The sequence below is a fragment of the Promicromonospora sp. NPDC050262 genome (genome assembly GCF_040655935.1).
Lineage (GTDB): Bacteria > Actinomycetota > Actinomycetes > Actinomycetales > Cellulomonadaceae > Promicromonospora.
Map to the genome: position 1 here is coordinate 1 of NZ_JBFAKX010000006.1, position 223,137 is coordinate 223,137.

Annotated in this window: 218 protein-coding genes, 3 tRNA genes, 1 rRNA gene, 1 other RNA gene, 2 pseudogenes and 2 riboswitches (1 of these 227 only partly in view); of the genes and pseudogenes, 146 read left to right on the plus strand and 79 right to left on the minus strand. The window is 73.0% G+C overall.

The window, feature by feature from the left end; genetic code table 11:
• Nucleotides 1–126: 126 nt before the first annotated feature.
• The 5 genes from rrf to AB0I29_RS11005 all read left to right on the plus strand — a co-directional run bounded on the left by rrf (nt 127) and on the right by AB0I29_RS11005 (nt 3,815).
• Nucleotides 127–243 (plus strand): 5S ribosomal RNA (gene rrf, locus AB0I29_RS10985).
• Nucleotides 244–394: 151 nt separating this feature from the next.
• Entirely contained in the window at nt 395–1,654 is a 1,260-nt protein-coding gene (locus AB0I29_RS10990; protein WP_357481490.1) for an AGE family epimerase/isomerase, read from the plus strand.
• Nucleotides 1,655–1,725: 71 nt separating this feature from the next.
• Entirely contained in the window at nt 1,726–2,184 is a 459-nt protein-coding gene (locus AB0I29_RS10995) for an Rrf2 family transcriptional regulator (protein ID WP_285107772.1), read from the plus strand.
• Nucleotides 2,185–2,388: 204 nt separating this feature from the next.
• The gene (locus tag AB0I29_RS11000) at nt 2,389–3,303 is read left to right on the plus strand and encodes a sulfite exporter TauE/SafE family protein (protein ID WP_285107774.1); all 915 of its coding nucleotides are present in this window, start codon (nt 2,389–2,391) and stop codon (nt 3,301–3,303) included.
• Complete coding sequence (locus AB0I29_RS11005) at nt 3,300–3,815, plus strand: MogA/MoaB family molybdenum cofactor biosynthesis protein (protein WP_357481493.1); 516 nt, start codon at nt 3,300–3,302, stop codon at nt 3,813–3,815. Before AB0I29_RS11000 ends, AB0I29_RS11005 begins: the two co-directional genes overlap by 4 nt.
• A gap of 48 nt (nt 3,816–3,863) precedes the next feature.
• Here the strand turns inward: AB0I29_RS11005 and AB0I29_RS11010 are convergent, their stop codons facing one another.
• From AB0I29_RS11010 to AB0I29_RS11020, 3 genes are read right to left on the minus strand one after another with little or no spacing between them, the layout of a single operon-like run.
• Complete coding sequence (locus AB0I29_RS11010) at nt 3,864–4,103, minus strand: MoaD/ThiS family protein (protein WP_285107778.1); 240 nt, start codon at nt 4,101–4,103, stop codon at nt 3,864–3,866.
• Nucleotides 4,100–4,570, minus strand: coding sequence for a cyclic pyranopterin monophosphate synthase MoaC (gene moaC / locus AB0I29_RS11015; protein WP_357481495.1), 471 nt, complete (start codon nt 4,568–4,570; stop codon nt 4,100–4,102). The genes AB0I29_RS11010 and moaC overlap by 4 nt, the downstream gene beginning before the upstream one ends.
• Nucleotides 4,571–4,590: 20 nt before the next feature.
• Entirely contained in the window at nt 4,591–4,872 is a 282-nt protein-coding gene (locus AB0I29_RS11020) for a DUF4235 domain-containing protein (protein ID WP_285107780.1), read from the minus strand.
• A gap of 37 nt (nt 4,873–4,909) precedes the next feature.
• A riboswitch (TPP riboswitch) is annotated at nt 4,910–5,015 on the plus strand.
• On the opposite strand from AB0I29_RS11020, the gene AB0I29_RS11025 reads away from it, so the two are divergent.
• From AB0I29_RS11025 to AB0I29_RS11035, 3 genes are all read left to right on the plus strand, one after another.
• Complete coding sequence (locus AB0I29_RS11025; protein ID WP_357481497.1) at nt 5,011–6,084, plus strand: thiamine ABC transporter substrate-binding protein; 1,074 nt, start codon at nt 5,011–5,013, stop codon at nt 6,082–6,084. Its footprint overlaps the riboswitch before it by 5 nt.
• A gap of 56 nt (nt 6,085–6,140) precedes the next feature.
• Nucleotides 6,141–7,832, plus strand: a complete 1,692-nt coding sequence (locus AB0I29_RS11030; protein ID WP_357481863.1) for an iron ABC transporter permease — start codon at nt 6,141–6,143, stop codon at nt 7,830–7,832.
• Nucleotides 7,832–8,560 (plus strand): ABC transporter ATP-binding protein, encoded by a 729-nt coding sequence (locus AB0I29_RS11035; RefSeq protein ID WP_357481499.1) that lies wholly within the window; start codon nt 7,832–7,834, stop codon nt 8,558–8,560. Before AB0I29_RS11030 ends, AB0I29_RS11035 begins: the two co-directional genes overlap by 1 nt.
• 10 nt (nt 8,561–8,570) lie before the next feature.
• On the opposite strand, the gene AB0I29_RS11040 is transcribed toward AB0I29_RS11035, so the two are convergent.
• Nucleotides 8,571–9,218 (minus strand): response regulator transcription factor, encoded by a 648-nt coding sequence (locus AB0I29_RS11040; RefSeq protein WP_285107783.1) that lies wholly within the window; start codon nt 9,216–9,218, stop codon nt 8,571–8,573.
• Entirely contained in the window at nt 9,218–10,384 is a 1,167-nt protein-coding gene (locus AB0I29_RS11045) for a sensor histidine kinase (protein ID WP_357481501.1), read from the minus strand. Before AB0I29_RS11045 ends, AB0I29_RS11040 begins: the two co-directional genes overlap by 1 nt.
• A 165-nt stretch (nt 10,385–10,549) precedes the next feature.
• Between AB0I29_RS11045 and AB0I29_RS11050 the strand changes: the two genes are divergently transcribed.
• Nucleotides 10,550–10,939, plus strand: a complete 390-nt coding sequence (locus AB0I29_RS11050) for a DUF6069 family protein (protein WP_357481503.1) — start codon at nt 10,550–10,552, stop codon at nt 10,937–10,939.
• Here AB0I29_RS11050 and AB0I29_RS11055 read toward each other — a convergent pair.
• Nucleotides 10,936–11,298 (minus strand): helix-turn-helix domain-containing protein, encoded by a 363-nt coding sequence (locus AB0I29_RS11055; RefSeq protein ID WP_285107788.1) that lies wholly within the window; start codon nt 11,296–11,298, stop codon nt 10,936–10,938. The two genes, AB0I29_RS11050 and AB0I29_RS11055, sit on opposite strands and share 4 nt — an antisense overlap.
• 127 nt (nt 11,299–11,425) lie before the next feature.
• Between AB0I29_RS11055 and AB0I29_RS11060 the strand changes: the two genes are divergently transcribed.
• Entirely contained in the window at nt 11,426–11,779 is a 354-nt protein-coding gene (locus AB0I29_RS11060) for a DoxX family protein (protein ID WP_285107789.1), read from the plus strand.
• A gap of 90 nt (nt 11,780–11,869) precedes the next feature.
• Nucleotides 11,870–12,976 (plus strand): M20 family metallopeptidase, encoded by a 1,107-nt coding sequence (locus AB0I29_RS11065; RefSeq protein ID WP_357481506.1) that lies wholly within the window; start codon nt 11,870–11,872, stop codon nt 12,974–12,976.
• 51 nt (nt 12,977–13,027) lie between these two features.
• On the opposite strand, the gene AB0I29_RS11070 is transcribed toward AB0I29_RS11065, so the two are convergent.
• Nucleotides 13,028–14,212, minus strand: a complete 1,185-nt coding sequence (locus AB0I29_RS11070) for a PrsW family intramembrane metalloprotease (RefSeq protein WP_285107793.1) — start codon at nt 14,210–14,212, stop codon at nt 13,028–13,030.
• Nucleotides 14,213–14,287: 75 nt separating this feature from the next.
• On the opposite strand from AB0I29_RS11070, the gene AB0I29_RS11075 reads away from it, so the two are divergent.
• From AB0I29_RS11075 to AB0I29_RS11105, 7 genes are all read left to right on the plus strand, one after another.
• Nucleotides 14,288–15,052, plus strand: a complete 765-nt coding sequence (locus tag AB0I29_RS11075) for a copper homeostasis protein CutC (protein ID WP_357481509.1) — start codon at nt 14,288–14,290, stop codon at nt 15,050–15,052.
• Complete coding sequence (gene pgi, locus AB0I29_RS11080; protein WP_285107797.1) at nt 15,049–16,764, plus strand: glucose-6-phosphate isomerase; 1,716 nt, start codon at nt 15,049–15,051, stop codon at nt 16,762–16,764. The genes AB0I29_RS11075 and pgi overlap by 4 nt, the downstream gene beginning before the upstream one ends.
• Nucleotides 16,765–16,949: 185 nt before the next feature.
• Nucleotides 16,950–18,203 carry a phosphotransferase gene (locus AB0I29_RS11085; protein ID WP_357481512.1) on the plus strand — a complete coding sequence of 418 codons (1,254 nt, stop codon included), beginning with the start codon at nt 16,950–16,952 and terminating at the stop codon, nt 18,201–18,203.
• A complete protein-coding gene (locus tag AB0I29_RS11090; RefSeq protein ID WP_357481514.1) occupies nt 18,200–19,678 on the plus strand; it encodes a HAMP domain-containing sensor histidine kinase in 1,479 nt (492 codons plus the stop codon). The genes AB0I29_RS11085 and AB0I29_RS11090 overlap by 4 nt, the downstream gene beginning before the upstream one ends.
• Nucleotides 19,675–20,340, plus strand: a complete 666-nt coding sequence (locus AB0I29_RS11095) for a response regulator transcription factor (RefSeq protein ID WP_285107802.1) — start codon at nt 19,675–19,677, stop codon at nt 20,338–20,340. Before AB0I29_RS11090 ends, AB0I29_RS11095 begins: the two co-directional genes overlap by 4 nt.
• Nucleotides 20,341–20,478: 138 nt before the next feature.
• Nucleotides 20,479–20,907 carry a hypothetical protein gene (locus AB0I29_RS11100; protein WP_285107803.1) on the plus strand — a complete coding sequence of 143 codons (429 nt, stop codon included), beginning with the start codon at nt 20,479–20,481 and terminating at the stop codon, nt 20,905–20,907.
• 106 nt (nt 20,908–21,013) lie between these two features.
• Nucleotides 21,014–22,507: a M81 family metallopeptidase gene (locus AB0I29_RS11105; RefSeq protein WP_357481516.1), complete on the plus strand. Its 1,494-nt coding sequence runs from the start codon at nt 21,014–21,016 to the stop codon at nt 22,505–22,507.
• A 38-nt stretch (nt 22,508–22,545) separates the two neighbouring features.
• On the opposite strand, the gene AB0I29_RS11110 is transcribed toward AB0I29_RS11105, so the two are convergent.
• The gene (locus AB0I29_RS11110; protein ID WP_357481518.1) at nt 22,546–23,670 is read right to left on the minus strand and encodes a GNAT family N-acetyltransferase; all 1,125 of its coding nucleotides are present in this window, start codon (nt 23,668–23,670) and stop codon (nt 22,546–22,548) included.
• Nucleotides 23,671–23,772: 102 nt separating this feature from the next.
• Between AB0I29_RS11110 and AB0I29_RS11115 the strand changes: the two genes are divergently transcribed.
• Nucleotides 23,773–26,109, plus strand: coding sequence for a glycoside hydrolase family 3 C-terminal domain-containing protein (locus AB0I29_RS11115; protein WP_357481520.1), 2,337 nt, complete (start codon nt 23,773–23,775; stop codon nt 26,107–26,109).
• A gap of 52 nt (nt 26,110–26,161) precedes the next feature.
• On the opposite strand, the gene AB0I29_RS11120 is transcribed toward AB0I29_RS11115, so the two are convergent.
• Both AB0I29_RS11120 and AB0I29_RS11125 read right to left on the minus strand, forming a co-directional pair.
• Complete coding sequence (locus AB0I29_RS11120; RefSeq protein ID WP_357481522.1) at nt 26,162–27,307, minus strand: GNAT family N-acetyltransferase; 1,146 nt, start codon at nt 27,305–27,307, stop codon at nt 26,162–26,164.
• Between the two features lie 58 nt (nt 27,308–27,365).
• Nucleotides 27,366–28,472, minus strand: a complete 1,107-nt coding sequence (locus AB0I29_RS11125) for a LacI family DNA-binding transcriptional regulator (protein ID WP_357481524.1) — start codon at nt 28,470–28,472, stop codon at nt 27,366–27,368.
• Between the two features lie 182 nt (nt 28,473–28,654).
• On the opposite strand from AB0I29_RS11125, the gene AB0I29_RS11130 reads away from it, so the two are divergent.
• The 8 genes from AB0I29_RS11130 (at nt 28,655) to AB0I29_RS11165 (ending at nt 39,606) form a co-directional block, all read left to right on the plus strand.
• Complete coding sequence (locus tag AB0I29_RS11130) at nt 28,655–29,974, plus strand: extracellular solute-binding protein (RefSeq protein WP_285107813.1); 1,320 nt, start codon at nt 28,655–28,657, stop codon at nt 29,972–29,974.
• Nucleotides 29,975–29,978: 4 nt separating this feature from the next.
• Nucleotides 29,979–30,938 carry a sugar ABC transporter permease gene (locus tag AB0I29_RS11135; RefSeq protein WP_285107814.1) on the plus strand — a complete coding sequence of 320 codons (960 nt, stop codon included), beginning with the start codon at nt 29,979–29,981 and terminating at the stop codon, nt 30,936–30,938.
• The gene (locus AB0I29_RS11140; RefSeq protein WP_357481527.1) at nt 30,935–31,834 is read left to right on the plus strand and encodes a carbohydrate ABC transporter permease; all 900 of its coding nucleotides are present in this window, start codon (nt 30,935–30,937) and stop codon (nt 31,832–31,834) included. Before AB0I29_RS11135 ends, AB0I29_RS11140 begins: the two co-directional genes overlap by 4 nt.
• Nucleotides 31,835–31,887: 53 nt before the next feature.
• Nucleotides 31,888–34,302: a glycoside hydrolase family 3 N-terminal domain-containing protein gene (locus AB0I29_RS11145; RefSeq protein ID WP_357481529.1), complete on the plus strand. Its 2,415-nt coding sequence runs from the start codon at nt 31,888–31,890 to the stop codon at nt 34,300–34,302.
• Nucleotides 34,303–34,400: 98 nt separating this feature from the next.
• Nucleotides 34,401–34,757 carry an RNA-binding S4 domain-containing protein gene (locus tag AB0I29_RS11150; RefSeq protein ID WP_285107820.1) on the plus strand — a complete coding sequence of 119 codons (357 nt, stop codon included), beginning with the start codon at nt 34,401–34,403 and terminating at the stop codon, nt 34,755–34,757.
• Nucleotides 34,758–34,913: 156 nt separating this feature from the next.
• Nucleotides 34,914–37,967: a S8 family serine peptidase gene (locus AB0I29_RS11155; protein ID WP_357481532.1), complete on the plus strand. Its 3,054-nt coding sequence runs from the start codon at nt 34,914–34,916 to the stop codon at nt 37,965–37,967.
• Nucleotides 37,968–38,060: 93 nt separating this feature from the next.
• Nucleotides 38,061–38,456, plus strand: coding sequence for a hypothetical protein (locus tag AB0I29_RS11160; RefSeq protein ID WP_357481534.1), 396 nt, complete (start codon nt 38,061–38,063; stop codon nt 38,454–38,456).
• 10 nt (nt 38,457–38,466) lie between these two features.
• Complete coding sequence (locus AB0I29_RS11165) at nt 38,467–39,606, plus strand: dipeptidase (RefSeq protein WP_357481536.1); 1,140 nt, start codon at nt 38,467–38,469, stop codon at nt 39,604–39,606.
• A gap of 1 nt (nt 39,607) precedes the next feature.
• Here AB0I29_RS11165 and AB0I29_RS11170 read toward each other — a convergent pair whose 3' ends face one another.
• Nucleotides 39,608–39,880, minus strand: coding sequence for a hypothetical protein (locus AB0I29_RS11170; protein WP_026366117.1), 273 nt, complete (start codon nt 39,878–39,880; stop codon nt 39,608–39,610).
• A 220-nt stretch (nt 39,881–40,100) separates the two neighbouring features.
• Nucleotides 40,101–40,643, minus strand: a complete 543-nt coding sequence (locus tag AB0I29_RS11175; RefSeq protein WP_285107827.1) for a GNAT family N-acetyltransferase — start codon at nt 40,641–40,643, stop codon at nt 40,101–40,103.
• Between the two features lie 150 nt (nt 40,644–40,793).
• On the opposite strand from AB0I29_RS11175, the gene dnaK reads away from it, so the two are divergent.
• The 5 genes from dnaK to AB0I29_RS11200 all read left to right on the plus strand — a co-directional run bounded on the left by dnaK (nt 40,794) and on the right by AB0I29_RS11200 (nt 45,413).
• A complete protein-coding gene (gene dnaK / locus AB0I29_RS11180; RefSeq protein ID WP_285107829.1) occupies nt 40,794–42,659 on the plus strand; it encodes a molecular chaperone DnaK in 1,866 nt (621 codons plus the stop codon).
• Complete coding sequence (gene grpE, locus AB0I29_RS11185; RefSeq protein WP_285107831.1) at nt 42,656–43,318, plus strand: nucleotide exchange factor GrpE; 663 nt, start codon at nt 42,656–42,658, stop codon at nt 43,316–43,318. Before dnaK ends, grpE begins: the two co-directional genes overlap by 4 nt.
• A 76-nt stretch (nt 43,319–43,394) precedes the next feature.
• On the plus strand, nt 43,395–44,399 hold the full coding sequence (locus AB0I29_RS11190) for a DnaJ C-terminal domain-containing protein (RefSeq protein ID WP_357481539.1): 1,005 nt from the start codon (nt 43,395–43,397) through the stop codon (nt 44,397–44,399).
• Nucleotides 44,400–44,488: 89 nt separating this feature from the next.
• Nucleotides 44,489–44,941 (plus strand): MerR family transcriptional regulator, encoded by a 453-nt coding sequence (locus tag AB0I29_RS11195; RefSeq protein WP_285107835.1) that lies wholly within the window; start codon nt 44,489–44,491, stop codon nt 44,939–44,941.
• Between the two features lie 163 nt (nt 44,942–45,104).
• Nucleotides 45,105–45,413: a DUF1540 domain-containing protein gene (locus tag AB0I29_RS11200; RefSeq protein ID WP_285107837.1), complete on the plus strand. Its 309-nt coding sequence runs from the start codon at nt 45,105–45,107 to the stop codon at nt 45,411–45,413.
• A 39-nt stretch (nt 45,414–45,452) separates the two neighbouring features.
• Here AB0I29_RS11200 and AB0I29_RS11205 read toward each other — a convergent pair whose 3' ends face one another.
• On the minus strand, nt 45,453–46,220 hold the full coding sequence (locus AB0I29_RS11205; RefSeq protein WP_285107839.1) for a hypothetical protein: 768 nt from the start codon (nt 46,218–46,220) through the stop codon (nt 45,453–45,455).
• 271 nt (nt 46,221–46,491) lie between these two features.
• Between AB0I29_RS11205 and AB0I29_RS11210 the strand changes: the two genes are divergently transcribed.
• Nucleotides 46,492–49,953, plus strand: a complete 3,462-nt coding sequence (locus AB0I29_RS11210) for a sigma-70 family RNA polymerase sigma factor (protein WP_357481541.1) — start codon at nt 46,492–46,494, stop codon at nt 49,951–49,953.
• Between the two features lie 36 nt (nt 49,954–49,989).
• Here the strand turns inward: AB0I29_RS11210 and upp are convergent, their stop codons facing one another.
• A complete protein-coding gene (gene upp, locus AB0I29_RS11215; protein ID WP_026366119.1) occupies nt 49,990–50,625 on the minus strand; it encodes a uracil phosphoribosyltransferase in 636 nt (211 codons plus the stop codon).
• An 82-nt stretch (nt 50,626–50,707) separates the two neighbouring features.
• On the opposite strand from upp, the gene AB0I29_RS11220 reads away from it, so the two are divergent.
• Nucleotides 50,708–51,199 (plus strand): nucleoside deaminase, encoded by a 492-nt coding sequence (locus AB0I29_RS11220; protein WP_357481544.1) that lies wholly within the window; start codon nt 50,708–50,710, stop codon nt 51,197–51,199.
• Nucleotides 51,200–51,213: 14 nt separating this feature from the next.
• On the opposite strand, the gene AB0I29_RS11225 is transcribed toward AB0I29_RS11220, so the two are convergent.
• Nucleotides 51,214–51,894: a hypothetical protein gene (locus tag AB0I29_RS11225; RefSeq protein ID WP_357481546.1), complete on the minus strand. Its 681-nt coding sequence runs from the start codon at nt 51,892–51,894 to the stop codon at nt 51,214–51,216.
• Nucleotides 51,885–53,021, minus strand: a complete 1,137-nt coding sequence (locus tag AB0I29_RS11230) for an L-histidine N(alpha)-methyltransferase (protein WP_285107847.1) — start codon at nt 53,019–53,021, stop codon at nt 51,885–51,887. The genes AB0I29_RS11225 and AB0I29_RS11230 overlap by 10 nt, the downstream gene beginning before the upstream one ends.
• Nucleotides 53,022–53,210: 189 nt before the next feature.
• Here AB0I29_RS11230 and AB0I29_RS11235 point away from each other — a divergent pair, with 189 nt between their 5' ends.
• The gene (locus tag AB0I29_RS11235) at nt 53,211–54,032 is read left to right on the plus strand and encodes a Sir2 family NAD-dependent protein deacetylase (RefSeq protein WP_285107938.1); all 822 of its coding nucleotides are present in this window, start codon (nt 53,211–53,213) and stop codon (nt 54,030–54,032) included.
• Here the strand turns inward: AB0I29_RS11235 and AB0I29_RS11240 are convergent.
• The 4 genes from AB0I29_RS11240 to AB0I29_RS11255 form a co-directional block, all read right to left on the minus strand.
• Complete coding sequence (locus tag AB0I29_RS11240) at nt 54,029–54,985, minus strand: transglutaminase domain-containing protein (RefSeq protein WP_357481548.1); 957 nt, start codon at nt 54,983–54,985, stop codon at nt 54,029–54,031. The two genes, AB0I29_RS11235 and AB0I29_RS11240, sit on opposite strands and share 4 nt — an antisense overlap.
• A 91-nt stretch (nt 54,986–55,076) precedes the next feature.
• Nucleotides 55,077–56,684 carry a carbohydrate-binding domain-containing protein gene (locus tag AB0I29_RS11245; protein ID WP_357481550.1) on the minus strand — a complete coding sequence of 536 codons (1,608 nt, stop codon included), beginning with the start codon at nt 56,682–56,684 and terminating at the stop codon, nt 55,077–55,079.
• Nucleotides 56,681–57,514: a polyphosphate polymerase domain-containing protein gene (locus AB0I29_RS11250; protein ID WP_357481552.1), complete on the minus strand. Its 834-nt coding sequence runs from the start codon at nt 57,512–57,514 to the stop codon at nt 56,681–56,683. Before AB0I29_RS11250 ends, AB0I29_RS11245 begins: the two co-directional genes overlap by 4 nt.
• Nucleotides 57,511–58,134, minus strand: a complete 624-nt coding sequence (locus AB0I29_RS11255) for a DUF4956 domain-containing protein (protein WP_357481554.1) — start codon at nt 58,132–58,134, stop codon at nt 57,511–57,513. The genes AB0I29_RS11250 and AB0I29_RS11255 overlap by 4 nt, the downstream gene beginning before the upstream one ends.
• 222 nt (nt 58,135–58,356) lie before the next feature.
• On the opposite strand from AB0I29_RS11255, the gene AB0I29_RS11260 reads away from it, so the two are divergent.
• A tRNA-Ser gene (locus tag AB0I29_RS11260) sits at nt 58,357–58,443 on the plus strand.
• Nucleotides 58,444–58,546: 103 nt separating this feature from the next.
• Here the strand turns inward: AB0I29_RS11260 and AB0I29_RS11265 are convergent.
• Nucleotides 58,547–58,777 (minus strand): hypothetical protein, encoded by a 231-nt coding sequence (locus AB0I29_RS11265; protein ID WP_357481556.1) that lies wholly within the window; start codon nt 58,775–58,777, stop codon nt 58,547–58,549.
• Between the two features lie 75 nt (nt 58,778–58,852).
• Between AB0I29_RS11265 and AB0I29_RS11270 the strand changes: the two genes are divergently transcribed.
• The gene (locus tag AB0I29_RS11270; RefSeq protein WP_357481558.1) at nt 58,853–59,776 is read left to right on the plus strand and encodes an LD-carboxypeptidase; all 924 of its coding nucleotides are present in this window, start codon (nt 58,853–58,855) and stop codon (nt 59,774–59,776) included.
• A gap of 13 nt (nt 59,777–59,789) precedes the next feature.
• Here AB0I29_RS11270 and AB0I29_RS11275 read toward each other — a convergent pair whose 3' ends face one another.
• The 3 genes from AB0I29_RS11275 to AB0I29_RS11285 all read right to left on the minus strand — a co-directional run bounded on the left by AB0I29_RS11275 (nt 59,790) and on the right by AB0I29_RS11285 (nt 60,841).
• Nucleotides 59,790–59,981 carry a hypothetical protein gene (locus AB0I29_RS11275; RefSeq protein ID WP_285107859.1) on the minus strand — a complete coding sequence of 64 codons (192 nt, stop codon included), beginning with the start codon at nt 59,979–59,981 and terminating at the stop codon, nt 59,790–59,792.
• Nucleotides 59,982–60,088: 107 nt separating this feature from the next.
• Nucleotides 60,089–60,280, minus strand: a complete 192-nt coding sequence (locus tag AB0I29_RS11280) for a hypothetical protein (RefSeq protein WP_357481560.1) — start codon at nt 60,278–60,280, stop codon at nt 60,089–60,091.
• 9 nt (nt 60,281–60,289) lie between these two features.
• Nucleotides 60,290–60,841 (minus strand): toxin, encoded by a 552-nt coding sequence (locus AB0I29_RS11285; protein WP_357481562.1) that lies wholly within the window; start codon nt 60,839–60,841, stop codon nt 60,290–60,292.
• Between the two features lie 250 nt (nt 60,842–61,091).
• Here AB0I29_RS11285 and AB0I29_RS11290 point away from each other — a divergent pair, with 250 nt between their 5' ends.
• Nucleotides 61,092–61,517 (plus strand): carboxymuconolactone decarboxylase family protein, encoded by a 426-nt coding sequence (locus tag AB0I29_RS11290; protein WP_285107864.1) that lies wholly within the window; start codon nt 61,092–61,094, stop codon nt 61,515–61,517.
• Nucleotides 61,518–61,521: 4 nt separating this feature from the next.
• Here AB0I29_RS11290 and AB0I29_RS11295 read toward each other — a convergent pair whose 3' ends face one another.
• On the minus strand, nt 61,522–62,439 hold the full coding sequence (locus tag AB0I29_RS11295) for an oxidoreductase (RefSeq protein ID WP_357481565.1): 918 nt from the start codon (nt 62,437–62,439) through the stop codon (nt 61,522–61,524).
• 103 nt (nt 62,440–62,542) lie between these two features.
• Between AB0I29_RS11295 and AB0I29_RS11300 the strand changes: the two genes are divergently transcribed.
• Nucleotides 62,543–63,397 carry a helix-turn-helix transcriptional regulator gene (locus AB0I29_RS11300; RefSeq protein ID WP_357481567.1) on the plus strand — a complete coding sequence of 285 codons (855 nt, stop codon included), beginning with the start codon at nt 62,543–62,545 and terminating at the stop codon, nt 63,395–63,397.
• Here the strand turns inward: AB0I29_RS11300 and AB0I29_RS11305 are convergent.
• Nucleotides 63,394–63,774: a helix-turn-helix domain-containing protein gene (locus tag AB0I29_RS11305; protein ID WP_357481569.1), complete on the minus strand. Its 381-nt coding sequence runs from the start codon at nt 63,772–63,774 to the stop codon at nt 63,394–63,396. The genes AB0I29_RS11300 and AB0I29_RS11305 overlap by 4 nt on opposite strands.
• Nucleotides 63,775–63,899: 125 nt before the next feature.
• On the opposite strand from AB0I29_RS11305, the gene AB0I29_RS11310 reads away from it, so the two are divergent.
• A complete protein-coding gene (locus tag AB0I29_RS11310; RefSeq protein ID WP_357481571.1) occupies nt 63,900–64,790 on the plus strand; it encodes an NAD(P)-binding domain-containing protein in 891 nt (296 codons plus the stop codon).
• On the plus strand, nt 64,787–65,719 hold the full coding sequence (locus tag AB0I29_RS11315; protein ID WP_357481573.1) for an NAD(P)-binding domain-containing protein: 933 nt from the start codon (nt 64,787–64,789) through the stop codon (nt 65,717–65,719). Before AB0I29_RS11310 ends, AB0I29_RS11315 begins: the two co-directional genes overlap by 4 nt.
• On the opposite strand, the gene AB0I29_RS11320 is transcribed toward AB0I29_RS11315, so the two are convergent.
• The 4 genes from AB0I29_RS11320 to AB0I29_RS11335 all read right to left on the minus strand — a co-directional run bounded on the left by AB0I29_RS11320 (nt 65,664) and on the right by AB0I29_RS11335 (nt 70,403).
• Complete coding sequence (locus AB0I29_RS11320) at nt 65,664–66,572, minus strand: SGNH/GDSL hydrolase family protein (RefSeq protein ID WP_357481575.1); 909 nt, start codon at nt 66,570–66,572, stop codon at nt 65,664–65,666. The two genes, AB0I29_RS11315 and AB0I29_RS11320, sit on opposite strands and share 56 nt — an antisense overlap.
• A 1-nt stretch (nt 66,573) precedes the next feature.
• Nucleotides 66,574–67,779, minus strand: a complete 1,206-nt coding sequence (locus AB0I29_RS11325; RefSeq protein WP_357481577.1) for a glycosyltransferase — start codon at nt 67,777–67,779, stop codon at nt 66,574–66,576.
• 1 nt (nt 67,780) lies between these two features.
• Complete coding sequence (locus AB0I29_RS11330; protein WP_285107880.1) at nt 67,781–68,926, minus strand: glycosyltransferase family 1 protein; 1,146 nt, start codon at nt 68,924–68,926, stop codon at nt 67,781–67,783.
• 160 nt (nt 68,927–69,086) lie between these two features.
• Nucleotides 69,087–70,403, minus strand: a complete 1,317-nt coding sequence (locus tag AB0I29_RS11335; protein WP_357481579.1) for a hypothetical protein — start codon at nt 70,401–70,403, stop codon at nt 69,087–69,089.
• A 101-nt stretch (nt 70,404–70,504) separates the two neighbouring features.
• On the opposite strand from AB0I29_RS11335, the gene AB0I29_RS11340 reads away from it, so the two are divergent.
• The gene (locus AB0I29_RS11340) at nt 70,505–71,734 is read left to right on the plus strand and encodes an Nramp family divalent metal transporter (RefSeq protein ID WP_285107884.1); all 1,230 of its coding nucleotides are present in this window, start codon (nt 70,505–70,507) and stop codon (nt 71,732–71,734) included.
• 30 nt (nt 71,735–71,764) lie between these two features.
• Here the strand turns inward: AB0I29_RS11340 and AB0I29_RS11345 are convergent, their stop codons facing one another.
• The 8 genes from AB0I29_RS11345 to AB0I29_RS11380 all read right to left on the minus strand — a co-directional run bounded on the left by AB0I29_RS11345 (nt 71,765) and on the right by AB0I29_RS11380 (nt 79,338).
• Entirely contained in the window at nt 71,765–72,679 is a 915-nt protein-coding gene (locus AB0I29_RS11345) for a hypothetical protein (RefSeq protein WP_357481581.1), read from the minus strand.
• The gene (locus AB0I29_RS11350; protein WP_357481583.1) at nt 72,679–73,338 is read right to left on the minus strand and encodes a response regulator transcription factor; all 660 of its coding nucleotides are present in this window, start codon (nt 73,336–73,338) and stop codon (nt 72,679–72,681) included. The genes AB0I29_RS11345 and AB0I29_RS11350 overlap by 1 nt, the downstream gene beginning before the upstream one ends.
• The gene (locus tag AB0I29_RS11355; RefSeq protein WP_357481585.1) at nt 73,326–74,750 is read right to left on the minus strand and encodes a histidine kinase; all 1,425 of its coding nucleotides are present in this window, start codon (nt 74,748–74,750) and stop codon (nt 73,326–73,328) included. Before AB0I29_RS11355 ends, AB0I29_RS11350 begins: the two co-directional genes overlap by 13 nt.
• Before the next feature lie 86 nt (nt 74,751–74,836).
• Complete coding sequence (locus AB0I29_RS11360; protein WP_357481587.1) at nt 74,837–76,069, minus strand: acyl-CoA dehydrogenase family protein; 1,233 nt, start codon at nt 76,067–76,069, stop codon at nt 74,837–74,839.
• 50 nt (nt 76,070–76,119) lie between these two features.
• Nucleotides 76,120–77,271 (minus strand): Gfo/Idh/MocA family oxidoreductase, encoded by a 1,152-nt coding sequence (locus AB0I29_RS11365; protein ID WP_357481589.1) that lies wholly within the window; start codon nt 77,269–77,271, stop codon nt 76,120–76,122.
• Between the two features lie 19 nt (nt 77,272–77,290).
• The gene (pnuC, locus tag AB0I29_RS11370; protein ID WP_285107896.1) at nt 77,291–77,977 is read right to left on the minus strand and encodes a nicotinamide riboside transporter PnuC; all 687 of its coding nucleotides are present in this window, start codon (nt 77,975–77,977) and stop codon (nt 77,291–77,293) included.
• Nucleotides 77,978–78,090: 113 nt separating this feature from the next.
• A riboswitch (FMN riboswitch) is annotated at nt 78,091–78,227 on the minus strand.
• A 93-nt stretch (nt 78,228–78,320) separates the two neighbouring features.
• On the minus strand, nt 78,321–79,070 hold the full coding sequence (locus AB0I29_RS11375) for a TetR/AcrR family transcriptional regulator (RefSeq protein WP_285107898.1): 750 nt from the start codon (nt 79,068–79,070) through the stop codon (nt 78,321–78,323).
• A gap of 10 nt (nt 79,071–79,080) precedes the next feature.
• Nucleotides 79,081–79,338, minus strand: coding sequence for a hypothetical protein (locus AB0I29_RS11380; protein ID WP_285107900.1), 258 nt, complete (start codon nt 79,336–79,338; stop codon nt 79,081–79,083).
• Nucleotides 79,339–79,361: 23 nt separating this feature from the next.
• Here AB0I29_RS11380 and AB0I29_RS11385 point away from each other — a divergent pair, with 23 nt between their 5' ends.
• The 12 genes from AB0I29_RS11385 (at nt 79,362) to AB0I29_RS11440 (ending at nt 90,074) form a co-directional block, all read left to right on the plus strand.
• Complete coding sequence (locus tag AB0I29_RS11385) at nt 79,362–79,979, plus strand: disulfide bond formation protein DsbA (protein ID WP_357481592.1); 618 nt, start codon at nt 79,362–79,364, stop codon at nt 79,977–79,979.
• A gap of 20 nt (nt 79,980–79,999) precedes the next feature.
• Nucleotides 80,000–80,929, plus strand: a complete 930-nt coding sequence (locus AB0I29_RS11390; protein ID WP_285107904.1) for an LLM class F420-dependent oxidoreductase — start codon at nt 80,000–80,002, stop codon at nt 80,927–80,929.
• A 126-nt stretch (nt 80,930–81,055) separates the two neighbouring features.
• Complete coding sequence (locus AB0I29_RS11395) at nt 81,056–81,916, plus strand: alpha/beta hydrolase (protein WP_357481595.1); 861 nt, start codon at nt 81,056–81,058, stop codon at nt 81,914–81,916.
• 66 nt (nt 81,917–81,982) lie between these two features.
• Nucleotides 81,983–83,245: a solute carrier family 23 protein gene (locus AB0I29_RS11400; protein ID WP_285107908.1), complete on the plus strand. Its 1,263-nt coding sequence runs from the start codon at nt 81,983–81,985 to the stop codon at nt 83,243–83,245.
• A gap of 40 nt (nt 83,246–83,285) precedes the next feature.
• The gene (locus tag AB0I29_RS11405; protein WP_285107910.1) at nt 83,286–83,981 is read left to right on the plus strand and encodes a TetR family transcriptional regulator; all 696 of its coding nucleotides are present in this window, start codon (nt 83,286–83,288) and stop codon (nt 83,979–83,981) included.
• Between the two features lie 64 nt (nt 83,982–84,045).
• Nucleotides 84,046–85,029, plus strand: coding sequence for an ABC transporter ATP-binding protein (locus AB0I29_RS11410; RefSeq protein ID WP_357481598.1), 984 nt, complete (start codon nt 84,046–84,048; stop codon nt 85,027–85,029).
• Entirely contained in the window at nt 85,026–86,696 is a 1,671-nt protein-coding gene (locus AB0I29_RS11415; RefSeq protein WP_285107914.1) for a hypothetical protein, read from the plus strand. The genes AB0I29_RS11410 and AB0I29_RS11415 overlap by 4 nt, the downstream gene beginning before the upstream one ends.
• 136 nt (nt 86,697–86,832) lie before the next feature.
• Complete coding sequence (locus AB0I29_RS11420) at nt 86,833–87,129, plus strand: type II toxin-antitoxin system VapB family antitoxin (protein WP_285107916.1); 297 nt, start codon at nt 86,833–86,835, stop codon at nt 87,127–87,129.
• Between the two features lie 19 nt (nt 87,130–87,148).
• The gene (locus AB0I29_RS11425) at nt 87,149–87,811 is read left to right on the plus strand and encodes a LytR C-terminal domain-containing protein (protein WP_285107918.1); all 663 of its coding nucleotides are present in this window, start codon (nt 87,149–87,151) and stop codon (nt 87,809–87,811) included.
• 10 nt (nt 87,812–87,821) lie between these two features.
• A complete protein-coding gene (locus AB0I29_RS11430) occupies nt 87,822–88,445 on the plus strand; it encodes a hypothetical protein (RefSeq protein WP_357481601.1) in 624 nt (207 codons plus the stop codon).
• Nucleotides 88,446–88,511: 66 nt separating this feature from the next.
• A complete protein-coding gene (locus AB0I29_RS11435; protein ID WP_357481603.1) occupies nt 88,512–89,240 on the plus strand; it encodes a YcnI family protein in 729 nt (242 codons plus the stop codon).
• A gap of 84 nt (nt 89,241–89,324) precedes the next feature.
• Nucleotides 89,325–90,074, plus strand: coding sequence for a TetR/AcrR family transcriptional regulator (locus AB0I29_RS11440; RefSeq protein ID WP_357481605.1), 750 nt, complete (start codon nt 89,325–89,327; stop codon nt 90,072–90,074).
• Between the two features lie 33 nt (nt 90,075–90,107).
• Here AB0I29_RS11440 and AB0I29_RS11445 read toward each other — a convergent pair whose 3' ends face one another.
• Entirely contained in the window at nt 90,108–90,956 is an 849-nt protein-coding gene (locus AB0I29_RS11445; protein WP_357481607.1) for an SDR family NAD(P)-dependent oxidoreductase, read from the minus strand.
• 75 nt (nt 90,957–91,031) lie between these two features.
• On the opposite strand from AB0I29_RS11445, the gene AB0I29_RS11450 reads away from it, so the two are divergent.
• Nucleotides 91,032–91,478, plus strand: a complete 447-nt coding sequence (locus tag AB0I29_RS11450; RefSeq protein ID WP_357481610.1) for a MarR family transcriptional regulator — start codon at nt 91,032–91,034, stop codon at nt 91,476–91,478.
• Between the two features lie 47 nt (nt 91,479–91,525).
• On the opposite strand, the gene AB0I29_RS11455 is transcribed toward AB0I29_RS11450, so the two are convergent.
• Nucleotides 91,526–91,610: transfer RNA gene (locus AB0I29_RS11455), tRNA-Ser, on the minus strand.
• Nucleotides 91,611–91,785: 175 nt separating this feature from the next.
• On the opposite strand from AB0I29_RS11455, the gene ffs reads away from it, so the two are divergent.
• From ffs to AB0I29_RS11490, 7 genes are all read left to right on the plus strand, one after another.
• Nucleotides 91,786–91,882: signal recognition particle sRNA small type (ffs, locus tag AB0I29_RS11460), an RNA gene on the plus strand.
• Nucleotides 91,883–92,262: 380 nt separating this feature from the next.
• Nucleotides 92,263–93,150 carry a MetQ/NlpA family ABC transporter substrate-binding protein gene (locus AB0I29_RS11465; protein WP_285107929.1) on the plus strand — a complete coding sequence of 296 codons (888 nt, stop codon included), beginning with the start codon at nt 92,263–92,265 and terminating at the stop codon, nt 93,148–93,150.
• Nucleotides 93,150–94,202 (plus strand): ATP-binding cassette domain-containing protein, encoded by a 1,053-nt coding sequence (locus tag AB0I29_RS11470; protein ID WP_285107930.1) that lies wholly within the window; start codon nt 93,150–93,152, stop codon nt 94,200–94,202. Before AB0I29_RS11465 ends, AB0I29_RS11470 begins: the two co-directional genes overlap by 1 nt.
• Nucleotides 94,199–94,861, plus strand: a complete 663-nt coding sequence (locus tag AB0I29_RS11475; protein ID WP_285107931.1) for an ABC transporter permease subunit — start codon at nt 94,199–94,201, stop codon at nt 94,859–94,861. Before AB0I29_RS11470 ends, AB0I29_RS11475 begins: the two co-directional genes overlap by 4 nt.
• Nucleotides 94,862–94,879: 18 nt before the next feature.
• Complete coding sequence (locus AB0I29_RS11480) at nt 94,880–95,209, plus strand: hypothetical protein (protein ID WP_285107933.1); 330 nt, start codon at nt 94,880–94,882, stop codon at nt 95,207–95,209.
• A gap of 72 nt (nt 95,210–95,281) precedes the next feature.
• Complete coding sequence (locus AB0I29_RS11485; protein ID WP_357481615.1) at nt 95,282–97,942, plus strand: DNA polymerase III subunit gamma and tau; 2,661 nt, start codon at nt 95,282–95,284, stop codon at nt 97,940–97,942.
• On the plus strand, nt 97,939–98,355 hold the full coding sequence (locus AB0I29_RS11490) for an NUDIX domain-containing protein (RefSeq protein WP_357481617.1): 417 nt from the start codon (nt 97,939–97,941) through the stop codon (nt 98,353–98,355). The genes AB0I29_RS11485 and AB0I29_RS11490 overlap by 4 nt, the downstream gene beginning before the upstream one ends.
• Nucleotides 98,356–98,362: 7 nt before the next feature.
• Here AB0I29_RS11490 and AB0I29_RS11495 read toward each other — a convergent pair whose 3' ends face one another.
• The gene (locus AB0I29_RS11495; protein WP_285107989.1) at nt 98,363–98,539 is read right to left on the minus strand and encodes a hypothetical protein; all 177 of its coding nucleotides are present in this window, start codon (nt 98,537–98,539) and stop codon (nt 98,363–98,365) included.
• Between the two features lie 77 nt (nt 98,540–98,616).
• On the opposite strand from AB0I29_RS11495, the gene AB0I29_RS11500 reads away from it, so the two are divergent.
• The 7 genes and pseudogenes from AB0I29_RS11500 to AB0I29_RS11530 all read left to right on the plus strand — a co-directional run bounded on the left by AB0I29_RS11500 (nt 98,617) and on the right by AB0I29_RS11530 (nt 104,428).
• Entirely contained in the window at nt 98,617–99,081 is a 465-nt protein-coding gene (locus tag AB0I29_RS11500) for a MarR family transcriptional regulator (RefSeq protein WP_357481620.1), read from the plus strand.
• The gene (locus AB0I29_RS11505; protein ID WP_285107991.1) at nt 99,078–99,470 is read left to right on the plus strand and encodes a VOC family protein; all 393 of its coding nucleotides are present in this window, start codon (nt 99,078–99,080) and stop codon (nt 99,468–99,470) included. The genes AB0I29_RS11500 and AB0I29_RS11505 overlap by 4 nt, the downstream gene beginning before the upstream one ends.
• Before the next feature lie 39 nt (nt 99,471–99,509).
• The gene (locus tag AB0I29_RS11510) at nt 99,510–100,097 is read left to right on the plus strand and encodes an NADAR family protein (RefSeq protein WP_357481623.1); all 588 of its coding nucleotides are present in this window, start codon (nt 99,510–99,512) and stop codon (nt 100,095–100,097) included.
• Nucleotides 100,098–100,146: 49 nt separating this feature from the next.
• A pseudogene (locus tag AB0I29_RS11515) lies at nt 100,147–100,748 on the plus strand (nucleotidyltransferase domain-containing protein).
• A gap of 90 nt (nt 100,749–100,838) precedes the next feature.
• Nucleotides 100,839–102,275 carry a serine hydrolase domain-containing protein gene (locus AB0I29_RS11520; protein WP_357481625.1) on the plus strand — a complete coding sequence of 479 codons (1,437 nt, stop codon included), beginning with the start codon at nt 100,839–100,841 and terminating at the stop codon, nt 102,273–102,275.
• An 84-nt stretch (nt 102,276–102,359) separates the two neighbouring features.
• Entirely contained in the window at nt 102,360–103,280 is a 921-nt protein-coding gene (locus tag AB0I29_RS11525; protein WP_285107996.1) for an ABC transporter ATP-binding protein, read from the plus strand.
• On the plus strand, nt 103,277–104,428 hold the full coding sequence (locus tag AB0I29_RS11530) for an ABC transporter permease subunit (protein WP_357481627.1): 1,152 nt from the start codon (nt 103,277–103,279) through the stop codon (nt 104,426–104,428). Before AB0I29_RS11525 ends, AB0I29_RS11530 begins: the two co-directional genes overlap by 4 nt.
• A 3-nt stretch (nt 104,429–104,431) precedes the next feature.
• On the opposite strand, the gene AB0I29_RS11535 is transcribed toward AB0I29_RS11530, so the two are convergent.
• Nucleotides 104,432–105,001, minus strand: a complete 570-nt coding sequence (locus tag AB0I29_RS11535) for a DUF5063 domain-containing protein (RefSeq protein WP_285107999.1) — start codon at nt 104,999–105,001, stop codon at nt 104,432–104,434.
• A 12-nt stretch (nt 105,002–105,013) separates the two neighbouring features.
• Nucleotides 105,014–105,619 (minus strand): recombination mediator RecR, encoded by a 606-nt coding sequence (recR, locus tag AB0I29_RS11540; RefSeq protein WP_285108000.1) that lies wholly within the window; start codon nt 105,617–105,619, stop codon nt 105,014–105,016.
• 101 nt (nt 105,620–105,720) lie between these two features.
• On the opposite strand from recR, the gene AB0I29_RS11545 reads away from it, so the two are divergent.
• From AB0I29_RS11545 to AB0I29_RS11620, 16 genes are all read left to right on the plus strand, one after another.
• Nucleotides 105,721–106,647, plus strand: coding sequence for an NAD(P)-dependent oxidoreductase (locus AB0I29_RS11545; RefSeq protein ID WP_357481635.1), 927 nt, complete (start codon nt 105,721–105,723; stop codon nt 106,645–106,647).
• Nucleotides 106,644–107,558: an RNA polymerase sigma-70 factor gene (locus AB0I29_RS11550; protein WP_357481638.1), complete on the plus strand. Its 915-nt coding sequence runs from the start codon at nt 106,644–106,646 to the stop codon at nt 107,556–107,558. The genes AB0I29_RS11545 and AB0I29_RS11550 overlap by 4 nt, the downstream gene beginning before the upstream one ends.
• Before the next feature lie 76 nt (nt 107,559–107,634).
• A complete protein-coding gene (locus tag AB0I29_RS11555) occupies nt 107,635–108,408 on the plus strand; it encodes a TSUP family transporter (protein ID WP_285108004.1) in 774 nt (257 codons plus the stop codon).
• 127 nt (nt 108,409–108,535) lie between these two features.
• Nucleotides 108,536–109,813 carry an aspartate kinase gene (locus tag AB0I29_RS11560; protein WP_285108006.1) on the plus strand — a complete coding sequence of 426 codons (1,278 nt, stop codon included), beginning with the start codon at nt 108,536–108,538 and terminating at the stop codon, nt 109,811–109,813.
• A 1-nt stretch (nt 109,814) separates the two neighbouring features.
• Complete coding sequence (locus AB0I29_RS11565) at nt 109,815–110,921, plus strand: aspartate-semialdehyde dehydrogenase (RefSeq protein ID WP_285108008.1); 1,107 nt, start codon at nt 109,815–109,817, stop codon at nt 110,919–110,921.
• A 155-nt stretch (nt 110,922–111,076) separates the two neighbouring features.
• Nucleotides 111,077–111,451 (plus strand): GntR family transcriptional regulator, encoded by a 375-nt coding sequence (locus AB0I29_RS11570; RefSeq protein WP_285108010.1) that lies wholly within the window; start codon nt 111,077–111,079, stop codon nt 111,449–111,451.
• Nucleotides 111,448–112,389 carry an ABC transporter ATP-binding protein gene (locus AB0I29_RS11575; protein ID WP_357481645.1) on the plus strand — a complete coding sequence of 314 codons (942 nt, stop codon included), beginning with the start codon at nt 111,448–111,450 and terminating at the stop codon, nt 112,387–112,389. Before AB0I29_RS11570 ends, AB0I29_RS11575 begins: the two co-directional genes overlap by 4 nt.
• Entirely contained in the window at nt 112,386–113,171 is a 786-nt protein-coding gene (locus AB0I29_RS11580) for a hypothetical protein (protein WP_357481648.1), read from the plus strand. The genes AB0I29_RS11575 and AB0I29_RS11580 overlap by 4 nt, the downstream gene beginning before the upstream one ends.
• An 11-nt stretch (nt 113,172–113,182) precedes the next feature.
• Nucleotides 113,183–113,989, plus strand: coding sequence for a hypothetical protein (locus tag AB0I29_RS11585; RefSeq protein WP_285108016.1), 807 nt, complete (start codon nt 113,183–113,185; stop codon nt 113,987–113,989).
• A 28-nt stretch (nt 113,990–114,017) separates the two neighbouring features.
• Complete coding sequence (locus AB0I29_RS11590; protein WP_357481651.1) at nt 114,018–115,001, plus strand: ABC transporter ATP-binding protein; 984 nt, start codon at nt 114,018–114,020, stop codon at nt 114,999–115,001.
• Nucleotides 114,998–115,801, plus strand: coding sequence for an ABC transporter permease (locus AB0I29_RS11595; protein ID WP_285108021.1), 804 nt, complete (start codon nt 114,998–115,000; stop codon nt 115,799–115,801). Before AB0I29_RS11590 ends, AB0I29_RS11595 begins: the two co-directional genes overlap by 4 nt.
• Nucleotides 115,802–115,832: 31 nt before the next feature.
• Entirely contained in the window at nt 115,833–116,564 is a 732-nt protein-coding gene (locus tag AB0I29_RS11600) for a glutamine amidotransferase (RefSeq protein WP_285108022.1), read from the plus strand.
• Between the two features lie 285 nt (nt 116,565–116,849).
• Nucleotides 116,850–117,962 carry a 3-deoxy-7-phosphoheptulonate synthase gene (locus AB0I29_RS11605; protein WP_285108024.1) on the plus strand — a complete coding sequence of 371 codons (1,113 nt, stop codon included), beginning with the start codon at nt 116,850–116,852 and terminating at the stop codon, nt 117,960–117,962.
• Between the two features lie 73 nt (nt 117,963–118,035).
• Nucleotides 118,036–118,659 carry a hypothetical protein gene (locus AB0I29_RS11610; protein WP_357481655.1) on the plus strand — a complete coding sequence of 208 codons (624 nt, stop codon included), beginning with the start codon at nt 118,036–118,038 and terminating at the stop codon, nt 118,657–118,659.
• 47 nt (nt 118,660–118,706) lie between these two features.
• Nucleotides 118,707–119,339 (plus strand): hypothetical protein, encoded by a 633-nt coding sequence (locus tag AB0I29_RS11615; RefSeq protein WP_357481658.1) that lies wholly within the window; start codon nt 118,707–118,709, stop codon nt 119,337–119,339.
• A 51-nt stretch (nt 119,340–119,390) separates the two neighbouring features.
• Nucleotides 119,391–121,511, plus strand: a complete 2,121-nt coding sequence (locus AB0I29_RS11620; RefSeq protein ID WP_357481660.1) for a hypothetical protein — start codon at nt 119,391–119,393, stop codon at nt 121,509–121,511.
• Nucleotides 121,512–121,533: 22 nt separating this feature from the next.
• Here AB0I29_RS11620 and AB0I29_RS11625 read toward each other — a convergent pair whose 3' ends face one another.
• The 5 genes from AB0I29_RS11625 to AB0I29_RS11645 all read right to left on the minus strand — a co-directional run bounded on the left by AB0I29_RS11625 (nt 121,534) and on the right by AB0I29_RS11645 (nt 127,327).
• Nucleotides 121,534–122,889, minus strand: a complete 1,356-nt coding sequence (locus tag AB0I29_RS11625) for a DUF4232 domain-containing protein (RefSeq protein ID WP_357481662.1) — start codon at nt 122,887–122,889, stop codon at nt 121,534–121,536.
• Nucleotides 122,890–122,911: 22 nt separating this feature from the next.
• Entirely contained in the window at nt 122,912–124,147 is a 1,236-nt protein-coding gene (locus tag AB0I29_RS11630) for an FAD-dependent oxidoreductase (RefSeq protein WP_357481664.1), read from the minus strand.
• Nucleotides 124,148–124,255: 108 nt separating this feature from the next.
• Nucleotides 124,256–125,908: an HNH endonuclease gene (locus AB0I29_RS11635; RefSeq protein ID WP_357481866.1), complete on the minus strand. Its 1,653-nt coding sequence runs from the start codon at nt 125,906–125,908 to the stop codon at nt 124,256–124,258.
• 255 nt (nt 125,909–126,163) lie between these two features.
• Entirely contained in the window at nt 126,164–126,511 is a 348-nt protein-coding gene (locus AB0I29_RS11640) for a DUF4333 domain-containing protein (protein ID WP_285108034.1), read from the minus strand.
• A gap of 588 nt (nt 126,512–127,099) precedes the next feature.
• The gene (locus tag AB0I29_RS11645; protein ID WP_285108036.1) at nt 127,100–127,327 is read right to left on the minus strand and encodes a hypothetical protein; all 228 of its coding nucleotides are present in this window, start codon (nt 127,325–127,327) and stop codon (nt 127,100–127,102) included.
• 201 nt (nt 127,328–127,528) lie between these two features.
• Here AB0I29_RS11645 and AB0I29_RS11650 point away from each other — a divergent pair.
• Nucleotides 127,529–127,843: pseudogene (locus AB0I29_RS11650) on the plus strand (tyrosine-type recombinase/integrase); the annotation flags it as partial.
• 105 nt (nt 127,844–127,948) lie between these two features.
• Here AB0I29_RS11650 and AB0I29_RS11655 read toward each other — a convergent pair.
• The 3 genes from AB0I29_RS11655 to AB0I29_RS11665 form a co-directional block, all read right to left on the minus strand.
• Nucleotides 127,949–128,025 (minus strand) — tRNA-Pro (locus tag AB0I29_RS11655).
• A 132-nt stretch (nt 128,026–128,157) separates the two neighbouring features.
• Complete coding sequence (locus tag AB0I29_RS11660) at nt 128,158–128,625, minus strand: RidA family protein (RefSeq protein ID WP_285108037.1); 468 nt, start codon at nt 128,623–128,625, stop codon at nt 128,158–128,160.
• On the minus strand, nt 128,622–128,789 hold the full coding sequence (locus tag AB0I29_RS11665; protein ID WP_020017885.1) for a DUF4177 domain-containing protein: 168 nt from the start codon (nt 128,787–128,789) through the stop codon (nt 128,622–128,624). The genes AB0I29_RS11660 and AB0I29_RS11665 overlap by 4 nt, the downstream gene beginning before the upstream one ends.
• A gap of 193 nt (nt 128,790–128,982) precedes the next feature.
• On the opposite strand from AB0I29_RS11665, the gene AB0I29_RS11670 reads away from it, so the two are divergent.
• Both AB0I29_RS11670 and AB0I29_RS11675 read left to right on the plus strand, forming a co-directional pair.
• Complete coding sequence (locus tag AB0I29_RS11670) at nt 128,983–131,298, plus strand: transglycosylase domain-containing protein (protein ID WP_357481667.1); 2,316 nt, start codon at nt 128,983–128,985, stop codon at nt 131,296–131,298.
• Between the two features lie 5 nt (nt 131,299–131,303).
• Nucleotides 131,304–132,242: a metallophosphoesterase gene (locus AB0I29_RS11675; protein WP_357481669.1), complete on the plus strand. Its 939-nt coding sequence runs from the start codon at nt 131,304–131,306 to the stop codon at nt 132,240–132,242.
• Nucleotides 132,243–132,270: 28 nt separating this feature from the next.
• On the opposite strand, the gene AB0I29_RS11680 is transcribed toward AB0I29_RS11675, so the two are convergent.
• From AB0I29_RS11680 to AB0I29_RS11695, 4 genes are all read right to left on the minus strand, one after another.
• Entirely contained in the window at nt 132,271–132,948 is a 678-nt protein-coding gene (locus tag AB0I29_RS11680; RefSeq protein ID WP_108493397.1) for a Crp/Fnr family transcriptional regulator, read from the minus strand.
• A 241-nt stretch (nt 132,949–133,189) separates the two neighbouring features.
• Nucleotides 133,190–134,305, minus strand: coding sequence for a bifunctional 2-methylcitrate synthase/citrate synthase (locus tag AB0I29_RS11685; RefSeq protein WP_357481672.1), 1,116 nt, complete (start codon nt 134,303–134,305; stop codon nt 133,190–133,192).
• 26 nt (nt 134,306–134,331) lie between these two features.
• Nucleotides 134,332–135,237: a methylisocitrate lyase gene (gene prpB / locus AB0I29_RS11690; RefSeq protein WP_357481674.1), complete on the minus strand. Its 906-nt coding sequence runs from the start codon at nt 135,235–135,237 to the stop codon at nt 134,332–134,334.
• On the minus strand, nt 135,237–136,769 hold the full coding sequence (locus AB0I29_RS11695; RefSeq protein ID WP_285108043.1) for an MmgE/PrpD family protein: 1,533 nt from the start codon (nt 136,767–136,769) through the stop codon (nt 135,237–135,239). Before AB0I29_RS11695 ends, prpB begins: the two co-directional genes overlap by 1 nt.
• A 218-nt stretch (nt 136,770–136,987) precedes the next feature.
• Here AB0I29_RS11695 and nth point away from each other — a divergent pair, with 218 nt between their 5' ends.
• On the plus strand, nt 136,988–137,755 hold the full coding sequence (gene nth / locus AB0I29_RS11700; RefSeq protein WP_285108045.1) for an endonuclease III: 768 nt from the start codon (nt 136,988–136,990) through the stop codon (nt 137,753–137,755).
• Here nth and AB0I29_RS11705 read toward each other — a convergent pair whose 3' ends face one another.
• Complete coding sequence (locus AB0I29_RS11705; RefSeq protein ID WP_285108046.1) at nt 137,756–138,703, minus strand: alpha/beta hydrolase; 948 nt, start codon at nt 138,701–138,703, stop codon at nt 137,756–137,758.
• 53 nt (nt 138,704–138,756) lie between these two features.
• Nucleotides 138,757–139,551, minus strand: a complete 795-nt coding sequence (locus AB0I29_RS11710; RefSeq protein ID WP_285108048.1) for a response regulator transcription factor — start codon at nt 139,549–139,551, stop codon at nt 138,757–138,759.
• A gap of 309 nt (nt 139,552–139,860) precedes the next feature.
• Here AB0I29_RS11710 and AB0I29_RS11715 point away from each other — a divergent pair, with 309 nt between their 5' ends.
• A complete protein-coding gene (locus AB0I29_RS11715; RefSeq protein WP_285108050.1) occupies nt 139,861–140,601 on the plus strand; it encodes a hypothetical protein in 741 nt (246 codons plus the stop codon).
• 23 nt (nt 140,602–140,624) lie between these two features.
• Here AB0I29_RS11715 and AB0I29_RS11720 read toward each other — a convergent pair whose 3' ends face one another.
• The gene (locus tag AB0I29_RS11720; protein ID WP_285108052.1) at nt 140,625–141,284 is read right to left on the minus strand and encodes a YceI family protein; all 660 of its coding nucleotides are present in this window, start codon (nt 141,282–141,284) and stop codon (nt 140,625–140,627) included.
• A gap of 232 nt (nt 141,285–141,516) precedes the next feature.
• Between AB0I29_RS11720 and AB0I29_RS11725 the strand changes: the two genes are divergently transcribed.
• Both AB0I29_RS11725 and AB0I29_RS11730 read left to right on the plus strand, forming a co-directional pair.
• Nucleotides 141,517–141,963 carry a thioredoxin family protein gene (locus AB0I29_RS11725; RefSeq protein ID WP_357481679.1) on the plus strand — a complete coding sequence of 149 codons (447 nt, stop codon included), beginning with the start codon at nt 141,517–141,519 and terminating at the stop codon, nt 141,961–141,963.
• A complete protein-coding gene (locus tag AB0I29_RS11730) occupies nt 141,960–142,400 on the plus strand; it encodes a DUF4395 domain-containing protein (RefSeq protein WP_285108055.1) in 441 nt (146 codons plus the stop codon). Before AB0I29_RS11725 ends, AB0I29_RS11730 begins: the two co-directional genes overlap by 4 nt.
• A gap of 16 nt (nt 142,401–142,416) precedes the next feature.
• On the opposite strand, the gene AB0I29_RS11735 is transcribed toward AB0I29_RS11730, so the two are convergent.
• Complete coding sequence (locus AB0I29_RS11735; RefSeq protein WP_285108057.1) at nt 142,417–142,776, minus strand: DsrE family protein; 360 nt, start codon at nt 142,774–142,776, stop codon at nt 142,417–142,419.
• A 150-nt stretch (nt 142,777–142,926) separates the two neighbouring features.
• Between AB0I29_RS11735 and AB0I29_RS11740 the strand changes: the two genes are divergently transcribed.
• From AB0I29_RS11740 to dtd, 8 genes are all read left to right on the plus strand, one after another.
• Nucleotides 142,927–143,547 carry an FABP family protein gene (locus tag AB0I29_RS11740; RefSeq protein WP_285108059.1) on the plus strand — a complete coding sequence of 207 codons (621 nt, stop codon included), beginning with the start codon at nt 142,927–142,929 and terminating at the stop codon, nt 143,545–143,547.
• A gap of 52 nt (nt 143,548–143,599) precedes the next feature.
• Nucleotides 143,600–144,751 carry a folate-binding protein gene (locus AB0I29_RS11745; RefSeq protein ID WP_285108061.1) on the plus strand — a complete coding sequence of 384 codons (1,152 nt, stop codon included), beginning with the start codon at nt 143,600–143,602 and terminating at the stop codon, nt 144,749–144,751.
• 33 nt (nt 144,752–144,784) lie between these two features.
• Nucleotides 144,785–145,900: an FUSC family protein gene (locus AB0I29_RS11750; protein ID WP_350224611.1), complete on the plus strand. Its 1,116-nt coding sequence runs from the start codon at nt 144,785–144,787 to the stop codon at nt 145,898–145,900.
• 67 nt (nt 145,901–145,967) lie between these two features.
• On the plus strand, nt 145,968–146,309 hold the full coding sequence (locus AB0I29_RS11755; RefSeq protein ID WP_285108063.1) for a PadR family transcriptional regulator: 342 nt from the start codon (nt 145,968–145,970) through the stop codon (nt 146,307–146,309).
• Nucleotides 146,309–147,235, plus strand: a complete 927-nt coding sequence (locus AB0I29_RS11760; protein ID WP_357481684.1) for a permease prefix domain 1-containing protein — start codon at nt 146,309–146,311, stop codon at nt 147,233–147,235. The genes AB0I29_RS11755 and AB0I29_RS11760 overlap by 1 nt, the downstream gene beginning before the upstream one ends.
• A gap of 49 nt (nt 147,236–147,284) precedes the next feature.
• Nucleotides 147,285–147,611, plus strand: coding sequence for a DUF2516 family protein (locus AB0I29_RS11765; protein ID WP_285108066.1), 327 nt, complete (start codon nt 147,285–147,287; stop codon nt 147,609–147,611).
• A gap of 8 nt (nt 147,612–147,619) precedes the next feature.
• Nucleotides 147,620–148,675, plus strand: a complete 1,056-nt coding sequence (locus AB0I29_RS11770; RefSeq protein WP_357481687.1) for an asparaginase — start codon at nt 147,620–147,622, stop codon at nt 148,673–148,675.
• On the plus strand, nt 148,672–149,097 hold the full coding sequence (gene dtd / locus AB0I29_RS11775; RefSeq protein WP_285108070.1) for a D-aminoacyl-tRNA deacylase: 426 nt from the start codon (nt 148,672–148,674) through the stop codon (nt 149,095–149,097). The genes AB0I29_RS11770 and dtd overlap by 4 nt, the downstream gene beginning before the upstream one ends.
• A gap of 3 nt (nt 149,098–149,100) precedes the next feature.
• Here dtd and AB0I29_RS11780 read toward each other — a convergent pair whose 3' ends face one another.
• Nucleotides 149,101–151,209 carry a helix-turn-helix transcriptional regulator gene (locus AB0I29_RS11780; protein WP_357481689.1) on the minus strand — a complete coding sequence of 703 codons (2,109 nt, stop codon included), beginning with the start codon at nt 151,207–151,209 and terminating at the stop codon, nt 149,101–149,103.
• 512 nt (nt 151,210–151,721) lie between these two features.
• Here AB0I29_RS11780 and AB0I29_RS11785 point away from each other — a divergent pair.
• The 5 genes from AB0I29_RS11785 (at nt 151,722) to AB0I29_RS11805 (ending at nt 158,698) form a co-directional block, all read left to right on the plus strand.
• Complete coding sequence (locus AB0I29_RS11785) at nt 151,722–153,344, plus strand: glycosyl hydrolase family 18 protein (protein WP_357481691.1); 1,623 nt, start codon at nt 151,722–151,724, stop codon at nt 153,342–153,344.
• A gap of 125 nt (nt 153,345–153,469) precedes the next feature.
• Entirely contained in the window at nt 153,470–154,012 is a 543-nt protein-coding gene (locus AB0I29_RS11790) for a sigma-70 family RNA polymerase sigma factor (RefSeq protein WP_357481693.1), read from the plus strand.
• A gap of 55 nt (nt 154,013–154,067) precedes the next feature.
• On the plus strand, nt 154,068–154,958 hold the full coding sequence (locus tag AB0I29_RS11795; protein ID WP_357481695.1) for a hypothetical protein: 891 nt from the start codon (nt 154,068–154,070) through the stop codon (nt 154,956–154,958).
• Nucleotides 154,959–155,039: 81 nt separating this feature from the next.
• Nucleotides 155,040–155,483, plus strand: a complete 444-nt coding sequence (locus AB0I29_RS11800; protein WP_285108080.1) for an OsmC family peroxiredoxin — start codon at nt 155,040–155,042, stop codon at nt 155,481–155,483.
• A 119-nt stretch (nt 155,484–155,602) separates the two neighbouring features.
• Nucleotides 155,603–158,698 carry an FAD-linked oxidase C-terminal domain-containing protein gene (locus tag AB0I29_RS11805; RefSeq protein ID WP_357481868.1) on the plus strand — a complete coding sequence of 1,032 codons (3,096 nt, stop codon included), beginning with the start codon at nt 155,603–155,605 and terminating at the stop codon, nt 158,696–158,698.
• Nucleotides 158,699–158,701: 3 nt separating this feature from the next.
• Here the strand turns inward: AB0I29_RS11805 and AB0I29_RS11810 are convergent, their stop codons facing one another.
• Nucleotides 158,702–159,031, minus strand: a complete 330-nt coding sequence (locus AB0I29_RS11810) for a cupin domain-containing protein (protein ID WP_285108081.1) — start codon at nt 159,029–159,031, stop codon at nt 158,702–158,704.
• An 83-nt stretch (nt 159,032–159,114) separates the two neighbouring features.
• Between AB0I29_RS11810 and AB0I29_RS11815 the strand changes: the two genes are divergently transcribed.
• Nucleotides 159,115–159,720, plus strand: coding sequence for a nitroreductase family protein (locus AB0I29_RS11815; protein ID WP_357481698.1), 606 nt, complete (start codon nt 159,115–159,117; stop codon nt 159,718–159,720).
• 7 nt (nt 159,721–159,727) lie between these two features.
• Here the strand turns inward: AB0I29_RS11815 and AB0I29_RS11820 are convergent, their stop codons facing one another.
• On the minus strand, nt 159,728–160,711 hold the full coding sequence (locus tag AB0I29_RS11820; protein WP_357481700.1) for an aldo/keto reductase: 984 nt from the start codon (nt 160,709–160,711) through the stop codon (nt 159,728–159,730).
• Nucleotides 160,712–160,791: 80 nt separating this feature from the next.
• Between AB0I29_RS11820 and AB0I29_RS11825 the strand changes: the two genes are divergently transcribed.
• Entirely contained in the window at nt 160,792–162,270 is a 1,479-nt protein-coding gene (locus tag AB0I29_RS11825) for a PLP-dependent aminotransferase family protein (protein WP_357481702.1), read from the plus strand.
• On the opposite strand, the gene cofC is transcribed toward AB0I29_RS11825, so the two are convergent.
• Nucleotides 162,267–162,929: a 2-phospho-L-lactate guanylyltransferase gene (gene cofC, locus AB0I29_RS11830; protein WP_357481704.1), complete on the minus strand. Its 663-nt coding sequence runs from the start codon at nt 162,927–162,929 to the stop codon at nt 162,267–162,269. The two genes, AB0I29_RS11825 and cofC, sit on opposite strands and share 4 nt — an antisense overlap.
• The gene (gene cofD, locus AB0I29_RS11835; RefSeq protein WP_357481706.1) at nt 162,926–163,867 is read right to left on the minus strand and encodes a 2-phospho-L-lactate transferase; all 942 of its coding nucleotides are present in this window, start codon (nt 163,865–163,867) and stop codon (nt 162,926–162,928) included. Before cofD ends, cofC begins: the two co-directional genes overlap by 4 nt.
• A 71-nt stretch (nt 163,868–163,938) precedes the next feature.
• On the opposite strand from cofD, the gene AB0I29_RS11840 reads away from it, so the two are divergent.
• On the plus strand, nt 163,939–164,262 hold the full coding sequence (locus AB0I29_RS11840; protein WP_020017921.1) for a thiamine-binding protein: 324 nt from the start codon (nt 163,939–163,941) through the stop codon (nt 164,260–164,262).
• Between the two features lie 31 nt (nt 164,263–164,293).
• Here the strand turns inward: AB0I29_RS11840 and AB0I29_RS11845 are convergent, their stop codons facing one another.
• On the minus strand, nt 164,294–164,950 hold the full coding sequence (locus tag AB0I29_RS11845) for a LysE family transporter (protein WP_357481708.1): 657 nt from the start codon (nt 164,948–164,950) through the stop codon (nt 164,294–164,296).
• A 132-nt stretch (nt 164,951–165,082) separates the two neighbouring features.
• Between AB0I29_RS11845 and AB0I29_RS11850 the strand changes: the two genes are divergently transcribed.
• Nucleotides 165,083–167,113: a hypothetical protein gene (locus AB0I29_RS11850; protein ID WP_357481710.1), complete on the plus strand. Its 2,031-nt coding sequence runs from the start codon at nt 165,083–165,085 to the stop codon at nt 167,111–167,113.
• A gap of 24 nt (nt 167,114–167,137) precedes the next feature.
• On the opposite strand, the gene AB0I29_RS11855 is transcribed toward AB0I29_RS11850, so the two are convergent.
• The 6 genes from AB0I29_RS11855 to AB0I29_RS11880 form a co-directional block, all read right to left on the minus strand.
• A complete protein-coding gene (locus AB0I29_RS11855) occupies nt 167,138–168,160 on the minus strand; it encodes a LacI family DNA-binding transcriptional regulator (protein WP_357481712.1) in 1,023 nt (340 codons plus the stop codon).
• Nucleotides 168,161–168,260: 100 nt separating this feature from the next.
• Complete coding sequence (locus tag AB0I29_RS11860; RefSeq protein WP_357481714.1) at nt 168,261–169,943, minus strand: discoidin domain-containing protein; 1,683 nt, start codon at nt 169,941–169,943, stop codon at nt 168,261–168,263.
• Between the two features lie 135 nt (nt 169,944–170,078).
• On the minus strand, nt 170,079–171,038 hold the full coding sequence (locus AB0I29_RS11865) for a zinc-binding dehydrogenase (RefSeq protein ID WP_357481716.1): 960 nt from the start codon (nt 171,036–171,038) through the stop codon (nt 170,079–170,081).
• 57 nt (nt 171,039–171,095) lie between these two features.
• A complete protein-coding gene (locus AB0I29_RS11870) occupies nt 171,096–171,533 on the minus strand; it encodes a VOC family protein (RefSeq protein WP_285105327.1) in 438 nt (145 codons plus the stop codon).
• A gap of 40 nt (nt 171,534–171,573) precedes the next feature.
• Nucleotides 171,574–172,860 (minus strand): homoserine O-acetyltransferase, encoded by a 1,287-nt coding sequence (locus tag AB0I29_RS11875; protein WP_285105329.1) that lies wholly within the window; start codon nt 172,858–172,860, stop codon nt 171,574–171,576.
• Nucleotides 172,861–172,937: 77 nt separating this feature from the next.
• Entirely contained in the window at nt 172,938–174,275 is a 1,338-nt protein-coding gene (locus AB0I29_RS11880) for a bifunctional o-acetylhomoserine/o-acetylserine sulfhydrylase (protein ID WP_357481719.1), read from the minus strand.
• Nucleotides 174,276–174,698: 423 nt separating this feature from the next.
• Here AB0I29_RS11880 and AB0I29_RS11885 point away from each other — a divergent pair, with 423 nt between their 5' ends.
• Nucleotides 174,699–176,042, plus strand: a complete 1,344-nt coding sequence (locus AB0I29_RS11885) for an NlpC/P60 family protein (protein ID WP_357481721.1) — start codon at nt 174,699–174,701, stop codon at nt 176,040–176,042.
• Nucleotides 176,043–176,106: 64 nt separating this feature from the next.
• Here AB0I29_RS11885 and AB0I29_RS11890 read toward each other — a convergent pair whose 3' ends face one another.
• Nucleotides 176,107–176,607, minus strand: a complete 501-nt coding sequence (locus AB0I29_RS11890; RefSeq protein ID WP_119141774.1) for an inorganic diphosphatase — start codon at nt 176,605–176,607, stop codon at nt 176,107–176,109.
• 256 nt (nt 176,608–176,863) lie between these two features.
• Between AB0I29_RS11890 and dacB the strand changes: the two genes are divergently transcribed.
• From dacB to AB0I29_RS11965, 15 genes are all read left to right on the plus strand, one after another.
• The gene (gene dacB / locus AB0I29_RS11895) at nt 176,864–178,315 is read left to right on the plus strand and encodes a D-alanyl-D-alanine carboxypeptidase/D-alanyl-D-alanine-endopeptidase (RefSeq protein ID WP_285105336.1); all 1,452 of its coding nucleotides are present in this window, start codon (nt 176,864–176,866) and stop codon (nt 178,313–178,315) included.
• 33 nt (nt 178,316–178,348) lie between these two features.
• Nucleotides 178,349–179,434, plus strand: coding sequence for a zinc-dependent metalloprotease (locus AB0I29_RS11900; protein WP_285105338.1), 1,086 nt, complete (start codon nt 178,349–178,351; stop codon nt 179,432–179,434).
• A 2-nt stretch (nt 179,435–179,436) separates the two neighbouring features.
• Nucleotides 179,437–180,618 (plus strand): tRNA lysidine(34) synthetase TilS, encoded by a 1,182-nt coding sequence (gene tilS / locus AB0I29_RS11905; protein ID WP_357481724.1) that lies wholly within the window; start codon nt 179,437–179,439, stop codon nt 180,616–180,618.
• Between the two features lie 3 nt (nt 180,619–180,621).
• Nucleotides 180,622–181,176: a hypoxanthine phosphoribosyltransferase gene (gene hpt / locus AB0I29_RS11910; protein WP_285105341.1), complete on the plus strand. Its 555-nt coding sequence runs from the start codon at nt 180,622–180,624 to the stop codon at nt 181,174–181,176.
• A gap of 159 nt (nt 181,177–181,335) precedes the next feature.
• Entirely contained in the window at nt 181,336–183,375 is a 2,040-nt protein-coding gene (gene ftsH / locus AB0I29_RS11915) for an ATP-dependent zinc metalloprotease FtsH (RefSeq protein WP_285105343.1), read from the plus strand.
• A 13-nt stretch (nt 183,376–183,388) separates the two neighbouring features.
• Entirely contained in the window at nt 183,389–184,012 is a 624-nt protein-coding gene (gene folE / locus AB0I29_RS11920; protein WP_285105345.1) for a GTP cyclohydrolase I FolE, read from the plus strand.
• Nucleotides 184,009–185,058, plus strand: coding sequence for a dihydropteroate synthase (gene folP / locus AB0I29_RS11925; protein ID WP_285105347.1), 1,050 nt, complete (start codon nt 184,009–184,011; stop codon nt 185,056–185,058). The genes folE and folP overlap by 4 nt, the downstream gene beginning before the upstream one ends.
• Nucleotides 185,055–187,724 (plus strand): 2-amino-4-hydroxy-6-hydroxymethyldihydropteridine diphosphokinase, encoded by a 2,670-nt coding sequence (gene folK / locus AB0I29_RS11930; protein WP_357481727.1) that lies wholly within the window; start codon nt 185,055–185,057, stop codon nt 187,722–187,724. Before folP ends, folK begins: the two co-directional genes overlap by 4 nt.
• Before the next feature lies 1 nt (nt 187,725).
• Complete coding sequence (locus tag AB0I29_RS11935) at nt 187,726–188,211, plus strand: DUF3180 domain-containing protein (protein WP_285105350.1); 486 nt, start codon at nt 187,726–187,728, stop codon at nt 188,209–188,211.
• 35 nt (nt 188,212–188,246) lie between these two features.
• Nucleotides 188,247–188,738 carry a PH domain-containing protein gene (locus tag AB0I29_RS11940; protein ID WP_285105352.1) on the plus strand — a complete coding sequence of 164 codons (492 nt, stop codon included), beginning with the start codon at nt 188,247–188,249 and terminating at the stop codon, nt 188,736–188,738.
• A gap of 2 nt (nt 188,739–188,740) precedes the next feature.
• Nucleotides 188,741–190,312 (plus strand): PH domain-containing protein, encoded by a 1,572-nt coding sequence (locus tag AB0I29_RS11945; protein WP_357481730.1) that lies wholly within the window; start codon nt 188,741–188,743, stop codon nt 190,310–190,312.
• Between the two features lie 3 nt (nt 190,313–190,315).
• Entirely contained in the window at nt 190,316–191,290 is a 975-nt protein-coding gene (locus AB0I29_RS11950) for a DUF2520 domain-containing protein (protein WP_285105355.1), read from the plus strand.
• Complete coding sequence (gene panC / locus AB0I29_RS11955; RefSeq protein ID WP_285105357.1) at nt 191,287–192,225, plus strand: pantoate--beta-alanine ligase; 939 nt, start codon at nt 191,287–191,289, stop codon at nt 192,223–192,225. Before AB0I29_RS11950 ends, panC begins: the two co-directional genes overlap by 4 nt.
• Before the next feature lie 4 nt (nt 192,226–192,229).
• Entirely contained in the window at nt 192,230–192,736 is a 507-nt protein-coding gene (gene panD / locus AB0I29_RS11960) for an aspartate 1-decarboxylase (RefSeq protein WP_142040562.1), read from the plus strand.
• Nucleotides 192,733–194,412, plus strand: coding sequence for an L-aspartate oxidase (locus AB0I29_RS11965; RefSeq protein WP_357481733.1), 1,680 nt, complete (start codon nt 192,733–192,735; stop codon nt 194,410–194,412). The genes panD and AB0I29_RS11965 overlap by 4 nt, the downstream gene beginning before the upstream one ends.
• 98 nt (nt 194,413–194,510) lie before the next feature.
• On the opposite strand, the gene AB0I29_RS11970 is transcribed toward AB0I29_RS11965, so the two are convergent.
• The 4 genes from AB0I29_RS11970 to AB0I29_RS11985 are packed head-to-tail and all read right to left on the minus strand — an operon-like array spanning nt 194,511 to nt 200,018.
• Nucleotides 194,511–196,286, minus strand: coding sequence for a biotin carboxylase N-terminal domain-containing protein (locus AB0I29_RS11970; RefSeq protein WP_357481735.1), 1,776 nt, complete (start codon nt 196,284–196,286; stop codon nt 194,511–194,513).
• Nucleotides 196,283–197,926, minus strand: a complete 1,644-nt coding sequence (locus AB0I29_RS11975) for an urea amidolyase family protein (RefSeq protein WP_357481870.1) — start codon at nt 197,924–197,926, stop codon at nt 196,283–196,285. Before AB0I29_RS11975 ends, AB0I29_RS11970 begins: the two co-directional genes overlap by 4 nt.
• Nucleotides 197,926–198,711 carry a 5-oxoprolinase subunit PxpA gene (locus AB0I29_RS11980; RefSeq protein ID WP_357481737.1) on the minus strand — a complete coding sequence of 262 codons (786 nt, stop codon included), beginning with the start codon at nt 198,709–198,711 and terminating at the stop codon, nt 197,926–197,928. The genes AB0I29_RS11975 and AB0I29_RS11980 overlap by 1 nt, the downstream gene beginning before the upstream one ends.
• A 41-nt stretch (nt 198,712–198,752) precedes the next feature.
• Nucleotides 198,753–200,018: an NRAMP family divalent metal transporter gene (locus tag AB0I29_RS11985; protein ID WP_357481739.1), complete on the minus strand. Its 1,266-nt coding sequence runs from the start codon at nt 200,016–200,018 to the stop codon at nt 198,753–198,755.
• Nucleotides 200,019–200,238: 220 nt separating this feature from the next.
• Between AB0I29_RS11985 and AB0I29_RS11990 the strand changes: the two genes are divergently transcribed.
• The 9 genes from AB0I29_RS11990 (at nt 200,239) to AB0I29_RS12030 (ending at nt 209,099) form a co-directional block, all read left to right on the plus strand.
• Entirely contained in the window at nt 200,239–201,756 is a 1,518-nt protein-coding gene (locus AB0I29_RS11990; protein ID WP_357481741.1) for a hypothetical protein, read from the plus strand.
• A 36-nt stretch (nt 201,757–201,792) separates the two neighbouring features.
• Nucleotides 201,793–202,461 (plus strand): GntR family transcriptional regulator, encoded by a 669-nt coding sequence (locus AB0I29_RS11995; protein WP_357481743.1) that lies wholly within the window; start codon nt 201,793–201,795, stop codon nt 202,459–202,461.
• On the plus strand, nt 202,458–203,387 hold the full coding sequence (gene nadC / locus AB0I29_RS12000) for a carboxylating nicotinate-nucleotide diphosphorylase (protein WP_357481745.1): 930 nt from the start codon (nt 202,458–202,460) through the stop codon (nt 203,385–203,387). Before AB0I29_RS11995 ends, nadC begins: the two co-directional genes overlap by 4 nt.
• Before the next feature lie 112 nt (nt 203,388–203,499).
• On the plus strand, nt 203,500–205,029 hold the full coding sequence (gene lysS / locus AB0I29_RS12005) for a lysine--tRNA ligase (RefSeq protein ID WP_285105365.1): 1,530 nt from the start codon (nt 203,500–203,502) through the stop codon (nt 205,027–205,029).
• Nucleotides 205,030–205,068: 39 nt separating this feature from the next.
• Nucleotides 205,069–205,251, plus strand: coding sequence for a hypothetical protein (locus tag AB0I29_RS12010; RefSeq protein WP_357481748.1), 183 nt, complete (start codon nt 205,069–205,071; stop codon nt 205,249–205,251).
• 175 nt (nt 205,252–205,426) lie between these two features.
• Nucleotides 205,427–205,756 carry an Lsr2 family protein gene (locus AB0I29_RS12015; RefSeq protein ID WP_285105368.1) on the plus strand — a complete coding sequence of 110 codons (330 nt, stop codon included), beginning with the start codon at nt 205,427–205,429 and terminating at the stop codon, nt 205,754–205,756.
• Nucleotides 205,757–205,868: 112 nt separating this feature from the next.
• Nucleotides 205,869–206,951: a beta-propeller fold lactonase family protein gene (locus AB0I29_RS12020; RefSeq protein ID WP_357481750.1), complete on the plus strand. Its 1,083-nt coding sequence runs from the start codon at nt 205,869–205,871 to the stop codon at nt 206,949–206,951.
• Complete coding sequence (gene mshA / locus AB0I29_RS12025) at nt 206,951–208,303, plus strand: D-inositol-3-phosphate glycosyltransferase (RefSeq protein WP_357481752.1); 1,353 nt, start codon at nt 206,951–206,953, stop codon at nt 208,301–208,303. The genes AB0I29_RS12020 and mshA overlap by 1 nt, the downstream gene beginning before the upstream one ends.
• A 55-nt stretch (nt 208,304–208,358) precedes the next feature.
• Nucleotides 208,359–209,099, plus strand: a complete 741-nt coding sequence (locus tag AB0I29_RS12030) for a phosphoglyceromutase (RefSeq protein ID WP_285105373.1) — start codon at nt 208,359–208,361, stop codon at nt 209,097–209,099.
• A gap of 91 nt (nt 209,100–209,190) precedes the next feature.
• On the opposite strand, the gene phoU is transcribed toward AB0I29_RS12030, so the two are convergent.
• Nucleotides 209,191–209,838: a phosphate signaling complex protein PhoU gene (gene phoU, locus AB0I29_RS12035; protein WP_285105375.1), complete on the minus strand. Its 648-nt coding sequence runs from the start codon at nt 209,836–209,838 to the stop codon at nt 209,191–209,193.
• Between the two features lie 273 nt (nt 209,839–210,111).
• Here phoU and AB0I29_RS12040 point away from each other — a divergent pair, with 273 nt between their 5' ends.
• The 7 genes from AB0I29_RS12040 to pstB all read left to right on the plus strand — a co-directional run bounded on the left by AB0I29_RS12040 (nt 210,112) and on the right by pstB (nt 217,587).
• Nucleotides 210,112–211,398, plus strand: a complete 1,287-nt coding sequence (locus AB0I29_RS12040; RefSeq protein WP_357481754.1) for an ATP-binding protein — start codon at nt 210,112–210,114, stop codon at nt 211,396–211,398.
• Nucleotides 211,395–212,093 (plus strand): response regulator transcription factor, encoded by a 699-nt coding sequence (locus AB0I29_RS12045; RefSeq protein WP_285105379.1) that lies wholly within the window; start codon nt 211,395–211,397, stop codon nt 212,091–212,093. Before AB0I29_RS12040 ends, AB0I29_RS12045 begins: the two co-directional genes overlap by 4 nt.
• Nucleotides 212,094–212,212: 119 nt before the next feature.
• Nucleotides 212,213–213,364 carry a phosphate ABC transporter substrate-binding protein PstS gene (gene pstS, locus AB0I29_RS12050; RefSeq protein ID WP_357481757.1) on the plus strand — a complete coding sequence of 384 codons (1,152 nt, stop codon included), beginning with the start codon at nt 212,213–212,215 and terminating at the stop codon, nt 213,362–213,364.
• Between the two features lie 232 nt (nt 213,365–213,596).
• On the plus strand, nt 213,597–214,664 hold the full coding sequence (gene pstS, locus AB0I29_RS12055) for a phosphate ABC transporter substrate-binding protein PstS (RefSeq protein WP_357481872.1): 1,068 nt from the start codon (nt 213,597–213,599) through the stop codon (nt 214,662–214,664).
• Between the two features lie 133 nt (nt 214,665–214,797).
• Nucleotides 214,798–215,802: a phosphate ABC transporter permease subunit PstC gene (pstC, locus tag AB0I29_RS12060; RefSeq protein ID WP_285105381.1), complete on the plus strand. Its 1,005-nt coding sequence runs from the start codon at nt 214,798–214,800 to the stop codon at nt 215,800–215,802.
• Nucleotides 215,802–216,761, plus strand: a complete 960-nt coding sequence (pstA, locus tag AB0I29_RS12065) for a phosphate ABC transporter permease PstA (RefSeq protein ID WP_285105382.1) — start codon at nt 215,802–215,804, stop codon at nt 216,759–216,761. The genes pstC and pstA overlap by 1 nt, the downstream gene beginning before the upstream one ends.
• Before the next feature lie 46 nt (nt 216,762–216,807).
• Nucleotides 216,808–217,587: a phosphate ABC transporter ATP-binding protein PstB gene (gene pstB / locus AB0I29_RS12070; RefSeq protein ID WP_357481760.1), complete on the plus strand. Its 780-nt coding sequence runs from the start codon at nt 216,808–216,810 to the stop codon at nt 217,585–217,587.
• Between the two features lie 104 nt (nt 217,588–217,691).
• On the opposite strand, the gene AB0I29_RS12075 is transcribed toward pstB, so the two are convergent.
• Nucleotides 217,692–218,228 carry a hypothetical protein gene (locus tag AB0I29_RS12075; RefSeq protein WP_357481762.1) on the minus strand — a complete coding sequence of 179 codons (537 nt, stop codon included), beginning with the start codon at nt 218,226–218,228 and terminating at the stop codon, nt 217,692–217,694.
• A 304-nt stretch (nt 218,229–218,532) separates the two neighbouring features.
• On the opposite strand from AB0I29_RS12075, the gene AB0I29_RS12080 reads away from it, so the two are divergent.
• The 4 genes from AB0I29_RS12080 to AB0I29_RS12095 all read left to right on the plus strand — a co-directional run bounded on the left by AB0I29_RS12080 (nt 218,533) and on the right by AB0I29_RS12095 (nt 220,978).
• Nucleotides 218,533–219,015 carry a CarD family transcriptional regulator gene (locus AB0I29_RS12080; protein WP_020017968.1) on the plus strand — a complete coding sequence of 161 codons (483 nt, stop codon included), beginning with the start codon at nt 218,533–218,535 and terminating at the stop codon, nt 219,013–219,015.
• Nucleotides 219,016–219,123: 108 nt separating this feature from the next.
• Nucleotides 219,124–219,840 carry a 2-C-methyl-D-erythritol 4-phosphate cytidylyltransferase gene (gene ispD / locus AB0I29_RS12085; RefSeq protein WP_285105387.1) on the plus strand — a complete coding sequence of 239 codons (717 nt, stop codon included), beginning with the start codon at nt 219,124–219,126 and terminating at the stop codon, nt 219,838–219,840.
• Complete coding sequence (gene ispF, locus AB0I29_RS12090) at nt 219,837–220,382, plus strand: 2-C-methyl-D-erythritol 2,4-cyclodiphosphate synthase (protein ID WP_357481764.1); 546 nt, start codon at nt 219,837–219,839, stop codon at nt 220,380–220,382. Before ispD ends, ispF begins: the two co-directional genes overlap by 4 nt.
• Nucleotides 220,379–220,978, plus strand: coding sequence for a TetR family transcriptional regulator (locus tag AB0I29_RS12095; protein WP_357481766.1), 600 nt, complete (start codon nt 220,379–220,381; stop codon nt 220,976–220,978). The genes ispF and AB0I29_RS12095 overlap by 4 nt, the downstream gene beginning before the upstream one ends.
• 7 nt (nt 220,979–220,985) lie before the next feature.
• Here the strand turns inward: AB0I29_RS12095 and AB0I29_RS12100 are convergent, their stop codons facing one another.
• Nucleotides 220,986–222,323, minus strand: coding sequence for a D-arabinono-1,4-lactone oxidase (locus AB0I29_RS12100; protein WP_357481768.1), 1,338 nt, complete (start codon nt 222,321–222,323; stop codon nt 220,986–220,988).
• Nucleotides 222,324–222,379: 56 nt separating this feature from the next.
• On the opposite strand from AB0I29_RS12100, the gene AB0I29_RS12105 reads away from it, so the two are divergent.
• Nucleotides 222,380–223,137, plus strand: partial view of an amino acid deaminase/aldolase gene (locus AB0I29_RS12105; RefSeq protein ID WP_357481770.1) — the 5' portion only. It continues 472 nt past the right edge of the window; 758 of the gene's 1,230 nt are visible here — the first part of the coding sequence; it begins with the start codon at nt 222,380–222,382; its stop codon lies beyond the right edge, outside the window.

Genomic DNA, 223,137 nt, shown 5'->3' on the forward strand with positions numbered 1-223,137 from the left:
AAAAGAGTTTATTGATTGCTACGCGTCCACTATGCGGTTCCCGAGTCACGGGCACCAACCCCCTCAACCCCCACCAAGTGTTTGGTGGGTGTGGTTGGGTCGGGGTTGCCTGGTTCTCGATAAGGTTACGGTGGTCATAGCGTGGGGGAAACGCCCGGTCCCATTCCGAACCCGGAAGCTTAGCCCCACAGCGCCGATGGTACTGCCCTGGTGACGGGGTGGGAGAGTAGGACGCCGCCGGACAACCATTCCCGACAGGGGGTGGGAGCAGTCGCAACAGCGACCGACTCCCACCCCCTGTCGGCATTCCCGGACGACACACGACCACCGCAGCCGGCCGTCCGGCACTCAGGCAGGTTGCGGGCCGCACAGCGGCCGCGGCTATCGTGGCGGTGTGAACGCAGACACCACCCGCACTGCCGCGGGCTCCACCAGCACCCAGCCCGCAAGCAGCGCCGACGCGGCGTGGCGCCGCGACCATTTCGTCTCGCTGCTGCGTTTCGCCGAGGCCTCGATCCGCGCGGACGGCGCCGCGTGCTGGCTCGACGACGAGGGTCGCCCGGACGGCTCCCACCCTGTCGAGACGTGGATCACGGCACGTATGGCGCACACCTTCGCCGTCGGGCACCTGCTGGGCGTGAGCGGAGCGGAGGAGTACGCGACGCGCGCCCTCACCGGGCTGCGCGAGGTGCTGGCCGACGCCGAGTTCGGCGGGTGGCTGGCCGCGCGCGGTGAGGGTGACGAGCTCGTCGGCACCAAGGAGGCCTACGCGCACGCGTTCGTGGTGCTCGCGGCCTCGACCGGCAAGGTGGCCGGCATCGCCGGCGCATCGGAGCTGCTCACCGAGGCCCTCGCGGTGCTCGACGCGCGGTTCTGGGAGCCCGAGCGGAACCTGCACCTGGACGAGCGGTCGCGGGACTGGGTGTCCACGTCGGACTACCGGGGCGTGAACGCGAACATGCACTCCGTCGAGGCCCTGCTCGCGGCGCACGCCGCGACCGGGGACGGGCTGTGGCTGGAGCGGGCGTCGGCGATCGGTGACCAGGTCGTCGCCTGGGCCGAGGCCAACGACTGGCGGATCCCCGAGCACTTCGACGCGGACTGGAACCCGCTCCTCGAGTACAACGCGGACCGGCCCCGCGACCAGTTCAAGCCCTACGGCGCGACGCCGGGGCACGGGCTCGAGTGGGCCCGCCTGCTGCTGCAGATCGACGCCGAGGCGGGTACACCCGGCCGCCGGACCGCGGCCGCCGCCGCGCTCTTCGACCGTGCGGTGACGGACGGCTGGGACGGCGAGGGCGGAGGCGGGTTCGTCTACACGACGGACTGGGCCGGCACGCCCGTCGAGCCCCGGCGCTTCCACTGGGTGGCGGCCGAGGGTACCGCCACGGCGAACGTGCTGGCGCGCGTCACCGGGGACGAGCGCTACGCCGAGCTCGAGCGCGAGTGGTGGGCCTGGATCCGAGAGCACCTCGTCGACGCCGAGCACGGGTCGTGGCACCACGAGCTCGACACCGAGAACCGCCCGTCCGGGCTCACCTGGGTGGGCAAGCCCGACGTCTACCACGCAGCCCAGGCGGTGATCCTGCCGGAGCTCCCGCTCACGGGGTCGTTCGCGGCGTCGGCCCAGAAGGCGGGCCGGATCCTGGCCTGACGACGGCGCGCGGGCGGGGCGCGTCCAGGGCGTCGTGCGTGTCGGCGCGGCGGGCGGGAGACAATGGGGCCATGAGGATCTCCGCACGAGCCGACTACGCCGTCCGTGCCGCCGCCGAGCTGGCGGCGGCCGATCACGACGGGCCTGTCCGCGCCGAGGCCCTGGCCCGGGCGCAGGACATCCCGCACCGCTTCCTGGAGGGGATCCTGAGCGACCTGCGTCGCGACGGGCTCGTCACCAGCCACCGTGGCGCCGGCGGTGGGTACCGTCTCGCCCGGCCGGCCGACTCGATCACCATCGCCGACGTGGTGCGTGCCGTGGACGGGCCGCTGGTCTTCGTCCGCGGCAACCGGCCGTCCGACCTGGAGTTCCAGGGGGCGGCCGCGCCGCTCCTGCACGTGTGGGTGGCGCTGCGGGCCAACGTGCGCGCGGTGCTGGAGGCCGTGTCCCTCGCGGACCTCGTGAGCGGCGCGCTGCCGGACGAGGTCCGCGCGCTGACCGAGGGCGACTCGGCCTGGTCGAACTCCTGAACCTGACCGGACGTTGACGCTCGGCCGCACCCGGTCTGGCTGAACTCCGACGGACCGCGGGACTTTCACCCGACCTTCCCGTGCGCCGTTATCCGATCTCTGAGATGCTTGTTGTTTCCGACCGGGTTAGGTGGTTACCTTGACGCGGGCCTCACTTTGCCATGGCCCTGTGTCGTATCCCCCCGGACCTGGAAGGTCACGACCATGAGAACCCTGATCCTGCTGGCGCTCGTCGGCCTCGGCGCGCAGCTGGTGGACGGCAGTCTGGGCATGGCCTACGGCGTCACCTCCACGACGCTTCTGCTGGCTATCGGCACCAACCCCGCCGCCGCGTCGGCGACCGTGCACCTCGCGGAGATCGGTACGACCCTTGCGTCCGGCGCCTCCCACTGGCGCTTCGGCAACGTGGACTGGAAGGTCGTCGCCAAGATCGGCATCCCCGGCGCGATCGGCGCGTTCGCCGGCGCCACGTTCCTCTCGTCGCTGTCGACGGAGGTCGCCGGACCGGTCATGTCGGTGATCCTGCTCCTGCTGGGCCTCTACGTGCTGCTGCGCTTCACGGTGCAGGGCCTGCCGACCCGTTCGGACAAGCCGCTGCGCAAGCGGTTCCTTGCTCCGCTCGGCCTGGTGGCCGGCTTCTTCGACGCCACCGGTGGCGGCGGCTGGGGCCCCGTCGGCACGCCCGCGATCCTCGCGAGCGGCCGCCTGGAGCCGCGCAAGGTGATCGGCTCGATCGACACCAGCGAGTTCCTGGTGGCGGTCGCCGCCAGCGTCGGCTTCTTCGTCGGCCTCAGCGGCGAGGGCATCGACTTCACCTGGGTGCTCGCCCTGCTCATCGGTGGCCTGATCGCGGCGCCGATCGCGGCCTGGCTGGTCCGCCTGGTGCCGCCGCGCATCCTGGGCTCGCTCGTGGGCGGCGTCATCGTGCTCACCAACTCGCGCACGCTGCTCAACAGCGACTGGATCGCCGCCTCCGACCCGGTCAAGATCCCGATCTACGTGGTGATCTGGCTGGGCTGGGCCGCCGCCGTCGTCTGGTCCGTGCGGGCGCACCGCAAGGCCCTGGCCGAGGAGGCCGCCGTGAGCGAGAAGCCGGAGGCCGATAGCGTGTCGGCATGACGTCCGACCAGGTAGCGGTGATCACCGTCTCCGACCGCTGTGCCCGCGGCGAGGCCGAGGACCGTTCCGGTCCCGCGGCGGCGCGGATCCTGCGTGAGGCGGGGTTCACCGACCTGGTCACCCATCTGGTACCCGACGGCGTCGAGCCGGTCCGTGACGTGCTGCGGACCGCGCTCGACGCCGGCGCTCGTCTGGTGGTGACCACCGGGGGCACGGGGATCACGCCTCGCGACCTCACGCCCGAGGGCACGCGCGAGGTGCTGGACTACGAGGTACCGGGCGTCGCCGAGGCCGTGCGGCAGCGGGGCACCGGCGCGGGCATCCCCACCGCGGCGCTCTCGCGAGGGCTGGTGGGCGTGGCCCGGTCCGCGACCGGGACGCGGGCGCTCGTGGTGAACCTGCCCGGGTCGTCCGGGGGCGTGCGGGACGGCCTCGACGTGGTGCTCGGCCTCTGGCCGCACGTCCGCTCCCAGCTCGACGGCGGCGACCACCCGGCTCCCGTGCCGGGGTAGCACCGCCGGGTTCGTGCCGTCAGGCGCCAGCGGCCCGCCGGCCGGGCGTCAGCCGCCCGCGAAGGGCGGGAGCACGTCGACCGTGACGCCGTCCGGGACGGTCGCCTCGTCCGCCGTGGCGCGGGCGCCCGCGACCAGCAGCGCACACTTCGGCAGCACGTCACCGAGGGCCGGGTGGGCGGCGGCGAGGGCACCGCGGAGGGCGGCGACCGACGTCGGGCCGTCGAGCTGTTCGGTGGTGCGCCCCGCGGCCTCCCGGGCGCCGGCGAAGTAGCGGACCGTGATCACTCGGCACGCACCCAGTCGCCCGACTTGCCGCCCGTCTTGCGCTCCAGCCGCACGTCCGCGAGCGAGACCGACTTGTCCAGGCCCTTCACCATGTCGATCACGGCCAGGCCGGCGACCGCGACGGCGGTGAGCGCCTCCATCTCGACGCCGGTGCGGTCGGCCGTGCGGACGGTCGCGGTGACGACGACGCCGTCGTCGGTCACCTCCAGGTCCACCGCCGCGCCGTGCACGCCGATCACGTGGGCCAGCGGCAGCAGGTCCGGCGTCTTCTTGGCCGCGGCGATGCCCGCGACGCGGGCCACGGCCAGCACGTCGCCCTTGGGCACGGCGCCGTCGCGCAGGGCCTGGACGACGGCGGGGGCGCAGCGGACGAGGCCCGAGGCCGTCGCCGAGCGGACGGTCGGCTGCTTGGCGGTGACGTCGACCATGCGGGCCTGGCCGCGGTCATCGAGGTGCGTGAAGCTCACGGCACCAGGGTGTCATGCCCTCACACGGCGCTGCGCCGTGCGGCGATCCGCACCGCGGCGCGGTGCGCGCCCTTCGCGGCGAGCCGCTTGGCGAACACCGCGGTCCCGGCGGCGACGGCCGCGAACACGGTCGCCTGCACCATGTCGAGCTCGGGGTCGTCCGGCTTGTTCGGCGCGTCGTTGCCCGTCACGCCCTTCCAGATCATGCTGACGGCCTTCTGCGCGACCCAGCCGGCCGCGAGCGTCAGGGCGAGAGTGCCGACCTTCTCGGCGAGTGTCTGTTCCGTCTCAATCTTGGCCACCTCCACACCGTAGCCCTCGCGGGCCGACTAGGCTGCATGGAAACGACAGGGGAGCGCCCCGATGGCGCTGAGAGTGCGGAGAGCCGCAGACCCTTGAACCTGATCCGGGTAACACCGGCGGAGGAAGTCGGAGGAACGATGTCGCGTCTTTCCGGTGCCCACGGGGGCACCATCCCTACCGTCGCGGTCGCGCTGTCGGCGGCACTGCTGCTCGCCGGCTGCTCCGGCGGCTCCGGCTCCGGCGACGACGCGTCCGGCGCGGGCGACCCGGGGACCGTGACGCTGGTGACCCACGACTCCTGGGCGCTCGACGAGAAGCTGATCGACCAGTTCGAGCAGGAGTCCGGCACGACGGTCGAGGTCAGCGCCGCGGGCGACGCCGGCACACTGGTGAACCAGCTCGTGCTGACCAAGGACGCCCCGCTCGGGGACGCCGTGTTCGGCATCGACAACACGTTCGCCTCCCGCGCGCTGGAGGCGGGCGTGGTCGAGGAGTACACGCCCGCCGACCTCCCGGAGGGGGCCGAGCAGCTCGGCGGGGCGCTCACGCCCGTCGACCAGGGCGACGTCTGCGTGAACGCCGACGAGGCCTGGTTCGAGGAGTCGGGCCTCGACGTGCCGACGACGCTGGAGGACCTGGCCGACCCGCAGTACAAGGACCTGCTCGTGGTGACCAACCCGGCGACGTCGTCCCCGGGCCTCGCGTTCCTGCTGGCGACGATCGGGGCGTTCGGCGAGGACGGGTTCGAGGACTACTGGGCCTCGCTGGTGGACAACGGCGTCAAGGTCGCCGACTCGTGGGAGGACGCCTACTACGTCGACTTCTCCGGGGCGGGCGAGGGCGGCGAGCGGCCGCTCGCGCTGTCCTACGCGACGTCGCCGGCGTTCACGGTGAGCGAGGACGGCTCGGAGTCGACCACCAGTGCGCTGCTGGAGACGTGCTTTCGGCAGGTCGAGTACGCGGGCGTGCTCGCGGGGTCGGACAACCCGGAGGGCGCCCGGGCGGTGGTGGACTTCCTGCTCACGCACGACGTCCAGGCCGCCCTGCCGGAGTCGATGTACATGTACCCGGCTGACGCCGCCGTGGAGCTGCCCGCCGACTGGCAGAAGTTCGCGCCCCAGGCCGACGCCCCGTTCGAGGTGGACCCGGCCGACGTGAGCGAGCACCGCGACGAGTGGATCGAACGGTGGACCGAGACAGTCGTGGGCTGAGCCGGAGGCGCGGAGCCGCAGGCTCAGCCCACCACGGGTGGAGCCGGAGCCCGAGCCTGACCGGGAGCAGGGGGCACGGCCTCCGGCCCGCGCCCCTGCTCTGGGGGGCAGCGGTCGCCGTCCCCCTCGGCTTCCTCGCGGTCTTCTTCGCGTGGCCGGTGGCGGCGCTCGTGGTCCGCGGGTTCGTGCCCGACGGCGCGCTCGACCTCACCGGGTTCGTCGAGGTGCTCACCCGCCCGCGCACGTGGCGGCTCGTGGGGCTCACGCTCACCCAGGCCGTGCTCGGCACGGCGTTCTCGGTGCTGCTCGGCCTGCCGCTCGCCTACCTCCTGTACCGACGGTCGTTCGCCGGGCGCAGCCTGGCGCGCGGGCTGGTGACCGTGCCGTTCGTGCTGCCCGCCGTGGTGGTCGGCGTGGCGTTCCGCGCACTGTTCGCGCCGAGCGGCGCGCTCGGGTTCCTCGGGCTGGAGGAGTCGCTCGCCGGGATCGTCGTCGCGCTCGTCTTCTTCAACGTGTCCGTGGTGGTGCGCACCGTGGGCGGGCTCTGGGAGCGCCTCGATCCCCGGGCCGAGGAGGCAGCGGCCTCGCTCGGCGCCGGTCCGGCCCGCGTGTTCCGGACGGTCACGCTGCCGTCGCTCGCGCCCGCGATCACGTCGGCCGCGTCGGTCGTGTTCCTGTTCTGCGCCACGGCGTTCGGGGTGGTGCTGGTGCTCGGCGGCGTGCGGTACGGCACCATCGAGACCGAGATCTGGACCCGCACCACCCAGTTCCTCGACCTGCGGTCCGCCTCCGTGCTGTCGATCCTGCAGCTCGTCGTCATCACCGCGGCCCTGGCCGTGTCCGCGCGCGCCCGCCGGCGGCGCGAGGCCGCGCTGCACCTCGTCTCCGCGCGGCGCTCGGCACGTCCGCTGTCCTGGCGCTCGCCCGCCGACGTGGGCGCGGCCCTCGCGGGCACCGCGATCGTCGCCGGGCTCGTCGCGCTGCCGCTCGCCGGGCTGGTCGTCCGCTCGTTCCGGGAGCCGGACGGGTCCTGGGGCCCGGGCAACTACCTGGCGCTCGGCACCACCGGCGAGCGGAACGCGCTCGTCGTGACCGTGTGGGAGGCCACCGCGACCTCGCTGCGGATCGCGCTGACCGCCACCCTGATCGCCCTGGTCGTGGGCGGTCTCGTGGCGCTCGTCGTGTCCCGGCGGCCCCGATCCGTGGGCGCGCGCCGCGCCATCGGCACGCTCGACGGGCTGTTCATGCTGCCGCTGGGCGTGTCCGCGGTGACCGTCGGCTTCGGGTTCCTGATCACCATGGACCAGCCCGTGCTCGGCCTGGACCTGCGCACCTCCGGGCTGCTCGTACCCGTGGCCCAGGCCGTCGTCGCCGTACCGCTCGTCGTGCGCACCGTGCTGCCGGTGCTCCGGGCGATCGACCCCAGCCTGCGGGAGGTCGCCGCCGTGCTGGGCTCCGGCCCGGGGCGCGTGCTGCGTACCGTGGACCTGCCGATCGCCCTGCGGTCGGTCGGACTGGCCACCGGGTTCGCGTTCGCGGTGTCGCTCGGCGAGTTCGGCGCCACGTCGTTCCTCGCGCGGCCCGACGGCGCCACCCTCCCGGTCGTGATCTACCGCCTCATCGGGCGGCCCGGGGCGGAGAACTACGGGATGGCGCTCGCGGCGTCCGTGGTGCTCGCCGCGCTGACCGCGACCGTGATGATGGTGGCGGAGCGACTGCGCGACGACCGCGCGGGAGGAGAGTTCTGATGGCGGGGCTGGAGATCCGGGACGTCTCGGTCCGGTACGGGACCGGCGCGGCCGGCGTGACGGCGGTGGACGGCGTCTCGCTGACCGTGGCGCCAGGCGAGGTGCTGGCGCTGCTCGGGCCGAGCGGGTGCGGCAAGTCCTCCCTGCTGCGCGCCGTGGCGGGGCTGGAACCGCTGGCGGGCGGGCAGGTGCTGTACGACGGCGCCGACGTCGGCCGGCTGCCGGTGCACCGGCGCCGGTTCGGGCTGATGTTCCAGGACGGCCAGCTCTTTCCGCACCGGGACGTGCGGCGCAACGTGGCCTACGGGCTGGAGACCCTGCCGCTCACCCGCCCGGAACGGGACGCGCGCGTCACCGAGCTGCTGGAGCTCGTGGGCCTCGCCGGGTACGAGCAGCGGGCGGTCCCCACGCTGTCCGGCGGGGAGCAGCAGCGGGTCGCCCTCGCGCGCGCCCTGGCGCCGCGGCCCCGGCTGCTGCTGCTCGACGAGCCGCTGTCCGCGCTCGACCGGCAGCTCCGCGAACGCCTGGCGGGCGAGGTGCGGGCCGCGCTCGTCGAGACCGGGACCACCGCCGTGTTCGTGACGCACGACCACGCCGAGGCCTCCGCGGTGGCCGACCGGGTCGGGGTCATGGACCGGGGGCGGCTGCTCCAGGTGGCCGCGCCGGAGGAGCTGCGTACCGCGCCGGCGTCGGACCGGGTGGCGGAGTTCCTGGGGCTGCGCGCCTGACCCGGCAGTCTCAGGCCGCGCCGGCCTGCTGGACGAGCAGCGCCACCTGGGTGCGGTTCTCCACGCCCAGCTTCACCAGCACGCTCGAGACGTGCGCCTTCACGGTCGGGACGCTGAGGTAGAGCCGTCGTCCGATCTCCGCGTTGGACGAGCCCCGCCCGATCTCGACGGCGACGTCGCGCTCCCGGCTCGTGAGCCGGTCCAGGGCGCTCCGGGCGTCCCGCGCCTCGCCACCCCCGGCGGCGACGGTCTCCATCAGGCGGCGGGCGATGTCCGGCGCGAGCACGGGCTCGCCGTCGGCCGCCGCGCGCACCGCCGCGGCGATCCGCGCGGGCGGCATGTCCTTGAGCAGGTACCCCGCGGCCCCGGCGCGGAGCGCGCCCACCACCTCGGTGTCGGTGTCGAAGGTCGTGAGCACGACGACGGCCGGCGGCGAGGGCCGGGCCCGCACCCGGCGGGTGGCCTCGATCCCGTCGACGCCGGGCATGCGCAGGTCCATGAGCACGACGTCGGCCGGGTGGGCGTCGAGCACCTCCGCCACGTCCCCGCCGTCGGGGGCCTCGCCGACCACGCGGATGCCCTCGGCGCCGTCGAGCATGAGGCGCAGGCCCGCGCGGACCAGCGCGTCGTCGTCGACGATCACGAGGCGGGTCTCCATCAGGCCCACGGTATCCGGGCCTCCAGCGTGAAACCAGCAGGTGAGCGGCCTGCGTCGAGCGTGCCGTCGAGCAGCTCCATCCGTTCGCGCAGGCCGACCAGGCCGGTCCCGGGCGCGCCGTCGGGGGCGCGCTCCGGGCCGTCGTCCGCAACGACGACCCGGACCTCGTCCGCGCGCGTGGTCACCGTGACCCGGACGGCCGCGCCCGGCGCGTGCCGGCGGGCATTGGTCAGGCCCTCCTGGACCACGCGGTAGGCGGCGATGGCGACCGCGGGCGAGGGCTCGGCGTCGCCGGGCGTGGTGGACGCCCGTTCGTCGGTCTGGTCGAGCGTCACGGCGGCGCCCACGGACCGGGCCGCGTCCACCAGCCCCGGGATGTCGAGGAGCGTGGGCGGCGGGGCCAGCCGGTCCGACCCTCCGCGCAGGAGCCGCACGAGCTGTCGCAGGTCCTCCAGGGCCTCCGCGGCCCCGGTGCGCACCCGCCCGGCCGCGGCGGCGAGCTGCTCCGGGGGCGCGTCCGGGCGGTACTCGACGGCGCCCGCGGTGGCGGCCAGCAGCGACAGCCGGTGCCCGAGGGCGTCGTGCATCTCGGCGGCGATCCGGTTGCGCTCCCCGGACCGGGCGGTCTCCAGCGCCTGCTCGCGGTCGGCCTCGGCGCGGCGGGCGCGGGCCCGCAGGTCGGCGAGGAGCTGGGCGCGCGCCTGCAGGTAGGCGCCCCAGCCGAGCAGCGCGGCGTGCACGGCGACGTCGCACAGGAGCCACCAGCCCAGGGGGAACGACGGCGGCCGCCACAGGCCCTGCACCGCATGCGCCGCCGTGCTCGCCCCGGCGACGAGGACCGCCGTGCGCAGCGGCGACCACCGGGCGATCAGCAGCACGCCCGACGTCGCCGCCGGCGTCGCGCCCGGCGAGAGCACCGACAGCGCCGCCAGCGTGAGCGCGACGGGGACCGACCGGCGGGCCCACATCAGCGGCAGCAGGGCCAGAGAGACGACCGCGACCGCCAGGTCCAGGAGCTCCAGGGGCAGCGCCTCGGGTCCGCCCGGACGGCGGGACAGCACCGTCGCGAGGGTCAGGGTCCCGAGCAGCAGCATGGCCCCGACCACGGAACGCCGTCGGGGGCGCACTGGGTCGTCGGGTAGGCAGTCCCGCGGTTCGCCTGTCATGGCGGTGACACTACGCACGGCGCGCGGCGCCGGACACCGACCAAGGTCGGGGGTGCCGCTACCGAAGGGTGACCCGGCTCGGTACCACGGACGGATGTCGCGACCGCCCCGGTCGAGAAGGCTGTGACCAGGCGCGACGGACGCGCCGAGGAGTGAGGAGACGTCATGGCCGAGAACCTGGTGACCCGCAGTCCCTGGCCCGCCTGGGTGGTGCCGTTCGCCGCCGCGGCGGCCGCCGTCGTGGTGTGGCTCATCGGTACGGCGCTCGGCGTCGACCCCGAGGCACGGACCGGGGCGAGCGTCCAGCCCGTGACCGTCGTCGCGGCCCTGGCCGCCGCGCTGGTGGCCGGGTTCGCCGGCTGGGGCGCGCGGGCCGTCGTCGGACGCGTCGCGAAGGGCGGCGGCGAGGTGGCGTGGCTCGTGCTGTGCGGCGTGGCCCTGCTGGTGTCGCTCCTGGGCGCAGCCTCGGGCACGACGCCGGCGTCGGTGGCGCTCCTGGTGGCCGAGCACGTGGTGGTGGGCGCCGTCATCGCGCTGGGCCTGCGCAGGGCCTAGTGGTCGTCCTCCTGGTCGAGGACGGACGGGTGCCGGGCTCCCCACTCGGCGAGGGGCCGGAGCGCGGCGACGAGCTCGGCCCCCGCCGGGGTGGGCGTGTACAGGATCTGCACCGGCATGGTCGGCACCACCTCGCGCGTGATGAACCCCTGCCGTTCCAGCTCCCGCAGCCGCTGGGTCAGGACCCGGTCGGAGATGCCGCGCACGTAGCGGCGGTACTCGACGAAGCGTCGTGCGCCGGCGACCCCGGCGTAGAGGATCGCCCCCGACCAGCGTCGTCCCGCGCGTTCGAGGGTGCGCTGGAAGAGCCCGCACTCGTCCTCGGACACGTTCCGGTCGGTCGTCGTCCCAGAAGTCACTTACCAATGGTTAGTCGCTAACCCGGCCCTTGGCAAGGCCCGCCGGGTACCGGACGATGCGGGAGGCGTCCGGACGGATGCCCTGGTCGCGCCGGACACCACCCGGCCGTCGTCCCCCGGAGGACCCGTGTTCGTCGCTTCTGTCATCGTCTCGTCGCTCCTGATCCTGGCCACCGCGTTCAGCGGGTACGGCAAGCTGACGGGCAACCCGCAGGTCGTCGAGCCGCTCACCACCAAGCTCGGTGTGCCGCGGCGGCTCATCCCCGTGCTCGGCTCGCTGCTCGTCGCCGGAGCGCTCGGCACCCTCGCCGGGATCTGGTGGGCGCCGATCGGCATCGCGGCCACCGGATGCTTCGTCCTGTACTTCCTCGGCGCCGTCGTCACGCACGTCCGCGCCAAGGACTGGGCCGGCGTGGGCCCGACGGGTGCCCTGATGCTGCTCTCGGCGGCGGCCCTGGTGCTGCGGCTGCTCTCGCTCTGAGCCGGGCGGTCCGAGCCGGCGCTCTGAGCCGCCGCTCTGAGCCGCCAGTCGGCGGGCGGCCGGATCAGGCCCGGCGGATACCGTGCCCTCATGCCCTTCCACGAGACTCCCGCCCGACCTGACACCGACGCACTGATCGAGGACCTCCGGACCCTGGTCGAGTGCGAGTCGCCGTCGGAGGACCCGGCCGCGCTGGCCCGGTCCGCCGACCTGGTGGCCCGGCTCGGCACGGCGCACCTCGGCGTCCCGCCCGAACGGCTGGGCATCCACCTGAGGTGGCGGCTCGGCGGCCCCACCCGGGTGCTGGTGCTCGCGCACCACGACACGGTGTGGCCGCTGGGCACGCTGCGCACGCACCCGTTCGGCATCGCGGACGGCGTGCTGCGCGGTCCCGGCTGCTTCGACATGAAGACCGGCCTGGCCATGGCGCTGCACGTGCTGGCGTCCCTGGAGGACCGCACCGGCGTCACGCTGCTGGTGACGGGCGACGAGGAGCTCGGCTCGCCGTCGTCCCAGGCCCTGATCGAGGACGAGGCGCGCGGGGCGGTGGCCGCGCTCGTGCTGGAGGCCTCCGCCGACGGCGGCGCGCTCAAGCTGGAGCGCAAGGGCACCTCGATCTACCGCGTGGTGGTCAAGGGCCGGGCCGCGCACGCGGGCCTGGAGCCCGAGAAGGGCGTGAACGCCTCGGTCGAGCTGGCGCACCAGGTGCTCGCGATCGCGGCCCTGGGCGACCCGGCGCTCGGTACGACGGTGGTGCCGACGGTTGCCGCCGGGGGCACCACGCGCAACACGGTCCCGGCCGAGGCATCGGTCGCGGTGGACGTCCGCGCGCGGTCGGTCGCCGAGCAGGAGCGGGTCGACGCCGCCCTGCGGGCGCTGGAGCCCGTGCTGCCCGGCGCCGCGCTGGAGATCGAGGGCGGGATCAACCGGCCGCCGCTGGAGCGGGAGCTGTCCGCGGACCTGTTCGCCCGGGCCTCCCGCCTCGCGGAGGAGGCCGGGCTGCCCGCGCTCACCGGCGTGGCCGTGGGCGGGGCGTCCGACGGCAACTTCACCGCGGGCGTGGGCACGCCCACCCTCGACGGGCTCGGCGCCGTGGGCGGCGGAGCGCACGCCGACGACGAGCACGTGCTCGTGGACCGGATCGCCGACCGCACGGTGCTGCTGCGCGCACTGGTCGTGGACCTGGTCGGGGCCTGACCCCACGTGTCAGACGTACAGGTCACCAGAGGGACCTGTACGTCTGACACGTCAGGGCTGGGCGGGCGGGCCGAAGCCCGTCGCGCCCCAGGGTGACGCCGGCGGGCGCGGCAGCCGGGCGACGAACGTGGCCCGCGCCTGCTGCATGACCCACACCAGGTACTGCCGCTGCTGCTCCAGGCCGTGCGGGTCCAGGTCGCGCTGGGCGCCCGCCCGCTGGTGCAGCAGCGCGAGCTCCGTGGCGGCCTGCTGGTAGTCGGTCATGGCGCGCTCCGCCCCGCGGCCGCCCGCCGCCCGGGCCCAGCGGCGGGCCGCCCGGCGGCCCGGCAGGCTGGACAGCATGCGCAGGTCGTCGTGGGTCACGATGCCCACCGGCCCGTACAGCGGCAGGTAGTGCTCGATGAGCTGGACGATCCGGCGCCGGTCGCGGGCCAGGATCACGACCAGCACGATCAGCACGACAAATCCGACCAGGTAGGCGAACCCGAGGCCGACCAGGCCGAACTTCGTGGAGCCGTTCCACAGGCTGTGGAGGGCGATCGCGCCGAGCAGACCCCACAGGGGCGCCGTGCGGCGCAGCCGGCCCGGTCCTGCCAGGGCCGCGACCGCGACGCCGATCCCCGTCATCGCCGTGCACAACGGGTGCAGCAGCGGCGAGACGACGGCCCGCAGCACGAACACGTAGCCGAGCTGGTCCGACTCGAGGGCGTCGATGAAGTACTGGACGTTCTCCGTCGCGGCGAAGCCGAGCCCCACCATCGCGGCGTAGATGACGCCGTCGGTGGCACCGTTCAGCTCCTGCCGCCGCCACCACAGCATGCCGAACAGGACGGCGCCCTTGAGCAGCTCCTCGACCACCGGCGCGCCGAAGGTCGCGACGAGGTACCAGCCCTCCTCCTCGCCCGTGAGCTCGGTCTCGGTGAGCAGCGACAGCCCCAGCGTGTTCAGGATGCTCGCGAACAGCGCGGCCACGCCCGCGCCCCACAGGAACGCGAAGATCAGCGCGTTGGGCGGTTCCGGCTCCAGCCGGTCCAGCGCGAGCACCAGCGGCAGCCACACCGCGACCGGCAGCAGCGCCAGCAGCAGCCCCACGACGAACGAGGCCCCGCCCGTGACGGCGTCGAACGCCAGGACGAGCAGCAGGCAGACCGAGGCGAAGACGATCCCGACGATCACTCCGACGGGGGCACGCCCGGGGGCGCGACCCTGGAGGATCGCACTGGGATCGATGGCCATGCCATGGGACCCTACCGACTCGGTCCCCGTCACGGCGGGCGAACGGCCGCCCCGCGCACGACTACGCTGACGCACGTGCCCCAACGTGTCGCGCTCGAGCTCGCTGTCCAGGACCCTGCCGGGGCGGTGATCGCCGCCGACGTCGGTGCCCGGCGCGTCGAGCTCTGCTCCGCGCTCGGCGCCACCGGGGGCATCACCCCCAGCGCCGCGCTGGTCGAGGCGGTGATCGACGCCGCGGCGGTGGTCCCGACGTCGGACAGCGCGCCGCTCCTCGAGGTGCACGTGCTGGTCCGGCCCCGGCCCGGCGGGTTCGTCTACTCGCCCGCCGAGCACGACCTGATGCTCCGCGAGGTCGTCCTGTCGGTCGACGCCGGCGCGGACGGTGTGGTGGTGGGCGCGCTGACGCCGTCGGGCACGGTGGACGTGGCGCGCGTGCGCGACCTGGTCGCCGCCGCCGACGACGCCGAGGTGACGTTCCACCGGGCGATCGACGTGGTCGCGGACCCGCTCGCGGCGCTGGACACGCTCGCCGACCTGGGCGTCGCCCGCGTGCTCACCTCCGGCGGCGCGGCCCGCGCGGCCGACGGCCTGGACCGGCTGGCCGCCCTGGTCGAGCGCAGCGCCGAGCTCGGCATCGAGATCATGGCCGGGGGCGGCGTCACGGCGGCGGACGTCCCGGCCCTGCTCGCCGTGGGCGTGGACGCCGTCCACCTGTCCGCGAAGCGCACCGTGACCGACGCCGGCGGCCCCGGCGGCGGGGGCGACGCCGGCTACGAGGTGACGGATCAGACACTCGCCGAGGCTGCGGCCAGGGCTCTCCGCACTACGGTTGAGTCATGACCTCAGAGCCGGCCCGTGTGCCTGTCGACGCCACCACCACCAACGCCTGGGGCTCGCTCACCGAGCTCTCCAAGAACCTCCGGCCCGACCTGCGCGGCTGGTTCGCCGCGGACCCGGCTCGCGCCGCACGCCTGAGCCACCAGGCCGCCGACCTGCACGTCGACCTGTCGAAGAACCTGGTCACGGACGACGTGCTCGCCGCCCTCCTCGCCCTGGCCGAGGAGGTGGGCCTCGCCGAGCACCGGGACGCCATGTTCGCGGGGCAGCACATCAACGTCACCGAGGACCGCGCCGTGCTGCACACCGCGCTGCGCCGCCCGTCGGACGAGGACCTGACCGTCGACGGCCAGGACATCACCGCGGACGTGGCCGACGAGCTCGCGAAGGTCTACGCGTTCGCCGAGAAGGTGCGCTCCGGGGAGTGGACCGGCGTCACCGGCGAGGCCGTGCGCACCATCGTGAACATCGGCATCGGCGGCTCCGACCTCGGCCCCGTCATGGCGTACGAGGCCCTGGAGCCCTACGTCCAGGACGGCCTGGAGGTGCGGTTCGTCTCGAACATCGACCCCACCGACGTCGCGCAGAAGACCGCCGACCTGGACCCGACGACGACGCTGTTCATCGTCGCCTCCAAGACCTTCGGCACGCTGGAGACCCTCACCAACGCGCGGCTCGCGCGAGACTGGCTGTGGCGCTCGCTGGTCGCCGCGGGGGCCATCGAGGACTCCGAGGACGGGCGCGCCGACGCCGTCGCGAAGCACTTCGTCGCGGTGTCCACCGCCCTGGACAAGGTCGAGGCGTTCGGCATCGACCCCGCCAACGCGTTCGGGTTCTGGGACTGGGTGGGCGGCCGCTACTCCGTGGACTCGGCCATCGGCACCTCGCTCGCCGTGGCGATCGGGCCCGACGCGTTCGCCGACTTCCTCGGCGGCTTCCACGCGATCGACGAGCACTTCCGCACCACGCCGTTCGAGCGCAACGTGCCCGCGCTGATGGGCCTGCTGAACGTCTGGTACGTGAACTTCCGCGACGCGCACACGCACGCCGTGCTGCCGTACGCGCAGCAGCTCCACCGCTTCCCGGCGTACCTGCAGCAGCTCACCATGGAGTCCAACGGCAAGTCCGTGCGCTGGGACGGCACGCCCGTCACCTCCGAGACCGGCGAGGTGTTCTGGGGCGAGCCGGGCACGAACGGCCAGCACGCGTTCTACCAGCTCATCCACCAGGGCACGCGGCTCATCCCGGCCGACTTCATCGCCGTGGCCAACCCCGCCTACCCGCTGGCCGACGCTGTGGGCGACGGCGGCGCGGTCGCCGCCGGGGCCGACGTGCACGGCCTGTTCCTCGCGAACTTCTTCGCGCAGACCAAGGCGCTCGCGTTCGGCAAGACGGCGGACGAGGTGCGGGCCGAGGGCGTCGCGGAGGACCTGGTCTCGGCGAAGGTGTTCAGCGGCAACCGGCCCACGACGTCGATCCTGGCGCCCGCGCTGACCCCGTCGGTGCTGGGGCAGCTCGTCGCGCTCTACGAGCACATCACGTTCGTGCAGGGCGTCGTGTGGGGCATCGACTCGTTCGACCAGTGGGGCGTCGAGCTCGGCAAGAAGCTCGCGCTGGAGATCGCCCCGGCGGTCGCGGGCGACGAGGCCGCCCTGGCGGCGCAGGACCCGTCGACGGCGGCCCTGATCGCGAAGTACCGCGAGCTGCGCGCCTGACGACGTCGGCCTGACGCCCGGGGAGACGCGTACGCCTGGGGAGGGTTGACGGAGAGGTAGCAGTGCTAGCTCTCCGTCAACCCTCCCCAGGCGCATGTCTTTCCCCGGGAGGGTATCGCCGCAGGTTAGAGGATTCTCATGCGAAACCGAGCGCTTCTGCCTGCGCCGGCTGCGAGGATGACGTGGTGACCACCCACCTCGACCTGCTGACCGGCGAGTCCGCCGCGGGGCTTCTCGACGCCGCCGTGGCGACGGCCGGCGGGGAGCTCGTCGACTGGCGGGTGCGTCAGGTGGACCACCGGCCCGGCTCGACGACGACGGTGGCGTACCGCGCGACGGTGCGCTGGAACGGGGTGGAGCGCTCGGAGACGCTCGGCGCGAGCGTGGGCCGGGCCCGCGACGGGCGCAAGCCGGGCGTGGTCACGCTGTCCGACGGCGCCGCGACCGTCGCCGTCTGGCGGTTCCCCGGCGACCCGGCGCTGCCCGCCCTGCCGCGCGCGTTCGACCCCGCCGCCGTCGAGGAGCTCCTGGCGGGGCTCGGCGTGGGCCCGCGGGAGCGCGCGCACCCCGAGCTCAAGGTGCGCGCCTACCGGCCCACCCGGCGGGCGGTGCTGGAGGCCACGGCGGCATCGTCCCGGGTGTTCCTCAAGGTGCTGCGGCCGCGCAAGGTCGCGGACCTGCACCAGCGGCACGCGCTGCTGTCGCGGGCCGGGCTGCCGGTCCCGCGCCCGCTCGGCTGGTCCGACGACGGCCTGCTGGTGCTGTCCCCGCTGCACGGCACCGAGATGCGCACCGCCGTCCGCGACGGGGGCCGCATCCCGTCGCCGTCCGCGATCCTGGACCTGCTCGACCGGCTGCCCGCCGAGGTGCGCGACCTGCCGCGGCGTCCGGCCTGGAGCGAGTCGGCGCAGCACTACGCGGGCGTGATCGGGGCGGCGCTGCCCGCCGAGGCCGGCCGCGCGAACGACCTGGCCGGCGCGGTCGCCGAACGCCTCGCGGAGCGCGGCGCCGGGACCGACCCGACCCACGGCGACCTGTACGAGGCACAGATCATGCTCACCGACGGGCGGGTCACCGGCCTGCTCGACGTCGACTCCGCGGGGCCCGGCCATCGCGCCGACGACCTGGCCTGCCTGGTGGCGCACATCGACGTGCTGTCGCTCGTGGGCGGGTCGGACCCCACGCACGTGGCCCGGGCGTCCCGGATGCGCCGGCTCGCGGCGGACTACGCGGCGGGGTTCGTGACCGCGCCCGGCACCCGGGGCGCGGACCGCAGCGACCTCGCCGCCCGTGTCGCGGGCGTGCTGCTCTCCCTGGCCACCGGCCCGCACCGGGTCCAGGAGCGGCACTGGCAGGCGGCGACGTCGCGCCGCCTGGACGTCGTGGCGGCCTGGCTCGACGGGTCGCGCCTCGCCACCGCCGGCGTGGGCGGCGCATGAGCCTGCGCCGTCCGTCCGTCCGGGCCAAGGTGGTGGCCGTGGTCGTGGCGGTGACCGCCATCGGCCTCCTCGGGGCCGGCCTGCTCACGCACGCGATCCAGTCCCAGCAGATCATGGACGACATCTCCGAGGACTTCGACCAGGAGATCGGCGAGCTGCAGCGCCTCGCGGCCGACGGCGTGGACCCGGAGACGGGCGAGGACTTCCACGGCGCGGGCCGGCTCATGAGCGTGGCCATGGAGCGGAACGTCCCGGGCTCGAACGAGATGTTCGTGAGCTACCTGGACGGCGCGCACCAGCAGTCCAACCCGCCCGCGGCGAGCCGGGTGGTCGTGGAGAGCGAGCTCGTCCAGGACGTCGTGGACGGCCTGACGCCGCAGTCGTCCACGACCGTCCAGCGCGAGATCGAGACCGAGATCGGCCGGGTGTGGTTCGTCGTCGTGCCGGTGACCGTGCCGGACCGGCAGGAGGTGGGCGCGTACGTCATGGCGTCCGCGCTGGACCAGTCGCTCGCCGCCGAGACCGCGGTGATGCGCACCTACGCGATCGTCTGCAGCGTGGCGCTGGTGCTCCTGGGCCTGTTCGCCTGGCTCGTGGTCAGCCGCCTGCTGCGCCCGCTGCGCCAGCTCAGCGCCACCGCGACCCGGGTGACCGAGACCGACCTGTCGCAGCGCGTGCCCGTCGCGACCGACGACGACCTCGGCGAGCTGGCCGGCGCCTTCAACACCATGCTCGACCGCCTGTCCACGGCCATCGAGACGCAGCGCCAGTTCCTGGACGACGCCGGGCACGAGCTCCGCACGCCGCTGACGGTGCTGCGCGGGCACCTGGAGGTGCTCGACCCGGACGACCCGGCCGACGTGCGCGAGACCCGGGACCTGCTGCTGGACGAGACCTCCCGGATGGGGCAGATCGTCGAGGAGCTGGTCCTGCTCGCCAAGGCGGAACGGTCCGACTTCGTGGCCCCGGCCCCGGTGGACCTGGGCCGGTTCACGGACGACGTGCACGACAAGGCGCGGGCGCTGGGCGACCGCCGCTGGGTGGTGGACGCGCGCGCCGACGTCGAGGTCTCCGCCGACGCGCACCGGCTCACCCAGGCCGTGCTCCAGCTCGCGGACAACGCGGTGAAGTTCACCGGTGCCGACGACGAGGTGGGGATCGGCACGCAGGTGTTCGACGGCCCGTCCGGCCGCGTCGTCCGGCTCTGGGTGCGGGACACCGGACCGGGCGTGCCGCCCGAGGAGGCGGCCCGCATCTTCGACCGGTTCGCGCGGGGGAGCACGACGGGCGGCGTGCCGGGCTCCGGCCTGGGCCTCGCGATCGTGCGGGCCATCGCGCAGGGGCACGGCGGGGACGTGGTGGTGGAACGGTCCGACGGCGGCGGCGCGCGGTTCGTGATGACCTGGCCCGCGGCCGGGCCAGGGCAGGGCGCGCAGCCGGCGGCCCGGGGCGCGACGGCGGAGGAGGCGGCGTGAACCAGATCCTGATCGCGGAGGACGAGGAGCGCATCGCGCAGTTCGTGCGGAAGGGCCTCAAGGCGCACGGGTTCCAGCCCACCGTGGTGTCCGACGGCGCCTCGGCGCTCGGCCACGCCATGTCGGGCGGCTACGACCTGATGGTGCTGGACATCGGCCTGCCCGTGCTGGACGGGTTCACGGTGCTGCAGCGCCTGCGCGACGTCGGCTCCACGCTGCCCGTGGTCATCCTCACCGCGCGCGACTCGCTGTCGGACCGGGTGGCGGGCCTGGAGGGCGGGGCGGACGACTACATGTCCAAGCCGTTCGGGTTCGACGAGCTGCTCGCCCGCATCCGGCTGCGGCTGCGCAGGGCGGCGTCGGAGGCCGCGCCGTCGGACCGGCTGGAGCACGGCGGCGTCGGGCTGGACCTGCGCACGCGCACCGCGACCGTGGCCGGCCGGGAGGTGGAGCTGTCCGCGCGGGAGTTCGCGCTCGCGGAGGTGTTCCTCCAGCACCCGGGGCAGGTCATGTCGCGCGAACAGCTGCTGTCGCGCGTGTGGGGGTACGACTTCGACCCCGGGTCCAACGTGGTGGACGTGTACGTGCGCTACCTGCGCAGAAAGCTGGGGGCGGACCGGATCGAGACCGTGCGGGGCGCGGGCTACCGGTTCCGGGGATGACGCCCCGCGGTACCGCGCCCGCCCGCACCACATGAGAGCTGTCTCATCCGGCTCTCCTCGTCGCCTCATCCTGGCGCAGCAGACTCGTCATCAGCAGGCACCCGACGGGGGTGCCGGGAGACCCGGGAGGTCGGTCGCATGAACCCCTCGACCATGAAGAAGCGCTGGGCCGTCGTCGGGACGGCCGCCGTGATCGGCATCGCGGGCGCGAGCACGGCCGCCGCGCTCAACGACCCCGCCCCGCGGGCCGAGTCGACCGCCGCCGTCGCGCTGTCCGGCGGAACGGCGCCCGCCGGCGGGACGACCGCCGCGCCCGCCGACGACTCGCCGGAGTCGGCGGACTCGCCCAACGAGTCGGCGCGGGACACCCCCGGGTCCGCGCAGTCGGCGGACTCGCCGGGCGACGCGAACTACGACCCGTCGCCGGAGTCGGCGGACTCCCCGAACGAGTCGGCGCACGACACGGCGGGCTCCGCGCAGTCGGCGGACTCGCCGGACGACGCGAACTACCAGTCCCCGGCCGACGACACCCCGAACGACGACACGGCGGACGACGCGGACGACTGATCCGCGTTCGCCACGAGCCAGAACCTCAGGTCACCCCGGTGACCTGAGGTTCTGACATGTCATGACATGTACTGAAGTAGTAACCCGACCCGCCTACACTGCGCGCGTGACCCGTACCCACCGTCGACCGCGGATCGCGATCTGTGGCATGGCGATCGAGTCCAGCACGTTCTCCCCGCACCGCTCGGGCTGGGAGGCGTTCACCCTGCTGCGCGGCAACGAGCTCGTGCGGCGGTACCCGTTCCTGCGGGACGGCACCGCCCTGCGCCGGGAGGCCGAGTGGGTGGGCATCCTGCGGGCCGGGGCGCTGCCGGGCGGCGCGGTCCCGGCGGACGTCTACGAGACGGTCCGCGCCGAGATCGGCCTGGCGCTGGAGGCGCAGGGCCCGTTCGACGGGGTGCTGCTGGAGATCCACGGGGCCATGTCCGTGCTCGGGTACACCGACGCGGAGGCGGACCTCGCCCGGGCGGTGCGCGCCGCCGTCGGGCCGGACTGCCTGGTCTCCGCGTCCATGGACCTGCACGGCAACGTGTCCCGGGACCTCGCCGCGACCGTCGACCTCATCGCCTGCCACCGCACGGCCCCGCACGAGGACGAGGACGAGGCGCGCGAGCGCGCGGCCACCGACCTGCTGCGGCGCGTCGACGGGGCGGGGCGGCCGCGCAAGGCCTGGGTGCAGGTGCCGGTGCTGCTGGCGGGCGAGCGGGCGAGCACCCGGCAGGAGCCCGCGAAGGGCATCTACGAGGACGTCGCGCGGGTCGGGGCGCTGGACGGCGTGCTGGACGCCTCCGTCTGGGTCGGCTACGCGTGGGCGGACGAGCCGCGCTGCCGGGCCGCCGTGGTGGTCATGGGCGACGACGACGCCGTCATCTCCCGGGAGGCCGAGCGCCTGGCCCGCCGGTACTGGGACGCCCGCGCGGAGTTCGGCTTCGTGGCGCCCGCCGGGTCCTACGAGGAGTGCCTGCGGGCCGTGCTGGCGAGCGACGCGCGGCCGTTCGTCCTGTCGGACACGGGCGACAACCCCATGGCCGGCGGCGCCGGCGACGTGACCTGGACCCTCGCGCGGCTCCTGGCGGAGCCCGCCTTCGCGGCCCCGCCCGCCGACGGCGGCCGCACCGCGATCTACGCCGCCCTGCCCGACGCCGACGCCGCCCGCACGGTGGCCGCCGCCGGGGTGGGCGCCACCGTCGAGGTGGAGGCCGGGGCCCGGGTCGACGCCGGCCCGCACGGACCGGTCACGCTGCGGGGCGTCGTCGAGCACGTGCGCGCGGACGACCCCCTCGCGGGGATCGTGTGCGTCGTGGCGGTGGGCGGCCTGCGGGTGGTCCTCACCGAGCGGCGCCGGGCGTACCACCTGGAGTCGGACTTCACGGCGATCGGCCTGGACCCCCGGGGCACCGACGTGGTGGTGGTGAAGATCGGCAATCTCGAGACCGAGCTCTACGAGATGGCCGAGGACTGGATGCTCGTGCTCACGCCCGGCGGCGTGGACCAGGACCTGCGCCGCCTGCGCCACACCGGCCTGGGCGGGCCGGTGTGGCCCTTCGACGACGACGCCGCGTTCGGCGACGGCCCGGACCTCACCCCCGAGCTGCTCTGACCCGCCCCGGCCCGCTCCCCGGCGTCAGGCCGGCCGGGTCAGAGCGGGCCCTGGAAGTTGGCGCAGCCGCCCGCCGGGACGAACCCGAGCGCGATGTTGATCGCGAGCATGTGCGGGTTCTCCTCGTTGTTCCAGGTGTAGATCCGCTGCGCCTCCGGGCGCAGGCGTGCGTGCTCGCGCAGGTTCACGGCCTTGACGAGCATCCCGAGCCGGTGCCCCCGGTGCGTCCTGAGCACCACGGTCGCCTGCTGGTTGGTGTGCTCGGGCTGGAGGTCGTTCCACTGGAGCATGGTCATCGCGACCAGCTCGCCCGTGGCCACGTGCTCGGCCGCCGTCACCACGTACTGGTCGCCCTTGGCGGCGATCGCCGCCTCCTCGGTGCGGATCCGCTCCACGTCCCAGACGTCGGACTCGACGTCCAGGCCGCCGCGCGGTTCGTCGTCGGACAGCGCCTGCTCCAGGGCGGCATACTGCTCGATCCACTCCTCCGGCGTGGGCGCCGTCCAGGTGTGGACGCGGTACGCGTCGCCCGCCACGGCACGGGACTCGGCCTCGAAGCGGGACACCGCCTCCGGCAGCACCGGCAGGTCGATCCGGGAGCGGCGCTCGACGAGCTGGAGCGTCAGGCCCAGCTTCTGCGCGAGCAGGACGCCCGGCAGGTCCGCGGCGACCTCGCCGCTGCCCGACGCCGGGGTCAGCGTCTCGCCCGCCGGCTTCTCCGGGCCGAAGTCGACGTACGTCATGAACGACGTCCGGCCCTCCGCCCGGGCCGTGTCGCGCGACCACTGCGCGAGGGCCGAGGCGATGCCGCGCCGCCGGTGCTCCGGGTGCACCACGATGCCGCCGATCGCCAGCTCGGGGTTGGCGCGGACCTGCAGGAACACCGTCGCCTCGCCCACCACCTGCGGTCCGGCGGGCGTGTCCACCACCGCGATCTGCCGCAGCTTGCGCACGTAGCTCTGGTTGTTCATCCCGACCAGGATCCCGATCGGCGTCGGAGCGGCGTCCGCGTTGCCGAGATCCACGACCGCGGCCGCGGCGTGCAGCTCCGCGATGCCGCGGTACGCCCAGGCGTCGGCCTCGTCGAGCGAGGTCGCGTGGGGCGGGGTCATGAGCCGCCACGCCGACGTCGCCGGGGCGGGTGCTGCAGGGGGTGTGCTCATGGACCCAGGGTGCTCCCGGCGCTCCGGGGGCGCACGACTTTATTCGGCACCGCTGGACCCGGCGCGCCTGGACCTGGCACGCCTGGCCGCTAGCGTGACCGCATGACGAAGAAGTCGCGCGCCCGGGCCGCCGGGGTCTCTGCGCCTGCCCCGGCCGCCGGTCCGGCCGACCCGGCGGCGATCGTCCGGAAGCTGACCGTCGAGCAGAAGGCCCGGCTCCTGTCCGGGGCCTCGTTCTGGTCCGCCGCCGAGGCGCCCGGCGTCCCGCCGGTCTACGTCGCCGACGGGCCGCACGGCGTGCGACGGCTCGCCCCCGACGTCGGCGACATCGAGGGGGCGCTCCCGGCCACGTGCTTTCCGCCCGCGGTGGCGCTGGGCAGCACCTTCGACGTCGCCCTCGTGGCGCGCGTCGGGGCCGCCGTGGCAGCCGAGGCCCGGGAGCGCGACGTCGACGTGGTGCTCGGCCCGGGTATCAACATCAAGCGCAGCCCGCTGTGCGGGCGCAACTTCGAGTACGTCTCGGAGGACCCGCTGCTCGCCGGGGAGATCGGCGCGGCCCTGGTCACCGGGATCCAGGACCACGGCGTGGCCGCGTGCGTCAAGCACTTCGCCGCGAACAACCAGGAGACCGAGCGCATGCGCGTCTCCGCCGACATCGACGAGCGCACCCTGCGCGAGATCTACCTGCGCGGCTTCCAGCGCGTGGTGACCCGGGCGCGGCCCGCCACGCTCATGTCCTCCTACAACCGCGTCAACGGCACGCACACCGGCGAGGACCGCCGGCTCACCACCGACGTGCTCCGTGGCGAGTGGGGCTTCGAGGGGCTGGTCATGTCCGACTGGGGCGCCGTCCACGACCGCCTCGCCGGCATCCGCGCGGGCCTCGACCTGGAGATGCCCGCGGCCGGCGAGGCCCGGGTCGCGGAGATCGTCGCCGCCGTCCGGTCCGGCGCGCTCGACCCGGCCGACGTCGACCGCTCGGCAGGCCGGGTGGTCGCGCTGGCGCTCGCGGCGCGAGCTGCCCGGCCCGCCGCCGGGACCGCCCTCGCGGAGCGGGGCGACGACCCCGAGACCTGGCACGACGACGCCCACCACGCCCTGGCCCGCGAGGCCGCCGGCCGGGCGATCGTGCTGCTCAAGAACGACGGCGGCCTGCTGCCGCTGGCCCCGCGGACGCGCCTGGCCGTGATCGGCGAGCTCGCGCGGACGCCGCGGTTCCAGGGCGCGGGCTCGTCCCAGATCGTGCCGACCCGGGTCGACGACGCCCTCGCGGCGATCCGCGACTCGGCGACCGACGTCGTGTTCGCACCGGGATACGGGCTGGGCGCGGGATCGGCCGACGAGGCGCTCGCGGACGAGGCCGTCGCCGCGGCCCGCGACGCCGGGGTGGTGCTGTTCTTCGCGGGCCTGCCGCAGTCGGCCGAGGCCGAGGGCCGCGACCGCGAGCACATCGAGCTCCCGGCGGCCCAGCTCGAGGTGCTGGACCGGGTGCTGGCGGTCAACCCGCGCGTGGTCGTGGTGCTCTCCAACGGTTCGGTGGTGCGGCTGTCCGGGTTCGCGGACCGGGTGCCCGCGATCGTCGAGGGCTGGCTGCTGGGCCAGGCGGGCGGCGGGGCGACGGCTGACGTCCTGTTCGGTCGGGTCAACCCGTCCGGCAGGCTGGCCGAGACGGTCCCGCTCCGCATCGAGGACACCCCCGCGTGGACCAGGTTTCCCGGCACCGGGCTGCACGTCACCTACGGCGAGGGCATCTTCGTGGGCTACCGCTGGTACGACGCGCGGGACATGGCGGTGCAGTACCCCTTCGGCCACGGGCTCTCGTACACGACGTTCGCCTACGCGGACCTGACGGTCGCCGCCGGGCCGGCCGGCGGCGTCGTCGGCCTCACCGCGAGACTGACCGTCACCAACACCGGCGGCGTGGCCGGGCGCGAGGTGGTCCAGTGCTACGTGTCCCTGCCGGGATCCGCGGTCCCGCGGGCCACGCGTGCGCTGGCCGCGTTCGCCGTCGTCGACCTGGCGCCGGGGGAGTCCCGGGAGGTCGACCTGGTCGTGGACCGTTCCGACCTCGCGTTCTGGGACGTGCGCGCCGACCGGTGGCACGTGGAGGGCGGCGCCTACCGCGTCGAGGTGGGCGCGTCGAGCCGCGACCTGCGCGTCGCGGCCGAGGTCGAGGTGCCGGGGGATGCCGTCACTCATCTGCTCACACCGGGGTCCTCGGTGGGCGAGGCGATGACGCACCCCGTCGTCGGCCCCACGGTCACCGCGCTGCTCAGGGCGGCGGGCCTGTCGGACGACGTCATGATCATGACGCAGGCCATGCCCCTGGAACGGCTCCCGTACCAGCCGGGCTCGGGCGTGACCCACCGTCGGCTCCGCCACCTGCTCGGGATCGCGAACGGCCCGCTGGCCACCCTCCTCGCCCGCCGCCGCCGTTGAGTGCTGGATATTCGCCCTCTCGAACCGTTTCGATAGGGCGAATGTCCAGCACTCAACGAGTCGGGAGGCGCTTCTGGAGGGCTGCCTCCGCGCCCGACGGGCGGAAGCCCAGGGACACGTTGATGTTCAGCATGTGCGCGTTCTCCTCCGCGTTGAACGTGTGCACGCGCTCGGTGTCCGGGTACCGGGCGGCCAGCTCGCGCAGGTTCACCGCCTTGACGAGCATCCCGAGCCGGTGCCCGCGATGGGCCTTGAGCGCGATGGTCTCCTCCTGGAAGACGTACGCCGGCTTGCCGTCCTGCAGCAGGAACGAGGTGCCGGCCGCGATCTCGCCGGACGGTACGTGCTCCACCAGGGTGGTCAGCAGGCGCTGGCCGCCGCTCTCGCGCTCCTCGAGGTAGACACGGACGCGCTCGGCATCCCAGGTCTCCTCGCCGAAGTCGAGCTCACCCTGCGGCACGTCCGTGGACATCCGGGTCATGAGCTGGGCGTACCCCTCGTGCCACTCCTCGGGGATGCCCTCCCACGTGTGCGTCACGTAGTCGGGGCCGGCCTTCGCGCGCGCCTCCGCCTCGAACGTCGCCAGCGTGGCAGGGTCCACCGGCAGGTCGAGCCGCGACATGCGCTCCACCTGCTCCAGGGTGTACCCGCGGCCGAGAGCGAACCGGACACCAGCCGCGTCGGACGGCAGCCGCCCGGCGCCGGTGGCCGGCACCAGCGCCTCCTCGCCGTCGGTCGCCTCCCGGGCCGAGAGCGACCAGCTGAAGAAGGTGGTCCGGCCCGCGTCGGTCGCCACCTGTTCCGCCTGTTCCGCCAGGGCGCTGCCGATCCCGCGGCGCCGGTGGTCCGGGTGGACGCCCAGGTAGAGGTCGGCGGTGTGCGTGTTGTGGTCGCGCGTCATCGAGGCGTACCCGTAACCGACGACGTCGTCGGCGGTCGGCGCGGTGCCGTCCGCGCGGTCCAGGACGGCGACGAAGCACCGCTTCTCGGAGTACTCCTGGTGCAGCATGCTGCTGACGAGCTGCTGCACGGTGCGGGCGAGGTCGTCGTACCCGAGGTTCGCGGTCTCGACGGCGCGGTCCACGGCGGCGATGCCGTGGTACGCCCAGGCGTCGGGGTGGTCGGTCGCGGGGGCGGCGGCCACCTCGAGGATGCGCCACGTCGTCGGCTCGGGCGCGTAGCCGGTCGGGGAGGTCATACGACCAGGGTGCCCCGCACGCCGTCGGGCGGCGAGAGAATATCGACGGCGTGCGGGGCTATGCCGACGGGGGCGCCGTGCTCGACCGCTGCACCAGCCGCGTGGGCAGGCGGGTGTGGTGGCCGGCCGAGGGGCCGGACTCGAGCATCGCGATGACCATGCGGAGCGCCTCGGCGCCCATCTCGTGCAGGGACTGCGCCACCGTCGTCAGGGGCGGGGTGGACCCGGCGGCCTCGGGGACGTCGTCGAACCCGATGACGGACAGGTCCTCCGGGACGCGCAGGCCCAGCTCCTGGGCCACCTGGATGACGTGGATCGCGGACAGGTCGTTCGCGGCGAAGACCGCGGTGGGCCGGTCGGGGCGTTCGAGCAGGTCGTGGGTGGGCCGGTCGGACCGGTCCGGGCGGTAGCCGCCCTCCAGCACCAGGCTCGGGTCCGGGGTGAGTCCCGCGGACTCCATCGCCTCGAAGAAGCCCAGCTCGCGCAGGCGGGCCGACTCCAGGTCACCGCGTCCGCCCAGGTAGCCGATGCGCGTGTGGCCCAGGCCGATCAGATGCTCGGTGGCGGTGCGGGCGCCGCCCAGGTTGTCGGAGTCGACGGTGGCCGGACCCGTGGGGCCGGTGTGCGGGTCGATGGCGACGATGGGCACGCCGTCGTGCTGGGGGAGGGCGAGCGTGGGCGTCACGATGACCACGCCGTCGATCAGGGTGCCCGCGAGGCGGGACAGGGAGCGCCGCTCCCAGCCCACGTGGTCCGAGCGGCCGGCGTCGCCGCAGTAGGCGAGGAGCTCGTAGCCCGTGCCCGCGATCGCGGCGGAGATGCCCTTGAGGAGCTCGGTGCTGAACGGCTCGAACTCGGCCACGAGCACGCCGATCACGTTGGTCTGCCGGCGGCGCAGGCTGCGCGCGACCAGGGACGACTCGTACCCCAGGTCGGCGACCACGCCGAGCACGCGCTCGGCGGTGGCGGCGGCCACGCCGTACCGGCCGTTGACGACCTTGGACACGGTGGCGACCGAGACCCCGGCGACGCGCGCGACGTCGGTGATGGTGGCGCGGCCGGTCGCGCGCTCCTCGGTGGCGGACGGCCCGGGGGTCCCGGGGCCGTCCGTCACGCCGTCACCCGGTCCGGCGGTGGACCCGGGTGAGTCTGTCCCACTGTGCACGGAAGAGACAGTACATCCGGGCGAGGTGGTGTGTGCGACGGGCCGATCTGTTTCGAAATCGATATCGAAACCGTTTGACGAAACCATGGCGAGACTGTCACGCTCCTGCTTGACGGACCTCGTCGTCCGTCAATCGGCAGCCATCTGCCGACCGTCGATGACGACTTACAAGGGATTCCACAATGATGAGGAAAACGCGCGGCGCGGCGCTGATCGCGCTCGGCGGCTCCGTCGCCCTGGTCCTGTCCGGCTGCATCGGCGCCGGCTCCGGTTCCGGTGGTGAGGAGACGAGCCAGAACGCCGATGCCCAGGAGATCACCTGGTGGCACAACTCCAACCAGGGTGAGGGCCAGGCCTACTACGAGCAGGTCGCCAAGGACTTCGAGGCCGACACGGGCGTCAAGGTCGACGTCCAGGCCATGCAGCACGAGGACATGCTCACCAAGCTGCAGGCGGCCTTCCAGTCCGGCGACGGGTCGCAGATCCCGGACGTCTACATGAGCCGCGGCGGCGGCGAGCTCGCCGCCGAGGTCGAGGCCGGTCTCGTGCGCGACCTCACCGAGGACTCGGCCGACACGATCAGCAACATCTCGAACTTCACCGACCAGTACACCGTGGACGACAAGGTGTACGCCCTGCCGTACTCCATCGGCCTGGTCGGCTTCTGGTACAACAAGGACCTCTTCGAGGCCGCGGGTATCACCGACGTGTCGCCGAACCCGACCATCGAGGAGTTCGAGGGCTACCTCGACAAGCTCAAGGACGCCGGCACCACGCCGCTGTCCGTGGGTGCGGGTGACAAGTGGCCGGCCGCGCACTACTGGTACTACAGCGTGGTCCGCGAGTGCCCGTACGACGTGGTCGAGGCCGCGATCGAGAGCGCCGACTACTCCGACCCCTGCTTCATCAAGGCCGGGGAGCACACCGAGGAGATCATCGGCAAGGAGCCCTTCAACAGGGGCTTCCTCACCACCCCGGCGCAGTCGGGCCCGACGTCGGCGTCCGGCCTGCTCGCGACCGGCAAGGTCGGCATGGAGCTCGCCGGTCACTGGGAGCCCGGCGTGGCCGGCGGCCTGACCGAGGACGGCGCGGTGCCCGACTTCCTCGGCTGGTTCGCCTTCCCGACGTTCGACGGCCAGGGCGGCGACCCCGCCGACCAGATGGGCGGCGGCGACGCCTGGTCCGTCTCGGCCTCCGCGCCCGACGCGGCGGTCGACTTCGCCAACTACCTGCTCTCGGACGAGGTCCAGCAGGGCTTCGCCGAGCGCGACATGGGCCTGCCGACCAACCCGACGGCCACCGGCTCGCTCGCCAACGAGACCCTCGCGCAGCTCATCCCGGTGCGCGACGGCGGCGGCGTGACGCAGCTCTACCTCGACACGCGCCTCGGCCAGTCGATCGGTGGTGCCATGAACGACGAGATCGCCCTCATGTTCGCCGGCGAGGCGGGCCCGCAGGACGTCGTCGACGCCATCCAGACAGCGGCCGAAGCGGAGCAGTGAGCAGGTGACGGCACCAGCCCGGGGCGGGCGCGGCAGAGTGAGCTCTGCGTGGCGCAAGCGTCTCGAGATCGCATTCTTCGTCACGCCCGCCCTGGCGCTGTTCGCCCTGTTCGTGGTCTGGCCCATCGTCACGGCCGTCCAGCTCTCGGTGTTCCGCTGGAAGGGCTTCGGGCCGCTGACCGACTTCGTCGGCCTGCGGAACTACGTGACCGTCCTGGGCGACGACGTCTTCGTCGACTCCGTCGTCCACAACCTGATCATCGTCGGCGGGTCGATCGCGCTCCAGCTCCCGCTGGGGCTGGCCATCGCCCTGCTGCTCAACCGCAAGATGTGGGGCCAGGGCCTGCTGCGCACGATCATCTTCGTGCCGTACGTGCTCGCCGAGGTCATCGCGGGCGTGGTCTGGTTCCAGCTGCTGCAGCCGGAGTACGGCGTGATCGACGGGCTGCTCGGCGCCGTCGGCCTCCAGGCGCCGGAGCAGGGCTGGCTCGGTGACCCCGACCTCGCGCTGCTGACCGTGCTGATCGTGCTCACGTGGAAGTACCTCGGCCTGGCCGTGATCCTCTTCCTGGCCGGCCTGCAGGGCGTCCCCGAGGAGCTGTACGAGGCGGCCCAGCTCGACGGCGCCTCGTGGTGGCAGACGCAGCGCAAGATCAGCGTGCCGCTGCTCGGCCCGACCATGCGCACCTGGGCGTTCCTGTCGATGATCGGCTCGCTCCAGCTCTTCGACATGGTGTGGATCCTGACCGGCGGCGGGCCCGCCAACTCCACGACCACCATGGCGACCTACCTCATCAACCAGGGCACCCGCAGCCAGAACTTCGGCATCGCCGGGGCGGCCTCGGTGATCCTGTTCGTCATCGCGCTCGTCATGGCGGTGCTCTACCAGCAGCTCGTCCTGAGCCGGGACACGCGCTCCGACGTGGTGACGGTGAAGCGCAGCAGGAAGAAGGTGACCCGGTGAGCGCCCCGACCACGAACGTGCTCATGAGCGCCCCGACCGCCCGGAACACCGGCCGCGAGCCGGCCCGGAGGCGGCGCTCGAACGGGGGCAGCCAGCCCCTCGTCTACGCGATCGCCCTGGTGGTCGTGGCCCTGACCCTGGGACCCGTGCTCTACGGCGTGCTGGGTGGGTTCCGCACCAACGCCCAGATCGCCCAGGACCCGTCGGGCCTGCCGGACCCGTGGGTGCTCGACAACTACGTGGGCGTGCTGACCAGCGCCAGCTTCTGGCAGTACGCCGTCAACTCGGCGGTCATCGCCGTGCTGACCACCGCGATCACGGTCGTGCTCGGCGTGATGGCCGCCTACCCCCTGGCCCGGTACCGGTTCAAGGGGCGCGAGGCGCTGTTCATGGTGTTCGTCGTCGGCCTGCTGTTCCCGGCCACGGTGGCGATCGTCCCGCTGTTCATCCTCATCACGCAGAACCTGCAGCTCGGCAACACGTGGCTCGGCGTCGCCCTGCCGCAGGCGGCGTTCGCGCTGCCCGTGACCGTGGTGATCCTGCGGCCGTTCCTGGCCGCGATCCCGCAGGAGCTCGAGGAGGCGGCGCAGCTCGACGGCACGTCCCGCATCGGGTTCTTCTGGCGCATCCTGCTGCCGCTGTCCGGGCCGGGCATGGTCACGGTCGGCGTGCTCGCGTTCGTCGGGTCCTGGAACGCCTACCTGCTGCCGCTGCTCCTGCTCCAGTCGGACATGAAGACGCTGCCGCTCGGCGTGGCCGACTTCTCGTCGGAGCACTCCGCCGACACCGCCGGTGTCTTCGCCTTCACCACGCTAGCCATGATTCCCGCCCTGGTGTTCTTCCTCGCCATGCAGAAGCGCATCGTCAACGGGCTGCAGGGGGCGGTCAAGGGTTAGGTCCCCGCCGGGGACCCGCCTTCGACCAGCCTGATCACGAGAGGAAACGTTTGATGACCGAACTGCCGGTGGCGCTGAGGGCGATGCCCGAGGTGTCGGAGCGCGTGCGCGACCTGCACGCACGGATGACCCTCGAGGAGAAGCTGGCCCAGCTCGTCGGGTACTGGCTGGACCAGGGCGGCAACGTCGTGGCACCGATGCAGGGCGAGATGGCCGGGGGCCAGGGGTCCACCGCGCTCCCGGACATCACCAGGCACGGCCTGGGGCACTACACCCGCGTGTACGGCACGCGGCCCGTGGACCCGGCGGAGCGCGCCGCGTGGCTCTGGGCCGAGCAGCGCCGGATCAAGCGCGAGACGCGCCTGGGCATCCCCGCGCTGGTCCACGAGGAGTGCCTCACGGGCCTGGCGGCCTGGAAGGCGGCCACGTTCCCGACGCCGCTCGCGTGGGGCGCGTCGTTCGACCCTGAGCTCGTCGAGGAGATGGGCCGGCTCATCGGCGACTCCATGCGGGGGCTCGGCATCCACCAGGGACTGGCACCGGTGCTCGACGTCGTCCGCGACCCCCGCTGGGGCCGCGTCGACGAGTGCATCGGCGAGGACCCGTACCTCGTCGGCACGGTCGGCACCTCGTACGTCCGCGGGCTGCAGGGCGCGGGCGTGCACGCCACGCTCAAGCACTTCGTCGCCTACTCCGGGTCCAAGGCGGGGCGCAACCACGCCCCGGTGAGCGCGGGCCCGCGCGAGATCGCCGACGTCTTCCTGCCGCCCTTCGAGATGGCCGTGGTCGACGGGGGGGTGCGGTCCGTCATGGCCTCGTACAACGACGTCGACGGCGTGCCGATGCACTCGTCGGCCGAGTACCTTACGGAGCTGCTCCGCGAGCAGTGGGGGTTCGACGGCGTCGTGGTCGCCGACTACTTCGGCGTCGCGTTCCTCACCGTGATGCACGCGATCGCCGCCGACCGGGGTGCCGCCGCGGCGGCGGCCCTGCAGGCCGGTGTCGACGTCGAGCTGCCCTCCGGTGACGCCTACCTCGAGCCGCTCGCCGCGCTCGTCAAGGACGGCGAGGTGCCGGTCGAGGTCGTGGACCGGGCCGTGCTGCGCGCACTGAAGCAGAAGGAGGAGCTCGGGCTCCTCGAGCCGGACGTGTACGAGGACGAGCCGCCCGCCGTCGTGGACCTCGACTCGCCCGCGCACCGCGACGTCGCCCGGCGGCTCGCCGAGGAGTCGGTGGTGCTGCTGGCGAACGACGGCGTGCTGCCGCTCGGCTCCTGGCACGACAAGCCGGCCCGGGTGGCCGTGATCGGGCCCAACGCCGACCGCCCCGAGGCCCTGATGGGCTGCTACTCGTTCGCCAACCACGTGCTGGCGCACCACCCCGGCGTGCCCACAGGGTTCGAGATCCCGTCCCTCGCCGAGGCCCTGGCCACGGAGCTCGGCGGCACGGACGCGCCCGAGCTCACGTTCGCGCGGGGCTGCGACGTCGAGGGCGACGACACCTCCGGGTTCGCCGAGGCCGTCGCCGCCGCCGAGGCCGCCGACGTGGCGGTCGTCGTCGTGGGCGACCAGGCCGGGCTGTTCGGCCGCGGCACCGTGGGCGAGGGCAACGACAGCGAGTCGCTCGACCTGCCCGGCGTGCAGCGCGAGCTCGTCGAGGCGGTGCTCGCCACCGGCACGCCGGTCGTGATGGTGCTGCTCACCGGCCGCCCGTACGCGATCGGCTGGGCGCTCGACGGCGACGGCTCCGGTGGCCGGACGCCGGGTGCCGTGCTCCAGGCGTTCTTCCCGGGCGAGGAGGGCGGAACGGCGCTCGCGGGCGTGCTCTCGGGCCGCGTGAACCCGTCCGGGCGCCTGCCCGTGTCGCTGCCGCGGTCGGCGGGCGCGCAGCCCTACTCGTACCTCCACCCGATCCTGGGCGGGGCGTCCGAGGTGACGTCGACCGACTCGACGCCGGTGCGTGCCTTCGGGTTCGGCCTGTCGTACACGACATTCGAGCGCGAGCTCGTGTCCGTGGACCCGTCGGTCGAGGCGGGCGGGACGTTCCGCGCCGTCGTCGCGGTGACGAACACGGGCGAGGTGGCCGGGTCCGACGTCGTGCAGCTCTACGGGCACGACGTGGTGAGCTCGGTGGCACGGCCCACGACGCAGCTGCTCGGCTACCACCGGGTGGACCTGGCGCCGGGGGAGTCGACGACCATCGCGTTCGACGTGCCGACCACGCGGTTCGCGTTCAGCGACCGCAAGATGGTCCGGATCGTCGAGCCCGGGGACGTCGAGGTGTGGGTCGGCGCGCACGCGGCTGACAACGTTGTCAGGGTGGTGGCCGAGGGCATCGCCGACCTGGACGAGCCGAACGGCGCCGAGCCCGTCCTGCCGCCGTCGGCCCGCCGGGTGGTCGCGATCACGGGCGACGTGCACGAGGTCACCCCGGCCGACGCCCGCTGGGTCCGGGTCCAGCCCGACTGACCCCGTTCGTCGAGTGCTGGGTATGTGTGGCTTCCCGGCCCTGGGAACAACACATACCCGGCACTCGACGAGGGGCGAGGGGGTGGGAGGATGGGGCGGTGCGCATCGACGTCTGGCTGTGGGCGGTGCGGCTGACCAAGAGCCGGTCGGTCGCGGCGGAGCTGTGCCGGAGCGGCCGGGTCCGGATCAACGACAAGGTGGCCAAGCCGTCGGCGTCCGTCGCCGTCGGCGACCGGGTGACGTGGCGCGACCCGCTCCGGGACCGGGACATCGAGGTCGTCGAGCTGCTGCTCAAGCGCGTGGGAGCACCCCTGGCGGTCAAGGCGTACCTGGACCACAGCCCCGCCCTGCCGACGCGGGTGGAGCGCGAGGCCGTCGGGCTGCGCGACCGCGGCACCGGGCGGCCCACCAAGCGGGAGCGGCGCGACATCGACCGGCTGCGCGGACGGCGCTGAGAGCGCTTCCCCCCGCCGGGAGCCCGAACGGGTGATTTCTGGCAGTTTAAGCGGTCTGCGGGCGGTCCGGCCGCTAGTGTGCGGCTGTCTTCCCTGCCGTGGCCGGCGGGGTCTCCGCCCGTGACGGGGCACCCCTCACCCTTTCGGAGCGGCCCTATGTCTCGTCGCACGTTAGTGACCCGCGCCGTCGCCTCCGCGGCGACCGTCGCGTTCCTCGCCTCCCCGGCCGCGGCCGTCGCGGCGCCCGACCCCGCCGACGACGGCGGACCGTCGTCCCGGCCCGCCGCGGCCCCGCAGGTGGCGCGCAGCGCCGTCGACCCGGCGGACAAGATCACCACCGCGGCCACCAAGGCGTTCCGCGCCGAGGAAGAGACCGACTTCTGGCTGCGGTTCGCCGGCGAGACCGACCTGTCGGCGGCCGGCGGCATCACGAGCTGGTCCGAGCGCGGCGACTACGTGTACGAGACCCTCAAGGCGGCCGCCGAGGCGTCCCAGGAGCAGGCGATCGCCGCCCTGGAGGAGTCCGGCACCGAGTACACCTCGTACTGGGCCACCAACGCGATCCTCGTCGAGGACGGCTCGCTCGAGCTGGCGACCGACCTCGCGGCGGACGCGCAGGTCCTGGAGGTGCGCCCGACGACGCGCCACGCGCTCGAGGAGCCCGAGTCGACGGACGGCGCCGTGCCCGACGCGGCGGCCACCTCGACGTACGGCATCAGGGCGATCAACGCCGACGACATGTGGGCCGAGGGCTTCACCGGCGACGGCATCGTCGTGGCCGGCCTGGACACCGGCGTGAGCCGCACCCACCCGGCGCTGTCCGCGCAGTACCGCGGCGCGACGTCGGGCAGCAACTACAACTGGTTCGACTCCACGGGCGCCGGCGCCACCAGCCCCCGGGACGACGACGGGCACGGCACGCACACCATGGGCACCATGGTCGGCACCGACGACGGCGCGATGAACATCGGCGTCGCCCCCGGTGCGCAGTGGATCGCGGCGAACGGCTGCGCCGACGACTGCGCGGACGCCATGCTCATCGCGTCCGGGCAGTGGCTCCTGGCGCCGACCCGTCTCGACGGCACCGGCCCCGACCCGGCCAAGCGCCCGCACGTCGTGAACAACTCGTGGGGCCTGTCGCTGTCGGTTGACCCGTTCATGGAGGACGTCATCGGCGCCTGGGAGGCGGCGGGCATCTTCAGCACCTGGTCCAACGGCAACGACGGCGAGTTCGGCTGCGAGTCCTCCGGCAGCCCGGGCTCGCGGCAGGCGTCGTACTCGGTCGGCGCGTTCACGCCCACGGGCACCATCGCCTCGTACTCCTCGCGCGGTCCGGGGCAGAGCGGGACCGTGAAGCCCGACATCGCCGCGCCCGGCAGCTCGGTCCGTTCGGCCGTCCCCGGCGGCGGGTACGAGCGGTGGGACGGCACGTCGATGGCCGCACCGCACGTCGCGGGCGCCGTCGCGCTCCTGTGGGACGCCGTGCCGGCGCTGGTGGGCAACGTGCCCGCCACCCGCGCGATCCTGGACGGCTCCGCGGCCGACGTGAACAACACCTCCTGCGGCGGCACCGCCGACGACAACAACGTGTGGGGCGAGGGCAAGCTCGACGTCCTCGCGGCGTACGAGCTGGCGCAGTCGCAGAGCTTCACCGCCACGCCCGCACCCGTGATCCACGCGATCGAGCCCTCCGTGGGCGGCGCGCTGGTCGTGGACCCGGACCCGGTCTGGGACCCGGTGGCCGACTTCACCTACCAGTGGCGTCGTGACGGCGCGATGATCTCCGGCGCGAACAGGTTCCTGTACCAGCCGCAGCCGGCGGACGCGGGCGCGCGGATCACCGTGACCGTCGTCGGCTCGGCTCCCGGCCACCTCCCGACCGCGGTGACCAGCGAGCCCACCGAGACCATCGGCATCGGTGACCTCGCCTCCACCGCCCCGACGATCAGCCCGACCGCCAAGGTGGGCACCACCCTCTACGCGAAGTCGGGCGCCTGGACCTCGGGCACCACGTTCACGTACCAGTGGTTCGCGAACGGCACGGCGATCTCCGGCGCCACCGGGTTCACCTTCGTGCCCACCAGCACGCACCGCGGCAAGCAGCTGACCGTCACGATCTCCGGCAAGCGGGCGGGCTACACGCCCGAGTCGCGCACGAGCCCGGCCGTCACGGTGGGCTACGGCGCGTTCGTGATGGCCGCGCCGCGCATCTCCGGGATGTCCTACCCGGGCGCCACCGTGTCCGCGGTCGCCCCGCCGGCCACGCCCGCGCGCACCACCACCACGTACCAGTGGAAGGTCGACGGCAAGAACATCTCCGGCGCGACGAGGTCGACGTTCAAGATCCCGACGTCGTACGACGGGCGCAAGCTCACGGTGACCGTGACGGGCAAGCGCCCGGGCATCTCGACGAAGTCCGTGACCTCGGCCCACTCCACGGTCGACGCCAAGTTCTCGGCGTCGCCCACGCCGACCATCTCGGGCAGCGCCCGGGTAGGCGCGAAGCTCACGGTCAAGACCGGTACCTGGAAGCCGTCGCCCGCGTTCACCTACCAGTGGCTCGCCGACAGCGTCCCGATCTCGGGCGCCACCAGCTCGTCGTACACCGTCAAGGGCCCGCAGCTCGGCAAGAAGATCTCGGTGGTGGTGACCGCCCGGAAGTTCGGGTACGCGACCGTCGTCCGGACCGGTGGCCCCACCGGCGCCGTCGCCAAGCCGGCCGCGACGATCCCCGCGAACGGCGGGTACCTCGTGGGCAGCGGCAGCGTCCCCGCGGGCACCTACGTGGCCCAGGCGGGCACACGCTTCTGCTCCTGGCAGCGTGAGTCCCGCTCGGAGGTCCTGGGCTGGGACTACGGGTTCGGCCAGCGGATCGCCACCGTGAAGTCGACCGACTACGGCTTCTGGTCCGACGACTGCGGCGCGTGGAGCAAGTACTACTCGGGTATGGCGGCGCCGAAGACGCGCACGTTCAACAACGGCGTCTACGTGCTCGGCGACCAGCTCCAGCGCGGCACCTACGTGACCACCGGACCGGCCGACGGGGAGGGGGGCGGCTGCTACTACGCGATCATGAAGGAGTTCACCGCCGACGCGAACCGTGACCAGCTCGTGGAGTACGCCTCCGTGACCGAGCCGACGACGGTCACGCTGCCGTCCACGGCCAAGGGGTTCGAGACGGGCAACTGCACCTGGCAGCGGGTGAGCTGACGTCGCTACCGTCAGGCCTGCAGGTCACCGAGGGGTGACCTGCGGGCCTGACCTGTTTGCCGAGACCCGTCCGCACGGAGACCTGGAGGCACGTTGGCCGACACGTGGCACCCCGGCATCCGGCGCGACGTCCTGCCCGGCAGGTCCGAGGCCGAGCTCGCAGGGCTCTCGCTCGGCGCGACGGTGGCCGGGATGACCGCCGCCGTCCTCGTGCTGGTCCTGCTCTTCCTCGATGCGCGGCTCTGGGCCTGGGCGCTGGTGCCCTCAGCGGTCGCCGTCGCCGGGATCGCAGCGGGCGGCCTGCTCGACCGGTCGGCGGCCCGGCGGCAGGTGCGGGAGGCGCGGGCCGGGTACACGACCGTCGCGACCCAGCAGACCGACCTGGAGCACGTCGACGCCCGGACGGGTCTGCTCGTGCGGCACGCGGGCGAGCTCCTCACCACCTACGAGCTCCAGGTGCGGCTCAGCAGGGTCCGGGCGGCGCGGTAGCGTCGCCCGCATGACGACCGCAGACCGCCTCGCCGCGCTCCTCGAGAAGCACCCCGTCTGGGACGGGCACAACGACCTCCCGTGGGAGCTGCGCGAGCAGTCGTCCTACGACCTCGACGCGGTCGACATCGCCCAGCGGCTCACCACCACCCACACGGACCTGCCCCGCCTGCGCGACGGCGGCGTGGGCGCCCAGTTCTGGTCCGTGTACGTGCCCTCGAAGCTCCAGGGCGGCGCCGCCGTGACGGCCACGCTCGAGCAGGTCGACTGTGTGCACCGTCTGGTCGAGAGGTACCCGGACAGCCTGCGGCTCGCCCGCACGGCCGCCGACGTCGAGCAGGCCTGGAGCGACGGCCGCATCGCGAGCCTCATGGGCGCCGAGGGCGGCCACTCGATCGACGGGTCGCTGGGCGCGCTGCGCATGCTGCACGCCCTCGGCGTGCGCTACATGACCCTCACGCACAACGACAACGTGCCGTGGGCGGACTCCGCCACCGACGAGGAGGTGCTGGGCGGCCTCTCGCCGTTCGGTGAGGACGTGGTGCGCGAGATGAACCGCATCGGCATGCTGGTGGACCTCTCGCACACCTCCGCGGGCACCATGCGGCACGCGCTGCGGGTCACGTCGGCCCCCGTGATCTTCAGCCACTCCAGCGCCCGCGCCGTCTGCGACGTCCCCCGCAACGTGCCCGACGACGTGCTCGGCACCCTCGCCGCCAACGGTGGCGTGTGCATGGTGACGTTCGTGCCGCAGTTCGTGTCGCCCGCCGTGGCGGAGTGGCGGGCCGAGGGCGCCCGGGCCGCCGCGGAGGAGGGGATCGCGAACACGGACCTCGGGGCGTTCGAGCCGTTCATGGCGCGGTGGCGCGACGAGCACCCGCAGCCGCGCAGCACCCTGTCCGACGTCGTCGCGCACGTCGAGCACGTCCGGGAGGTCGCCGGCGTCGACCACGTGGGCCTCGGCGGCGACTACGACGGCACGCCCAACCTGCCCGAGGGCCTGGAGGACGTCACGGGCTACCCGCGCCTGCTCGCGGCCCTGGCGGACAACGGCTGGTCCGACGCCGACCTCGGCAAGCTGACCAGCGGCAACACGCTGCGGGTGCTGCGTGACGCGGAGTCGGTGGCGGCCCGGACCGTGGTGGGCTGACTCAGCTCGGGAGCTGGACCACCTTGCGCTGGAAGCCCAGGGCCACCTTCTGCAGCGACTCGAGCGGTTCCTGCTCGTTGTGGTAGCTGATCTGCCGCAGCATCGACCCGGACGACGCGAGCAGCGCGACGATCACGTCGCGTGCGTCCTCGCGCGTCTCGAGCGCCTCCTGCAACAGGTCCTGGACGTGAGGTGATCTGAGACCGTCCTCCTCGGGATCGAGCAGCGCTGTCAGGAGCGCGATCGACAACGAGCTCCCGTGGATGCTTGCCATGGTGGTCTCCCCCGGTCGGGGCCCGGAGTCCCGGGCATCAGCCACCCGCGGGCAGGCCCGCGGGGTACTCGTCCGATGCCCCACCCCCTGTGGCCTCGGCCGTGCACCCTTGTGTACCGCACGTCAGGGCGTCGCGCCTGTTGACAGGGGCGAATTGCTGCGGCCCGCCGATGAGATTCCGCTGTGCGGAATCGTTCGTGCGGAGATCGGCGGTGCGCGGCTAGCCGTGCAGGATGAGCTGGAACACGACGTGGTCCTGCCACTCGCCGGCGATCTTGAGGTAGCTGGGCGCGAACCCGATCTGCTCGAAGCCGACCTGCGTCAGCACCGCCTGCGACGCCGTGTTGTGCGGCAGCGTGGCCGCCTGCAGGCGGTGCAGGCCCAGCTCGTCCCGGGCATGGGCCACGAGCGCCTCGACGGCCCGGGTCATCAGGCCGCGCCCGGTGAACCCGGCGTCCAGCCAGTAGCCGAGGTGCCCGTTCTCGAAGGCCCCGTGCACCACGTCGGTGAGGTTCAGCCGGCCCACGATCAGGCCGTCCGACTCGAGCACGGTGTACAGCGCGCGGCCGGTCGAGTTCTCCAGGACCTGGGTCCACAGGCGCTCCCGGTGCCAGTCGGCGGTGTAGAACTCCTCGGGCCGCTCGGGCTCCCACGGGGCGAGGTGCTCTCGGTTGCGGGCATAGGCGTCGGCGAGTGCGACGGCATCGTCCTTGCTGAGCTCGCGCAGCACGACGTCGGCCGTCAGGGCGGCATGGAAGGGCATGCTGCTCACGATAATCCTGCCGGGAACTTTTCAGCCACGCCCGTAGTTGAGTGAAGTGGACTCAACTTTGCGAGGGTCAGCTTGCTTCCTTGCGAGCACCGGCTTAAGTTGAGTGCAGCAGACTCAATCTGTCGAAGGAAGGCAGCAGACATGGCACGCGCAGTAGGTATCGACCTCGGTACGACGAACTCGGTGGTGGCGGTCCTCGAGGGTGGGGAGCCCACCGTCATCGCCAACGCGGAGGGCTCGCGGACCACCCCGTCGGTGGTCGCGTTCTCCAAGACGGGCGAGGTCCTGGTCGGTGAGGTCGCCAAGCGGCAGGCCGTCACCAACGTGGACCGCACCATCTCCTCGGTCAAGCGTCACATGGGCACCGACTGGACGGTGGACATCGACGACAAGAAGTACACCGCGCAGGAGATCTCGGCGCGCATCCTGGGCAAGCTCAAGCGCGACGCCGAGGAGTACCTGGGCGAGCCCGTCACGGAGGCCGTGATCACGGTCCCGGCGTACTTCAACGACGCCGAGCGCCAGGCGACCAAGGACGCCGGCCAGATCGCCGGCCTGGACGTCAAGCGCATCGTCAACGAGCCCACCGCCGCCGCGCTCGCCTACGGCCTGGAGAAGGGCAAGGAGGACGAGCTCATCCTGGTCTTCGACCTCGGTGGCGGCACGTTCGACGTCTCCCTGCTCGAGGTGGGCAAGGATGAGGACGACTTCTCGACCATCCAGGTGCGCGCCACCTCCGGCGACAACCGCCTCGGTGGTGACGACTGGGACCAGCGCGTCGTGGAGCACCTCATCAAGCAGGTGAAGAACTCCTCGGGCGTCGACCTGTCGAAGGACAAGATTGCCCTGCAGCGCCTCCGCGAGGCGGCCGAGCAGGCCAAGAAGGAGCTCTCGTCCGCGACGAGCACCAACATCTCGATGCAGTACCTCTCGATGAGCGAGAACGGCCCCATCCACCTGGACGAGAAGCTCACGCGCGCTCAGTTCCAGCAGATGACGCAGGACCTCATCGACCGCACCAAGGCGCCGTTCCACGCCGTGATCCGCGACGCCGGCATCTCCGTCTCCGACATCGACCACGTGGTGCTCGTGGGTGGTTCCACCCGCATGCCCGCCGTGACCGAGGTCGTCAAGGAGCTCACCGGTGGCCGCGAGCCCAACAAGGGCGTGAACCCGGACGAGGTCGTCGCCGTCGGCGCCGTGCTGCAGGCCGGTGTCATCTCCGGTGACCGCAAGGACGTCCTGCTGATCGACGTCACCCCGCTGTCCCTCGGCATCGAGACCAAGGGTGGCGTGATGACCAAGCTCATCGAGCGCAACACCGCGATCCCGACCAAGCGCAGCGAGGTCTTCTCCACGGCGGACGACAACCAGCCGTCGGTGGCGATCCAGGTGTTCCAGGGCGAGCGCGAGTTCACCCGCGACAACAAGCCGCTGGGCGTCTTCGAGCTCACCGGCATCGCGCCGGCCCCGCGCGGCGTGCCGCAGATCGAGGTCACCTTCGACATCGACGCGAACGGCATCGTGCACGTGTCCGCCAAGGACCGCGGTACGGGCATGGAGCAGTCGATGAAGATCACGGGCGGCTCCGCGCTCCCCAAGGACGACATCGACCGCATGGTCAAGGACGCCGAGCTGCACGCCGAGGAGGACAAGAAGCGGCGCGAGGAGGCGGACACCCGCAACCAGGCCGAGGCCTTCGCGTACTCCATGGAGAAGCAGATCGCGGACAACCGCGACAAGCTCCCGGCCGAGGTCGTCTCGGAGGTCGAGGCGGACATCGCCGCCGTGAAGTCCGCGCTCGAGGGTGAGGACGCCGACGCCGTGAAGAGCTCGTACGAGAAGCTCGGCGCGTCGTCGCAGAAGATCGGCGAGGCGCTGTACGCGGCCGAGCAGCCGGCGGCGCAGGGTGCCGAGGGCGCCCCGCAGACGGCGAACGCCCAGTCCGCCAAGGACGAGGACGTCGTGGACGCCGAGATCGTGGACGACGAGGACGAGCGCAAGTGACGGACGAGCACCAGCAGGGACCCCCCGAGCCCGAGGGCTCGGGGGAGCACCCCTTCCAGTTCACGGACAAGCGCAAGGTGAACGCCTCCGGCGACGAGGCGCAGCCGGTCGAGCCCGCTCCGGCGGACGAGACGGCCGAGCCCGAGGCCGCCGAGCCGTCCGCGCAGGACGCCAGGGACCCGCTGGCCGGGCTCGACTTCGAGCCCTCCGGTGAAGCCGCCGAGGCGTCCGAGGTCCTCAAGGCGAAGGCCGAGGCGGCGGAGCACCTGGACGCGCTGCAGCGCGAGCGGGCCAGCTTCACGAACTACCGCAACCGGGCGCTGCGCGACCAGGAGGCCGCGCGGGACCGGGGCGTGCAGGACGTGCTGGCGGCGCTGCTGCCCGTGCTCGACGACGTCGAGCGCGCGAAGCAGCACGGCGAGCTGAGCGGTCCCATGGCGGCGATCGCGGAGAAGCTCGACCAGAGCCTGCAGAAGTTCGGCGTCGAGCGGTTCGGCAAGGTGGGGGAGGAGTTCGACCCCACCCTGCACGAGGCGCTCATGCACTCGACCGACGCGGACGCGACGGCCGCCACGGTGAACCTCGTGGTGGAGCCCGGGTACAAGATCGGCGACAAGGTGGTCCGGGCGGCGCGCGTGGGTGTCGTCGGACCGGAGTAGTCCCGTTCCCGGTGGCCGGGCCCGACCCTGACAGGGCGGGCCCGGCCGCCGGGAGCACACTGCGGAAGGAGGTGCCATGACCGGTCAGGACTGGATGGAGAAGGACTTCTACGCCGTGCTGGGCGTGTCCAAGGACGCCGACGACGCGGCCATCAAGAAGGCCTACCGCAAGCTCGCGCGCCAGTACCACCCCGACCAGAACCAGGGGGACGCGGCGGCGGAGTCCAAGTTCAAGGAGATCGGCGAGGCCTACGCGGTGCTCTCCGACGCGGAGCAGCGCCGCCAGTACGACGCCGTGCGCGCCATGGCGGGCGGGGCTCGCTTCTCGGCCGGCCCCGGCGGACCCGGTGCCGGTGGCTTCGAGGACATCATGGGTGCCATGTTCGGTGGCGCCCAGGGCGGCCGGGGCGGGCCGCGCGTCCGCTACTCGCAGGGCGGGAACGGCGGCGCGGGCTTCGAGGACATCCTCGGCTCCATGTTCGGCGGAGGCCGGACGGCCTACGGCGCGGGGACCACCGGGTACGCCTCGCCGACTCCGGGCGCGGACGTCGTCGCCCAGGTCACGCTGCCGTTCCGGGCGGCCGTGGAGGGCACGACGGCGGAGCTCGAGGTCAACGGCCGCACCATCACGGCCCGGATCCCCGCGGGGATCAACGACGGCAAGAAGATCCGGCTGCGCGGCAAGGGCCGGCCGGGGGTCGCCGGGGGCCCGGCGGGTGACCTCGTGGTCACGGTGCACGTCACGCCGCACCCGGTCTGGACGCTGGACGGCATGGACCTGCGCATGACCGTGCCCGTCACGTTCGTGGAGGCGGCGCTCGGCACCACGCTGGAGGTGCCCACCCTGGACGGCGCCACCGTGCGGCTCAAGGTGCCCGCGGGCACGCCGTCGGGCCGGGTGCTGCGCGTCAAGGGCCGTGGCGTGCGGACGGCGAAGGCGACCGGCGACCTGCTCTTCACGGTGCAGGTGGCCGTGCCGCAGAAGCTCAGCAAGAAGGCCAGGCAGGCGCTCGAGACGTTCGCCGCCGAGAGCGACGGCGAGGACGTGCGCGCCGGGCTGGCCGCGCGGGCGGCGGAGTGACGGCCGGTGCGGTGGGGCGGCTGCCCTGCCGCACCGGGTTCGGCTAACCTGCCCGCACCAACAGTGCAAGAGAGACTTGGGAGGTGCGCATGGTCGACGACGACACACCCGTGCTCACCGTGTCCAAGGCCGCCGAGCTCGCGGGCATGCACCCGCAGACGCTGCGGCAGTACGACCGCCTCGGCCTGGTGGTGCCCCGGCGCACGCGCGGCCGCGGCCGCCGGTACTCGCGCCGCGACGTGGCGCGCCTGCTGCAGGTGCAGCGGCTCGCCCAGGGCGAGGGCATCAACCTCGCCGGGATCAAGCGCATCCTCGACCTGGAGGCGCACGTCTCCGTGCTGGAGGAGCGCCTCGGCGACCTGCTGATGCGGGTCCAGGAGGAGGGGCGCGTGTTCGCCGCCGGACCGGCGGCGGGCGACGTCGTGGTGGTCCAGCGTGGTCAGCGCGTCCGCAGCGCGGCCGTGCGCGTGGACCTGGAGCACCGCGCCACCGGCGGGGGCGCCGTGGTGCTCTGGCGTCCGGCTCCGCGGCGCGAGGAGTAAGCGCGTCCTCGGTGCGTGGCTGATTTCAGCGATGCCATTCTTTCGTTAATCAAGAATGCTCGCAGGAGTATAGGTAAGGCATTCCTTGCTCTACGCGATCTGCCATTTCGGAATACGATCGGGGTATTCCGCAGGAGTGACGCACCGAGCGAGGAGAGATGCCATGAGCACGCTGATGGAGATGCCCGAGGTCGTCGAGTGCTCGATCGACGGCTGCGGGTACAACCACGACCACGGCTGTCACGCCGGCGCCGTCACCATCGGAGGGCACATGGGCGACGCCTCCTGTGCCACGTTCATCCCGCTGAGCACCAAGGGCGGCCTGGACAAGGTGATCGCCCATGTCGGCGCCTGCCAGCGTGCGGAGTGCACCCACAACGACCACCTGGAGTGCAACGCGGCGTCGATCCGCGTGGGACCGGGCCCCGAGGACCCGGCGCACGCCGACTGCCTCACCTTCGAGCAGGGCTGAACCGGCGAGCAGGGCCGAACCCGGGCTGAGGCCCGGTGCTCAGCGCGCCAGGTGGTCCAGGAGCAGCAGGGCGTCGCCGTGCGTCCCGGGAAGCCGCTCGACCCACACCCGGGTCGGGCGGCGCACCTCTGTCGTGAGGCCGAGCACCTCGGCGTTGCGCTCCACGACGCGGCGCAGCGACTGGCCGAGCTCGGCCGTCGTCGGGCCCCGCTCGCACAGCACCACGAAGGTGCCGTCGCCCACGGCGGCCATCGGGTGGCCCTCGCCGAACACCTGGTGCAGCGTGCGGCCGATCGCGGCGGAGCGCGCCAGGCGCTGCCAGGTGTCGAGGTTCTCCAGGCCGACGTCGAGCACCAGCAGGCAGTGGGACTCGCCCGCGGTGGAGCCGGTGCGCTGGGCGACGCCGTAGGTCTCGCGCAGCCGCTCGCCCAGGTACTCGCCCGTGGGCAGGCCGGTCGAGGGGTCGTGCGTGGCGATCTGGTAGGGCACGCGCTCGCGCTCCCCGACCCAGCCGATCGCCGCGGCGCGCAGCGCGCCGACATCCGTGGGCCGCCCGAAGGCGGCGTAGAGGCAGGCGACGTCGTCCAGGGCCTCGGTGATCCCGGCGCCCACGCCGGCGCGCGCCGCACCGAGCCGCTCGGCCGGCGCGATCACGCCACGGCCCTCGGCCAGTGCCTCTGCTAGCGCTTCTGCGGCGGGGTGCTCCCAGTCGTTCGGCCGGATCCAAACCGACGCCAGACTCGTAGCTCGCCACCGCTCGCGCAGGTCGTGCACACGCACCCGCGCCTCCTGCTGTGCCTCGCTCATAATGATGGGACCCTCACGGGGATACATCATGACGCACCTTCGGCTGTGACGTGCCGGACTTCACCCGGGCGTCACCCCGGAATCTGGAATTCCACCCCCTAAATCCTCCGCCTGGCTCTATAGTCTTGGCAGGACGGCGACAGTCAACGGCAGCGCGACCACCGCGAGAGTCTGGGCAGACGTGAGGCAAGTCGAGAGCAGCACAGGGGAAACCCCGAGTGACGCGGAACTGATTCTGCAGGTCAGGGCAGGTGACCGCGACGCTTTTGGTGTGCTCTACGAGCGTCACTCAGCTGCCGCTCGAGCCCTCGCCCGCCAGTACGTCACGGCCGCTGACGCGGAGGACGTCGTCGCCGACGCCTTCAGCAAGCTGTTCGAGATGCTCCGTCGCGGGGTAGGCCCCGACGCCGGGTTCCGCCCCTACCTGTACACGATGGTCCGCCACCGGTCGTTCGACGTGTCACGTGGCGCCGCGCGCACCCGCCCGAGCACCGACGACGAGATCGAGTCCGTCCTCGGCCGGGTGGCCTCGAAGGACGACCCGGCACTCCAGGGCTTCGAGCGCAGCGTGATCGCCAAGGCCTACGTCGACCTGCCGGAGCGGTGGCGCGAGGTCCTCTGGTACGTGCTCGTGGACGAGCTCAAGCCCGCCCAGGTCGCGCCCGTGCTCGGCCTCAGCCCCAACGGGGTGTCCGCGCTGCTCTACCGCGCCAAGGAGGCGCTGCGGGCCGGGTACCTCCAGCAGCACCTGACGCATGCGCCGTCCGACACCTGCCGCACCGTCAACCCGCTGCTCGGCGGGTACGTGCGCGCGAGCCTGTCGAAGCGCGAGACCACCAAGATCGACGAGCACCTCTCCACCTGCGCCACCTGCAGCGCCCTCGTGCTCGAGCTGCACGACGTGGCGCACGGCATGAAGACCGTCATCGCCCCGCTGGTGCTGGGCGCGGGCGGCCTCGCCCTCGTCGGCGCCGGCGCCCCGATCGGCGGCATGGTCGTCGCCGCCAAGGCCGGCGCGGGCGCGGCGGCCGGTGGCGCGCACTCCGCCTCCGCCGTGAGCGCGGCGTCGAGCGGCTCGTTCTCCGGCGCGGTGTCGTCGGCCGTGTCCACCACCGCGGGTGCCGTCGCCTCCGCCGCGGCCGCCGCGACGGGTGGCAGCATGGCCGCGGGCGCGCTCGCCGTCGCCGCCGTCGGCCTGGTCGCGGCGCTGCAGATCACGGCGCCGCCCGAGGCGGACCCGCTGATCGACACGGTGATCGCCACGAACGACGCCCGGGAGCTGCCGGGTGGCGGTCCCGCCGAGAGGGTCAAGGGCGGCGAGCCCGTGCTGCCCACCGACGTGGTGCCGAACGAGGACACCGCGTACATCGAGGTCGGCTATGCGGACGCCGCGCAGCCGCTGGCGCCCCGCCAGAGCCAGAACCTGTCGTTCACCGTGGAGAACACGGGTGCCGCCGACGCGACGGGCGCCCAGCTCGAGGTCACGCTCCCCAGCGGGCTCACCTCGGTGAAGCCGGAGGGTTCCTTCGGCACGGGGATCGGCGGCCGTCTGGTCTCCAGCACCCGCCCGGCGGCGAGTGCGACCCCCACCGCCGAGGCCACGCCGACGCCCGGCGCGACCGGCAGCACGTCGTCGGAGGCGAAGGCCGACGCCTCGGCGGGCTCGTCCACCGGCGAGATCGCGGTGCCGACGACGCCGAGCGCGTCACCCAGCGCCCCCGCCACCGAGGGCACCGTCCCGGTCGAGACCCCGGTCGGCTGCGCGCCGACGGAGCGGACGAACGTCCTGCTCTGCTCGATCGGCGAGCTCGCGCAGGGCGCGACGCGCAGCGTCGTCGTGCCGGTGCAGGCCAACGCCGGTGGCGACTACCCGGTCAGCGCCAAGGTCTGGGCCGACGGCCTCGAGCCGATGAGCGCCGACCTGCCGAGCCGCACGGTCGCGCCGTTCGGCCAGGAGCTGTCCGCGCAGAGCAGGGACGTCTCGTTGTCCAGCCCCGGCACCGCTCCGCTGCCCGTCACCCTGGTCAGCACCGGTGACCGCACGGTGGCCCCGGGCTGGGCCGTCGCCGTGTCCCTGCCGGACGGCGTCAAGCCGGCGTCGGCGCAGTCGCAGCTCTCCTGCGCGGCCGGTGACCTGCCGAACAGCTGGCTCTGCACGCCCCTCGCCGGGATCTTCGGTTCGACGCTGCAGCTCGAGCCGGGCGCGGCCGTCGACATGTCGCTGAACGTCACCACCGCCGCATCGTCCACGGCGCAGCCCGCCGAGCTGGGCGTCGCGAACGTCCGGCCGGTCCTCGACGGCAGCGCGCGCTCCGCCTCGGCCACGCTGGTCGCCACCTCGGCCTGGACCAACGCCGGTGCCGGCGTGGGCACCGTGACCGCGTCCTGCCTCGCCGAGGGCGGGGCCGACAAGGCCGACGCCGCCGTGATCGGCAGCTACACCAACACGACCCAGCGCGTCGTGCGCGTCGCCCTCGAGGCGGCCGGCAGCCGCGAGGCCACGGGCCAGGACGTGGCGCCCGGCGAGTCCGCGCGGGTCACGGTGCACGACGGCATGCGCGTCCCGGCCGGCCTGGCCACGTTCGTGCTGACCACCGACGTGGACGGCAGCACCTACGAGACCCGTGTCGCGGCCGGTGACCACCGCGGGGTGGACTGCTACCGGCCCACGTGGGACACCGCGACGAGCGTGCAGACCGTCAACGCCGGCGGCACCGTGGGCGTCAAGGGCACGATCACCAACAAGACCGGCGAGTCGATGTTCGCCGTCATGTCAGTGCCCGTGGGCGGTGACACGCTCAAGTCGGTCAAGGTGCCCGTCGCGGCAGACGGCACGTTGGACCTCTCCGTGGACACGGGCCGCACGCACGTGCCGGCGGGCGACGTCACGTTCCACCTCTCCCGTGAGGTCGCGGACTCGGACGGCGACCTGGCGGACGCCGTGAGCGCGCCCGCCAACAACCCGACGCAGTCCTTCGCCGCCGCCCAGATCCAGCCCGCCGCGGGCGAGCGGACCATGTCGTCGGAGTCCTGCGTCTTCGACGCGGCCCAGGACCGCTCGGTGCAGACCTTCACGGTCACCGCCGACAACACGGCCTCGACCCTGCCCGTGCCCTTCCACGTCGGGGACGTCACCCGGACCGTGCCCGCCGGGCAGACCGAGGTGATCGAGTTCCCGGTGGTCTGGGGCACCGACACGGTGCCGCTGACGGCGGCCGGCCAGACGCTCGACCAGCTCGACGTCCGGTTCAAGTCCTGCGCCGAGGTGACCTGGCCGACGGTCGAGCAGCTCACGGTCGCCACCGCGGCCGAGTGCGTCGACCAGAACGTGCAGGTCCAGGCGACGGTCGAGAACGGGACCGGCCGCGAGTGGCGCGGCGTGCTCGTCCAGGACGCCACCGGCGCGACGAGCGAGGAGCAGGCGGTCCCCGCCGGGTCGACCACGTTCGTGCTGCCCCAGCAGCCCCTGTTCACCCTCGACGGCAACGTCACCGTGCGGCTGACGCGCGAGCTGGAGGGCAACTCCTTCACGGTGGAGAAGTCGTTCGCCGTGAAGGGCGAGAACTGCGTGCTGCCCGATCCGACCTGCGAGCCGACCGGGGACCAGAGTGCCGAGCAGGCCGCGTTCGTGCCCCGGGTCGCGGCTCCGACGGACAGCCCCTGGCGACGGCTGATGGGCCTCGACGGTTGCGAGCCCGCCGACACCCCCGAGCAGGAGCAGCCGCAGGCCTAGCACCCGGGGCGCCCCATCAGGGGCGCCACGCCGGCGTCAGACGATGCCGTACAGCCGGTCCCCGGCGTCGCCCAGGCCGGGCACGATGTAGGCCTTCTCGTTGAGGCGCTCGTCCACGGCCGCGACCACGACCGACAGGTTCGCGCGGTCGCCCACGTGCTCCTCCAGGAGCGCGATGCCCTCCGGGGCGGCCAGCAGGCAGACCGCCGTGACCTCGCGCGCGCCGCGCTCCAGCACGTAGTCGATCGCTGCGACCAGCGTGCCGCCCGTGGCGAGCATCGGGTCGATGAGGAACACGTGCCGGCCGGTGAGGTCGTCGGGCAGGCGGTTCGCGTACGTGACGGCCTTGAACGTCTCCTCGTCGCGCACCAGGCCGAGGAACCCGACCTCCGCCGTCGGGAGCAGGCGGCTCATACCGTCCAGCATGCCCAGCCCCGCGCGCAGGATCGGCACCACCAGCGGCGGCGGGGACGCGAGGCGCGTGCCCGTCATGGTGGTGATCGGCGTCTTCACCTCGTGCGGCTCGGTGGCGATCTCGCGTGTGGCCTCGTAGGCCAGGAGCGTGACCAGCTCGTCGACCAGCAGGCGGAAGGTGGGCGAGTCCGTGGTCTCGTCCCGCAGGACGGTCAGCTTGTGGGCTACCAGGGGATGATCGACGACGTGAAGGCGCATGGGGCCAACGCTACCGGGCGGTCGAACGGCGAGGCGGTGCGGAGGCCCGGAAAGTCGCCAGTCCCACACTAGGGTGACCTGTGTGTCCGACACAGCAAGCCTGAGCGCCGCCGAGCGCCGCGCGCACTGGGAACGGTGGATGGGCGTTGCCCTCGACGAGGCCCGGCGTGCCCTGGACACCGGCGACGTGCCGGTCGGCGCCCTGGTGCTCGACGAGGCGGGCGAGGTGATCGGCGTCGGGCACAACGAGCGCGAGGCGACGGGGGACCCGACCGCCCACGCCGAGGTGCTCGCGATGCGGGCGGCCGCGGCCGCGCGCGGCGAGTGGCGGCTGTCCGGCTGCACGCTCGTGGTCACGCTGGAGCCGTGCCCGATGTGCGCGGGCACCCTGGTGCAGTCGAGGGTGCGGCGGCTGGTCCTCGGAGCCTGGGACCCGAAGGCCGGCGCCACGGGCTCCGTGTGGGACCTGGTGCGCGACCAGCGGGCGCTGCACGAGGTCGAGGTGCTGGGCGGCTTCCGCGAGGACGAGTGCGGGGCGCTGCTCCGGGAGTTCTTCGGGGCGCGGCGGGGCTGACGGGCGGGGCCGCGTCAGACCTGCGGCAGCGCCGCGCTGAGCTGGTCGAGCAGCGTGCGCAGGCGCAGCAGGTACAGCCGCTCGTTGGCCAGGCTGGACATGTTCGCGACGGCGTCGTCGCCGTCCTGGTACTTGACGATCATGAGCTCGAACTCCGTGAGGTCGCGGCGCCAGTTGTAACCCTGGACCCGCTCCCGCCAGCGGTGCAGCTTCTCGACCAGGGCGCTGTCGGGCGCCCGGCTCAGCACGCCCGAGGCGAGTGCGACGTCGACCGCCGACAGAGCCAGCCGGGGGCTGACCGAGAGGGCGCGGTCGCCGCCCGTCCGCAGCCCGGCGAGCCGGCGCTCGACGATGGCGCGGTTCTGGCGCAGCTCGAAGATCACCGAGGCGACCAGCTCCGAGCGGCGCTCCGTCTCGGCGTTCTGCCGCTCCACGATCAGCCCGGTGACACCCGCGAGCAGGGTCAGCGAGTTGACCCAGGGTTCCCACTCCGGGCCGACGCCGAGGATCCACAGGATGCCCAGCACGAACGCGACGCCCAGAAGGGTGTAGGTCACGACGGCGACGGTCACGCGCCGTCGTCGGGCCCAGCGGCGCCCGGACCAGGCGGTCCCGGCCCGCCGCCGCAGCAGCCTCAGCCGCGCGCGGACCGCCTCCGGCGCCCCGCGCACACCCGGGCCCCGGGTCACTTCCACACGTCGAACGTCGGCCGCTCGGCGGGAGCGTTCTCGTCGGGCGCCAGCAGCCGCAGCTCCAGCCCGAACGGGTTCTGCCGCCGGGTGTACCGGAACCGTTCCCGCTGCACGTGGGTGGTGCGCAGGCCGGCGTCGGCCACGAGCTGGTCGATCCGCTCGGTCGTGTACTTGCGCGTCGTGTACAGCCGGATGGTGTCCAGCGGCTTGAGGTGCACCGGCCGGCTGCCCGGGATCAGCATCCGCAGGGTCTCGCTGCCCACGTTCTGCCAGAACACCTTCAGGAGGATGCTCTCGTCCTCGACCGAACCGGTGAACCGGACCTGTTCGAGGTCGATCTTGAGGTCGGTGTTGTAGCGCACGGCGCTCGCCACGAACTCCACGAACCCCCGCGTCTGGCGGTACTCGGCCTCGGCGGCGTGCACGGCGTCCTGGCTCAGGCTCTCGGTCGTGGCGAACTCGACGAGCATCCGGTCCTGCGGCCGGAGCACCTTCGCGACGCCGTCGAGGAACTCCGCGTCGTCGTCGAAGTTCGCCACGGTGTTGCCGACCAGCGAGAAGAGGATCGCCTCGTCGCCCACGAGGCGGTCGAGGAACTGCTTGAGCTCCTCGAGGTTGCCGTCCAGGGAGAGGTCGATCTGCAGGCCCAGCGAGCGGTCCAGGGGGAAGTGCGCGTCCCGGACGGCGGTGCGCGACCCGGTCCGGAGCATCTCGGCGCTCATGTCCACGGGCACGTAGAGCATCGACGGGTGCGCCTGGTGCATCGTCTCCAGGAACATCCCGTCCTTGGCGCCGGTACCGACGCCGAGGCTCACCAGGTGCACGCACTCGTCCGTCACCAGCGGCGAGATGCTGCGCCACTGCCTGCGGAACATCTCGGTGCCGACCTTGATGACCATGTAGGTGGGGTCGTTCGAGGCGTTGAACCAGGCGATGGTCGGGCCGATGCCCCAGTAGGCGTAGCCGGACGGGACGCGCTTGCCGTCCCCGGACGTCGAGTGCCCGTCGTCGAGGTACTGGGCCAGGGTGGCGAGCTTGTCGGACTGGTCCTCGCCCACCAGCGTCACGGACCACGCGAAGTCGTCGCCCGCGAGGGTGCTGTCGATCCTTGAAATCGCTGAGTCGCCCACGCGGTCCCCTCGTGCTCCGATGCAGTGCTCCGACGCAAAGAGATCCCAGGCTAGCGGGACGATCCGTGGTGCGAAATGGAACACACCCCGGGTGCGCAGGGCAGTCGGCGGCATACCCTCGTAGGCGTGTTCCCTCAAGCTCGCCCCACCACGTGGCAGCCCGAGCCCGTCGAGGTCGCCCGCACCACCGTGGACGACGCCGTGGACGTGCTCTCGGGCCTCCGGATCACGGCGCTCACGGGCGCCGGGGTCTCGACGGACTCCGGCATCCCCGACTACCGCGGCCCCGACTCGCCGCCGCGCAGCCCCATGACCTACCAGCAGTTCGTGGGCGACGAGGAGTTCCGCCGGCACTACTGGGCGCGCAACCACGTGGGCTGGCAGCACGTGGACCGCACCGCGCCGAACGCCGGGCACCGCGCGCTCGTCGAGCTGGAGGAGCGCCGGATCCTCGCCGGGATCATCACGCAGAACGTGGACCTGCTGCACGAGGACGCCGGCTCCCGCAACGTCATCGACCTGCACGGACGCTACGACCGCGTGATCTGCCTCAACTGCGGCCGGGTCATCTCGCGCACGCACCTCGCGGAGCGGCTCACCGAGCTCAACCCGGGCTTCCTGGAGTCCGTGGGCGACGTCGCGGACGTGGAGATCGCGCCCGACGCCGACGCCGTCATCGAGTCGACCGCGCACTTCAAGCCCGCCCCCTGCGAGTTCTGCGGGGGCGTGCTCAAGCCGGAGATCGTCTACTTCGGCGAGAACGTGCCGCGCGAGCGGGTGGAGCGGGCGTTCGCGCTGGTCGACTCCGCCGACGCCCTGCTCGTCGCCGGCTCGTCGCTGACCGTGATGAGCGGGCTGCGGTTCGTGCGGCACGCGGCCGAGGCGGGCAAGCCCGTCGTCATCGTGAACCGCGGCATCACCCGCGGCGACAAGTACGCGACGGTGAAGATCGACGCCGGGACGAGCGACGTCCTGCGGGAGCTGGTGCTTCGCCTGCCGCAGCCCAGCTAGCGGGTGGTGAGGTCCGTGATCCCGTCATGTCCCGTCGGGGAGAGCGTGAGCACGCGGCCGCCCGGGTGCAGCCGCGAGTCCCCGTGGTACAGCTCGGCGAGCTGGTCGGCCGCCTCACCGTCCCCGGAGTCGGCGGCCACGAGCAGGTAGGCGAGCTCGTCGGCCACGGCGTCGAACTCGGCGTCGGACATCTCGGCGCCCGGCAGGCCCGCCTCCTGGACCCAGGTCTCTGCCTGGCCGCCCGCGGCCTCACGGACGTACGACGTGCCCAGCTCGGGGCCCCACAGGTCCCAGAGCAGCAGCTCGTCGCGGTGCCGGTGCGCCACCTCGTACAGCACGTAGTAGCGCACGAAGTCCTTGCCGTGCAGGTCCGGTACCTCCGCCGTCACGCCGAAGGTCGCGGGGTCGACGGTCCCGGCACGGATCGCCAGCCATGCCTCGGCCGCCGTCACGAACGGCGACTGCGGCCCGGTGGGCATGTCGTGCACGTCGAAGTCGAAGTCCTTCTGGTCGAGCTCGGGGTCGAACCGCAGCCAGCGCCTGCCGTCCCAGCGCTCGCCCACGACGTGGTCGGCGTTCCAGCCCGGCACGAAGTAGGTGGCGAAGCCGATCCGGGACCGCGCCGGCACGTCGTGCGTGCGCAGCACACCGAGCGTCAGGAGCGTGTGGTCGCGGCAGCATCCCGCGACCTGCTGGGCCTGCGTGCGCGGCCCGTCGAGAGGCGCGCGCAGCTCCGCGGCGTCCAGGATCGAGGTGAGCCAGCGCCGGTCGGGGTCGCTCTTCTGCTCGTCGGTCAACGTCGGGTCACCGGCCCGGTAGTGCACGACGGCGGTGCAGGCGAACCGGTGCAGCTCTTCCGGGTCGGTGCTCAGCTCGGTGAAGTATCCGGTGTGATTTCCGGGGTTCGAGTACGGGCTGTGGTCCGCGTAGTCGAAGAGTGTGGGCGCGGGCATCGGTGTCCTCCCTCGGCGGTGTCCGGAACACTACCCCGCACCCCCGGCGAAATCCCACCCCCTTTCCGGGGATTCCGCCGGGTGAGGTGTCTCAGCGCCTCGTGGTGGCCGGGGCGTCGCCGGCCGTGGCCGTGGCGACCTCCGCGCTGTCGGCCTGGATCGTGTAGGTCTCGCCCGTGGTCACGTTCTCCGAGGCCAGGACCAGGGACTGGGTGTCCTTGGTCAGGGTCTCCGCCGCAACCGTGGTGCCGGACGAGTCGACCACGGTCACGTCCGTGCCCGCGGCCAGGGTGTCGAAGGTCGCGGCGACCCAGCCCTCCGAGCCGTCGCCCGGCGTCTGCAGCATGCTCGACGTGCCGACGGCGAGCAGGGTGCCGCCCTGCACCGTGAGCGCGCCGGCGCTGTCGAGGGTGCCGTTGCCGCCGTCCGTCGGGCCGAACACCGTGACGTCACCGCCCGAGATCGTCAGGGTCCCGTTCGAGTCCAGGCCGTCGCCCCCGGCGTCGACCGTGACGTCGCCGCCGGTGATCGTCAGCGAGAAGTCGCCCGCGGCCTCGCCCGGCATGCCGCCACCGCCACCGCCACCGCCGCCCCCGCCGCCCTGCGGCGGCTCGCCGCCCGGCACGGTGCCCGACGCCGGCGGCTCCGCCGCGGTGTCGTCGGTCGTCGCGGCACCGTCGGTCGTCGTGCTCGTGCCGCCCGCGGCGTTGAAGCCGTCGTCGGACGAGGTGACGTCCACCGTGCCGCTCGCGACCAGGATGTGCGCCGCCTCCAGGCCCTCGACGGACTCGGCGACGGTGACCGTGGCGCCGTCGACGACGAGGTCGCTCTCCGCGTGGACACCGTCGTCGCCGGACGCGACGGTGACGGTGCCACCGAGGAGCGCCGCGTAGCCGACGGTCTCGCCGGCGTCGTCGGTGCCGTCCTCGTTGTCCGCCTTGAGGCCGTCGCCCTCGGCGTCGACGTCGACGTCGAGCGTGCCGTCGGTGACGACCAGGAAGTCCTTGCCGCGCACGCCGTCGTCCACCGCGGTGACGGTGATGTCGCCGCCCGCGATCACGAGGCCGTCCTTCGAGGCGATCCCGTCGTTCGCGTTGCCGGTGACGTCCAGCGAACCCGTGCCGGAGACGACCATCGAGTCGGCCGAGAACAGGGCGGCGTTGGGCGCGTCCTCGCTGGTGTCCGCGTACGTCGCGGCGTCGGTCAGACTGTTGGACGAGCCGTCCGCGAGCACCACCGACACGTCGTCGGCCTGCGTGACCGCGACGGCGGACCCGGTCGAGCTGGTGATGTCCGCACCGTCGAGCACGAGCCGCACGAGGCCGTCGGCCTCGGAGCCCACCACGATCTGGCCGTCGTCGAGGGTGCCGCTGATCCGGTAGGTGCCGGGCGCCGAGATGGTGACGGTGGAGCCGTCGGCGGTGGCGCCGTCGCCCGAGACGGTGGCGCTGTCGCCGTCGAGCGAGACGCTGGTCTCGTCCCCGGTGTCCCAGGTCTCGTCGGCGAGGGCAGCGAGGTCCGAGTAGTCCTCGTTGTCGGCCAGCGCGTCGTCGGTGGTCGTCGCCACCTCCGAGATGGTGGTCGTGTTCGTGCTGCTCGTGGTCTCGGCGGTGGCCGTGCCGCACCCGGCGAGGGCGCCGAGCACGAGGGCGCCGGAGATCGTGGCGGTCAGGACGGGGCGGGGCCGGCGGATCTTCATGCTGAGGTCCTCTCGCTGGTCAGGATGTGTCGTGCGGTGGTGGGCGTGCTCACGGTGAGCCGACGGCGCACGAGGCGCCGCCAGGGCATGTCCGGCAGGCCGGGCTCCAGCACGGCCAGTCCGGTGGCGTACTTGGAGATGCGGTCGGGACGGTGGCCCGCGCGCCACAGGAGGCGGTCCACGGACGAGGGTCCGGAGCCGGCGGCGGTCTTGGTCTCGACCACCACGAGGTCGCCGATCGTGGCGCTGCGGCGCACGTCCGGGACGGTGTCGGCGTGGCCGGTGTCGGCGTGGCCCGGCGCGGCCGGGACCAGCAGGTCCCAGACGAGGCCGGTGTCGAGCGTGACGCGGGCGTCGTCGAGCAGCAGGGTGGTGCGGTGGTACCGCGACCGCAGGGTCGGGGTGAGCACGGGCGCCGAGGGCGCCCCGGCGTCGGCCAGGCGGTCGGCGACGAAGGTGCGGGCCAGGCCGAGATGGTCGGCGTCGTCGTGCGGCTGCCGCTCCTTGACCGTGGTGCCGCGGCCCGCACGGGTCTTCACCTCGACGAAGCACGACCCGGTGTCCACGTAGGTCCGCGTGCGGACCTTGAACCGACGACGGCGGCGCGTCGCCGCGAGGCGGTACGCGTCCAGCTCCGGGGTGTCGAAGTAGGTGGAGTCGTAGGCGAACGTGCGGGACCCGTCGATCTCCAGCACGCGGGCCGGCGGGAGGGCCGCGAGCAGGTCGTCGAGCTCGTCCGGCGTCAGCACGTACTTGCGGTCGCGCCGGGTCTGGAGCGCGGCGGCCTCGTTCAGCTCGTCGAGGGTCACGGGGGCGAGGGTGTCGATCATCGGGCTGCCGCCAGCTCGGGACGTTCGTGCAGGGCGGTGGGGGCACCCGTGCCGTCGTCGGTCACGATCGGCAGCCGGCGCGCCTCGGAGTAGCGGACGTCCACCCAGGTGGAGTCGTTCACGAGGTCCAGGCGCTGCACGGACAGGGCGTGCACGCGGGCCCCGAGCAGCTGCTCCAGGTGCGCGGTCAGCTCCGTCTGGTCAGGGATCGCACGATCGAGGATGACCAGCTCGCTGTGGTGCCTCGCGAACAAGCGGGGATGGTCGGCCAACGCCATGACCAGGAGGATCAGGCCGCTGCCCGCGAGCCCGAGCCAGCCGGCGCTCGTCCCCAGCCCGCCCAGCAGGCCGAGCGCGAGCGACGCGAAGTAGTAGGCGACCTCGTGCTGCGACAGCTCCGTGGAGCGCAGCCGGATGATCGACAGCACGCCGAACAGGCCCAGGCCGAGGCCCGCGGCGACGGCGCTCGCGGAGAGCGTCGCGGACACCGCGAGCACCCCCACGTTGACGCCGAGGTAGGCGACGACGAGGTCGCGCCGGCGGTGTCGCGGGAAGTAGAGCGCGAAGGTGAGGATGGTGACGGCGACGAGGTCGACCGCGTAGAGCATGAGCTGGTTCATCGGAACTCCGGGGTTATCGGGGTGATGAACACGAGGTAAACGCATCGACCCGGCCGGTTCCTGGGGCAGGGCTGGGGCGAGCCTGTGGCCCGCTGGGAGGCGGCTGGGAGCCGGGTTGTCCGGCGTGCCGGGGGCGCTCCAGGCGCCGTCGGGGAACCGATTCGTGGAACCGGGCCTGGACCGGGTATCCTCCTACGGTCTGCTACTGAGGTAGCGGGCGAAGGTAGCGTGTCCGAGCGGCCTAAGGAGCACGCCTCGAAAGCGTGTGTGGGTGAAAGTCCACCGTGGGTTCAAATCCCACCGCTACCGCACCCGCAGTATTGATCAAGCCCCTGACCCGTGCGGTCAGGGGCTTGTTCGTCTCGGTGGGGACCCGCGGTCTGCGGGCACTGCGGCGGCGGGGCGACCGCGCCTAGCGCCGGTTCACCATGCCCACGACGGCCACCGCGGCCGCCAGCACCGTCACGATCATGGCGACGGTCAGGACCGTCGCGTCCGTTGCGAGCATCGGGCAGCCGGCAGCGGCGTCGTCGTCCGGGCAGGTGCGCCAGGGCTGCAGGAAGTAGGTGAACGACACGAGCACGCCCAGCACAGCGAGTGCCCCACCGCCGATGATCAGTGCCAGCGAGGTCCTTGTTGTCATCCGGCGAGAGTAGGGGAAGCGGCGGGTCGTTGTCGCGCATCCGAAGCCACGTGTTCACCCTGTAGCGTCGCGCGCATGTCGCGACAACCCTCGCCCCGACCTGCTGTTTCATCCCTCCGGAAGCTGGAGCCCGGCGACGCCGTCGCGCTCGTCTCCCCGGCGAGCTGGAGCGACGAGTCCTGGCTGGCGGAGAGCGTCGCGACGGTCGAGTCGTGGGGCTTCGAGGCGCGTCTGGGCAAGCACGCCGACGACCGGTTCGGCTACATGGCCGGCGGCGACCCGGAGCGCGCGTCGGACCTCAACGACGCGATCCGGGACCCGGAGGTCCGCGCCATCCTCACCCTGCGTGGGGGGAGCGGGAGCCTCCGCCTGCTGCCCGACGTCGACACCGATGCGCTCCGGGCGGACCCCAAGCCGCTCGTCGGGTTCAGCGACATCACGGCCCTGCACCAGGTCTGGCACCGGACCGGCGTCCCGTCGGTCCACGGCGCCGTTGCCGGGACTCGGGCGGAGACAGTGCTGCGCCTCCTGCGAGGTGAAACCGGCGAGCCGGTGCGGAGGGACAACGGCCAGTACGGCGCCTACCTCACCACGACGGGCACGGCCTCGGGACCGCTGTTCGGCGGCAATCTCGAGATGCTGGCGCGCAGCGTCGGCATCGTCGACAACGATCTCGACGGTCACGTCCTGCTGCTGGAGATCAACCGGACGGTCGGGCTGGGGATGGTCGACCGGGCTCTGACCCAGCTCCTGCTGTCCGGCGCGCTCGCGGGGGTCTCGGGCGTGGCGGTGGGCACGCTCGAAGGGTTCGACGACTACGAGGACCGCGGCTGGAACGTCCTCGACGTGCTCCGGGACCGGCTGAGCCCGCTCGGCGTGCCGATCCTCGCGGGGCTCCCGCTCGGGCACCTGGAGAACCCGGTCTCCGTGCCGCTCGGGGTCGAGTGCGAGCTCGACGCCGACGCCGGGACGCTGACGGTCGCGGCGCTGAGCGCCTGAACCCGGGCCGCGACTATGCCCCGCGGCGACCCGACAGCTTGTTCGCCAGCCAGCGTCCGGCCTTGCGCAGGTCGGCCGCCAGATAGCGGAACTGCCCGAGCTGCGTCCGCAGCACGTCGACCTGACGGCTCGCAAACGTTGCTCGGGGTGAGTCTCCGAGTCGACTGAGCTCTTTTCCCTCAAACTTCGCGTCGTCCGCTGGCATGGGGGGATCGTACTGGGATGCCCGGTGTGTGTCCGCCGCCCAGGGCGCGGGCTCGTACGTTCGTCTCGGCGGCCAAGTCGTCCGTCCCGGACCCGGCCCGGCGGCGGCTACGCCTCTCGGCGACCCGACAGCTTGTTCGCCAGCCACCGCACGGCCTCGCGCAGGTCGGCGGCCAGGTCGCGCAGCTCCCGGAGGTCCGCCCGCAGCGAGTCCAGGAGGCGGCTCTCGGGGGTGCCCTCGGGAGGGTCTCCCCAGCGACGGATGTGTCGCGCCTCGTGGGGCTCGTCCTCAGCGGGCATGCGCGGATCCTACTGGTGGCCGGACGGGCGGCCGTCGACCAGAAAACGCTCGACCGCCCGGCGAGACCGCAGCCGGTGGAACGACAGGTGGGCGTTCGCGGGGTCGGTCATCGCGGCGCCGTAGCGCTCGGGGTGGCGCTTCCGCTGGTCCCACGACCACCGGACGATCGTGCCCTCCCGCCAGGGCGCGAGCGCGTCGCCCCAGGGCTGACGGTTGCCCGTGCCCGGCCACAGCTCGGCGCGGCTCACCGCGAGCGACAGCGTGCGCCAATACACCTGGGCGAGCACGATCGGCGTCGGCGGGTCGAGCCAGACCACCGTGTCGGCGCGCGCCCAGATTGCGGGCTGGAGGCTCGAGTAGTTGCCGTCGACCACCCACGCCTCGTCGGTGATCACGCGCTCCGTGTCCCGCACGAAGTCCTCCTGCGGGCGCGGGTTCCACCCCGGGCCCCAGTAGAGCGCGTCCAGCTCCACGTGCCGGACGTCGAGGCGTGCCGCCAGCCGTCGCGCGAACGTGGACTTGCCCGACCCGGCTGCGCCGACCACCGACACCCTGTGCACCGGACGACGTTAGCCCGGCCGCGCGCCCGAGCCATCCGGATTTTCGACGTGCCCGGCCTCGTCGTGCGGGGCGTCCGGCGGAATGCGACCTCGGAAAGACCAGTTGACCAGGGCATATATCACCCGCGAGGTCTTGCATCCCCGGGCCGTCATGGGCTGGACTTGGGACCGCGCCCACCGGCGCTTGCCCTCGTGGCCATCGAACGAGCCCACAACACCCCTTGCAGGCAGCCCAGAAGGAGAAAAATCGATGTCTGAGAACGAGACATTGCGTGCGGAACGGTTCGCATCCGGCAAGGCGGCCCTCGACGCGATCCACGACGACGCGGGCCACGGGGTCATCGAGTCGCTGTCCGACATCGCTCCTGAGCTCGGGCACCAGATCGTCGCGTGGGGTTACGGAGACATCCTCTCCCGGCCCGGGCTGGAGCCCCAGCAGCGCCAGCTCGTGACCCTCGGGATCCTCACCGCGATGGGGGGCAGCGAACCGCAGCTCGAGGTGCACATCGGCGCCTCGCTCAACGTGGGGCTCACCCCGCAGCAGATCATCGAGGTCTTTCTGCACAGCTCCGTCTACTGCGGGTTCCCGCGGGCCCTGAACGCCGTCGCCGCCGCGAAGCGCGTGTTCGCCGAGCGCGGCCTGATGCCGCTGGCCGACGAGACCCACGAGGCCTGAGGGCCTAGAGGTACGCCATCCCGGTCAGCTCCTCCGCGGTCGTCCACAGCCGCCGCCCGACGGCGGGATCGGTCGCCTCGGCGGAGGCCCGCACCTCCGTGACACGCCCGCGGACCTCGCGGAACCCCGCAGGGCCGAAGAACTGCCCGCCGCGCACCCCGGTCGCCGTCGCGGCGTGGAGCTGGGGGAGCGCGCCGGCCTCGACGGACTGGGTCACGAGCAGGCCGAGCCGCGCCGCCCACCGGCCGGCCCGGCCCCGGTCCTCCCAGGCGCGCGGCGTGAGGTTCGTGCCGGAGAGCCCGGGATGGGCGAGCGTGCTGAGCACCGGTGAGCCCGCGGCGCGCAGGCGCCGGTCCAGCTCGATGCCGAACACGGTGTTCGCGAGCTTCGACGCCCCGTAGGCCGGGGAGGCGCGGTAGCCGCGCTCGACCATGAGGTCGTCGAAGTCCAGGTGCGCGGTCTTGTGGGTGATCGAGCTGAGCGAGACGACGCGCGGTGCGTCCCCGCGGCCGAGCAGCGGGAGCAGCAGGCCGGTGAGCGCGAAGTGGCCCAGCATGTTGGTGCCGAGGTGCAGCTCGAAGCCGTCGGACGTGGTCTGCCGCGGGCCCAGCAGCACGAGCCCGGCGTTGTTGACGAGCAGGTCGACCTGCCCGGTCTCCTCGGCGAGGCGGTCGGCGAACGTCCGCACCGACGCGAGCGCGGCGAGATCGAGCGCCCGTACCCGGAGCTTGGCGCCCGGTACGGCCGCGGCGATGGCGCGCGCGGCGTCGTCGCCCGCGGCGACGTTCCGGACGGCGAGGACGACGTCGGCGCCGTGCCGGGCGAGCTCGGTCGCGGTGACGAGCCCCAGGCCGGAGTTGGCCCCGGTCACCACGGCGAGCCGGCCGGTCTGGTCAGGGATGTCTGCTGTGTTCCAGGTCATGGCCGGTGACGCTAGGCCGCTCGGGCCGGGCCTCACGCGTCCTCGCCTCCCTCGGTCTGCCAGGACCACCTTGCCTCCGTCCTGCAGGCGCACACTGGTGGGCATGACGGCGGACCAGACCTACGCGCGCGAGCTCGGCGACTTCCTCCGTGCCCGCCGGCAGCGCACCACGCCCGAGGACCTGGGCCTGGAGCCCGGTCCCCGACGCAAGGTCGACGGCCTGCGCCGCGAGGAGGTCGCGATGCTCGCGGGACTGAGCACCGACTACTACCAGCGCCTGGAGCAGGGCCGGAACGTGCGTCCGTCGGACGCCGTGCTCGACTCGCTCGCCGACGCGCTGGAGCTCGACGAGATCGAGCGGCGGCACATGCTCATGCTCGCGCGGGCGACCCGGCAGCCCGCGGCGCCGCCCGTCCGGCGTCGGCCCGAGGCGGTGCCCGCGAGCACCGCGCGCCTGCTGGCGCACATGGGGGTGCCCGCCGTCGTGCTGGGCCGCCACCTCGACCTGCTCGCGTGGAACGACCTCGCCGCCGCACTGCTCGGCGACCCGGAGGCCTACCCGCCCGAACGCCGCAACTTCCTGACCGCCCTGTTCGACGAGGAAGGGATGCGGCTGCACTGCGCGGACTGGGAGACGACCGCCCTCGACTACATCGGGATGCTGCGCACCGCCGTCGCGGCCGACCCGGACCACCCGCGCGCCGTGGCCCTCGTGGGCGAGCTCAGCATCCGCAGCGCGGAGTTCCGCCGCCTGTGGGCACGGCACGACGTGCGCGAGAGCGTGCACGGCGCCAAGCTGATCCACCACCCGCGGGTCGGCGACATCGCGATGGAGTGGGACGCGTACCCGCTGCCCGGCAGCCCGGGCCCGGTCATGATCGTGTTCACCCCGCAGCCCGGCGCCGGCGACGACCAGCTCCGTCTGCTCGGCTCGCTCAGCGACCTGGACGCCGGCTAGGGCCGGGGGAGCGCCGCCGCGTCGCGGTGCTCGACCAGCTCCGACCGCTCCCGCCTGAGCCGGTCCACGCCCCAGGCCCCGAGCGGCGCGAGCGCGGCGTTGAGCGTGCGGCCGTGCTCCGTCAGCGTGTACTCGACGCGCGGCGGCACCTCGGCGTGCACCCGCCGGTGCACCAGGCCGTCCGCCTCCATCTCGCGCAGGTGCTGGGTCAGCATCTTCTCGCTCACCCCGGGGAGCCCGCGCCGCAGCTCGGCGAACCGGCGCACGCCGTGCTCGTCGAGCTCCCAGAGGATCAGGCCCTTCCACTTGCCGCTCACCACGTCGAGCGCGGCGTCGATGCCGCAGATGTAGGGGCCGTTGCGGGGTGCCTTCGCCATCGTGCGCTCCTCGGGTTGGGGTACGTACCAAGAGGTAAGTACCCCAGTAAATAGTGGGTACTTCCGCGATGGTACGTCGCCCGGTGAGCATGGTCAGGTCCCCACGACCTGAGGAGATCACCCGAATGACCACCCCCGGAAGCACCGGCGTCACGGTGCTCGGACTGGGCGCGATGGGCAGCGCCCTGGCCGCCGCGCTGCTCGACGCCGGCCATCCCACCGCCGTCTGGAACCGCACCCCCGCCCGCGCCGCTGACCTGGTCGCCCGCGGGGCCACGGCGCCGTCGGACATCGCCGACGCCGTGACCGCCCACCGGCTGGTCGTCGTCTGCCTGCTCGACCACGGGTCCGTGCACGAGACGCTCGACCCCGTCATTGGCACGATGCGGGGGAGCGCGCTGGTCAACCTCACGACCACCACCCCGAACGAGGCCCGCGAGCTCGCCGCCTGGGCGGAGCGGCACGGTGTCGACCACCTCGACGGCGCGATCATGGCCACGCCGCCGATGATCGGCACCGCCGAGGCATCGATCCTGTACAGCGGCTCCGCAAAGGTGTTCGAGGCCGCGCGGCCCGTGCTCGACCGCTGGGCCACCAGCACGTACGACGGCGCCGACAGCGGCCTGGCCTCCCTGTACGACCTCGCCATGCTCTCGGGCATGTACACGATGTTCGCGGGGTTCCTGCACGGGGCCGCGATGGTCGGCTCCGTCGGGGTGTCCGCCACCGAGTTCGCGGCCCGAGCCACGCCGTTCCTCAGCGCGATGACGGCCGGCTTCGCCCACGACGCCGCGGTGGTCGACGGCGGCGACTACACCGTCCCGGGTCAGCAGAGCCTGGACTTCTCCGACCTCAGCCACATCGTGCGCGCCAGCGAGGAGCAGGGCGTCGACCCCGCACCCGTCGCCGCGGTCCAGGAGCTCATCAGCCGCCAGATCGCGGCCGGCCACGGCGCCGAGGGCTTCGCCCGGCTCTACGAGAGCCTCCGGGCAGGCCGGGCGGAGGCCGTGCGATGAGCGCCCCCGTCACCCTGATCGGCCTGGGCCCGATGGGCCAGGCCATGGTCCGGTCGCTGCTCGCCGCGGGCCATCCCGTCACCGTCTGGAACCGGACGCCGGGCCGTGCCGCCGACGTCGTCGCGGCCGGGGCGCGGCTCGCGGCCACACCCGCCGAGGCCGTGGCCGCGAGCGACCTGGTGATCCTCAGCCTCACCGACTACCAGGCCATGTACGACATCCTCGGGCCGACGACAACGGCGCCGGCGGCGCTCGCGGGCCGCACGCTCGTGAACCTCAGCTCGGACTCGCCCGACCGGTCCCGCGAGGGCGCCGCCTGGGCGGCGGAGCACGGCGCGCGCTTCCTGACCGGCGGCGTGATGACGCCCGCGCCGATGGTGGGCACGGCGGCGGCGTATGTCTACTACAGCGGCCCGGCCGAGCTGCTGGAGACCCACCGGGCGGCGCTGGGCACGATCGGCGCGCCGCGCTACCTCGGGGCGGACCCCGGGCTGGCGCAGCTCATGTACCAGGCCAACCTCGACGTGTTCCTCACGTCGCTCGCGGCGCTGATGCACGCCACGGCGCTGCTGGAGACCGCGGGCGTGCCGCCGACGGTGGCACTGCCGGAGCTTCTGCGGACCCTGTCCGGTACCGCCGAGATGCTGGAGGCGGGCGAGAACCCGGCCGCGCAGCTCGAGGCCGGCGAGCACCCGGGCCACCTGAGCACCGTGACGATGATGGGCGCGACCGCCGACCACATCGTGGCAGCGAGCGAGGCCGCGGGGGTCGACACCGGGCTGCCCGCCGCTGTCCGCGCGTACTACACGTGGGCCCGCGAGCACGGCCACGGCGGCGACAACTGGACCCGGATCATCGACGCGATGCGGCCGGTCAGCCCCGGCCGATCCTCCGGCGGGGGTCCAGACCCGAGTCGGCGAGGCTCGTGACCATGCTCCCGGGCTCGAACGCCCGCTCCGAGCGCAGGTCGTGCACCACGGAGCGGAGCAGGCCCGGGAGGAAGTCACGTCCCCGCCGCACGCACCACGGCAGCCCGGCGCGCAGGAGCCAGACCAGTCGCTGGCGCGCCGACGGCGGGTCGGGCGCCCCTGGGAGCCGCGCGGCGCGGGCGGCCGCCGCGTACGCCGGGTCGACGTCCGCCAGCGCGGTCGCGACGCCGAGCGCCAGCCGCCGGTGCCCGGCGGGCGACGGGTGCACCCGGTCGACGTGCCAGGCCTTGGCACCGGCCGGGGCGATCGCCTCCGCGGCGTCGATCACGACGACGCGTCCCCGGGCCGCGTTCGTGCCGGCGACGTCCGGGCCCTCCGCCGTGGCCGCCGCGGCGACCTCGTCGACCGCCGCGTTGATCGCCGCGACCCGGCGCCGCATCACGCGCCGGACCAGCCGGGGCGTGAGCTCGAAGAGACCGATCACGGGGAGCCGCACGAGCACGACGTCGGTCCCGGCGCGGCGCAGCTCGCCGACGCAGCGGTGCAGGTCGGCGAGCGTGAACCGGGCGTCGAAGTCGCTGCGCAGCACGTCGTTCCCGCCCACCAGCACGGTGGCGAGCCCGGGGCGGAGCGCGAGCGCGGCGTCGAGCTGGGTGTCCGCGACGTCGCGGGAGCGGGCGCCGTTGGTGGCGAGGTTCGAGAACTCCGCCACGCCGAGCACGGCGGCGAGGTGCGCGGCCCAGCCGGGGCCGTGAGCGGCGTCCGGGCCGACGGTGTCGCCCACGCCCGCGGTGATCGAGTCACCGAGGGCGACCAGTCGGAAGCAGCTCTCGCGTCCCGCCGGCGCCGTCATCTCACCGTCGCCCTCCGATGCCGACGTCCGCCAGGTCGAAGGCCTTGCGCGAGTGCAGGTCGAGCATCGCGTCGCCGGTGGCGCTCCACGGGAAGAGCTCGGCGCGGGCCCGGGCCTCCTTGCGCCGCACCTCCACGTCGCGGTCCAGCACCTCGTGCAGGGCGAGGGCGAGTGCCGACGCCTCCGGCGGGGCAGCGGCCCCGGCGGTGCCGACCACCTCGGGGAGCGCGCTCGACGAGCTGCAGACCACGGGCGTCCCGGAGGCCAGAGCCTCCAGCGCGGCGAGGCCGAACGTCTCGATCGGCCCGGGGGCGATGACCGCGTCGGCGCAGGTCAGCAGGGTTGCGAGGCGGTCGCGGTCGGGGATGAACGAGAGGAACCGGTGCGGGAGCCCGGCGGCCTCGGCGCGGCGCCGCATCTTGGGCAGCAGCGGTCCGGAGCCGGCGACGACGAGCCGCACGGGGCGCCCGTCACGCACGAGCTGGGCGGCGGCGTCGATCGCGAGGTCGGGCCGCTTCTCCGTGGACTGGCGGCTCGCGAGCACGATGAGCGCGGTGCCGGGCGGCGCGTACTCGGCGCGGGCCTCGGCCGAGTACCGGTCGGGCCGGAACCGTTCCAGGTCGACACCGAGCGGCACCCGGTACAGCGGCGGCAGCGTGGTGCCCCGCACACGCTCGGCCAGGCGCTCCACCTCGCCCGCGGCGAAGTGGGTGGTGGCCACGAGCCGGTCGAACCGGGTGAGCGTGGCGAGGTTGTACCGGTCGGCGAGCGCGGGCGTCGCCGCCGCGCCGAACTCGGCCGCGTAGCCGCCCTCGGCGCCGCCGGGGAGCCAGGACCGCAGCACGCCGTCGACCCGCTCGTGCAGCATCATCAGCGACGGGATGCCGGCCTCGCGCGCCCAGTCGCCCAGGCCGGCGAGGGTGGTGCGGTCGCTCACCTCGAGGCGGTCGGGCGCCAGCGTCTCCAGCAGCCCCCGCATCTTGCCGGGCCGCACCACCGCGCGGTACCCGCCGCTGAACGGCACGCGCGGCGCCGCCAGGCTGACCACCCGCACCCCGTCCACGTGCGTCACTCCGTCCCGCCTGTCCGGCACGACGAGCACGGGTTCGTGCCCCCGGGAGAGGTACTGCCCGGCCATGGCGTGCATCGCAGTTCGGATGCCCCCGGAACGAGGGCTGTAGAAGTTCGCGACGTGGACGATTCGCAAGTTATACCTCCGCTGAGCCGGCTCTCGCGTGCACCCGGATCGCGTCGTCGTAGTGCCCCATGAGCTCGGAGCAGATGTCGTGCCACGTGCGGCCCTCGGCGCGCTCGCGCGCCGCGGTCCCGAAGGCCCGCCGCTTGCGCTCGTCGCCCACCAGGTCGACGACGCGGGCGCGGAGCGCCTCGTGGTCACCTGGAGGGTACAGCCAGCCGTCGTGGGAGTGCCGGACGATGTCCAGCGGGCCGCCCGCGGCGGGCGCGACGACGGGGACGCCGCTGGCGTGCGCCTCCTGCAGCGTCTGGCCGAAGGTCTCCAGCTCGCCCGGGTGCACGAACACGTCGAGGCTCGCCATCGCCCGGGACAGCTCGGCCCCGCGCAGCAGGCCGGTGAAGTGGGCGGCGGGCAGGACCTGCCGCAGCTCGTCCCGCTCGGGCCCGTCGCCGACGATCACGAGGCGCACGTTCGGCAGGTCCTGCACCACGCGCAGCGCCTCGACCTGCTTCTCGGCGGCCAGGCGGCCCACGTAGCCCACCAGGATCTCGTGCCCGGCACCGACCCGGCGGCGCCAGGCCTCGTCCCGGAACTGCGGGTGGAACGCGCGCGTGTCCACGCCGCGGCCCCACAGGCGCAGGTTGGGGATGCCGTGGTTCTCGAGCTGGCGCATGGTCGCGGTCGACGGCGCGAGCGTCATCGTCGCGCGCTCGTGGATGTCCTTGACCCGCTTCCAGAGCAACGGCTCGAAATGGCCCAGCCCGTACCGCGCCGCGTAACCGGGCACCTCGGTCTGGTAGACGGCGACGCTCGGCAGGCCCAGCCGCTCGGCGGCGAGGATGCCGCGCCAGCCGAGGATGAAGGGGGAGGCCAGGTGGACGACGTCGGGCGCGAACGTGGCCAGCGTGCGCTCGGTGCGCCACTTCTTGCCCACGACCAGGCGCACGTCCGGATACCCGGGAAAGCCGATGGAGCCGAGCTCGACCACGGGGGCACCGCTCACGAAGGGCGGGACGTGGCCGATCGACGCGTCGGCGTCGGGCGCGAGGACCATGGCCTGGTCCCCACGCTCGTGAAGGTGCTCAAGGACCCGCAGGACGGAGTTGGTGACTCCGTTCACCTGCGGGAGGAAGCTCTCCGCAACGATGGCTACTCGCACGCTACGAACCTGCCGGTCGTCGATGTCCGGACGAAGTCCTCCGTGCGGCGAGTCGGGGAACGGGTGGCGTCGAGACGGTAACCGCTACACACGATGTCACAATCCTGACCGTAGCGGAGCCACCAGGCCCCTGGCATGGGGAACACCCCTGAAGTGACCCTCAACTCGTTCTGGTCGGCACCTTGCGGGCAAAGGCGAGCTGGGACAGCCGGATGATCGCGCCGACGAGCAGGGCCACCAGCAGCGCGTTGCGCAGCGCGCCGACGCTCGTCGCCAGCGGCCAGCCGCCCAGGAACTCGCCGTACCGGAGCGGGTAGATCTCCATGGTCAGCCGGGCCACGACCAGGGTGCCGACCGCGGGCACGAACCACGTGCGCCGCGTGCCCTGGCTGCGGCTGCCGAGGGCGATCGCCGCCGCGACGGGCGGACCGATCCACGCGATGAACTGCGGCGAGCCTACCTTGTTGAAGACGATCAGCGCGAGCAGCTCGGCGGCCGCGCCGACCAGCAGGATGTCGCCGACGCGCTCCGGCCGGCGCCGGGCGGCCCACCAGATCAGCGCCGCGATCAGGAGCGCGGCGACCGGGAGGGCCACGTCGAGCGCCTGCGCGACGGCGTCGGCGCCGTCGCCGAGCACCTCGTAGGTGAAGATGACGTCGTCGTACTCGACCTGGATCGAGGAGTCCCAGAGCCGGGCCACCGTGAACGGCGTGGCGGCGACGGCCTCGACCTGCAGCTGCCGGTCGCCCTGCTCGCCGAACACGTCCAGCACGTTGTCCTGCCCGCCGCCCGCGAAGGCGATGCCGATGACGACGGCGGACACCGCCGCGCCCGGCAGCACCACGTTCCTCAGGAAGGCCTTGGCGTCCGACGCCGTGGCGGCCAGCGCCAGGGCCACCGCACCCGGGGCGATCTTGATCCACGCGCCCACGGTGGCCAGGGCCATCGCGAGGGCCGGCCGCCGCGCCGCGATCAGCAGGGCGACGAGGATGATCGGCGCCAGCAGGCCGTCGAGCCGGCCGATCCAGATGGGTCCGAGCATGACGAGGAAGAACAGCCAGAACCAGACGGCGGCGCGCCCGTGGGGCTTCGCCCGGCCGAGCAGGGCGACGGCCCCGGCGTTGGCGGCGGTGACCATGCCCATCCACACCCAGTCGTACGCGGGCGTGGTGTCGGTGAACAGCGCGGGGATCGTCATCGGTCCCAGGGCGCCGAGCGGGTAGACCCAGGCGTAGGTGAACACGGGCCACGACCCGGTGTTCATGCCGTTGCGGACCCACCACTCGTACAGGTTCACGTCGCCGAGGATCTGCCCCCCGAAGACCCAGGCCTGAAAGATGATCCAGGCGTGGGTGAGGGCGAACGCGACCCACAGGGCCGGCCAGGACGAGAGCACGCGGATGGCGGACCGCAGGATGTCCTGGCCCACGGCCTTGGGCGATGTCGACAGGTCTGACGGGCTCGGCACGGGCCACATCCTTGCACTGATCGAGGGCCGCGTCGGCGATCGGCCGGTACGGGTACAAGTTCGGACATTCGCGAGTTAGAGTTCGGGTACCCGAACTTTCTGGAGCCCAGATGACTCGCACCGCCGCGCAGCCACGTACCGGCCGCGCCCGCCTCTTCGTCCTGCTCGGACCCGCCTTCGTGGCGGCCATCGCCTACGTGGATCCCGGCAACGTGGCCGCGAACCTCACCGCGGGCGCGCGGTTCGGGTACCTGCTCGTCTGGGTGCTCGTGGCGGCCAACGCGATGGCTGTGCTGGTGCAGTACCTGTCGGCCAAGCTCGGCGTGGTCACGGGCCGGTCGCTGCCCGAGGTGCTGGGGGAGCGGCTGCCCCGCCCGGCGCGGCTGGCGTACTGGGCGCAGGCGGAGGTCGTCGCCGCGGCGACCGACCTCGCCGAGGTGATCGGCGGCGCCATCGCGCTGAACCTGCTGTTCGGCGTGCCGCTCGTGCTGGGCGGCGTCATCACCGGGGTGGTGTCCCTGCTCGTGCTGGCGGTGCAGCAGCGGCGTGGCCAGCGGGCCTTCGAGGGCGTCGTCACCTCGATGCTCGCCGTGCTCACGGTCGGCTTCTGCGCCGGCCTGTTCTTCTCCCCGCCCGACCCGGCCGCCATGCTGGCCGGCCTCGTGCCCCGCCTCCAGGGCGCCGACTCCGTGCTCCTGGCCGCCTCCATGCTCGGCGCCACGGTGATGCCGCACGCGATCTACCTGCACTCCTCGCTGGCCCGCGACCACCTGCACGCACCATCCACGTCGGTGCCGCGCATCCTGCGCGCCACGCGCGTCGACGTGGTGCTGGCCCTGATCCTGGCCGGGAGCGTGAACATCGCGATGCTGCTGCTCGCCGCCGCGAACCTCGCGGGCCGGGAGGGGACCGACACCATCGAGGGCGCGCACGCCGCCATCGCCGGCACCCTCGGGCCGGTCGTGGGCGTGCTGTTCGCGGTCGGGCTGCTGGCCTCGGGGCTGGCGTCCACGTCCGTCGGGGCCTACGCGGGGGCGGAGATCATGTCCGGCCTGCTGCGGATCCGCGTGTCGCTGCTGACCCGCCGGCTGGTCACGCTGCTGCCCGCGATCGTGCTGCTCATGACCGGGATCTCGCCCACGTGGCTGCTGGTCGTGAGCCAGGTGGTGCTGAGCTTCGGCATCCCGTTCGCGATGATCCCGCTCGTGCGGCTCACCCGGGACCGCGAGCTGCTGGGCGAGCACCGGAACGCCGTGACCACCCAGGTGCTGGCCTGGGTGGTCGCGGGCGTGATCGTGGCGCTGAACGTCACCCTGCTCTGGCTCACGTTCACCGGTTGAACGTCGCGCGGGGCGGGGCGGTGACGTCGCCTACTCGTCGAGGTAGGCGACGTCCCCGTTCGAGCTGCGCATCTCGACGGTGCGGGCGGCATCCGGGTCGACCGGGCCCTCGACGATCTCGTCGCCGTTCGACGTCCGCATCGTCAGGGCCACCGGCTCGCCGTCGCCGTGCACCGTGATCCGGCCGTTGCTGGTCTCGGCGTAGACGTTCCCGGCCACGGCCGAGATCTCCACCGACCCGTTGCTGGTCGTCGCCGAGGCGTCGCCCGTCACCGAGTCGACGGTGATCCGGCCGTTGCTGGTGTCGCCGGTGACCGTGCCGTCCACGTCGCCCACGGAGATCTCGCCGTTGGAGGTGGAGACCTCCACGTCGGCGCCCGCGTTCGCGACCGTGATGTCGCCGTTGCTGGAGCGGGCCGACAGCGGGCCGGCGATGTCGGTGGCCTCGACCCGCCCGTTGCTCGTGTGCACGGACACGTCGCCGGCCACGCCGCTCGCGACGACGTCGCCGTTCTCGGTGCGCACCACCACCTCGGTGCCGGCGGGCAGCGTCACGTCGAGCTCGCCGGAGCAGCGGGAGAAGATGACGGACGACCCGCAGCGGTGCGTGATCTCCAGCCGGTTCGCGGACTCGTCCGCCGCGTACCGCGGCTCCCGCACGCCGCTGTGGGCGACGGCGTCCACCACGACGTCGCCGTCGGCCGCGTTGACCGTGACGTCGCCGTCGGCGACCAGCTCGACGGTCTCCGCGGCCGCGTACGTGTGCCGGGTCGTGGTGGTCTCGGACACCATCAGGTCCACGAGGAACAGCGCCCCGAAGCCGACGACGACGACTCCGAGCACCACGCCGAGCGTGGTCAGCACGCGGGCGGTCGCCCCGCGCTGGGGCGGCACCGGCGGGTATCCGGCGTCCTGCACGTAGTCGTCCGGGGGAGGCTGGGTCATCAGCGTGCTCCGTTCTGGTCGAGCCAGCGCAGCACGGCGAGCACCCGGCGGTGGTCGTCGGCGGCCGGCGGGAGGCCGAGCTTGGTCAGGATGTTGGTGACGTGCTTCTCCACGGCGGCCAGCCCCACGACGAGGCGGTCCGCGATGGCGGCGTTGGAACGTCCCTCGGCCATGAGCGCGAGCACCTCGCGCTCGCGGCGGGTCAGGACGTCGAGGTCGGAGCCGGGATGGCGGGCGATGATCTGCGTGACCACCTCGGGGTCAACGACGGTGCCGCCTCCGGACACCCGGGCGACGGCGTCGAGGAACTCGTCGACGTCGGCCACGCGGTCCTTGAGCACGTAGCCCAGGCCGCGCGCGCCGCGGGCGAACAGCTCGCTCGCGTAGCTCTGCTCCACGTACTGCGACAGCACGAGCACGGGCAGGTCCGGGTGCAGGCTGCGCAGGTGCACGGCGGCGCGCAGTCCCTCGTCGGTGTGCGACGGCGGCATGCGGACGTCGGTGACGAGCAGGTCGGGCAGCGGAGCCCCCGGCGTCGACAGCGCGAGGACGAGACGGTCCGCCGTGCCGTACCCGGTCACCTCGTGGCCCTCCGCCACGAGCAGGCGGGTGAGGCCGTCCAGGAGGAGCACTGAGTCCTCCGCGATCACGATGCGCACGGGACCTCCACGGTCAGGCGGGTTCCCGCGCCGGGCGGGCTGTCGAGCTCGAAGGTGCCGTCCAGGGCCGCGACCCGGCCGCGCAGGCCGGCGAGGCCGCTGCCGGGCGACAGCTCGGCGCCGCCGCGGCCGTCGTCGGACACCGCGACGCGCAGGCGCGCCGGGTGGTCGTCCGGCACGAGGCTCGCGTGCACCAGGACCATGTCCGCCGCGGCGTGCTTGGCCACGTTGGTCAGGGCCTCCGCGACCACGAAGTACGCGGCGGCCTGTGCGGCAGCGCTGGCGGGCGAGAGGTCGCCCGTCACCTCGACGCGCACCGGGACCGGGCTGCGGCCCGCGAGCGCGGACAGTGCCGCGTCGAGCCCGCGGTCCGAGAGGACGGCGGGGTGGATGCCGCGCACCAGGTCGCGCAGCTCGGCGAGGGTCTCCTTGATCTCGCGGTGCGCGAGCTCCAGGGCGGCGACGGCGTGCTCGGGGTCCTTGTCGGCCAGCCGGCGCGCGACGCCGAGCTCGACGCCGAGGGCGACCAGGCGCTGCTGGGCGCCGTCGTGCAGGTCGCGTTCGATGCGGCGACGCTCGGTGTCGGCGGCGGACACCGCCGCGGTGCGCGACTCGGTGAGCACCACGGCGCGCTCGCGGGCGGTGTGCGCGGCGGCCTCGGCCAGGCGCGTCTCCCGCTCGGCGGCGGCGGCGCGGGCATGGGCCACCTCGGTCGCGGACGGGCCGAGCAGGACCGTCGCGAGGCGCACCATGAGGTACGACCCGTACTGCGCGAGGGCGGCGGCCGCCCACCCGAGCACGACGGCCCCGACGAGCGCGCCGACCACGGTGGCCGGCCAGGACAGTGCGATCGAAACCGCCACCCGGTCGCCGGACCATTCGGCGAGGGAGCTGCCCCGGCCCAGTGCCACGAAGGCCACCGCGGCGGCCGCTCCCGCAGCCAGGCCGGTGGAGACCGCGAAGAACACGGAGGTCAGGAGCATCGCGAGGAACGCATAGAGCGTGGCTGCCCAGGCGCGGCCGTCGCGGATCGGCGCCCACAGCCTCGACCAGAAGCCGCGCGGTGCGCTGCCCAGGGGCAGTGGGGCGGGGATGGCGACCCCGGTCTGGGCGGCGATGCGGGCGCGCTCGGCCGCGCCGAACCAGCGCGCCGCGACCAGGGAGATCGCGAGGAGCGGGAGCCCGATGCCGAGCGCCGGGACGATCCCGGCCGAGACCACCACGAGGATCCACAGGATCAGGCCACCCGTGAGGTGCCAGATCCAGCCGACCGCGAGGGCGGCGAAGGCGCGTCCGGTGGCGGCGTCGTACGGGGCGCGGAAGAACGCCGGGCCCGAGACGAGCGCGGGGGCCACCTGGTCCGCGAGGGTGCGGGGCGGGGGCGCCGGCGTCGGGCCGTCATCGCTGGTCATGGACACGACACTAGGCGGACCGGCGCCCCCGGCACATTGAGTGACCCCACCGGGTGCGGGTGGGGTTTTCCCTACCTACGGAGCGCTCAGGCGAAGGCGCTGGTGCCCGTGATCTCGCGGCCGATGATGAGGGCCTGCATGCTCTCGGTGCCCTCGTAGGTGTGCAGGGCCTCGATGTCGGCGAAGTGCCGGGCCACGCGGTTCTCCAGCAGGATGCCGTTGCCGCCGAGCAGGTCGCGGGCGATCGACGCGATCTCGCGGGCGCCGCGCGTGCAGGTGTACTTCGCGAGCGAGGCCTGCGGGCCGGTGAGCTGCTCGGCCTCGTCGAGCCGTGTCATCTGCTTCACGAGGAGCTGCATCTGGGTGAGGATCGACAGCATCTTCGTCAGGCGCTCCTGCACCATCTGGCTCGCCGCGAGCGGCCGGCCGAACTGCACGCGCTGCTTGGAGTAGGCCACGGCCGTCTCGTAGCAGGCGATGGCCTGCCCCACGGCGCCCCAGGCCACGCCGAGCCGCGTGGCGAACAGCACGCGGCCGGTGTCCTTGAAGGACCGGGACTTGGGCAGCAGGCTGTCGGCCGGCACGAACACGTCGTTCAGCACGATGTGCGCCTGGTGGATGGCGCGCAGGGAGAGCTTGCCCTGGATGGTCGTGGCCTCGTAGCCCGGGGTGTCCTGCGGCACGATGTAGCCGTGGACTGCGTTGTCGCCGCCGTCCCCCACGTGTCTGGCCCACACCACCGAGATGTCGCCGATCGAGCCGAAGCCGATCCACTTCTTCTCGCCGTTGATGACGTACCCCTCGACGCCGTCACGCGTCTCCTGCACGGCGGAGGTCTCCAGACCCACGGAGTCCGAGCCGTGCGTGGGCTCCGTGAGCGCGAAGGCGCCCAGGATCTCGCCGCGGGCCATCGGGCCGGCGTACTTCTGGATCTGCTCGTCGGAGCCGAGCATCACGATCGAGCGCAGCGCGAGGCCGCCCTGCACGCCGCAGATGGTGGTCACGGAGCCGTCGCCGCGCGACATCTCCATCGCGGACAGACCCTCGGCCATCTTGGAGATCTTCGGGAAGCCGGGCACGTCCACGCCGTCGCGCAGGAAGTCCAGCTCGGCCATGCGCTTGACCAGGTCCATCGGTACCTCGTACCGCTCCCAGTAGCCGTCGATGACGGGGAGCACCTCGTCCTGCACGAACTGACGGACGGCGAGCTGCTGGGCCCGCTCCTCCTCCGTGATGTCGGCGAACACGCCGGCGAAGTCGATGTCGAGCGGTTGCGAGACGTCGTAGGCGGGCGCCGTCACCCCGGGGGTCTGAGTCATGCCTCCCATGGTGCGCCGGTACCGGATCTCAGGTCAAGCGATACTACGTCTCACCCGATCGACGCCTCGGTGTGGCGGCAGGTGTGCCCGCGCGCCCACGGCTGCGGCCGGGTCCGCACCCGTTCGCCCGACGCCGCGGCGCGCCGCACCTCGAGCTGGAGGTACTGGTCCTGCGCCGCCTCGGCCACGGAGTACGGCGGCGTCGCCCCGTGCAGCACGTGGTCGGCCATGTCGGCCACGATGCGCGCGATCGACAGCTCGTCGTCGGGCAGGCGGGCCGGGCGGAACGCGTTGCGGTACGCCCACTCGCCGTCGAGCGTGTACCCGCGCAGGAACAGGCCCTCGTGGCTGCCGGCGCCGCCCGCGGCCACCCGCTCCAGCGTGGAGCGCAGGGGCTGTCCGTCGGTACCGATCGTGCGCACGACGTCGTCGCGCAGCTCACCCCGTTCGCCGCGGACCAGCAGGGCGGGGGAGCGGACCCAGGAGCGGTACTGGACGTCGTCGAACTCGTAGGTGCCGAGGCGGTCGCCGAAGTCCAGCCACGCGGTCGCGTGCACGGTGTCGACGAGGGTGAGGTCGTCGGGGTCGTCCGCCCGGCTGGGGCTCGGCAGCACCCGGCGGGCGTCGCGCCGGGCGGTGATCTCGACGTCCTCGAAGCCGGCGCCCAGGGCGCGGCGCAGCACGCTGATGCCGTGGTAGTCGTGCGCGACGGCGACGTGCGCGTCCGTCACGGTGCCCAGCAGGCCGGACGCCGCGACCGCGAGCTGCGCCTCGATCAGCGGCTCCAGGTGGTACTGCTCGGCCACGTGCACGCAGGCGCCGTCGTCCACGAGCCGCTGCAGCGCGGCCAGCTCCTCGACCGTGCCGGCCGCCGGCGTCTCCGTGAGCACGGGTACCCCGGCGGCGGCCAGGTCGCGGATCACCGGCTGGGCCGCGCCCGCGGGGAGCGTCAGCAGCACCAGGTCCGGGGCGCCGCCGTCGAGCAGCTCCGGCACCGAGGCGAAGGCCGGGGCGGGCAGCCCCGGCAGCCCGGCGGCGGGCAGGCCGCGGCTCGCCAGCCCCTCGCGGTCCGCCGCGTTGCGGGTGGCGACCCCGGCCACCTCGAAGCGGTCCGGCAGGGCGTGCAGCACCCGCAGCATGGTGCGGGCGCGAAAGCCCGAGCCGACGATCCCGATCCTGGCCGTGCGCTCCTGTGCGTTCACGAGCGCCGACGGTACGCGATCAGGCCGTCGCGACCGCCGTGCGGTCCGGCCCGGCGTTCTCCCGGCGGCTGATGCGCCACCACGCGAAGAAGCCGAACAGCGTGAACGCCCCGTAGATCACGTACATCAGCGCGGTGGCCCAGTACCCGGCGGAGAACAGCAGCGGGACGCCCACGAGGTCGACGGCCACCCAGATCAGCCAGAACTCGACCCAGCCCTTGGCCATGCCGTAGGTGGCGAGCACGGAGCCCGTGAAGATCCAGGCGTCGGCCCAGACCGGCTCGAACGAGCCGAGGGCGCGGAAGAGGGGGGTCAGGAGCAGGGTCCCGGCGAGCATGCCGGTCACGAGGCCGATGCGGACCCGCCACGAGGCCCAGCGCGGGTGCACCGCGACCGTGCCGGCGCCGCCGGCCCGCTGGGTCTGCCGCCAGCGGTACCAGCCGTAGATCGAGACCGCGATGAACATGATCTGCCGGGCGGCCTGGCCCAGCATGTCGGCCCGCCCCGTCTCGCCGAACCAGGAGCCCATGAAGACGGTGAAGAGCAGGATGTTGCCGACGATGCCCACCGGCCACGCCCACACCTTGCGGCGCAGGCCGCCGAGCGCGGAGGTCAGGCCGAACAGGTTGCCGATGACCTCGCGCCAGTAGATCTGCTGGTCGCCGACCAGGAATGTCGCGTCATAGGCGGCGCGGAACCAGTCCATTTCTCTTCCCTCTCCAGGTCCGCACACGGGGACTCCGGGGTGAGGGCCGGCGCGCCACGACGGCGCCGACGACGGTGCGGTGCCGGGACCCCGAGGGGTCGACGGCGCGCGCCGCACGTGCTTCCTCCCATCCGGACTTTCACCGTCGGTCCTGGAGTTCCACCAGGTCAACCGGGTTCTCCCGAAGGAGCGACCCGGGTCGCGGACTGTCACCGCCGGCTCGGAATTTCACCGACCCCGGAGCACGTGTGCAACTGCTGCTGCACGATCTCTAGCGGAACACAGGATGCCACGGCGGCATTCCCGGCCGGAAGCACCGCAGGCCTCGGACGGCCGCCGGGTGTCAGACGAGCGCGTCCCGGACGGCGCGGGCCACCTCGTCGGGACCGGCCACCCCCTCGACGACGGTGACGACGACGCGGCGGGTGACCGGGGTGCCGTCGTCGGCCAGGGGGCTGGCGGCCGTGCCGAGCACGGCGGCGCGCCGCAGGTCGGCGAAGGCCTCCTCCAGCTCGGGCCGCAGCTCGAGCGACGGTGTGCGCAGCCAGCGCCGCAGGATCGCGTTGTGCACCGCGACCACCGAGGCCGCGAACGCGATCGACGCCGTGGAGGCGGAGCGCTCAGGCGGCAGGGTGTCGCGCAGGTAGTGCGTGAACGCCCGTTCGTAGCGGTGCGTGGTGATGAGCTCGCGGTCGCGCAGGGCCGGGACCTGCTGCAGCAGGGCGTACCGGGCCAGCGAGGTCTCGCGCTGGCCCACGTGGTGGTCGAACACCATGCGCGCCGCACGGCACACCTCGAGGTACGGGTCGACGTCGGGGTCCCAGCCCCGGCCCAGGTCGTGGCCGGACTCCTCGCTCGCCCGCGCGTCGGGGCGGGTCGCGGCCAGCATGACCACCACCTCCTCGAGCAGCAGCTCGTGGTCCGCGAAGACCACGTCCTCCTTCGAGCGGAACCGGCGGAAGAACGTCGCACGACTCACCTTGGCGGCGTCGGCGATCTCCTCGACGGTGGTTCCCTCGTACCCCTGTCGGGTGAACAGGTCCACCGCGGCGTCGACTGCCTGCGCGTGCGTGTGGGTACGGACGGCGGTCATGCCAGGCAGGTTACCGCGTGTCCCCCGGGCGCCGTGAAGAGTCTTTGAGCGAAGAATGCGGTTCATGATGCGAATTTTCCCGTTTGCCGGAGATCTTCCCTGACTGCAGTCTGCGCAGGTAGCGCACCTCGCGCACGGCCATCAGCAGGCCGAGAACACCGGGTACCGCGGACCACGGATGACCGAGGATCACACCCACCAGACACACCAGAAAGATCACCCCGCCACCCACGACGGTGGCGAGACTTCCCCATCGGATCCCGGTCACGCAGTGAGCGTAGTCTGCTGCGCGTGACCGAGACCGCAGCCCGTCCCGTCGTCGACGTCTACGTCGACCCCCTCTGCCCCTTCGCCTGGATCACGTCGCGCTGGGCCCTCGAGGTGGCCCAGATCCGCGACGTCGAGCTCACCTTCAAGCTGATGAGCCTCTACCTGCTCAACAAGGACCGGGACATCCCCGACGACTACCGGGCGCGCATCGAGCGCTCCCGCGGGATCGGCCGCGTCGCGGCGGCCGTCCAGACCGACCACGGCCCCGAGGCCTTCTCGGCCTTCTACACCGCCGCCGGCACGCGCATCCACAACCAGCAGGACAAGGACTTCGACGCCGTGGCCGTCGTGGCGCTCGCCGAGGCCGGCCTGCCCGCGGAGCTCGCGCGGGCCGGGGTGTCGGAGGACTACGACGAGGAGCTCGCGGCCTCCCACGAGGCCGGCATGAAGCCCGTCGGGGACGACGTCGGCACGCCCACCCTCCACGTCGACGGCGTCGCGTTCTTCGGCCCCGTGCTCACGCGCATCCCGCGCGGCGAGGAGGCGGGCGCGCTGTTCGACGCCTCGGTGGCGCTGGCGCGCTACCCGTACTTCTACGAGATCAAGCGGTCGCGCACCACCGACCCTCAGTTCGACTGACCGACGGCACCAGAGGAAACATGACTCTCGACCTGCGCATCTTCATCGAGCCCCAGCAGGGCGCCTCCTACGACGACCAGCTCGCCGTCGCCCGGGCGACCGAGCGGCTCGGGTTCAGCGCGTTCTTCCGCTCCGACCACTACCTCGCCATGGGGGACCGCGACGGCCTGCCCGGCCCCACCGACTCCTGGATCACGCTCGCCGGGCTCGCCCGCGAGACGTCCACGGTGCGGCTCGGCACGCTCGTCTCCTCGGCGACGTTCCGGCACCCCGGCGTGCTGGCCATCCAGGTGGCGCAGGTGGACCAGATGTCCGGCGGCCGCGTGGAGCTGGGCCTCGGCACCGGCTGGTTCGCTGCCGAGCATGCCGCGTACGGGATCCCGTTCCCCGAGAAGCGGTTCGGCATCCTCGAGGAGCAGCTCGCCGTCGTCACCGGGCTGTGGGGCACGCCCGTGGGCGAGAAGTTCTCCTTCTCCGGCGAGCACTACCAGGTCACCGACTCGCCGGCGCTGCCCAAGCCCGCGCAGGCGAAGATCCCCGTGCTCGTCGGGGGCGGCGGCCCGCGCCGCACGCCCGCGCTGGCGGCGCGGTACGGCGACGAGTACAACCAGTCCTTCCCGGAGATCGACGCGATCGGCCCGCGGATCAAGGTGGTCGAGAAGGCGCTGTCCGACGCCGGGCGCGCGCCCGGCTCGATCGTCCAGTCGGTCGCGCTCGTCGCCGCGATCGGCCAGGACGAGGCCGAGTTCACCCGCCGCGCCGCCGCGATCGGGCGCGAGCCCGGCGAGCTGCGCGAGCACGGCATCGCCGGCACCGTCGCCGAGGCCGCGGACCGGCTCAAGGCCCTGGAGGCAGAGGGCGTCCAGCGCGTCTACCTGCAGGTGCTCGACCTGGCGGACCTCGACCACCTCGACCTGGTGGCGCGCGAGGTGCGCCCGCAGCTCGGCTGACGCGTCCCCGCTGGCTCCCGGGCCGCCCCGCCACCGCGGGGCGGCCCGTTCGCTTCCGCAGGCCGTCGCGGTGAATGTTCCCTAGGGTCGTCTCAGCCGCTCCCCGCGACGCACCCAGGAGAAGTCATGCAGAGCTTTTCTCGTGTTGCCCGTGCTTCTCTGGCAGCGACGGCGCTCGTCGCCGGAACGTTCGTCGTCGGGCCGGCCGCCGCTGCCGGCGGCGGCTTCCAGCGGGGTCCGGATCCGACCGAGGCGAGCGTCGAGGCGCCGCTGGGCGCGTTCGACGTCGGCGTCGCCGTCATCTCCCGGGCCACCGCCGTCGGGTTCGGCGGCGGCACGGTCTACTACCCGACCGACACCTCCGAGGGCACGTTCGGCGCGGTCGCCGTCTCGCCGGGCTACACGGGCACGCAGGCGAGCATCGCGTGGCTCGGCCCGCGGCTGGCCTCGCAGGGCTTCGTGGTCGTGACCATCGACACGTTCACCGGCGGCGACTCGCCCGCCAGCCGCGGCGACCAGCTCCTCGCCGCGCTGGACCAGCTGCGGGACACCGCGGTGGCGGACCGGATCGACCCCGCCCGCCTGGCGGTGATGGGCCACTCGATGGGCGGCGGCGGCAGCCTGGAGGCGGCCAAGGACCGGCCCGGGCTGCGGGCGGTCGTGCCGCTCACGCCGTGGAACGTGGACAAGACGTTTCCCGAGGTCAGCGCACCGACCCTGGTGGTCGGGGCCGAGCGTGACACGGTCGCCCGGGTGCGCCTGCACGCCGAGCCGATGTACGAGTCGCTCCCGGCCGGTGGCGACAAGGCCTACCTCGAGCTGCGCGGCGCGAGGCACGACGCGCCGAACTTCCCCGACCCGACCATCGCCAGGTACAGCATCTCGTGGCTCAAGCTTTACGTGGACGACGACGCGCGCTACGCCCGGTTCCTCTGCCCCGCGCCGGAGACGGACGAGCAGATCAGCGAGTACCGCGGCACCTGCTGACCCGGCCGCACCTGTTGACCTATAGGATCCGCGCGACAATCCCGTTGCGAGATCAAGGACAACACAATGCGACTCGGCTGGAAGCTGCACGGTGACGGTGCCCGCATCGCACCCGGAGAGGTGGTGGCCCCGCACGAGCGGCTGAGCTGGCCACGGACCATCGGGATCGGCCTGCAGCACATCGTCGCGATGTTCGGCGCCACCTTCCTGGTGCCGGTCCTCACCGACTTCGACCCGGCGACCACGCTGTTCTTCTCGGCGATCGGCACCATCACCTTCCTGCTCGTCACGGGCAACAAGCTCCCGAGCTACCTGGGGTCGAGCTTCGCGTTCATCGCGCCGATCACCGCGGCCACGGCGTCGGGCGGGCAGTCCGTGGCGATCGGCGGCATCCTCGCCACCGGCCTGCTCCTGGCCCTCGTCGGCGTGGTGGTGCACTTCGCCGGGCCGCGCTGGATCCAGATCGCCATGCCGCCGGTCGTGACCGGTGTGATCGTGGCGCTCATCGGGCTCAACCTGGCGCCGGTGGCCTGGAGCAACTTCCAGAAGTTCCCGGTCACGGCGGTGGTGACCCTCGCCTCGATCATCCTGATCCAGGTGCTGTTCCGGGGCATCGTCGGCCGCCTGGCGATCCTGCTCGGCGTGGTGATCGGCTACGCCTTCGCCGCGGCCCGCGGCGAGGTCAGCTTCGAGAAGGTCGAGGCGGCCGGCTGGCTCGGCCTGCCGCACTTCACCGCGCCGTCGTTCGACCCGAGCGTGCTCGGGCTGTTCCTCCCGGTGGTCCTGGTGCTCATCGCGGAGAACGTGGGCCACGTGAAGTCGGTGGCCGCGATGACGGGCCGGGACTACGACCGGCTCACCGGCCGCGCCCTCCTGGCCGACGGCGTGGCGACCACCCTCGCCGGCCTCGGCGGCGGCTCCGGCACCACCACGTACGCGGAGAACATCGGCGTGATGGCCGCCTCCCGCGTGTACTCCACGGCGGCGTACTGGGTGGCCGCGTTCGGCGCGCTGCTCCTCAGCCTCTCGCCGAAGTTCGGCGCGCTGATCGCCACCGTGCCGGACGGCGTGCTCGGCGGTGTGACGACCATGCTCTACGGGATGATCGGCATCCTCGGTGCCCGCATCTGGGTGCAGGCGAACGTCAACTTCTCCGACCCGGTGAACCTGACCACGGCGGCCGTGCCGCTCGTCATCGGCATCGCCGACTTCACGTGGACGGCCGGCGACCTGCAGTTCGGCGGCATCGCACTCGGCACCGCATCGGCCCTGGTCATCTACCACGTCATGCGCGCGATCGGCCGCTGGCGCGGCACCGCGGAGGGCTGACCCTGGACAGTGGGCTGAACGCGTGGTTAGCATATTGAACATGCGTTCAGCCCACTCCGGACCAGCCGGTCCGGAGGACCTCACCGCCCGCGCCCGGATCCGCGATGCCGCGATCCGCCGGTTCGCGGTGGAGGGCTTCGGCGCGCCCGTCCGGGCCGTCGCGGCCGACGCCGGGGTGAGCGCCGGCCTGGTGATGCACCACTTCGGCTCCAAGGACAAGCTCCGCGCCGAGTGCGACGCGCAGGTGCTGGCCACGATCCGCCGGCTCAAGCAGGAGAACGTCGAGATCGTCGCGTCCGGCCAGAGCTTCTTCCACCGGTTCGCGGCCGTCGACGAGAACGCGCCGCTGGTCGGCTACATCCTGCGGTCCATGCAGGACGGCAGCCCCCTGGCCCGCGAGTTCATCGACCACATGGTCACCGACTCCGTCGGCTACATCCGGGACGGGGTCGCTGCCGGCGTGATCGTGCCGAGCCGGGACGACGCCGCCCGGGCCCGGTACCTCACGCTCTCGTCCCTCGGCGCGCTGCTGCTCGAGGTGACGCTCAGCCCGCCGTCCGACCCCGCCGACCTGGTGGGCATCGTCCGCGGCTACCTCACGAGCAGCTACCTCCCCATGATGGAGCTGTTCACCGAGGGGTTCCTCACGTCCCGCCGCATGCTCGACGAGTACCTCCTGTACGTTCCCGACCCGCCTCCGTCGGACGAGGTGGCGCCCACGCCTGCCCCAGGTTGACCGGACCGCCGGTCGAGCGCCGCCCTGCCACGTCCCCCTCCCGACGTCAGAGAGCGAACCAGCCATGACCGCAACACCCGCGATCGAGATCCACGACCTGCACAAGTCGTTCGGCGCCGTGAAGGCGCTCGACGGCCTGAACCTGATCGTCCGCCCGGGAGAGGTCGCGGGATTCCTCGGCCCCAACGGGGCGGGCAAGTCCACCACCATCCGCGTGCTGCTCGGCCTGCTCCGGCCCGACTCCGGACGGGCCAGCCTGCTCGGCGGCGACCCGTTCGCCCAGGCCGTCGACCTGCACGGGCGCCTCGCGTACGTGCCGGGCGACGTCACGCTCTGGCCCAAGCTGACCGGTGGCGAGGCGATCGACCTCCTCCTCCGGCTCCGCGGGGTCGAGGTCGACCGGGCGCGCAAGGAGCGCATGCTCCAGCGTTTCGAGCTGGACCCCACCAAGCGGGCCGGCACCTACTCGAAGGGCAACCGGCAGAAGGTCGCCCTGGTCGCGGCGCTGAGCGCCGACGCGGAGCTGCTGGTGCTCGACGAGCCCACCTCGGGTCTGGACCCCCTCATGGAGGCGGTGTTCCAGGACTCCATCCGTGAGGCGACGGCCACGGGCACCTCGGTGCTGCTCTCGAGCCACATCCTCGGCGAGGTCGAGGCGTTGTGCGACACCGTGACGATCATCCGCAACGGCAAGGACGTGCAGTCCGGCACGCTCGCCGAGCTGCGCCACCTCACGCGGTCCAAGGTCTCGGCCGTGGTCAGCGGGGACGTCACCGTGCTGGACTCGGTCGCGGGCGTGCACGACCTCGTCGTGAGCGACGGCGGCGGCGCTGCGGCGTCGGGGGCGGCGTCGTCCCGCATCGCGTTCCACGTGGACGACGACGCTCTGCCCCGGGTCACCCAGGCCCTGGCGAGCCTGGAGCCGCACGGCCTGACCATCGAGCCGCCGTCGCTGGAGGAGCTGTTCCTGCGGCAGTACGGCGACGAGCTCGAGCGGCTCGAGGACGCGCCCGCCGACGGCGGCTCCCTGAAGGCGGGCCGGCGATGAGCGCGACGACGCTGCCGGCCGTCCCGGTCCTGGAGCGTCCCGCGCTCGCGCTGCGGGGCGCGTTCGCGGGCACGGGAGACCTGCTGCGGCTCGCGCTGCGCCGCGACCGCGTGCTCCTGCCCGCGCAGATCCTCGTGTGCGTGCTGCTGTTCGTCAGCACCCTGAGCTCCGTGTCCGAGCTGTACGGGACCCAGGAGCAGCGCGACACGATCCAGGCCACCCTGGTGACCAACCCGGCGTTCCTGGTGCTGCTCGGGCCCTACGAGAACACGGGGTCGATCGCGTCGACCGTCTCGTGGCGCGTCGGCATCTTCATGGTCGCCGTCTTCGGCGTGCTCGCCGCCATGGCGGTGGTGCGGCACACCCGCAAGGAGGAGCAGCTCGGCCGGCTGGAGCTCGTGCGGGCCGCCCGGGTCGGATCGCTGGCGCCGCTCGTCACCGGCCTGGTCGTCGGCGTGCTCTTCTCGATCGTCTCGGGCGCGCTGACCACCGCGGTGGTGTGGCCGGAGGGGCCGTCCGCCGGCGCTGTGGCCCTCGGCGCGCAGGTCGCCGCGATCGGCCTGGCGGCGTCCGGTCTCGCGGCGGTGGCGGCGCAGGTCGCGTCGTCGTCCCGCGCGGCCAACGCGATCGGCGTGTGGATCGTCATCGGCGGCTACCTGCTGCGCGGTGGGGCCGACGTCGACCCGGACGAGCTGGGCTGGCTCCACTGGGTCTCCCCGGTCGGCTGGGCGCAGCAGATCGACCCCTACGGCGCGAACGACCACGGGCCGTTCCTGCTGTGCGCCGCGCTGTTCGTCGTGGGCGGGGTGGCCGCCGGCTGGCTCACGCTGCACCGCGACCTGGGCGCGGGCCTGATCGCGGAACGGCGCGGGCCGGCGCACTCCACGTCGCTCACCTCGACAGTGGCGCTCATGGCACGGCTCACCCGCTCCTCGTTCGTCATCTGGGCGGTCTCGATCGGCGTCTACATGTTCTTCGTCGGGTACCTCATGGCGACCGCCGGGAACCTGGTGACCGAGAACGAGCAGTTCGCCGAGTACGTCGCCGCCATGGGCGTCCGGGGTTCCGACATCGCCGCGGGCTTCGCCGCGCTCATCATGTCCTGGACGGCCTACGCGGGTGCCGGCTACGGCGTCACGGTGGTCCAGGACATCCGCGGGGAGGAGGCACTGGGGCGCACCGAGGCGGTGCTCGCCACCCGTACGTCCCGGTCCGGATACCTCGCTGCCTGGCTGGCCGGGGCGGTCGGCGGGGCGATCCTGCTGCTCGGCGTGGCGGGGCTCGCCCTCGGGGCGGGCAACGCCCTGGCGTCCGACACCGGGTGGGGCGAGTCGCTCGGCGACGGCCTCGGCGCGGCCGTGGTGCACGTGCCGGCCGTGCTGGTCGTGATCGGACTCACGTCGGCGTTGTTCGGCTGGTTCCCTCGGCTGGTGGGTCTGGGGTGGGCCGTCATCGCGGCGAGCTTCCTGGTGACGCTGCTCGGCAGCCTGCTCGACCTGCCGGACGCCGTCGTCGACCTGTCGCCGTTCGCACACGCCCCGGCCGTGCCGGCAGTGGCGTGGGCCGACGTGGACTGGGCTCCGCTGGGCTGGTTGCTGCTGATCGCGTTCGCCCTGCTCACGCTCGCGTTCGCCGGATTCCGGCGCCGCGACGTGCCGGTCGTCTGACCGCCGCCGGGCTGGGCGCCAACTGTTCTCGGCATCCGCGTTCCGGTAGGGTTCAGGGCGCCGTCCGGTGTCAGCAGGCAGGTTCGCACAGCCGCTCCCGGACCGTGCCCCCGCCGAGTCCAGTGAGGACGGACCGATGATCTTCAAGGCCGTAGGAGACGGCCGCCCGTACCCCGAGCACGGGCGGACGCGCACCCGTGACTGGGTCGACGTGCCGCCCCGCCAGGTGCGGCTCGACGAGCTGGTGACCACCAAGCGCACCCTCGACCTCGACCAGCTCCTCGCGGAGGACTCCACGTTCTACGGCGACCTGTTCGCCCACGTCGTGGAGTACGAGGGCACGCTCTACCTGGAGGACGGCCTGCACCGCGCCGTGCGCGCCGCCCTCCAGCAACGTCCAGTCCTGCACGCTCGCGTGCTCACCATCCGCTGACCTCAGGTAGGTTCATCGCGTGACATCCCCCGGGTACGACCAGGCGCGCGTGGAGCGCCGGCGCCGAGAGCACGAGCGCCAGGCCGTGGTCTTCGGTGTGCTCATCGCGTTCCTGGCGGTCTGCGGCATCTTTGCGCTCGCGGTCTACTCCGGCGCCATCAGCTCGCCGTTCAACCGCCCCTTCACCACGGTCGGCGTGGGGGAGCAGGAGACCTATCCCGTCCCGTGCCTGCCGCCGGTGAAGGGCCAGCCCGACGGCGCCCTGCCGACCGCCTACTCGGACGTCGAGGTCCGCCTGCTGAACGCGTCGGAGGAGATCGGCCTGGCCAGCGCGCACGAGTCGGTGCTCGCGGACCGCGGGTTCAGCATCGTGGCCAAGGGCAACGTGCCGATGCAGCTCCAGGAGTCGGAGATCCGGTTCGGCCGCAAGGGCATCGTGCAGGCGTACACGCTCGCCGCGCAGTTCCCCGAGATCCGACTGGTCCTCGACGACCGCACCGACCGCAAGATCGACCTGCTCATCGGCGAGGAGTTCGAGGCGCCCCTCGACGCCGAGGACGTCGAGCTGGCGTCCGACCAGCCGCTGCTGAACGCCGAGGGCTGCGTGCCGGCGAAGTCGATCGAGCCCGTGGAGCAGGTCAAGCGCACCAAGACCGGCGACGAGGGCCAGCCCGCCAAGTAGGGTCTGTGCCGTGCTGACGCCGTCCTCGGGAGCAGTGGGCCTCGGCCGCGCGCTCCTGTGGGCGGCGGTCGTGCTGGCGCTCTCCCTGACCGCGCACGTCGAGGCGGGTGGTCACGTCCCGCCGGCCGAGGCGATCGCCCTGCTGGGCGCCCTGCTGCTCGCGGCCGCCGCGTTCGCCGTCCGGCGGCAGATCCGCTGGCCGGGCGGCCTGGCCCTGGCGGGCCTCGGCCAGTACGCCTCGCACCAGGCGTTCTCGTACCTCGCCGGCGCCTGCCCGCCGTCCGCGCTGCCCGACGGCGGGGCCGCGCACGCGCACCTGGCCGGCGCCGTCCCCGGGGTGTACGGGTCGTGCGTCGGGGCCGCCGAGCCGGCGGCGATCGCCCCCGGGATGCTCGCGTGGCACGTGGTGGCGACCCTCGTCTCCGTCGGCCTCCTCGTGGGCGTCGAGCGTGGCGTCTGGCTGCTCGCGTCGTGGCTGGTGCGGCCGCTCGCCGCGGAGCCGCTGCGGCTCCCGGCGGTGCGGCGCGCCCCCGTGCCGGCGGTGCTCCGCACGGTACCTGGCCGGGTGGACGTGCACGTGGCGCCGGAGCGGGGGCCGCCGTCGTCGGCCCTGGTGATGCGCCTCGCGGCCTGACGGAGTCGGGCGGGAGGCGGGTCGCCGCACGCCCTCCCACCCACCCCGTACCGAAGGACCGAGCACATGACTCGCTTCAGCCTGCCCACCCGCCGCGCCCTCGCGGCCGTCCCCGCCACCGCCGTCCTCGTGCTGCTGCCCACCGTGGCGTACGCGCACGTCGGTGTGAGTCCGGACACGACCGCCGCCGAGAGCTACGCGAGCCTCACGTTCCGGGTGCCGACCGAGTCGGACAACGCGTCGACGGAGCAGCTCGTCGTCGACCTGCCCACGGACACCCCGTTCCTCAGCGTCACGCCGCGCAGCCTGCCCGGCTGGGACGTCGAGGTGGAGGTGGAGAAGCTCGACGAGCCGTTCGAGGTCGAGGGTGCGACCGTCGACGAGGCCCCCGCGCGCGTGACCTGGACGGCCCAGAAGGGCCACGAGGTGCCGCCGCACGAGTACCAGGAGTTCGCCGTGCGCGTCGGGGCGCTGCCCGCGGAGGGCACCGAGGTGGTGCTCCCCGCCCACCAGACGTACACCGACGGCAGCGTCGTCGACTGGGACGACCTGGTCGGTGACGACGGCAAGGAGCCGGAGGCCCCCGCCCCCGTGTTCACGACCACCGCCGCCGAGGGCGGCGGGCACGGCGCCACGGCCGGCCACACGGACACCGCCGCGGCGGGCGCGGACGGCGCCGCTGCCGCCGCCGACGAGCCCGCCGTCGACCCCGTGGGCCGCTGGCTCGGCGGGGCCGGGATCCTGGTCGGCGCCGTGGGGATCGGCGTCGCGCTGGTCACCCGCCGCCGCGCCTGACGGCCGTCGGGGTGACGGTCCCGCGTGCGAGACTGGAGCTCACGCGCCGGACGACGGGCGCGTGAGCAGCATCGGAGGACGACCGTGACCGCCACCCCGACGCGCAGGCAGCGACTACGTGCCGAGCTGTTGCGTGACGCGCGTGCCGCCGGCCGCCGGCTCCTCGCCGAGCACGGCGTGGACGGCGTGACGATGGTCGCGGTCGCCAAGGAGGTCGGGATCGCCGGCCCGGGGATGTACCGGTACTTCGAGGGGCGCCCCGGGCTGCTCGCCGCCGTCTACGAGGACACGCTGGACGAGCTCATCGCCTACCTGGAGGCCGCGGTCGGGCGTCAGCCGGACGACGACCACGCCGCGCGACTCCACGCCGCGACGCACGCGCTGTTCGTGTGGTGCAGGGCCCACCGGAACGAGTTCGACCTCCTGCTCGGCGCCGACGCGCAGCATGCCGTCGGGGTCTCCGGTGCGGCCCGGCCGCACTTCGTGCACCGGCTCGGTTCCGTGTTCGTGCCGACCTTCGCCGCCCTGTGGCGGCAGGGCGCTCCCTTCCCGGCGGACGCCGACGTCGCCCCCGGCCTGGCGCCGGAGCTCGACACGTACCGGGCGGTCCTCACGCAGGACTGCCCGGGCGTGGCCGAGGAGGTCCCCGTGGGCGTGGTCCACACGATCATGGTGTTCTGGCGCCAGGTCTACGGTCTGCTGTGCATGGTGGCGTACGACCAGCTCGACTACGCGTTCGGCAACTTCGACGCGATGTTCGACGACATGATGCGCGGTCTCCTGGCGTCGCTGGGGCTCGAGCCCAGCCCCCGGGTGCGGCTCGTCGAGCCCTGAGCTCCTCGCCCCCGCGAGGCTCGTACGGCCGGGTCAGGTGAGCAGCCGCTCGGTCGCCTCCCACAGCTCGTGCTGGACGTCCGCGTCGCGGCCCGGCTCCGGGCACCGCAGCGGCCTGGCGTCCCGCACGGAGAAGTAGCCGCCCGTCCGGGTCGCGAGCTCCGGATCGGTCACCAGTCGCGTGATGATCCCGGCCCCGCGCGCGGGGTCGCCGATCCGCAGGCGGTGCAGGACCTTCTCCAGAACCCCGGCGAACGGGAGCTCGCGCCCGAGCCCGGTGGTGTTGAACCCCGGGTCGCAGCAGTTGGCCGTGACGCCCGTGCCCGCGAGCCGGCGCGCCAGCTCCTGGCTGAACATGATGTCCATCAGCTTGGTCCGTCCGTAGCGCGCGGCCGACGCGCGCCGGCCGTACGGAGCCGTGAGGGTGAGGTCATGGGCCGGATCGATGCCGCCGGAGTGCCGCGCCGCCTCGGACGCGACGGTGACCACGCGGGCCGGAGCGGACGCGACGAGCCTGTCGAGCAGCGTGTTCGTGAGGAGCCAGGGCGCGACGTAGTTCACCGCGGTCATCTCGTCGAGGCCGTCCACGGTGAGGCGCCGGCTGAACGCGTGCAGCCCGGCGTTGTTGACGAGGGCGTCGATCCGGTCGTAGCGGGCTTCGACGGCCCGGCCCAGCCGGCGCACCTCGTCCACGGAGGAGAGGTCGGCCACGAAGACGTCGACGACGGTGGCCGGGGCGACGTGCGCGATCTCGGCGCGCAGCGCGTCCGCCCGGGCGGCGCTGCGGGCGACGATCCCCAGGTCCAGGCCCTGTCGGGCGAGGTCGAGCGCGACGAGCCGGCCGAGCCCGTGCGTCGCTCCGGTGATGACGGCTGTGGTCATGAGGGATCTCCCTTATCGTGAGGTACCTCAATGATGCACGATACTGAGGTACCTCACGAAATCAAGGGAGCGAGCATGGGCGACAGCCCTGGCGCGGGGGAGATCGGCCTGCGCTACCTGACGACGTCGGCCCGGCTGCGGCGGACGGTCGACGAGCACCTGGCCCGGGGCGGCGTGTCGCTGGCGCAGACGAAGATCCTCCAGGTGCTGGCCCGCAGCGGCCCGATCAGGCAGGCGCGGCTGGCCGTGGAGCTCGGGTACGCGGCTCGCTCGATCACCCAGGCCGTCGAGGTCATGGAGCGGGACGGCCTCGTCCGGCGCGCGGCGGATCCGGCGGACCTGCGCGCGAAGGTGGTGACGGTGACCGAGGAGGGCGCCCGGGCGCTCGCCGTCGGTGAGGCCGCGGGCGACGAGATCCTGCGGCAGATCTTCGGTGACCTCGGCCCGGACCGGCTGGCGGCCCTGGGCGAGGTGCTCGCCGTCCTCGACGACGCCACGGCACGGGTCGTGGAAGGGCCGTGAAACGGCGATGACGCGAGACATCGGTGATGTCTCGCGTCATCGGACTGCGGAGGATGGGGGATTCGAACCCCCGAGGGCGTTAACCCAACACGCTTTCCAAGCGTGCGCCATAGGCCACTAGGCGAATCCTCCTCGTGCGCCGCACAACGGCGGGCGCACGACCACGGACCGGAGTCTGGCGCGGCCTGACGAGGATACCGGACGCTGCGCTCGGACAACGAATCGGAATCCAGGGCCGGCATCGTGAGGTCGCTGACAGCGGGTCCGGCGCGGTTCGGTCCGAGCGTCCGGATCGGTTAGGCTAGCGGCAGACCCCTCGTGCGGCACCATCTCGCCGAACTCCCCCAGGGCCGGAAGGCAGCAAGGGTAAGTGAGCTCTGGTGGGTGTGCGAGGGGTCCTTTCGCGCCTGCGATCCGGCCGGTCCGCCACGATGTGGACGGCAGATCGTCCGCATGATGGGATTTTCCCCGCGGGGATTGGCTTCGACGTCGTGCAGTGACGCACGATGTCCGTATGACCCGCACCTGGACCTCCACCACGACGTCGCGCACCTGTCGCGACGCCATGTGTCGCGGTCGCGTGCGTGGCGGGCGAATGCGCGAGCGCTGACAGCGCCGCACGTTCCCGCGGTCCGTCCAGGACCGCCCCGCATCGTCCCGAGCTCGCCACGTTGCTGATGGCCGTGGCCCGCCGTCGTCTCACACCCTCGGCCTGCGCCTGACGCAGGCCCCCCGCATCCTGAGCACAGGCAGACCTGCGCCCGTGCGCCCGAGAGGACCACCCATGTCTCGTTTCACCTCCGTCCTGACCACCGGCCTCGCCGTCACCGCCGTCCTCGCGCTGAGCGCCTGCGGCGGCGCCGACGAGGCCGCGCCCGCCACCGGCTCGGCCGACGACCCGGTCCGCATCGGCGTCGTCAACTCCGGCGACGACTACTGGACCACGTTCACCGACCTGGCCGAGGAGGAGGGCATCAGCGTCGAGCTGGTGAACTTCAGCGACTACCAGCTGCCCAACCAGGGCCTGACCGACGGGGACCTGGACCTGAACCAGTTCCAGCACCTGCAGTTCCTCGCCAACTACAACACCGCCACGGGGTCGGACCTCACGCCGATCGCGGCGACCGCCGTCTACCCGCTGGGTCTCTACTCGCTGAAGCACGACAGCGTCGAGGACATCCCCGACGGCGGCGAGATCGCCATCCCCAACGACGACACGAACCAGGCCCGCGCGCTGCTCGTGCTGCAGGAGGCCGGCCTGGTCGCCCTGCGTGACGGCGGCAGCGCGTTCTCCACGCCGGCCGACGTGCTGGAGGACGAGTCCAAGGTCACCGTGACCCCGGTCGACGCGGCCCAGACGGCGCTCGCGCTGCAGGACGTCGACGCCTCGATCATCAACAACGACTTCGTGGGCGACGCCGACCTGACCGCCGAGGACGCCATCTTCTCGGACGACCCGGACTCCTCCGCCGCCGAGCCGTACATCAACGTGTGGGTGGCCCGTGGTGCCGACGCCGACAACGAGGTGTTCCAGCAGCTCGTCGAGATCTACCACTCCCCGGAGGTCGAGGAGGGCGTGATCGAGGCGTCCGGCGGCACCGGCGTGATCAAGAACAACTCGGCGGCCGAGCTGCAGGAGATCCTGGCCGGCATCCAGGAGGACGCCTCCTGATGCCTGCGGCGACCAGCAGCATCATCCGGTTCGAGGGCGCCAGCAAGGTGTTCCCCGGCCGGGGGAAGGGCGCCGAGGTGCGCGCCGTCGACGACGTCACCCTCGACATCCGCGAGGGCGAGATCTTCGGCGTCATCGGGCAGTCGGGGGCCGGCAAGTCCACCCTGGTCCGGCTGATCAACGCGCTCGAGCGGACCACCGGCGGCGACGTGGTGGTCGACGGGCTCTCGCTCGGCTCGCTGAGCGAGGCCCGGCTCCGGCCGGTCCGGGCCGGGATCGGGATGGTCTTCCAGCAGTTCAACCTGCTGGCCTCCCGGACGGTAGCGGGGAACGTCGCCTACCCGCTGGAGGTCGCCGGCTGGCCGCGCACGAAGCGCGACGCGCGGGTCGCGGAGCTGCTGGAGTTCGTCGGCCTGGCGGACAAGGCGGATGTCTACCCGTCCACGCTGTCGGGCGGGCAGAAACAGCGCGTCGGGATTGCCCGGGCGCTCGCCACGAACCCGCGCATCCTGCTGGCGGACGAGGCGACGTCGGCCCTGGACCCCGAGACCACGCGTGACGTGCTGGACCTGCTCCAGCGCGTCAACCGTGAGCTCGGGATCACCGTGGTCGTGATCACGCACGAGATGGACGTGGTCCGCTCGATCTGTCACCGCGTCGCGGTGATGGAGCGGGGGCGCGTCGTCGAGGTGGGCGAGGCCTACCAGGTGTTCAGCTCGCCCGCGCACGGCACCACGCGGCGGTTCGTCGCCACGGCGCTGCGCGACCGGCCCTCGCCGGAGGTGCTGGCACGGCTGCGGACACGCCACTCCGGGCACATCGTGACGGTGGGCGTGGACGAGGTGGCCGGCTCGTCGGCGGTGCTGACGCGCACGCTGCGCGAGCACGGCGTGGACGGGACCGTCGTGTTCGGCGGCATCACCGAGGTCGCGGAGCGGCCGTACGGGTCGCTGACGGTGGAGCTCGTCGGCGACGGCGGCGCGGTGGAGGCCGCCGTCGCGGCGCTGCGCGCCGTGACCTGGGTGGACGACCACGGGAGGGTGGACGCATGAGCGCGGACTGGGAGCGGCTGACGCCGCTGCTCTGGGAGGCCGCGGGCCAGACGGCCTACATGGTGCTGATCACCCTGCTGGTGGGTGGGTTCTTCGGGCTGGCGCTCGGGCTCGGGCTGTACCTGACCCGGCCGGGCAACCTGCTGCAGCACCGGTTCGTGTTCGCCGTGCTGAACCTGGCGGTGAACATCGTGCGGCCCATCCCGTTCATCATCTTCCTCGTGGCGCTCGGCCCGCTGACCCGGGCCGTCATCGGCTCGACGATCGGCATCGAGGCGTTCACGTTCGCGATGTGCATCATGGCGACGTTCGTCTTCGCCCGGCTCGTGGAGCAGAACCTCGTCTCGATCGACCCCGGCGTGGTCGAGGCGGCGCGGGCCATGGGCGCGTCGCCGCTGCGGATCGTGCGCACGGTGCTGGTCCCCGAGGCGCTCGCGCCGCTGGTCCTCGGGTACACCTTCCTGTTCGTCGGTGTGCTCGACATGTCCGCGATCGGCGGCTACCTGGGCGCGGGCGGTCTGGGCGACTTCGCGATCGTCCAGGGCTACCGGCAGTACGACTGGGCGGTGACCGCCGTCGTGGTGGTGATCATCGTGCTGATCGTCCAGGCGGTGCAGTGGCTCGGGAACGGCCTGGCGCGCCGCGCGCTGCGCCGCTGACGTGGGAGAGTGTGGCCCATGTCGGACCAGCAGCAAGCCCCGTACCCGGCCCAGCACCCGCCTGCACCGCGACCGGTCAGCGCCGCCTACCGGAAGTGGGCCACAGCCCTCGTCTGGATCGCGGTGATCGTGCTGGCCTTCGTGGTGGTCGCGTTCGTGGGGAGCTTCGTGCTGCTCGGCCTGGCCAACGCGAGCACCGACGCCGCCGCGTACGGGTACCTCGCGATCTTCCTCTGGTTCGCGATCGCCGCGGCCTTCCCGGTCCTCCTGGGCACCGGGATCCCCGGCCTGGTCATGCGGGCGCGCGTGCGGCGCACGCCGCAGGCCCTCGGCGGCACCGCGGTGTGACCTGACGACGTGGCCGTCCGCCTGTGGACGGCCACGTCGTCAGTGTCGGTGGTGGCGTCTATCGTTGCGGGGGTGAGCACCGCCCTCTACCGCCGCTACCGGCCCGAGACGTTCGCCGAGGTGATCGGCCAGGACCACGTCACGGGCCCCCTCATGCAGGCCCTGCGCAGCGGACGGGTGAACCACGCCTATCTGTTCAGCGGCCCGCGTGGCTGCGGCAAGACGACGTCGGCCCGGATCCTCGCGCGCACGCTGAACTGCGCCAAGAACACGCCGGAGTCCCCCGTCGACACGCCGTGCGGCGAGTGCCCCTCGTGCGTCGAGCTGGCGCGCGGCGGCCCCGGCTCGCTCGACGTGGTGGAGATCGACGCCGCGTCGCACAACGGTGTCGACGACGCGCGCGACCTGCGCGAGCGCGCCACGTTCGCCCCGGCCCGCGACCGGTACAAGATCTTCATCCTGGACGAGGCGCACATGGTGACGCCCCAGGGCTTCAACGCGCTGCTCAAGATCGTCGAGGAGCCGCCGCCGCACATCAAGTTCATCTTCGCGACCACGGAGCCGGACAAGGTGATCGGCACCATCCGCTCGCGCACGCACCACTACCCGTTCCGGCTCGTGCCGCCGGACGTGCTGTCCCCGTACCTGGAGCAGCTCTGCGGAGCCGAGGGCATCGAGGTGGGCGGGGGAGTGCTGCCGCTCGTCACGCGCGCGGGCGGGGGCTCGGTGCGCGACTCCCTCTCCGTGATGGACCAGCTCATCGCGGGTGCCACGGGCGGCGTCGTGGACTACGACCTCGCCGTCGGCCTGCTCGGCTTCACCCACGCCACCCTGCTGGACGACGTCGTGGACGCGCTCGCGGCGCGCGACGGCGGCTCGATCTTCCGGGTCGTGGACCAGATCATCGCGACGGGGCACGAGCCGCGCCGGTTCGTCGAGGACGTCCTGGAACGACTGCGCGACCTCATCGTCATCGGAGTCTCGGGCGACGCCGCGGACGCCGTGCTGCGCGGCATCCCCTCCGACCAGCTCGAGCGGATGCGCACCCAGGCGGGCCGGCTCGGGGTGGCCGAGCTCTCCCGGGCGGCCGACCTCGTGAACGTGGCCCTCACCGAGATGACCGGCGCCACCTCGCCGCGCCTGCACCTGGAGCTCCTGTGCGCGCGCCTGCTCCTGCCCGGGGCCGACGACGGCGCCGCGGGCCTCGCCGCGCGGATCGACCGCCTCGAACGGGGCGGCATCGTGGCGTCGGCGCCGGCCGGCTCGGGTGGGGCGATCGCTTCCGGCGGCGCGGCCGACGGCGGCGCGGCCGGGTCGGGCAGCCCCGTCCCGGCCCAGGACCCGGCGGCGGTCGGGCTCGCCGGCGCAGCCGCCGCGCGGGCGGTGCTCGACGCACGCAAGAAGCGGGGGGAGCAGCCCGCCGCGGCCGGCCGAGCACCAGCGACGCAGGCGGCGGGCCGCGGCGCACCCGCGTCCGAGCCGCAGCCGGCGGCCCAGGCCGCCGAGCAGGCCCCGGCCCGGGCCGCCGAGCAGGCCCCGGTCCGGGCCGTCGAGGCGGCGCCGGAACCGACGCCGAGCCCCACCGCGGCTGAGCCCGCGGCCGAGGCGACACCGGAGCCCAAGCCGTCCGCGGCGGAGCCGGCGAGGCCGGAGCCGACGGCGGCCCCGGCCGCGAGCCCAGCGGCCGCCGTCGCGACGCCCACCCCGTCAGGCACCGATCCCGAGGTCACCACCGAGACGGTCCGCCGGCGCTGGCAGGAGGTGCTCGGCGCACTCGCCGCCGCGCGCGTGACGTGGTCGCTCGTCGGCCCGAACGCGCAGGTCGCGGCCCTCGAGGGCGGAACGCTCAAGCTCGGCTTCGCGGCCCCCGGCCTGGCCCGCGCCTTCTCGAACGCGCGGCACACCAGCGCCGTCGAGGAGGCGGTCTACCAGACCCTCGGCATCCGGGTCCGGGTCGAGGCGACACTCGACGAGGGCCCCGGCGGCGGCCCGTCCGGAGGCGGAGGCGCATCCGGCGGCGGCCCGGCGGGCGGTGGTCCGGGCCAGGCGGCGCCGTCGGGTGAGCCGCGGCACGAGGCCGCCGCCCCCGCCGCGGCACCCGAGCCGGACTGGCCCGACGTCCCGACGCCGGGCGGCGGCGTCGCCACGGTGTCGGCGCCGGCGGCGCCGTCGAGCGCTGCCGCGGCCACCAGCCCCGCCGCGGCCACCGGCGCACGCCAGGCCGGTGCCCCGGCACAGGGCGCCGTCGCCGTCGCCGAGCGCCCCCAGCCGTCGCGGCCCGAGCCGTCCGGCCCCGAGGCCGGTCGTCCGGAGCCGTCGCGACCCGTCTCCGCACCGCCGTCCGCGGCCAGCGCCGCCGACCAGGCCTGGCTGTCGGGCGCCAGCGCGACCGAGCCTCCCGCGGACTACGACATGCCGGAGCCCGAGCCGGTCTACGAGGACCAGGCTCCGCCCCCGGCCGGGCCACCGATGTCGGGTGCGGTCAGTGCGCGTGAGGCGCTCCGGCAGGCAGCCGAGCGCCGCGCCCGGGCCGTCGCGAACGGCGCGCCCGCCGAGCCGCGGAGCACGGGCTCGACCGGTTCGAAGGCGACGCCGCCGACCGACACGTCCGAGTACTACGACGAGCCCTCGGACGACGACCCGGACATCGTCTCGGGCGGGCTCGCCGGGGTGTCGCTCGTGGTGCAGGTGCTGGGCGGAACGGTGATCGACGAGATCGTGGAGCAGGCATGAGCAAGGACGACGGGATCACGACGCTGCGCATCGTCGCGGCTGTCGTGGAGCGGGCCGACGGGCGGCACCTGCTGGTCCGGAAGCGGGGCACCGAGGCGTTCATGCAGGTGGGCGGCAAGATCGAGCCGGGCGAGGAGCCGCTGGCAGCGCTGGTCCGGGAGTTCGAGGAGGAGGTCGGGCTACGGCTCGACCCGGCCGACATCGAGAGCCTCGGCCGGTTCGGGGCGCCCGCCGCGAACGAGCCCGACCACGTCGTCGACGCCCACGCCTACCGGGTACGCCTCCGGCCCGGCGCGGAGATCGCGGTCCGGGCGGAGCTCGAGGAGCTCGTGTGGATCGACCCCGCGGACCCGGTGGCGAGCTACCCGATCGCGCCGTTGTCGCGCGACCTGCTGGTCGCCGCCGGGCACTGAGGTCCGGTCAGCTCTCGGCCTGCTGCGCCCGGTACCGGGCCACGCGCTCGGCGCGTTCGCGCTCCAGCCGACGGCGGGGGTCCCGGTCCTCGGACTGCTCGGCCGGTCCCGCCACGTGCAGGAGCAGCCAGTTGAGCCGCCACAGGACGCGGTAGCCCAGGGTCAGACCGTCGCGGTTGCGCATGTGCTGCCTCCATTTGCTTGGTGTACCAATAGTTTGCACACCAACTGTTACGCTGGTCAAGATCCGAGAGGAGCCGCATGACCGTCACGTCCCGCGCCGACGTCGCGCCCGACCCCGAGGACCTGCTGGCCCTCGACCGTCAGGTGTGCTTCGCCCTGGCCGTCGCCTCGCGCAGCGTCATCGCGCTGTACCGGCCGCTGCTCGAACCGATGGGCATCACGCACCCGCAGTACCTGGTCATGCTCGCCCTGTGGGAGCGGTCGCCGCTGTCGGTCAAGCAGCTCAGCGGGCTGCTGCAGCTCGACCCCGGCACCCTGTCCCCGCTGCTCAAGCGGCTCGAGGCGATCGGTTACGTGACCCGGCGCCGGGACCCGCGCGACGAGCGCGCCCTCGCCGTGGAGCTCACCGAGGATGGGCGTGCGCTGCGCGAGCAGGCCTTGCGCGTGCCGCCTGCCATCATGGAGCGCCTGGGTATGTCCGCCGAGGAGCTCGGGCTGCTCCACCGCAGCCTCACCCGCGTCATCGCGGCGGCCGCCCCGTGACCCGTGGACGCCTGCACCATGTCGAGCTCTGGGTCCCGGACCTCGCCCTCGCCGAACGGTCGTGGGGCTGGCTCCTGACCACGCTCGGCTACACCGAGCACCAGCGCTGGTCCGCCGGGGTGAGCTGGATCCTGGACGGCACCTACGTCGTCGTCGAGCAGAGCCCGGCTCAGGGCGCCGGACCGCACGACCGCCTCGCGCCCGGGCTCAACCACCTCGCGTTCCACGGCGGCACCCGCGGCGAGGTGGACCGGCTCGTCGAGGAGGCGGCCGCGCACGGCTGGGCGCTCCTCTTCTCCGACAGGCATCCCCACGCCGGCGGCCCCGACCACTACGCGGCCTACCTGGAGAACGAGGACGGCTACGAGGTCGAGGTCGTCGCCGGCTGACCTGCGGGCGTGTCAGTGGCTCCTGGCACACTTCCCGGCATGCCCGACACCACGACGCTCCGGCCCGCATCGGCCCGCACCGTCGACGAGCTCCGCATGCTCGTCGAGGCCGGCGCCACACCGAAGTACCTGCACTTCTGGGGGCACCGGCCCGAGCCGGACGGGAGCGTCAGCAGGGGCAGCCTGAGCCAGTGGTTCGAGGCGGCGTTCGAGGTCGACGGTGTCCGGTACCGCACCGCCGAGCACTGGATGATGGCGCAGAAGGCCCGCCTGTTCGGCGACCCGGAGGCGGAGCGCGCGGCCGTCGACGCGCCCAACCCCGCGCTCGCGAAGGCCGCCGGGCGCACGGTCCGCGACTTCGACGACGCCGTGTGGGTGCGCGAGTGCTTCGAGATCGTGGTGCGCGGCAACGAGCACAAGTTCGCCGCCCACCCGGACCTGCGCCAGTACCTGGTGCGAACCGGCTCCCGGGTGCTCGTGGAGGCGAGCCCGCGCGACCGCGTCTGGGGCATCGGGATGGGTGCCCAGAACGAGGACGCGGAGAACCCGGCGGCATGGCGGGGCCTCAACCTGCTGGGCTTCGCCCTGATGGAGGCCCGGGAGCGGCTCCGAAAAGACCAGGACTGAGCCGGCGTCCGGCCGTTACGGTCCGGGGATGCGCAGCATCCCCGACTCGATGGACCCGGACGTCGTCCGGGCCGTCGACGCGCGCCTGGACCATGTCGAGCAGGAGTACGGCGTCAGCGTCCTGTGGGCGATCGAGAGCGGCAGCCGCGCCTGGGGGTTCCCGTCGCCGGACTCGGACCACGACTGCCGGTTCATCTACGTGCGCCGCGCCCACGACTACCTGGGCCTGCGCGCACGCCGGGACGTGATCGAGACGCCGCTGGACAAGGTCTTCGACGTCAACGGCTGGGACGTGCGAAAAGCACCCTGACGAACCACTACCTGCACGTCGGCAGGAACAGCCTGGGTCTGTACGAGTCGACCGGGGCGGCCAAGAAGTTCCTCTACGCCCTGCGGCCGGCGGTCACGCTGCGCTGGATGCGCGTGCGGGAGGGCGCGGCGACGCCGCCGATGGACCTGCCGGCGCTCGTCGCGGGCTCCTCCGTGCCCGACGACGTCCGCGCGGCCGTCGAGGCGGAGCTGCGCCGGGCGGAGGCGGCCCTGTCTGCGCCGGGACCGCTGCGGACGGGCGGCACCCGCGACCACGCCTGGTCGCTCGCGGACGACGTGTTCCGCCGGCTGGTCGGCGGCGTTCCCCAGCCCGTCGGGTAGCCGGCCGTATCGCATGCCGGGCCCGGCCTTCCGTCGTCGCGCCCGGTCCGCGACAATGTCGCGTCGCCGAGCGAAAGGACGTGCTCCAGCATGTCGCGGATCCTGCCCCGGTCCACCCCCGAGGCCGAGGGGCTCGACCCCGCGGCGCTGCGCCGTCTGGTCGACCGCCTGGACGCCCTGGAGGACGTGCACAGCGTCATGGTGCTGCACCACGGCAGCGTGGTCGGCGAGGCCTGGTGGCACCCGCACACGGCCGCCCGCCCGCACGTCATGTTCTCGGTGAGCAAGAGCTTCACGTCCACGGCGGTCGGCATCGCGGTCCACGAGGGCCTCCTGACCCTGGACGACCGGGTCGTCGACCTCCTGCCGGACGACGCCCCCGCCGACCCGGGCCCGCACCTCGGTGCCATGCGCGTGCGCGACCTGCTGACCATGACGACGGGCCACAGCGCCTCGACGATGGAGGGCATCGACCGCACGATCTCCCTGCCGGGCGCCGGCTGGGCGCGCGCGATCCTGGCCCAGCCCGTGGAGCACGAGCCGGGCACGCGCTTCGTCTACAACACGGGCGCGACCTACCTGCTGTCGGCGATCCTGCACCGGCTCACCGGGCAGCGCCTGCTCGACTACCTGACGCCCCGCCTCCTTGCGCCGCTCGGCATCACGCACGCCACGTGGGAGCAGGACCCCGACGGCATCGACGTGGGCGGGTTCGGGCTGTCGGTCACCACCGAGGAGATGGCGGCGTTCGGGCAGCTCTACCTGCAGGGCGGCGTCTGGCAGGGGCAGCAGCTCGTCCCCGCGGAGTGGGTGGCGGCGGCGACGGCCGCGCAGGTCCCGAACGGCCCGCACGACTGGCCCGACTGGAACCAGGGCTACGGCTACCAGTTCTGGCAGTGCCGCCACGGCGCCTACCGGGCCGACGGCGCGTTCGGGCAGTACATCGTCGTCTGGCCGGAGAAGGACCTGGTGCTCACCATGACCTCGGGCCTCTCGGACCTGCAGTCCGTGCTGGACGTGGTCTGGGACACCCTGCTGCCCGACGGCGCCTGGGTCGCCCCGGGTCAGGCGGTGCCGGGCGCGGAGGCGGTCCCGTTCGAGCAGGCCCTGCCGACGCCGGCCGGCGCGGCGTCGTCCCCGCTGGAGGAGGCGCTGCGCGGCGTGACCTTCGAGCTGGAGGAGAACCAGCGGGACGTCGGCGCGCTGGCCGTGGGCCGCGCCGCGGACGGCCGCACCGAGGTGACGTTCACGCCCACCGCCGGGCCCGACCGGGTCCTGCGGTTCGGGCACGGGGAGTGGGTCCCGGGGAGCTGGCCGTTCAGGGGCGCCCCGGCCGACGTCGCGACCGCGGCCGCCTGGACCGATGAGTCCACGCTGCGCGGTCGTCTGGTGTTCCTCGGCACGCCGTTCGAGTGGCGCCTGGAGCTGCGGTTCGCGGGCGACGACGTGGCGGTGACGATCGACCAGAACGTCGCCTTCGGCGAGCGGGAGCTGCTGCGCGTGAAGGGCCGGGCGCGCCGGGACTGACCTGCGGCGTCATCCCCTGGTCGTACGCCTGGTTCATCCCCGGGGTCGACGGCCCGTGTGGGCGACTCGCGCTAGTGTCCCCGCATGACACCAGACGGTGGTATCCGCGCGCAGGGCGTGCGGCGTTCGTTCGGGCCGGTCCACGCCGTGGCCGACGTCGACCTGGTCGCCGCACCAGGCCGCGTCACCGCGCTCATCGGTCCCAACGGGTCGGGCAAGACGACCCTCCTGCTGATGCTCGCGGGGCTGCTGACGCCCGACGCGGGGACCATCAGCATCGCCGGGGCGGACCCGGTGACCCAGAACTACGCCGCACGCTCGCGCACCGGCTGGATGCCTGACGTGTTCGGCACGTGGGACTCGCTGACCGCGCGCGAGGTGCTGACGACGGTCGCGGCGGCGTACCGGATGGACGCGGCGGCCGGGCAGGCCCGCGCCGGCGAGCTGCTGGAGCTGGTGCACCTGTCGGAGCTCGCCGACCAGCCCGCGCACGTCCTCTCGCGCGGCCAGAAGCAGCGCCTCGGCCTGGCTCGTGCCCTGGTGCACGACCCCGCCGTCCTGCTCCTCGACGAGCCCGCCTCCGGGCTGGACCCGCGCTCCCGCGTGGACCTGCGCGTGCTCGTGCGCCGGCTCGCGGCCGAGGGCAAGACGGTGCTGGTCTCCTCGCACGTGCTCACCGAGCTCGACGAGATGGCCGACGACGCCGTGTTCATCTCGCGCGGGCGCACGGTCGCCACGCAGTCGGTGGCCGACGGCGACCGGCCGCGCGAGTGGCGCCTGACCGCGCTGGACCCCGAGGCGCTCACGGCCTGGCTGGACCAGAACGGCCCGGCCTACCGCCGGGAGTCCGACGGCCCCGCCGTGCTCGTCGAGCTGGCGGGCGACGCCGCCGCCGCGGCGCTGCTGCGGTCCGCGGTCGAGGCCGGCGTCGACGTGTCGAGCCTCGCCCCCGCGGGCGGCGTGCTGGAGCAGGCCTACCTGGCCCTTGAGGAGGAGCGGCGATGAGCGTTGACCTGGAAATGGCCGAGCCGGCGTCGGCCGACGGCGGCGTGCCCGCCGGACGCGGCACCTGGTCCCTGTCGTGGCACGGCCTGCGCACCGTCACGGTGCTGGAGCTGCGGCAGCGCGTGCGCTCGACGCGGTGGAAGACCGCGCTGATCGTGTGGTTCGTCGTGGTCGGCGTGATCACGATGCTGACCACCGGCGCCTTCGCCATCATCTCGGGCGACCAGAGCTCGGACGAGTCGTTCGGCGGGATGGTCTACAGCATCGTCGTCGGGTTCGTCCTGTTCCTCGGGCTGCTGGTGGCGCCGACCCTGTCGTCGGGCGCGATCAACGGCGACCGGAACGCGGGGACGCTCGCGACCCTGCAGGTGACCCTGCTGTCGCCCGCGGAGATCGTGCTCGGCAAGCTCGCCGCGGCCTGGATCGCGGCGCTCGCGTTCCTCGTCGCCAGCATCCCGTTCCTGGTGTGGGCGCTGGTCGGCGGCGGCGTGTCCTGGCTCGCGCTGCTCACCACGGTGCTCATGCTGGCGCTCGTGCTCGGCGTCGTGTGCGCCATCGGGCTGGGCTTCTCGGCCGTGGTCTCCAAGACCTCGGGGTCGGCCGTGCTCACCTACCTCACGGTGGGCGGCATCACCGCGGTCCTGCCCATCATGTTCGGCCTGCTCGTCCCCGCGACCACCACCACCGAGAACATCAGGGTGTGGGACGTCGAGCCCGGCTACACCTGGGAGGAGACCACGGCGCCCGAGTGCGAGTGGCAGACCCACGAGGTCGACGTCTGGCACAGCGAGCGCACCTGGTGGCTGCTCGCCCCCAACCCGTTCGTGGTGGTCGCCGACGCGCAGCCGCTCAACGGCGACCCGGAGGCGCTCTCCGAGGACGGCAACATGCTGGCCGTGCTGCAGTACGGCGTGCGGTACGCGCGGACCGGCGACGACGGGCCGCAGGACTGGTGCAGCGGCTACGTCATGGACGGCGACACCGTCCAGGCCGAGTCCCCGGTGGAGCCGGTCGAGGTCACCGACCAGCTCGTCTGGCCGTGGGGGCTCGGGTTCGACCTGCTGCTCGGCGCCGCCGGCGTGATCGTGGCGGTCAACCGCCTGCGCGTACCGACGGCGCAGCTCCCGCAGGGCACCCGCGTCGCCTGACCGTCAGGAGTGGAGGGCGTCGTACTCCGCCTCGGCGGCGACGTCGTCCTCCACGTCCAGGCGCAGGTGCGCCAGCAGCACCTGCAGCACGCGCAGCGCGGAGGCCGCGCGCTCGCCCCACAGCGAGAAGTACGAGAACTGCCACCACCACAGGGCCTCGAGCTCGTGGCCGCTGTCGAAGTGCTGCAGGCCCTTGGCCAGGGCCTCCGCGACGCACGCGAGGTCGCCCGACAGCGACGCGGACCCGACGTCCTCGCCGAGCACGGGGTCCACCACCTCGGTGTAGTCGTCGAACCCGTCGAACATCTTGGACAGGGCCTCGCGCAGCGGGTCGAGGTCGGTGTCGGGTCCGGCGTCGGGCTCGTAGCGCTCCTTGGGCACCACGTCCACGATCGCGGCGAGCCGTGCGCCCGCGGCCAGCAGGTCGGACGCCGCCAGCACGAGCAGCGAGAGCTCCGCCCCGGGCATCCCGCCGGAGGCGACCTGGGTCACCGTCGACAGGAACGTCCGTGCCTGCGTGGACACCTGGTCTGCGACCTCTCGGAGGTCCGACCCGGGCGTGATCTCGCTCATCGTGATCCCCACCTACTTGTCGTTGCCGATGACACGGCGGCCTTCGAACGCGCGACCGAGCGTCACCTCGTCCGCGTACTCCAAGTCTCCACCCACGGGCAGACCCGAGGCCAGCCGCGAGACAGTGATTCCCATGTGGGCCATCAGTCGGGAAAGATAGGTCGCCGTGGCCTCTCCCTCGACGTTGGGGTCGGTGGCGAGGATGACCTCCTGCACCGTCCCGTCCGCGAGCCGGGCCAGCAGCTCGCTGATCCGCAGGTCGTCCGGGCCCACGTTCTCGATGGGATTGATGGCCCCGCCGAGCACGTGGTAGCGCCCGCGGAACTCCCGGGTGCGCTCGATGGCGACGACGTCCTTGGGCTCCTCCACGACGCAGATCACCTCGTCGCTGCGCCGCGGGTCCAGGCAGATGCGGCACCGCTCGGCCTCGGCCACGTTGCCGCACAGCTCGCAGAACCGCACGCGCAGCTTCACCTCGGTGAGTGCGTCGACCAGCCGCTTGACCTCGTGGTTGTCCGTGGCCAGCAGGTGGAACGCGATGCGCTGCGCGCTCTTGGGCCCGACGCCGGGAAGCCGGCCGAGCTCGTCGATCAGGTCTTGGACCGCGCCTTCGTACACAAGAGGTCAGCCTACGGGTCGGCACCGACATGCGGGCTGTCACTTCTCGCGCCGGCATATCGTCTCGGGATCGTCCACAACAGCGACGAGAGGTGAGAACGATGCACGTCTACCTGGCCGGTGGCACCGGCGCCATCGGACCCCGACTGATCCGCCAGCTCGTCCAGCGTGGTCACCAGGTGACCGCGACCACGACGAGCGCGGCCAAGATCGCCCTGATCGAGAGCCTCGGCGCGACCGCGATCGTCGTCGACGGCCTGGACGCCGCCGCCGTCGGCGAGGCGGTCGCGACCGTGCGCCCGGACGCGGTCGTGCACCAGATGACCGCTCTCGCCGGCGGTATCTCGACCAAGCAGTTCGACCGGTCGTTCGCGATCACCAACCGGCTCCGCACGGAGGGCATCGACCACCTGGTCGCCGCTGCTCAGGCCACAGGCGTGTCGCACGTCGTGGCGGGCAGCTACACCGGCTGGACCAACGAGCGCACCGGCGGCTGGGTGAAGGACGAGGACGACCCGCTGGACCCCGCACCGCCCGCGGCGCAGCGCGAGAGCCTGGCCGCGATCCGGCACCTCGAGGCCGCCGTGCGCGCGGTTGACGGCACAGTGCTGCGGTACGGCGGCTTCTACGGCGACCCCGACGACGCGATGGCCGAGATCTTGCACAAGCGCCAGTTCCCGCTGGCCGGCGGCGGCACCGGCTACATGTCGTGGGTACACCTCGACGACGCGGCGAAGGCGACCGTGCTCGCCCTCGAGAACAACGTGCGCGGCGTGTTCAACGTCGTGGACGACGAGCCGGCTCCCGCGTCGGAGTGGCTGCCCTACCTGGCCGGGTGCGTCGGCGCGAAGCCGCCCCTGCGGCTGCCGCTGTGGCTGGTCCGGCTCGTGGCCGGCGACGTAGCGGTCTCTATGCTGACCCGCACGCGTGGTTCGTCCAACGAGCGCGCCAAGCGGGCGCTCGGCTGGGAGCCCGCCTGGCCGTCGTGGCGCCAGGGATTCCGGCACGTCGCGGAGGTGAGTGCGTGAGCGTCGACGAGTTCGAGGACCTGCGACCGCTGCTGTTCTCGATCGCCTACCGGATCCTCGGCAGCGTCGGCGAGGCGGAGGACGCCGTCCAGGAGACCTGGATCCGCTACCACGCGAGCGAGACCCGGCCGGTGTCGCTGAAGTCCTTCCTGTGCGCGATCGTGACCCGGGTCTCGATCGACGTGCTGCGCTCGGCGCGGGTGCGGCGCGAGACCTACGTGGGTCACTGGCTCCCCGAACCCCTGCTGACCGACGACGCCTCGGCCCCGTACGCCGATCCCGAGCACACGGCGGAGCTCGCCGACTCGGTGTCCATGGCGGCGCTCCTCGTGCTGGAGCGGCTCAGCCCGGAGCAGCGGGCGGTGTTCGTGCTGCACGACGTGTTCGGATTCCCCTTCCGCGAGATCGCCGGCGTGGTCGGGAGGTCCGAGGCGACCTGCCGGCAGCTCGCCACGCGGGCCCGGAGGCACATGGACGAGGAGCGACCGCGGTTCGACGTCGACCGCAAGGAGCGCGAGGAGCTGGCCGGGCGGTTCTTCGGCGCGCTCGTCGACGGCGACGTCGACGGGCTCCGCGATCTGCTGGCGGCCGACGTCGAGGTCTACGGCGACGGCGGCGGCAAGGCACCCCAGTGGATGCGAGTGGTCGTGGGCGTCGACAACGTCGCACGGATGCTCGGCGGGCTCGGTCAGCGCTTCGCCGGCGCGGGTGTGTCCGCGGAGCCGCACGAGGTGAACGGGCAGCCGGGCGCGGTGATCCGCGACGCCGACGGCAAGGTGATCAACGTGCTGGCGCTCGACGTCGTCGGCGGGAGGATCCAGGTGATCCGGTCGGTGATCAACCCTGACAAGCTCCGCCACGTCGGCCCGGTCGCCGACGCCTGGGAGCTCATGCGACAGCACCGGTCCTGAGCCTCCGGGCGAACGGGACGCCTCCCGGGTACGAGACGGGTCGGGACGAAGCGCGAGGTTCGCGCAGAATGCATGCGTGCCCGAACTCGATCTCCTGACCGTCGTCCTGCTCCTGCTCGCTGGTCTCGCCGCCGGATGGGTCGACGCCGTGGTCGGCGGGGGCGGGCTCATCCAGCTCCCCGCGCTGCTGCTCGTGCCAGGGATCAGCCCCGTCCAGGCCCTGGCCACCAACAAGCTCGCCAGCATCATGGGCACCTCGACCAGCGCCATCACCTACTACCGGCGGGTCCAGCCCGACCTGCGCACCGCCGGGCCCATGGCGCTCGCGGCCCTGGTGGGCGCGTTCGGCGGCGCGGTCGGTGCGTCGCACATCCCGGCCCAGCTCTTCAAGCCGATCATCCTCGTGGTGCTCGTCGGCGTGCTGGCCTGGACCCTGCTCAAGCCGAACGTCGGCCAGCACGACAACCTGCGGTGGGTCGGCAACGGGCACCGGCGCATCGCCGCCCTGATCGGCCTGCTCATCGGCGCGTACGACGGGCTGCTCGGCCCCGGCACCGGCACGTTCCTGGTGATCAGCCTGGTGAGCTTCCTCGGATACTCGTTCCTCCCGGCGTCGGCCATCGCCAAGATCGTGAACTTCGCGACCAACCTGGGCGCGCTGCTCTTCTTCGTCCCGAGCGGCGCCGTCATCTGGGCCCTCGGGCTCGGGATGGGCGTGGCCAACATCCTCGGCGCCTACATCGGTGCCCGCATGGCGGTCGCGAAGGGCTCCCGGTTCGTCCGGGTCGTCTTCGTCGTCGTGGTCGGGGCCCTCATCGCCCGCCTCGCCTGGGACGTCTTCGCAGGGTAGGACGGCGCCGTCCCGCACGGTGAACGGCTCGGCGTCCGAGATGCCCGCCGTCGTACCATCGATCCGCAAACCCAACCACCCGGCGGGCCGTTGAGACAGACGGAGGCCGGCAACGGAAGGCAGGCGCATGGCACTTGTCGTGCAGAAGTACGGCGGATCCTCGGTCGGGGACGCGCGCAGCGTGAAGCGCGTCGCCAAGCGGATCGCCGAGGCGAAGCGAGCGGGCAACGACGTGGTCGTGGTGGTGAGCGCCATGGGCGACACCACCGACGAGCTCCTCGACCTCGCCCAGCAGATCACCCCGCTCCCGCCCCAGCGGGAGCTCGACATCCTCCTCACCGCGGGCGAGCGCATCTCCATGTCGCTGCTCGCGATGGCGATCACCAACCTGGGCGTGAAGGCCAAGTCGTACACGGGCCAGCAGGCCGGCGTCATCACGGACGCCGTGCACGGGCGGGCGCGGATCGTCGACGTCGTGCCGCACCGCATCCGCGAGACCCTGAACCGGGGCCAGGTCGCGATCGTGGCCGGTTTCCAGGGCGTCACCCAGGCCACGAACGACGTCACCACCCTCGGCCGCGGCGGCTCGGACACCACCGCCGTGGCGCTCGCGGCCGGCCTGAACGCCGACGTCTGCGAGATCTACACCGACGTGGACGGCGTGTTCACGGCAGACCCGCGCATCGTCCCCGCCGCCCGGAAGATCGACCAGGTCTCCTACGAGGAGATGCTGGAGCTCGCGGCCTGCGGCGCCAAGGTGCTGGCGCTGCGCAGCGTGGAGTACGCGCGCCGCTACGGCGTGCCGGTGCACGTGCGCAGCTCGTTCAGCGCCCACGACGGCACGCGGGTGGTCGCGGCCGAGAAGAAGTCGAAGGAGAACGCCATGGAAGCCCCGATCATCTCCGGTGTCGCGCACGACCGCTCAGAGTCCAAGATCACCGTGATCGGCGTGCCGGACGTGCCCGGCATGGCCGCCCGCATCTTCGAGGTCGTCGCCGGCGCGGGCGCGAACATCGACATGATCGTGCAGAACGTGTCGGCCGCGGCCACGGGCCTCACCGACATCTCGTTCACGCTGCCCGACGGCGACGGCCCCGCCACCATGGCCGCCCTCACCGCCGTGCAGGGTGAGCTGGCCTTCGACTCGCTGCAGTTCGACGACCAGATCGGCAAGCTGTCGCTCGTGGGCGCCGGCATGAAGTCGCACCCGGGCGTCTCGGCGCGGCTGTTCGGCGCGCTGCGCGACGCGGGCATCAACATCGAGATGATCTCCACCTCGGAGATCCGGATCTCCGTGGTGACCCGCGCCGACTCGCTGGACGACGCGGTGCGCGCGGTGCACACCGCCTTCGAGCTCGACGCGTCCGACGGCGAGGCCGTCGTCTACGCGGGAACGGGGCGCTGACATGGTTGCCATCTCTGACCAGGGCGTGCACGTCGCCGTCGTCGGCGCCACCGGCCAGGTGGGTGCCGTGATGCGCCGCCTGCTGGAGGAGCGGGAGTTCCCCGTGGCGGCGATCCGGTTCTTCGCCTCGGCCCGCTCGGCGGGCACCACCCTCCCGTTCGCGGGCGTGGACGTGCCCGTCGAGGACGTCGCCGCCACCTCGACCGACGACCTCGCCGACATCGACATCGCGCTCTTCTCCGCCGGCGCCGGCACGTCGCGCGAGCACGCGCCGCGGTTCGCGGACGCGGGCGCGCTCGTGGTCGACAACTCGTCGGCCTGGCGGCGCGACCCCGAGGTGCCGCTCGTGGTCTCCGAGGTGAACCCCGACGCGATCGGGGACGCCGTCAAGGGCATCGTGGCCAACCCGAACTGCACCACGATGGCCGCGATGCCGGTGCTCTCGCCCCTGGCGCAGGCCGCCGGGCTGGAGCGGCTGCGCGTCGCGACCTACCAGGCGGTGTCCGGCTCCGGGCTGGCCGGCGTGGCCGAGCTCGCCGGGCAGGTGCGCGCCGCCGTCGGGCAGGAGATCGAGGGGCTGGTGCGCGACGGCGGGTCCGTGGACCTGCCGGATCCCGCGATCTACGCGGCGCCCATCGCGTTCAACGTGCTGCCGCTGGCCGGCAACCTCGTCGACGACGGCTCGGGCGAGACCGACGAGGAGCAGAAGCTCCGCAACGAGTCCCGCAAGATCCTGGGCCTGCCCGACCTGGCCGTGGCCGGCACGTGCGTGCGCGTGCCCGTGTTCACGGGGCACTCGCTGTCGGTGCACGCCGAGTTCGGCCGGCCCATCAGCCCGGACGAGGCCCGCAAGCTGCTGGCCGACGCCCCGGGCGTCCAGCTCGTCGACGTCCCGACGCCGCTCGCGGCGGCCGGCGCCGACCCGTCCCTGGTGGGCCGGATCCGGCAGGACCAGTCCGTGCCGGACGGCCGCGGCCTCGTGCTGTTCGTGAGCAACGACAACCTCCGCAAGGGGGCGGCGCTGAACACCATCCAGATCGCGGAGCTCATCGCGAACGACCTGGCGGAGCTCGCGGTGCTCGACGCCGCGGAGGCGGCCGACACGTAGGTCGCTCCCGCACGACCGCCGCCGGAGGGGCGGGGCAGACACGTGTCTGCCCCGCCCCTCCGTGCTGTCCGGGCGACTTTCCCCGAGATGCTTGCGCCGACCGGTACATCTATGGTTCATTGGTCAAGTAATGAACCAACGGAGGGGGTGAGCCGGTGTTCGACGGGCCCGAGCCGATCTACATCCAGATCGCGCAGATGATCCGCGCGCAGGTACTCGCCGGTGAGCTGAAGGAGGAGGAACAGGTCATGTCCACCACACAGTTCGCGACGACGTTCCGCATCAACCCGGCCACCGCCCAGAAGGCTTTTGCCGGTCTGGTCGAGGAGGGCGTGCTCTACAAGCGCCGCGGCCTGGGAATGTTCGTCGCGCCGCAGGCCAGGGAGCGCCTGCTCGAGGACCATCGCAGGCGCTACTTCGAGGAGGTCCTGGCCCCTGCGCTGCAGCAGGCGGACATCCTCGGGATCTCGACCGACGACGTCGTGGCCTACGTGCTCGGCGCCCGCAAGCGGACCACGGAGGAGTCATGACGACCGCACCTTTCGGAGCCCGCCTGGACGACGTCGTCGTCCACTTCGGCAGGAGCCACCGGGTGCTGCCGAACGGCACCATGGTCCGGGACGACGCCAGCACCGCGCTCGACGGCGCCACGCTCGCGATCCGGCCCGGGGTCATCACCGGGGTGCTCGGCCGCAACGGCGCCGGCAAGACGACCATGCTCTCGCTGCTGGCGGCGTTCACCCGCCCCACCAGCGGCACCGTCCTCGTCGGGCCGGAGGGTGAGGAGGAGGACCCGTGGGAGAACCCGTGGATCACCTCGGGCACCCAGCTCGTCCGGGAGAGCGGCGACCTCATGACCGACGAGAAGGTCTCCACCTCGCTCAAGTACTACGCCGACATGCGGCCGGACTGGAGCGCGGAGACGGCGGAGCGACTCCTCGACCTGTTCGAGGTCGACGTCCGCAAGAACCCGTCGGCCCTGTCGCGCGGCAAGCGCTCCGCGGTCGGCGCCACGATCGGCCTGGCCACGCGCGCGCCGCTGACCATCTTCGACGAGGTGTACCTCGGCATGGACGCGCCCACCCGGTACGCGTTCTACGACGAGCTCCTGGCCGACTACGCGGAGCACCCCCGCACGATCCTGCTCTCCAGCCACCTGGTCGAGGAGGTCGAGCGGCTGTTCGAGGACGTCGTGGTCATCGACCGGGGGCGGGTGCTCCTGGCCGAGTCCGCCGACCAGATGCGGGCGCGCGGGTTCAGCCTCACGGGCTCCAAGGACGCCGTCGAGCGAATCGCGGGGGAGCGCCGGGTGCTGCACCGCCAGCAGCTCGGCGCGACCGTGCAGGTCACGCTGGAGGGCATGCTGGACGACGACGAGCTGACCGCCGCCCGTGGTGCGGGCGTCGAGGTGGGCGCCGTCCCGGTGCAGGACCTCTTCGTCCGCCTGACCGGTCCGGGGCGATCATGAGCGCCACGACGTCGGCGGTGACGAGTCCCGCGCGGGACACGCGGGTCCGCGAGGCCGAGCGGCGCGGCGTCCGCCGCGCGGCCGGCGTCACCCTTCGCGTCGTCAGCACGATCGGCGGCTGGTACTGGGCGATCTTCGCCGTCGTGGCCGTCGCGGTCATCCTGGGCAACGTGCGGTACGGCTCGGGCCTGGACCAGGGCATCGTCGACGCCCAGATGGGCGGCTCGTCCCGCTGGTTCGTGATGGTGCTCGGCATCATCGTCCCCGCCGCGTACCTCCGGCTGCACGTCGCCGCCGGCGGCACCCGCAGGACCATGACCACAGGCACCGTCCAGGGCGCCCTCATCAGCGGGATGCTGATCGGTGCGGTGACCGCGCTCTACCTGGTCGCCGAACGTGCGCTGTTCGCCGCTCTGGACCTGACCTGGGCACGCGAGTTCGGGCTGCCGGTCGACGGCTACGGGGGCATCGCCCTGACGTTCGTCGCCGAGACGCTCGTCGCGGCCACGTACTACCTGGTGGGCGCCGCCATCTCGGCCGGCTACTACCGCCTCGGCGGGGTGCGGGGCACGTTCTACGCCCTCGCCGCGCTCGTCCCGGCGGCGCTCGTCGACGTGGCCACGCACACGGGCGTCACCGCCCTGGTCGTGGGCCCGCAGAGACTGCTCGACGGCGGAGCCGGCGTGCTGCTGGGCCTCGCGGGCGGCGCGGTCGCCGTCGCGCTGGCGGCCTGGCTGTTCGGCACGCCGCTGCGCTCCATACCGCTGCGACCGTCCGTCTGAGGGGCACGACCATGACAACACCGACCATCGAGGAGACCACGATGGGCCGCATCAACCTGACCCGGGCCGGTCACCTGCGCGGCGTCGCGGCCGTGGTCCGGCGGCTCCGCGGCTCCGGCGTCACCGTCGGGCTCTGGTTCTGGGGCGTCTACGCGCTCTACGCCGTGGGGATCACCGTCGGCAACGCCGCGGCCGGCAACGACCTGGAGATCAGCGCGCTCGACGCGACCCTCGGCGCCGCCCGCTGGCCGATGATCGCGCTCGGCGTCCTCGCGTCCTCCGGCATCCTCACGCTCCACGTGGCCGCCGGCGGCAGCCGCCGGTCCATGTCCGAGGGCGTGGTGCGCGGCGCCGTCGTCGTCGGCGCGGGCTGGGGCGTCGTGACCACCCTGGCCCTGCTGGGCGAACGCCTGCTGAGCACGTCGCTCGGGATGACCTGGCGCCGGCTCGGCGCGCTGCCCTTCGACTCGCCCCTCACCGTGCTCGGCACCACCGCCGCCGAGGCCCTCGTGCTCACCACCTACATCCTCGTCGGCGCATGCATCGGCATCGGCTTCAGGCACACCGGGGCCTGGGGGACGCTCCTGATCGTCCCGCTGGCCCTGCCCGCCGTGCTCGCCGACCTCGCGACCCGCAGCGGTGTGGTGGGCACGATCGCCAACATCCAGTTCGTGCCCGACATCGAGCACGCGGAGGTGCCCCCGGCCGAGGGCCTCGTGCCCCTGCTGATCGGCCTCGGCGGAGCCGCGCTCGCCGCCGTCCTCGCCGCCGTCGTGCTCCGCGCCCTGCTGCGCACGGCCCCCGTACGCGCCGCCTGACCCCCGACCCGACCCCGAAGGAGTGACCATGACGTCCCCAGTCGTCGAAGTCAGCCACCTCAGAAAGGCCTACCCCGGAGCCGGTCGCGGCGCCGCCCCCAAGACCGCCGTCGCCGACGTGTCCTTCCAGGTCGCCCGCGGCGAGATCTTCGGGATCCTCGGCCCCAACGGCGCCGGCAAGACCACCACGGTCGAGTGCGTCGCCGGGCTCCGGCACGCCGACGGCGGAACCGTCAGGATCCTCGGCCACGACCCGCAGGCCGACCCCACGACGGTGCGCGAGCACGTGGGCGTCCAGCTCCAGGAGGCCGCCCTGCACGACAAGATCACCGTCGGGGAGGCGCTCGACGTCTTCGGCTCCTTCTACCCGCAGCGGGCGGACTCGGCCGAGCTGCTCGACCTGCTCGACCTGACCGCGCAGCGCGACCAGCAGTTCGGCAAGCTGTCCGGCGGGCAGAAGCAGCGGCTCTCCATCGCCCTCGCCCTGGTGGGCAGGCCCCAGGTCGCCATCCTCGACGAGCTCACGACCGGCCTCGACCCCGCCGCCCGGCGCGCCACCTGGGACCTCGTCGAACGTGTCCGCGACTCCGGCGTCACCGTGCTGCTCGTCACCCACTTCATGGACGAGGCCGAGCGACTCTGCGACCGGCTCGTCGTCATCGACGCCGGCCGCGTCGTCGCCGAGGGCACCCCGGCGGCCCTGATCGAAGGGGTCGAGGGCCACCGCGGCGTCCGGCTCCGGTTCGCGGACGCCGCCGCCCGCGCCCGCGCGGCCCGGCTGCTCACCGCCCTCTCCGAGCGGGACGACGACGTCGCCGCCGTCGTGCCGGCAGGAGACGAGATCGAGGTGACCGGCACGCGCAAGGTGCTGTTCGCCGTCGTGCAGGCGCTCGCGGCCGCCGACGTCGTCCCGGACGACGTGCGGACCGTCGAACGCACCCTGGAGGACGTGTTCGTGCAGGTCACCGGGCGTGAGTACCGGGCAGAGGAGAACGAGGAGGTGGCGGCATGACCGCCGTCCAGACCGCCGTCGTCGGCCGGGCCGGGCTGCGCGCCCGCGGCTTCGGGACGCTGTTCGCCACCGAGCTCAAGGTGTGGCTCCGCGAACCGACCGGCGTCTTCTTCGCGCTGGTCTTCCCCAGCCTGCTGCTGCTCGGGCTCGGGCTCGCCATCCCCGACTTCTCGAAGCCGATGACCGACGCGCCGCCGCCCTGGAACGAGGCGCCTGGCGTGACCAGCTACCTGCCGACCATCCTCGCCCTCGCGGTCGGCACCATCGCGCTGACCACCATGCCGGTGCAGTTCGCCACGTTCCGTGAGAAGGGCATCCTGAAGCGGCTGTCGACCACCCCGATGCCACCGCAGAACCTGATCGGCGCCCACATGGTGATCAACGTGCTGGCGCTGATCGTGTCGGCGAGCGCTGCCGTGGTCGGCAGCATGCTGGTGCTGGGCGTCCCGTTCGCGGCCGATCCGCTCACGGTGCTGCTTGTGCTGGTGCTCTCGACGACCGCCATGTTCTCGCTGGGGCTGCTGGTCGCGGCGCGGGCCGAGAAGGGCGCCACGGCGTCCGGGCTGGGCATGCTGATCTACTTCCCGTCCCTGATGTTCTCCGGGGTGTGGGTGCCGCTGTCCGTGATGCCCGACTGGATGGAGACGATCGGCCTCTACCTCCCGCTCGGCGCGGCGGCCCAGGGACTGACCGTCGGCTGGTTCGGCACCGAGGGTTTTCCGCTGGCGCAGGTGCTGGTCCTGGTCGCCTGGACGGTGGTGCTCTTCCCGCTCGGCGTGAAGCTCTTCCGCTGGACGTGACCCCTGGTCAGAGGTCCCCTACGCTCGTGTCATGAAGCCGTTTCTGCTGCTCGCGACGCGTGCGGAGGACCTCGCCGCGGAAGGTGAGTACCAGGCGTTCCGGCAGTACGGGGGACTCGCGCCGGAGCAGCTGCACCGGGTGCGCCTCGAGCGCGACCCGCTGCCGCCGGTGAACCTGGACGACTACTCCGGTGTCATCGTCGGCGGGGGACCCTTCAACTCCTCGGATCCCGCGGAGCGGAAGGGTCCCGTGCAGCGGCGCGTCGAGGCCGAGCTCATGAGGCTGCTCGACGAGATCGTGGCCCGCGACTTCCCGTTCCTGGGCGCCTGCTACGGCGTCGGCACGCTCGGGGCGCACCAGGGCGCGGTGATCGACGCGACCTATGCCGAGCCGGTGGGGCCCGTGACCATCGAGCTCACCCCGGACGCGGCGGACGACCCGCTGCTGGCCGGCATGCCGCAGTCGTTCGCCGCGTACGTCGGCCACAAGGAGGCGGTGCGCAAGCTGCCCGACCACGCGGTGCTGCTCGCGTCGTCGGCCGGCTGCCCGGTCCAGATGTTCCGGGTCAAGCAGAACCTGTACGCCACGCAGTTCCACCCCGAGCTCGACGGCCCGGGCATCGCCCAGCGGATCGCCGTCTACCGCGACTACGGCTACTTCCCGCCCGAGGAGGCGGACCTGGTGCGGGAACACAGCGTCGCCGTGTCGGTGACCGAGCCGATGCGCATCACGCGGGCGTTCGTGGAGCGTTACGCGAGGTAGCGGCGGGGTGTGATCGACCGCATCCTGGGATCCGGTGGACAGTCGCCGGGGGTGGGGCTACCGTTTTGGCCGTGGACATCCGTTGGTATTGGCGCTTTACGTCGGCTCCTGGTGGAGCTCGGCGGGCGTACGCCTGACCAACTTTCCACCCGGAGCCAGGGCCTGGGACGCCGATCGCGTCCAGGCCCTTCGTCTTTACCGAGACGGGCCGCTCCGGACCAGGAGTCGGTGGCGGGCCGTCCGGTTCCTCGAACCAGACCCCGCCAACCAGGAGCCCCGATCCCGATGAGCATCACCCCCGCGGAACCCAGCACCGAGGCGACGACCGACCTCGGTACCCGCACCTCCGACCTGCGCATCCGCGCCCTCGACCCGCTGCCCGCCCCGCGGAGCCTGCTGGAGGCGATGCCGCTCGGCACCGCCCGCAGCGACCTCGTGACGACGTCCCGCCGTGAGGTGCGCGACGTGCTGACCGGCGAGGACGACCGGCTGCTGACGATCGTCGGCCCGTGCTCGGTGCACGACCCGGTCGCCGCGCTCGACTACGCCGCCCGGCTCGCCACGCTCCGGCGCGAGCTGTCCGACGACCTCGTCGTCGTGATGCGGGTGTACTTCGAGAAGCCGCGCACCACGGTGGGCTGGAAGGGCCTCATCAACGACCCGCACCTGGACGGGTCGCACGACGTGCGCCACGGCCTGCGGCTGGCCCGCGAGGTGCTGCTCGGCGTGCTCGACGCCGGCGTGCCGGCCGCGGCCGAGTTCCTGGAGCCCACCAGCCCGCAGTACGTCGCGGACGCGGTGACCTGGGGCGCCATCGGCGCCCGCAACGTCGAGTCGCAGGTGCACCGGCAGCTCGCCTCCGGTCTGTCGATGCCGGTCGGGTTCAAGAACGCCACGGACGGCGACGTGCAGGTCGCCGTGGACGGCTGCATCACCGCCGCGAGCGAGCACACCTTCTTCGGCGCCGACGCCGAGGGCCGCGCCGCCGCCGTCGAGACGACGGGCAACCCGGACTGCCACGTGATCCTGCGCGGCGGTCGGTCGGGCCCCAACTACTCCCCGGAGGACGTCGCCGCCGCACTGCGCGTGGCGCGCACCTCCGGACTCGGCGGCGCCGTCGAGAACGGCGTGATCGTCGACGCGAGCCACGGCAACTCGGGCAAGGACCACGTGCGCCAGGCGGGCGTGGTGCACGAGATCGCCAACCGCATCGCCGACGGCGAGCACGGCATCACGGGCCTCATGATGGAGAGCTTCATCGAGGCCGGCGCGCAGCAGCCGGGCCCGCTGTCGGAGCTCACCTACGGCCAGTCCGTCACCGACAAGTGCATGGACTGGGACACCACGGAGGACCTGCTCCGCGACCTCGCCAAGGCGGTTCGCGAGCGGCGCGGCTGATCCCCTTCGGCACCGGCCGGGCCCAGTGCCCGGCCGGTGCCGCTGTGTCGTTGCGTCGCCCTATCCTGTGGGGATGGTGGACACAGGTGGGGCCGGGGAAGAACCTGGGCGTCGGCGTTCCCGGCGCACGGCCTGGATCGTGGGCGCGGCCGTCGTGGTGGTGGCGCTGGTTGCCGGCATCGGTGTCTGGCAGTACGCGGCCCGCAGCACCCGGATCGTGGCGGAGGGCGTCACCCTGAGCGGGGGCATGGCGTTCCCGGACTGCCTTCCGCGGATGGCCCTGGCCGTGTACGGCACCAGCGACGACGTGGTCGTGGGGCAGACGCTGCGCAACCCGTCGCGGTGGCCGGTCACGGTGACCAGCTCCGATCCGGAGGTGTACCGGTTCGAGGCGCTGAGCGACGATCCGGATGACCACAGTGCGGTCTCGTCCGCCGACGGCGCCGAGCCCGCCGACACCTCCGGCCAGGTCGTGCTCCCGCCGGGGCGTGAGGCCACGATGTGGATCGTGGACCCGCAGCGTGGCAGCGTCCAGGACTCCGGCGTCTGGTACTCGTTCGACGAGGTGCCTGTGACCCTGCGGACGCTCGGCGTCGAGCGCGAGTCCTCGCTCCAGCTTCCTGGCACGCTCTACGTCGGCGGTGGCAAGGACGGCGACCAGCTCGGCGCGGCGCTGCAGGAGGCGTGCGACGCCTGAGGGCGTTTTGGTGGACTGCCGGTGCGATTCGCACCTACTGTCCGGCCATGACGAGCGGTGCAGAGGTGGAGTCGGCGGAGGTCGGGCGGCCGCGCAGGACTGCCCGGATCGTGGGTGCTGCGGTGACCCTGGCGCTGGTCGCGGGGGTCGCGGCCTGGCAGATCGCGGCTCGGACGGCCGTGGTGGAGCTGGGCTCGGGGAGCAGCACCGGGAACGGTGCGACCCTGCCCGACTGCGTCCCCGGGGAGGATCCCTGGGTGATGTTCGGCACGGACGAGGACGTCGTGCTGGTGCAGACGGTGCGGAACTCCTCGCGGTGGCCGGTCACGGTGATCAGCACGAACCCGGACGTGTTCCGGTTCGAGCCGATGGCCGACGACTTCCTGGAGGACTACCTGTATCTGAAGAATCCCGCGGACGGTGCGCCGGAACGCTCGCAGACCTCGGACCGGGTGGTCATCCCGCCCGACCGTGAGGCGACCATGTGGATCGTCGATCCGCAGGGTGACCTCCCGATATCCGACGGCTGGATGATGTTCGACACCGCGGACCTCGCCGTCCACGTGCTCGGCGTGGAGCGCGAGCTGCCCCTGCCGCTGCGAGGAAAGATCGCCGTCGGCGGGTTCGAGCCCACGGCCGGCCGCCTCGACCGTGCGCTGCAGGAGGCGTGCGAGGCCTGAGGGCGGGCGAGCATCGGTCAAACCAGGACAAAATCACCCCACGATTTCGTCGTGCCCGGCGGGCGTCCGTCGATACGGTCGAGGTGCCCCGGCGGGCATCATCCGAGGCCAGACCTGCCCCTCCGAGGGTGGAGGGGAGGTCCAGCCGGGGCTCGTCGAGAGGTTGGTGGTTCGCCCGTGCCAGAGAGTCCTAGGATCCGACGTCGAGTCGCCGCGGTGGTCGCGGCTTTGACCCTGAGCGGAACGCTGCTTGTGCCCGGTGCCGTCGCGGCGGAGTACCCGGAAGCGATGGCAGCCGGGGCGACCGCCGCATCGGCCGACTATGAGAGTGTCACCCTCAGCAGCACACCCGAGACATGGACGGCGGTCCGGTCCGGTGCACCGGATGATGTCACGGGTTTCTCCTTCGACGACGACAGGTTCGTCGGGCAGTGTGTCGGCGAAGGTGGCGCCGGCTGCGGGGCGGACGACGTGCAGCGAGTCGTGTACGACTTCGGCGACCTGGGGTCTCCCGACGACCTCGCTGATCTTGAGGACGGCGTCATCCGGTCCGCGTACCTCACCGTGAACGTGATGGAGGACCAGGACTGCGGGATCCGGAACGTGGCGGTCCACCCGGCGACGGCGGTGACGGAGAGCTCGACCTGGGCGACCTCGAACCTGTACACGTCAGCCTTCACCCGTCTGGCAGACGTCCCTTGTGGCGGGGACCAGGAGGTCCGGATCGACGTGGCCGACATCCTCAAGTACTCCCTCCTGCGGGACCGGCCGCTGTCGTTCGGCCTCAAGGCGGTCGACGAGGACTGCCGTGGATGCGGTCGGGCGTCCTTCGGCTCCGAGGCGGGCCTCGATGTGGTGCTCGACATGACCGACACCGTGACGGAACGGGTGCTGGCCTCAGCTTCCGTGCCCTGCGTCGTCGGGGACGACCGCCCAGCCATCCGGCTGCTGGAACCGCGGATGAGTGCCGTGCTCACGAACGACCGCGAGCCGTTCCCGACCGCCATGTCCGCGATCTTCACGGTGCGGGACCTGACGACGGGCGCGGAGATCCAGCGGACCGAGACGAGCCCGAAGGCATCAGGCTCGCCCCACACCGTGACGATCAACACCGGACTTCTGGCGCACGGAGGGAACTACTCCTGGTCCGTGCAGACGCCCCTGCCGAGCGGTCGGGTCTCAGAAGCCGTGAACTGCGAGTTCTCCGTGGACATCGTGCCGCCCGGCGTGCCGACGATCACCCCGGTCGAGGGGTATCCCGCGCTCTACGAGCGGAGTGCCACCTCCGGCGGGCCGTACGTGCCGGGCGCCTTCTCGTTGAGTGCGGACGGCGATGACATCGCCTACTTCCGGTACGAGTTCAGCACGGGTGCGCGCGGTGAGATCCTCCCTGGCGAACTCCTGGAGTTCCTTCCGGAGGCATCGGGGGCGGTACAACTGACGGTTCGGGCCGTGGATGACGCAGGAAGCGTGGCCGTCGCGCCGACCTACACCTTCTTCGTCGGGCTTTCGGCCACGGTGGGCCGCTGGCTGTTCAACGAGGGTACGGGTGTCACGACAGCCGACGAGACAGCGGGGGAGAACCTCACGCTCTCCGACGCGAGTCTCTGGGGCCCGGGTTACCTCGCGGAGATCGACCCTGCCGACTTCGGCCTCGTTCTCGACAGTCCTGCCGATACGGCCGCCTCGTCCAGGCAGATCGTCGACCCCACGGGAGTCCTCACGGTGTCGGCCGTGGTCAACCCCGCTGACGCCGGTGCGGGGCGCGTGGTGTCGCAGGGATCGGACTTCGAGCTGGCGGTTGCGACCTCGCCCGAGTGCCCGACGGCGACCGGCACCTGCTGGGCATTCACCGTCGCCACGGGGGTCGGGGCCGAGCAGACGACGGTCTATGCCGACGCGGAGCCTGTCCCTGGCGTGTGGAACACCGTCACGGCGATCCGTAACCCGTATGTGGGTGACGTCCGGATGTACTTCTGCCAGTCGGACGTCGCCGAGGCGCCGCGCCGTGTCGCTCAGACCGCCGTCGATCCGCTCGGGGTCGAGTCCGGCGCGCCACTGGTTGTCGGAGGCTCGGACTGGTCCGGCACGGTCGACCACCTACGGATTCTTGCGGGAGCACCCGACGCCAGAGGGATGCTGAGGTGGTGCAACGGCTCGACGGGGTCGTGACTCCGCGCCAGGCTCCTGAGCCCTAGTCGCCCTGCGTCCAGGGGCCGACGCGGACCTCCGCACCGTCGAGGATGTCGAGCCCCGTCGCCCGGGTGCCGTCCGTCGTCGCGTCGAGCGGCACCGGGTCGGCGTCCGGGACCGGGGTGACCTGGATCGTCGTGGTGGTGTCCGGGTCGTTGGCCGTCGACATGGTGTGCCAGAGCAGCGGGGCGAGCACGGCCTCGCCGTCGGGCACCACCACGCGAGTGGGGACCACGCCGGGGTCGGACGGCTGGACCGTGACGTTCCCCTGGGGCTGCCCGGCCTCGTTCTCGAAGACGAGGTCGGGCACGCTCTCGACGGCGCACGGCCGGCCCGACACGTTGCGGGCCCGGACCGAGACACCCCGCGTGCCCGCTGCCGAGTCCACGACGCCGAGCGTGACCTCCAGGTCCTGCCCCGTGCAGTTGGGGGCGGCGTCGTCGTCGGGCCAGGGGGTCGCACCACCGGCCGGCTCGGTGGGGCGCGGAGCGGGCTCCGCGCCGGACACCCAGCCGGTCGTCTCGGTGTACCCGGCGTCCAGGACGGTGTAGGCCAACGGGTTGTCCGCCGTGGCGAAATCCTGCGCCTCGAGCCAACGTCGCAGGTCAGCAAGGCTCTGGGCGCCCGGCTCGGCATCGGACTGGAGCGTGAGCCGTCGTTCCTGGGCGAGGTAGGTGGCGTCCTGGACACCCGGCCGGCCCGCCGCGGCGACCAGCAGCCGTACCGTGTCGATGTCGGGCACGCGGGCCGCGGACCGGTAGCGGGCGCCAGGGGCCTCCAGCTCGACCCGGCGGTCCAGCTCGTCGGCCGCTTCGGCGATGTCGACCAGGTCGTCCGGAGAGGCCGCGGCCACGTGCGCGGTCGCGGCGAGCGGGTCCGAGCCGCCGTCCGCGCCCAGTCCGAGGCCGACGGTCGTGGCTCCTGCCGCGAGCAGGCCGTAACCGTCCTCGACGGCGTCGACCACGACGTCGGCCGCGGTGTCGGGCCCGGCACTCACTGTGAGGCCCGGCCCGACGAAGTCCGATGTCACGGTGATGTTCTCGTCCACGTCCCTCGCCGCCCCCGCCAGGAGCCGGTGCGCCGTGCCGGCGGCCTCGCCCGCCCCTTCCGGGTCGAGCGCCCCCGCCAGGGCGACCTCGACCTGCACGGTGCTCGGCCGCGTCTCGCTTCGCTGCCCGAAGTTGCCCTGGACGGGCTCAGGCCCGAACGTCCGGGTCACCGCCACGTCGGCGACGCCGGGCAGGGCGCGCACCGCCTCCGCGGCCGACTCGATCTCGTCCGGCGGCCCCGGGGTGCACCCTGCCAGGACGAGCGCGGACGCGGTGGCGAGCAGCAGGACCCGGCGGAGTGGCGGCACCCCGAGATCGTCCCACCGGAACTCAGCCCACGAAGGCGTCCAGCTCCTCGCGCGGAACCTTCCTCCGAGACCTGATCAGTTCCTCCACACGGTCCATCTGTTCCCACACGTTCACGGCCATCCCGGCCACGACCTGTCCGTCGAGCAGCCAGAACGCCACGAACTCGCGGGCGCTCAGGTCGCCGGAGATCACCACGTCGTCGTACCCGCCGGGCACGTCCACCCAGCCGGTGTACTCCATGCCGACGTCGTACTGGTCGCTGTAGAAGTAGGGCAGCCGGTCGAACGGATCCGTGGCGCCGAGCATCGCGCGGCCGGCGTGCGCGCCGGTCCGCTCCGCCGTGGCCCAGTGCTCCACCCGCAGCGGCCGCCCGTAGTGCGGCGAGGGGATGCTGGCCACGTCGCCCGCGGCGAAGATGTCCGGGTGCGACGTCGCGAGCGTGCCGTCGACCACGATGCCGCCGCCCTCCGACGCTGCCCGCAGGTCCAGCCCGGCGACCTCCGCGAGCCCGATGTTCGGGGTGGCGCCGACCCCGATGACGACGACGTCGGCACCGATCCGCGTCCCGTCCGACAGGTCGACCCCGGTGACCCGGCCCTCCGCGCCCTGGAACCCCGAGACCGACGTCCGGCGCAGCAGGCGCACGTCGTGCTCGGCGTGGACCCCGGCGTAGAAGTCGCCCATCTCGGGCCCCAGCACGCGTCCCAGCGGATGCGTCCCGCGGCCCACGATCGTGACGTCCAGCCCGAGGGTTCTGGCCGACGCCGCGACCTCGAGCCCGATCCAGCCGTCGCCGACGACGGCGACCCGGCCCACTCCCTCCAGCGATGCCTCGAGCAGCATGCTGGAGATGCGGTCGGAGTCGTCGATCGTGCGCAGGTAGTGCACGCCCGCGAGATCGGTGCCTGTGACATCGAGCGGCCGCGGCGTGGACCCGGGCGCGAGCAGCAGCTTCGCGAAGGGGAGCGTGGTGCCGTCGGACAGGGTCAGCGTGTGCCCGTCGGGGTTCAGCCCGACCACGGTCTCGTTGGTGCGGACGGTGACCTCGTGCTCCCGGTACCAGGTCTCGTCCAGCGGGAAGACGACGTCGCGCTCCGCCTCGCCGCGCAGGTAGTCCTTGCTCAGCGGCGGGCGCTCGTACGGATGATGGGGCTCGCTGGTGACGACCACGAGATCGCCGCGGTATCCCTCCTTGCGCAGCGCCTCCGCCGCGCGGGCAGTCGTCAGCCCACCACCGACCAGAACGTACGGGTTCATAGGACTCCTCCTGGGCTCGGACTCCCGGGCTTGGGGTAGGCGATCAGTCTTGCACCCGAGAGGGATGCGGGCACCAGTTCCCGGGCGTGCGGAGGGCGGGCTCGCTGTTCAGGTGGGGTGAGCCCAGGAGAGGTCGGGCCAGCGTCTTCCATGCAGCCGGACCGGTGGTGGGGCCGGGCGGGCTGTCGGACGGCGGTGGTTTCGTGTGCCTGGTCGGTACGGGATCGGGGCGTTGCGGGGGTTGGTGTGGCAGCCGATCTGGTAGCGGCTGCGGGGTGTGCGGCCCTTGCTCGGTCCCGTCATGCCGACGGCGGGGGTCCAGGTTGGGGTGGTGGATCGCTCGGGGGCTGATGCCCCGCCCTGTGCGGGCGCCGTGTCAGGGACCGGGATCGCGTCGCGGACTGTGGTGCGAACCAGCGCACCATGAGCCGGCGTTGCATTGCCGGTCGTGACCGGTGCGGGTGGTGTGGGGGCGACCGAGACATAGGTGTGCCCCGTCGGCGTGACCGTCTCGACCGCGTTCCGGCCGTCGATCTGGGTGGTCTTCTGCGACCAACCCGGTGCCTGCTTGGCATGGTTGCACCGGGCACACAGGCCCTGCCCGTTGTCCAGGCTGGTCGGGCCGCCCTCGGCGTGCGGGGTGACGTGGTCCAGGTGCCGGATCGGGGCGTCACACCACGTCGTGGCGCAGATCCCCTGCTCCCGGGCGCGCAGGAGCGCGGCCAGGCCCTGGGGGTGGAACCTTGACGTCGACGTGCTGGCCAGCAACCTGCCGTGCGGGTTGACGTAGATGCTGCGCAGCCACGCGGTGTCCGTGTCGATTGCATGCGCGGCCAGGTGGCGTGCCACGGGCGCCGGGACCGTGCCCACACCCGCCGGGGCGCCTTCCAACACCACCGCGGGCTCGTTACCACCGGCCAGGAGGGTCTCGTCCGAGACCAGGAGGTTGATCGTGACCGGCACATCACCCGCGTGCCCAGGCTGACGGGCGGTGACGCGTTCGATCAGGGTGTCGGCCATGATCTGCCCGACCCCACGCACGTCCCCGGCCGTCTTGGTCGTCTCGGCGTGGGCCTTGAGCTGAGCGTAGGCCTGCACGCCCTCAGCCATGGGCACCAGGGCGGTCAGGTAGACCATCAGGTCGGGAGCCGGACGCACAGACACTTGCCGCTCAGAGACCGCCTTCGCGTTGCGCTTGACGCACGCGTGCACATCCAACTGGGCGGCCAGTTCCTTGATGCGTGCGATCAGGCGGCGGGTGCCCATCCGGGCCAGCTCGGCCAGGTGCTGTGGTCCGCAGATCTCCTCGTCGACCAGGGCGCGGTGTTCCAGGGACAGGTGGGAGGTCTCCCGGACCAGGAGCGTGGCCCGCCACGACGACAACACCCCCGAGCACAGCGCGTTGAACGTGTGCGGCATCTGCGCGACCCATACCCGGGCGGTACTCAGGAACCCGGCACCCGCATGCGGGCTCACCCGCAGCGCAGCACCGACCTGGTTCGGCACACCACGACCCTGCCGCTCCGCCCGGATCCCGTGCACGGCCTCGTCGGCCTTGGTCGCCTCGTCCAACACCACGGCCAGCCGGGCCTGCGTCGCCGTGACCGCGTTCTTCAACGCCTCCAGCTCACCGAGCAGATCCACCCACTCCGCCTGCGCGCGCGGTGCACTCCGGTCCGAGCGAGCGTCTGCACTCGCGGTCCCTGGCAGAGCTATGCCCGCCAGCATCCGACGCACCTCTCGCACACGGGCAGCATCCATGGGTGTGGCGTCGGCGCCACCACCGGCAGGCACGACGCCGTTGGACGTCGCACCAGCCCCGGGCAGCACCGATCCGGCAGGCGACCCATCGCCCACCCGCACCGGAACCACCCTCGAACGCTTCATGCCATCAACCTATGACACGCGCGTTCGCATCGCTCGTCGAAAACAGCCCTGTCTGCCACGGGCAGAACCGGCGGCGAGGGCAACGGCGTCAGGAACGGCCATGGCGTCCGCTGCGTACGGTGGGGCCTTTCAGTCGGCGGTCGCGTACAGGTTGCCCAGCTCGTCCACGATCTCGACGGTGACCGTGGTCGACGTGGTGTCGTCGACCACCCGGGCATCGCACTCGAACGTGCGCCCGACCTCGACGACGACGGACGCCGGGCAGGTGACGTCGTCCTTGGTCACGGTCCTGGGGGCGCCGTACTGCACCGCGTCGACCACGTACTGCTCCAGGGCCCTCTGCTCCAAGACCCTGGGCTGGTCGATCTCGAAGGGGCTTCCGGCAAACACCTTGACGGTCATCGCCAGGGCGCAACAGGCGATCACGGTCAGGGAGGTCGCGGTGACGGTGCTGGCAGCGCGGCGTTGGTCTGTCACGGGCCCATGTCTACCGGGAGCCTCGTCGGCGCGACAAGCCTCCCGTCGCGCCCCGGCAGCACTAAGAAAAAAGACCCTCCGACACAGCATTTCTGCTGGTCGGAGGGCCTCTCATATGGTCGGGGTGACAGGATTTGAACCTGCGTCTTCGTCCCGAAGCGATTCTGAGTCGGGTTCTTGCTCTCCCACGCGGAGGATTCCGCCCGTTGCTGTTCGCTGGCGTCCGCTCCTGGTCGTGGCCTGCGTGCAGCAGTTCATGCAGCAGCGCACGCGATCCTCGGTGATGGCCTCGCGGGTTTGTGTCCCATCAATCTCCTGGCTCGGGGTCCCTGATCCTCCGTCATCCGTTGGCGCGGGGCACGTCTCGGACGTCGGTTCTGCCGGCAGTGCAACAGGTCCCGCCCGTCGAGTGTGGGTGACGTGGTGTGCCTGGTCGGCGGGACCTGTTGCACTGCCGGCGGGTTCGGTGTCAGGGTCCCGGTCAATCCAATGGATGACGGAGGATCAGGGACCCCGCGGTCTCCTCGATCCTCTTGATTCCTGCGGTGCCGGCCGGAGGCAAATGGGGACCACCCAGCAGGCGTCAGCTCAGAGCCCGAGCAGCCCCAGAACCGCTGCCGCGAAGCCAAAAGGGACCAGGATCCATCCCAGGGTGCGTGTGAGCGGGTACATCCATTGGAACTTTGACTCGTCGGGGTCGCTGCCCTGTTGCTTGAGCGCTGCTCGCGCATTGGCCTCGCTGTTCAGGGCCGCGTGCAGGCCGATGGCGATCGCACCTACCCCCCAGACGATGGCGAGCACCTGGTCGAGTGTCATGGGGGGACGGTAGCGGTTGCCGTCGTGGAACCGAATCGGCCCGGAGACCTACTCGGTCTCCGGGCCTTCCGCTGTTGTACCCGGTCTGCGGGGTGGGGTGCGGTGGGGTGCGCAGAGGGCGCGAAGCGCCCGGAGCGCGGGGCCCCATCGCGGGGCCCCGGCCCGCCGACCGGGTGCGCGCCGTAGGCGCGCCTTGACGCCGCGAACGTCCGTCGTGCCTTTCGGTCGGCGCTCCGCCTGGTGCCGAGTGTCGTCGCGGAGGACTGGACGCCTCGTGAACTGCGGCACTCATTCGTCTCGCTGATGTCAGCGGGCGGCATACCCACCGAAGAGATTGCCCGCCTCGTCGGCCACACCGATACGACCACGACTGAGCGGGTCTACCGGCACGAGCTGCGGCCCGTGATACAGACCGGCGCGACCGTGATGGATCAGGTCTTCAGTGTGCAGGTCGTCGCTCCCGACTGGCACATGGAACCGCTGTTCAGGATGCCCGGCGACGGGGTGACGCGCTGATGCGTAGTGCAGCACTTCGTGCAGCAGCGGAGGGTTTTGAGCCTCGGTGTCAGGGAATGACAATGGCCCTGACCAACATAAATGCTGGTCAGGGCCATGATCCACTGGTCGGGGTGACAGGATTTGAACCTGCGACCTCTTCGTCCCGAACGAAGCGCGCTACCAAGCTGCGCCACACCCCGATGGAGTCCACCGCGCATCAGGCACGAAGCCCTTCCGCGGAAGCCTGCTCAGAATAGCCGACGCATGGCCCGGAACGGAAACCGAATCCGTAGTGGCTCCGGTCACGCCCGTTCCGGGCCCCTGCGAGGGCGTTACGCGAGCTCGACCACGAGCTCCACCTCGACCGGCGAGTCCAGCGGGAGGACTGCCACGCCGACGGCGGAGCGGGCGTGCAGGCCGGCGTCGCCGAAGATCTCGCCGAGCACGTTCGAGGCCCCGTTGATCACGCCCGGCTGGCCGGTGAAGGACGGGTCGCTCGCGACGAAGCCGACCACCTTGACGATCCGGGAGATCGAGTCGAGCGAGCCCGTGACCGACCGGACGGCGGCCAGCGCGTTGAGCGCGCAGGTGCGGGCGTAGCGAGCGGCGTCCTCCGGGGAGACGAGACCCTCGCCCTCGCCGACCTTGCCGGTGGCCTGGAGCGCACCCTCGGCGAAGGGCAGCTGGCCGGACGTGTAGACGTAGCGGCCGGTCTGCACGGCCGGCACGTAGGCCGCGACCGGGGCCGCCACCTCGGGGAGCTTGATGCCCAGCTCGGCGAGACGCTGCTCGTGGCTCATGCGTCACCGCCTGTGGGGCGCTTCAGGTAGGCGACGAGACCGGTGCCGTCGGGTCCGGGGACCACCTGCACGAGCTCCCAGCCGTCCGAGCCCCATTGGTCGAGGATCGCCTTGGTGTTGTGAATGAGGAGGGGGATCGTCGCGTACTCCCACTTCGTTGCCATGCCGACGATGCTAGCCCGCGATCGGCGACGGCGATTCCCCACGAGACCTGCACACCGGCCGGGCAGGTTTTCGGCGCGCCCTGTCAGTGACACCCCGTAACCTGGGCGCATGGCCATGGCGAACCCTCGCGAGCCGCGCCGGATCACTCGGACCATACCCGCGGCTCAGCTCATCGGACTTCTTCTCGCATTCGTGCTCACCGCAGGTGCCGGCGGCGTGATCGCCGCCGGGCTGGTGATCCCGCTGGCGTCCGGCATGGACACGGCGGTCGACACGGGTGTCGAGGTGTTCGAGGAGGTGCCCGCCGAGCTGGTTCCCGGGCCCCTGTCGGAGCAGTCGCAGATCTACGCGAGCGACGGAAAGACGAAGCTGGCCACGTTCTACGCGCAGAACCGCATCGTGGTGCCGCTCGACAAGGTGTCGGCCAACATGAGGAACGCCGTCATCGCGATCGAGGACGAGCGCTTCTACACCCACGGCGGCGTCGACCCCGAGGGCATCTCGCGCGCCGCCGTGCAGAACTTCGGCGGCGGTGACACCCAGGGTGCGTCGACCCTGACGCAGCAGTACGTGAAGAACGTGCTGATCGAGGAGGCCGACCGCGCCGGCGACACCTTCGGTGTGCTGGAGGCCCGCGAGGACTCGCTCACGCGCAAGCTCCGCGAGGCGAAGCTCGCGATCGCGCTCGAGAAGGAGATGTCGAAGGACGACATCCTCCAGGGCTACCTCAACATCGCGCAGTTCGGCACGAGCGTGTATGGCGTCGAGACCGCCTCGCAGCACTACTTCAACAAGTCCGCCAAGGACCTCTCGGTCGTCGAGGCAGCCACGATCGCCGGCATCACCAAGGCGCCGAGCCAGTTCGACCCGGTCGCCAACCCCGAGGACGCGTCGGTGCGTCGCAACCTCGTGATCGGCAAGATGTGGCAGCTCGGCTACATCTCCACCGCCGAGCGCGACGAGGCGATGGCGACCAAGCTGGAGGACACGCTCGACGTGCAGCCCATCGAGGTCGGCTGCGACTCGGCGGGCGGCGCCGCGTTCTTCTGCGACTACGTGATCAAGGAGATCATGGCCAACCCCGAGTTCGGGGAGACCAGGGACGACCGGTACGACCTCCTGTACCGCGGCGGCCTGCGGATCGTCACCACGCTGGACCTCAAGATGCAGAAGGCCGCCGAGGAGACGATCAGCCAGGCAGTCCCGGCCGACAACGCCTACGACCTCGAGGCGGCCGTCACGTCGGTCGAGCCGGGCACCGGGCAGATCAAGGCCATGGCGCAGAACGTGCCGTACGACGCGCGGGCCGAACCGGCGGCGCGCACGACGGCGCAGAACTACTCGGCCGACTACAACCACGGCAACTCGCGCGGGTTCCAGGTGGGCTCCAACTTCAAGCCGTTCGTCCTGGCGGAGTGGCTGCGCAGCGGCCGCACGCTCCAGGACCGCGTCAGCGCCAACGCCTTCTCCGCCTACGAGACGGCGTTCCAGGCCAACGGCTGCGTGCACGCCTTCACGCACCAGCCCTGGAACGTGTCGAACGTCGACGGGTCCGCCAGCGGCTCGGTGAGCGTGCTCCAGGGCACCTTCCAGTCGCTGAACACGGTCTACGCCCGGATGTCGCAGCAGCTCGACCTGTGCAACGTGCAGAAGACGGCCTGGGACGTCGGCTTCCGGCCGATGACGTCGGGCCTGACGCGCGACGGCGCACCGACCTTCCGGACGATCGACAACCCGCAGCAGGCGGACATCGACGTGCTGGCGTCGATGACGCTCGGTACGCAGGCGTCGACGCCGATCAACCAGGCGTCGGCCTTCGCGACGTTCGCCTCGGGCGGCACCTACTGCAACCCGGTCGCGATCCTGGAGGTCAAGGACCACGACGGCAAGGACGTCCCGGTCCCGTCGGCCGACTGCAAGCAGACGCTCGAGCCCGAGGTCGCCAACACGGTGGCCTACGCCATGACCAAGGTCTTCCAGACCAGCCCGTTCGGTACGGCCTGGGACATCGCCCCCGGCCTCGCCGACGGCCGTCCGGTGGCGGGCAAGACCGGCACGACCAACGAGGCGATGCAGAGCTGGTTCACCGGCTACACCCCCGAGCTCTCCACCTCGGTCTGGGTGGGCGAGGCCAGCGGCAACGTGCCGCACATGAGCGTGTACCTGCCGTCGATGTCCTGGTACAGCACGTCGGCCAAGGCCGGTCCGATGTATGGCGGCACGATCGCCGCGCCGACGTGGCGCCGGTACATGGACCAGGCGATGGCCGACCTGCCCCCGACGGCGTTCCCCGCTCCCGCCCCCGCGCTCGTCGGCAAGGCTCCGGCCCCGCCGAAGACGGAGGAGAGCAACGACGGCGACGAGGGCGACGCGGGCTCGGACGAGGGCGGCGACGGCACCGGCGGCGGTGACGCCGGCGGCGACGCCGGAACCGGCGATGGCGGCGGCGACGCAGGCCCCGGCGGCGGCGACAACGGTGGTGGCGGCGGCCCCGGCGGGAACGACTGATCCGCATGGGGACGCTGGGTAACGTCGGCAGGGCCCTCGGGATCGTCGGGGGCATCGCCGTCGCGGGAATCGCCTACGCGCACGTGGAGACCAAGCTCTTCCGCGTGCGCCGGGTGACCGTGCCGGTGCTGCCCCCGGGGCAGCGGCCCGTCCGGATCCTGCAGGTCGCCGACCTGCACCTGACGCCGAGCCAACGCACCAAGCAGGCGTGGGTCCGGTCGCTGGCCGCGCTCGAGCCCGACCTGGTGATCAACACGGGCGACAACTTCGGCCACCAGCAGTCGCTCGCCCCGCTGCTCGACGTCCTGGGCCAGCTCATGGACGTGCCCGGCGCGTTCGTCATGGGGTCGAACGACTACTACGCGCCGTCGTTCAAGAACCCCGCCCGGTACCTGCTGCCGGACGCCCGGATCGAGGGCGGCGAGAAGATCCCGCTGCCCACCGAGTCGCTCCGGAAGGCGTTCACCGACGCCGGCTGGGTGGACCTGGACAACCGGCGCGGGCTCGTGGAGCTCCGCGACGGGCGCACCATCGGGCTGGTCGGCATGGACGACCCGCACCTCGACCTCGACGTCATGCCGGAGCCGGGCCGCGCGCCCGGTGAGGAGGACGCGGTGCTGCGCCTCGGCGTCGTGCACGCCCCGTACCAGCGGGTGCTGAACCAGCTCAAGGACGACGGCGTGGACGCGATCATCGCGGGCCACACGCACGGCGGGCAGCTCTGCCTGCCGTACTACGGCGCGCTGGTGACCAACTGCGACCTGGACCGCGGCCGGGCGTCCGGCCTGCACGGCTGGCCCGGCCCGCGCCCCGACCGCGAGGGCGGCGAGGACTCGACGTGGCTGCACGTCTCTGCGGGCGCCGGCACGTCGCCGTACGCCCAGGTGCGCTTCGCGTGCCGCCCGGAGGCGACGCTGATGACGCTGACGGCGGCGCCGAGGTAGAACCAGCGGTTCTACCCCGGCGAACGGGTCAGCGGGCGCGGCGCTCCAGGCGGTCGAGGTCCAGCAGGACCACGGCCCGGCCCTCGCGGCGCACCCAGCCGCGGGTCGCGAAGTCGGCCAGGGCCTTGTTCACGGTCTCGCGCGAGGCGCCGACGAGCTGTGCCAGCTCCTCCTGCGTGAGGTCGTGCGCCACGCGGATGCCGTCGTCGTTGGGCTCGCCGAACCGGGTCGACAGGTCCAGCAGCGCCTTGGCGACACGGCCGGGGACGTCGGAGAACACGAGGTCGGCGAGCGTCTCGTTCGTGCGCCGCAGCCGGCGCGCCAGGGCACCCAGGAGCTGGGTCGCGACTCCGGGGTGGTCCGCGATCCACTTCACGAGCGAGTCGTGACGCAGCTCGTAGACCACGGAGTCCGAGACGGACGAGGCCGACGCCGTGCGGGGACCCGGGTCGAACAGGGACAGCTCACCGAACATCTCGCCCGGGCCCAGGATCGACAGCAGGTTCTCGCGGCCGTCGCTCGACCGGCGGCCCAGCTTGATCTTGCCCTGCGCGATGACATAGAGCCGGTCGCCCGGCTCGCCCTCGCGGAAGAGCACGTCACCCCGGACCAGCTCCACGGGCACCATGGACTCGAAGAGCGCGCGCGTCTCCTCGCCTTCCATGTCCGCGAAGAGGGGGGCAGAGAGTACGACTTCGTCGTCCACCAGTGGTGTCCTCACGTGTCGGGGACTTTCGTCCATCAGTCTTTTCCACCTCTCAGTCTGCCTCAATGTCACGAGATTGCCGGGTCATCGGTGTCTCTCGTGGCGTCCGCGTGGCGTGCAGCCCGACGCGATCGTCCGCCTCATGCGGGATGTCGGCTTTGCCCAGCACGAAGTAGGACGCCCGTCCATAAATCCTAGGGGTGTCACCTGGGAGTTCGGAACGGGCGTCCTGGGAACGTCGTCAGGGCACCTCGCGCTGCTCCGGCCCCACGTACTCGCACACCGGCCGGATGAGCGAGTTGGCGGCCCGCTGCTCCATGACGTGCGCCGTCCACCCGGTGACCCGGGAGGCCACGAACAGCGGCGTGAAGATGTTCGTGTCGAACCCGATCAGGTGGTAGGCCGGACCGGCGGGGTAGTCCAGGTTCGGCTTGATGTTCTTGCGGCTGACCATGGCGTTCTCGAGGGTCTCGTACAGGTCGAGCACCTCGGTCTTGCCGTAGTGCGCGGCGAGGTCGCCGAGCACCGCGCGCATGGTCGGCACGCGCGAGTCGCCGCTCTTGTAGACCCGGTGGCCGAACCCCATGATCTTCTTCTTCTGCGCCAGCGCGTCGTCGAGCCAGGCCTCGGCCCGGTCGGCCGAGCCGATCTCCTCGAACGTGGCCTGCACGGCCTCGTTCGCGCCGCCGTGCAGCGGGCCCTTGAGGGCGCCGATGGCGCCCGTCACGGCCGAGTGCAGGTCGGCGAGCGTGGAGGTGATGACCCGCGCGGTGAACGTGGACGCGTTGAACGAGTGCTCCGCGTACAGCACCATCGAGGCCTCGAACGCCTGCACGACGGCGGGCTCGGCCTCCTCCCCGAACGTCATCCACAGGAAGTTCGCGGAGTAGCCCAGGTCCTCGCGCGGGTGCACGATCTCCTGGCCGCGCCGGCGGCGCTGGTCCAGCGCGACGACAGCGGGCAGGACCGCCCACAGCCGCAGCGCCTTGGCGAGCTCCGCCTCGACCGAGGAGTCCTCGGCCTGCGGGTCGTGCGCGCCCAGGATCGACACCGCGGTGCGGCACACGTCCATGGGGTGGCAGTCGGTGGGCAGCTCCAGGATCGCGTCCCGGATGTTGTCCGGCAGCTCGCGGTGGACGCGCTCGGCCGCCGTCTGCTCGGTGAGCTGCGCGGGTGTCGGCAGCTCGCCGTGCCACAGCAGGTAGGCGACCTCCTCGAAGGACTTCTTCGCGGCCAGCTCCTGCACCGGGTAGCCCCGGTACAGCAGCGAGTTGGTCTCCGGGTTGACCTTCGAGATCGCCGACGTGTCGGCGACGACGCCGGCCAGACCCTTGCGGATCTCCGTGGTCTCGGTCATGCGCACTCCTTCGTGTCGAGACTAAGTCAGGGCTGGTAGGTGAAGACGTTCGAGTCGAAGTGGTTGTAGGCCGCGTAGTCCGTCAGCTCGTAGAGCCGGGCCCGGGTCTGCATCTGCGGCACCAGGTCCGCCTGGGTGCCCGACGCCGAGATCTGGTCCAGCGCCCGTTCCGCGGCACCCATCGCGATGCGCAGCAGGGTGACGGGATAGATGACGAGCCGCGCCCCGGCGTCGTGCAGCTCCTCGGCCGTGAAGAGCTCGGACTTCCCGAACTCGGTCATGTTGGCCAGCACGGGTACGTCGAGGGCCGAGGCCACCGCCTCGAACTCCTTCAGGTCCTTCATCGCCTCGGGGAAGATCGCGTCCGCCCCGGCGTCGGCCAGGGCCTTCGCCCGGTCGATCGCGAGCTTCAGCCCGCGCTCGCCCGGCTCGGTGCCGCGCACGTCGGTGCGCGCCATGATGAGAAAGTCGGGGTCGCGGCGGCCGTCGACGGCGGCCCGGATGCGCCGGACGGCGTCGCCGAGCCCGACCACCTCCTTGCCGTCGAGGTGGCCGCAGCGCTTGGGGTTGACCTGGTCCTCGATGTGGATGCCGGCCACGCCGGCGTCCTCCATGGTCTGGACCGTGCGGGCCACGTTCATGGGCTCGCCGAACCCGGTGTCGGCGTCGGCGAGCACGGGCAGGTCGGTGACCCGGGCGATCTGCCCGGCCCGGCCGGCCACCTCGGTGAGCGTGGTGAGGCCGATGTCGGGCAGGCCGAGGTCGGCCGACAGCACGGCGCCGGAGACGTAGACGCCGTCGAACCCCTTGTCCTGGATCAGCTTGGCGCTCAGCGGGTTGAACGCGCCCGGCAGCCGCAGGATCTCGGGCCCGGCGAGGGCCTCGCGGAAGGCCCGGCGCTTGGCCGCGGCGGTGAGGTGCGAGTAGAGCATCAGTGCCTGCCCAGCTCGAAGAGGCCGGTCGGGGCCTGGACGGCGTCCAGAACGCCGGGAGCGGCGACGATCGTGAGCTCGCGGACCTCGGCGGGCGTGAGCTCCGGCAGGCGCTCGGCCAGGTCGAGGAACCGGTCGATCTCGGCGTCGGACAGGATGCCCGCGGCCAGCGTGCGGAACTTGGCCACGTAGTTCGCGCGGGCGAACGGGCGGGCGCCCAGGGGGTGGGCGTCGGCCACGGCGATCTCGCGCGTGACCACCTCGCCCGAGGTGAGCGTGATCTCGACGCGGCCGCCGAACGCCTTCTCGGCGGGGTCGGTCGAGTGGTAGCGGCGCGTCCACTCCGGGTCCTCGGCGGTGGTGACCTTGCGCCACAGCTCGACCGTCTCGGGCCGCTGCGCGCGCTCGGGGGCGTAGGAGCCGACGTGGTGCCAGCCGCCGTCCTGCAGCGCGACCGTGAAGATGTACGGGACCGAGTGGTCGAGCGTCTCGCGCGACGCCGTCGGGTCGTACTTCTGCGGGTCGTTCGCGCCCGAGCCGATCACGTGGTGGGTGTGGTGGCTGGTGTGCAGCACGATCGAGGCGACGTTCGCGGGGTCCCGCAGCTCGGGGCGCTCGTTGCCCAGCGCGCGGGCCATGTCGATGATCGCCTGCGCCTGGTACTCCGCGGAGTGCTCCTTGGTGTACGTGTCGAGGATGCCGGTCCGCGCCTCGCCGGGCTCGGGCAGCACCACGTCGTAGGCGGCGCCGGGCCCGTCCAGGAGCCACGCGACGACGCCGTCCTCACCCTCGTAGATGGGCTCGGGCGAGGTCTGGCCGCGCATGGCGCGGTCCACGGCCTCGACCGCGAGCTTGCCCGCGAAGGCCGGGGCGTGCGCCTTCCAGGTGGAGATCTGGCCCTTGCGGCTCTGCCGCGTGGCCGTGGTGGTGTGCAGGGCCTGGCCGACCGCCTGGAACACCGTCTCGGTGTCCAGTCCCAGCAGCGTGCCGATGCCGGCCGCCGCCGACGGGCCGAGGTGCGCCACGTGGTCGATCTTGTGCTTGTGCAGGCTGATCGCGCGGACCAGGTCCACCTGGATCTCGTAGCCGGTCACGATGCCGCGGACCAGGTCCCGGCCCGAGCGGCCGGCGTGCTGGGCCACGGCCAGGATCGGCGGGATGTTGTCGCCGGGGTGCGAGTACTCGGCGGCGAGGAACGTGTCGTGGAAGTCGAGCTCGCGGACGGCGACGCCGTTGGCCCACGCCGCCCACTCGGGGCTGCTGGTGGCCTCCGCGTCCAGGCCGAAGACCGTGGAGCCGGGGGTGTAGGGGTGCGCCTGCGCCTGCGAGCGGGCGGCGACGGCGGGGCCACGCGTCAGGCTGGCCGCCGCGACCGAGGCGTTGTCGATCACGCGGTTGATCACCATGTCGGTGACCTCGGCCGTGGGCTCGACGGTGTCGGTGGCGAGCTCCGCGAGCTTCCAGGCGAGCTGGTCGGTGCGCTTGAGCGGCTCGGCGGACGGGTAGACGCGTAGGTGGTGCGTGTACGGCATGGTGACTCTTCCTCGATTCACGTGGACCGTCGTGGGGTCCGGGGCGCTGCCCGGACCGGAGGGCGGGCATCGGGTCGCGACCGCTCGGCTGGTGGACGGCGGGTGCGCCCTTGACCTTCTCATACTCCGCGTCCTAGGTACACGGGCCAACCCCGCGCCAGGTTCCCGCTGACGGAGTTCCCGGGCCGGATGTCAGTGGGGGTCGTTACTGTGGCGACGTGACCGTCAGCGAGCACGAGCCCGAACGTCAGTCCAAGGATGCGCCGGAGACCAGGCTGGCGCTCGTGCGCCGGGCGCGGCGCATCAACCGCGTGCTCGGGGAGACCTACCCGGACGCCCGCGCCGAGCTGGATTTCCGGACGCCGCTGGAGCTGCTGGTCGCGACGGTGCTGAGCGCGCAGACCACCGACGTCCGGGTCAACCAGACCACGCCCGAGCTGTTCGTGATGTACCCGGACGCGCAGGCCTACGCGGAGGCCAACCCGGAGGAGCTGGAGGAGATCCTGCGTCCGCTCGGCTTCTTCCGGGCCAAGGCCAGGGCCGTGATCGGCCTGGGCAAGGCGCTCGTCGAGCGGTTCGACGGCGAGGTCCCGGGACGGCTGAAGGACCTGGTGACGCTGCCCGGCGTGGGCCGCAAGACGGCGAACGTGGTGCTCGGCAACGCGTTCGGCGTGCCCGGCATCACCGTGGACACGCACTTCGGGCGGCTGGCGCGGCGCCTGGGCCTGACCGCAGAGGAGGACCCGGTCAAGGTCGAGGCCGAGGTGGGTGAGCTCTTCCCGAAGAAGGAATGGACCATGCTCAGCCACCACCTCGTGTGGCACGGGCGGCGCGTCTGCCTCGCGCGCACCCCGGCGTGCGGGGCGTGCAGCATCAAGCACCTGTGCCCGTCGTACGGCGCGGGCGAGACCGACCCCGACAAGGCGGCGAAGCTCGTGCGCCCGGCGCCGGAGCGCTCGCCGCTGGCAGGCCTGCCGCTGAAGTAGCTAGGCCACCCGGGCGAGCCAGCCCAGCAGGATCTCGTTCACCCGCTCCGGCGCCTCCTCCGGGAGGAAGTGGCCGGCTCCGGGCAGCAGCTCGTAGCGCAGGTCGGACACGACGGCGTTGGCGTCCACGTCGGCGCGCTCGTGCCGCAGGAACCCGTCCCGGGCGCCCTGGAGCTGCAGCGCCGGCACGTCCAGCGGGCGGCGCAGCGCGGTACCGAACCGGCGCCCGTCCATCCGGGGCGTCGACCGGACCACCCAGCGCAGCGCCTCGGCGGCCGAGTGCGCCGCGAACGGGATGCGCATGACGGCCCGGTACCGGTCCACGACGTCGTCGGGCAGCGGAGCGGCCGCGCCCAGGTCGAGCGTGCGCCGCACCAGGTCGCCCTGGATGAGCGCCCGTTCCGGCAGCGTGGGGACCTGGAGGTACGCCAGCTCGCGCAGCGCGGCCGGCGTGAACGCGGCGGTGCTGCGCAGGCGCACCCGGGCCGGGTGCGGGCTGGCCAGCGCGGCGACGGCCGACGTTGTGCCCGGGTGGAGCGCCGCGACCGCCCACGCGAGCGTGCCGCCCGTACCGTGCCCCACCACGACTGCCTCCTCCCGCCCGAGCGAGCGCACGACGCCGGCGACGTCGGCCGCCCGCGCCGTCAGCGCGTAGCCCGACGGCGGCTTGTCCGAGCCGCCCACACCACGGACGTCCATCGCCGCGACGCGGTAGCCGGCGTCCGCCAGGGCGGGGATCTGCGCACGCCAGGACCACCAGAACTGGGGGTAGCCGTGCAGCAGGAGCACCAGGGGCGCGGAGCGGCTCTCCGGGCCCGCGGTCGCGACGTGGAAGCGCGAACCGCCCGAGGAGACGAACTCGTGCCGCCACGGCCCTTCGACGAGGGCGCACGTGTAGTCGCTGGTGGCTGCCGAGCGGACGGCCGGTCTGGCCGAGAGTGCGGTCACAGGTATGAACCTACGCGCTCGGTGCCCGGTCTGCGCGGCACCCCGTGCCCGGCTCAGTGGCCGGTCTGCGCCACGCGCTTCCCCGCGGAGCCGCCGTTCTGGTCGTCGGCCGGCTTGGCGTCGGACGACGGGGCGGTGGTCGCCTCCGGCGCCGGCACGTCCTCGACCGGACGCTCCTTGGGCGGGTCGAACCGGTAGCCGACGTTGCGCACCGTGCCGATGAGCTGCTCGTGCTCGGGGCCCAGCTTGGCGCGCAGGCGCCGCACGTGGACGTCGACCGTGCGCGTGCCCCCGTAGTAGTCGTAGCCCCAGACCTCCTGCAGCAGCTGGGCCCGCGTGAACACGCGGCCCGGGTGCTGCACCAGGTACTTGAGGAGCTCGAACTCCTTGTAGGTCAGGTCGATCGGGCGGCCGCGCAGCCGGGCGGTGTACCCGCCGGCGTCGATCGCGAGCTCGCCCGCGGAGATCTCCTGCTGCGACTCCTCGGCCGGGCCGCGCGCCGAACGCTCGACCACCAGGCGCAGCCGGGCCTCGACCTCGGCGGGCGAGGCGGACTCCAGCAGGAGGTCATCGGCTCCCCACTCGTGGGTCACGACCGTGAGGCCGCCCTCGGTGAGGATCAGCACGAGCGGCACCGTCAGGCCGGTGGCGTGCAGCAGGCGGCACGTGGTGCGGGCCGCGACGAGGTCGCGGCGGGCGTCCAGCAGCACGACGTCCGCGTCGGGGGCGTCGACGAGCGCGGAGGGCTCCATCGGGAGCACCCGCACCCGATGGGACAGCAGTCCCAGTGCGGGCAGTACCTCGGCCGACCCGCCGGTGGCGGGCGTGAGGATCAACAGCTCTGCCATTGACGCACCTCCTCTCGGAACCGGCGTCCTGCTACCGTCCCTGGCTCGGGTCTCGCTGAAGCGAGACGTCCCGTCGCGTCCAACTGGCTCTGCGGAAGTCTGCCCTGTTGCTTGTTGCGTGCATGTTACACGCCCTTTTCCTGGACACCACCATGCTGGTCAGGACCCGTGACGTTCGCATGACGCGGGTGTTGCTCGTCTCGCTCAGGCCCGGGAGAAGGCCCGGGAACAGGCCTGTGCGGGCCCGGAACGGCGGCACCCCGGGCCGCGATTGAGGCAACTCGGTAAGTCTCTGGAAAACTCTGAGCCGTGTCCGTCTCCACCCGCGCCGTGACGACCGCCGCGCTCGCGGCCCTCGTCGCCGCCGCGTCCTACGTCCAGCCCCGGCCCCTGCCCCTCGTGGGCGCGGCCGTGGTCCTGGCGGTCCTCGTCGCGCTGGGCTGGCCGTCGCTGCTGCGCCTGCCCGCCTCGGGGAGCACGAGGGTGGTCGTGGCGCTCTGCGGCGTCGGGGGAGCGGCCGCGACCTATCTCACCCAGGGCGAGCCCGTGCTGCGCCACCTGCCGATGGTGCTGGCGGGCGCGGTGGTGCTCGCCTTCATCGCGCAGATGCTGCGCCGTGACGGACGCCCCCAGCTCACCGAGTCCGTGTCGGGCACCGTGGCCGGCGTCGTCGCGGCGATCGCCGCCTCGGGCTGGATCGCCGCCGCGCGATCCGACGCCGGGGCGGCGCTCGTCGTCACGAGCGCCGTGGCGCTCGCGGTGGCCGCCGCCGTGGCGGCGCTGCCGGTGCGCGGCTGGGTGGCGCTCGGTATCTCCGCCGTCGCCGCCGTGCTGGTGGGCGGCGCGGCCGGGACGCTGCTGCCCAACATCGACACCGTGAGCGGGCTGTGGTGCGGTCTGGTCGCGGGAGTCGTCGTCGGGGCGCTGCACCTGCTGCTGGAGCGGCTGCCCGCCCGCGGCGCGCGGCTGGCCGGGCTCTCGGCGAGCGCGCTGCCCGTCGCGGTGTGCGGCATCTTCGTGTTCGTCGTGGGCCGGATGGTCATCCTCTGAGGTGACCCCCGGGCGGGCCGCGGTCAGGACTGGCGGATCATCTCGCCGGCGATCTCGATGCGGACCTTCTTGGCCACCAGCACGCCGCCGGCCTCGAGCGCGACGTTCCAGAGCAGGCCCCACTCCTCGCGCTCGATCTCGCAGCTCCCGTGGAAGCCGAAGATGTCCTGGCCGTAGGGGTCGTGCCCCACGCCGCCGAACTCGCACTCCAGGGTGACCGGGCGCGTCACGCCGCGCACGGTGAGCAGGCCGTCCATGACGAACTTGGTGAACGAGCCGTCCGCCTGCATCGGGTCGTGCGGCCGCCGGCCGGCGGTGCCCGCCTTGAGCCGGGCCCACGAGAAGATCGGGTCCACCTGCGTCCGCATCCGGAACCCGGTGCTGCGGAACTCGATGGTCGGGTGGTTCTCGACGTCCAGGAAGTCGGCGCTGCGCAGGTGGGTGTCGCGCTCGTCCACGTGCGTGTCGACCGACGCCGCCTGGATGGTGCACGTGACCTGGGAGGCGAGCGGGTCCTCGCCGACGGTGACCGTCGCCTCGCCCTCGGCGAACTCGCCGCGGACGGGACTGACCATCATGTGCATGGCGAGGAAGCCGAGCCGCTTGTGGTTCTGGTCGATCTGGTACACCCCGGCCGCCGGGATGGTCAGACCATTCCACGTACGAGTTGGCAAAACTTCCATCCTAGACAATTCTCCTATATATGCGGATGCATGCACGCTACCACCGGGGGGTCGCCGGCTCGGGTGGCATTTCGGCACGAGAAATACTGCTCCGACTGGTTGTGCAGACCAGGGAATCATGTGGGCGGGCACCCGAGAAGGTCAGAGGCCCGCACTGTGACCGGCCTCATGGTGGATCCATATCGCGGACGAGGACTTGTCTGGACGAGCGAGGCACGGCAGGGTGGGGCGAATGTTGGGACAGGTGATCGCGCTCGTCGTCCTGGTGCTCGGTACCGCCGCGCTCGGCGTGTGGTGGTCGGCACGTCAGGGCGCCGTACGCGCGCCCCGCGAGACGCCCGTCGGGATCGACTGGGCCTCCTCGGGGATCGCGCTCGCGGACCGGGTGACCTTCGTGCAGTTCTCGGCCGAGGTGTGTGCCGCGTGCCGGTCCACCTCCCGGGTCCTGGGCGGTCTGACCGGGGCGAGCCCCGGCGTCGGGCACCGTGAGGTGCTCGTGGACGACCACCTCGACCTGGTGCGCACCCTCGGCGTGCTCCGCACGCCCACGGTGCTCGTGGTCGACGGCGGCGGGCGCGAGGTGGCGCGGATGAGCGGCGTGGTGTCCGACACGCAGGCGCGACAGGCGCTGAGCCGGGTTCCGGCGGCGGTCCAGGCAGACGGGGAAGGGCAGTCATGAGCGTGAGCAAGGGGATCGACCCGCGAGGGCCGCGCGTCGGGGCGAGCATCACCGCGGTGCTGCTGGCCGCCGTCGTGCTGCTGGGCGCGAGCACCGCGGGGCTGTGGCTGCTGACGTTCATCATGCTGAGCTTCCTGCTCGGCACGATCCGCGGCGCCGAGGGCTCGTGGCAGGGTCTGCTCTACAAGCGGTTCGTGCGGCCCCGGCTCAGCCCGCCCACGGAGATGGAGGACCGCCGCCCGCCGCGCTTCGCGCAGGGCGTGGGCCTCTTCGTCACCGGCGTGGGCGTGATCCTCGGCTTCCTCGGGGTGCTCCCGGCCGTGCCGATCGCGGCCGCGGCGGCGTTCGTCGCGGCGGCGCTCAACGCTGTCGTCGGGCTGTGCCTCGGGTGCGAGCTCTACCTGCTGCTGCGCCGGTCGGGCCTGGTCCGCGCCTGAGCGCGGTCCAGGACGGTCAGTAGACCAGCGCCTGGGCGTCGTCCCGCAGGATCTCCTCGGTGAACAGCGCCGAGCCCGCGATCCGGATGCCGGGCAGCACGTCGGCCTCGGTGATGTCCCGGCGCGCCGCGCACTGCGTGCACACCGTGACCGTGCCCGCGCCCAGGACCACCTCGATGAGCTGGGGCAGGGGCGTCGCGTGCTCGAGCTCGAGCGCGGCCGCGCGGCCGGGCAGGGCGAGCCAGGCCGACTCGCCGGTGAGCCAGAGACTCACCTCCGCACCGGACGCGACGGCCGCCGCGGCGACGGTGAAGGCCTGGTTGGTGGCCTCGGGCCGGTCCAGGCCTGAGGTGGTCTTGATCACGAGCGGGCGCATGGGCCGACTGTAGGCCGTGGACGTTAGGATCGGCACCATGTCGATCCACGCCCTTGAGCTCATCTTCACCGGCCTCATCGTGGCGGTCGCAGTCGCGGTCGCCTGGTTCGCCGGCTACGTCGTCTACAAGCTGTACACCGGCCAGCGCTGATGACGTTCACCTTTCCCGATGGGCTCTCGCCCGAGGTGTACCCGCTGGCCTGGCTGGTCGGCCGCTGGCGCGGCGAGGGTGTGATCGACTACCCCGGCATCGGCAAGAAGACCTTCGTGCAGGACCTGGTCTTCGACCACGACGGCGGCCCGTACCTGCGGTTCGAGTCCACGCTGCGGGTGCTGGAGAGCGTCGTCCCCGACAAGCTGCCCGCCGACGGCGAGTGGCCCGCCCCCGTGCCGGACCCGACGGAGGGCGACCCGACCGAGGCGGACGCGCCGGAGGCCGAGGTGGCCGAGGCCGGCACGGTGTGGTCCACGGAGACCGGCTACTGGCGCGTGTCCTCGGACCGGCCAGACGGCCTCGAGGAGAACAAGCACGCGCTCGAGGTGCTCGCGGCCGACGCCTCCGGGCGCATCACCGTCTACATCGGCGCCGTGGGCAACGGGCGGATCGACCTGGCCTCGGACGCGATCGCGCGGACGTCGACGGCGTCCGAGGTACGGGCGTCGAAGCGGCTGTACGGACTGGTCCAGGGTCGCCTGCTGTGGGTGGAGGAGCTCGCCGCGTTCGGCGAGCCGCTGCGCTCGTACGCGTCGGCGGAGCTGGACCGGCAGTAATCACGCGAGCGGGAATGCCCCGCCCGCCCACGACGCTGCACCTGAGGTGAGCATGGATTACGAGAGCCCCCTGCTGAGCCGGCGCGGCGCGGTCGCCGCCGCCGGGCCCGACGCCGGGGTCGCCTGGCACTACGGCGACCCGACGGCGGAGCAGCGCGCGCTGTCGCGCGGCGGCGCCGTGGTCGACCAGTCCCACCTCGGGATCGTCCGCGTCGCCGGCCCCGACAGGCTGAGCTGGCTGCACTCGATCACGTCCCAGCAGCTCGACGGCCTGGCGCCCCGGACCAGCACCGAGCTCCTGGTGCTGTCGCCGCAGGGCCACGTCGAGCACGCCGCGGGCGTGGTGGACGACGGCGAGGCCACCTGGCTGATCACCGAGCGCGAGTCGGCGCCCGCCCTGGCCGGCTGGCTCGACCGCATGAAGTTCATGCTCCGCGTCGAGATCACGGACGCCACCGACGAGTGGGCGGCGATCGGCGAGCCCGTGGCCGCGGAGGGCGCCGAGGGCGAGCCGGTGACCTGGCACGACGCCTGGCCGAACGTCGTGGGCGGTGGCACGCGCTACGGGCCGGCCGAGAGCGAGCACCCCGGCGCGATGCGGCCCTGGCGGCTCGTGCTGGTGCCGCGCGCCGAGCTGGAGGCCCAGGTCGCCGCCCGCGAGGCCGCGGGCTGGCCGCTGGCCGGCACCTGGGCCACCGAGGCCCTGCGGGTCGAGGCCTGGCGTCCGCGGCTCGCCCGCGAGGTCGACGGCCGCACCATCCCGCACGAGCTCGACTGGCTGCGCACCGCCGTCCACATCAACAAGGGCTGCTACCGCGGCCAGGAGACGGTCGCGCGCGTGCACAACCTCGGCCGCCCGCCGCGCCGGCTCGTCATGCTGCACCTCGACGGTTCGCAGCACCTGCTCCCGGAGGCCGGCGCCGAGGTGCGCCTGCCGGCGTCGGACGGCGCACCGGGCAAGGTCGTGGGGACGCTGACCTCGATGGCGCGCCACCACGAGCTGGGCCCGATCGGCCTGGCCGTGCTCAAGCGGAACGTCCCGGAGGACACCGAGCTCATCGTGTCCGGCGAGGTCTCGGGGCAGGGCATCGAGGTGTCGGCGGCGCAGGAGATCGTGGTGCCCGGCGACGGCATGTCGGTGGACCGCCCGGAGTCCCACGGCCCGCTCACCCCGGGCCTGCGCGGCCCGGCCAGCCTCATCTGACGCACGCGTGAGGGCGGATGGCAGGATGCCACCGTGACCTCACTGCCCGGCCCTGCCGACGAGATGTGGCGCAAGGCCATGCGCACGCTCATGCTGCGCACCCGGCTGCGGCAGGGCTGGACCCGTGCGCGGGCGAGCCTCATCCCGATCGCGCAGGCGTCGCTCGCCGCCGGTGTCGCGTACCTGATCGCGCGCTACGTGCTGGGGCACGAGCAGCCGTTCTTCGCGCCGGTCGCGGCGTGGGTGCTGCTCGGGTTCACCGCGCAGCGGGACGTGCGCCGGGTCTCCGAGATGGCCGTGGGCGTGGCGGTCGGCGTCGCCATGGGCGACCTGATCGTGCACCTGATCGGCTCGGGCTGGTGGCAGCTCAGCCTGGTGCTGTTCATCTCAGCCGTCGCCGCGCGGTTCATCGACCGGGGCGCGCTCCTGGTCACGCAGGCCGGCGTCCAGGCGATCATCGTGGTGGGCCTGCCCCAGGTCTCCGGCGGGCCGCTCGGCCGGTGGACCGACGCCCTGGTCGGCGGCGCCGTCGCGCTCATGGTGGCGCTGCTCACGCCTGGCGACACCCGGCGGCGTCCGCGGGCGCTCGCCGAGCAGGCGGTGACCGAGCTCGCAGAGACCCTGGAGACGCTCGCCCGCGGCCTGCGCTCGGACGACGCGGACGACGTCCGGGCGGCCCTCGTGCGCGGGCGCGCCTCGGAGCCGGTGCTCGCGGAGTGGCAGGAGGCCGCGCGCGACGCGCGCGAGCTGGCGCGGATCTCCGTGGGGCGGATCCACCGCGGCGAGCTCGCGCGGCTGGAGGACCAGGCGGTGCTCGTGGACCGGACGATGCGGTCGGTGCGTGTGCTGGCTCGCCGTGTGCTCCCGGTGGTCGAGGGGGAGCACGACGTGCGGCCGGTCGCCGGGCTGGTCGAGGGCTTCGCGTCGGGTGTGCGGCTCCTCGCCTCCGACGTCGGCTCCGGGGGCGACGCCGCACGGGCGCGCGAGGTGCTGACCACCGTGGCCGCCCAGGTGGACCCGCGGACCGTGGGCGAGGGCGACTGGCAGGTGCAGTCCCTCGTGATGCTGCTGCGCTCGCCCGTGGTCGACACGCTGGAGGCCACGGGGGCTACCCCGGGCGAGGCGCGCGCGGCGCTGCCCGAGCTGTAGGCGCCTGTCCACAGGTTGTGCACAGAACTTGTTGTCGTCAGGTACTTGATCAGATACAGTAGTTGGCGTGATAGACCCCTTCGCCGCCGACCTCCTGCGCGGGCACACCGACACGATCGTGCTCGGCGTGCTGCGCGTCCGGGATCGCTACGGCTTCGAGATCTACAAGCAGATCCGCGACGCGACCGGCGGCGACCACGAGATCAAGGAGGCCACGCTCTACGCGGCCTACCGGCGGCTCGTGAAGGACGGCCTGGTCGAGGCCTACTGGGGCGACGAGTCCCAGGGCGGACGCCGCAAGTACTACCGCATCACCGACGCGGGGCGTGCCGTGTACCGGCGCAACGTGGACGCGTGGGTGGCCACGCGACGCACCATCGACTCCCTCCTCGACCTGAAAGGTTCCTGATGACGAACACCTCGGTGCACCGCCTGCTGGACGAAGCCTTCGCGGGCATCCCGACCACCCCCGACGTGCAGGACCTCAAGGAGGAGATCCGCGCGAACCTCTTGGACCGTGTGGCCGAGCTGACCGCCGGCGGCGTGGCACCCGACGACGCCGCGCGGCGCGCGGTCGCCGAGCTCGGCGACGTGCGCGCGCTGGTCGACGAGGCGGACGCGGGCCCGCGCGCGGCGGAGCGGCCAGCGCCGTCCGCGTTCGAGCTGATGACTCGGAACCGGGTGCCGGCGTCCGGGGCGTTTGTCGCGGCGGTGGTGCTGATGTCGATCGTGCTGGCGGCGAGCGTGGTGGGCACCGTGTTCGCCGCCGTCGGCTACGCGCACCGGGACCTCGGGCCCCTGCTGCCCACGGTGCTCGCGCTCGTCGCCGGGTGCGCGCTCGGCTGGATCGTGGGCGGCTCGCTGAGCCAGGAGACAACGGCCAGCCACCCGGTGCCCCGCCGGCGTGCCGCGCTGTTCGGCGTCGGCTGGGGGCTGGTGCTGGTAGGGGTGCTGCTCGCCCTGGTGCACCTGTTCGGCGGGACGAACGGGTGGCTCGTCCTGGACGGGCTCGTGCTTGTGGCGGGCGTGGTGCTGCTCTCGTGGCTCGCCGCGACGACCACCAACCGGAAGAAGCAGTGGGCGCTCGCGGAGGAGTCCGTGCACGCGCATGCCGGCACCCGGTTCGACCGCGACCCAGCGGCCGCCGCGCGGTTCGGCATCTACACCGTCGTGGTGTGGAGCCTGACCGGCGTCGCCGCGCTCGTCGTGGGCACCACTGTGAGCTGGTCCTGGGTCTGGCTGCCCGGCGTGCTCGGCTGGGTGGTGTTCATGCTGATGCTCGCCACCATGCTGTTCGGGGCCAGGCACGAGGACGACGCGCGCCAGGCCGGCTGAGTCGTCCGGACCAGGCGAGACGCCGCCCCGGTTGCCGTAGGCTCGTCCTGTGTTCGGAGCTCTCCAAACGTTCGTCTTCATCGTGCTGGGCGTCATCGTCTTCGCGGCCCAGGTCATCGCCCTGGTCGACGCGATCCGTCGTCCCGCCCACGCCTACACGTCCGAGGGCAAGCTCTCGAAGCCGATCTGGCTCGCGATCCTCGGCGTGGCCGCCGTCTTCGGACTCCTGGGGCTGCCGCCGAGCTTCATCACGGCCAGCTCCTTCCTGAACGTGATCGCGGTGGTCCCGGCCATCGTCTACTGGGCCGACGTGCGCCCCCGCCTGCAGCCGTACGGCACGGGCAACAAGCCGCGCGGTCCGCAGGGCGGATGGTGACGGCGCCCATGGCGGTCGGCCGTGCGGCGTCGACGTCGGGCGCGGTGTTCGACGACGCCGCGCCGCTGGCCGAGGTGATCCGCGGCGACCTCGTGGAGTCGGTGCACCTGGGGCACCTCGTGGTGCTCGACCCGTCCGGGCGGCCGGTGCTCCAGGTGGGGAACCCGACCACGCCGGTCTGGCCGCGGTCGTCGCTCAAGCCGCTGCAGCTCCTCGCGATGCTGCGCGCGGGCCTGGAGCTGCCGGACCGCCTGCTCGCGCTGGCTTCGGCGAGCCACAACGGCGAGCAGTTCCACCTGGAGGGCGTGCTCCAGATCCTGGGCTCCGTGGGCCTGGGCTCGGGCGCGCTCCAGAACACGCCCGACCTGCCGCTCTACCCGCCGGCCGCGCTCGAGTGGCACGTCGCGCCCCACAACGGCGGGCCGGGTCCGGCGCCGCTCGCGCAGAACTGCTCCGGCAAGCACGCGGCGATGCTCGCGACCTGCCTGACGCAAGGCTGGGACATCGAGACGTACCTGTCGCCCGAGCACCCGCTGCAGCGGGCCGTGCGCAGCACCATCCTCGAGATGACCGGCGACGCCGAGCTCGTCATGCACACCACCGTCGACGGCTGCGGGGCGCCCCTGTTCTCCACGACGCTGCTCGGCCTGGCGCGCGCCTTCTCGACCCTGGGCGCCGCGCCGACGGAGGACGTCCGCTCGCACGAGGCGCGGGCCGCCCGCGCGATCTCCGCGCACCCCGACATGGTGGGCGGCACGGGCCGCGACGTCACGCTCGCCATGCAGGCCGTGCCGGGCCTGGTCGCCAAGGACGGCGCCGAGGGCGTCTACGCCGCCGGGCTGCCCGACGGCTCCGCGATCGCGTTCAAGGTGCTCGACGGCTCCGCCCGGGCGCGTCCCGCGATCCTCGCGGCCGCGCTGCGCGCCGCGGGCGCCGCGGGCCTGCCCGGGGTGTACCCCGGCGGTCTGGACGGGCTCGGCCGCGTGCCGGTGCTCGGCGGCGGCCGGCCGGTCGGCGAGGTCCGGGCCGTCTTCGCCGACCAGTACGCGGAGGGCCGCCGGTGAGGGCGGTGCTCCAGCGCGTCACCCGCGCGTCCGTGGTGGTCGACGGCGAGGTGGTGGGCGCCATCGACAAGCCCGGCATCCTGGCCCTGGTCGGCGTCACGCACGACGACGGCCCGGCCCAGGTCGAGACCATCGCCCGCAAGATCGCCGACCTGCGCATCCTCCAGGACGAGCAGTCGGTGGCCGACATCGGTGCGCCGGTGCTCGTGGTCAGCCAGTTCACGCTCTACGGCGACGCCCGCAAGGGGCGCCGCCCCACGTGGAACCAGGCGGCGCCCGGGCCGGTCGCCGAACCGCTCGTGGACGCCGTCGTGGCCGCGCTGCGGGAGCGCGGGCTGACGGTCGAGACCGGCCGGTTCGGCGCCGACATGCAGGTGGAGCTGGTCAACGACGGTCCGGTGACCGTCCTCCTGGAGGCCTGAGGCCTACCCGCGCAGTGCCAGCACCGCCAGCTCCGTGCGGGAGCGCACCCCGAGCTTGCGGAAGACCCGCCCCAGGTGCACCTCCACGGTGCGGACCGACACGTAGAGGTTCGCGGCGACCTGCCGGTTGGTCCGGCCCTGCACCACGAGCCGCGCGACGTCCAGCTCCCGCTCGGTGAGCAGCTCGGTCCACTGCCCGCACAGCTCCTCCCCGGCGTCGACGACCGGCTCGCCCGGTGCCTCGGTCGGCACCGGCCTCGCCGGTTCCCGCCGCGGCCGGCCGACGTCGGGCCGTGGGGGAGCCTCGGCGGCGCGACCGTCGCCGGGCGCCGGGCCTGCCTGGCCCGGCGCCTCGCGGACGAACCCCGGCGTGGTGAGCGCCTGCTCGGCGATGTGCTCCCACGCCTTGGCGCCGGACTCCTCGAACAGCTCGTGGGCGCCGAGCAGGTGCGCGGCGGCGTCGCCGGGCAGGCCCAGACGCGCGAAGGAGCGGGCTGCGACCAGCTCCGTGAGACCCCGCTCGAACGTGGAGCCCACGCGCAGCGACGCCTCCACGGCGCGCTCGCGCGCCCGGTTCACGCCGGACGCGTCGGCGAGCGCGAGCTCGGCGCGCGCCAGGTCGAGCCGGCGGCGCCGCATGGGGCCGCCCGAGAAGCCGCCGCCCGACATGCCGGGCCCGGCGAGCCCGGGACCGGTGTGGCCGGCGTGCCCGGTCCCGGTGTGGCCGGCCCCGGTCGGATAGCCGCCGCCCGGGTCGGAGCCCACGGACGGCAGCACGCGGAGCCGCAGGCGTTCGTGCGAACGGCGCGCGGCCCGGTCCTGCCCGGCGAGCACCAGCAGCTCCACCGGGTCGGGCGTGGGCAGCCAGAGGCGGCGCAGCTCGTCGCCGCCGCGCTCGGCCGCGAGCCCGAGCAGGGTCGCGGCCTCCACCCAGCGCCCGTCGAAGACGGCGGTCTGGGCCCGGTCGCCGAGGGTGGCCGCCCGCACCACCGGCGCGACCTGGCCGGGCACCGACGCCTCCAGCGCGGTGGTCGCCCGGCGCAGGTGTCCGTCCCGGACCAGGTCGAGGCGGCGTGCGAGCGCGATCCCGAGGCCGCCGAAGGCGAGGGCCACGGGCAGGCGCTCGACGGCGTCGTCGAGCACCGAGGCCGCCTCGGTGATGTTGCCGAGCCGCAGCGCCAGGTACGACTGCGCCACCCGGAGGTGCGCCTCGGCGAGCGGCGTCAGGGCCTCGTCCGGACCGTCGAACCACCAGCCCGGCTGGCGTGCCGGGGCCAGCTCGGCCACCTCCGACAGGATCGCGGCGGCCTCGCCGGGCGCGCCGTCGAGCAGGCGGATCGTCTTGCGGGCGGCGGCGATCGCGGCGCGGTCGGGTCCGGCGGCGTCCTCGGGGACGACGGCGTCGGGCCGGCCGTCGAGGAGGGCCAGCGCGATGCCGAGCGAGCGGGCGGCGTCGGGCACGCCGGCCGCGGACGAGCCGGCGTCCGAGGGACTGGTCGCGCGGCGGAGGTACACGACGGCGTCGTGCACGTGGCCCGCCCACAGCGCCGCCCGCCCGGCCACCGCGAAGGCGCGTGACCGCACCCGGTCGGTGCCGTGGCTCGCGGCCTCGCGCGCCACCTCGTGCGCGCGGTGGACGTCGCCGCGCGCGAGGTGCTGCTCGGCGAGCTCGACCAGGCCGTCCGCGAGCAGCGGGTCGCCCGCGAGCGTGCTCAGGGCCGTGTGCCACATCGCGATGAGCGGCTCGTCGGCCTTGCGGTGCACCTCGGCGAGCGCGACGTGCGCGGCGGTGCGGGAGGCGAGGTCGGCGTCGTCGTGCACCACCGACCGGACGCGTGGATGGTGGAAGCGGAACCGGCCGCCCACGAGATGGAGGTGGCGGCCGGCGGGGCCGGCCATGAGGGTGTCGATGTCTGTGCCCGACGCGGCGAGCAACAGCTCGGTGCGGTCCACCACGGCGACTGCGGCGACGAGCAGCACACGGCGTGCGTCGTCGTCGAGGCCGAGCGGGCCTACGGCCTCGCGGACCGCACGTGCGGCAGGCAGCGGGTCCGGCATCAGCGCCGTACCCACCAGATGCTCCTCGTCGAGCATCCGTGCTGTCTGGTCCACACATCCAGGTTCGTCACCCACCACACGCGTGAGCTCGCACGCGACGTGAGGGGCCACGGTGCGGTCACCGAGGGGGAGCGGAAAAACGACTTGCTGCGGCAGCGCGGTCATCGTCGAGCCTCCCGGATTCGTTCACGGTGCTCGCAAGTATGACCTCCACACGTTTCACCCGCATCAACCTGAGCGTGCGACTTTTGCTGCGATGTGGCCCCGGTCCTGGGATCCTGCCCCTCCTCGTGCCGCCCGGGTACCTGATACCGCACGAAGTTGTTTCGGTGGCGAAGGTTTCACACCGAAACAACCCGGCGTCGACCGTCCCGTATCACTACGTAGTCCCACCGTGTGGAATCCCCTTATTTCCCGTTAACGCAGGTTTCCTTACTTTTAACGGAGCGTGACCAGCGCGACCACCGTTGCCGGATCGACGACCGGACCAGAGAGGGAAGACGATGGACTCGACGTACCAACCGCTATCAGGTGCCAGTAAGACCACCCGACGAATACTCGCGGGGGTGGCCGCCCTCGCGGTGGCAGCTTCCGCCGCCGTGGCGGGCGTGGGCCTGCGGGACGCGAACGCGGCCGAGGCCGAGGCCGCCGGTGCGAGCACCTCGGCCATCAACGGCTTCCGCAGCGTCGGCTACTTCACGCAGTGGGGCGTGTACGGGCGCGGCTACCAGGTCAAGCAGATCGACACGTCCGGCGTGGCCGACGAGCTGACCCACATCAACTACGCGTTCGCCAACATCCACCACCAGAACCTCGAGTGCTTCGAGGCCAACAAGGCGCAGGGCGAGGGGCCCAACGGGTCCGACGGCGCGGGCGACGCCTGGGCCGACTACGGCATGGGCTACACGGCGGCCAACTCGGTGTCCGGCGCCGCCGACACCTGGGACCAGCCCCTGGCCGGGTCGTTCAACCAGCTCAAGCAGCTCAAGGCCAAGCACCCGGACCTCAAGGTCCTGATGTCGATCGGCGGCTGGACCTGGTCCAAGAACTTCTCGCTGGCGGCCGCGACGGACGCCTCGCGCGAGAAGTTCGTGTCGAGCTGCGTGAACATGTTCATCAAGGGCAACCTGCCGGTGATCGACGGCCGCGGTGGCACCGGCGCCGCCGCCGGCGTCTTCGACGGGTTCGACATCGACTGGGAGTGGCCCGGCTCGCAGAACGGCAACGTGGGCAACCACGTCGACGAGGTCAACGACGCGCGCAACTTCAAGCTGCTGCTCGCCGAGTTCCGCGAGCAGCTCGACGCACTCGGCGCGACGACGGGCAAGGACTACGAGCTCTCCGCGTTCCTGCCCGCCAACCCGGCCGACATCGAGGACGGCGGCTGGAACGACCCGGCGATCTTCGACTACCTCGACTTCGGCAACGTCCAGGGCTACGACCTGCACGGCGCGTGGGACCCGGCGCTCACCGGCCACCAGGGCAACCTCTACCACGACCCCGCCGACCCGCGGGAGGAGGCCCGGCAGTTCAGCGCGGACCTCGCCGTGCGGACCTACACCGACGCCGGGATCGACCCCGCGCAGCTCGGCCTCGGCCTCGCGATGTACGGCCGCGGCTGGACCGGTGCGACGTCGTCCGCGGCGTGGGGCACCGCGACCGGTGCCGCTCCCGGCCAGTGGGAGGCCGGCATCAACGACTACGACGTGATCAAGAACGTGGGCACGGGGTACTACGACGCGAACCTCGGCGCCGCCTGGCGGCACGACGGCAACACGTGGTGGTCCTACGACAACGACCAGTCGGTCGCCAAGAAGGCGCAGTACATCCGGTCCGAGGGGCTCGGCGGCGCCATGTGGTGGGACCTCTCGGGTGACCGCTCCGGCGCGCTGACCGGCGCGCTGTGGAACGTGCTCGGTTCCGGCACCCCGGGTCCCGTGGAGGGCGGCGGCGGTCCGACCGACCCGACCGACCCGCCGACGGATCCCACCGACCCGCCGACCGACCCGCCGACCGACCCGCCGGGCGACGCCTGCACCTCGGCCGCCTGGACCGCGTCCTCCGTCTACGTGGGCGGCAACACCGTCTCGCACGGCGGCCACGAGTGGCGCGCCAAGTGGTGGACCCAGGGCGAGACGCCCGGGACCACGGGCGAGTGGGGCGTGTGGCAGGACCTGGGCGCTTGCTGACCCGAGGCGCACCGAGGTGCCCTGAGGCACGCTGACGGAGAACCCTGGCGGGACGGACCGGTCCCGCCGGGGTTCTCCTGTGTCCGGGGGTGCAAGGATCCCGGCACCCGCGACAGAGTGAGGTCGTGGACGACAGCCCCGGCGCCCCGCACGACGAACCGCCGCAGCACGACGAAGCCTGGTTCGGCGCGCTCTTCGACGCGCACTCGCGCGCCCTCTACTCCTACTTCGTGCGCCGGCTGCCCGACGGCGGCCGCGCCTCCGACGCCGAGGACCTCGCCGCCGAGGTGCTCGCCACCGCGTGGCGCCGGCGCGACGACGTGCCCGACGCCGCGGCGCTGCCCTGGCTCTACCGCACCGCCGGCTACGTGCTGGCGAACCACCGGCGCAAGATGCGCGCCCTGCCGGTCGCGATCGTTCCCGACGAGCCCGACGACGTGGACCCCGCGACGCTCGCCGTCGACGACGACGCCGTGCGCCAGGTCCTGTCCCGGCTGTCCGCGCGCGACCGGCGCATCCTCCTGCTCGTCGCCTGGGACGGGCTGTCGGGCGACGACCTCGCCCAGGTGCTGGGCGTCTCCCGCGGCGGCGCAGACGCCGCGCTGTCCCGTGCCCGGGCCCGCCTGCGCGACGCGTGGGACGCGCACGAGCAAGCGGTGGACGCATGAGCACATGTAGAGGGTGTGGACGGCGCGGAGCCGGGCACGGCACGGAGGGACAGCGATGAACGAGCACCAGCGACCGGAGGACCCGGCGTTCGATCGCCTGACGGCGGCGGACCCCGCGAAGCGTGCGCCCGAACCGGTCGAGGGCGTGCTCCGGGCCAAGGTCGACGCGCTGATCTCGGGGTCGGGGTCCGGGGCTGGGCCCGGGTCGGGGCGGGAGACCGCCGGTCGAGAGCCCGTCGGGACGACGCGCGTGGACGAGGTCGCCGTGCGACGGCACCGCCGTCGGACGCCGTGGCTGGTCGCCGCCGCCGTGGCGGGAATCGTCGCGGCGGGCGGCGGCGGTTACCTGGCGGGCGAGTCCGGGCCGGAGACGGCCACCACGGCGAAGGACGTCGGCGCGGCGGCCGAGTCCGCGCCCGACTCCGACTCCGGGTCCGGCGAGGCGGAGTCCCGGACGGACGACGAGCCGACCTCGGTCCTGGGGGCGCCCGAGGAGCCCGCGACCGAGGGGGTGCAGCCGCTCGACGCGGGCGGCGACCTGGCTTCCGCGACGAGGCTCGTGTTCCACGCGGGCGTGGGGCTCACGGACACGCCGCGGACGGCGGAGGTGCGCTCGGCCGACGGCACGAGCCTGGGCACGTACCCGGTGGTCAGCGAGGAGGCGGCCGTGGAGCGCCTGGGTGACCCGCGGTTCGCGCCGGCGGCGCGGGGGGCCGGGCAGCCCGGGTCGGACGGCGACGCCTCCGCGGAGGCGCCCGCCCCCGGCGGGCCGATCGCGTGGCCCGTGGAGGACGTCACGATCGTGTCGGCGGTCCTCACGGAGGTGCGCTACACCCTGCCGGACGGCGCCGTGCTGCTGGTCCCTGCGTACGACCTGTCGGACGCCGCGGGCAGCAGCTGGACCGTCATCGCGGTGGACGAGGAGCTCCTCGACTTCACGCCGTGACGCGACTGCCCGGCGGGCGTCGTAGGGTCGGGCACGCAGGGACCCGTCCGAGGTCACAACGCGATCTTCAAGGAGTGCACCATGCCAGCACGTACCGCTCGCACCGCCTGGAACGGCACCTTCCAGGAGGGGTCGGGCCAGGTCGAGCTCTCGTCGTCCGGCGTCGGCACGTACGACGTGTCGTTCCCGGCGCGCGCTGCCGACGAGGCCAACGGGGTCACGAGCCCCGAGGAGCTCCTCGCGGCCTCGCACTCGTCGTGCTTCACGATGGCCTTCACGAACGAGCTGGGCCAGGCCGGCGCCACGCCGGAGCAGATCGAGGTCACGGCCGTGGTCACGCTCGGCCCGGACCCGGCCGGCGGCCTCTACATCAGCAGGAGCGCGCTGACGGTGCGCGGGTTCGCCACCGGCATCGACGAGGAGGGCTTCATCGCCGCGGCGAAGGCCGCCAAGGTCGGCTGCCCGATCTCGAAGGCGCTGACCGGCGTCGGCCAGATCACGCTCGACGTCACCTTCGAGGGCTGAGCAGGGCGTTCACGGGCGCGCCACGCGCCCGTGAACGCCTGACGCGATCTGCCGCCCCGTGGTGCGAGAATCGCGGGGTGCCACCTCAGACCCACGACGACGCCCGACCCCTGAACGGCATGAACGACAAGGGCCACACCGCCGACGACGCCGAGGCCGCCCGCACCGCGCGCGAGCAGGCCGAGGCCCGCGCTGCCGAGGACGCGGAGCGCCGCCGCGCCGAGAGCGAGGAGCGGCGCAAGGCCGCACGCCGCGAGGCGGACCACGCCGCGGAGGCCGCCCGCGAGGCGGTCGCCGACGCGCTGCGCACCGTCGTGGGCGGCGACGTCGACACCGGCACGCGCCGCCGCGCGGAGTACTCCACGGACGCGTCGAACTACCGCGTGGTCCCCGAGGGCGTGGTCTTCCCGGAGAGCACCGACGACGTCGTCGCGGCGCTCGGGGCGCTGCGCGAGCTGGCGGTGCCGGTCACGGCCCGCGGCGCCGGCACGTCGGTCGCGGGCAACTCCGTGGGTCCCGGCGTGGTGCTCGACCTGGGCCGGCACCTGAACCAGGTGCTCGCGATCGACCCCGAGCGCGGCACGGCCCGCGTGCAGCCGGGCACGATCATGTCCACCCTCCAGGCGGCGGCCAAGCCGCACGGGCTGCGGTTCGGGCCCGACCCGAGCACCCAGAACCGGGCCACTGTCGGCGGCATGATCGGCAACAACGCCTGCGGCCCGCACGCGGTCGCGTACGGCCGCACGGCCGACAACGTCGTCTCGCTCGACGTGGTCGACGGCGCCGGGCGGCGGTTCACCGCGGGCTCGGGCGACCCGGAGTTCGCCGACGTGCCCGGCCTCAAGGAGCTGGTCCGGGAGAACCTCGCGCTGATCCGCACGGAGTTCGGCCGCTTCGGCCGCCAGGTGTCCGGCTACTCGCTGGAGCACCTCCTGCCGGAGAACGGGTCGAACCTCGCCCGCGCGCTCGTGGGCACGGAGGGCACGCTCGTCACGGTCCTCGAGGCGGAGCTGAACCTGGTCGAGGTGCCGGGCGCGCCCACGCTCGTCGTCCTCGGCTACCCGGACATGGCCACGGCCGCCGACGACGTCCCGCGGCTCCTGGACCACAAGCCGCTCGCCATCGAGGGGCTCGACGCGCGGCTGGTCGACGTCGTGCGCCGCGCCAAGGGCGCCACGTCCGTCCCGCCCCTGCCCGGCGCGGGCGACCCGAACGTCACGGGCTGGCTCATGATCGAGGTCGGCGGCTCGTCGCAGGCCGAGGCGCTGGGCCGGGCGGACGCGATCGTCGAGGCGTCGACGGCGCTCGACACCGCCGTGCTGCCGGCCGGGCCGGACGCCACCAAGATGTGGCAGATCCGGGCCGACGGCGCGGGGCTCGCCGGCCGCACGCCCGCCGGGGAGCAGGCGTGGCCCGGCTGGGAGGACTCCGCGGTGCCGCCGGAGAAGCTCGGGCCCTACCTGCGCGACCTGCAGGCGCTGATGGACCGCTACGGCGTGGACGGGCTGCCCTACGGGCACTTCGGCGACGGCTGCGTGCACCTGCGCATCGACATCCCGCTGGAGACGTCGGGCTCGGTGCTGCGCACCTTCATGATGGAGGCCGCGGAGCTCGTGGCCCGGTACGGCGGGTCGCTGTCCGGCGAGCACGGCGACGGCCGGGCCCGCTCGGAGCTGCTGCCCCTGATCTACTCGCCCGAGGCGATCGCCCTGATGGAGCGGTTCAAGGCCCTGTTCGACCCGAAGGACCTGCTCAACCCGGGCGTCGTCGTGCGGCCGCGGGCCGTGGACGACGACCTGCGTCGTCCGGCCGCCGCGGCCGTGCGTACCAAGCTGCCGCTGGTCGGCAAGGGCTCGGGGCACGGCGTGCGGCGCAAGTCCGGGTACGAGGGTTTCTCGTTCGCGCACGACCACAACGACCTGACCACGGCCGTGCACCGCTGCGTGGGCGTGGGCAAGTGCCGGGCCGACAACTCGGCGGCCGGCGGCTTCATGTGCCCCAGCTACCAGGCCACGAAGGACGAGAAGGACGTGACCCGCGGGCGGGCCCGCGTGCTGCAGGAGGCGGTGAACGGCACCCTGGTCGGCGGCCTCGCCGCGCCCGAGGTCCGGGAGTCGCTGGACCTGTGCCTGTCCTGCAAGGCCTGCTCCAGCGACTGCCCGGCGGGCGTGGACATGGCGCAGTACAAGTCGGAGGTCCTGTACCGGACCTACCGCGGCAAGCTGCGGCCCGTGGACCACTACGCCCTGGGCTGGCTGCCGCGCTGGGCGCGCCTCGCGGGCGCGGTCCCCGAGCTGGTCAACGCCCTGCTGGGCGTGCGGTGGATCGGCAAGGCGGTGCTGTGGGCGGGCGGCATGGACACCCGCCGGTCGATGCCCAGGTTCGCCGAGGTGCCGTTCCGCCAGTGGTGGGCGCGCGGCGGCGCGACGCACGGCGTGCCCGGGCTGCCGGTCACGGGCGAGCCGGGGCACGAGGGTAGGACGGCGGCGCGGCTCGCGACCAAGCCCAAGGTGGTCCTATGGACCGACTCGTTCAGCGACGCGCTCTCGCCCACGGTCCCGCAGGCGGCCCTGAAGGTGCTGACCTCCGCGGGGTTCGACGTCATCGTGCCGGACGAGCAGGCCTGCTGCGGCCTGACCTGGATCTCGACCGGCCAGCTCGACGGCGCCCGGCGCCGCCTGCTCAAGCTGCTGGAGGTGCTGGGGCCGTACGCGGTGAACGGCATCCCGATCATGGGGCTGGAGCCGTCCTGCACGGCGGTGCTGCGCTCCGACCTGATCGACCTGTTCCCGGACGACCCGCGCGCGCAGGCCGTGGCCCGCATGACGCGGACGGCGGCCGAGCTGCTGACCTCGGACGACACCCCGGACGAGTGGGAGCTGCCCTCGCTGGCCGACGTGTCGGCCGTGGTGCAGCCGCACTGCCACCAGCACTCCGTGATGGGGTACGAGGCGGACCAGGCGCTGCTGGAGCAGGGTGGCGCGCAGATCGAGGTGCTGGCGGGCTGCTGCGGCCTGGCCGGCAACTTCGGCATGCAGAAGGGGCACTACGAGACATCGGTGGCGGTCGCGGAGAACGCGCTGCTGCCCGCCCTGCGCGCCGCCGCCCCCGGCACCACCTACCTGGCCGACGGCTTCTCGTGCCGCACCCAGGCGCTCGACCTGATGGGCGTCGAGGGCAAGTCGCTGCTGGAGGTCATCGCCGACCGGCTGTAGGCCCTACTCCAGCCACTCCGTCTCGAACCGGTCGTTGGCGTGGATGTGCACCGCCTCGTAGAGGTCCGCGCCGAGGGTCCGGAACTTGTGCGGCACCATCGCCTCGACCACGAGGATCTGGCCGCCCACGGCCTCGAACTCGTTGCCGTCCACGGTGAACAGCGCCCGGCCGGACCGGATCACGAACGTCTCGGAGTAGGGGTGCCGGTGCAGCCGGGGGCCGGTGCCGTCCTCGGCCACCCGCTCGAAGATGACGGACACCTCGGACCCGTGGAGGTAACCCTCGAAGTTCCCGTACGGCAGCGTCGCCTGCTCGATCGCCTGAAGAGTCATGCTCCTCAGACTGGCGGGCGCGCCGCCGGGCGGCAACCAGTTTCGTCGGACGCCGAACCGGGGCCGGAGGGGAGAATGCGGCCATGGAGTTCCAGGACGTCGTCCGCACGCGCCGGATGCACCGCAAGTTCACCGCCGAACCCGTCCCGGCGCAGGCCGTGGACCGGATCACCCGCAACGCCGTCCGCGCCCCGAGCGCGGGGTTCAGCCAGGGCTGGGCGTTCGTGGTGCTGGAGGCGCCCGAGGACCGGGACCGGTTCTGGGCGGCGTCCACCCCGGACGACTCGGAGCGCGACATGTCGGCCTGGCTCGACGGCATGCGCACCGCCCCGGTGATCGTGCTGGCGCTCGCGTCCAAGGCCGCCTACCTGCGGCGGTACGCCGAGAAGGACAAGGGTTGGGAGGACCTCGACGAGGCCCGCTGGCCGGTCCCGTTCTGGCACGTCGACGTCGGCATGGCGTCGCTGCTCATGCTGCAGACCGCCGTCGACGAGGGGCTGGGCGCCTGCTTCTTCGGCGTCTCGCCGCGGGAGGTGCCGGCGGTCCGGGCCGAGCTCGGCATCCCGGAGGAGTTCGAGATCACCGGCGTCGTCGCCGTCGGGCACCCGGCAGACGGCGGGGCGAAGGGCTCGCCCACCCGCCGCCGGCGCAAGCCCCTCGACGAGGTGGTGCACCGCGGCGGGTGGTGACCCGGCGTCACGCGGCGTCGAGCCGCGCCCGCACGTCGTCGTCCAGCACCAGGTCCACCGCGCCGAGCGCCTCGTCGAGCTGCGCCACGCTGCTCGCGCCGAACACGGGGACCACCGGCACCTCGCCGCCCAGGAGCCACGCGAGCGCCACCTGGTTGGGCGTCGCGCCGAGCTCGGCGGCGACGGCCCGGAGCTCGGTGATCCGGGCGCGGGACCCCGCGTGGTCCGCCCCGTCGTAGAACGGCTTGTCGTCGCGGCTGAACACGCCCTGGTGCAGCGGTGAGTACGCCAGCACGGTGAGGCCCGGGCGGCCGTCGGCGCCGGTGGACCGGGCGTAGTCGAGCAGCTCGGGCGTGGCCCAGTTGGTCCGGATGGGCTGCGGGCGCGGGTACAGGTAGCTGTGGCACTGCTGCACCGCGCCGTACGGCGCCACTCCCAGCCGCGCGGCGGTCTCCCGCGCCTCGACGACCCGCCACAGGGCGACGTTCGAGATGCCCGGGATGCCCACGATGCCCTCGTCGACCAGCTTGCCGAACGCGCCGACCGTCTCCTCCAGCGGCGTGTCCCGGTCGTCCACGTGCCCGTACAGCAGGTCGATGTGGTCCAGGCCCAGGTGGCGCAGGCTCTCGCGCGCCTCCCGGTCGATCGTCGCGGCGCCCAGGCCCTGGTAGTTGGTGGGCGGCGTCGTCGACAGCGGCAGGGCCGGGTCCTTCCGGGCCGCGCCCAGCTTGGTCGCGATCCGCAGCCCGTCGCGGTTGCCCCGCGCGGCGAGCCAGCGGCCGAGCACGTCCTCGGAGTCGCGCCCGTACCCCTCGCCCCAGGAGTTGTAGTTGTTGGCCGTGTCGAGGAACGTGCCCCCGGCCTCGACGAACCGGTCCAGGATCGCGAACGACGTCTCCTCGTCCGTCCGGGTCCCCATCCACATCGTGCCCAGGCACAGCGTCGACACCTCGAACGACGCGTGCCCGTTGTCCAGCGTGCGGTACCGCATGTCAGCTCCTCTCGTCCCGGGCTCCTGCCCGGCACGCACCACGCTAGGGAGGAATCGGTCTGGTGCTACGGTCCAATGCCATGGCCACGGACCAGACCAATTCTGCCGACGTGCTGATCGCCCCGGTGCCCGGGCCGGGCGCGCTGCGGCACCGGTTGGAGGAGGCGATCCTCGGCGACATAGCCTCCGGCCGCCTGGCCTCCGGCACGGCCCTTCCGCCCAGCCGCACGCTCGCCGACGCCCTCGGCATCTCGCGCTGGGTGGTCACCGAGGCGTACGGGCACCTGGTGGGCAAGGGGGTGCTGGAGGCACGCACGGGGTCCGCGACGCGGGTGGCGGCGGTCGCACCCGTGGCCGACGGCGGGGCGGGCCGGGCGACGGCCGGTCCCGGTCGGGCTTCCCCGCGGCTGGAACGCGCACCCGAGCGCGCGACGCACGACCTCGCCCCCGGCGTGCCCGACCTGCGGCACGTGCCCCGCGACGCCTGGCTCCGCGCGGCCCGCGAGGCGCTCGCGGAGGCGACCAACCAGGACCTGGGCGCGCAGCCGCCCGCCGGGCACCCGGCGGCCCGCGCGGCGGTGGCGACCCACCTGCGGCGCTCCCGGATCGTGTCCGGGCCCGACGACGCCGTGGTGCTCACCCGGGGCGCCGCCGACGGCATGTCCCGGATCGCGGCGGCCCTCGCCGCGGCGGGCCACACGCACCTGCTCGTCGAGGACCCGAGCTGGGCCGCGCTGCGCGACGTCGCCGCCGCGGCGGGCCTCACCCCGGTGCCGGTCCCGGTGGACGACGCCGGGATCTCGCCCGCACGGCTGCGCGCCGAGGCCGCCCGCACGGGGGCCCGCGCCGCGCTGCTCACCCCGGCGCACCAGTTCCCGCTGGGCGCGGCCCTGCCGGACGAGCGGCGCGCGGTGCTGCTCGACTGGGCGCGCGAGGTGGACGGGCTGCTGATCGAGGACGACTACGACGCCGAGTTCCGCTACGACCGCCGGCCCGTGCCCGCGCTCCAGGGGCTCGACCCGGACCGGGTGCTGCTGCTCGGCTCGACGAGCAAGACGCTGGCCCCGGCGTTCGGGATCGGCTGGATGGTGGTCCCGCAGCGTTGGCGCGCCCCGGTGCTGGACGTGTCCGTGCGCCGGGGCCCCGCGCCGGGTCCGGCGACGCTGGACCAGCTCACGCTCGCCCGGTTCGTCGGGGACGGCGCCTACGCGCGGTACCTGCGCGCGGCGCGCACCCGGTACGCCCGACGCCGGGCCGCGCTGCTGGATGCCCTGGACCGCGAGCTGCCCGGCGCGCGGATCGGCGGGATCGCGGCCGGGATGCACGTGACGGTGGACCTGGCCGGGGTGCGGGCCGGGCCGGACGGCGTGGACGCCGCCGACGTCGTGCGCGAGGGGGCGGCCCGGGACGTCGCGCTGGTCGACGTGCGGCGGTACCAGGCAGCACCGTCGGCCCGGTCGACCGTGCTCGTGGTGGGCTACGGGAACCTGGCCGACGCGCGGCTGCCGGAGGCGATCCGGAGCCTGCGGGCGGCCGTCGAGGCGGCCGGAGCCGGCTAGTTCGGCAGCCCGGGCACCTGCGCGCCGACGGCGGCCCGCACCTCGTCCGGGAGCTGCGACCAGTCGTCGGCGGTGTCCAGGTCGACGGCGGTGCCGGGCCGGTCCACGACCCGCGCCGTCAGCCCCCGGGCCTCGGCCTCGGCGAGGTGCGCCGCCAGGGACCCGACGCCGAACCGGAACCGGAAGCCCGGGTCCGCAAAGGGGAGGAGCAGCAGATTGGTGCCCGACCGGTACCGGTCGGTCGCGACCACCACCGGGGCCTCCTCAGTGAGCAGGGCCGCCACGTCCGCTTGGGTCAGGGCCGGGAGGTCGGCGTGGGCGACCAGGAGGCGGGAGCCCTCGCCGCCGACCGCCAGAGTCTCCCGGGCGTGCTCCAGCGCGGCGTTCAGGCCCGGCCGGTCGGCGGGCTGCTCCAGCACCTCGACCGCCAGCCCGGCCAGCGTCTCGCCCGTGAAGACCGGGTCCGCCGTCACCACGACCACCCGGCCGATCCCGTCGGCTGCGAGCAGCGTGGACACCACGTGCCGGGCCAGCACCCGGACCAGACGACGCCGCGCACCGGCGTCGAGCACCGCGGCGAGCCGGGACTTGCCCGAGACGCCGTCGCGCAGGGGCACGACCGCCGTCGTGCCCCCGCCCCGCCTGGGCGAGCTGGTCACGCGAACGCCAGCAGCTCGCGAGCCAGGCGCTCGCGGCCGGGTGGGCCGCCCATGATCGTGTCGGTGACGTGCACCGTCAGGCCGAGGTCGGCGACGGCGCCGGCGAGGTTCGCGTCGCGCTCGTCGATCACCATGACGTCCACGAGGCCCGCGTAGATCCGGGCCACGCCCAGGGCGGAGACCTCGTGCCCCAGCGACTCCAGGATCTGTGCGGCCGGCCCCTTGATCGCCTGGCCGCCCACGATGGGGCTGACCGCCACGCGCCGGCCGGGGGCGTCCGTCAGGGCCTGACGCACCCCCGGCACAGCGAGGAGCGGCTCGATGGACAGGAACGGGTTGGACGGCGCGAGCACCACCAGCTCGGCGGCCAGCGCGCCGAGCACGCCGGGGGCCGGGCGGGCGGCGTCGGCCCCGTCGAAGTGCAGGCCGAGGACGGCGTCCGCGTGCTGCCGCCCCACGAAGTACTCCTGGAAGCCGAGCCGCCCCGACGGGGTGTCGACGAGGGTCGCGAGGCGGTCGTCGGTGGCGGGCAGCACGCGCGGGCGGACGCCCATCGAGGCGGCCAGGTGCGCCGTGACGGCGGACAGTGGCTCGCCCCGGCGCAGCCGCGCCGTCCGCACGATGTGGGTGGCGAGGTCCCGGTCGCCGAGCGTGAACCAGGTGTCCTCGCCCAGGTCCTTCAGCGCCGTCAGGGTCGCGTAGGACTCGCCGCGCAGACCCCAGCCGCGCTCCTCGTCGTTGAGCTCGGCGAGGGTGTAGAGGACGGTGTCGATGTCGGGGGAGATGTCGAGGCCGTGCAGCTCGGTGTCGTCGCCGACGTTCACGACGACGGTGAGGGCCGAGGCCGGCTTTCCGGTGGGTGCCGCGCCGAGCGCGAGATCGAGGCCGTGCGCGAGCCGCGCACCGCCGACCCCGCCGGCGAGGAGGGTGACGTTCACGCGTCGAGCCTACGTGCGCGTCGTACCGGTCAGTACCTCCCGTACCCGTCCGGAGGGGGCAGGATGGGTGCATGGCTGTCTTCGCGTTCTCCGTAGCCCCCATGACCGCAGGCGAGTCCGTCGCCGACCAGGTCGCCGAGGCCGTCCGCATCGTCCGGGAGTCCGGGCTCCCCAACCGGACCACCTCGATGTTCACCGAGATCGAAGGGTCCTGGGACGAGGTGATGCCGGTGATCCAGCGCGCGACCGACTCCGTCGCGCGCGGCGGGCACCGGGTGTCCCTCGTCATCAAGGCCGACATCCGGCCGGGTGCCGCCGCCGGGCAGATCGACAGCAAGATCGCCCGGGTCGAGGAGCGGCTGGCCGCCGACGAGTCGGAGACCGGCCACTCCTGAGGCGCGCGGGGCCGCGCGGCGTCGGGCGGCGTCAGCCCAGCAGCATGACGAGCGCCAGGGCCACCATCAGGCCCGACGACGCCAGCGCCGTGCCCAGCCGGCCGCGCGGCCCGGACAGGACCCGGCCCAGCAGCGTGCCGCCGAGGGCCAGCACGAGCTGCCACGACGCCGACGCCAGGAACGCGGCGACCCCGAACACGACGGCGGCGACCGGCGCGGCGCCGGTCGCCGCGGCGTCGGGCAGCAGCGCGCCGCCGGTGACGACCACGGCGAAGAACACGACGGTGCCGGGGTTGATCGCGGTGATCGCGACGAACCTGCCGAAGGCGCGCGGCGCGCTGAGCGGGTCGGTGCGCGCCTCGCCGTCCGACGCCGCCCGCTCGCGCCAGGCGGTCCACGCGCCGTGGGCGGCCAGCACCACGAGCACGACGGCGGAGGCGACCCGGAGCGGACCGGCGACGGGTCGCACGAGGTCGGCGACGACTGTGCCGAACAGGCCGGTGACCAGGGCGTAGGCGCCGTCGACGGTCGCGATCCCGAGGGCTCCGGCCACGCCGACCCGCCACGGGTGCCGGGCGGCCAGCCCCACGAGGTACGACGCGACGGGCCCCACCGGCAGCGCGACGGCGTACCCGGCGACGAGGCCGGCGAGCAGGACGGGCCACAGCGTGGGCGCGGCGCTCGTCATGGCCCGGGACCCTAGACGTGACAGGACCCCGGGACAAGTCTCACTACACCTTCACCCCCGTGTTTCCGGACACTTGCCACCGGCCTTTAGGCTAAGGCGGACCGATGCCGCAGGACCCTGGGAGATCACGAGATGCCATTGTTCGAGGTCGATACCCAACGGCCACTCCTCGTGACGTCGGCCAACGGCCCGGACGGCTCCGAACCCGGCCTGAAGACCACGGCCAACCAGGTCGTCGACTCCCACATCGACGGGCTCCTCGGTGAAGAGGTCTTCCCGATCGCGCAGGGCTCCGGCCCGGACGAGCCGCACCTGCTCGCCCTCGACGCGTCGGGCTCGCCCGTCGTCGTGGAGCTCGTGGCCGACCTCGACCGGGAGAACCTCGCCAAGGCGCTCGACCACGCCGGAGCCGCCGGCCGGCTGACCCGCGCCGAGCTCGCGGCGCGCTACCGCGGCGGGGCCAGCTCGTTCCAGCACGACGTCGCCGCCTTCTACGACAGCGTGCCGATCACCCGCACGCAGGCCGGCAAGAACGGCGGCGGGGGCGCGCGGCTCATCATCATCTGCCAGAACGCGCCCGACGAGATCCTCAACGCCGTCGACTTCCTGCGGCAGCCCTCGATGCCCGTCGAGGTGCTGAAGATGGGCGTCGTGAACTCGAACGACGGCCGCAAGTTCCTCGACGTGTCGCCGCTCGTCGTGCACCTGCCACCCGGCCTGCCGGCCCCGAAGTCGGCGCCGATCGGCGGCACCATCACGAGCTCGATGAAGGGCTCGGTCAGCACGTCGATGGACACGGGCGTCACCGGCGGCGTGACCGGCGGGTCCTCGGCGCCCAAGGACGCCTTCGAGGAGGGTGTGAAGGTCGGCTACGCCCTCACGGGCAAGATGCCGGTCGTCGCCCAGGCCCCGCAGGCCCGGTCCGAGCGCCCCGCGCCGCCCAAGCCGCCCGTGGCCGACGGACCGTCGTCCGGCCCGACCAACGCGGCGACCGGCCTCCGGTCGAGCCTCCGCGGGGGCGCGTCCGAGCGCGCCGCCGGCACCCGCGCGGGTCGCCGCGCGCAGGCCGCGGCCTCGTCCGAGGTCCCGCCCGCCCCGTCGGCACCGGCCGTACCGGCGCCCCCCGCCCCGCCCGGGCCGAGCGCCGCCGCTCCGTCGAGCTCCCCGGTCTCCCGGGTGCGCCCGGGCGCGGAGTCCCGTCCGACGCCGAGCACCCCGCCGCGCCTCGCCGCGAGCCGGTCCTCCCTGGGCGGGGCGAGCACGCCGGCCCGCGCCGAGGTCCCCGCCGAGCCGGCACCCGCTCCGGCACCCGCCCCCTCGGTGCGGCGCCGCTCGCGCACCGACCGGTTCGCGGCCTCCAGCCAGCCGGACGAGCCGGCAGCGGGCTACCCGGCGTCCGGCCCGATGCCGTCCGCCGACGCGCCCTACGCGCCGCCTCCCGTGCCGCAGCCGGCCGAGGAGAACCTCTGGCAGCCCGCGCCGTACGACGAGGCGCCCGCCTACGCGGTCCCGGCCGAGCCCGAGACGCCGGACTTCGAGATCACCCGGCCCCGCTACGAGCGCGAGCCCGCCTACCAGTCCGAGTCGTCCTTCGCGCCCGCGTCCGCCGCGCCCGCCTACGACTACTCCGCCGAGGCCTCCGGCTACGGCGACCAGGGCGGTTACGGCTACGGCGAGCAGCCCGGCTACCAGTCGCCCTACGCCGACGGCGCGGCCCCGGTCGTGGTGGAGCAGAGCCCGTGGGAGTCCGGCGGCTACCTCGCCGGCCCGGACGACGGCTACGGGCAGACGTCGTTCGCCGCCGACCCGTACCCGTCGAGCGCCCCCGAGGCGCCGGCCCGTCCGGTGCCGCCGGGCGAGAGCATCCGGGCCAGCACCCCGATGCTGTTCGAGGAGGAGGACGACCCCGACCTGGAGGCGCTGGCCCGCAGCATCGGCACGCCCACCCGGATCGTGTGGTCGCGTCCGCGACGCAACCAGCACTTCGAGGCGATGCTCCTGCCGGACGGCGCCATCGAGCTGGCCAACGGCGCCCGGTACCGGCACCCGGACTCGGCCGCCACCGCGGCGTCGGGCTCGTACACCGCCGACGGCTGGAGCGTGTGGCGCATCGGCGACACCGGCCCCACCCTCGTGGAGGAGTTCTCCCGCCGGTTCGCCTGACCGGGTGCCGGCCGGGGAGGCCGGTCAGCCCGAGGCACGCACCACGAGCTCGGGCACGAAGGTCGCCGACCCGCCCGTGGTCCCGCCGTCGAGCTCGGCGAGGAGCAGCCGCGCCATCGCGTCGGCCATGTCCTCGACGGGCTGGCGCACGGTGGTGAGCGGGGGATGGGCCTGTGCGGCGACGCTCGAGTCGTCGAACCCCACCACGGCGACGTCCCGGGGCACGTCCCGGCCGGCGGTACGCAGGGCGGTGGAGACGCCGTCCGCCATCAGGTCGTTCGCGGCGAAGACGCCGTCGACGTCGGGCCGGGCGGCCAGCAGCGCGCGGGCCGCGGCCTCGCCGCCCGGGCGCGTGAAGTCGGCGGGGACCACCTCGGGCGCGGGCAGCCCCGCGGCGCGCACCCCGTCCAGGAACCCCCGCAGCCGGTCGTGCCCGAACGGCGCGTCGGCCGGCCCGGCGACCACCGCGAGCCGGGTGCGCCCGGACCCGGCGAGGTGCTCGGCGGCCAGCCGTCCGCCCGCGGCCTGGTCCAGGTCGACCCAGGCGACGTCCGGCACGGTGGTGCGGGTCGAGAGCACCAGCGGCACGGCGAGGCCCGCGAGCCGCGCGGGCAGCGGGTCGGCCGAGCTGGAGGTGATGAGCAGCACGCCGTCGACGTGCCCCTGCCGTACGTACCGCACCACCTGGTCGTGGGCGGGCGGGTCGGCGGGGATGATCGCGAGGTGGATGTCGCGGGGCCGCAGCACCGCCTGCGCCCCGGCTGTCACGCGGCCCACGTACGGGTCGGTGAAGAGGCGTTCGAGGAACGGCAGCGGCGAACGCTGCTCGGGCGGCTCCGACACGACGAGCGCGACGGAGCCCGTGCGGCGGGTCACGAGCGACCGGGCGGCGAGGTTCGGCACGTAGCCGGTCTCGTCGATCGCCCGGCGCACGACCTCGACGATCCCGGGATCGACGCTGGCCACCCCGTTGATCACCCGCGACACGGTCGCGCGCGACACCCCGGCGACGGAGGCCACGACCTCCAAGGTGGGACGGTTCGGCACGAGCCCTTTATACCCCCACCCCGCCCAGGCCGTTGAGTGCTGGGTTCTCGCCCTTTTTCGTGTGCCAGAAGGGCGAAAACCCAGCACTCAACGAGGGTGGTTACTGGTAGACGCGGACGTAGTCGACCAGCATGCGGGACGGGAACGGCGTGGACGCGTCCGGCGGGCCCGGCCAGTCACCGCCGACCGCGAGGTTGAGGATCAGGTAGAACTCGTGGTCGTAGACCCACGGCCCGCGGGTGGACTCCACGGTGTCCTTGTCGGCGTAGAAGACGTCGCGGCCGTCGAGCGAGAACTGGATGCCCTCGCTGTCCCACTCGGCGGCCCAGGTGTGGAAGCCGTCCGAGATCTTCGAGCCGTCGGGCAGCGTGTAGCCCCCGCCGTAGCCGCCCCCGCCGTTGTACGCCGGGGCGTGCAGGGTGGAGTGGGCCTGGGTCGGGTTCTGCCCGATGAACTCCATGATGTCGATCTCCCCGTTGTACGGCCACGGCCGGCCGTCCAGGAAGTCGGAGCCCATCATCCAGAACGCGGGCCACAGGCCGCGGCCCTCGGGCACCTTGACGCGGGCCTCGAACCGGCCGTACTGGGCGTGGAACCTGTTGGACGTGTTCATGCGGTGCGACGTGTACTGCCGCCCGTTGCGGTCCTCCCGCCGGGCCTCCAGCACGAAGTTGCCCTGGCCGTCCTGGAACCCGTTGCCGCTCGGGGTGTAGACCTGCTGCTCGTTGTTCTGCGGCAGGCCGGCGTCGATGGTCCACCTCGAGCCGTCGGCGGGTGTGCCGGCCGCGCCGTTGAACTCGTCGCTCCACACCAGGTCGAGGTCGTCGAAGTCGGGGTCGGCGGGCTCGGTCGGGGGAGCGGCGGGCGCGCCGCCCGTGCCGTAGACCTGGAACTCCCACAGCGAGTAGCCGTAGGGGCCGCTCCGGTCGCGCAGGTGCACGCGCACGTGCCGGCCGTCGGCGTCGAGCGGGATGGTCTGCTTGAAGCCGGTGCCGCCCGTGGTGGTGTGCACGGTGCGCCACGTGGTGCCGTTGTCGGACACCTCGATGTCGAAGGTCGTCGCGAACGCCGGGTCCCACTGGAGCACGACGCTGCTGACGTGCGCGGCGGCGCCGAGGTCGACGGCGATCCAGCCCTCGTCGACCCAGCCCGTGTCGGGGCTGACGGCCCAGCGGCTGGCCGGGTCGAGGTCGAAGGCCTTGTCGGGGGAGCAGAGCCAGCAGTTGCCGTCGTTCTGCGAGCTGGACGCGCTGCCCTGCTTGCCGTAGGAGAGGAGCGAGGTGTCGGAGGGCACGTCGCCCCCGGTGCCGAACACCTGCAGCTCCCAGAGGGAGACGCCCCACTGGGTGGCGCGCTGGGTGACCCAGAGGCGCAGGTAGCGGCCGGTGCCGTCCACGTCGAGGTTCTGGTCGCCGCCGGTGCCGGTCGTGGTCGAGTACACGGTGGACCACGCCGCGCCGTCGGCGGAGGTCTCGACACGGAAGCCGGAGGCGTACGCCGCCTCCCAGTCGAGGACGACCCGGTCGATCGCCTGGACGGAGCCCAGGTCGACGCGGATCCACTGGTTGTCGGCGGCGGCGCTCGACCAGCGGGTGCCGGGGTCGCCGTCGACGGCGTTGGCGCCGGTGCTCCAGTCGAACTCGGTGCTGGACGTGGTGACCGGCCGGCCCTGCGAGAGCGGGTCGGCGGCGGCCGATGCGGTGGTGACCTGGGTGATCGCACCCAGGGCGAGGAGGGCCGCGGCGGTGGTCGCCGCCGCGAGCGTGCGGACGTGTCTGCGCATGTGACGTGCTCCTTCGAACGTCGGTCTGGCACGTTGAGCCATCTGAGAGAGCGCTCTCTCAGATGGTCGCGGACATTCCGGACCCCGGTCAAGGCTTTCGGCGAACTTTGCTGACAGGTCTGTAAGCGAAGGAACCTAGGGTCGGACGACGACCTTGCCGAACTGCTCGCCCTCGTTCAGCCGCGCCAGGCCCTCGGCGGCCTTCGCGAGCGGCACCGCGGCGTCGATCACCGGGCGCACGCCGGTGCGGGCGCAGAACCGGGCGAGCGCGCCCAGGTCCTCGCGCGAGCCCATGGTGACGCCCTGCACCCGGATCTCCTGGAAGAAGATGCGCGTCAGCTCCGCCGGGGGAGCGTCGCCCGACGTCGCGCCGCAGACCAGCACCGAGCCGCCCGGCCGCACCGAGCGGATCGAGTGCGCCCACGTGGCCTGGCCCACCGACTCGAGCACCGCGTCGACGCGCGCCGGCAGCCGGGCACCGGTCTCGACGGCGCCCGCCGCACCCAGCGAGATGGCCCGCTCCCGCTTCTCGGCGGAACGCGACGTCACCCAGACCTCCAGGCCGGCCGCCGCGCCCAGCGTGACCGCCGCCGTCGCCAGACCGCCGCCCGCGCCCTGCACCAGGACGCGGTCGCCTGGCGTGAGGCCGCCCTGCGTGAACAGCATGGTGTAGGCGGTGAGCCACGCCGTCGGGAGGCACGCGGCCTCCTCGAACGACAGCTCGGCGGGCTTCGGCACCAGGTTCGCGGCCGGCACCGCCACCCGCTCGGCGAGGGTCCCGGGGTAGCGCTCCGAGAGCAGCGAGCGGGGTTCCTTCGGCCCGACGCCGTGGCCGTCGGCCCCGATGACGCCGTGCACGATCACCTCGGACCCGTCCGGGGTCACGCCCGCGGCGTCGGTGCCCAGGATCATCGGCAGCTGCTGCTCCCGCAGGCCGACGCCGCGCAGCGACCACAGGTCGTGGTGGTTCAGGGACGCCGCCCGGACGTCCACGGTGGTCCAGTGCTCCGGGGTCTCGGGCTCGGGTCGCTCGCCCACCTCCAGGCCGTCGAGCGGGCTGTCGGGCGAGAAGCGGGTCACGTAGGCGGCAAGCATCCGTTCAACCTACCTGGCCCGCGGCGGCGGACCAGGTAGGCGGGGACGAACGGAAGATCACCTGGCGGACTGCTCCGTGCCGATGTCGAACATCCAGGAGATACCGAACTTGTCGGTGAGCGCCCCGTAGTAGTCGCCCCACGGGGCGAGCTCGAGCGGCTGGCCCGGGGTCGCGCCGTCGGACAGCTTCTCGTAGGCGTTCCTGATGTAGTCGTGGTCGTCCGGGCCGCCGGTCAGGGACACGGTGACGCCGCTGGTGGGGGCCACGTACTCCATGAACGACGGCGTGTCCGCCGCCATGATCGTGAGGCCGCCCGGGGCATCGAGCTGGCCGTGCATGACGAGGTCCTTGTCCTCGTCGGGGGTCGGCATCCCCTCCATCGGGGTGCCGCCGAAGGTGCTGACGTCGAGCTCGCCGCCGAGCACGGACTGGTAGAAGTCCAGGGCGTCCTTGGCCTCGGACTTGAAGCTGAGGTACGGGTTGAGCTTTGCCATACGTCCACGCTAAGCCTGGGCCCGGCGGGGCGCGCGGCGGTTATCCGAGGAACTCGCTCACCATCGGGCCGATCTGGTCCGCCTCGACCAGGAACCCGTCGTGCCCCACGTCGCTCGTCACGATCCGCAGCGACTCGGCCTGCGGGATCCAGCGGGCCAGCCGCGCGGACTGGGCGGGCGGGAACAGCCGGTCGCTGTCCACCGCCACCACCAGCGTGCGCGCGGCGATCTGGCTCAGGGCGTTCTCGACGCCGCCGCGGTCGCGGCCCAGGTCGTGCGAAAGCATCGACTCGGTGAGCACGAGGTAGGAGTTGGCGTCGAACCGGCGCGCGAGCTTGTCGCCGTGGTGCTCCAGGTACGACTGCACGGCGAACCGGCCGCCCGCGAACGGGTCCTCGCCGCCCTGCGGCAGGCGGCCGAAGCGCTGGTCGAGCTCGTAGCCCGTGCGATACGTCGTGTGCGCGATCTGGCGGGCGATGCCCAGGCCGGTGTGCGGGCCGTCGTCGTCGGCCGCGTCGTAGTAGTCGCCGCCGCGGAAGCGCGGGTCCACGCGGATCGCGGCGAGCTGCGGGTGCGCCCAGGCGATCTGGTCCCCGCCGGTCTGGGCGGTGGTCGCGATCGCGGCGAGGTTGCGCACCTCGACGCCGGCCTCGGGCCCGAGCAGCGCCCACTCCAGCACGCGCAGCCCGCCCATGGACGCGCCGATGACGAGCTCCCAGGAGCGGATCCCGAGCTCGCGGGTCAGCGCGATCTCCACGGCCACCTGGTCGCGGGTCGTGACGTAGGGGAAGCGGCCGCCCCAGGGGCGCCCGTCGTCCGCCGTCGACGACGGTCCGGTCGTGCCCTGACAGCCCCCGAGCGCGTTGGGCGCCACCACGAAGTAACGGTCGGTGTCGATGGGCCGGCCGGGGCCGACCATCTGGCCCCACCACCCGGCGGTCACGTGCCCCGCCCCGGCCTCGCCGGTGACGTGCGAGTCGCCCGTGAGGGCGTGCAGCACCAGCACGGCGTTCGAGCCGTCGGCGTTCAGCGTGCCCCAGGTCTCGTAGGCCACGCGGACGGCGGGCAGGCGGCCGCCGGCCTCCAGCTCGAACGCGCCGACGTCGGCGAACTGCCGGCGTCCCGGGTCGTCGCCCTCGCGCCACGCGCCGCTCGGGGGCACCGGAGGCTTGCTCCGGGCGCGCGAGGTCTCGACCGGTCCGGCCGGGCCGGGCGTGGCGACGTCGCCCCCGCCGTGCGTGTCCTGCGGCACGGAGAACGGGACGCTCGTGGTGCGGATGCTCGGGTCAAGGGCACCGTGAGCGGCCTTCGGGGTGGTGACGGCCATGGCTCCTCCTGCGGCTCGGGATGGTGGGCGGGCACCGGAGGGTTGTCCGGTGCCCGCCCCGGGGTACTGCGGGTGGATCAGTCCGTCTCGCCGCCCAGGAGGTTCTTGGCGGCGGTGAAGCCGAGCTCCAGGTCGGCCAGGATGTCCTCCACGTTCTCCAGGCCCACCGCCAGGCGGACCAGGCCGGGCGTGACGCCGGACAGCGCCTGCTCGTCCGGCGTGAGCTGGGAGTGGGTGGTGGACGCGGGGTGGATCACGAGCGAGCGGACGTCGCCGATGTTCGCCACGTTGGAGTGCAGCCGCAGGGCGGAGACGAACGCCTGGCCCGCCTCGGTGCCGCCGTCGAGCTCGAAGGCGAGCACCGCGCCGGCGCCCTGGGGGGCGTACTTCTGGGCGTTGCCGTACCAGGGCGAGCTCTCCAGGCCCGCGTAGTGGACGCCGCGGACGTCGTCCCGGGCCTCCAACCACCGGGCGACGTGCTGCGCGTTGGCGACGTGCCGCTCGATCCGCAGCGAGAGCGTCTCCAGGCCCTGGGCGAGCAGGAAGGCGTTGAACGGCGAGATCGCCGCGCCGAGGTCGCGCAGGAGCTGGACCCGCGCCTTGAGCACGAACGCCAGGTTGGCGCCCAGGGCGCCGTCGACGCCGAGGTCGCGGGCGAACACCAGGCCGTTGTAGCTCGGGTCCGGCGTGTTGAAGCCGGGGAACCGCTCGGGGTCGGCCGCGAAGTCGAACCGGCCACCGTCGACGATCACGCCGCCGATCGCGCTGCCGTGGCCGCCCAGGTACTTGGTCGCGGAGTGCACGATGATGTCGGCGCCGTGTTCGAACGGGCGGATGAGGTACGGCGTGGCCACGGTGTTGTCCACGATCAGGGGGACGCCGGCCTCGTGCGCGGCCGCGGCCACGCCCTCGATGTCGAGCACGTCCGAGCGCGGGTTCGGGATGGTCTCGCCGAAGAACGCCTTGGTGTTGGGGCGGACGGCGGCGCGCCAGGCGTCGAGGTCGTGCGGGTCGTCCACGAACGTGGACTCGATGCCGAACTTCGGGAGCGTGTGGTGCAGCAGGTTGTACGTGCCGCCGTAGAGGCTCGCGGACGCGACGATATGGTCGCCCGCCTGCGCGAGGTTGAGGATCGCGAGGGACTCCGCGGCCTGGCCGGAGGCCACCAGCAGGGCGCCGACGCCGCCCTCCAGGCTGGCGATCCGGTCCTCGACCACCTGCTGCGTGGGGTTGCCGATGCGGGTGTAGATCGGGCCGAGGTCCTTCAGGGCGAACCGGTCGGCGGCGACCCCGGCGTCGGGGAACACGAACGACGTGGTCTGGTAGATCGGCAGGGCGCGGGCGCCGGTCGTGGGGTCCGGCTCCTGGCCGGCGTGGATCTGGCGGGTCTCGAACGACCACTGGGGCTGAGTCATGGCTCTACCTGCTTCCTGTGCGAGGTGGCGTGCTTCTGGCTGAACTGACCGAGCTGTGCCGCGACATGCCCCGAGGGGCCTGCGCATCAGGGATGGTCCGCGGCGGGGTCGAGGGCGCGCACGCGGAGGTCGGCCGAGCGGCCGAGGGCAGGCGAACGTGCGCTGGATCAGCAACAACACATTCGACGAGTCATGGTGTGACCGTAGACGCACCAAGGCGAGGTCGAAAGACATGTCTTGAATCGTGAGATGCAGAAATGAGACACGGTGGGCGACTCCGGACCCGTGTCGTCCTATGCGTCGTTTTGCCTTCCGGATGCGCACTTCGGATGCTCGGGGCACATTTGGACCGGTAACAACGAAGTGATTCACAGGATCCGCGCAAGGCGACACGCCGAGTGGGTGCGGATCGGAAGGGGGATCATGCGACGGATCCACGCCGTGCTGGCACTCCGGGCCCTCGGGGCCGCGGTCCTCGCCCTCGGGCTGGTGTTCCCGTGGGGTCCTGTCGCCGAGGCGGACCCGCCCGCCGACCCGCCCTCCGCACAGGACGCGCAGGCCGCCCGGGACGCGGTCGCCGCCGGCACCATCGACGTCGAGCAGGCCGAGGCCGCGCTCGCGACGCTCCGCTCCGAGCTCGAGGCGGCGCAGGTCCGCGTGCAGGTCGCGGCAGCCGACTACGCCGAGGCCCAGCAGGCCGTCGAGCAGGCGGAGCAGGCGGTGGCGGAGGCCCGGTCCGCGGCCGCGAAGGCGCACGAGGGCGAGGTGGCGGCGCGGGGGAGCCTCGCCGAGGTCTACCGGGCGTCGTCGCGCGACGACGGCCTGGGCTCGCTCGGCGTCGCGCTCCGGGCGGACTCGGTGACCGACATGGTGGGCCGCAGCGCGGCCGAGCGGGCGGTGCAGCGCAAGGTCGGCGGGGCCCTGGCCGGGTACCAGGACGCGCGGGCGGCGTCGGAGTCCGCCGACGCACGCTGGACGGCCGCGAAGAAGGAGCTCGACGCGGCGGCCGAGCAGGCCGAGTCGGCGTTCGACACGGCCCAGGCCGCGGCGGCGGACCTCGAGGCGCGCACCCGGGCGGCCGAGGTGGAGCGGCAGGCGCTGGTGCAGCGGCTCGCGGAGCTGCGGCAGACCAGCGTGCGGATCGAGCGCGAGCGGGAGGCCGCCCGGGCCGCCGCCGCGGAGGCCGCGCGCGAGGCGGCGGCACGGGCGGAGCTCGAACGGCAGCAGGAGGCCCGGGACGCGGCCCGTGCGGAGGCCCGGGCCGAGGAGGCGGAGCCCGCGGAGGAGCCGGGCGGTTCCGGGGACGGCTCCGGTTCTGGCGGCGGCGGCACGACGTCGGACGAACCGCCGGCGGCCGCGCCCGTCGCCCCGCCCACCTCGGGGGTCTCCGCCGGGTCGGCGGGCCGCGGGATCGGCGCCGTGACCTGGGCCCGCACCAAGCTGGGTGCGCCGTACCTGCTCGGCGCCGCAGGGCCGACGTCGTACGACTGCTCGGGCCTGACGATGATGTCGTGGGCGAGCCAGGGCGTGGACATCACGCGGACGTCGCGCTCGCAGTACCTGGCGGTCGGCAAGGTGGGCTACGGGGCGCTGCGCCCCGGTGACCTCATCTTCTACGGGTCGAACCCGAGCGACCCGTCGACGATCTACCACGTCGCCATGTACACGGGCGGCGGCATGATGATCGAGGCGACGCTGCCGGGGCACCCGCTGTCGGAGAACCCGCTGCGCCTGACGAGCGCGATGCCCTACGCGGGGCGGCCGTAGACGAGTCAGACGCACAGGTCACCGGGGTGACCTGTGCGTCTGACACGAGTGGGGTGCGGGCTGCTCAGTGCTTGTCGTAGTAGCCCGTGTCCTTGGCGCGCTGGATCGAGCGGACGATCTCCGCCTCGGCGTCGGCGCGGCCCACCCAGTGGGCGCCCTCGACGGACTTGCCGGGCTCCAGGTCCTTGTAGACCTCGAAGAAGTGCTGGATCTCCAGGCGGTGGAAGTCCGAGACGTCGTCGATGTCCTGGCGCCACGCCGCGCGCTGGTCACCGGTCGGCACGCACAGCACCTTGTCGTCGCCGCCGGCCTCGTCGCGCATGCGGAACATGCCGAGCGCGCGGCACTTGATCAGGCAGCCGGGGAACGTGGGCTCCTCCAGCAGCACGAGCGCGTCCAGGGGGTCGCCGTCCTCGCCGAGGGTGCCCTCGATGAAGCCGTAGTCGTCCGGGTAGCGCGTCGAGGTGAAGAGCATGCGGTCGAGGCGGATGCGTCCGGTCTCGTGATCCACCTCGTACTTGTTCCGCTGACCCTTGGGGATCTCGATCGTGACGTCGAACTCCACGCCGATGTGCTCCAGTTCTCGATGATGGTCGCCGAAGTGTCTTACCGCGGCGGCGGTCTTGCGCCTGTCCAGTGTGCCATGTGTCGTGTATCCCGACCGTGACCTGTGGTCAGAACCACTGTCCGTGTTCGGCATAATTCGCAGCGTGCGCGACGCGCGCGGGAATCGACGGCATGCGTGGGTGAAATTTCCCGTGAATCGCCGCTGTCGTACACGCCGCGTGTTTGCCGCGACTAGAGTTGGCGATGGCTTTCACGTGACGATCGAGAGGATGCCCATGGAGTGGGGGTTGCGCTCGGGCGCTGCCGTCGCCGCGGTCGTCGCACTGTTCGGTGGGTACCTGGTGGCGGACGCGTACGACATGGTCCCCGGCATGCTCACGACCGCCGCGCCCTGGCCCGAGCCGAGTCCCTTCCCGTCCGCCCCCGGGGCGGTCGACGGGCCCGCACCGGTCGCACTCCTGGAGGACCTCCCGGACGACGCCCCGGTGCCGGACAGCGTGGAGATGCAGCGCCTGGTCAGCGACCTCGCCAAGGACAAGCGGCTCGGCTCCCGCGTGGGCGTCGTCGTGGCGGACGGCGCGACCGGCCAGGTGCTCGGCTCGTCGAGCCCGGACAAGCTCATGACCCCTGCCTCGACGCAAAAGCTGTTCACCGGCGTCGCCGCGCTCACGTCGTCCATCGCGAACAGCACGCTGGACACCAAGGCCGTGCTCGTGGACGACAACACGGTGGTGCTGGTCGGCGGCGGCGACATGATGCTGTCCGAGGGCAAGGGCGACCCAAACGCGGTTAACGGGCGGGCCGGGCTGGCCGATCTCGCCCAGCAGGTCGCCGCCAAGATCAAGGTCACAGGCGACACCGAGGTGCGGGTCGCGCTCGACGACACGCTCTTCACCGGTGACGAGATCGCGCCGACCGTCGCCAGCCCCGACATCGCGGCGGGCTACATCGCGCCCGTCTCGTCGGTCGGGATCAACGTGGGCCTGCTGTCCGACGGCTACACCGACAACGGTCCCCGCGCGTCCGACCCGGGCAAGTACGCCGCCGAGGCGTTCTCCGCGGCCCTGGAGGACCAGGGGCTCACGACCGCCGGGGCCGTGGTGGACGAGAACGCCCCGGACGACGCACGCGTGCTCGGCGAGGTCAGCTCGGCCCCGCTCGCGGAGGTCGTCGGGTTCGCCATGCAGTACTCGGACAACACGATCACCGAGGTGCTCGGGCGGCTCGTCGCGGTGGACGTCGGCCTGCCGGGCTCCAACGACGGCGCCACGCAGGCCGTGATCGCCGCCGCGAAGGACCTCGGCGTCGACATGACCGGCGCCCGCCTGCGGGACTGCTCCGGGCTCGGGGACGGCTCCTACCTGAGCGGGCAGCAGCTCGTCGACCTGCTCGGGGTCATGGTCGACCCGGCGAACCCCTCGCTGCGCAGCGAGGCAGCCGGCATGCCCATCGCGGGGCTGACGGGGACGCTCGCGGACAGCCACGGCCGGTTCACGGGCGACAACCCCGCCCGTGGGCTCGCGCGGGCCAAGACCGGGAGCCTGCCCAAGGTGCGCGCGCTCGCCGGGACGGTGATCACCGCCGACGACCGGCTGCTCGTCTTCTCCGTGCTCGCCGACTCGATCCCGGCCAAGCAGACGGTGGGCGCCACGTCCATCTACGACAGCTTCGTCGGAGACCTCGCGGCGTACTCCGTCCAGGGCTGACGCGCGACCACCCCTGGCCGTTACCGTGGTCCGGTGACCCAGGCCTCAACCACCCCTCAGATCGTCGACTGGTCGGCGGCTGCCCAGATCGCGGCACGCCTCGCCGCGCCCGGGCCCCGCGCCGACCGCGACGAGCTCGACGCCCTGGTCAGCGGCCTGCGGACGGCGGCGGGCGACGCCGTCGGGCATGTGCTGGAGACCACGCGCATGGCACCGGCCGCCCCGGGCGCCGGCGGCACGGCGCTGAGCCCGGTCGCGGTGGTGGACCGGGCGACCTGGGCCCGCGCGAACACGCAGTCGATGGCCGTCATGACGGACGGGATCGGCGCCGTCGTCGCCGAGGTCTCCAGGAGCGCCACCTCGGCCGGCGCCCAGATGGCCGGCGCCGCCGAGATCGGGGCGGTGCTCGCCCTGCTCAGCGGGCGCGTGCTGGGCCAGTTCGACCCCTACTCCGGACCCGGCCGCCTGCTCCTCGTCGCCCCCAACGTGCTGCAGGCCGAGCGCGCGCTGGAGGTCCCGGTGCGGGACTTCCGCCTGTGGGTCTGCCTGCACGAGCAGACGCACGCCCTCCAGTTCGCCGCGGCGCCCTGGCTGTCGGGGCACCTGAGCGGCCGCACCCGGGGCCTGGTCACGGGCATGGCCCGGACCTCGGCCGAGCTGGCCAAGGCCCGGTTCGACCGGAAGATCGCCGTGATCGGGCGGAGCGTGCTCGACGCCCTCCGCGGCGAGGGCGGCACCATCATGGACGGCGTGCTCACGCACGACCAGAAGGCCGAGCTCGCCGACATCACCGCCGTCATGGCCCTCCTGGAGGGGCACGCCGACGTGATGATGGACGCCGTCGGGCCGCGGGTGGTGCCGTCCGTGCGGCGCATCCGCGCGAAGTTCGAGCGGCGGCGCGACGGCGAGGGGCGCAGCACCTTCGACGTCGTCGTGCAGAAGCTGCTCGGCATGGAGGCCAAGCTCGCCCAGTACCGCGACGGGGCCGCGTTCGTGCGGTCCGTGGAGCGGGCCGTGGGGCGCGAGGGGCTCAACGCCGTGTGGGCCGGGCCCGAGAACCTGCCGACCGCCCGGGAGATCGCCGACGCCCGCGCGTGGGTGCGCCGGGTGCACGGCTGACCGTGGCCAGGGTCGACCCCGCCGTCGCCGCGGCCCGTACCGCGGTCCGCGCGGCGCTGTCCGGCCTGGGCCCGGACGACCTCGTGCTCGTCGCCTGCTCCGGCGGCGCCGACAGCCTCGCCCTCGCCGCGGCGGTGGCCTTCGAGGCCGGCCGCGTCGGGCGGTCGGTGCGGTCGCGCGGGCACGCCGTCCGGGCGGGCGCGGTGGTCGTGGACCACGGGCTGCAGGCGGGGTCCGCCGAGGTCGCCGCCCGCGCCGCCGAGCAGTGCCGCGCCCTGGGCCTGGACCCGGTGCTGGTGCGGCGCCCCGATCGGCCGGCCGGGACGAGCTCCGCCGGACCCGAGGCCGCCGCCCGCGCGATGCGGTACGGCGCGTTCGAGGAGGTGGCCGCCGAGACCGGCGCCCGCCGCGTGCTGCTCGGGCACACCCTCGACGACCAGGCGGAACAGGTGCTGCTCGGCCTCGCGCGCGGCGCCGGCGCCCGGTCGCTCGCCGGGATGCCGCGCGAGCGGGGCATCTTCCGCAGGCCCTTCCTCGGGCTGCGCCGCGCGCAGACCGAGGCGGTGTGCGCGGCGTCAGGCCTCGGCTTCTGGACCGACCCGACCAACCTGCTGCCCGACGCCGGGCCGGGCGCAGCGCCTGCCGACGGGCCGGGCGACGGCGGGTTCACGCCGCTGCGCTCGCAGGTGCGGGGGCGGGTGCTGCCGGTGCTCGAGGAGACGCTCGGGCCGGGCGTCGCCGAGGCCCTCGCGCGCACGGCGGACCAGGCCCGGGACGACGCGGACCTGCTGGACTCCCTCGCTGCTGACCTCCTGGCGCGGGCGGGAGCGGCGGCGCAGGAAGAGCCGGCGGCAGCCGGGGCGGTGGCGCAGGACGCCTCGGGGGCCGAACCCGGCGAGCACGCCCTCGACGTCGACGTCCTCGCGCGGGCCCACCCGGCCCTGCGGCGCCGGGCCCTGCGGCTCGCGGCGCTCGCGGCCGGCTGCCGGCCCGCGGACACCACCACGCGGCACGTCGACGCGCTCGACGCGTTCGTCGTGTCCTGGAGCGGTCAGGGCCCGGCCGGGCTCCCCGGCGGCGCACGGGCACGTCGTGCGTGTGGCAGGCTTTTCCTGCGCGCCGCGCCGACCGGGACCTCGGACGGCTGGACCGGCGTCAGACCCCCCACAACGACTCAGGAGTGACTCGTGGACAAGTCCGACGTCGGATCCGACCTCGCAGAGGTGCTGCTCACCGAGGAGCAGCTCAGCAAGAAGCTGGACGAGATGGCCGCCCAGATCGACGCGGACTACGCGGGCAAGGACCTGCTCCTGGTCGGTGTGCTCAAGGGCGCGGTCATGGTGATGGCCGACCTGTCCCGTCGTCTGCACCACAAGGCCCAGATGGACTGGATGGCCGTGTCGTCCTACGGCTCGGGCACCAAGTCCTCCGGGGTGGTGCGCATCCTGATGGACCTCCGGTCCGACCTGACGGGTCGCAACGTGCTCATCGTCGAGGACGTCATCGACTCGGGTCTCACGCTGTCCTGGCTGGTGTCGAACCTCCGCTCGCGCGGCCCCGAGTCGGTCGAGATCGCCTCGATGCTCCGCAAGCCGGACGCCGCGCAGGCCGACGTCGACGTGAAGTACCTCGGCTACGACATCCCGAACGAGTTCGTGGTGGGCTACGGCCTGGACTACGCCGAGAACTATCGCAACCTGCCGTTCGTTGCCACCCTGGCACCGCACGTCTACGGCGGCTGATCGGTGCCCGTCCCGGGCGGTTCGTCGCGTCCGGGCGAGTGTGGTGCAGGAGTCACATGCTCTGGGCGAACACTCGGGGCTCCTCTCAGGGAGACCATGTAGTTTCGACGGATACATACTGCGCGAGCGGAGGGAAACGGGGCCTAGTCCCCGTCGCCGATGAACATCAAGAAGCTTCTGAGTGGGCCCGTCATCTGGATCCTGGTCGCCTTGGTCGTGGTGACGCTGGCCATCTCGGCACTGAACCAGCCCAACGTCTCGCGAATCGAGACGTCACAGGGGATCGAGCTGCTCCAAGGCAGCACCGTGAAGCATGCCCTCATGGTCGACGGCGAGCAGCGGGTGGAGCTCGAGCTCTCCAAGGCGTACAAGTCGACCGAGGGTGAGGGCGACGCCGCCGAGGACGTCGACCACGGCAAGACCGTCGAGTTCTTCTACACGCTGCCGCAGGGCGACCGCGTCGAGGACGCCATCGTGAAGTCCGACCCGGCCGACGGGTTCGACTCGGAGGTGCCGCAGCCCAGCTTCTGGTCCTCCATGCTGTCGGTGCTGATCCCGTTCCTGCTCATCGGTGTCGTGTTCTGGTTCCTGCTGTCGCGGGCCCAGGGCGGCGGCAACCGGGTCATGGGCTTCGGCAAGTCCAAGGCCAAGCTCGTCAGCAAGGACACCCCGCAGGTGACCTTCGCCGACGTCGCGGGCGCGGACGAGGCCGTCGAGGAGCTCCAGGAGATCAAGGAGTTCCTGGCCGAGCCCACCAAGTTCCAGGCCGTGGGCGCCAAGATCCCGAAGGGCGTGCTGCTGTACGGCCCGCCCGGTACCGGTAAGACGCTCATCGCGCGCGCCGTCGCCGGCGAGGCCGGCGTGCCGTTCTACTCGATCTCCGGCTCCGACTTCGTCGAGATGTTCGTCGGTGTGGGCGCCAGCCGCGTGCGCGACCTGTTCGAGCAGGCCAAGCAGAACTCGCCGGCCATCATCTTCGTCGACGAGATCGACGCCGTCGGCCGCCACCGTGGCGCCGGCATGGGCGGCGGGCACGACGAGCGCGAGCAGACGCTGAACCAGATGCTCGTCGAGATGGACGGCTTCGACGTCAAGACGAACGTCATCCTCATCGCCGCGACCAACCGCCCCGACATCCTCGACCCGGCCCTGCTGCGTCCGGGCCGCTTCGACCGTCAGGTCGCCGTGGAGGCCCCGGACCTCAAGGGCCGCGAGGCGATCCTCAACGTGCACGCGCAGGGCAAGCCGATGGTCCCGGAGGTGGACCTCGCGGCGGTCGCCCGCCGGACCCCCGGGTTCACGGGTGCCGACCTGGCGAACGTGCTCAACGAGGCCGCCCTGCTCACCGCGCGTAGTGGCGCCCAGCTCATCGACGACCGCGCGCTCGACGAGGCGATCGACCGCGTCGTGGCCGGCCCGCAGAAGCGCACGCGCGTGATGCAGTCCAAGGAGCAGAAGATCACCGCCTACCACGAGGGCGGGCACGCCCTGGTGGCCGCGGCGATGCGCTACACGGACCCCGTCACCAAGGTGACGATCCTGCCGCGCGGCCGTGCCCTGGGCTACACCATGGTCATGCCGCTCGAGGACAAGTACTCGACCACGCGCAACGAGCTGCTCGACCAGCTCGCCTACGCGATGGGCGGGCGCGTGGCCGAGGAGATCGTGTTCCACGACCCCACCACGGGCGCCTCGAACGACATCGAGAAGGCCTCGGCCATCGCCCGCAAGATGGTCACCGAGTACGGCATGAGCGAGCGGGTCGGCGCCATCAAGCTCGGCACGAGCTCGGGCGAGCCGTTCCTGGGCCGTGACTACGGGCACGAGCGGGACTACTCCGAGGCGGTCGCGGGCACCATCGACAACGAGGTGCGGAAGCTCGTCGAGGCCGCGCACGACGAGGCGTGGGAGGTGCTGACCCAGTACCGCGACGTGCTCGACGACCTGGTGCTGCGCCTGCTCGAGAAGGAGACGCTGAACCAGAAGGAGCTCGCGGACGTCTTCGCGCCCGTCGAGAAGCGCGCCGCGCGCGACGTCTGGCTCTCCAGCGAGCAGCGCACCGTGCACACCCGCGGCCCCGTCCTCACGCCCAAGGAGCTGGCGGCCCAGAACGGGCACGCCGCGGTGGTGCCGCAGGACGAGGCAGTGGTGGACACGGCGACGCCGTCGGACAGCGTGCCGACGGACCCGACGAACTGACCGGAGCACCACGATGACCGACGGGTCTGTCACACCCCTGTCGACGCCCGTGCGGCGTGCGGCGGACATCCCGCCGTACGACGCCGCACGGGCCGAGGCGGCAGTACGTGAGTTCCTCCTCGCCGTCGGCGAGGACCCCGAGCGCGAGGGCCTGCGCGAGACGCCGGCCCGCGTCGCCCGGGCGTACCGGGAGATCTTCGCGGGCCTGCGCCAGGAGCCCGAGGAGGTGCTGACCACCACCTTCGACCTCGGCCACGAGGAGATGGTGCTGGTCAAGGACATCGAGGTGTACTCCACCTGCGAGCACCACCTGGTGCCGTTCCACGGCGTCGCGCACGTGGGGTACATCCCGAACGTGGACGGCCGCATCACGGGGCTGAGCAAGCTGGCCCGGCTGGTCGAGGTCTACGCGCGCCGCCCGCAGGTGCAGGAGCGCATGACCACGCAGATCGCGGACTCCCTGGTGGAGATCCTCGAACCGCGCGGCGTGCTCGTGGTGGTCCAGTGCGAGCACCTGTGCATGTCGATGCGCGGCGTGCGCAAGCCCGGCTCGCGCACGATCACCTCGGCGGTGCGCGGCGTCATGCGGGACGGTGCGACGCGAGCCGAGGCGATGAGCCTCATCCTCGGGAAGTGACGGTGTCCGCCAACGTGCGACACAGCGCCCGGGACGCTCGGGTGCAGGGCCTGCCGGAGCTGTCCGGGACGGGCCGCACCCTGGTGATGGGCGTGGTCAACGTCACCCCGGACTCGTTCTCCGACGGCGGTGAGTGGTTCGAGCCCTCCGCCGCCGTCGCGCACGGGCTGGAGCTGCTCGGCGAGGGTGCGGACATCCTCGACGTGGGCGGCGAGTCCACGCGGCCGGGGTCCGTCCGGGTGCCGCAGGACCAGGAGCTGGCGCGGGTGCTGCCCGTGATCGAGCAGCTCGCCGCGCGCGGCGCCGTCGTGAGCGTGGACACCACGCGGGCGGCCGTCGCCGAGCGGGCGGTGGCCGCCGGCGCCCGCATCGTGAACGACGTCTCGGGCGGCCTCGCCGACCCCGAGATGGGGCGCGCGGTCGCCGAGACCGGCGCCGCGTACGTGGCGATGCATTGGCGCGGGCACGCCGACGTCATGGACGACCTCGAGGTGTACGACGACGTCGTGGCCGACGTCCGCGACGAGCTCGCGGCGCGCATGGCCGCGCTGCACGACGACGGGGTCCGGCCCGAGCAGCTGATCCTCGACCCGGGGCTCGGCTTCGCCAAGGCCGGCGTGCTCAACTGGCCGCTGCTGGCCCACCTCGACGCGCTGCACGAGCTCGGCCGTCCGGTGCTCGTCGGCGCGTCCCGCAAGCGGTTCCTCGGCCACCTGCTCGCCGACCCGTCGGGGCGCCCGGCGCCGCCGCGGGCGCGCGACGACGCGACGGCCGCCGTCTCGGCGCTGTCGGCCGCCGCAGGTGCCTGGTGCGTGCGCGTGCACACCGTCCGGGCGAGCGTCGACGCCGCCAAGGTCGCCGCCGCATGGTCCGCCGCGGGCGGCGCGGCCCGGGTAGGGTCACCGGGTACCTCTTCCCCATCCGCACCGGAGGCATTGACTTCCACCGTGGCCTTGACCACAGAATCGTGGACGGCCGGGGGACAAGACATGCCAACCTGGCAGGATTCCGGTGCACGCAACGACGATGGGGGAGGACCACGGTGACCACAGCGTTCGGAACGGGCGTCACAGGCCCGGACGGCCGCGCGCTGGACCAGATCCAGCTGAGCGGCGTGAGCGCGCGGGGGTACCACGGTGTGCTGCCGTCGGAGCGGCAGACGGGCCAGGAGTTCCGGGCCGACGTCGTGCTGTACATGGACACGCGCCCGGCGGCCGCCGGTGACGACCTGGCACAGACCGTGAGCTACGCGGACGTCGCGGCGGACGTCCACGACATCCTGAAGGGCGACCCCGCCGACCTGATCGAGACGGTCGCGGAGCGTATCGCCGCCGCGGTGCTGGCCCGCCCGCAGATCGAGGCGGTGGACGTGCGGGTGCACAAGCCGCACGCGCCGATCCCCGTGCCGTTCGCCGACGTCGAGGTGGCGATCCGCCGCGACCGCACGCGCATGCCCGTCGTGGCGGTGCCGGCCTCGCTGCTCGCCGTCGCCCCGGCGCCGGAGCCCTCGGCCGAGCCTGCCCCGGCCGAGACGCCCGAGCCGCAGGACTTCGAGCCCGTGGCCCGGCCCGTGGCCGAGGAGCCGGAGCAGTTCCGGCCCGAGCCGTACGAGCCCTACCAGCCGGCCGAGTCGTACCAGGCCGCCGAGCCCTTCCCGGCTGCCGAGCCCTTCCCGGCCGCCGAGTCGTACCCGGCCGCCGAGCCCTTCCCGGCTGCCGAGTCGTACCAGCCGGCCGAGCCGGCGCAGTTCGGGGTCGAGCCGTTCGAGGCGGAGCCGCTCGTGGACCGGGTGCCGGCGGTGGCACCCGCCGCGCAGGCGCCCGCCGAGGAGCCGGAGCCCCTCCCGCAGCCCGAGCTGATCGCGCCCGAGCCGCTCCAGGTCATCCCCGCGCCGTGGGAGCTGCAGGCCGAGGCCCCGGCGCCGGCCGAGCAGCGGGACGTGCCCGGCAGGGAGCCGGTGTTCCAGCAGCAGGCCGAGCAGTTCCAGCCGGAGGAGCAGTTCCAGCCCGAGCCCGCGTTCGAGCCGGTCCAGCAGTACGAGTCCGTCCAGGGGCTCGACCAGCGGCCGGGGATCGAGCAGCACAACAGCTTCGACCAGCAGCTGCAGCAGTTCGAGCAGCAGCCGTACGACCAGGCCCAGCAGGGCTTCGAGCCGCAGCCGTTCGAGCAGCCGCGGCGGGACGCCCAGCCGAACCAGTACGACCAGATGTTCGAGCAGCAGTACGACCAGGGCGACATGGAGGCGACCCGGGTCTCGGCTGCGGTTCCCGACTCCGCCGTCGGGCAGCCCGAGCCGGCGTTCGCGCAGGAGCAGTACGCCCAGGAGCAGCCGTACCAGGCCGAGCCGCGCGACCGGTTCGACGAGGTGCCCGCCGGGTACGTGGACGTGGTCATCGCGATCGGGGCGAACCTCGGCGACCCGCAGGCGACCATGCGGTCGGCCGTCGCCGAGCTGGACCGCGTGCCCGGAGTGCAGATCACCGACGTGTCGCCGCTGGCCCGCACGGCCGCCGTCGGCGGTCCGGAGGACCAGCCCGACTACCTCAACGCGGTGCTGCTGGCCCGCACCACGCTCTCCGCGCGCGGGCTGCTGCACGCCTGCCTGGAGGTCGAGAACCTGCACGGCCGCACCCGCGAGGAGCGCTGGGGCGCCCGCACGCTCGACGTCGACCTGATCACCTACGGCACCCTGACCGACTCCGCCGAGGACATCGAGATCCCGCACCCTCGCGCGCACGAGCGCGCCTTCGTGCTGGAGCCGTGGTCGCAGATCGCGCCGGACGCGGTGCTGCCCGGCCTGGGCGGCGGACCCGTGGCCCAGCTCGCGGCGACCGCACCCGACCGGACCGGCATCCGCTGGCTCGCGCTCGACTGGCTGACCGACCCCGAGCCGGAGCCGGGCGGCGGGACCACCGTCGCGAACCACCCCGCGGTGCCCGATGACGGCGCGCAGGACGCGCACGTCGCCGAGATGCCGCCGGCCCTGCCCCCGTCGCTCCCGCCGAGCGGGCGCCCGCAGGCCTCGCCGGGCGGCCCCGTGGTCGAGGTGCCGGGCGGCGGTCAGCCCCAGGCGCACCACAGCGGCCCGGTGGACCTGGACGTGCCCACCGGTGCCCCGCAGGACCCGTACCAGGGCGGCGCCCACCCGCAGGGCTACCCCAGCGGACAGGTGCCGGGCCCGGGCGGTTCCGTGCCGATCCCGCACCAGGCGCAGGCGGCTCCCGCGGCCCCGCGGCCGGCTGTGCCGATCGGCGTGCCGGGCAACGGGTCCGTCGTGCCGCCGCCGGAGGAGGCGCTCGTCCCGGCCCCGCCGATCGCACCCCGCGCGGTCCGGGACACGGCCCACGAGGACCCGGAGCGCGAGCCGCTGCCCCCGGCGTCCCCGGCGTCCCCGGCCAAGCCGGTCTTCGCCCCGGTCAACCCGTCGCGTCAGCAGAGCGGGGTGTTCCCGCCGGTGAACGGCGCGCCCCAGGAGCCGGCGACGCCGGTGTTCGCCCCGGTCGGCACGCCGCAGAACGGGACGCCCGACCCCGCCTCGAACGGCCACTCCACCGGCCACTCGAACGGGATCCGGGACGCCTACGACAACGATCACACCGTGATCCGGGTGCCGGGCTACGCGACCGAGCAGTCGCTCCCGGCGTCGGACGGCCCCATCGACTCGGTGCCCTCGTGGGTGCCGGTCCGGGACGAGCGGGGGCGCGACGCCTGACATGCGCAGAACCCCGGTCAGATCCCTGATCGCAGTCCTGGTCGCGGTCGCGGTCGTCGGTTGGCTCGTGCTGCGTGCCCTGGAGGCGCGCGCCGTGTACCTGCCGGTGGTGCCGTGGCTCGTCGACGTCGCGATCCTGGCGCTGGCCGGGGCGATCTTCTGGTTGGGGTGGGCCGTGCGGGCCTACCAGAAGGGCAAGCGACCCAACCTCGACGGCCTCCGGGCCGCCCGGACGCTCGTCCTGGCGAAGGCCGCCGCCCTGACCGGGGCCCTGCTGGGCGGCTGGTACCTGGCGCAGGTGCTGGTGGTGCTGGGCGACCTCGCGATCGAGCCGCGCCGGGATCGCGCGGTGGCTGCCGGGGTCGCCGTGCTGTGCTCGGTGGTGCTCGCCGTGGTCGGCCTGGTCGTGGAGAAGTTCTGCGAGCTGCCGCCGTCCGACAAGGACCGCAGCGGCTCCGAGGAGGGCGAGTCCCCGGCGCCTGCCTGACGCCTCGCTACCCAGCGGCACGGGTCTGCGGAACAATGGCCATCATGACCAGCCCATTCGAACCGCACGACGTGACCTGGAACCGCGTGTCCCCGCGGCTCGTGACGGCCCGCCTCGTCCCGGGCACCATCAGCCTCGGGATCCCGCTGGTCGTGGGCGTGGTGCTCGCGGTCACCGTGAGCCCGTGGTTCTGGATCCTCGCCGGGGTCCCGGCCGTCTTCCTGCTGTGGACGTTCCTCCTGGTCCCGCGCCAGGTCCGGGCGATCGGGTACGCCGAGCGTGACGACGACCTGCTCATCCGCAAGGGCGTGATGTTCCGGTCGATGGTCGTGGTGCCCTACGGCCGCATGCAGTACGTGGACGTCGAGGCGGGGCCGCTCGACCGCAGGCTGGGCCTGGCCAAGGTGCAGCTCCACACGGCGTCCGTCGGCACGGACGCCCAGATCCCGGGCCTGCCCCCGGACGAGGCTGCCCGCCTGCGCGACCGCCTGGCGTCCCGTGGCGAGGCCCGGCTGGCGGGGCTGTGAGCATGCCCGAGCACGACGTCGACCCGGGGCGCTCCGCGTTCGACGACCTCGGACCGGACTCGCCGGAGACGCTGGAATGGCGCCGCGTGCACCCGATCACCCCGCTGGTGCGGGGCTGGGCGGTGGTCGGCGCGGCCGTCGTGATCCTGGGACAGCAGAGCCTCGAGGGCGGGCCGCGCGGCGGCCTCCTCGCCCTGGTGTCCAGCGAGTACTGGTGGACGCTGCTCGCCGCCCTGGCGGCCGTGGCCCTCGTGGGCTGGGGCTACTCGGCGCTGGCCTGGCGCATGACGACGTTCGCCGTCGGCGCCGAGACCGTGCACCTGCGGCGCGGCATCCTGTTCCGGCAGCAGCGGCACGCGCGGCTGGACCGCCTGCAGTCGGTGGACATCCGGCAGCCGCTCGTGGCCCGGTTCTTCGGGCTCTGCGAGCTCACGCTCGAGACGGCGGGCGGCACGGACTCCGGCGTGGCCATCGGGTTCCTCAAGGGCGCCGACGCCGACGAGCTGCGTGCCGAGCTCCTCGCCCGCGCGGCGGGCCTCAAGGTGGGGGGCACGCGGCAGGTGGCCGACGCCGCCCGGGCGCCGTCCGACGCGGTGATCGACGGCGCCGTCCCGGAGGGGACGGAGCAGGTCGCCGCAGCGCAGGACGCCGGGCAGCCGGTGCGGCCCGTGCGGGCCGCCAGCCTCGAGGCCCCCCAGGTGCCCGTCCTGACCGTGCCCCTGGGCCGGCTCATCGCGTCGGTGGTGCGCTCGGGGGCGATGATCACGCTGCTCCTGTGGGCGCTCGGCGTGGTGGTGGTCATGATCGTCACGGGCGAGTTCGCCGTCATCTCCGCCTCGCTGCCCGCCGTGCTGGGCGCGGGCGGTTACCTGTTCAACCGGCTGACCGGCGAGTTCGACTTCCGGGTGGCCATCTCGCCCGACGGCGTCCGCCTGCGGCACGGCATGCTCGAGACCCGCTCCCAGACCATCCCGCCCGGCCGCGTGCAGGCCGTCCGCCTGGTGCAGAGCCTGCTGTGGCGGGACCGCGACTGGTGGCGGGTCCAGGTGAACGTGGCCGGCTACGGCGGCGAGAGCGAGGAGAAGAACAGCGTGCTGCTCCCGGTCGGTACCCGCGAGGAGGCGCTGACCGTGCTCTCCCTCGTGCTGCCCGACCTCGGCGTCGACGAGCCGCGCCGCGTCCTGGACGCGGGCCTGGACGGCGACTCCCGCGCGGAGAGCGCCTACGTCACGGCGCCCCGGCGGACCCGCATACTGGACCCGGTGGCGTGGCGCCGCAACGGGTTCACCGTGACGGGCCGCGCGCTGCTGCTGCGCCGGGGCCGCGTGGTGAAGGTGCTGGACGTGGTGCCGCACGAGCGGACGCAGTCGCTGGCCGTGAGCCAGGGGCCGTGGCAGCGCCGGCTGGGCGTGGCGTCGTTCCAGGTGCACTCCACGGAGGGCCCGGTGCACCCCGAGGTGCCGCACCTCGAGGCCTCCGACGCGGCGCTGCTCATGACCGAGCAGGCCCGGCGCGCCCGTACGGCGCGTGCGGCGGCAGGGCCCGAACGATGGATGGAAAGACAGGGAGAGTGACCGGTGAGTGACCCCGACGAGGCGGGCCGCCGGCCCGGCCGGCTGGGCGTCGGTGTGGTGGGCGCGGGTCGTGTCGGCGCGGTGCTCGGCAACGCGCTGCGGGCCGCGGGACACGCGGTGGTCGGCGCGAGCGGCATCTCGGAGGACTCCCGGGAGCGCATCGAGACGCTCCTGCCCGGCGTTCCCAACCTGGAGGTGCCCGACGTCGTGGAGCGGGCCGAGCTGGTCCTGCTCGCGGTGCCCGACGACGCCCTGGGCCCCCTGGTCTCCGGCCTCGCCGACACCGGGGCCTGGCAGCCCGGACAGCTCGCGATCCACACGTCCGGCCGGTACGGGACCGCCGTCCTGGAGCCCGCCCGGCTGGGCGGCGCGATCCCGCTCGCGATCCACCCCGCGATGACGTTCACCGGGACCAGCCTGGACCTGGCGCGCCTGGAGGGCTGCACGTTCGCGGTGACCGCCCCCGCACCCGTGCTGCCCATCGGGCAGGCGCTCGTGGTCGAGATCGGCGGCGAGCCCGTGGTCGTGGACGAGCAGGCGCGCGGGCTCTACCACGCCGCCCTCGCGCACGGCGCGAACCACCTCGTGGTGCTCGTGGCGCAGGCCGCACAGGCGCTGGAGGCGGCCGGCGTCGAGCTGCCCGGCCGGGTGCTCGCACCGCTGCTGTCGGCAGCCCTGGAGCAGGCCACCCGGTCCGCGGACGCGCGCGACGGCGTCGGGCCCGGCGCGATCTCCGCGCTCACTGGACCGGTCTCCCGGGGCGACGTCGGCACCGTGCGCAGCCACCTGACCGAGCTCAGCGCGCTGGCCGCCGCCAGCGGCGCCACCGACATCCCCGACAGCTACACCGAGCTCGCCCGCGGGGCCACGCGCCGCGCGCTGGCGAGCCACCGCATCGGCGACACCGCCGCACAGGCCCTCCTGGACGCGCTCGACGGCGCCAGCGGGGAGTCGCACGCCGGAAGGAAGACATCATGACCACGACCCCGCCCTCCGCGGAACCCGCGCAGCGCACCCCGCTCGTGGTCCGCACCCGCCCCGAGCTCCAGGACGCGCAGATGCGCTGGGCCCTCACCGGTCCCGTGGAGGGCGCCGAGGCCGGGCCGGGGCAGCGCGCCGTCGTCATGACCATGGGCGCGCTGCACGAGGGCCACCTGGAGCTCGTGCGCCAGGCGCGCACGGAAGCCGGGCCGAACGGCCAGGTGGTGGTGACCATCTTCGTCAACCCGCTCCAGTTCGGGGCGGGCGAGGACCTCGACACGTACCCACGCGACCTGGACGGCGACGTCGCCAAGCTGGCCGGAGTCGGGGCCGACGTCGTCTTCGCGCCCACGCCCGACGTCGTCTACCCGGACGGCGACCCCGTGGTGCGGGTGTCCGCCGGGCGGATCGGGGAGGTGCTGGAGGGGGCGTCCCGCCCCGGGCACCTGGACGGCGTGCTCACCGTGGTGCTCAAGCTGATGCACCTGGTGCGGCCCGACGTCGCGCTGTTCGGCGAGAAGGACGCCCAGCAGCTCCTGGCCGTGCGCCGCATGGTGCGCGACCTGGAGGTGCCCGTCGAGGTGGTGGGCGTGCCGACGGTGCGCGAGGCCGACGGGCTGGCCATGTCCTCGCGCAACGCGTACCTCGCGCCGGAGGAGCGCGAACGGGCCCTGGCGCTGTCGCGGGCGCTGCGGGCGGGGGCCGCCGCCGCGGACCGTGGGGCCCCGGGTGTGATCAACGACGCGCGCGAAGTGCTGGACGGCGCCGACGGCGTCGTGGTCGACTACCTGGCGCTCGTCGACCCGGTGACCGTGGACGCGGTCACCGACGACTTCTCCGGCCCCGCGCTGCTGCTCGTGGCCGCACGGGTGGGTTCCACCCGCCTGATCGACAACCAGGCCGTCGAGGTCTCGCCAGAGGTCCAGAGGTAACACCATGAGCACCACCGAGCACCGTCCGCCCGTCGCCCGCCCCGCCTCGCTGCAGCGGCCGATGATGATCTCCAAGATCCACCGGGCCACCGTGACGCAGGCGGACCTGCACTACGTCGGGTCCATCACCGTGGACGCCGACCTGCTCGACGCCGCCGACCTCGTGCCCGGCCAGCAGGTCGACGTGGTCGACGTGACCAACGGCGCCCGGCTGACCACCTACGTGATCCCCGGCGAGCCCGGCTCCGGCCAGATCTGCATCAACGGCGCGGCCGCCCACCTGGTGAGCCCGGGCGACGTCGTCATCCTCATCGGCTACGGCATGCTCTCGGACCACGACGCGCGCACGTTCCTGCCGCACGTCGTGTTCGTCGACGGGGACAACCGCATCGTCGAGATCAACGACGAGCCCGGGCACGTGCCCGACGGCTACGGGCTGGAGGAGAGCGGCCTGCCGATCGAGCCGTTCCAGCACGCGGGCCTGGTGCGCACGGCGTCGGGCCGCGCGTGAGCACCACGCCCGGACCGGGGCCGCGCCTGGCGCGGTCCCTCGCGGCCCCCGCGCCCGGCTGGACCGTCGAGGCCGACGCCATCGTCGTCGGCTCGGGGATCGCAGGCCTGACGGCGGCGCTGGAGCTGCGCACGCGCGTGCCGCGCGTGGTGCTCGTGACCAAGGGCGAGCTGTCCTCCGGCTCGACGGTCTGGGCGCAGGGCGGCATCGCCGCCGCGCTCGACCCGTCCGACTCGCCCGAGGCGCACCTGGCGGACACGCTCGCCGCCGGCGGCGGCCTGTCCGACCCCGAAGCCGTGCAGGTGCTGGTCACCGAGGGCCCGGCCCGCGTACGCGAGCTCGTCGCCCGGGGCGCCGTCTTCGACAAGGCCGCCGACGGCGACATCGCGCTCACCCGCGAGGGCGGCCACCACGCCGACCGCATCGCGCACGCCGGCGGCGACGCCACGGGCGCGGAGATCTCCCGCGCGCTGGTCGCGCAGATCGAGGCCGTCCGGCACGACCCGGGCATCGAGGTGGTCGAGAACGCGCTGGTGCTGGACGTGCTGACGACGGTCGCCGGGCGCGCCTGCGGCGTGACCCTGCACGTGCGGGGCACGGGCTCGCGCGACGACGTCGGCGCCGTCCTGGCCCCCGCCGTCGTGCTGGCGACCGGCGGGATCGGGCAGGTGTTCCGGTCGTCCACCAACCCGGCGGGGGCGACCGGCGACGGGATCGCCGCCGCCCTCAGGGCGGGCGCGGTGCTGGGCGACCTGGAGTTCGTCCAGTTCCACCCGACGGTCCTGTGGCTCGGCTCGGGCGCCAAGGGGCAGCTCCCGCTCATCTCGGAGGCCGTGCGGGGCGAGGGCGCGCTGCTGCTCGACGTCAACGGGCACCGCTTCATGCCCGGCGTGCACGAGATGGCCGAGCTGGCGCCGCGGGACGTCGTCGCGCACGCGATCGTGCGGCAGATGGCCGCCACCGGCGCGGACAACGTGCTGCTCGACGCCCGCCACCTCGGCCGGGAGTTCCTGCGCACGCGGTTCCCCACGATCAACGCGCGGCTGCTGCAGGCCGGCATCGACTGGTCCGAGGAGCCGGTGCCCGTGGCGCCCGCCCAGCACTACCACTCCGGCGGCGTGGTGACCGACCTCGACGGGCGGTCCTCGGTGGACGGGCTGTACGCGGTCGGCGAGGTCGCGTGCACCGGCGTGCACGGGGCCAACCGGCTCGCGTCGAACTCGCTGCTGGAGGGCATCGTGTTCGCCTCGCGCGCGGCGCGCGACATCGTGGAGCGGTTCGACACCGGGGACCTGAAGCCGGGGGAGCCGGCTCCCCGGCCCGGCGGCTCCGCGCTGGTGGCGGCGGCCGCCCGGTCCCGGATCCAGAAGGTGACCTCGGCCGGCTCGGGCGTGATCCGGTCGGCCCGGTCCCTGGCGGAGGTCGACGAGCGGCTCGGCGCCGTGCGCGCCGACGCGCACCTGGCGGCCGACGTCGTGGCCGAGCCCCAGGCGGCGGAGTGGGAGACCACGAACGTGCACATGGTCGCCCGCGCCCTGACCCGGGCGGCGTGGCTGCGCGAGGAGACCCGCGGCGGGCACTACCGCACGGACTTCCCGCGGCCGGACGACGCCTGGCGGCGGCGGGTGCGGGTGCGGCTGGACGACGACGGGGTGCTGACGGCGTCGCCGTCGTAGCTTCCCGCCGGCGACATCAAGGACTGACTTTCGTTCAGCAGGCCGAATTCGACCGCTTCCCACGCGGTAATGGTCGCCTGCGGCCTGCTGAACCCCGGTCAGTCATGGGAAGTGGTGATGTGGGCTATCGGGGTTTCCGGGGTGATCTGGGTGCCCTCCGCGGCCTCCTGGTGCAGCACGCCCGCGGCCTCGGCGACAAGCTGCGACTCCATCTTCATCGCCTCGACGACGGCAACCGGCTGGCCCTCGGCGACGGTCTCGCCGTCGGCCACCAGCCAGCGCACGAGGGTGCCGGGCATCACCGCGAGGAGCGGTGTGCGCCCGTCGTCCACCACCGTGCCCGACGACGGGTTGTCGGGCACCACGGCTTTGTCCGCCGAATCGCCGGCGTCCTGCCCTGCCAGCACCACTCCCGACCCGCCCGGGGTCCGGACCCGGTGCCGCCGGCCGTCGATCTCGACCCAGGTCTCGACGACCCCCGGCTCGGTGACGGGTGCGGCAAGCGACTGCGGGTCGATCGACGCGAGCAGCTCCGTCTCTATCCACTGGGTGTGGACGGCGAAGCCGCGCTCGTCCGCCCCGGTGAACGCCGGATCCGTCAGGACCGCGCGGTGGAACGGCAGCACGGTCGGCACTCCCTCCACCGAGGTCTCGGCCGCGGCTCGCCGGGCCCGGGCGAGCGCCACCTCCCGGGTGGGGCCCCACACGATCACCTTGGCGAACAACGAGTCGAACTCGCCTGGGACCACGGACCCCGACTCGATGCCGGCGTCGACCCGGACGCCGGGGCCGGCCGGCGGGACGAAGCGCTGGACGCGCCCCGGGCCGGGCAGAAAACCACGCGCCGGGTCCTCGGCGTTGAGCCGCAGCTCGATCGCGTGCCCGTTCGGTGCCGGGTCATCGGTCACGGACAGGGGGAGGCCGCTCGCGACGCGGAGCTGCTCGGTCACGAGGTCCAGTCCCGTGGTCTCCTCGGTCACCGGGTGCTCCACCTGGAGCCGGGTGTTCACCTCCAGGAACGAGAGCGTGCCGTCCGCCCCGAGCAGGAACTCCACCGTCCCGGCGCTCCGGTACCCGGCGGCGGCGCAGAGGTCGCGCGCGGACTCGTGCACCCGTGTGCGCACGGCGTCGTCCAGGAACGGGGCGGGCGCCTCCTCGACGAGCTTCTGGTTGCGACGCTGCAGGGAGCAGTCGCGAGTGCCCGCCACCACCACGTGCCCGTGGTCGTCCGCGATGACCTGGGCCTCCACGTGCCGGGGCCGCTCCAGGAACCGTTCCACGAAGCACTCGCCGCGGCCGAACGCCGCCTCCGCCTCGCGACGGGCGGCCTCGAACAGCTCGGGCACCTCCTCCAGGGTGCGGGCGACCCGCATGCCCCGTCCGCCGCCGCCGTGCGCCGCCTTGATCGCGAGCGGCAGCCCGTGCTCCTCGGCGAACGCCAGCGCGGACGCGGCGTCGGCCACCGGGCCGTCCGACCCCGGGACGAGGGGCGCGCCGACCTTCCGGGCGAGGTCGCGGGCCGCGATCTTGTCCCCGAGCAGTTCGATGGTGCTCGACGAAGGCCCCACCCAGAGCAGCCCCGCCTCCTCGACCGCTCGGGCCGCCGCCGCCCGCTCCGACAGGAAGCCGTACCCGGGGTGGACGGCTTCCGCCCCGGAGCGGCGTGCGACGTCGAGCAGCTTGTCCACGGCCAGGTACGTCTCGGCGGCGGTGCGCCCGTTCAGGGCCCATGCCTCGTCGGCGAGACGCACGTGCAAGGCGTCCGCGTCTCCGTCGGCGTAGACGGCCACGGACCGGATGCCCAGGTCGGCGCACGCGCGGATCACCCGGACCGCGATCTCGCCTCGGTTGGCGACGAGGACGGTGCGGATCATGAGGTGCCTCCTGGGTGGTTCCGGATCGTGAAGCGCACGCGTGCGCCGGCGGGTAGCTGCCCGGCGAGCGCGACGTGGTCGGCGATGACAGCCCCGACCACGGGATATCCGCCGGTCAGGGGGTGGTCGGCCAGGAAGAGGACGGGTAGGCCGTCCGGCGGCACCTGGATCGCACCGGTGACGCAGCCCTCGCTCGGCAGTTCCGAGCTCCGCCGCTCCGGGAGCCGCTCCAGCGGTCTACCGTCCAGGCGCAGCCCGATCCGGTTGGACCGGGGTGTCACGAGCCAGTCCTGTCCGGTCAGCAGGTCGATCGCCGCGGCGTCGAACCAGTCGTCCCGGGGGCCCAGCACGACGGCCAGCTCGGTGGTCTCACCGGCAGCCGGGAGGTGGTCCGCCGCGCCGCCGGCCCGTGGGGGCGATGGCGCGACAGCAGGCAGGCCACGATCCATCGCGCCGACAGGCAGCACGTCGCCCGAGCCGAGCGGGTCGGGACCCAGCCCGGCCAGCACGTCGGTGGCCCGGCTGCCGAGCACCGGCGGCACGTCGATCCCGCCGCGCACGGCGACATAGGCACGCACCCCGCGGGTGGGCGGTGTGAGCCGAAGTTCATCGCCGTCGTCCAGTGCGATCGGCTCGCCGGATCGGGGCCGGCGGCCGGCGGATCCGGGGCCGCCGCTCCCGGGCCGCACCACGACGTCGCCCACCCCACCCGTCACCGCGAGCACCTGTGGGCCACGGGCACGCAGCCGCAGCCCGCCCACCGACTCGACGACGGCGGCGTCCGCGGGGTTGCCGACGGCCCGATTGGCCGCACGCAGGCTCGGCCGGTCCATCGCCCCCGACGCCGAGACCCCGGCCCCCTCGGACCCGGCCCGCCCGAGATCCTGCACCAGCGCCTGCACGCCGGTCCCGATCACCTCGAGCCCCGGTCCTCGACCACAGCAGTCGCTGCCAGGCCGTGACCGATCCCGGCAGCGACTGCTGTGGTCGAGGGCGGTCGGCCTCGGCATCGGGGCTTGGGGCGCCAGGTCGTGGACCTCGACGAACCGGACGCTGTCGCCCGGGAGCATCAGGGCCGGGCGCTCGCGGGTCACGTCCCAGACGGGGGCGTCGGTGCGGCCCAGGAGCTGCCAGCCACCGGGGCTCTCCCGCGGGTAGACACCGCTGTACGGGCCGGCAAGCGCCACCGACCCGGCCGGTACCCGCGTGCGTGGGCTCGGCCGCCGGGGGACCACCAGCTCCGGATCGTCACTGGTCAGGTAGGCGAAGCCCGGTGCGAACCCGACGAAACCCACCGTCCATGCCGCCGCGGCGTGCCGCCGGACCAGCTCGTCAGGGCTCCAGCCGAGCAGCGCGGCGGCCTCGGCGAGGTCCGCGCCGTCGTACAGCACAGGGATCTCGACCGTGCGTGCCGCGTGCCGGGTGTTTCGCTCCAGCGGCCTGGACCGGAGCTCGGCGGCCAGCGCGGGTGCGCTCACCGCCGACGGGCGGAACGGCACCAGCAGGGTCCTCGCCCCGGGCACGGGTGTCCCGACACCGTGCACCGGGTCGGCCAGCAGGGACTCGTACAACGCGACTGCCTGGTCCAGGTTGTCGAGCTCGACCAGGAGTGCGTCGTCCCGGGCGGTCAGTACGCGCATCACGCCGGTGCGCCGGTGCCTGCCGACGGGGCGAAGGGGGCGAGCTCGATGCCCTCGGCGTCGAACACCTCGCGGATCCGGCGGGCCATTGCGACGGAGCCGGGAGAGTCGCCGTGCACGCACACCGAGTCCGCGCGGACCGCGACGTCGGAGCCGTCGACGGCGGTCACCACGCCCTCCGTGACGAGGCGGAGCATCCGGCGCGCCACGTCGTCGGCGTCGTGCAGCACCGCGCCGGGCTCGCGCCGCGACACCAGGCGGCCCTCCGGGGTGTATGCGCGGTCGGCGAAGGCCTCCGTGGCGGTGGTGAGCCCCGCGGCCTCGCCCGCCGCGAGGGCAACACTCCCGGGCATGCCCAGCAGCACGAGCCCGGGGTCGACGGCGACGACGGCCGCGGCGACGACCCGAGCGACCCGCTCGTCCACCGCGGCCGTGTTGTAGAGCGCGCCGTGGGGCTTGACGTAGGTGACGGTGGCACCCTCGGCATCGGCCAGGCCGCGCAGCGCCCCGATCTGGTAGACGACATCGGCCTCGAGCTCGTCGTCGGGAACGTCCATGTTCCGGCGGCCGAAGCCGGCCAGGTCGCGGTAGCCCACGTGCGCGCCGACGGTCACGCCGTGCGCCACGGCGGACCGCACCGTGCGGCGGATCGACGCCGGGTCCCCGGCATGGAACCCGCACGCGACGTTGGCGCTGGAGACGATCCCGAGCATCTGCTCGTCGTCGCCGAGGCTCCAGCGGCCGAAACCCTCGCCGAGGTCGCTGTTCAGGTCGACGGCGCTCATGGTCTGTTCCTTTCGTGGGGCGGGCCGCCCGGGCCGGAGGCTCAGGCGGACAGCAGGTCGAAGATCGGGCCCACCGCGTTGACCGCCATGTACCAGGTGACCACGGTGGCCAGGGTGCCGACCACCAGGAGCCAGCGCGGATACCGGGCGTTGCCGAGGAGCGAGCCGCGGAACCAGCCGATGTACATGAACAGGGTCAGGCCGATGGGCAGGATGAGGCCGTTCACGCCGCCCACGAACACGAGCAGCGTGGCCGGCGCCGTACCCACCAGCAGGTAGACCGCGAGCGAGACGACGATGAAGCCCACCGTCCACAGGTCGGCGACCCGCCCGGTGATCCTGGCGGAGAACACGGGCAGGAACGAGACGGACGTGTAGGCCGACCCGATGACGCTCGTGATGGCGGCGATCCAGAACACGGCGCCGAAGATGCGCAGCCCGGTCTCGCCCGCGGCGGCGGAGAACGCGTCGGCGGCGGGGTTGCCGGCAACGTCAAGGACCACGCCGGAGGCGACGACGCCGAGGATGGCCAGGAACAGTACGTACCGCATGACGCCGGTCACGAGGATGCCGTTGACGGCGGCGCGGTTGACCTCGGTGATGTGCTCGGGCCCCGTCGTGCCGGAGTCGAGCAGCTTGTGCGCGCCGGCGTAGGTGATGTAGCCGCCGACGGTGCCGCCCACGATGGTCGTGATCGTGGCGAAGTCGATGGTGTCCGGCAGCACGGTCTGGCGGAGGGCGTCACCCACGGGCGGCTTCGACAGGAACGCGACGATCACGGTGAGCACGATCATGACGAGTCCCGCCACGACGACCACCCGGTCGACGACGGCCCCCGCGCGCTTGGCCAGGAAGATCGCGATCGCGATGGCGGCGCTGATGGCCCCACCGAGGCGAGGGTCCAGGCCGAACAGCGCGTTCAGACCCAGTCCGGCACCGGCGGTGTTGCCGATGTTGAAGATGAGGCCGCCGAAGACGATGAGGACGGCGAGGAGGTAGCCGCTGCCTGGCAGCGCGTCGTTGGCGAGCACGCTTGCACGCTTGCCCGTCAGCGTGATCATGCGCCAGACGTTCATCTGGACGGCCAGGTCCAGCAGGATCGACGCAAGGATCCCGAACGCGAACGCCGCGCCGAGCTGCTGGGTGAACGTGGCGGTCTGGGTGATGAAGCCCGGCCCGATGGCCGAGGTCGCCATGAGGAACAGCGCACCCAGCAAGGAGCGGCGGCGGGCCGAGGCGAACTGCCGGACATCCGCCGGCGTGGTCCGGTCCGAGGTGGTCGTGGGCTCGTGGCTCGTGTCGGACATGGCGTCCTCCTGGTTGTCGGGGTGAGCCGGATTGTTCAACAGTCAGGATGGTCTCGATCGGTTGTTTCACCCGTATTGCGAGATCTTGTCGATCATGACACGGCTCCAAACCTCGGGCCTAGCCGGAGACGCGAGATGTTTACGGCCAAGTCACTGTCGGATTGTTCAACGAACCCCTACCGTCGATGACGACCACTTCCCAGGGGAGAAGGGATCCACCATGCCGAGACGACGTACCGGGGTGCGTGTGCGAGCGGGCGCCGCCGTCCTTGCGCTCTGTGCCACCACCGCCCTGGCCGGCCCTGCCGCTGCCCAGCCCGCAACCGGTCCGGGACCGGGCTGCCTCGATCCGGACGTCCAGCTCTCGGCCGAGGAGAGCCGGCTGGGCGCCCACCTGCCCGACGCCGCGGATCCGACCGTCCCAGCCGACAGGACCTACGCCCGGACCGTCATCGAGGGCGGCGGTTTCGGCGGGTTCACCGACGAGCTCACCGCAGCCCTGTGCCGCACCCGGACGCTCGACGCCGCGACCAGGCTCGCCCAGCGCTCGGGCCAGGCACTCTGGGACGCCGCCGTCCGCCGGGCTCAGGGGCGCGGCGTCGTACGGGGCGACCTCCCCGCGAGCGACGACCGGCCTCTGTACTGGACCCGCATCGAGGGCATGGCCGTGCTCCGCCAGTGGGACCCGCGCGGCGGTCTCACCGAGACGGAGCGCGCGGAGCTCGTCGAGGCGTTCGAGAAGGCGGCCCGCGGCATGGACGACATCGACCTGCCGCCGGGGCGGAACGCTGTACGGGTGCTCGTGAGCGGGTTCGACGTATACACGCTCGACGGAGGCACCGCCGGGCCGGCGCAGGGCACTGTCGGCAACAACATCCGCCACGGCAACCCGTCGGGCGCCACGGCGCTAGCCCTGGACGGCACCACGTATCGCACCGATGACGGCAGGACCGCGCACATCGAGGCCTACACCCTGCCCGTGAGCTACCCCGAGTTCGAGCGGGGCTATCTGGAGGACACCGTCGGGCCGTTCATGGAGCGCGGCCCCCGGCAGGTCGACGCGTCGATCACCGTGAGCCAGGCCGGCGGCGCCCAGTTCAACCTGGAGCAGTGGAACAGCCGGTACCACGGCGTCTCGCTGGGCAACGACCGCACCGCACCGTGCCCCGCCGTGGGCGGCGTGCCGCAGCTCGCGATCGACAACGCGGGCTGCAACATCCAGGTCGTCGACCGCTGGGGCGGCGGGGGCGGGCTCACCGACCCGCCCCAGTGGACGACCGCGACCCTGCCGATCGCCGAGATGATCGCGGCGGACACCGGCGCGGACGTGCCCCGCCCGCCGGGCGACACCTGGCCCGACGAGTCGGAGGCGTTCGGTGTCGTCTGGCACACCAACTACACCCAGTTCCCTGACTGCGCCTCACCCACGCGGGAGACGTTCAACAACCCGCCCCCGGTGACCTTCCCGCCCGCGACGCCGCCCGTGCCGCCGGCCGAGGGCTCGTGCTCCTACAGCGGGGGTGGTGGGAACTACCTCTCGAACGAGAGCGCCTACCGCAATACCCTGCTGCGTGACCGGGCGGGGCTCGACATACCGGCCGGGCACATCCACACCCCGGACATGCAGCACTTCGAGAGCGACTTCGCCGTGACCGACCCGACGTTCGACGCCTGGCGCACCTCGATCGTCGCCCAGGGGGCCAACCTGGTGCACGCGGTCGCGGACACGGTCGACTGACCCGGTCCGGCTTCACGGGCTACATAGACTGGACCCGTGAAGCCGGACCGCGCCGAACGGAGCGCAGACGCCATCCGCGAGCTCATCGTCACCGGACGACTGACCCCCGGACAGCGGCTCTCGGAGCAGTCGGTGAGCGAGTCGCTCGACGTATCGCGCAACACCCTGCGCGAGGCCTTCCGGATCCTGGTCCACGAGGGCCTCCTGGTCCGGCGGCCGAACGCCGGCGTCGCCGTCGCGCGACCGGCCCTGGCCGACATCGTCGACATCTACCGGGTCCGGCGGCTCATCGAGGTGCCGGCGCTCGCCGCGGGCGACCCGGCACACCTGGGAGCTCGTGCCATGCGCGACGCCGTCGACGCGGCCCTCGCTGCCCGCCTCGGCGGGGACTGGCGGGACATCGCCGCCGCGAACATGCGGTTCCACGCCGGGATCGTGGCGCTCGCGGGCAGCCCGCGTCTCGACCGGCTGCACGCGAACCTCTCCGCGGAGCTGCGCCTGTCGTTCGGCCTGCTGGGCGACGACGGTGCGTTCTTCGACGGTTTCGTGGACCGCAACGCAGATCTTCTTCGCCGGTTCGTGGCTGGTGATCCCGAAGGGGCGGCGGCTGACCTGGACCGGTACCTCACCGACTCGCAGCGGGCGCTCCAGTCGATCGTCGACGCGGACGGCGCCCGTCACGCGCCCGATACGGTGACCCGGTGAGCACCCTCCCCGTCTTCGCCACCCCCTCCACGGTCACCCCCGGCCTCGACCCCGCGTGGGTCGCCCGGGTCGTCGAGATCGCCCTCGACGAGGACCTCGGCCCCGCCCCGGGCCGGGACGTGACCTCGCAGGCGACCATCCCGCCGTCGGGCACGGGGGTGGCCGAGCTCGTGGCGCGCGAGGAGGGCGTGGTCGCGGGGCTCGTGGTGGTCCAGGAGGTCCTGGACCAGGTGGCGGCCCGGCTCGACCTCCCGGCCCCGGGCGTGGTCTTCCACGCGCAGGACGGCGACGCCGTGACCGCGGGCCAGGTGCTGGCGAGCCTGGAGGGCCGTACGCAGGTGCTGCTCGTGGCCGAGCGCACCCTGCTCAACCTGGCCAGCCGCGCGTCCGGCGTCGCGACGGCCACGCGCGCGTTCGCCCGGGAGCTCGCGGGCACGGGCGCCCAGGTGCTCGACACCCGCAAGACCACCCCCGGCCTGCGCGCCCTGCAGAAGTACGCCGTGCGCGCGGGCGGCGGCACCAACAAGCGCATGGGCCTGTACGACGTGGCCATGGTCAAGGACAACCACGTGGTCGCGGCCGGGTCGGTCGCCGCCGCGATCCGCGCCGTCCGCGAGATGTTCCCCGACGTCCAGATCCAGGTCGAGGCCGACACGACCGCGCAGGCGCTGGAGGCTCTGGCGTCGGGCGCGGACTTCCTGCTGCTGGACAACATGGAGCCCGGTCTCCTCGGCGAGACGGTCGCGGCCGTCCGGGAGCAGGAGGGGAAGGACGGGGTCCCGGCGCACGTCGAGCTCGAGGCGACGGGCAACCTGACGCTCGACAGGGCGCGTGAGGTCGCGGCCACGGGCGTGGACTTCCTGTCGGTGGGCGCGCTGACGCACAGCGCGCCCATCCTGGACCTGGCCCTGGACCTGCGCGCCTGATCCTTTTCGCGGCGAACGCGCGCAGGACGCGGCATTTCCGCCGGGTCCGGTGTGTCCAACCGGGCGGATAAAGAGAACTCGGCGGGTGATGCGCACCGATAGAATCGCCTCCGTGACGACCGAGAACCCCGCTGCCGAGAACGCCGCGACCCCGCCGACCGACGACCTGCCCGAGCAGCTGCGGATCCGGCGCGAGAAGCGTGAGCGCCTCCTGGCGCAGGGCACCGAGGCGTACCCGGTCGGCGTTCCGGTCACCGACACGATCGAGGAGGTCCGCGAGAAGTACGGGCACCTCGAGGCGGGCCAGGAGACGGACGACGTCGTCGGCGTGGCCGGCCGCGTGGTGTTCGTCCGCATCGGCGGCAAGCTGTGCTTCGTCACGCTGCAGGACGGCGAGGGCAACCGCCTCCAGGGCATGCTGAGCCTGGCCGCGCTCGGCGAGGAGGCGCTGGCCGCCTTCAAGTCCGACGTCGACCTGGGCGACCACCTGTTCCTGCACGGCCGCGTCGGCGCGTCGCGCCGGGGCGAGCTGAGCGTCTTCGCCGACGAGTGGCGCATGGCGGCCAAGTCCCTGCGGCCCCTCCCGGTGCTGCACAAGGACCTGTCCGAGGAGGCGCGGGTCCGGCAGCGGTATGTCGACCTCATCGCGCGTCCGGCGGCCCGTGACATGGTGCGCCTGCGCTCCGGCGTGGTGCGTTCCCTGCGGGAGAACTTCTATCGCCGCAGCTTTCTCGAGGTCGAGACGCCGATGCTGCAGACCATTGCCTCCGGCGCCTCGGCGCGCCCTTTCTCGACGCACATGAATGCGTACGACCTGGAGCTCTTCCTGCGGATCGCGCCGGAGATCTTCCTGAAGAAGGCGGTCGTCGGCGGCGTCGAGAAGGTTTTCGAGATCAACCGCAACTTCCGTAACGAGGGCGCGGACTCGTCGCACTCGCCGGAGTTCGCGATGCTCGAGGCGTACGAGGCCTACGGCGATTACAACACCATCGGCGCGCTCACCCAGGACCTGGTGCAGACCGCGGCGCAGGACGTTCTCGGCACCACGCTCGTGACCCTTCCGGACGGCTCCGAGTACGAGCTGGGCGGGGAATGGGCAAATCTGCGGATGTACGACTCGCTCTCCGAAAGCCTGGGCGAGGAGATCACCGCCGCCACCTCCGTCGAGGAGCTCGAGAAGATCGCCGAGCGGCTCGATGTCGAGGTCGGCAACAAGAAGATCCTGAATCACGGAAAGCTCGTCGAGACGCTCTGGGAGCACCGGGTGGGCGACCACCTGACGGCACCGACGTTCGTCCGGGATTTCCCGGTCGAGACGTCGCCGCTCACGCGCGACCACCGCTCGGAAAAGGGCCAGGTCGAGAAGTGGGACCTGTACGTGCGCGGCTTCGAGCTGGCCACGGGCTATTCCGAGCTGGTCGACCCCGTGATCCAGCGCCAGCGCTTCGAGGCGCAGGCCAGGATGGCCGCGGCCGGCGACGACGAGGCCATGCTGCTCGACGAGGATTTCCTGACCGCGATGGAATTCGCGATGCCCCCTTCGGGTGGAATGGGCATGGGCATCGACCGTCTGCTCATGGCTCTGACGGGCCAGGGTATCCGGGAGACCATCCTTTTCCCGCTGGTGAAGCCGCAGGCCTGAGGATTTCGGCCGCGCAGACGAGTATGTGAGGATCTTGTGATGGATACGACGCTTGCGGTGCTCGCGGGGCTGACGCCCTCGATCGGGGTCGGCCTGTTGTTCTGGTTTGCGATGCGAAAGATCCTCCGGGCGGACCGTCACGAGCGTGAGGCTCTCGAGCGAATGGATCGCGAGGGCATGACGGCGACGGCGGAAAACACCAGGAATTCCGCTTCGCACTGATCCGCGCGGGTGAGGTTATCCGTACCGGCCTTCGCGGATCAAATCCACGCACTTCACGAACCTGGGTGAATTTTTCGTGATCGGTGTCACATGCTCATTATTGACATGTCAATATTGAGTGCGGCATGCTCGCGAACTAACCCCGGAATTTGTGGCGCGGAAGGGAAGTACCCGTATGGTTCAGAAGGTTCAGCTTGTTCTCGAAGACGACATCGATGGCGGTGCCGCCGACGAGACCGTGAACTTCGGCCTCGACGGCGTCTCCTACGAGATCGACCTGAATGCCGAGCACGCGGCTCAGCTGCGTGATTCGCTCGCTTCGTGGGTCGGCCACGCTCGCAAGGTGAAGTCCGCCGTTGCGCGGACCGCCACCACGCGCCGGTCCCGTTCCGGAAGCGACACCGCTGCGGTGCGTGAATGGGCCAAGGCCAACGGCTACACGGTCAGCGACCGTGGGCGCATCTCGGCCGAGGTCCAGGACGCCTACGCGAAGGCGAACGGCTGACGCCGACGTACTCACGACGGCACATCGCGCCCCGGCACCCCTCGACGAGGGGCGGCCGGGGCGCCGTGCATTCCCGGCCGGAGCACCCTGTGCACGTCATTAGGCTGCTCGCATGAGCAACCCCACCACCGCCCTGTGGATCGGCACCTATCCGAAGGCCGGGGCCGAGCCGGGCACCGGTGAGGGCGTCTGGCGCGCCGAGATCGACCCGGCCGGCCGGTTCGCGGGCGCCGTGCTCGCCGCGCCGGTCGCCTCGCCCTCGTTCCTCGCGCTCGACCCGTCGGGACGCACGCTCCTGGCGGTCGGCGAGACCGAGCCGGGCGCGCTCACGTCGTTCCACGTGTCCGACGGCGGCTCGCTCGCCCTCGCGGGCACGGTCGCCTCGGGCGGTACGAGCCCCTGCCACGTCGTCTCCACCGGCTCCGCGGCCTGGGTCGCGAACTACGGCGACGGCGTCGCCGCCGTGGTGCCCCTTGCCGACTCCGGTGTGCCGGGGGAGGCCCGCACCTTCCCGCACGAGGGGACGGGTCCGGTGACGGACCGGCAGGAGAGCTCGCACGCCCACTTCGTGCACCTGTGGGGCGACCGCGTGCTCGTGGCCGACCTCGGCACCGACGAGCTGCGCACCTACCCGCTGGACGGTTCCGGCCCGGCGGGCGGCGAGATCGCCGCCGTCCTGCCGCCCGGTACGGGACCCCGCCACCTGGTCGAGCTGCCCGACGGCACGATCCTGCTCGCCGGCGAGCTGGACTGCCGCCTGCACGTGCTGGTCCCCGCGGGTCCGGGCCGGCTGGAGGACGTCGGCTCGGTGGCGATCACCGCCCGTACCCTGCCCGACGGCGCCCCCGGCTACCCCTCGCACATCACCGTCTCCGGCGACCTGGTGCACGTGGGCGTGCGGGGCCCGGACGTCCTGGCGGTGCTCCGGGTGCGTGCGGCGGACGCCGGCTCCGGGGCGGCGCAGGGCAGCGAGGCCGCCGTCGGCCACCTGACGATCGAGAACGTCGCCGACGTGGACCTCGGCGCGGGCGCCTGGCCGCGCCACCACGCGGTCCTGGCCGACGGCGAGGTCGTCGTCGTGGCCGCGCAGAACACGGACGAGCTCGTCGCGGTCCGGCTGGACCGCGCGTCGGGCCAGGGCGAGATCACCGACCGGCTGGAGCTGCCCGTGCCCGCGTGCGTCCTGGAGGCGTGATGCGCGACAGCCTGCCGCCCGGTCTCCCGGAGCCGGACGCCCCCCGTCCGCTCCGGATCGCGATGGTCTCGGTGCACACGTCACCGCTGGAGCAGCCGGGCACGGGCGACGCCGGCGGCATGAACGTGTACGTGCTGGAGCTGTCGAAGGCGCTGGCCCGCCGGGGCGCGCAGGTGGAGATCTACACCCGGGCGACGTCGTCGGCCCAGCCCAAGGTGACCGACGCCGAGCCCGGCGTTCGCGTGGTGCACGTGGCCGCCGGGCCGTACGAGGGCCTGGACAAGAACGACCTGCCGGGGCAGCTGTGCGCCTTCGCCGCGGGCGTGCTGCGCGCCGAGGCGCACCGCCCCGAGGGCTGGTACGACGTGCTGCACACCCACTACTGGCTGTCGGGCCAGGTGGGCTGGATCGCGGCGGAGCGCTGGGACGTGCCGCTGGTGCACACCATGCACACCATGGCGCGCGTGAAGAACGCCTCCCTCGCGCCCGGGGACGCCCCCGAGCCGCAGGGCCGGATCATCGGCGAGGAGCAGGTGGTCGCCGAGTCCGACGCCCTGGTCGCCAACACCGACCAGGAGGCCGCCGACCTGGTGCGCGACTACCAGGCAGACCCCGCCCTGGTCCGGGTGGTGCAGCCGGGCGTGGACCTCGGCGTGTTCGCACCACCGCACGCCGTCGACGACCCGGCCGCGTGCGCCCGGCAGCGGGCCGAGCTGCGCGAGCGGCTCACGCTGCCGACGGACCGCAAGATCGTGCTGTTCGCCGGCCGCGTGCAGCTGCTCAAGGGGCCGGACGTGCTGGTCCGGGCGCTGGGGGAGCGGGTCTGGTCGGAGGGCGACGGGCAGCCGCCGCTGCTCGTGGTGCTGGGCGGCGCGTCCGGGCGGCCCACGGCCGTCCGCGAGCTCGAGGCGCTCGCCTACCAGGAGGGCGTGGCCGCACACGTGCGGGTGCGGCACCCGGTGCCGCAGGAGACGCTCGCCGACTACTTCCGCGCCGCCGACCTGGTGGCCGTGCCGTCGCACAGCGAGTCGTTCGGCCTGGTCGCGGCCGAGGCCCAGGCGTCGGGCACGCCGGTGGTCGCGGCGGCCGTGGGCGGTCTGCGCACGGTGGTCCAGGACGGCGTCTCCGGCGTCCTCGTGCCCGACCACGAGCCCGAGAGCTGGGCCCTGGTGCTCAAGAGCCTCCTGGACGACGACGAGCTGCGCGCGCGGCTGGCCGTCGGCGCCCGCGACTCGGCGACCCGGTTCGGCTGGGACCGCGCCGCCGACGAGATGCTGGACGTCTACGAGCAGGCCCGCAAGCACCACGTCGAGGCCCGCCGCGCCTGCGGCCGGGGTCCGTCCACGCTCTGAGACCACGGGACCGGCGGCATCATCGGCCCCGGAAAAGTGCGGCAGGATGGAGCCCATGACCTACACCCTCGTGCTGCTCCGCCACGGCGAGAGCGAGTGGAACGCGAAGAACTTGTTCACCGGCTGGGTGGATGTGGCCCTCTCCGAGAAGGGCGTCGAGGAGGCCAAGCGTGGTGGCGCGCTCCTCAAGGAGGCCGGGGTGAACCCCGACATCCTGCACACGTCGCTGCTGCGCCGCGCCATCATGACGGCGAACCTGGCGCTCGACGTCGCCGACCGGCACTGGATCCCGGTCAAGCGCAGCTGGCGCCTGAACGAGCGCCACTACGGTGCGCTGCAGGGCAAGGACAAGAAGCAGACGCTCGAGGAGTTCGGCGAGGAGCAGTTCATGCTCTGGCGCCGCTCGTACGACGTCCCGCCGCCGGAGATCGAGCTGGGCTCGGAGTTCAGCCAGGACGCGGACCCGCGCTACGCGGACGCCCCCGTCGTCCGCACGGAGGCGCTGAAGCTCGTGCTCGACCGCGCCCTGCCGTACTGGGAGAGCGAGATCGTCCCCGACCTCAAGGCCGGCAAGACCGTGCTGGTCGCCGCGCACGGCAACTCGCTGCGGGCCCTCGTCAAGCACCTCGACGGCGTCTCGGACGAGGCCATCGCCGGGCTGAACATCCCGACGGGCATCCCGCTGGTCTACGAGCTCGACGAGGAGACCCTCGCGCCCGTGAAGCCGGGCGGCACGTACCTGGACCCGGAGGCGGCGAAGGACGCGATCGCCGCGGTCGCCAACCAGGGCCGCTGACCCCCTGCCGAAACCGCTGAGTGCTGGATGTTCGCCCTTCTGAGCCACTCAGAAGGGCGAACATCCAGCACTCAACGTCTGGGCGGGTGGGTCACTCGTCCGGGAAGTCGCCCGTGACCAGGAAGGTCACGCGGCGGGCGACCGACACGCCGTGGTCGCCGAACCGCTCATAGTAGCGGCCCACCAGCGTCACGTCGACGGCCTCCTGCACGGTGCCCTGCCAGCCGGGCGCCAGGAGCGTGTTGAACGTCTCCTGGTGCAGCTCGTCGATGATGTCGTCGTCGCGCTCCAGCGCCTCGGCCACCGACAGGTCGCGCGTGGCGAGCAGCTTGGTGGTGCGCTGGGCCACCCGCACGGCGGCCTCGTGCATCTTGGCGAAGGTGTCCCGGGCCTCGGGGACGATCGCCTGGGCGGGGTAGCGCCCGCGTGCCACCTGGGCGACGTGGCGCGCCAGGTCGCCCATCCGCTCCAGCGAGGCGCTCATGCGCAGCGCGCTGACGACCACCCGCAGGTCGGTGGCGACCGGGGCCTGCTGCGCGAGCAGGTGCACGCACCGCTCGTCGAGCGAGTCCTCGATGGCGTCGATGGTCTTGTCGGAGGCGATCACCTCCTGCGCGAGCTGAAGGTCGGCCTCCAGCAGCGCCGTTCCGGCGCGGGTGATGGCGGACTCGACGAGCCTGCTCATCTCGGTCAGGTCGTCGCCGACCTGCTGGAGCTCGGCATCGAAGATCTGTCGCATCGGTTTCCTCTCGCACTCGGGGCGCACGAACGGTTCGCGTCCGCTGTCGCGCCGCCGCGAGGCGGGCAGGGCCGACGCGCGGCCGGGCCGGCCGCCCCGACACGTCCCGGGACGGCGCACGGCACAGCTACCGCCCGCACCCACCTAGGTTCGACGGCGCGATGTACTGGGAGGTTAACGCTCTTCCTCCCTGACATGAACAGTAGGCGACGCGATCCTCCGACCGACCGCCCACGTCCGTCAGCGGTTGAAACGTCGACCTACCCTGGAGGCGTGGACGGAATCATCTCCGGGGTACCGGTGCTGGTCGCCGGAATTCTCGGCGTGATCGTCGGCGTGGTCGCCACCGTGGCGTTCCGCGTCTCCGAACGGCATCAGCACGCCCTGCCCCCGACCGAACCCGACGAGCTCGACGCGGGTCTCGTCCGCGTGCTCTCGGTGCTGCGCTCCGCGGCCGTCGTGCTCGACGGCGAGGACGAGGTGATCCGCGCGTCGCCCCCGGCCTACGCCCTCGGCGTGGTGCGCAACGACGCCCTGGTGCACGCCGCCATCACGGACCTGGTCGCCCTCGTGCGGCGCGACGGCGTGATCCGCGAGCAGGAGCTGGAGCTGCCCCGCGGCCCGGTGGGCCAGGGCACGGTGTTGCTGCAGGTACGCGTGGCGCCGCTCGGGCTGGACCGGGTGCTGGTGCTCGCCGAGGACCGTACGGAGGCCCGCCGGGTCGAGGCGATCCGCCGTGACTTCGTGGTCAACGTCTCCCACGAGCTGAAGACGCCGGTCGGTGCGCTGGCGCTGCTCGCCGAGACGGTGGCCGACGCCGCGGACGACCCCGTCGCCGTCCGGCGGTTCACCGAGCGCATGCAGCGCGAGGCCGTGCGGCTCTCCGCGCTGGTGCAGGAGATCATCGAGCTGTCCCGGCTGCAGGGGGCCGGCGCGGTGCCCAAGCTGACGCCGGTCCCGATCCGCGAGGTCGTGGAGGAGGCGGTCGACCGGGCCCGCACCACCGCCCAGGCCAAGAACATCGCGATCACCATGGGCGGCGACCTGGACACCGAGGTGTACGGGGACCACAACCTCCTGGTCACCGCGGTCCGCAACCTGGTCGACAACGCCGTGGCCTACTCCGGGCCGGCCAGCCGGGTGGGCGTCGGGGTGAACGAGCGGGGCGGCCTGGTCGAGATCGCCGTGGTGGACCAGGGCGTCGGGATCGCCGAGGACGCGCAGGACCGCGTCTTCGAGCGCTTCTACCGGGTGGACCCGGCGCGCTCGCGTGACACCGGCGGGACCGGCCTGGGGCTCAGTATCGTCAAGCATGTCGCGGCCGACCACGGCGGCGACGTCCAGATGTGGTCCGAGCCCGGACGGGGCTCGACCTTCACGCTGCGGATCCCGTCCGCGGACCGGCCCGGCGCAGGCCGGGTCACCCCGCCCTCCCTGGCGGACGCCGTCCGCGAGGGCGAGGAACAGGACCCGAGCGAGCAGCAGGACCAGCACGACGAGCAGGACCAGCACAAGGCCGCGGACACCGCGGCCACGAAGAACGAGGAGGTAGGTGCGTGACGCGCATCCTGGTGGTCGAGGACGAGGAGTCGTACCGGGACCCGCTGACGTACCAGCTGACCCGCGAGGGGTTCGAGGTGATCGAGGCCGCCGACGGCAACTCGGCGCTTGCCGCGTACGACGCGGAGGGGGCGGACCTGGTGCTGCTCGACCTGATGCTGCCCGGGCTGTCGGGCACCGAGGTGTGCCGGGAGCTGCGGGCTCGCGGTGACGTGCCGGTCATCATGCTGACCGCGAAGGACTCCGAGATCGACAAGGTGGTGGGCCTGGAGCTCGGCGCCGACGACTACGTGACCAAGCCCTACTCCTACCGGGAGCTGCTGGCCCGGGTGCGGGCCGTGCTGCGGCGCCGGCAGCCCACCGACTCCACGGAGCAGGACGAGGACGGCGTGCTGGAGGTGGGGCCGGTGCGGATGGACGTGGAGCGGCACACCGTGGCCGTCTCCGGGGAGAGCGTGGCGCTGCCGCTCAAGGAGTTCGACCTGCTCGAGCTGCTGATGCGCAACGCCGGCCGGGTGCTGACCCGCGGCCAGCTCATCGACCGCGTCTGGGGCGCCGACTACGTGGGCGACACCAAGACGCTCGACGTCCACGTGAAGCGCATCCGCTCGAAGATCGAGCCCGACCCCGGCACGCCGAAGTACCTGCTCACGGTGCGCGGCCTGGGCTACAAGCTGGCCGACGACGAGGGGTGACCCCCGCTGAGGTGCGCCCCGGACGTGGCGCACCTCACGGGTGAAACGTGAACGCTGGTCACCCTCCGTTCACCCGGCGTTTGCTCGCGGGACCGCGCCCCTGAGTAGTTTCGCGAACCGTGAGCACCCCCCATTACACCCGCCTCGTCTCCGCCGCCACCGTCGGCGCCCTCGTGCTGCCGCTCGCGGGCTGCGCCGCGGCCGGGCTGCCCGGGTTCGGCGGCGAGGTGGAGCCGACGGCCACCGCCGAGGCGAAGGTCGTCGTCGCCGGCACGTTCGTCGGCGCCGGCGCGTCGTCCCAGGAGTCGGCGATGGAGGCCTGGATCAGCGGGTTCCAGGAGCAGCACCCCGACGCCGCGGTCAGCTACGACCCCGTCGGGTCGGGCGACGGCCGCGAGTCGTTCCTCGCGGGCGACACGGCCTTCGGCGCCTCCGACGTCGCGCTGAGCGACGAGGAGATGGCGGCTTCCGGCCCGGCCTGCGACGGCGGCAACGCGATCGACCTGCCGGTCTACATCAGCCCGATCGCGGTGGCCTTCAACGTGGAGGGCGTCGACCAGCTCAACCTGTCCTCGGACCTCATCGCGCGGATCTTCACGGGCCAGGTCACGCGGTGGGACGACCCGGCGATCGTCGCGGCCAACCCCGACGCGAAGCTGCCCGCGCTGGAGATCACCCCGGTGCACCGGTCCGACGACTCGGGCACCACCGAGAACTTCACCGACTACCTCCACGCGACGGCACCGGACGAGTGGCCGTACCCGCCGGACGGCGTCTGGCCGCTGCCGCAGGGGTTCGCCGCCGAGGGGACGGGCGGCGTGACGGACACGGTCCGCTCCACGCCGGGCGGCATCACCTACGCCGACGCCTCGCGCACGTCCGACCTCGGGCGCGCCGCCATCAAGGTGGGCGACGAGTACGTGCCCTACAGCGCGGACGCCGCGGCCGCCGTCGTCGACATCTCGCCGCGGATCGAGAACCGCTACGAGCACGACCTCGCCTTCGCCCTCGACCGGACCATCGACAAGCCCTTCGCCTACCCGATGGTGCTCGTGTCCTACCTCGTCGTGTGCTCGCGGTACGAGGACAAGGCGAAGGGCGGCTTCGTCAAGGAGTTCGTCGCGTACGTCGCCTCGGCCGAGGGGCAGCAGCGCGCGGCCGCGGCGGCCGGCAACGCCGCGATCTCGCCCGACGTCCAGGCCTGGATCGCCGAGGCCGCGAAGGCCATCTACCTGACCCGGGACCGCCCGGAGGAGCAGGCAGGCGGATGACCCCGGGGACGCACCGCGGGTGGCACACGCCGGGCCGTGTCATGGTGAGCGTGTTGCGTATCACCCGCTTTCCGTGGGCTTGTTCACCCTCCGTTTACCTGGACCTGGTGAGCAGGTCACTCCACCTGCCTAGCGTCCCGACTGACGCCGCGGCGCTCGCCGCGCGTACGACTTGAACAGGATGGAACGACACGTGAAGATCAGCCGATTCCCCCGCGTTGGCTCCGCTGTCATGGTGGGCGCGCTCGCGCTGAGCCTCGCAGCCTGCGGGTCCGACCCGACGACCGGTGCCGAGCCCACGGAGACCGAGGGTGGCGAGGCCATCTCCGGCGACTTCGCCGGCGCAGGCGCGTCCTCCCAGGAGTCCGCGATGGAGGCCTGGGTCGCCGGCTTCCAGAGCTCGAACCCGGACGTCACGATCAACTACGACCCGGCCGGCTCCGGCGCGGGCCGTGAGCAGTTCCTCGCGGGCGGCGTGCAGTGGGCCGGCTCGGACTCCGCGCTCGACGACGAGGAGCTCGCTGCCTCGGCCGAGGTCTGCGGCACCGACGGCGCGATCGACCTGCCGATCTACGTGAGCCCGATCGCCGTGGCCTTCAACCTCCCCGGCGTCGACTCGCTGAACCTCTCCTCCGAGGTCATCGCCAACATCTTCAACGGCGAGATCAAGAAGTGGAACGACGACGCGATCAAGGCCGACAACCCTGACGCCGACCTCCCGGACACCGACATCACGCCGGTGCACCGCCTCGACGACTCGGGCACCACCGAGAACTTCACCGAGTACCTGTCCGCCACGGCCCCCGAGGCCTGGACCGACGAGCCCGACGGCGTCTGGCCGCTCGAGGGCGGCGACTCCGCCGAGGGCACGTCCGGCGTGGTCGGTGTCGTGACCGACACCGAGGGCGCCGTCACCTACGCGGACGCCTCCAAGGTCGGTACGCTCGGCACCGCGTCGATCAAGGTCGGCGAGGAGTTCGTGCCGTTCTCGGCCGAGGGTGCCGCCGCCACGGTGGACGCGTCCCCGCGCGTCGAGGGCCGTGCCGAGCACGACTTCGCGATCGAGGTCGACCGTACGCTGACCGACCCGGCCACCTACCCGCTGGTGCTCGTCTCCTACGCCATCGCCTGCACCAACTACGCCGACGAGGCGCAGGGCAACTTCGTCAAGGCCTTCCTGGCCTACCAGGCCTCCGAGGCGGGCCAGCAGGCCGCGGCCGACGCCGCGGGCAACGCGCCCATCTCGGCGGCCACCGCCGAGCAGGTCGCCGCCGCGATCGAGTCGATCACGGTCGGCTGACGAAGCACATGAACACCGGCCGGCGGCCGGACCGAACGGCGCCGACGGCGTCGCAGGTCCGGTCGCCGGCACAGCCATGTCAGTCACTGATCCCGATCCCCCTACTCCGAGCGACGAGCATCGAGGAGCTCTTGTGACCACCACCGACAGTCCGCCGGACGCCCAGCCCGGCCGACTGAAGCCGCCCGCCCGGCGGCGCAACCACGGCGACACCGAGCGCGGCTTCAGCCGGGTGTTCCGCTGGATCACCACCGGCGCAGGTGCCTTCCTGCTGCTGGTGCTGGCGGCCGTCGCGGTGTTCCTCATCGCGCGGGGCGTGCCCGCCCTGGCCGCTTCGCCGGAGGAGCTGAGCGCCAAGGGCGGCCTGCCGGCGGGGATGGACTCGCTCTGGGACCTGGTCGGCCCCCTCGTGTTCGGCACGCTGCTGGCCGCGGCCATGGCGCTGCTGCTCGCGACGCCGGTCGCCATCGGGATCGCGCTGTTCATCTCGCACTACGCGCCGCGCCGCGCGGCCTCGGTGATCGGCTACGTGATCGACCTCCTCGCGGCGATCCCGTCCGTGGTGTTCGGCCTCTGGGGCGGGCGCACGCTGGCCCCGATCATCAGCGACGTGTGGGTGTGGATCGCGGGCGTCCTCGACTTCCTGCCGTTCTGGACCGTGAACGTGACCAACACGGGTCGGTCGCTCGCGACGGCGTCCGTGGTGCTCGCGGTGATGGTCCTGCCGATCATCACCGCGGTCTCCCGCGAGGTCTTCCTGCAGACCCCGACGCTGCACGAGGAGGCGGCGCTCGCCCTGGGCGCCACGCGCTGGGAGATGATCCGCACGGCCGTGCTGCCGTTCGGCCGCTCCGGCGTCATCTCCGCCGCGATGCTCGGCCTCGGCCGCGCGCTCGGCGAGACGATGGCGGTCCTGATGATCCTGTCGCCCGGCATCCTCTACTCGTTCCAGATCTTCGACTCCGGCCAGCAGCAGACCATCGCGGCCTTCATCGCGTCGCGGTTCGCCGAGGCCAGCGGGCTCGCGGTGAACGTGCTCATCGCCACCGGCCTGGCACTGTTCGTCATCACCATGGTGGTCAACATGGGCGCCCGCGCGATCGTCGCGCGGCGCAAGGAATTCTCGGGAGCCAACTGATGAGCGCCACGACCTCGATCACGGACGACACCGGCGCCGTCGAGCGCACGCGTGCCCTCCTGACCGCCGCCGACACGGGCCGCAAGCGCACCGACCGGATCATGACGGTGCTGATCTACGGCGCGTTCACGCTCGCGGTGATCCCGCTGGTGTCCCTCCTGTGGACCGTCGTCGTGAACGGCATCGAGCGGCTCGACGGTGAGTTCCTCTTCACGTCGATGCGCGGCGTGTTCGGCGGCATGGACATGGGCGGCGCCTACCACGCCGCCGTCGGCACGCTGATGATCACGCTGACCGCCACGGTCATCTCGGTGCCGATCGGCCTGCTCGTCGCCATCTACCTCGTCGAGTACGGGCGCGGCGCGCTGGCCCGGGCCACGACCTTCTTCGTGGACGTCATGACGGGTATCCCGTCCATCGTCGCGGGCCTGTTCGCGTTCGCGCTGTTCAGCATCTTCCTGGGCCCGGGCGCCAAGCTCGGCATCATCGCCGCGGTCGCGCTGAGCGTGCTGATGATCCCCGTGGTGGTGCGCTCCTGCGAGGAGATGCTCAAGCTCGTGCCCAACGAGCTGCGGGAGGCGTCCTACGCGCTGGGGGTCCCCAAGTGGCTCACCGTCGTCCGGGTCGTGCTCCGCACCTCCGTCGCCGGCATCACGACGGGCGTGCTGCTCTCCATCGCCCGCGTGATCGGCGAGACCGCGCCGATCCTCATCACCGCCGGTGTGTCGGACTCGATCAACTTCAACCCGTTCGACGGGCGCATGATGACACTGCCGGTCTACATCTTCAGCCAGTACCGGCAGGGCCCGGTGCCCTGCCGTGAGGATGCGATCGACTGCCTGGTGAACATCAACTTCGAACGCGCGTGGGCAGCCGCCCTCCTGCTGATCATCATCGTCATGCTCCTCAACCTCATCGGGCGCCTCGTGACCCGGTGGTTCTCCCCGAAGCTGCGCTGACGCGCAGACCCCGCCTCAGCCGCAGCTCACACGAAGGAATGATCCGATGGCACAGCGCATCGACGTGAAAGACCTGAACATCTACTACGGCGACTTCCTCGCCGTGGAGGGTGTGTCCATGACGATCGACCCCAAGTCCGTGACGGCCTTCATCGGCCCGTCGGGCTGCGGCAAGTCGACGTTCCTGCGCACCCTGAACCGCATGCACGAGGTGATCCCCGGGGCCCGCGTCGACGGCTCCGTGGAGCTGGAGGGCGTCGACCTGTACGGCGACGACGTCGACCCCGTGGCCGTGCGCCGCACCGTCGGCATGGTGTTCCAGCGCCCCAACCCGTTCCCCACGATGTCCATCCGGGACAACGTGCTGGCGGGCGTGAAGCTGAACAACAAGCGGATCTCGAAGTCCGACGCGGACAACCTGGTCGAGTCGTCCCTGCGCGGCGCCAACCTCTGGAACGAGGTCAAGGACCGCCTGGAGAAGCCCGGTTCCGGCCTGTCCGGCGGCCAGCAGCAGCGCCTCTGCATCGCCCGCGCCATCGCGGTGAAGCCGCAGGTCGTCCTCATGGACGAGCCGTGCTCGGCCCTGGACCCGATCTCCACGCTGGCGATCGAGGACCTCATCCAGGAGCTCAAGAAGGACTACACGATCGTCATCGTCACGCACAACATGCAGCAGGCGGCGCGCGTGAGCGACCGGACGGCGTTCTTCAACATCGCGGGCACCGGCAAGCCGGGCAAGCTCATCGAGATGAACGACACCGCGACGATCTTCTCGTCGCCCGCCGAGAAGGCCACCGAGGACTACGTCTCGGGCCGCTTCGGGTGACGGACGGCTCTGGCCGGAAGACACCTCTGGCGAGGTAGGACGGCGGTCCTACCTCGCCAGAGGTGTCTCTGCTGCCTGTGTGCCGGAGCTTGGACCCCGGCGGGTCACTCCGACGGGGAGGGCGATGCCGACGCGGCCGGCTCGACGACCTCGACCGGGACGTAGTCGGCGTACTCCGACAGGGTGCCGTCGAGGACCGGGAGCAGGAACTCCTTGGTGTCGGTGCCGACGGTCAGGGTCGCGTCGAGGTAGTTGCCGGGTGCGGCGCCCACGGTGTCGAGCAGGGCGGCCTCGCCCGTCTCGGTGCCCAGGTAGACGGTGCCACCTGCCGGGACCTCGACGATCACGGGGGCGGCGCCGGGCGCCTGGAGCGTGAACGACGCGTCGTCGGCGGTCTCGTTGGCCAGGGCGCCCAGCACGTTGCCGGCCTCGCCCTCGGCGGCGGACACGACCATGAGGTTGATGCCGCGCAGGTCCGTGTCCTGCTCGCCCAGCACGGAGACGCCGACACCGTCGGACGGGTCGTAGGGCTTCGTCGTGGTGGTCGGGGCGCAGGCCGCCAGCAGGAGGGCTCCCGCAGCGGAGACCGCCGCGACGGCGATGGTGCGGGCGCCTCGGGCGGCGGTGGCGCGACGGGACACGGTGAACTCCCTGATGTTCGTCTGGTTCGGGCGGGGTCGGATCCCCGCAATATCCTAGTGGGCCCGGGGGTGTGCCCGCGCATCGCCGAAGGTGACGAACCACCCGGTCAGGGAGTGGCAACGGTCACGGCTGCGGAACGATCCGACCGGGGCCGAGAGGGTGAGGATCACCCCAACCACCCGGGTGGATAACGCTCTGACCTGCGGAAACGCTGTTCGCAAGGGGGTCGGACAAACGCCAAGGGTGCAAGTTCTCCAGATCACGCCGTGGTAACCTGGTTTCAGGGAAAGGGGACATCTGCAGATGACGTTCACAGTAGGCGAGACGGTTGTCTACCCGCACCATGGCGCGGCGCTGATCGAAGAGATCAAGACCCGCAAGATTCGCGGCGAAGAAAAGATGTACCTCAAGCTCAAGGTTGCCCAGGGCGACCTGACCATCGAGGTCCCGGCGGAGAACGTCGACCTGGTGGGGGTGCGCGACGTCGTCGGCCAGGAGGGTCTCGACCGCGTGTTCGAGGTGCTTCGCGCGCCGTACACGGAAGAGCCCACCAACTGGTCGCGCCGGTACAAGGCGAACCTCGAGAAGCTCGCGTCGGGCGACGTCATCAAGGTGGCCGAGGTCGTTCGCGACCTGTCCCGCCGTGACGCCGACCGCGGTCTTTCCGCAGGTGAGAAGCGAATGCTCGCGAAGGCACGGCAGATCCTCGTGTCCGAGCTCGCGCTGGCCGAGCACACCGAGGAGGAGAAGGCGGAAGCCATCCTCGACGAGGTCCTCGCTTCCTGACCCACCCACAGGATCCCCAGCTCCACTGATGCACCGGTCTGGCGACCGGTGCATCGTGCCCCACGGGATCCTTCGCTTCAATCATGATCCTGTGGGGACCCCGACGAGATGACGACCCTTGCAATCCTGACGGCCGCCGGCTCGGGCTCTCGACTAGGCAGAGACCTGCCCAAGGCACTGGTGGAGCTCGACGGCTTCCCGCTCGTGCTGCACGCGGCGCGGCGCCTGGCGGCGTCGGGAGTCGTGGACTCGCTCGTGGTGACCGCGCCCGACGGGCTCGTGGCCGTGATGGCCGACCTCATGGCCGACGACCCGCACGTCCACGTTCCCGTCGAGGTGACGGACGGCGGTCCCACCCGGCAGGCCTCCGTACATGCGGGCCTCGCGCTCGCCCGGCCGGGTGACGACGTGGTGCTGGTGCACGACGCCGCTCGTCCGCTCGTGCCCCCGGACCTCGTCCGGCGCGTCGTGGCCGCCGTCCGCAGCGGCCACGGGGCCGTGGTGCCCGGTCTGCCGGTCACGGACACGGTGAAGCAGGTGCGGCCGGACGGCGACGCCGAGCTCGTCACCGGTACCCCGGACCGCTCGATGCTGCGGGCCGTGCAGACGCCCCAGGGGTTCGCGCGCGACCTGCTGGTGCGTGCGCACCGGACGGGCGCCGCCCGAGCCCGGGCGGAGCACCTCGCGGCGACGGACGACGCCGGTCTGGTCGAGGTGCTCGGCGAGCCGGTGCACATCGTGCCGGGGGACGCCGCCGCCTTCAAGATCACCACCGAACGCGACCTGTGGCTCGCGTCCCTCGTGCTGCAGGAGAGCAACGCATGATCGACCCGTCGAGCACGCCGGACCCCGCCGTCCCGGCCGCCGCGTACCCCTTGCCGCGCACGGGCATCGGCGTCGACGTGCACGCCTTCGCGCCGGACGGGTCGGACCGCGAGATGTGGCTCGGGGGCCTGCACTGGCCGGGCGAACGCGGCCTGGCGGGGCACTCCGACGCCGACGTGGCCGCGCACGCGGCGGCCGACGCGCTGTTCTCCGCGGCGGGCCTGGGCGACCTCGGGTCGCACTTCGGGACCGGCCGTCCCGAGTGGGCGGGAGCCTCCGGGACCACGCTCCTGGCCGAGGCCGCGAGGCGCGTTCGGGCTGCGGGGTACATGATCGGCAATGTGGCTGTACAGGTGATCGGAAACCATCCGCGGGTGGGCACGCGGCGTGACGAGGCTCAGGCGGCGCTGTCCGCCGCCGCGGGCGCGCCCGTCTCCCTGACCGCGACCACTACGGATGCGCTCGGGCTGACCGGGCGCGGCGAGGGCGTCGCGGCGATCGCGACGGCGCTCGTGGTGCCCGACGGCAGGGCCGCGGCATGAACAACAAGCGCAAGCCGCTCGACGAGCGGCGCGCCGAGATCGTCGAGGCCGGGCTGAGCGTGGCGATGCGCGAGGGCGTCGAGTCGGTGACCGTGCGCCGCGTGGCGCAGGAGGCCGGGATCTCGCTGGGCACCGTGCACTACTGCTTCGACGACAAGGACGCGATGCTGCGGGCCATGGGCCGGGCCATCGCGATGCGGGCGTCGGAGCCCATGATCTCTGCGCTGGAGGTCGGGCCGGACCGCACGACCCTGGCCGACACGGCCGTGGACGCCCTCCTGACGGGCCTCAAGCAGCACCAGCACATGCGGCTGCTCACCTTCGAGTTCGCCGTCTCGGGCGCGCGCACGCCGGTGCTGCGCGAGGTGGCGCAGGCGCGCCTCAAGCAGAGCATCGTGATGACGCGGGAGTACCTGCTGCGGCTGGCCGAGGTCGCCGAGGCCAAGTACCGGACCGACATCGACGCGCTGGCGCGCACGGTGGCGATCCGGATCGACGGCATCGAGCTCGCGTGGATGGTCGACCAGGACGACGCCGCGGCGCGGTCCGCCTTCGCCGACCTGACCCACGACGTGTTCGACGACATGGAGCCCTGAGCCGGGCCTAGATGGCGAAGACCCGCTGGGTGTACGGGTTGGCGAACACGCCCTCGGGGTCGGCCGCCTCGCGTGCCCGCCGGAAGTCGCCGAAGCGGCGGTACTGACCCGCCAGGTAGTCGGCGTCGCGCGTGTGCATCTTGCCCCAGTGCGGGCGCCCGCCCGCGGCGGTGAAGATCTGCTCGGCGGCGTCGAAGTACCGCGCGTAGGGCAGGCGCCAGTACTGGTGCACGGCGACGTACGCGGTGTCGCGGCCGTACGCGGTCGAGAGCCACACGTCGTCGGCAGGGGCGAAGCGCACCTCGACCGGGAACGGGACGTTCTCGCCCGTGGACCGCTGCCAGGCGTCGAGCTGGTTCAGCACGTCGACCACGGCGGCCCGCGGCACCGCGTACTCCATCTCGCGGAACCGCACCCGGCGGTGGGTGCAGAACACCTGGTGCGACGGCGCCGTGTACCGGCGGGCGCTCAGGGCGCGGGCCGAGATCGCGTTCAGCGTGGGGGTCGCGGCCGGGACGAGGGCGGCGATCCGGTTGACGGTCCCGAAGAGCGCGTTCGACAGCACCTCCTCGTCGAGGAAGGAGCGGGCCGCCCCGGCTGCCTTCCGCAGGCCGTGCGCCAGGCCCGAGCCCGTGTTCACCCCGGCGTCGACCCGGGTGTTGCGCAGCGTCAGGGCGCGGCGCGTGGTGGGGAACCAGTAGAACTCGAAGTGGTCGCTGCCCGCCACGAGGTCGTCGAGCTCCTCGAAGACACGGTCCAGGGGCCAGGGCTCCTCGACGGCGTGCAGGTCGAACGCCGGGACCGCCTCGATGGTCACGGTGCTCAGCACGCCGGTGGCGCCGAGGCCGAGGCGGGAGGCCTCGAACAGGTCGTGGCGCTCGGTGGGCGCGGCGCGGACGACGTCGCCGTCCGGCCCCACGACCGTCAGTGCCCGCACCCGGGTGGCCAGGCCGCCGAACCGGGCGCCCGTGCCGTGCGTGCCGGTCGAGATGGCGCCGGCGACCGACTGCCGGTCGATGTCGCCGAGGTTCTGCATGGCGAGGCCGCGCTCGGCCAGGACCCGGTTGAGCTGGTGCAGCCGCATGCCCGCGTCCACCGTGACCAGGGCGTGCCCGGTGTCGGGGTCGCGCTCGACGCGGTGCAGGGCGTCGAGGTGGTCGAGGTTGAGCAGCACGCCGTCGGTGGCCGCCGCCGGCATGAACGAGTGCCCGGCGCCGACGGCGCGCACGGTGTGCCCGTCCTTCACGGCGCGGCGCACGGCGTCGGACAGCTCGTCCTCGGAGGCCGGCTGCTCGAGTCGTGCGGGCGTGGCGGTCACGTTGCGTGCCCAGTTCGTCCAGATCACCGGAGCACTATCCCACGGGCCCGCGCTGCTGGACAGAACCGGAGTAGCGTTCGGGCATGAGCTCCGCAGCAGACACCGCCGCGCGGCTTTCCGCCGCCACGTCCGGCCTGCCGGCCCCCGTCGCCGTGGTCGACCTGGACGTGTTCGACACCAACGCGCTCGACATCCTCAAGCGGGCCGACGGCGTGCCCGTCCGCGTCGCGTCGAAGTCCGTGCGCGTGCGCTCGCTGGTCGAGCGAGCGCTCGGGCACGGGTTCGCCGGCGTCATGGCCTACTCGCTGCGGGAGGCGCTGTGGCTGGTCGGCGAGGGCACGCGCGACGTCCTGGTCGGCTATCCGACGGTGGACCGCGAGGCCCTCGCCACGCTGGCGGCGGATCCCGCCGCGCGCGCCGAGATCACCCTGATGGTCGACGACGTGGCGCACCTCGGCCTGATCGCCGAGGCCGAGGAGCTCATGGGCGCGGGCGGCTCGGCCGCCGCCACGGCGGGCCCGGCGGCCGGGCGGCCGATCCAGGTCTGCCTGGACGTCGACTGCTCGCTGCGGGTCGGCGTGGGGCCGCTGACGGCGCACCTCGGCGTCCGCCGCTCGCCCCTGCGCGAGCCCGGCGACGTCGCCGCCCTCGCCACCGTGGCCCAGGCCAAGGGGCTGGCCGTGCGCGGCCTGATGTTCTACGAGGCCCAGGTGGCCGGCCTGCCGGACACCAGCCCCGCCGTCCGGCTCGTCAAGCGCCTCACGATGCGCGAGGTCAACGACCGCCGGGTGCGGATCCTCGCGGCGGTTCGGGACGCGGTGGGGCAGGAGGTGGAGCTCGT

Bases quoted from the DNA above. Each gene is read 5' to 3' on its own strand.
- AB0I29_RS10995 (WP_285107772.1), top strand. From the start codon at position 1,726: ATGAGGATCTCCGCACGAGCCGACTACGCCGTCCGTGCCGCCGCCGAG.
- AB0I29_RS11000 (WP_285107774.1), top strand. From the start codon at position 2,389: ATGAGAACCCTGATCCTGCTGGCGCTCGTCGGCCTCGGCGCGCAGCTG.
- AB0I29_RS11005 (WP_357481493.1), top strand. From the start codon at position 3,300: ATGACGTCCGACCAGGTAGCGGTGATCACCGTCTCCGACCGCTGTGCC.
- AB0I29_RS11025 (WP_357481497.1), top strand. From the start codon at position 5,011: ATGTCGCGTCTTTCCGGTGCCCACGGGGGCACCATCCCTACCGTCGCG.
- AB0I29_RS11035 (WP_357481499.1), top strand. From the start codon at position 7,832: ATGGCGGGGCTGGAGATCCGGGACGTCTCGGTCCGGTACGGGACCGGC.
- AB0I29_RS11040 (WP_285107783.1), bottom strand. From the start codon at position 9,218: ATGGAGACCCGCCTCGTGATCGTCGACGACGACGCGCTGGTCCGCGCG.
- AB0I29_RS11045 (WP_357481501.1), bottom strand. From the start codon at position 10,384: ATGACAGGCGAACCGCGGGACTGCCTACCCGACGACCCAGTGCGCCCC.
- AB0I29_RS11050 (WP_357481503.1), top strand. From the start codon at position 10,550: ATGGCCGAGAACCTGGTGACCCGCAGTCCCTGGCCCGCCTGGGTGGTG.
- AB0I29_RS11065 (WP_357481506.1), top strand. From the start codon at position 11,870: ATGCCCTTCCACGAGACTCCCGCCCGACCTGACACCGACGCACTGATC.
- AB0I29_RS11070 (WP_285107793.1), bottom strand. From the start codon at position 14,212: ATGGCCATCGATCCCAGTGCGATCCTCCAGGGTCGCGCCCCCGGGCGT.
- pgi (WP_285107797.1), top strand. From the start codon at position 15,049: ATGACCTCAGAGCCGGCCCGTGTGCCTGTCGACGCCACCACCACCAAC.
- AB0I29_RS11090 (WP_357481514.1), top strand. From the start codon at position 18,200: ATGAGCCTGCGCCGTCCGTCCGTCCGGGCCAAGGTGGTGGCCGTGGTC.
- AB0I29_RS11100 (WP_285107803.1), top strand. From the start codon at position 20,479: ATGAACCCCTCGACCATGAAGAAGCGCTGGGCCGTCGTCGGGACGGCC.
- AB0I29_RS11110 (WP_357481518.1), bottom strand. From the start codon at position 23,670: ATGAGCACACCCCCTGCAGCACCCGCCCCGGCGACGTCGGCGTGGCGG.
- AB0I29_RS11115 (WP_357481520.1), top strand. From the start codon at position 23,773: ATGACGAAGAAGTCGCGCGCCCGGGCCGCCGGGGTCTCTGCGCCTGCC.
- AB0I29_RS11120 (WP_357481522.1), bottom strand. From the start codon at position 27,307: ATGACCTCCCCGACCGGCTACGCGCCCGAGCCGACGACGTGGCGCATC.
- AB0I29_RS11130 (WP_285107813.1), top strand. From the start codon at position 28,655: ATGATGAGGAAAACGCGCGGCGCGGCGCTGATCGCGCTCGGCGGCTCC.
- AB0I29_RS11145 (WP_357481529.1), top strand. From the start codon at position 31,888: ATGACCGAACTGCCGGTGGCGCTGAGGGCGATGCCCGAGGTGTCGGAG.
- AB0I29_RS11155 (WP_357481532.1), top strand. From the start codon at position 34,914: ATGTCTCGTCGCACGTTAGTGACCCGCGCCGTCGCCTCCGCGGCGACC.
- AB0I29_RS11165 (WP_357481536.1), top strand. From the start codon at position 38,467: ATGACGACCGCAGACCGCCTCGCCGCGCTCCTCGAGAAGCACCCCGTC.
- AB0I29_RS11170 (WP_026366117.1), bottom strand. From the start codon at position 39,880: ATGGCAAGCATCCACGGGAGCTCGTTGTCGATCGCGCTCCTGACAGCG.
- AB0I29_RS11175 (WP_285107827.1), bottom strand. From the start codon at position 40,643: ATGCCCTTCCATGCCGCCCTGACGGCCGACGTCGTGCTGCGCGAGCTC.
- dnaK (WP_285107829.1), top strand. From the start codon at position 40,794: ATGGCACGCGCAGTAGGTATCGACCTCGGTACGACGAACTCGGTGGTG.
- AB0I29_RS11190 (WP_357481539.1), top strand. From the start codon at position 43,395: ATGACCGGTCAGGACTGGATGGAGAAGGACTTCTACGCCGTGCTGGGC.
- AB0I29_RS11195 (WP_285107835.1), top strand. From the start codon at position 44,489: ATGGTCGACGACGACACACCCGTGCTCACCGTGTCCAAGGCCGCCGAG.
- AB0I29_RS11200 (WP_285107837.1), top strand. From the start codon at position 45,105: ATGAGCACGCTGATGGAGATGCCCGAGGTCGTCGAGTGCTCGATCGAC.
- AB0I29_RS11205 (WP_285107839.1), bottom strand. From the start codon at position 46,220: ATGAGCGAGGCACAGCAGGAGGCGCGGGTGCGTGTGCACGACCTGCGC.
- upp (WP_026366119.1), bottom strand. From the start codon at position 50,625: ATGCGCCTTCACGTCGTCGATCATCCCCTGGTAGCCCACAAGCTGACC.
- AB0I29_RS11240 (WP_357481548.1), bottom strand. From the start codon at position 54,985: ATGCCCGCGCCCACACTCTTCGACTACGCGGACCACAGCCCGTACTCG.
- AB0I29_RS11245 (WP_357481550.1), bottom strand. From the start codon at position 56,684: ATGAAGATCCGCCGGCCCCGCCCCGTCCTGACCGCCACGATCTCCGGC.
- AB0I29_RS11250 (WP_357481552.1), bottom strand. From the start codon at position 57,514: ATGATCGACACCCTCGCCCCCGTGACCCTCGACGAGCTGAACGAGGCC.
- AB0I29_RS11255 (WP_357481554.1), bottom strand. From the start codon at position 58,134: ATGAACCAGCTCATGCTCTACGCGGTCGACCTCGTCGCCGTCACCATC.
- AB0I29_RS11265 (WP_357481556.1), bottom strand. From the start codon at position 58,777: ATGACAACAAGGACCTCGCTGGCACTGATCATCGGCGGTGGGGCACTC.
- AB0I29_RS11270 (WP_357481558.1), top strand. From the start codon at position 58,853: ATGTCGCGACAACCCTCGCCCCGACCTGCTGTTTCATCCCTCCGGAAG.
- AB0I29_RS11275 (WP_285107859.1), bottom strand. From the start codon at position 59,981: ATGCCAGCGGACGACGCGAAGTTTGAGGGAAAAGAGCTCAGTCGACTC.
- AB0I29_RS11280 (WP_357481560.1), bottom strand. From the start codon at position 60,280: ATGCCCGCTGAGGACGAGCCCCACGAGGCGCGACACATCCGTCGCTGG.
- AB0I29_RS11290 (WP_285107864.1), top strand. From the start codon at position 61,092: ATGTCTGAGAACGAGACATTGCGTGCGGAACGGTTCGCATCCGGCAAG.
- AB0I29_RS11295 (WP_357481565.1), bottom strand. From the start codon at position 62,439: ATGACCTGGAACACAGCAGACATCCCTGACCAGACCGGCCGGCTCGCC.
- AB0I29_RS11300 (WP_357481567.1), top strand. From the start codon at position 62,543: ATGACGGCGGACCAGACCTACGCGCGCGAGCTCGGCGACTTCCTCCGT.
- AB0I29_RS11305 (WP_357481569.1), bottom strand. From the start codon at position 63,774: ATGGCGAAGGCACCCCGCAACGGCCCCTACATCTGCGGCATCGACGCC.
- AB0I29_RS11310 (WP_357481571.1), top strand. From the start codon at position 63,900: ATGACCACCCCCGGAAGCACCGGCGTCACGGTGCTCGGACTGGGCGCG.
- AB0I29_RS11315 (WP_357481573.1), top strand. From the start codon at position 64,787: ATGAGCGCCCCCGTCACCCTGATCGGCCTGGGCCCGATGGGCCAGGCC.
- AB0I29_RS11320 (WP_357481575.1), bottom strand. From the start codon at position 66,572: ATGACGGCGCCGGCGGGACGCGAGAGCTGCTTCCGACTGGTCGCCCTC.
- AB0I29_RS11335 (WP_357481579.1), bottom strand. From the start codon at position 70,403: ATGTGGCCCGTGCCGAGCCCGTCAGACCTGTCGACATCGCCCAAGGCC.
- AB0I29_RS11340 (WP_285107884.1), top strand. From the start codon at position 70,505: ATGACTCGCACCGCCGCGCAGCCACGTACCGGCCGCGCCCGCCTCTTC.
- AB0I29_RS11345 (WP_357481581.1), bottom strand. From the start codon at position 72,679: ATGACCCAGCCTCCCCCGGACGACTACGTGCAGGACGCCGGATACCCG.
- AB0I29_RS11355 (WP_357481585.1), bottom strand. From the start codon at position 74,750: ATGACCAGCGATGACGGCCCGACGCCGGCGCCCCCGCCCCGCACCCTC.
- AB0I29_RS11360 (WP_357481587.1), bottom strand. From the start codon at position 76,069: ATGACTCAGACCCCCGGGGTGACGGCGCCCGCCTACGACGTCTCGCAA.
- pnuC (WP_285107896.1), bottom strand. From the start codon at position 77,977: ATGGACTGGTTCCGCGCCGCCTATGACGCGACATTCCTGGTCGGCGAC.
- AB0I29_RS11375 (WP_285107898.1), bottom strand. From the start codon at position 79,070: ATGACCGCCGTCCGTACCCACACGCACGCGCAGGCAGTCGACGCCGCG.
- AB0I29_RS11390 (WP_285107904.1), top strand. From the start codon at position 80,000: ATGACTCTCGACCTGCGCATCTTCATCGAGCCCCAGCAGGGCGCCTCC.
- AB0I29_RS11395 (WP_357481595.1), top strand. From the start codon at position 81,056: ATGCAGAGCTTTTCTCGTGTTGCCCGTGCTTCTCTGGCAGCGACGGCG.
- AB0I29_RS11400 (WP_285107908.1), top strand. From the start codon at position 81,983: ATGCGACTCGGCTGGAAGCTGCACGGTGACGGTGCCCGCATCGCACCC.
- AB0I29_RS11405 (WP_285107910.1), top strand. From the start codon at position 83,286: ATGCGTTCAGCCCACTCCGGACCAGCCGGTCCGGAGGACCTCACCGCC.
- AB0I29_RS11410 (WP_357481598.1), top strand. From the start codon at position 84,046: ATGACCGCAACACCCGCGATCGAGATCCACGACCTGCACAAGTCGTTC.
- AB0I29_RS11415 (WP_285107914.1), top strand. From the start codon at position 85,026: ATGAGCGCGACGACGCTGCCGGCCGTCCCGGTCCTGGAGCGTCCCGCG.
- AB0I29_RS11420 (WP_285107916.1), top strand. From the start codon at position 86,833: ATGATCTTCAAGGCCGTAGGAGACGGCCGCCCGTACCCCGAGCACGGG.
- AB0I29_RS11435 (WP_357481603.1), top strand. From the start codon at position 88,512: ATGACTCGCTTCAGCCTGCCCACCCGCCGCGCCCTCGCGGCCGTCCCC.
- AB0I29_RS11445 (WP_357481607.1), bottom strand. From the start codon at position 90,956: ATGACCACAGCCGTCATCACCGGAGCGACGCACGGGCTCGGCCGGCTC.
- AB0I29_RS11450 (WP_357481610.1), top strand. From the start codon at position 91,032: ATGGGCGACAGCCCTGGCGCGGGGGAGATCGGCCTGCGCTACCTGACG.
- AB0I29_RS11465 (WP_285107929.1), top strand. From the start codon at position 92,263: ATGTCTCGTTTCACCTCCGTCCTGACCACCGGCCTCGCCGTCACCGCC.
- AB0I29_RS11470 (WP_285107930.1), top strand. From the start codon at position 93,150: ATGCCTGCGGCGACCAGCAGCATCATCCGGTTCGAGGGCGCCAGCAAG.
- AB0I29_RS11475 (WP_285107931.1), top strand. From the start codon at position 94,199: ATGAGCGCGGACTGGGAGCGGCTGACGCCGCTGCTCTGGGAGGCCGCG.
- AB0I29_RS11480 (WP_285107933.1), top strand. From the start codon at position 94,880: ATGTCGGACCAGCAGCAAGCCCCGTACCCGGCCCAGCACCCGCCTGCA.
- AB0I29_RS11490 (WP_357481617.1), top strand. From the start codon at position 97,939: ATGAGCAAGGACGACGGGATCACGACGCTGCGCATCGTCGCGGCTGTC.
- AB0I29_RS11495 (WP_285107989.1), bottom strand. From the start codon at position 98,539: ATGCGCAACCGCGACGGTCTGACCCTGGGCTACCGCGTCCTGTGGCGG.
- AB0I29_RS11500 (WP_357481620.1), top strand. From the start codon at position 98,617: ATGACCGTCACGTCCCGCGCCGACGTCGCGCCCGACCCCGAGGACCTG.
- AB0I29_RS11510 (WP_357481623.1), top strand. From the start codon at position 99,510: ATGCCCGACACCACGACGCTCCGGCCCGCATCGGCCCGCACCGTCGAC.
- AB0I29_RS11520 (WP_357481625.1), top strand. From the start codon at position 100,839: ATGTCGCGGATCCTGCCCCGGTCCACCCCCGAGGCCGAGGGGCTCGAC.
- AB0I29_RS11525 (WP_285107996.1), top strand. From the start codon at position 102,360: ATGACACCAGACGGTGGTATCCGCGCGCAGGGCGTGCGGCGTTCGTTC.
- AB0I29_RS11530 (WP_357481627.1), top strand. From the start codon at position 103,277: ATGAGCGTTGACCTGGAAATGGCCGAGCCGGCGTCGGCCGACGGCGGC.
- AB0I29_RS11535 (WP_285107999.1), bottom strand. From the start codon at position 105,001: ATGAGCGAGATCACGCCCGGGTCGGACCTCCGAGAGGTCGCAGACCAG.
- AB0I29_RS11545 (WP_357481635.1), top strand. From the start codon at position 105,721: ATGCACGTCTACCTGGCCGGTGGCACCGGCGCCATCGGACCCCGACTG.
- AB0I29_RS11560 (WP_285108006.1), top strand. From the start codon at position 108,536: ATGGCACTTGTCGTGCAGAAGTACGGCGGATCCTCGGTCGGGGACGCG.
- AB0I29_RS11565 (WP_285108008.1), top strand. From the start codon at position 109,815: ATGGTTGCCATCTCTGACCAGGGCGTGCACGTCGCCGTCGTCGGCGCC.
- AB0I29_RS11575 (WP_357481645.1), top strand. From the start codon at position 111,448: ATGACGACCGCACCTTTCGGAGCCCGCCTGGACGACGTCGTCGTCCAC.
- AB0I29_RS11580 (WP_357481648.1), top strand. From the start codon at position 112,386: ATGAGCGCCACGACGTCGGCGGTGACGAGTCCCGCGCGGGACACGCGG.
- AB0I29_RS11585 (WP_285108016.1), top strand. From the start codon at position 113,183: ATGACAACACCGACCATCGAGGAGACCACGATGGGCCGCATCAACCTG.
- AB0I29_RS11590 (WP_357481651.1), top strand. From the start codon at position 114,018: ATGACGTCCCCAGTCGTCGAAGTCAGCCACCTCAGAAAGGCCTACCCC.
- AB0I29_RS11595 (WP_285108021.1), top strand. From the start codon at position 114,998: ATGACCGCCGTCCAGACCGCCGTCGTCGGCCGGGCCGGGCTGCGCGCC.
- AB0I29_RS11600 (WP_285108022.1), top strand. From the start codon at position 115,833: ATGAAGCCGTTTCTGCTGCTCGCGACGCGTGCGGAGGACCTCGCCGCG.
- AB0I29_RS11605 (WP_285108024.1), top strand. From the start codon at position 116,850: ATGAGCATCACCCCCGCGGAACCCAGCACCGAGGCGACGACCGACCTC.
- AB0I29_RS11610 (WP_357481655.1), top strand. From the start codon at position 118,036: ATGGTGGACACAGGTGGGGCCGGGGAAGAACCTGGGCGTCGGCGTTCC.
- AB0I29_RS11615 (WP_357481658.1), top strand. From the start codon at position 118,707: ATGACGAGCGGTGCAGAGGTGGAGTCGGCGGAGGTCGGGCGGCCGCGC.
- AB0I29_RS11630 (WP_357481664.1), bottom strand. From the start codon at position 124,147: ATGAACCCGTACGTTCTGGTCGGTGGTGGGCTGACGACTGCCCGCGCG.
- AB0I29_RS11635 (WP_357481866.1), bottom strand. From the start codon at position 125,908: ATGGATGCTGCCCGTGTGCGAGAGGTGCGTCGGATGCTGGCGGGCATA.
- AB0I29_RS11645 (WP_285108036.1), bottom strand. From the start codon at position 127,327: ATGACACTCGACCAGGTGCTCGCCATCGTCTGGGGGGTAGGTGCGATC.
- AB0I29_RS11660 (WP_285108037.1), bottom strand. From the start codon at position 128,625: ATGAGCCACGAGCAGCGTCTCGCCGAGCTGGGCATCAAGCTCCCCGAG.
- AB0I29_RS11665 (WP_020017885.1), bottom strand. From the start codon at position 128,789: ATGGCAACGAAGTGGGAGTACGCGACGATCCCCCTCCTCATTCACAAC.
- AB0I29_RS11675 (WP_357481669.1), top strand. From the start codon at position 131,304: ATGGGGACGCTGGGTAACGTCGGCAGGGCCCTCGGGATCGTCGGGGGC.
- AB0I29_RS11685 (WP_357481672.1), bottom strand. From the start codon at position 134,305: ATGACCGAGACCACGGAGATCCGCAAGGGTCTGGCCGGCGTCGTCGCC.
- prpB (WP_357481674.1), bottom strand. From the start codon at position 135,237: ATGCTCTACTCGCACCTCACCGCCGCGGCCAAGCGCCGGGCCTTCCGC.
- AB0I29_RS11695 (WP_285108043.1), bottom strand. From the start codon at position 136,769: ATGCCGTACACGCACCACCTACGCGTCTACCCGTCCGCCGAGCCGCTC.
- AB0I29_RS11710 (WP_285108048.1), bottom strand. From the start codon at position 139,551: ATGGCAGAGCTGTTGATCCTCACGCCCGCCACCGGCGGGTCGGCCGAG.
- AB0I29_RS11720 (WP_285108052.1), bottom strand. From the start codon at position 141,284: ATGGAAGTTTTGCCAACTCGTACGTGGAATGGTCTGACCATCCCGGCG.
- AB0I29_RS11725 (WP_357481679.1), top strand. From the start codon at position 141,517: ATGTTGGGACAGGTGATCGCGCTCGTCGTCCTGGTGCTCGGTACCGCC.
- AB0I29_RS11730 (WP_285108055.1), top strand. From the start codon at position 141,960: ATGAGCGTGAGCAAGGGGATCGACCCGCGAGGGCCGCGCGTCGGGGCG.
- AB0I29_RS11735 (WP_285108057.1), bottom strand. From the start codon at position 142,776: ATGCGCCCGCTCGTGATCAAGACCACCTCAGGCCTGGACCGGCCCGAG.
- AB0I29_RS11740 (WP_285108059.1), top strand. From the start codon at position 142,927: ATGACGTTCACCTTTCCCGATGGGCTCTCGCCCGAGGTGTACCCGCTG.
- AB0I29_RS11745 (WP_285108061.1), top strand. From the start codon at position 143,600: ATGGATTACGAGAGCCCCCTGCTGAGCCGGCGCGGCGCGGTCGCCGCC.
- AB0I29_RS11760 (WP_357481684.1), top strand. From the start codon at position 146,309: ATGACGAACACCTCGGTGCACCGCCTGCTGGACGAAGCCTTCGCGGGC.
- AB0I29_RS11770 (WP_357481687.1), top strand. From the start codon at position 147,620: ATGGCGGTCGGCCGTGCGGCGTCGACGTCGGGCGCGGTGTTCGACGAC.
- AB0I29_RS11795 (WP_357481695.1), top strand. From the start codon at position 154,068: ATGAACGAGCACCAGCGACCGGAGGACCCGGCGTTCGATCGCCTGACG.
- AB0I29_RS11800 (WP_285108080.1), top strand. From the start codon at position 155,040: ATGCCAGCACGTACCGCTCGCACCGCCTGGAACGGCACCTTCCAGGAG.
- AB0I29_RS11805 (WP_357481868.1), top strand. From the start codon at position 155,603: ATGAACGACAAGGGCCACACCGCCGACGACGCCGAGGCCGCCCGCACC.
- AB0I29_RS11810 (WP_285108081.1), bottom strand. From the start codon at position 159,031: ATGACTCTTCAGGCGATCGAGCAGGCGACGCTGCCGTACGGGAACTTC.
- AB0I29_RS11815 (WP_357481698.1), top strand. From the start codon at position 159,115: ATGGAGTTCCAGGACGTCGTCCGCACGCGCCGGATGCACCGCAAGTTC.
- AB0I29_RS11820 (WP_357481700.1), bottom strand. From the start codon at position 160,711: ATGCGGTACCGCACGCTGGACAACGGGCACGCGTCGTTCGAGGTGTCG.
- AB0I29_RS11825 (WP_357481702.1), top strand. From the start codon at position 160,792: ATGGCCACGGACCAGACCAATTCTGCCGACGTGCTGATCGCCCCGGTG.
- AB0I29_RS11840 (WP_020017921.1), top strand. From the start codon at position 163,939: ATGGCTGTCTTCGCGTTCTCCGTAGCCCCCATGACCGCAGGCGAGTCC.
- AB0I29_RS11845 (WP_357481708.1), bottom strand. From the start codon at position 164,950: ATGACGAGCGCCGCGCCCACGCTGTGGCCCGTCCTGCTCGCCGGCCTC.
- AB0I29_RS11850 (WP_357481710.1), top strand. From the start codon at position 165,083: ATGCCATTGTTCGAGGTCGATACCCAACGGCCACTCCTCGTGACGTCG.
- AB0I29_RS11860 (WP_357481714.1), bottom strand. From the start codon at position 169,943: ATGCGCAGACACGTCCGCACGCTCGCGGCGGCGACCACCGCCGCGGCC.
- AB0I29_RS11865 (WP_357481716.1), bottom strand. From the start codon at position 171,038: ATGCTTGCCGCCTACGTGACCCGCTTCTCGCCCGACAGCCCGCTCGAC.
- AB0I29_RS11870 (WP_285105327.1), bottom strand. From the start codon at position 171,533: ATGGCAAAGCTCAACCCGTACCTCAGCTTCAAGTCCGAGGCCAAGGAC.
- AB0I29_RS11875 (WP_285105329.1), bottom strand. From the start codon at position 172,860: ATGGCCGTCACCACCCCGAAGGCCGCTCACGGTGCCCTTGACCCGAGC.
- AB0I29_RS11880 (WP_357481719.1), bottom strand. From the start codon at position 174,275: ATGACTCAGCCCCAGTGGTCGTTCGAGACCCGCCAGATCCACGCCGGC.
- AB0I29_RS11885 (WP_357481721.1), top strand. From the start codon at position 174,699: ATGCGACGGATCCACGCCGTGCTGGCACTCCGGGCCCTCGGGGCCGCG.
- ftsH (WP_285105343.1), top strand. From the start codon at position 181,336: ATGAACATCAAGAAGCTTCTGAGTGGGCCCGTCATCTGGATCCTGGTC.
- folE (WP_285105345.1), top strand. From the start codon at position 183,389: ATGACCGACGGGTCTGTCACACCCCTGTCGACGCCCGTGCGGCGTGCG.
- AB0I29_RS11935 (WP_285105350.1), top strand. From the start codon at position 187,726: ATGCGCAGAACCCCGGTCAGATCCCTGATCGCAGTCCTGGTCGCGGTC.
- AB0I29_RS11940 (WP_285105352.1), top strand. From the start codon at position 188,247: ATGGCCATCATGACCAGCCCATTCGAACCGCACGACGTGACCTGGAAC.
- AB0I29_RS11945 (WP_357481730.1), top strand. From the start codon at position 188,741: ATGCCCGAGCACGACGTCGACCCGGGGCGCTCCGCGTTCGACGACCTC.
- panC (WP_285105357.1), top strand. From the start codon at position 191,287: ATGACCACGACCCCGCCCTCCGCGGAACCCGCGCAGCGCACCCCGCTC.
- panD (WP_142040562.1), top strand. From the start codon at position 192,230: ATGAGCACCACCGAGCACCGTCCGCCCGTCGCCCGCCCCGCCTCGCTG.
- AB0I29_RS11970 (WP_357481735.1), bottom strand. From the start codon at position 196,286: ATGATCCGCACCGTCCTCGTCGCCAACCGAGGCGAGATCGCGGTCCGG.
- AB0I29_RS11975 (WP_357481870.1), bottom strand. From the start codon at position 197,926: ATGCGCGTACTGACCGCCCGGGACGACGCACTCCTGGTCGAGCTCGAC.
- AB0I29_RS11980 (WP_357481737.1), bottom strand. From the start codon at position 198,711: ATGAGCGCCGTCGACCTGAACAGCGACCTCGGCGAGGGTTTCGGCCGC.
- AB0I29_RS11985 (WP_357481739.1), bottom strand. From the start codon at position 200,018: ATGTCCGACACGAGCCACGAGCCCACGACCACCTCGGACCGGACCACG.
- AB0I29_RS11990 (WP_357481741.1), top strand. From the start codon at position 200,239: ATGCCGAGACGACGTACCGGGGTGCGTGTGCGAGCGGGCGCCGCCGTC.
- AB0I29_RS12010 (WP_357481748.1), top strand. From the start codon at position 205,069: ATGGATACGACGCTTGCGGTGCTCGCGGGGCTGACGCCCTCGATCGGG.
- AB0I29_RS12015 (WP_285105368.1), top strand. From the start codon at position 205,427: ATGGTTCAGAAGGTTCAGCTTGTTCTCGAAGACGACATCGATGGCGGT.
- AB0I29_RS12020 (WP_357481750.1), top strand. From the start codon at position 205,869: ATGAGCAACCCCACCACCGCCCTGTGGATCGGCACCTATCCGAAGGCC.
- mshA (WP_357481752.1), top strand. From the start codon at position 206,951: ATGCGCGACAGCCTGCCGCCCGGTCTCCCGGAGCCGGACGCCCCCCGT.
- AB0I29_RS12030 (WP_285105373.1), top strand. From the start codon at position 208,359: ATGACCTACACCCTCGTGCTGCTCCGCCACGGCGAGAGCGAGTGGAAC.
- phoU (WP_285105375.1), bottom strand. From the start codon at position 209,838: ATGCGACAGATCTTCGATGCCGAGCTCCAGCAGGTCGGCGACGACCTG.
- pstS (WP_357481872.1), top strand. From the start codon at position 213,597: ATGGTGGGCGCGCTCGCGCTGAGCCTCGCAGCCTGCGGGTCCGACCCG.
- pstA (WP_285105382.1), top strand. From the start codon at position 215,802: ATGAGCGCCACGACCTCGATCACGGACGACACCGGCGCCGTCGAGCGC.
- pstB (WP_357481760.1), top strand. From the start codon at position 216,808: ATGGCACAGCGCATCGACGTGAAAGACCTGAACATCTACTACGGCGAC.
- AB0I29_RS12080 (WP_020017968.1), top strand. From the start codon at position 218,533: ATGACGTTCACAGTAGGCGAGACGGTTGTCTACCCGCACCATGGCGCG.
- ispD (WP_285105387.1), top strand. From the start codon at position 219,124: ATGACGACCCTTGCAATCCTGACGGCCGCCGGCTCGGGCTCTCGACTA.
- ispF (WP_357481764.1), top strand. From the start codon at position 219,837: ATGATCGACCCGTCGAGCACGCCGGACCCCGCCGTCCCGGCCGCCGCG.
- AB0I29_RS12095 (WP_357481766.1), top strand. From the start codon at position 220,379: ATGAACAACAAGCGCAAGCCGCTCGACGAGCGGCGCGCCGAGATCGTC.